Origin of the sequence: Nocardia sp. CA-151230 (assembly GCF_050942175.1) — a bacterium.
GTDB lineage: Bacteria > Actinomycetota > Actinomycetes > Mycobacteriales > Mycobacteriaceae > Nocardia.
On sequence record NZ_CP192061.1, the window covers coordinates 1,714,038 to 1,941,612 of the forward strand.

Annotated in this window: 206 protein-coding genes, 3 tRNA genes and 1 riboswitch (2 of these 210 only partly in view); of the genes, 130 read left to right on the top strand and 79 right to left on the bottom strand. The window is 68.9% G+C overall.

Features of this window, described 5'->3' with window-relative positions:
- A protein-coding gene (locus ACQP1O_RS07585) for an NRAMP family divalent metal transporter (protein ID WP_433567608.1) crosses the window boundary here: on the bottom strand, nt 1-812 show its 5' end (the start). 955 nt of this gene lie to the left of the window's left edge; 812 of the gene's 1,767 nt are visible here — the first part of the coding sequence; it begins with the start codon at nt 810-812; the stop codon falls past the left edge of the window.
- A gap of 341 nt (nt 813-1,153) precedes the next feature.
- Nucleotides 1,154-1,334: riboswitch (M-box (ykoK) riboswitch) on the bottom strand.
- Nucleotides 1,335-1,604: 270 nt separating this feature from the next.
- On the opposite strand from ACQP1O_RS07585, the gene ACQP1O_RS07590 reads away from it, so the two are divergent.
- Entirely contained in the window at nt 1,605-1,853 is a 249-nt protein-coding gene (locus ACQP1O_RS07590; protein WP_354834508.1) for a hypothetical protein, read from the top strand.
- 59 nt (nt 1,854-1,912) lie between these two features.
- Here the strand turns inward: ACQP1O_RS07590 and ACQP1O_RS07595 are convergent, their stop codons facing one another.
- Together ACQP1O_RS07595 and ACQP1O_RS07600 are read right to left on the bottom strand one after the other, a co-directional pair.
- Entirely contained in the window at nt 1,913-2,266 is a 354-nt protein-coding gene (locus tag ACQP1O_RS07595) for a hypothetical protein (protein WP_433565145.1), read from the bottom strand.
- Nucleotides 2,267-2,396: 130 nt separating this feature from the next.
- On the bottom strand, nt 2,397-3,818 hold the full coding sequence (locus ACQP1O_RS07600; protein ID WP_433565146.1) for an amidase: 1,422 nt from the start codon (nt 3,816-3,818) through the stop codon (nt 2,397-2,399).
- An 82-nt stretch (nt 3,819-3,900) separates the two neighbouring features.
- On the opposite strand from ACQP1O_RS07600, the gene ACQP1O_RS07605 reads away from it, so the two are divergent.
- Together ACQP1O_RS07605 and ACQP1O_RS07610 are read left to right on the top strand one after the other, a co-directional pair.
- Entirely contained in the window at nt 3,901-4,539 is a 639-nt protein-coding gene (locus ACQP1O_RS07605; protein WP_433565147.1) for a TetR/AcrR family transcriptional regulator, read from the top strand.
- Nucleotides 4,540-4,543: 4 nt separating this feature from the next.
- Nucleotides 4,544-5,596 carry an AraC family transcriptional regulator gene (locus ACQP1O_RS07610; RefSeq protein WP_433565148.1) on the top strand — a complete coding sequence of 351 codons (1,053 nt, stop codon included), beginning with the start codon at nt 4,544-4,546 and terminating at the stop codon, nt 5,594-5,596.
- 21 nt (nt 5,597-5,617) lie between these two features.
- Here the strand turns inward: ACQP1O_RS07610 and ACQP1O_RS07615 are convergent, their stop codons facing one another.
- On the bottom strand, nt 5,618-6,988 hold the full coding sequence (locus ACQP1O_RS07615) for a flavin-containing monooxygenase (protein ID WP_433565149.1): 1,371 nt from the start codon (nt 6,986-6,988) through the stop codon (nt 5,618-5,620).
- Nucleotides 6,989-7,003: 15 nt separating this feature from the next.
- Between ACQP1O_RS07615 and ACQP1O_RS07620 the strand changes: the two genes are divergently transcribed.
- From ACQP1O_RS07620 to ACQP1O_RS07640, 5 genes are all read left to right on the top strand, one after another.
- Entirely contained in the window at nt 7,004-7,615 is a 612-nt protein-coding gene (locus ACQP1O_RS07620) for a serine hydrolase (RefSeq protein WP_433565150.1), read from the top strand.
- A gap of 122 nt (nt 7,616-7,737) precedes the next feature.
- Nucleotides 7,738-8,157, top strand: coding sequence for a YciI family protein (locus ACQP1O_RS07625; RefSeq protein ID WP_354834523.1), 420 nt, complete (start codon nt 7,738-7,740; stop codon nt 8,155-8,157).
- Nucleotides 8,158-8,168: 11 nt separating this feature from the next.
- Nucleotides 8,169-9,449, top strand: a complete 1,281-nt coding sequence (locus tag ACQP1O_RS07630; protein ID WP_433565151.1) for an RNA polymerase sigma factor — start codon at nt 8,169-8,171, stop codon at nt 9,447-9,449.
- A gap of 93 nt (nt 9,450-9,542) precedes the next feature.
- Nucleotides 9,543-10,715, top strand: coding sequence for a serine hydrolase domain-containing protein (locus ACQP1O_RS07635; RefSeq protein ID WP_433565152.1), 1,173 nt, complete (start codon nt 9,543-9,545; stop codon nt 10,713-10,715).
- A gap of 126 nt (nt 10,716-10,841) precedes the next feature.
- On the top strand, nt 10,842-11,945 hold the full coding sequence (locus tag ACQP1O_RS07640; protein ID WP_433565153.1) for a glycoside hydrolase family 43 protein: 1,104 nt from the start codon (nt 10,842-10,844) through the stop codon (nt 11,943-11,945).
- 3 nt (nt 11,946-11,948) lie between these two features.
- On the opposite strand, the gene ACQP1O_RS07645 is transcribed toward ACQP1O_RS07640, so the two are convergent.
- A complete protein-coding gene (locus tag ACQP1O_RS07645) occupies nt 11,949-12,962 on the bottom strand; it encodes an AraC family transcriptional regulator (RefSeq protein ID WP_433565154.1) in 1,014 nt (337 codons plus the stop codon).
- 163 nt (nt 12,963-13,125) lie between these two features.
- Between ACQP1O_RS07645 and ACQP1O_RS07650 the strand changes: the two genes are divergently transcribed.
- Genes ACQP1O_RS07650 through ACQP1O_RS07665 form a run of 4 tightly spaced genes read left to right on the top strand, consistent with a single transcriptional unit; the run spans nt 13,126 to nt 16,700 of the window.
- Nucleotides 13,126-13,647 (top strand): hypothetical protein, encoded by a 522-nt coding sequence (locus tag ACQP1O_RS07650; protein ID WP_433565155.1) that lies wholly within the window; start codon nt 13,126-13,128, stop codon nt 13,645-13,647.
- Nucleotides 13,648-13,658: 11 nt separating this feature from the next.
- Nucleotides 13,659-14,993 (top strand): Dyp-type peroxidase, encoded by a 1,335-nt coding sequence (locus ACQP1O_RS07655; RefSeq protein ID WP_433565156.1) that lies wholly within the window; start codon nt 13,659-13,661, stop codon nt 14,991-14,993.
- Nucleotides 14,990-16,006 (top strand): hypothetical protein, encoded by a 1,017-nt coding sequence (locus ACQP1O_RS07660; RefSeq protein WP_364620902.1) that lies wholly within the window; start codon nt 14,990-14,992, stop codon nt 16,004-16,006. Before ACQP1O_RS07655 ends, ACQP1O_RS07660 begins: the two co-directional genes overlap by 4 nt.
- 34 nt (nt 16,007-16,040) lie before the next feature.
- Complete coding sequence (locus ACQP1O_RS07665) at nt 16,041-16,700, top strand: GAP family protein (protein WP_433565157.1); 660 nt, start codon at nt 16,041-16,043, stop codon at nt 16,698-16,700.
- 112 nt (nt 16,701-16,812) lie between these two features.
- Here ACQP1O_RS07665 and ACQP1O_RS07670 read toward each other — a convergent pair whose 3' ends face one another.
- Nucleotides 16,813-17,157 (bottom strand): PucR family transcriptional regulator, encoded by a 345-nt coding sequence (locus ACQP1O_RS07670; protein ID WP_433567609.1) that lies wholly within the window; start codon nt 17,155-17,157, stop codon nt 16,813-16,815.
- An 84-nt stretch (nt 17,158-17,241) separates the two neighbouring features.
- Here ACQP1O_RS07670 and ACQP1O_RS07675 point away from each other — a divergent pair, with 84 nt between their 5' ends.
- On the top strand, nt 17,242-17,442 hold the full coding sequence (locus ACQP1O_RS07675; protein WP_433565158.1) for a hypothetical protein: 201 nt from the start codon (nt 17,242-17,244) through the stop codon (nt 17,440-17,442).
- Nucleotides 17,443-17,465: 23 nt separating this feature from the next.
- Here ACQP1O_RS07675 and ACQP1O_RS07680 read toward each other — a convergent pair whose 3' ends face one another.
- On the bottom strand, nt 17,466-18,389 hold the full coding sequence (locus ACQP1O_RS07680) for an esterase/lipase family protein (protein WP_433565159.1): 924 nt from the start codon (nt 18,387-18,389) through the stop codon (nt 17,466-17,468).
- A gap of 236 nt (nt 18,390-18,625) precedes the next feature.
- On the opposite strand from ACQP1O_RS07680, the gene ACQP1O_RS07685 reads away from it, so the two are divergent.
- Together ACQP1O_RS07685 and ACQP1O_RS07690 are read left to right on the top strand one after the other, a co-directional pair.
- The gene (locus ACQP1O_RS07685) at nt 18,626-18,901 is read left to right on the top strand and encodes a hypothetical protein (RefSeq protein ID WP_433565160.1); all 276 of its coding nucleotides are present in this window, start codon (nt 18,626-18,628) and stop codon (nt 18,899-18,901) included.
- A gap of 633 nt (nt 18,902-19,534) precedes the next feature.
- Nucleotides 19,535-21,322 carry a serine/threonine-protein kinase PknD gene (locus ACQP1O_RS07690; RefSeq protein ID WP_433565161.1) on the top strand — a complete coding sequence of 596 codons (1,788 nt, stop codon included), beginning with the start codon at nt 19,535-19,537 and terminating at the stop codon, nt 21,320-21,322.
- 342 nt (nt 21,323-21,664) lie between these two features.
- On the opposite strand, the gene ACQP1O_RS07695 is transcribed toward ACQP1O_RS07690, so the two are convergent.
- Nucleotides 21,665-21,738, bottom strand: a tRNA-Arg gene (locus tag ACQP1O_RS07695).
- Between the two features lie 203 nt (nt 21,739-21,941).
- On the opposite strand from ACQP1O_RS07695, the gene ACQP1O_RS07700 reads away from it, so the two are divergent.
- The 8 genes from ACQP1O_RS07700 (at nt 21,942) to ACQP1O_RS07735 (ending at nt 34,839) form a co-directional block, all read left to right on the top strand.
- Nucleotides 21,942-23,981: a cytochrome c oxidase assembly protein gene (locus ACQP1O_RS07700; RefSeq protein WP_433565162.1), complete on the top strand. Its 2,040-nt coding sequence runs from the start codon at nt 21,942-21,944 to the stop codon at nt 23,979-23,981.
- 11 nt (nt 23,982-23,992) lie between these two features.
- The gene (locus tag ACQP1O_RS07705; protein WP_433567610.1) at nt 23,993-24,937 is read left to right on the top strand and encodes a threonine/serine dehydratase; all 945 of its coding nucleotides are present in this window, start codon (nt 23,993-23,995) and stop codon (nt 24,935-24,937) included.
- Between the two features lie 128 nt (nt 24,938-25,065).
- Complete coding sequence (locus ACQP1O_RS07710; RefSeq protein ID WP_357006002.1) at nt 25,066-25,515, top strand: single-stranded DNA-binding protein; 450 nt, start codon at nt 25,066-25,068, stop codon at nt 25,513-25,515.
- A gap of 10 nt (nt 25,516-25,525) precedes the next feature.
- Entirely contained in the window at nt 25,526-27,202 is a 1,677-nt protein-coding gene (gene ettA / locus ACQP1O_RS07715) for an energy-dependent translational throttle protein EttA (protein ID WP_433565163.1), read from the top strand.
- A 455-nt stretch (nt 27,203-27,657) separates the two neighbouring features.
- Nucleotides 27,658-32,562 carry an NAD-glutamate dehydrogenase gene (locus ACQP1O_RS07720; RefSeq protein WP_433565164.1) on the top strand — a complete coding sequence of 1,635 codons (4,905 nt, stop codon included), beginning with the start codon at nt 27,658-27,660 and terminating at the stop codon, nt 32,560-32,562.
- Between the two features lie 44 nt (nt 32,563-32,606).
- Complete coding sequence (locus tag ACQP1O_RS07725) at nt 32,607-33,053, top strand: acyl-CoA thioesterase (RefSeq protein ID WP_433567611.1); 447 nt, start codon at nt 32,607-32,609, stop codon at nt 33,051-33,053.
- 13 nt (nt 33,054-33,066) lie between these two features.
- Nucleotides 33,067-33,741: a hypothetical protein gene (locus ACQP1O_RS07730; RefSeq protein ID WP_433565165.1), complete on the top strand. Its 675-nt coding sequence runs from the start codon at nt 33,067-33,069 to the stop codon at nt 33,739-33,741.
- A 369-nt stretch (nt 33,742-34,110) separates the two neighbouring features.
- Entirely contained in the window at nt 34,111-34,839 is a 729-nt protein-coding gene (locus ACQP1O_RS07735; protein WP_433565166.1) for a dienelactone hydrolase family protein, read from the top strand.
- 78 nt (nt 34,840-34,917) lie between these two features.
- Here the strand turns inward: ACQP1O_RS07735 and ACQP1O_RS07740 are convergent, their stop codons facing one another.
- Nucleotides 34,918-35,235, bottom strand: coding sequence for an AzlD domain-containing protein (locus tag ACQP1O_RS07740; protein WP_433565167.1), 318 nt, complete (start codon nt 35,233-35,235; stop codon nt 34,918-34,920).
- 43 nt (nt 35,236-35,278) lie between these two features.
- Nucleotides 35,279-36,019 (bottom strand): AzlC family ABC transporter permease, encoded by a 741-nt coding sequence (locus tag ACQP1O_RS07745; protein ID WP_433565168.1) that lies wholly within the window; start codon nt 36,017-36,019, stop codon nt 35,279-35,281.
- Nucleotides 36,020-36,081: 62 nt separating this feature from the next.
- On the opposite strand from ACQP1O_RS07745, the gene ACQP1O_RS07750 reads away from it, so the two are divergent.
- Complete coding sequence (locus tag ACQP1O_RS07750; protein WP_433565169.1) at nt 36,082-36,711, top strand: helix-turn-helix domain-containing protein; 630 nt, start codon at nt 36,082-36,084, stop codon at nt 36,709-36,711.
- A gap of 30 nt (nt 36,712-36,741) precedes the next feature.
- Here ACQP1O_RS07750 and ACQP1O_RS07755 read toward each other — a convergent pair whose 3' ends face one another.
- Nucleotides 36,742-37,104 (bottom strand): hypothetical protein, encoded by a 363-nt coding sequence (locus tag ACQP1O_RS07755; RefSeq protein WP_433565170.1) that lies wholly within the window; start codon nt 37,102-37,104, stop codon nt 36,742-36,744.
- Between the two features lie 60 nt (nt 37,105-37,164).
- Between ACQP1O_RS07755 and ACQP1O_RS07760 the strand changes: the two genes are divergently transcribed.
- Nucleotides 37,165-37,620: a MarR family winged helix-turn-helix transcriptional regulator gene (locus ACQP1O_RS07760; protein WP_433565171.1), complete on the top strand. Its 456-nt coding sequence runs from the start codon at nt 37,165-37,167 to the stop codon at nt 37,618-37,620.
- 4 nt (nt 37,621-37,624) lie between these two features.
- Here the strand turns inward: ACQP1O_RS07760 and ACQP1O_RS07765 are convergent, their stop codons facing one another.
- Nucleotides 37,625-38,356: an HNH endonuclease gene (locus ACQP1O_RS07765; protein ID WP_402767376.1), complete on the bottom strand. Its 732-nt coding sequence runs from the start codon at nt 38,354-38,356 to the stop codon at nt 37,625-37,627.
- A gap of 267 nt (nt 38,357-38,623) precedes the next feature.
- Here ACQP1O_RS07765 and ACQP1O_RS07770 point away from each other — a divergent pair, with 267 nt between their 5' ends.
- The 5 genes from ACQP1O_RS07770 to ACQP1O_RS07790 all read left to right on the top strand — a co-directional run bounded on the left by ACQP1O_RS07770 (nt 38,624) and on the right by ACQP1O_RS07790 (nt 42,127).
- The gene (locus ACQP1O_RS07770) at nt 38,624-39,028 is read left to right on the top strand and encodes a globin (protein ID WP_433565172.1); all 405 of its coding nucleotides are present in this window, start codon (nt 38,624-38,626) and stop codon (nt 39,026-39,028) included.
- A gap of 134 nt (nt 39,029-39,162) precedes the next feature.
- Nucleotides 39,163-40,764 carry a glycoside hydrolase family 13 protein gene (locus tag ACQP1O_RS07775; protein ID WP_433565173.1) on the top strand — a complete coding sequence of 534 codons (1,602 nt, stop codon included), beginning with the start codon at nt 39,163-39,165 and terminating at the stop codon, nt 40,762-40,764.
- Between the two features lie 77 nt (nt 40,765-40,841).
- Nucleotides 40,842-41,120: an aa3-type cytochrome oxidase subunit CtaJ gene (ctaJ, locus tag ACQP1O_RS07780; RefSeq protein WP_433565174.1), complete on the top strand. Its 279-nt coding sequence runs from the start codon at nt 40,842-40,844 to the stop codon at nt 41,118-41,120.
- A complete protein-coding gene (locus ACQP1O_RS07785; protein WP_433565175.1) occupies nt 41,107-41,574 on the top strand; it encodes a DUF5130 domain-containing protein in 468 nt (155 codons plus the stop codon). Before ctaJ ends, ACQP1O_RS07785 begins: the two co-directional genes overlap by 14 nt.
- Before the next feature lie 232 nt (nt 41,575-41,806).
- Nucleotides 41,807-42,127 carry a helix-turn-helix domain-containing protein gene (locus ACQP1O_RS07790; protein WP_433565176.1) on the top strand — a complete coding sequence of 107 codons (321 nt, stop codon included), beginning with the start codon at nt 41,807-41,809 and terminating at the stop codon, nt 42,125-42,127.
- Between the two features lie 69 nt (nt 42,128-42,196).
- Here ACQP1O_RS07790 and ACQP1O_RS07795 read toward each other — a convergent pair whose 3' ends face one another.
- The 4 genes from ACQP1O_RS07795 to pepN form a co-directional block, all read right to left on the bottom strand.
- On the bottom strand, nt 42,197-42,787 hold the full coding sequence (locus ACQP1O_RS07795; RefSeq protein WP_379382615.1) for a ClpP family protease: 591 nt from the start codon (nt 42,785-42,787) through the stop codon (nt 42,197-42,199).
- The gene (locus ACQP1O_RS07800; RefSeq protein WP_354834686.1) at nt 42,784-43,386 is read right to left on the bottom strand and encodes a ClpP family protease; all 603 of its coding nucleotides are present in this window, start codon (nt 43,384-43,386) and stop codon (nt 42,784-42,786) included. Before ACQP1O_RS07800 ends, ACQP1O_RS07795 begins: the two co-directional genes overlap by 4 nt.
- 81 nt (nt 43,387-43,467) lie before the next feature.
- Nucleotides 43,468-43,857 carry a hemophore-related protein gene (locus tag ACQP1O_RS07805; RefSeq protein WP_433565177.1) on the bottom strand — a complete coding sequence of 130 codons (390 nt, stop codon included), beginning with the start codon at nt 43,855-43,857 and terminating at the stop codon, nt 43,468-43,470.
- A gap of 188 nt (nt 43,858-44,045) precedes the next feature.
- Nucleotides 44,046-46,637, bottom strand: coding sequence for an aminopeptidase N (gene pepN / locus ACQP1O_RS07810; protein WP_433565178.1), 2,592 nt, complete (start codon nt 46,635-46,637; stop codon nt 44,046-44,048).
- A 362-nt stretch (nt 46,638-46,999) separates the two neighbouring features.
- On the opposite strand from pepN, the gene ACQP1O_RS07815 reads away from it, so the two are divergent.
- On the top strand, nt 47,000-47,836 hold the full coding sequence (locus ACQP1O_RS07815) for a phosphoribosylaminoimidazolesuccinocarboxamide synthase (RefSeq protein WP_433565179.1): 837 nt from the start codon (nt 47,000-47,002) through the stop codon (nt 47,834-47,836).
- A 7-nt stretch (nt 47,837-47,843) separates the two neighbouring features.
- On the opposite strand, the gene ACQP1O_RS07820 is transcribed toward ACQP1O_RS07815, so the two are convergent.
- Entirely contained in the window at nt 47,844-48,524 is a 681-nt protein-coding gene (locus tag ACQP1O_RS07820) for an NAD(P)H oxidoreductase (protein WP_433565180.1), read from the bottom strand.
- Nucleotides 48,525-48,653: 129 nt separating this feature from the next.
- Here ACQP1O_RS07820 and ACQP1O_RS07825 point away from each other — a divergent pair, with 129 nt between their 5' ends.
- Nucleotides 48,654-49,613 carry an AraC family transcriptional regulator gene (locus ACQP1O_RS07825; RefSeq protein ID WP_433565181.1) on the top strand — a complete coding sequence of 320 codons (960 nt, stop codon included), beginning with the start codon at nt 48,654-48,656 and terminating at the stop codon, nt 49,611-49,613.
- 159 nt (nt 49,614-49,772) lie between these two features.
- Here the strand turns inward: ACQP1O_RS07825 and ACQP1O_RS07830 are convergent, their stop codons facing one another.
- The 3 genes from ACQP1O_RS07830 to ACQP1O_RS07840 all read right to left on the bottom strand — a co-directional run bounded on the left by ACQP1O_RS07830 (nt 49,773) and on the right by ACQP1O_RS07840 (nt 52,729).
- Nucleotides 49,773-51,026 carry an RNA polymerase sigma factor gene (locus ACQP1O_RS07830; RefSeq protein WP_433565182.1) on the bottom strand — a complete coding sequence of 418 codons (1,254 nt, stop codon included), beginning with the start codon at nt 51,024-51,026 and terminating at the stop codon, nt 49,773-49,775.
- Complete coding sequence (locus ACQP1O_RS07835) at nt 51,026-51,427, bottom strand: YciI family protein (protein WP_354834706.1); 402 nt, start codon at nt 51,425-51,427, stop codon at nt 51,026-51,028. Before ACQP1O_RS07835 ends, ACQP1O_RS07830 begins: the two co-directional genes overlap by 1 nt.
- Nucleotides 51,428-51,532: 105 nt before the next feature.
- Nucleotides 51,533-52,729 (bottom strand): NAD(P)/FAD-dependent oxidoreductase, encoded by a 1,197-nt coding sequence (locus ACQP1O_RS07840; RefSeq protein WP_433565183.1) that lies wholly within the window; start codon nt 52,727-52,729, stop codon nt 51,533-51,535.
- Between the two features lie 169 nt (nt 52,730-52,898).
- Between ACQP1O_RS07840 and ACQP1O_RS07845 the strand changes: the two genes are divergently transcribed.
- Nucleotides 52,899-53,546: a mycothiol-dependent nitroreductase Rv2466c family protein gene (locus tag ACQP1O_RS07845; RefSeq protein WP_433565184.1), complete on the top strand. Its 648-nt coding sequence runs from the start codon at nt 52,899-52,901 to the stop codon at nt 53,544-53,546.
- A gap of 180 nt (nt 53,547-53,726) precedes the next feature.
- On the opposite strand, the gene ACQP1O_RS07850 is transcribed toward ACQP1O_RS07845, so the two are convergent.
- Nucleotides 53,727-54,740 carry a M48 family metallopeptidase gene (locus tag ACQP1O_RS07850; RefSeq protein WP_433565185.1) on the bottom strand — a complete coding sequence of 338 codons (1,014 nt, stop codon included), beginning with the start codon at nt 54,738-54,740 and terminating at the stop codon, nt 53,727-53,729.
- A gap of 238 nt (nt 54,741-54,978) precedes the next feature.
- Here ACQP1O_RS07850 and ACQP1O_RS07855 point away from each other — a divergent pair, with 238 nt between their 5' ends.
- Nucleotides 54,979-55,449 (top strand): ribose-5-phosphate isomerase, encoded by a 471-nt coding sequence (locus ACQP1O_RS07855; RefSeq protein WP_433565186.1) that lies wholly within the window; start codon nt 54,979-54,981, stop codon nt 55,447-55,449.
- A gap of 3 nt (nt 55,450-55,452) precedes the next feature.
- Entirely contained in the window at nt 55,453-56,265 is an 813-nt protein-coding gene (locus ACQP1O_RS07860; protein ID WP_433565187.1) for an Fpg/Nei family DNA glycosylase, read from the top strand.
- A 100-nt stretch (nt 56,266-56,365) separates the two neighbouring features.
- Here the strand turns inward: ACQP1O_RS07860 and ACQP1O_RS07865 are convergent, their stop codons facing one another.
- Nucleotides 56,366-57,259 carry an NAD(P)H-binding protein gene (locus tag ACQP1O_RS07865; RefSeq protein WP_433565188.1) on the bottom strand — a complete coding sequence of 298 codons (894 nt, stop codon included), beginning with the start codon at nt 57,257-57,259 and terminating at the stop codon, nt 56,366-56,368.
- Nucleotides 57,260-57,326: 67 nt separating this feature from the next.
- On the opposite strand from ACQP1O_RS07865, the gene ACQP1O_RS07870 reads away from it, so the two are divergent.
- Nucleotides 57,327-58,133 (top strand): LysR family transcriptional regulator, encoded by an 807-nt coding sequence (locus tag ACQP1O_RS07870; RefSeq protein ID WP_433565189.1) that lies wholly within the window; start codon nt 57,327-57,329, stop codon nt 58,131-58,133.
- Between the two features lie 250 nt (nt 58,134-58,383).
- Here ACQP1O_RS07870 and ACQP1O_RS07875 read toward each other — a convergent pair whose 3' ends face one another.
- The 4 genes from ACQP1O_RS07875 to ACQP1O_RS07890 form a co-directional block, all read right to left on the bottom strand.
- Nucleotides 58,384-59,670: a glycosyltransferase family 87 protein gene (locus ACQP1O_RS07875; protein WP_433565190.1), complete on the bottom strand. Its 1,287-nt coding sequence runs from the start codon at nt 59,668-59,670 to the stop codon at nt 58,384-58,386.
- Nucleotides 59,671-59,731: 61 nt separating this feature from the next.
- Nucleotides 59,732-61,054 carry a phosphatase PAP2 family protein gene (locus tag ACQP1O_RS07880; RefSeq protein WP_433567612.1) on the bottom strand — a complete coding sequence of 441 codons (1,323 nt, stop codon included), beginning with the start codon at nt 61,052-61,054 and terminating at the stop codon, nt 59,732-59,734.
- 351 nt (nt 61,055-61,405) lie between these two features.
- A tRNA-Pro gene (locus ACQP1O_RS07885) sits at nt 61,406-61,482 on the bottom strand.
- 38 nt (nt 61,483-61,520) lie between these two features.
- Nucleotides 61,521-61,591 (bottom strand) — tRNA-Gly (locus ACQP1O_RS07890).
- 394 nt (nt 61,592-61,985) lie between these two features.
- On the opposite strand from ACQP1O_RS07890, the gene ACQP1O_RS07895 reads away from it, so the two are divergent.
- Together ACQP1O_RS07895 and ACQP1O_RS07900 are read left to right on the top strand one after the other, a co-directional pair.
- Nucleotides 61,986-62,999, top strand: a complete 1,014-nt coding sequence (locus tag ACQP1O_RS07895) for a diguanylate cyclase domain-containing protein (protein ID WP_433565191.1) — start codon at nt 61,986-61,988, stop codon at nt 62,997-62,999.
- Between the two features lie 98 nt (nt 63,000-63,097).
- Nucleotides 63,098-63,910, top strand: a complete 813-nt coding sequence (locus ACQP1O_RS07900) for a DUF1542 domain-containing protein (RefSeq protein WP_433567613.1) — start codon at nt 63,098-63,100, stop codon at nt 63,908-63,910.
- Between the two features lie 16 nt (nt 63,911-63,926).
- Here the strand turns inward: ACQP1O_RS07900 and ACQP1O_RS07905 are convergent, their stop codons facing one another.
- Entirely contained in the window at nt 63,927-64,829 is a 903-nt protein-coding gene (locus tag ACQP1O_RS07905; protein ID WP_433565192.1) for an alpha/beta fold hydrolase, read from the bottom strand.
- Nucleotides 64,830-64,943: 114 nt separating this feature from the next.
- Between ACQP1O_RS07905 and ACQP1O_RS07910 the strand changes: the two genes are divergently transcribed.
- Both ACQP1O_RS07910 and ACQP1O_RS07915 read left to right on the top strand, forming a co-directional pair.
- The gene (locus ACQP1O_RS07910; RefSeq protein WP_433565193.1) at nt 64,944-65,537 is read left to right on the top strand and encodes a TetR/AcrR family transcriptional regulator; all 594 of its coding nucleotides are present in this window, start codon (nt 64,944-64,946) and stop codon (nt 65,535-65,537) included.
- Between the two features lie 531 nt (nt 65,538-66,068).
- Nucleotides 66,069-67,088, top strand: a complete 1,020-nt coding sequence (locus tag ACQP1O_RS07915) for a zinc-dependent alcohol dehydrogenase family protein (RefSeq protein ID WP_433565194.1) — start codon at nt 66,069-66,071, stop codon at nt 67,086-67,088.
- 7 nt (nt 67,089-67,095) lie between these two features.
- On the opposite strand, the gene ACQP1O_RS07920 is transcribed toward ACQP1O_RS07915, so the two are convergent.
- On the bottom strand, nt 67,096-67,569 hold the full coding sequence (locus tag ACQP1O_RS07920) for a hypothetical protein (RefSeq protein WP_433565195.1): 474 nt from the start codon (nt 67,567-67,569) through the stop codon (nt 67,096-67,098).
- Nucleotides 67,570-67,912: 343 nt separating this feature from the next.
- On the opposite strand from ACQP1O_RS07920, the gene ACQP1O_RS07925 reads away from it, so the two are divergent.
- Complete coding sequence (locus ACQP1O_RS07925) at nt 67,913-69,124, top strand: GAF domain-containing protein (protein WP_433565196.1); 1,212 nt, start codon at nt 67,913-67,915, stop codon at nt 69,122-69,124.
- Nucleotides 69,125-69,151: 27 nt separating this feature from the next.
- Here ACQP1O_RS07925 and ACQP1O_RS07930 read toward each other — a convergent pair whose 3' ends face one another.
- Nucleotides 69,152-69,919: a hypothetical protein gene (locus ACQP1O_RS07930; RefSeq protein ID WP_433565197.1), complete on the bottom strand. Its 768-nt coding sequence runs from the start codon at nt 69,917-69,919 to the stop codon at nt 69,152-69,154.
- 210 nt (nt 69,920-70,129) lie between these two features.
- Between ACQP1O_RS07930 and ACQP1O_RS07935 the strand changes: the two genes are divergently transcribed.
- The 5 genes from ACQP1O_RS07935 to ACQP1O_RS07955 all read left to right on the top strand — a co-directional run bounded on the left by ACQP1O_RS07935 (nt 70,130) and on the right by ACQP1O_RS07955 (nt 74,134).
- The gene (locus ACQP1O_RS07935; protein WP_433565198.1) at nt 70,130-70,609 is read left to right on the top strand and encodes an NUDIX domain-containing protein; all 480 of its coding nucleotides are present in this window, start codon (nt 70,130-70,132) and stop codon (nt 70,607-70,609) included.
- A gap of 123 nt (nt 70,610-70,732) precedes the next feature.
- Complete coding sequence (locus ACQP1O_RS07940; protein WP_433565199.1) at nt 70,733-71,923, top strand: cytochrome P450; 1,191 nt, start codon at nt 70,733-70,735, stop codon at nt 71,921-71,923.
- A 13-nt stretch (nt 71,924-71,936) separates the two neighbouring features.
- Nucleotides 71,937-72,131: a ferredoxin gene (locus ACQP1O_RS07945; RefSeq protein WP_433565200.1), complete on the top strand. Its 195-nt coding sequence runs from the start codon at nt 71,937-71,939 to the stop codon at nt 72,129-72,131.
- A gap of 159 nt (nt 72,132-72,290) precedes the next feature.
- Nucleotides 72,291-73,463 (top strand): sensor histidine kinase, encoded by a 1,173-nt coding sequence (locus ACQP1O_RS07950; protein ID WP_433567614.1) that lies wholly within the window; start codon nt 72,291-72,293, stop codon nt 73,461-73,463.
- Nucleotides 73,460-74,134: a response regulator gene (locus tag ACQP1O_RS07955; RefSeq protein ID WP_433565201.1), complete on the top strand. Its 675-nt coding sequence runs from the start codon at nt 73,460-73,462 to the stop codon at nt 74,132-74,134. The genes ACQP1O_RS07950 and ACQP1O_RS07955 overlap by 4 nt, the downstream gene beginning before the upstream one ends.
- A gap of 21 nt (nt 74,135-74,155) precedes the next feature.
- Here the strand turns inward: ACQP1O_RS07955 and ACQP1O_RS07960 are convergent, their stop codons facing one another.
- Nucleotides 74,156-76,735, bottom strand: coding sequence for a polynucleotide kinase-phosphatase (locus ACQP1O_RS07960; RefSeq protein ID WP_433565202.1), 2,580 nt, complete (start codon nt 76,733-76,735; stop codon nt 74,156-74,158).
- The gene (locus tag ACQP1O_RS07965) at nt 76,735-78,462 is read right to left on the bottom strand and encodes a 3' terminal RNA ribose 2'-O-methyltransferase Hen1 (protein WP_433565203.1); all 1,728 of its coding nucleotides are present in this window, start codon (nt 78,460-78,462) and stop codon (nt 76,735-76,737) included. Before ACQP1O_RS07965 ends, ACQP1O_RS07960 begins: the two co-directional genes overlap by 1 nt.
- A gap of 303 nt (nt 78,463-78,765) precedes the next feature.
- Between ACQP1O_RS07965 and ACQP1O_RS07970 the strand changes: the two genes are divergently transcribed.
- From ACQP1O_RS07970 to clpX, 7 genes are all read left to right on the top strand, one after another.
- On the top strand, nt 78,766-79,956 hold the full coding sequence (locus ACQP1O_RS07970; RefSeq protein ID WP_433565204.1) for a DUF7373 family lipoprotein: 1,191 nt from the start codon (nt 78,766-78,768) through the stop codon (nt 79,954-79,956).
- 26 nt (nt 79,957-79,982) lie between these two features.
- Nucleotides 79,983-80,147: a hypothetical protein gene (locus ACQP1O_RS07975; RefSeq protein WP_433565205.1), complete on the top strand. Its 165-nt coding sequence runs from the start codon at nt 79,983-79,985 to the stop codon at nt 80,145-80,147.
- A 56-nt stretch (nt 80,148-80,203) separates the two neighbouring features.
- The gene (locus ACQP1O_RS07980; RefSeq protein ID WP_433565206.1) at nt 80,204-80,773 is read left to right on the top strand and encodes an FKBP-type peptidyl-prolyl cis-trans isomerase; all 570 of its coding nucleotides are present in this window, start codon (nt 80,204-80,206) and stop codon (nt 80,771-80,773) included.
- Between the two features lie 163 nt (nt 80,774-80,936).
- Complete coding sequence (gene tig, locus ACQP1O_RS07985; protein WP_433565207.1) at nt 80,937-82,340, top strand: trigger factor; 1,404 nt, start codon at nt 80,937-80,939, stop codon at nt 82,338-82,340.
- A gap of 230 nt (nt 82,341-82,570) precedes the next feature.
- Nucleotides 82,571-83,161, top strand: a complete 591-nt coding sequence (locus tag ACQP1O_RS07990; protein WP_402767297.1) for an ATP-dependent Clp protease proteolytic subunit — start codon at nt 82,571-82,573, stop codon at nt 83,159-83,161.
- 37 nt (nt 83,162-83,198) lie between these two features.
- Nucleotides 83,199-83,873: an ATP-dependent Clp protease proteolytic subunit gene (locus ACQP1O_RS07995; RefSeq protein ID WP_354834779.1), complete on the top strand. Its 675-nt coding sequence runs from the start codon at nt 83,199-83,201 to the stop codon at nt 83,871-83,873.
- A gap of 327 nt (nt 83,874-84,200) precedes the next feature.
- Nucleotides 84,201-85,481, top strand: a complete 1,281-nt coding sequence (gene clpX / locus ACQP1O_RS08000) for an ATP-dependent Clp protease ATP-binding subunit ClpX (protein WP_433565208.1) — start codon at nt 84,201-84,203, stop codon at nt 85,479-85,481.
- A gap of 612 nt (nt 85,482-86,093) precedes the next feature.
- On the opposite strand, the gene ACQP1O_RS08005 is transcribed toward clpX, so the two are convergent.
- The 4 genes from ACQP1O_RS08005 to ACQP1O_RS08020 form a co-directional block, all read right to left on the bottom strand.
- Entirely contained in the window at nt 86,094-86,618 is a 525-nt protein-coding gene (locus ACQP1O_RS08005) for a hypothetical protein (protein WP_433565209.1), read from the bottom strand.
- Nucleotides 86,619-86,691: 73 nt separating this feature from the next.
- Entirely contained in the window at nt 86,692-87,063 is a 372-nt protein-coding gene (locus tag ACQP1O_RS08010) for a nuclear transport factor 2 family protein (protein WP_433565210.1), read from the bottom strand.
- Between the two features lie 101 nt (nt 87,064-87,164).
- A complete protein-coding gene (gene fdhD / locus ACQP1O_RS08015; RefSeq protein ID WP_433565211.1) occupies nt 87,165-87,977 on the bottom strand; it encodes a formate dehydrogenase accessory sulfurtransferase FdhD in 813 nt (270 codons plus the stop codon).
- Entirely contained in the window at nt 87,974-90,277 is a 2,304-nt protein-coding gene (locus ACQP1O_RS08020) for an FdhF/YdeP family oxidoreductase (protein ID WP_433565212.1), read from the bottom strand. Before ACQP1O_RS08020 ends, fdhD begins: the two co-directional genes overlap by 4 nt.
- A gap of 290 nt (nt 90,278-90,567) precedes the next feature.
- Between ACQP1O_RS08020 and ACQP1O_RS08025 the strand changes: the two genes are divergently transcribed.
- From ACQP1O_RS08025 to ACQP1O_RS08040, 4 genes are all read left to right on the top strand, one after another.
- Nucleotides 90,568-91,896, top strand: coding sequence for a hypothetical protein (locus tag ACQP1O_RS08025; protein ID WP_433565213.1), 1,329 nt, complete (start codon nt 90,568-90,570; stop codon nt 91,894-91,896).
- The gene (locus ACQP1O_RS08030; RefSeq protein ID WP_433565214.1) at nt 91,893-93,602 is read left to right on the top strand and encodes a hypothetical protein; all 1,710 of its coding nucleotides are present in this window, start codon (nt 91,893-91,895) and stop codon (nt 93,600-93,602) included. Before ACQP1O_RS08025 ends, ACQP1O_RS08030 begins: the two co-directional genes overlap by 4 nt.
- Entirely contained in the window at nt 93,599-95,917 is a 2,319-nt protein-coding gene (locus tag ACQP1O_RS08035) for a protein kinase domain-containing protein (protein ID WP_433565215.1), read from the top strand. Before ACQP1O_RS08030 ends, ACQP1O_RS08035 begins: the two co-directional genes overlap by 4 nt.
- Nucleotides 95,918-96,014: 97 nt before the next feature.
- Nucleotides 96,015-99,107, top strand: coding sequence for an FAD-dependent oxidoreductase (locus ACQP1O_RS08040; RefSeq protein WP_433565216.1), 3,093 nt, complete (start codon nt 96,015-96,017; stop codon nt 99,105-99,107).
- A gap of 45 nt (nt 99,108-99,152) precedes the next feature.
- Here the strand turns inward: ACQP1O_RS08040 and ACQP1O_RS08045 are convergent, their stop codons facing one another.
- Nucleotides 99,153-100,322, bottom strand: coding sequence for an FHA domain-containing protein (locus ACQP1O_RS08045; RefSeq protein WP_433565217.1), 1,170 nt, complete (start codon nt 100,320-100,322; stop codon nt 99,153-99,155).
- A gap of 206 nt (nt 100,323-100,528) precedes the next feature.
- Here ACQP1O_RS08045 and ACQP1O_RS08050 point away from each other — a divergent pair, with 206 nt between their 5' ends.
- On the top strand, nt 100,529-100,939 hold the full coding sequence (locus ACQP1O_RS08050) for a hypothetical protein (RefSeq protein ID WP_433565218.1): 411 nt from the start codon (nt 100,529-100,531) through the stop codon (nt 100,937-100,939).
- A gap of 146 nt (nt 100,940-101,085) precedes the next feature.
- Here the strand turns inward: ACQP1O_RS08050 and ACQP1O_RS08055 are convergent, their stop codons facing one another.
- On the bottom strand, nt 101,086-102,624 hold the full coding sequence (locus ACQP1O_RS08055) for a glycerol-3-phosphate dehydrogenase/oxidase (protein ID WP_433565219.1): 1,539 nt from the start codon (nt 102,622-102,624) through the stop codon (nt 101,086-101,088).
- A 48-nt stretch (nt 102,625-102,672) separates the two neighbouring features.
- Nucleotides 102,673-103,275, bottom strand: a complete 603-nt coding sequence (locus ACQP1O_RS08060; RefSeq protein ID WP_433565220.1) for a TetR/AcrR family transcriptional regulator — start codon at nt 103,273-103,275, stop codon at nt 102,673-102,675.
- A 128-nt stretch (nt 103,276-103,403) separates the two neighbouring features.
- On the opposite strand from ACQP1O_RS08060, the gene ACQP1O_RS08065 reads away from it, so the two are divergent.
- Both ACQP1O_RS08065 and ACQP1O_RS08070 read left to right on the top strand, forming a co-directional pair.
- Nucleotides 103,404-104,981, top strand: a complete 1,578-nt coding sequence (locus ACQP1O_RS08065) for an FAD-binding oxidoreductase (protein WP_433567615.1) — start codon at nt 103,404-103,406, stop codon at nt 104,979-104,981.
- Complete coding sequence (locus tag ACQP1O_RS08070; RefSeq protein WP_433565221.1) at nt 104,978-105,904, top strand: diacylglycerol/lipid kinase family protein; 927 nt, start codon at nt 104,978-104,980, stop codon at nt 105,902-105,904. Before ACQP1O_RS08065 ends, ACQP1O_RS08070 begins: the two co-directional genes overlap by 4 nt.
- Nucleotides 105,905-106,008: 104 nt before the next feature.
- Here ACQP1O_RS08070 and ACQP1O_RS08075 read toward each other — a convergent pair whose 3' ends face one another.
- Complete coding sequence (locus ACQP1O_RS08075) at nt 106,009-106,377, bottom strand: hypothetical protein (protein ID WP_433565222.1); 369 nt, start codon at nt 106,375-106,377, stop codon at nt 106,009-106,011.
- A 213-nt stretch (nt 106,378-106,590) separates the two neighbouring features.
- Nucleotides 106,591-107,226: a class I SAM-dependent methyltransferase gene (locus ACQP1O_RS08080; protein ID WP_433565223.1), complete on the bottom strand. Its 636-nt coding sequence runs from the start codon at nt 107,224-107,226 to the stop codon at nt 106,591-106,593.
- A gap of 345 nt (nt 107,227-107,571) precedes the next feature.
- On the opposite strand from ACQP1O_RS08080, the gene ACQP1O_RS08085 reads away from it, so the two are divergent.
- The 10 genes from ACQP1O_RS08085 (at nt 107,572) to ACQP1O_RS08130 (ending at nt 121,157) form a co-directional block, all read left to right on the top strand.
- Nucleotides 107,572-110,271, top strand: coding sequence for a valine--tRNA ligase (locus ACQP1O_RS08085; protein ID WP_433565224.1), 2,700 nt, complete (start codon nt 107,572-107,574; stop codon nt 110,269-110,271).
- A 74-nt stretch (nt 110,272-110,345) separates the two neighbouring features.
- Nucleotides 110,346-111,716, top strand: coding sequence for a bifunctional tetrahydrofolate synthase/dihydrofolate synthase (gene folC / locus ACQP1O_RS08090; RefSeq protein ID WP_433567616.1), 1,371 nt, complete (start codon nt 110,346-110,348; stop codon nt 111,714-111,716).
- Nucleotides 111,713-112,120 carry a DUF4233 domain-containing protein gene (locus ACQP1O_RS08095; protein ID WP_433565225.1) on the top strand — a complete coding sequence of 136 codons (408 nt, stop codon included), beginning with the start codon at nt 111,713-111,715 and terminating at the stop codon, nt 112,118-112,120. Before folC ends, ACQP1O_RS08095 begins: the two co-directional genes overlap by 4 nt.
- A gap of 159 nt (nt 112,121-112,279) precedes the next feature.
- The gene (ndk, locus tag ACQP1O_RS08100; RefSeq protein WP_433565226.1) at nt 112,280-112,696 is read left to right on the top strand and encodes a nucleoside-diphosphate kinase; all 417 of its coding nucleotides are present in this window, start codon (nt 112,280-112,282) and stop codon (nt 112,694-112,696) included.
- A 547-nt stretch (nt 112,697-113,243) separates the two neighbouring features.
- On the top strand, nt 113,244-116,474 hold the full coding sequence (locus ACQP1O_RS08105) for a translation initiation factor IF-2 N-terminal domain-containing protein (protein ID WP_433565227.1): 3,231 nt from the start codon (nt 113,244-113,246) through the stop codon (nt 116,472-116,474).
- Between the two features lie 339 nt (nt 116,475-116,813).
- A complete protein-coding gene (gene rplU / locus ACQP1O_RS08110; protein ID WP_030512746.1) occupies nt 116,814-117,125 on the top strand; it encodes a 50S ribosomal protein L21 in 312 nt (103 codons plus the stop codon).
- A gap of 40 nt (nt 117,126-117,165) precedes the next feature.
- Complete coding sequence (rpmA, locus tag ACQP1O_RS08115; protein WP_040806195.1) at nt 117,166-117,432, top strand: 50S ribosomal protein L27; 267 nt, start codon at nt 117,166-117,168, stop codon at nt 117,430-117,432.
- A 156-nt stretch (nt 117,433-117,588) separates the two neighbouring features.
- Nucleotides 117,589-119,043, top strand: a complete 1,455-nt coding sequence (gene obgE, locus ACQP1O_RS08120; protein ID WP_433565228.1) for a GTPase ObgE — start codon at nt 117,589-117,591, stop codon at nt 119,041-119,043.
- A 202-nt stretch (nt 119,044-119,245) separates the two neighbouring features.
- Nucleotides 119,246-120,325 carry a glutamate 5-kinase gene (gene proB, locus ACQP1O_RS08125; RefSeq protein ID WP_433567617.1) on the top strand — a complete coding sequence of 360 codons (1,080 nt, stop codon included), beginning with the start codon at nt 119,246-119,248 and terminating at the stop codon, nt 120,323-120,325.
- A 328-nt stretch (nt 120,326-120,653) separates the two neighbouring features.
- Nucleotides 120,654-121,157, top strand: coding sequence for a DUF4254 domain-containing protein (locus tag ACQP1O_RS08130; RefSeq protein ID WP_433565229.1), 504 nt, complete (start codon nt 120,654-120,656; stop codon nt 121,155-121,157).
- Nucleotides 121,158-121,265: 108 nt separating this feature from the next.
- Here ACQP1O_RS08130 and ACQP1O_RS08135 read toward each other — a convergent pair whose 3' ends face one another.
- Both ACQP1O_RS08135 and ACQP1O_RS08140 read right to left on the bottom strand, forming a co-directional pair.
- A complete protein-coding gene (locus tag ACQP1O_RS08135) occupies nt 121,266-122,366 on the bottom strand; it encodes a methyltransferase (protein ID WP_433565230.1) in 1,101 nt (366 codons plus the stop codon).
- Nucleotides 122,367-122,481: 115 nt separating this feature from the next.
- Nucleotides 122,482-123,324, bottom strand: a complete 843-nt coding sequence (locus ACQP1O_RS08140; RefSeq protein WP_433565231.1) for an NAD(P)H-binding protein — start codon at nt 123,322-123,324, stop codon at nt 122,482-122,484.
- 111 nt (nt 123,325-123,435) lie between these two features.
- Here ACQP1O_RS08140 and ACQP1O_RS08145 point away from each other — a divergent pair, with 111 nt between their 5' ends.
- Nucleotides 123,436-123,942: a MarR family winged helix-turn-helix transcriptional regulator gene (locus ACQP1O_RS08145; protein ID WP_433565232.1), complete on the top strand. Its 507-nt coding sequence runs from the start codon at nt 123,436-123,438 to the stop codon at nt 123,940-123,942.
- A 10-nt stretch (nt 123,943-123,952) separates the two neighbouring features.
- On the opposite strand, the gene ACQP1O_RS08150 is transcribed toward ACQP1O_RS08145, so the two are convergent.
- Nucleotides 123,953-126,553: a RecQ family ATP-dependent DNA helicase gene (locus tag ACQP1O_RS08150; protein WP_433565233.1), complete on the bottom strand. Its 2,601-nt coding sequence runs from the start codon at nt 126,551-126,553 to the stop codon at nt 123,953-123,955.
- Nucleotides 126,554-126,896: 343 nt separating this feature from the next.
- On the opposite strand from ACQP1O_RS08150, the gene ACQP1O_RS08155 reads away from it, so the two are divergent.
- Nucleotides 126,897-127,295, top strand: coding sequence for a hypothetical protein (locus tag ACQP1O_RS08155; RefSeq protein WP_433565234.1), 399 nt, complete (start codon nt 126,897-126,899; stop codon nt 127,293-127,295).
- 6 nt (nt 127,296-127,301) lie between these two features.
- Here the strand turns inward: ACQP1O_RS08155 and ACQP1O_RS08160 are convergent, their stop codons facing one another.
- The 3 genes from ACQP1O_RS08160 to ACQP1O_RS08170 form a co-directional block, all read right to left on the bottom strand.
- Nucleotides 127,302-128,525, bottom strand: coding sequence for an RtcB family protein (locus ACQP1O_RS08160; RefSeq protein WP_433565235.1), 1,224 nt, complete (start codon nt 128,523-128,525; stop codon nt 127,302-127,304).
- A 75-nt stretch (nt 128,526-128,600) separates the two neighbouring features.
- Nucleotides 128,601-129,794, bottom strand: coding sequence for a glutamate ABC transporter substrate-binding protein (locus ACQP1O_RS08165; protein ID WP_433565236.1), 1,194 nt, complete (start codon nt 129,792-129,794; stop codon nt 128,601-128,603).
- A 275-nt stretch (nt 129,795-130,069) separates the two neighbouring features.
- Nucleotides 130,070-130,627: a TetR/AcrR family transcriptional regulator gene (locus ACQP1O_RS08170; protein WP_433565237.1), complete on the bottom strand. Its 558-nt coding sequence runs from the start codon at nt 130,625-130,627 to the stop codon at nt 130,070-130,072.
- A gap of 84 nt (nt 130,628-130,711) precedes the next feature.
- Between ACQP1O_RS08170 and ACQP1O_RS08175 the strand changes: the two genes are divergently transcribed.
- The 3 genes from ACQP1O_RS08175 to ACQP1O_RS08185 all read left to right on the top strand — a co-directional run bounded on the left by ACQP1O_RS08175 (nt 130,712) and on the right by ACQP1O_RS08185 (nt 132,085).
- Nucleotides 130,712-131,143 carry a nuclear transport factor 2 family protein gene (locus ACQP1O_RS08175; RefSeq protein WP_433565238.1) on the top strand — a complete coding sequence of 144 codons (432 nt, stop codon included), beginning with the start codon at nt 130,712-130,714 and terminating at the stop codon, nt 131,141-131,143.
- Between the two features lie 91 nt (nt 131,144-131,234).
- Nucleotides 131,235-131,720, top strand: coding sequence for a MarR family winged helix-turn-helix transcriptional regulator (locus ACQP1O_RS08180; protein ID WP_433567618.1), 486 nt, complete (start codon nt 131,235-131,237; stop codon nt 131,718-131,720).
- On the top strand, nt 131,717-132,085 hold the full coding sequence (locus ACQP1O_RS08185; RefSeq protein ID WP_433565239.1) for a DUF5313 family protein: 369 nt from the start codon (nt 131,717-131,719) through the stop codon (nt 132,083-132,085). The genes ACQP1O_RS08180 and ACQP1O_RS08185 overlap by 4 nt, the downstream gene beginning before the upstream one ends.
- Nucleotides 132,086-132,101: 16 nt before the next feature.
- On the opposite strand, the gene ACQP1O_RS08190 is transcribed toward ACQP1O_RS08185, so the two are convergent.
- The 4 genes from ACQP1O_RS08190 to ACQP1O_RS08205 form a co-directional block, all read right to left on the bottom strand.
- A complete protein-coding gene (locus ACQP1O_RS08190; RefSeq protein ID WP_433565240.1) occupies nt 132,102-132,554 on the bottom strand; it encodes a DUF4189 domain-containing protein in 453 nt (150 codons plus the stop codon).
- 73 nt (nt 132,555-132,627) lie between these two features.
- Nucleotides 132,628-133,581, bottom strand: coding sequence for an alpha/beta hydrolase (locus ACQP1O_RS08195; protein WP_433565241.1), 954 nt, complete (start codon nt 133,579-133,581; stop codon nt 132,628-132,630).
- Between the two features lie 26 nt (nt 133,582-133,607).
- Nucleotides 133,608-134,363: an SDR family NAD(P)-dependent oxidoreductase gene (locus ACQP1O_RS08200; protein WP_433565242.1), complete on the bottom strand. Its 756-nt coding sequence runs from the start codon at nt 134,361-134,363 to the stop codon at nt 133,608-133,610.
- Between the two features lie 37 nt (nt 134,364-134,400).
- Nucleotides 134,401-135,528, bottom strand: coding sequence for an LLM class flavin-dependent oxidoreductase (locus ACQP1O_RS08205; protein ID WP_433565243.1), 1,128 nt, complete (start codon nt 135,526-135,528; stop codon nt 134,401-134,403).
- A gap of 167 nt (nt 135,529-135,695) precedes the next feature.
- Between ACQP1O_RS08205 and ACQP1O_RS08210 the strand changes: the two genes are divergently transcribed.
- The 7 genes from ACQP1O_RS08210 to ACQP1O_RS08240 all read left to right on the top strand — a co-directional run bounded on the left by ACQP1O_RS08210 (nt 135,696) and on the right by ACQP1O_RS08240 (nt 141,890).
- Entirely contained in the window at nt 135,696-136,460 is a 765-nt protein-coding gene (locus tag ACQP1O_RS08210) for a glucose 1-dehydrogenase (RefSeq protein WP_433565244.1), read from the top strand.
- Nucleotides 136,461-136,472: 12 nt separating this feature from the next.
- The gene (gene kstD / locus ACQP1O_RS08215; RefSeq protein WP_433565245.1) at nt 136,473-138,152 is read left to right on the top strand and encodes a 3-oxosteroid 1-dehydrogenase; all 1,680 of its coding nucleotides are present in this window, start codon (nt 136,473-136,475) and stop codon (nt 138,150-138,152) included.
- Nucleotide 138,153: 1 nt separating this feature from the next.
- Complete coding sequence (locus ACQP1O_RS08220) at nt 138,154-138,885, top strand: glucose 1-dehydrogenase (RefSeq protein WP_433565246.1); 732 nt, start codon at nt 138,154-138,156, stop codon at nt 138,883-138,885.
- A gap of 90 nt (nt 138,886-138,975) precedes the next feature.
- Nucleotides 138,976-139,791 (top strand): SDR family NAD(P)-dependent oxidoreductase, encoded by an 816-nt coding sequence (locus ACQP1O_RS08225; protein ID WP_433565247.1) that lies wholly within the window; start codon nt 138,976-138,978, stop codon nt 139,789-139,791.
- A gap of 274 nt (nt 139,792-140,065) precedes the next feature.
- Complete coding sequence (locus ACQP1O_RS08230) at nt 140,066-140,968, top strand: LLM class F420-dependent oxidoreductase (RefSeq protein WP_433565248.1); 903 nt, start codon at nt 140,066-140,068, stop codon at nt 140,966-140,968.
- On the top strand, nt 140,965-141,291 hold the full coding sequence (locus tag ACQP1O_RS08235; protein WP_433565249.1) for a hypothetical protein: 327 nt from the start codon (nt 140,965-140,967) through the stop codon (nt 141,289-141,291). The genes ACQP1O_RS08230 and ACQP1O_RS08235 overlap by 4 nt, the downstream gene beginning before the upstream one ends.
- On the top strand, nt 141,288-141,890 hold the full coding sequence (locus tag ACQP1O_RS08240; protein WP_433565250.1) for a Dabb family protein: 603 nt from the start codon (nt 141,288-141,290) through the stop codon (nt 141,888-141,890). The genes ACQP1O_RS08235 and ACQP1O_RS08240 overlap by 4 nt, the downstream gene beginning before the upstream one ends.
- A gap of 22 nt (nt 141,891-141,912) precedes the next feature.
- Here ACQP1O_RS08240 and ACQP1O_RS08245 read toward each other — a convergent pair whose 3' ends face one another.
- Entirely contained in the window at nt 141,913-143,523 is a 1,611-nt protein-coding gene (locus tag ACQP1O_RS08245; RefSeq protein WP_433565251.1) for a FadD3 family acyl-CoA ligase, read from the bottom strand.
- Nucleotides 143,524-143,930: 407 nt separating this feature from the next.
- Here ACQP1O_RS08245 and ACQP1O_RS08250 point away from each other — a divergent pair, with 407 nt between their 5' ends.
- Both ACQP1O_RS08250 and ACQP1O_RS08255 read left to right on the top strand, forming a co-directional pair.
- Nucleotides 143,931-146,111 carry a pyruvate, phosphate dikinase gene (locus ACQP1O_RS08250; RefSeq protein ID WP_433565252.1) on the top strand — a complete coding sequence of 727 codons (2,181 nt, stop codon included), beginning with the start codon at nt 143,931-143,933 and terminating at the stop codon, nt 146,109-146,111.
- Between the two features lie 7 nt (nt 146,112-146,118).
- A complete protein-coding gene (locus ACQP1O_RS08255) occupies nt 146,119-146,883 on the top strand; it encodes a tyrosine-protein phosphatase (RefSeq protein ID WP_433565253.1) in 765 nt (254 codons plus the stop codon).
- Nucleotides 146,884-146,900: 17 nt separating this feature from the next.
- Here the strand turns inward: ACQP1O_RS08255 and ACQP1O_RS08260 are convergent, their stop codons facing one another.
- Entirely contained in the window at nt 146,901-147,878 is a 978-nt protein-coding gene (locus tag ACQP1O_RS08260; protein ID WP_433565254.1) for a LysR family transcriptional regulator, read from the bottom strand.
- Nucleotides 147,879-148,105: 227 nt separating this feature from the next.
- Between ACQP1O_RS08260 and ACQP1O_RS08265 the strand changes: the two genes are divergently transcribed.
- The 6 genes from ACQP1O_RS08265 (at nt 148,106) to ACQP1O_RS08290 (ending at nt 153,944) form a co-directional block, all read left to right on the top strand.
- Nucleotides 148,106-149,137: a TlpA family protein disulfide reductase gene (locus tag ACQP1O_RS08265; RefSeq protein ID WP_433565255.1), complete on the top strand. Its 1,032-nt coding sequence runs from the start codon at nt 148,106-148,108 to the stop codon at nt 149,135-149,137.
- A gap of 163 nt (nt 149,138-149,300) precedes the next feature.
- The gene (locus ACQP1O_RS08270; protein ID WP_433565256.1) at nt 149,301-149,636 is read left to right on the top strand and encodes a calmodulin; all 336 of its coding nucleotides are present in this window, start codon (nt 149,301-149,303) and stop codon (nt 149,634-149,636) included.
- A 171-nt stretch (nt 149,637-149,807) separates the two neighbouring features.
- The gene (locus ACQP1O_RS08275) at nt 149,808-150,203 is read left to right on the top strand and encodes a phage tail protein (RefSeq protein WP_433565257.1); all 396 of its coding nucleotides are present in this window, start codon (nt 149,808-149,810) and stop codon (nt 150,201-150,203) included.
- A gap of 365 nt (nt 150,204-150,568) precedes the next feature.
- On the top strand, nt 150,569-151,249 hold the full coding sequence (locus tag ACQP1O_RS08280; RefSeq protein WP_433565258.1) for a succinate dehydrogenase cytochrome b subunit: 681 nt from the start codon (nt 150,569-150,571) through the stop codon (nt 151,247-151,249).
- Nucleotides 151,250-151,251: 2 nt separating this feature from the next.
- Nucleotides 151,252-153,186, top strand: a complete 1,935-nt coding sequence (locus ACQP1O_RS08285; protein ID WP_433565259.1) for a fumarate reductase/succinate dehydrogenase flavoprotein subunit — start codon at nt 151,252-151,254, stop codon at nt 153,184-153,186.
- 14 nt (nt 153,187-153,200) lie between these two features.
- The gene (locus ACQP1O_RS08290; RefSeq protein WP_433565260.1) at nt 153,201-153,944 is read left to right on the top strand and encodes a succinate dehydrogenase/fumarate reductase iron-sulfur subunit; all 744 of its coding nucleotides are present in this window, start codon (nt 153,201-153,203) and stop codon (nt 153,942-153,944) included.
- Nucleotides 153,945-153,976: 32 nt separating this feature from the next.
- On the opposite strand, the gene ACQP1O_RS08295 is transcribed toward ACQP1O_RS08290, so the two are convergent.
- Nucleotides 153,977-155,068 (bottom strand): winged helix DNA-binding domain-containing protein, encoded by a 1,092-nt coding sequence (locus ACQP1O_RS08295; RefSeq protein WP_433565261.1) that lies wholly within the window; start codon nt 155,066-155,068, stop codon nt 153,977-153,979.
- Nucleotides 155,069-155,122: 54 nt separating this feature from the next.
- Between ACQP1O_RS08295 and ACQP1O_RS08300 the strand changes: the two genes are divergently transcribed.
- The 4 genes from ACQP1O_RS08300 (at nt 155,123) to ACQP1O_RS08315 (ending at nt 159,663) form a co-directional block, all read left to right on the top strand.
- Entirely contained in the window at nt 155,123-155,962 is an 840-nt protein-coding gene (locus ACQP1O_RS08300) for a glycosyl hydrolase family 32 (RefSeq protein WP_433565262.1), read from the top strand.
- 111 nt (nt 155,963-156,073) lie between these two features.
- Nucleotides 156,074-157,492 carry an L-fucose/L-arabinose isomerase family protein gene (locus ACQP1O_RS08305; RefSeq protein ID WP_433565263.1) on the top strand — a complete coding sequence of 473 codons (1,419 nt, stop codon included), beginning with the start codon at nt 156,074-156,076 and terminating at the stop codon, nt 157,490-157,492.
- A gap of 1 nt (nt 157,493) precedes the next feature.
- The gene (locus ACQP1O_RS08310) at nt 157,494-158,969 is read left to right on the top strand and encodes an FGGY-family carbohydrate kinase (RefSeq protein ID WP_433565264.1); all 1,476 of its coding nucleotides are present in this window, start codon (nt 157,494-157,496) and stop codon (nt 158,967-158,969) included.
- A 34-nt stretch (nt 158,970-159,003) separates the two neighbouring features.
- Nucleotides 159,004-159,663, top strand: coding sequence for a TMEM175 family protein (locus tag ACQP1O_RS08315; RefSeq protein ID WP_433565265.1), 660 nt, complete (start codon nt 159,004-159,006; stop codon nt 159,661-159,663).
- 3 nt (nt 159,664-159,666) lie between these two features.
- On the opposite strand, the gene ACQP1O_RS08320 is transcribed toward ACQP1O_RS08315, so the two are convergent.
- Both ACQP1O_RS08320 and ACQP1O_RS08325 read right to left on the bottom strand, forming a co-directional pair.
- Nucleotides 159,667-160,974 (bottom strand): bifunctional o-acetylhomoserine/o-acetylserine sulfhydrylase, encoded by a 1,308-nt coding sequence (locus ACQP1O_RS08320; protein ID WP_433565266.1) that lies wholly within the window; start codon nt 160,972-160,974, stop codon nt 159,667-159,669.
- Between the two features lie 30 nt (nt 160,975-161,004).
- Nucleotides 161,005-161,520 carry an OsmC family protein gene (locus tag ACQP1O_RS08325; RefSeq protein WP_433565267.1) on the bottom strand — a complete coding sequence of 172 codons (516 nt, stop codon included), beginning with the start codon at nt 161,518-161,520 and terminating at the stop codon, nt 161,005-161,007.
- Between the two features lie 168 nt (nt 161,521-161,688).
- Between ACQP1O_RS08325 and ACQP1O_RS08330 the strand changes: the two genes are divergently transcribed.
- Nucleotides 161,689-161,859 (top strand): ribbon-helix-helix domain-containing protein, encoded by a 171-nt coding sequence (locus ACQP1O_RS08330; protein WP_364617258.1) that lies wholly within the window; start codon nt 161,689-161,691, stop codon nt 161,857-161,859.
- On the opposite strand, the gene xylB is transcribed toward ACQP1O_RS08330, so the two are convergent.
- The 5 genes from xylB to ACQP1O_RS08355 form a co-directional block, all read right to left on the bottom strand.
- Complete coding sequence (gene xylB, locus ACQP1O_RS08335) at nt 161,850-163,238, bottom strand: xylulokinase (protein ID WP_433565268.1); 1,389 nt, start codon at nt 163,236-163,238, stop codon at nt 161,850-161,852. The two genes, ACQP1O_RS08330 and xylB, sit on opposite strands and share 10 nt — an antisense overlap.
- 17 nt (nt 163,239-163,255) lie before the next feature.
- Nucleotides 163,256-164,266 (bottom strand): zinc-dependent alcohol dehydrogenase family protein, encoded by a 1,011-nt coding sequence (locus ACQP1O_RS08340; protein ID WP_433565269.1) that lies wholly within the window; start codon nt 164,264-164,266, stop codon nt 163,256-163,258.
- A gap of 103 nt (nt 164,267-164,369) precedes the next feature.
- The gene (locus ACQP1O_RS08345) at nt 164,370-165,377 is read right to left on the bottom strand and encodes a glycoside hydrolase family 172 protein (RefSeq protein ID WP_433565270.1); all 1,008 of its coding nucleotides are present in this window, start codon (nt 165,375-165,377) and stop codon (nt 164,370-164,372) included.
- Nucleotides 165,378-165,492: 115 nt separating this feature from the next.
- The gene (locus ACQP1O_RS08350) at nt 165,493-166,407 is read right to left on the bottom strand and encodes a tyrosine-protein phosphatase (protein ID WP_433565271.1); all 915 of its coding nucleotides are present in this window, start codon (nt 166,405-166,407) and stop codon (nt 165,493-165,495) included.
- A gap of 170 nt (nt 166,408-166,577) precedes the next feature.
- Nucleotides 166,578-168,968 (bottom strand): PEP-utilizing enzyme, encoded by a 2,391-nt coding sequence (locus ACQP1O_RS08355; RefSeq protein ID WP_433565272.1) that lies wholly within the window; start codon nt 168,966-168,968, stop codon nt 166,578-166,580.
- Between the two features lie 166 nt (nt 168,969-169,134).
- Here ACQP1O_RS08355 and ACQP1O_RS08360 point away from each other — a divergent pair, with 166 nt between their 5' ends.
- The 6 genes from ACQP1O_RS08360 to ACQP1O_RS08385 all read left to right on the top strand — a co-directional run bounded on the left by ACQP1O_RS08360 (nt 169,135) and on the right by ACQP1O_RS08385 (nt 176,884).
- Nucleotides 169,135-170,643: an FAD-dependent oxidoreductase gene (locus tag ACQP1O_RS08360; RefSeq protein WP_433565273.1), complete on the top strand. Its 1,509-nt coding sequence runs from the start codon at nt 169,135-169,137 to the stop codon at nt 170,641-170,643.
- A gap of 253 nt (nt 170,644-170,896) precedes the next feature.
- Nucleotides 170,897-171,847: a LysR substrate-binding domain-containing protein gene (locus ACQP1O_RS08365; protein WP_433565274.1), complete on the top strand. Its 951-nt coding sequence runs from the start codon at nt 170,897-170,899 to the stop codon at nt 171,845-171,847.
- 279 nt (nt 171,848-172,126) lie between these two features.
- On the top strand, nt 172,127-174,127 hold the full coding sequence (locus tag ACQP1O_RS08370) for an alpha/beta hydrolase (protein WP_433565275.1): 2,001 nt from the start codon (nt 172,127-172,129) through the stop codon (nt 174,125-174,127).
- Nucleotides 174,128-174,255: 128 nt separating this feature from the next.
- Nucleotides 174,256-175,416 carry a 3-hydroxy-9,10-secoandrosta-1,3,5(10)-triene-9,17-dione monooxygenase oxygenase subunit gene (hsaA, locus tag ACQP1O_RS08375; protein WP_433565276.1) on the top strand — a complete coding sequence of 387 codons (1,161 nt, stop codon included), beginning with the start codon at nt 174,256-174,258 and terminating at the stop codon, nt 175,414-175,416.
- Nucleotides 175,416-176,270, top strand: a complete 855-nt coding sequence (locus tag ACQP1O_RS08380) for an alpha/beta fold hydrolase (RefSeq protein WP_433565277.1) — start codon at nt 175,416-175,418, stop codon at nt 176,268-176,270. Before hsaA ends, ACQP1O_RS08380 begins: the two co-directional genes overlap by 1 nt.
- A gap of 89 nt (nt 176,271-176,359) precedes the next feature.
- Nucleotides 176,360-176,884: a DinB family protein gene (locus ACQP1O_RS08385; RefSeq protein WP_433565278.1), complete on the top strand. Its 525-nt coding sequence runs from the start codon at nt 176,360-176,362 to the stop codon at nt 176,882-176,884.
- 78 nt (nt 176,885-176,962) lie between these two features.
- Here ACQP1O_RS08385 and ACQP1O_RS08390 read toward each other — a convergent pair whose 3' ends face one another.
- Complete coding sequence (locus tag ACQP1O_RS08390; RefSeq protein WP_433565279.1) at nt 176,963-179,266, bottom strand: LuxR C-terminal-related transcriptional regulator; 2,304 nt, start codon at nt 179,264-179,266, stop codon at nt 176,963-176,965.
- 99 nt (nt 179,267-179,365) lie between these two features.
- Between ACQP1O_RS08390 and ACQP1O_RS08395 the strand changes: the two genes are divergently transcribed.
- Nucleotides 179,366-179,803 carry an MmcQ/YjbR family DNA-binding protein gene (locus tag ACQP1O_RS08395; RefSeq protein WP_433565280.1) on the top strand — a complete coding sequence of 146 codons (438 nt, stop codon included), beginning with the start codon at nt 179,366-179,368 and terminating at the stop codon, nt 179,801-179,803.
- Nucleotides 179,804-179,805: 2 nt separating this feature from the next.
- Here ACQP1O_RS08395 and ACQP1O_RS08400 read toward each other — a convergent pair whose 3' ends face one another.
- The gene (locus ACQP1O_RS08400; RefSeq protein ID WP_433565281.1) at nt 179,806-180,723 is read right to left on the bottom strand and encodes an alpha/beta hydrolase fold domain-containing protein; all 918 of its coding nucleotides are present in this window, start codon (nt 180,721-180,723) and stop codon (nt 179,806-179,808) included.
- A gap of 60 nt (nt 180,724-180,783) precedes the next feature.
- Nucleotides 180,784-181,632 carry an alpha/beta fold hydrolase gene (locus ACQP1O_RS08405; RefSeq protein WP_433565282.1) on the bottom strand — a complete coding sequence of 283 codons (849 nt, stop codon included), beginning with the start codon at nt 181,630-181,632 and terminating at the stop codon, nt 180,784-180,786.
- 53 nt (nt 181,633-181,685) lie between these two features.
- Between ACQP1O_RS08405 and ACQP1O_RS08410 the strand changes: the two genes are divergently transcribed.
- From ACQP1O_RS08410 to ACQP1O_RS08425, 4 genes are all read left to right on the top strand, one after another.
- On the top strand, nt 181,686-182,300 hold the full coding sequence (locus tag ACQP1O_RS08410) for a TetR/AcrR family transcriptional regulator (protein WP_433565283.1): 615 nt from the start codon (nt 181,686-181,688) through the stop codon (nt 182,298-182,300).
- Nucleotides 182,301-182,328: 28 nt separating this feature from the next.
- Nucleotides 182,329-183,780 (top strand): DUF222 domain-containing protein, encoded by a 1,452-nt coding sequence (locus ACQP1O_RS08415; protein WP_433565284.1) that lies wholly within the window; start codon nt 182,329-182,331, stop codon nt 183,778-183,780.
- Nucleotides 183,781-184,688: 908 nt separating this feature from the next.
- Entirely contained in the window at nt 184,689-185,831 is a 1,143-nt protein-coding gene (locus ACQP1O_RS08420) for an erythromycin esterase family protein (RefSeq protein ID WP_433565285.1), read from the top strand.
- A 44-nt stretch (nt 185,832-185,875) separates the two neighbouring features.
- Nucleotides 185,876-186,922, top strand: coding sequence for a hypothetical protein (locus ACQP1O_RS08425; RefSeq protein ID WP_433565286.1), 1,047 nt, complete (start codon nt 185,876-185,878; stop codon nt 186,920-186,922).
- 25 nt (nt 186,923-186,947) lie between these two features.
- Here the strand turns inward: ACQP1O_RS08425 and ACQP1O_RS08430 are convergent, their stop codons facing one another.
- The 4 genes from ACQP1O_RS08430 to ACQP1O_RS08445 form a co-directional block, all read right to left on the bottom strand.
- Entirely contained in the window at nt 186,948-188,168 is a 1,221-nt protein-coding gene (locus tag ACQP1O_RS08430) for a bifunctional 3,4-dihydroxy-2-butanone-4-phosphate synthase/GTP cyclohydrolase II (protein WP_433565287.1), read from the bottom strand.
- A 226-nt stretch (nt 188,169-188,394) separates the two neighbouring features.
- On the bottom strand, nt 188,395-190,203 hold the full coding sequence (locus ACQP1O_RS08435; RefSeq protein ID WP_433565288.1) for an MFS transporter: 1,809 nt from the start codon (nt 190,201-190,203) through the stop codon (nt 188,395-188,397).
- 81 nt (nt 190,204-190,284) lie between these two features.
- Nucleotides 190,285-190,923 (bottom strand): PadR family transcriptional regulator, encoded by a 639-nt coding sequence (locus ACQP1O_RS08440; RefSeq protein WP_356997345.1) that lies wholly within the window; start codon nt 190,921-190,923, stop codon nt 190,285-190,287.
- A 37-nt stretch (nt 190,924-190,960) separates the two neighbouring features.
- Entirely contained in the window at nt 190,961-191,794 is an 834-nt protein-coding gene (locus ACQP1O_RS08445) for an IclR family transcriptional regulator (RefSeq protein ID WP_433565289.1), read from the bottom strand.
- Between the two features lie 234 nt (nt 191,795-192,028).
- Here ACQP1O_RS08445 and ACQP1O_RS08450 point away from each other — a divergent pair, with 234 nt between their 5' ends.
- The 6 genes from ACQP1O_RS08450 to ACQP1O_RS08475 all read left to right on the top strand — a co-directional run bounded on the left by ACQP1O_RS08450 (nt 192,029) and on the right by ACQP1O_RS08475 (nt 197,327).
- Nucleotides 192,029-192,544 carry a flavin reductase family protein gene (locus ACQP1O_RS08450; protein ID WP_433565290.1) on the top strand — a complete coding sequence of 172 codons (516 nt, stop codon included), beginning with the start codon at nt 192,029-192,031 and terminating at the stop codon, nt 192,542-192,544.
- A 159-nt stretch (nt 192,545-192,703) separates the two neighbouring features.
- Nucleotides 192,704-193,876, top strand: a complete 1,173-nt coding sequence (locus ACQP1O_RS08455; RefSeq protein ID WP_433565291.1) for a Rieske 2Fe-2S domain-containing protein — start codon at nt 192,704-192,706, stop codon at nt 193,874-193,876.
- An 11-nt stretch (nt 193,877-193,887) separates the two neighbouring features.
- Nucleotides 193,888-194,133: a hypothetical protein gene (locus tag ACQP1O_RS08460; protein WP_354834988.1), complete on the top strand. Its 246-nt coding sequence runs from the start codon at nt 193,888-193,890 to the stop codon at nt 194,131-194,133.
- A gap of 132 nt (nt 194,134-194,265) precedes the next feature.
- On the top strand, nt 194,266-195,348 hold the full coding sequence (locus tag ACQP1O_RS08465; RefSeq protein WP_433565292.1) for a 2Fe-2S iron-sulfur cluster-binding protein: 1,083 nt from the start codon (nt 194,266-194,268) through the stop codon (nt 195,346-195,348).
- A 28-nt stretch (nt 195,349-195,376) separates the two neighbouring features.
- Nucleotides 195,377-196,255: a VOC family protein gene (locus ACQP1O_RS08470; protein WP_433565293.1), complete on the top strand. Its 879-nt coding sequence runs from the start codon at nt 195,377-195,379 to the stop codon at nt 196,253-196,255.
- Nucleotides 196,256-196,295: 40 nt separating this feature from the next.
- The gene (locus tag ACQP1O_RS08475; protein WP_433565294.1) at nt 196,296-197,327 is read left to right on the top strand and encodes a zinc-binding dehydrogenase; all 1,032 of its coding nucleotides are present in this window, start codon (nt 196,296-196,298) and stop codon (nt 197,325-197,327) included.
- Here the strand turns inward: ACQP1O_RS08475 and ACQP1O_RS08480 are convergent.
- Complete coding sequence (locus tag ACQP1O_RS08480) at nt 197,300-198,172, bottom strand: class I SAM-dependent methyltransferase (RefSeq protein WP_433565295.1); 873 nt, start codon at nt 198,170-198,172, stop codon at nt 197,300-197,302. The two genes, ACQP1O_RS08475 and ACQP1O_RS08480, sit on opposite strands and share 28 nt — an antisense overlap.
- A gap of 145 nt (nt 198,173-198,317) precedes the next feature.
- Nucleotides 198,318-200,042 (bottom strand): nitroreductase family deazaflavin-dependent oxidoreductase, encoded by a 1,725-nt coding sequence (locus ACQP1O_RS08485; RefSeq protein ID WP_433565296.1) that lies wholly within the window; start codon nt 200,040-200,042, stop codon nt 198,318-198,320.
- Nucleotides 200,043-200,159: 117 nt separating this feature from the next.
- Between ACQP1O_RS08485 and ACQP1O_RS08490 the strand changes: the two genes are divergently transcribed.
- On the top strand, nt 200,160-200,738 hold the full coding sequence (locus tag ACQP1O_RS08490) for a TetR/AcrR family transcriptional regulator (RefSeq protein ID WP_433565297.1): 579 nt from the start codon (nt 200,160-200,162) through the stop codon (nt 200,736-200,738).
- 3 nt (nt 200,739-200,741) lie between these two features.
- On the opposite strand, the gene ACQP1O_RS08495 is transcribed toward ACQP1O_RS08490, so the two are convergent.
- The 6 genes from ACQP1O_RS08495 to ACQP1O_RS08520 all read right to left on the bottom strand — a co-directional run bounded on the left by ACQP1O_RS08495 (nt 200,742) and on the right by ACQP1O_RS08520 (nt 205,937).
- A complete protein-coding gene (locus ACQP1O_RS08495) occupies nt 200,742-201,488 on the bottom strand; it encodes an SDR family oxidoreductase (RefSeq protein ID WP_433565298.1) in 747 nt (248 codons plus the stop codon).
- A 129-nt stretch (nt 201,489-201,617) separates the two neighbouring features.
- Entirely contained in the window at nt 201,618-202,487 is an 870-nt protein-coding gene (locus ACQP1O_RS08500) for an SDR family NAD(P)-dependent oxidoreductase (RefSeq protein WP_433565299.1), read from the bottom strand.
- Nucleotides 202,488-202,615: 128 nt separating this feature from the next.
- Entirely contained in the window at nt 202,616-203,146 is a 531-nt protein-coding gene (locus tag ACQP1O_RS08505) for a PadR family transcriptional regulator (protein ID WP_433565300.1), read from the bottom strand.
- Nucleotides 203,147-203,178: 32 nt separating this feature from the next.
- Nucleotides 203,179-204,057 carry a ribokinase gene (locus ACQP1O_RS08510; RefSeq protein WP_433565301.1) on the bottom strand — a complete coding sequence of 293 codons (879 nt, stop codon included), beginning with the start codon at nt 204,055-204,057 and terminating at the stop codon, nt 203,179-203,181.
- Nucleotides 204,058-204,081: 24 nt separating this feature from the next.
- Nucleotides 204,082-204,420 carry a GNAT family N-acetyltransferase gene (locus ACQP1O_RS08515; protein WP_433565302.1) on the bottom strand — a complete coding sequence of 113 codons (339 nt, stop codon included), beginning with the start codon at nt 204,418-204,420 and terminating at the stop codon, nt 204,082-204,084.
- Entirely contained in the window at nt 204,417-205,937 is a 1,521-nt protein-coding gene (locus tag ACQP1O_RS08520; protein WP_433565303.1) for an MFS transporter, read from the bottom strand. Before ACQP1O_RS08520 ends, ACQP1O_RS08515 begins: the two co-directional genes overlap by 4 nt.
- A 60-nt stretch (nt 205,938-205,997) precedes the next feature.
- On the opposite strand from ACQP1O_RS08520, the gene ACQP1O_RS08525 reads away from it, so the two are divergent.
- The 10 genes from ACQP1O_RS08525 to ACQP1O_RS08570 all read left to right on the top strand — a co-directional run bounded on the left by ACQP1O_RS08525 (nt 205,998) and on the right by ACQP1O_RS08570 (nt 216,082).
- Nucleotides 205,998-207,266 carry a glutamate-5-semialdehyde dehydrogenase gene (locus tag ACQP1O_RS08525; RefSeq protein ID WP_433565304.1) on the top strand — a complete coding sequence of 423 codons (1,269 nt, stop codon included), beginning with the start codon at nt 205,998-206,000 and terminating at the stop codon, nt 207,264-207,266.
- 26 nt (nt 207,267-207,292) lie between these two features.
- On the top strand, nt 207,293-208,177 hold the full coding sequence (locus ACQP1O_RS08530) for an AAA family ATPase (protein WP_433565305.1): 885 nt from the start codon (nt 207,293-207,295) through the stop codon (nt 208,175-208,177).
- A gap of 152 nt (nt 208,178-208,329) precedes the next feature.
- The gene (locus ACQP1O_RS08535) at nt 208,330-209,775 is read left to right on the top strand and encodes a vWA domain-containing protein (protein WP_433567619.1); all 1,446 of its coding nucleotides are present in this window, start codon (nt 208,330-208,332) and stop codon (nt 209,773-209,775) included.
- A gap of 72 nt (nt 209,776-209,847) precedes the next feature.
- Nucleotides 209,848-210,480 (top strand): nicotinate-nucleotide adenylyltransferase, encoded by a 633-nt coding sequence (gene nadD, locus ACQP1O_RS08540; RefSeq protein WP_379382358.1) that lies wholly within the window; start codon nt 209,848-209,850, stop codon nt 210,478-210,480.
- A gap of 25 nt (nt 210,481-210,505) precedes the next feature.
- Nucleotides 210,506-210,913, top strand: coding sequence for a ribosome silencing factor (rsfS, locus tag ACQP1O_RS08545; protein WP_433565306.1), 408 nt, complete (start codon nt 210,506-210,508; stop codon nt 210,911-210,913).
- 5 nt (nt 210,914-210,918) lie between these two features.
- Nucleotides 210,919-211,569, top strand: coding sequence for a histidine phosphatase family protein (locus ACQP1O_RS08550; protein ID WP_433567620.1), 651 nt, complete (start codon nt 210,919-210,921; stop codon nt 211,567-211,569).
- Nucleotides 211,559-212,332, top strand: a complete 774-nt coding sequence (gene octT / locus ACQP1O_RS08555; RefSeq protein ID WP_433565307.1) for a diglucosylglycerate octanoyltransferase — start codon at nt 211,559-211,561, stop codon at nt 212,330-212,332. The genes ACQP1O_RS08550 and octT overlap by 11 nt, the downstream gene beginning before the upstream one ends.
- On the top strand, nt 212,329-213,171 hold the full coding sequence (locus tag ACQP1O_RS08560; protein ID WP_433565308.1) for a DegV family protein: 843 nt from the start codon (nt 212,329-212,331) through the stop codon (nt 213,169-213,171). Before octT ends, ACQP1O_RS08560 begins: the two co-directional genes overlap by 4 nt.
- A gap of 102 nt (nt 213,172-213,273) precedes the next feature.
- Nucleotides 213,274-214,347, top strand: a complete 1,074-nt coding sequence (locus tag ACQP1O_RS08565; protein WP_433565309.1) for a helix-hairpin-helix domain-containing protein — start codon at nt 213,274-213,276, stop codon at nt 214,345-214,347.
- A gap of 124 nt (nt 214,348-214,471) precedes the next feature.
- Nucleotides 214,472-216,082, top strand: coding sequence for a ComEC/Rec2 family competence protein (locus tag ACQP1O_RS08570; protein ID WP_433565310.1), 1,611 nt, complete (start codon nt 214,472-214,474; stop codon nt 216,080-216,082).
- Here ACQP1O_RS08570 and ACQP1O_RS08575 read toward each other — a convergent pair.
- On the bottom strand, nt 216,079-216,867 hold the full coding sequence (locus ACQP1O_RS08575) for an alpha/beta fold hydrolase (RefSeq protein WP_433565311.1): 789 nt from the start codon (nt 216,865-216,867) through the stop codon (nt 216,079-216,081). The genes ACQP1O_RS08570 and ACQP1O_RS08575 overlap by 4 nt on opposite strands.
- Nucleotides 216,868-217,031: 164 nt before the next feature.
- Here ACQP1O_RS08575 and holA point away from each other — a divergent pair, with 164 nt between their 5' ends.
- A complete protein-coding gene (gene holA / locus ACQP1O_RS08580; RefSeq protein WP_433565312.1) occupies nt 217,032-218,006 on the top strand; it encodes a DNA polymerase III subunit delta in 975 nt (324 codons plus the stop codon).
- A gap of 15 nt (nt 218,007-218,021) precedes the next feature.
- Here holA and ACQP1O_RS08585 read toward each other — a convergent pair whose 3' ends face one another.
- Nucleotides 218,022-218,771 carry an LGFP repeat-containing protein gene (locus ACQP1O_RS08585; protein ID WP_433565313.1) on the bottom strand — a complete coding sequence of 250 codons (750 nt, stop codon included), beginning with the start codon at nt 218,769-218,771 and terminating at the stop codon, nt 218,022-218,024.
- 171 nt (nt 218,772-218,942) lie between these two features.
- Complete coding sequence (rpsT, locus tag ACQP1O_RS08590) at nt 218,943-219,206, bottom strand: 30S ribosomal protein S20 (RefSeq protein WP_033086444.1); 264 nt, start codon at nt 219,204-219,206, stop codon at nt 218,943-218,945.
- 373 nt (nt 219,207-219,579) lie between these two features.
- Between rpsT and ACQP1O_RS08595 the strand changes: the two genes are divergently transcribed.
- The 4 genes from ACQP1O_RS08595 to ACQP1O_RS08610 all read left to right on the top strand — a co-directional run bounded on the left by ACQP1O_RS08595 (nt 219,580) and on the right by ACQP1O_RS08610 (nt 223,999).
- Nucleotides 219,580-221,082 (top strand): circularly permuted type 2 ATP-grasp protein, encoded by a 1,503-nt coding sequence (locus ACQP1O_RS08595; RefSeq protein WP_433565314.1) that lies wholly within the window; start codon nt 219,580-219,582, stop codon nt 221,080-221,082.
- A 167-nt stretch (nt 221,083-221,249) separates the two neighbouring features.
- Nucleotides 221,250-222,221, top strand: a complete 972-nt coding sequence (locus ACQP1O_RS08600) for an alpha-E domain-containing protein (protein WP_433565315.1) — start codon at nt 221,250-221,252, stop codon at nt 222,219-222,221.
- Between the two features lie 88 nt (nt 222,222-222,309).
- Nucleotides 222,310-223,155 carry a transglutaminase family protein gene (locus ACQP1O_RS08605; RefSeq protein ID WP_433565316.1) on the top strand — a complete coding sequence of 282 codons (846 nt, stop codon included), beginning with the start codon at nt 222,310-222,312 and terminating at the stop codon, nt 223,153-223,155.
- A gap of 64 nt (nt 223,156-223,219) precedes the next feature.
- Complete coding sequence (locus ACQP1O_RS08610; RefSeq protein ID WP_433565317.1) at nt 223,220-223,999, top strand: aquaporin; 780 nt, start codon at nt 223,220-223,222, stop codon at nt 223,997-223,999.
- A 61-nt stretch (nt 224,000-224,060) separates the two neighbouring features.
- On the opposite strand, the gene ACQP1O_RS08615 is transcribed toward ACQP1O_RS08610, so the two are convergent.
- The gene (locus tag ACQP1O_RS08615) at nt 224,061-224,642 is read right to left on the bottom strand and encodes a type II toxin-antitoxin system PemK/MazF family toxin (protein WP_433565318.1); all 582 of its coding nucleotides are present in this window, start codon (nt 224,640-224,642) and stop codon (nt 224,061-224,063) included.
- Nucleotides 224,643-224,913: 271 nt separating this feature from the next.
- Between ACQP1O_RS08615 and lepA the strand changes: the two genes are divergently transcribed.
- Together lepA and ACQP1O_RS08625 are read left to right on the top strand one after the other, a co-directional pair.
- Entirely contained in the window at nt 224,914-226,761 is a 1,848-nt protein-coding gene (gene lepA, locus ACQP1O_RS08620; RefSeq protein WP_433565319.1) for a translation elongation factor 4, read from the top strand.
- Between the two features lie 221 nt (nt 226,762-226,982).
- A protein-coding gene (locus ACQP1O_RS08625; RefSeq protein WP_433565320.1) for a hypothetical protein crosses the window boundary here: on the top strand, nt 226,983-227,575 show its 5' end (the start). It continues 1,600 nt past the right edge of the window; only the first 593 of its 2,193 coding nucleotides appear in the window; it begins with the start codon at nt 226,983-226,985; its stop codon lies beyond the right edge, outside the window.

The window sequence follows — 227,575 nt, forward strand, 5'->3', positions numbered from 1 at the left end:
ATGCGCTTGTCGACGATGTTGGACTGCTGGAAGAACAGCTGCCACGGCGCCACCGTGGTGCCCACGATGGACACGATGAGCAGCAGCAGCGTCGAGTTCAGCCCGCCCGGGAAGGACGGCAGAAATCCGTGAGCGACCTGGGATGCCTTGGGGTGCACCAGGAATGCCAGCGGGAACATGACGATGTTCAGTGCGATCAGCCCGAAAAGGAACCGCTCCCAGCGCCGGAACGAACCGCCGGCCACCATGGCGAACAGCGCGACCGCGGCCAGTGGCACGGCGACGCCCTTGGGCAGCCCGAAGTAGTTGAGCGCCATGGAGACACCGATGAACTCGGTGACGATGGTGAGCGCGTTCACGATGAACAGATCGCCGACACTGAACGCGCCCCAGAACTTGCCGAAGCGGTCGAAGATCAAGCGCGCGTGGCCGACTCCGGCGACCGCGCCGAGGCGGACCACCATCTCCTGGTTCACGTAGAGCACCGGGATCAGCAGCACCAGGGTCCAGACCAGCGCCATGCCGTAGTTCTGCCCGGCCTGCGCGTAGGTGGCCACGCCGCCGGCGTCGTTGTCGCCCACCATGACGATCAGGCCGGGCCCGATGATGGCCAGCAGCATGCGGAAACGCTGGAGGCGGGAACGGCCTTCGAGGGTGTCGTGCCGGCCGATGGAGCCGAGCGCGCCGACGATGTCGCCGACGTGCGCGCTGTCCATGACGGCGCCGGTGGGGTGGGTGTCGGGCCGGCCGGCTGCGGCGGGCACGGCGACGGTGGAGGTGCGGCGGCTGGGGCCGTTCGCGAAGAAGGCCATGGCCTGTCCCTCGCTTTCGATCATCAGGGGTGCGGGCGTGCGGAATACGCCCGGCCGCCGAGCGAGTTCGGGCACGGATCGACCGGCCCGGGGCACGCGCGGGCTACCGCCCGACGGTGGAGCGCCGGGAACGCCTGTGCGGGAAACGGGTCAGCCGGTGACCGGAATGCGGCAAGCCGGGGACGTCAGGAGAGTGAAATCCGTACTCGGATACGGACTATCGCCGGAACTCATTGTTCGTCCCTCACCTCCTTGCCGCCGGGACGTACGTGGACGTCGCTACATCGGGTATCGCATCGCGCACGGCAAGAGGGATCCGGGCCCCGCGCGACGGCGTGGACCCTGCACCCCTCTCGTCAGAGCTTCGGCACTGCACGACGTATCCGGAGGGCTCGCGGCCCGGGGAAGCCACTTCGGATCACCCCTTAATCCGGGGTGATCTGTCCTAACCCTGGGCGTCTCTCGACGTCGTCGGATCAGTGGCCTGTGTTCGTACAGGAGCCTCGCCTAGCGAGGTGCTGACTGGGCAATGGTGGGCCCGGTCGTACCGCTTGTCAAATCCGGGCCGGTCGGTTCCTCGTAATCCCTTGTGCCCCAACCCGGTCCGACCGCAGATACCCTGTGGCAACATTCATGGCTGCCCGGTCCGTCATGGCATCCGACGGTGGCCTCGCGAAGGGTATCGGCCAGGGCGAGGCCACCGGGTTGAAGGGGCCGGGCGCGACCTGTCCGGCCTCGACGATCGCATCGATCTGCGGGCAGCGCTGATGACGGCCGGTGCATGATCGGTCGGTGTCCGAACTCAACAAGCACAATGTCGTCTACTTCGAAAGCGCTACCATGCGAGGGCTCTACGCCGCCCTCGACGAATGGCAGCGGGCCAACAATCATCGGTTCCTGTCGCTCGGCATTCAGCAGGACGACGGGCTCTTCTGCTGCATTGCCCTGATCAATCCTGCCGAGGTGGTCATCACGAGCGCCGACGGCCACAATCACGCCGCTGTCAACCGATTCGGCCTACTTTCCGTCACCTCCGACTAGCCGATCGTTTCGGTTCAGTAGTTCAGTAGTTCAGTCCCGGATCGTGGCCGGGTGACCGGTCACGACTGGATTCCACGCCGCGCCTGCCACGAACTGACCTGCCGCGGACGCCACGCTCCACGGACCAGAGGGTTGTGCCCGTGCCGCCCGCCACGCTGCTCCCGTTTGAATTCGCGGAAGTATTCGAAGCGGATCATCAGCAAACCCGAGACGATGAGCACCGCGGTCGCGATCGCGCCCAGTATCGCCCAGCCGTGGTAGCCGGACGCAGCGGCCGTGAGTGTCATGCCGAGGCATGCGATGCCGAGCAGGCACAGCACCAGAGCTGGGCCTTCGCCCGGGTCCTCGATGGCGTCACCGGGATGCGGATGCCAGTGTTCTCCGTTCGGTTTGACCGCCGTCACCCTGACCATGTCCCTACCTCCCTCGAACCGAGAAAACTCCTTGCCTGTAGTCCAGAATGCACCCGGTGTTGTGGCTACGTGCGAGTAATGTCCTGAAATTTCGGAGAGAATGCCCGATTCTCAGGCGTCATTCCGGGAATCATCCCAGCAATTGACCCTCCGTCGGGATGTGGATACGCGGGAAAGGCTGTTCGGATTCGAGGAGATACGCCAGTTCGATAAGGGTTCGCTCGTCGCCGTGTGCACCGGAGAGTTGCACGCCGACCGGCAGTCCCGCGCTGGTTCGGCCCATGGGCAGCGATATAGCGGGGGTTCCGGCGACATTGTTCAACGGTGTATAGCCCACATAACCGGTGAGCCGCTCGATCAATTCGGGGAACGGAACCGTCGGCGAGACGAATCCGAGTTCCGGCGTGGTGTGCGAGAGGACCGGCGAGACGACCACTTCGTGCCGCGCGAACATCCGGGCGTAGGCGGCCGGCACCCGGCGTAGTCGCCGCAGCGCACCCGGGGTGCGGTGGAAGGTGCGGCGATGATGGTCCCGCAGGCCGCGGGTGAGGCCGTCGGCCTTGGCGGCGTCGAAGGACCGGTCCAGGATGATCTTCCCGGTGCTGACCGCGAGATCGGCGAGTAGCGCCCAGTACTGCACGAAGTCGGCCGCGAACTGCGCGGTGACCGGCAGCGTGATCGGTTCCACGATGTGACCGGCCCGCTCCAGCAGACTCGCGGTGTGCTCGACCGCCGTCCGGGTGGGCACGTCGACCTCGGCGCCGGTCACGCTGCGCATGATCAGCCCCACCCGCAGTCGGCGCTGGGCCGGGCCGTGCACCGCCCCGACCGGTGCGAGTCTCGGATTGCGCCACACATCCTCGGCGGCGGCCACGAACGCCGCGGTATCGCGGACAGTGCGTGTGACCACGCCCTCGGAAATCATGTGAACGGGAAGATGTTTCACCTGTTCACCATCCACGTGCCGGCCGCGGCTCGGCTTGAGCCCGACCAGTCCGCCGCACGCGGCCGGAATGCGAATGGATCCGCCGCCATCGTTCGCGTGCGCGATCGGGACGACACCGGCGGCGACGAGCGCGGCCGATCCGCCGGACGACGCGCCGATCGAATGGGCCAGGCTCCACGGGTTCCGCGCGGCCGGCTCGGTCATGTACTCGGTGGAGGCGTTGAAGCCGAACTCCGGCAGTCGCGACTTGCCGATCAGGGTGAGTCCGGTGCCGAGGAACTGGCGGGTGTAGGCCCCGTCCTTGGCGGCGGGCCGGGCCCGGAAGGCTTCGCTGCCATGGTTCGTCGGCAGGCCCGCGACATCGGTGTTGTCCTTCACGAACGTCGGCACTCCGTACAGCGCGCCGCCGGGCCGGGTGGCGTAGCGCGGGGAGTCGTAGAGCGGGCAGGCGACCGCGTGCAGCTCGGGGTCGACCGCGCGGGCCCGGTCGACGGCGGCTGCGGCGAGCTCCTGCGGGCTCACCTCGCCGGCGCGGACCAGATCGGCGAGGGCTACCGCGTCGTGTTCGCCGAGGGCATCGTCGCGAAAGGCGTGGAGGGGCGTCATGCCGAGCAAGCCTAGAAGAACTTACAGACTTTGCCCAGGGTAAATCTGTAAGGAATTACAGAGAGCGACTAGGGTGGGCGGCGTGACCGAACGTCGCCATCGCCCGAGCGCCCTGGCTCGGCGAGCAGCCCTGCTCAAAGCCGCAGTCGAGGTGGCGGCCGAGGTCGGCGTGGCCGGGGTGACCCATCGCGCGGTCACCGAGAAGGCCGGGCTGCCGCTGACCACCGTCGGCTACTTCTTCGACTCGATCGACGCGCTGACCGAGGAGGCGCTGCGCGTCTACACCGAAGAGGATGCCGACACCCAGATCGCGATCGCGGAGTCGCTCGCCGAGGCGCACGGTTCACCCGACGAGATCGCGGCCGCCTTCACCGCCGCCGCCACGCCGCGCACACCGGAAACCCTCGCGCTGTTCGAGGCCTACCTGCATGCGGCGCGTCGCCCGGAATCCCGTGACGCGGTCACCCGTGCGCTGACCGCCGCGCGCCGGGCCGCCGCCGCGGGCGCGCGGGCGGCCGGGGCCCCGGATCCGGATGCCATGGCGCCTGCCTTCACGGCGCTGGCGCACGGGCTCGCCCTGCACGAGATGTCTTCGCCGGGTGCGCTGCCGCCCGACACCGTGCACGCGGCCTTCCGTGCGATGTTCCTCGGATTCCTGCTCGACAGCGGGCATGTCGAGCTGGCCCTGCAACTCAGGCGGCGGCCGGCACCGCAGGAGTAGCGCTGTGACCGACCCCGCCGTGCGGCACCGGGACCGTGTGGACGCCCGGCTGGACCTGCCGATCATTCCGCCCGCCGTCCTGACCGGGGTCGCCGAGATCGGCCGGCGTGACGGCTGTGACGTCGAATCATGGTTCGCGGGAACAGGTTTGGATCCGGACGGCCTGGTCGCGGTGGATTCGGTGAAGGTGTCGTTCCAGGATGCCGCGACCGTCCTGCGCCGCGCGGTGGAGGCGCTGCCCGGCCGGCCGCTCGGCATGCGGGTGGGCATGCGCGACAGCCTGCTGTCGATGGGGATGCTGGGGGTCGCCATGCGCTCGTGCGCCACCGTCGGCGAGGCGCTGTCGGTCGGGATCGATCTGCACCAGGCATCGGGCACGCTGATGGATGTGGACGTCGAGCGCTCCGGCCAGGAGATCGCGCTGCGGCTGCACGAGCGCCGGCCCGAACCCCGGCTGCTCGCCTTCCTGTGCGAGGAAGTCCTGTGCAGTGTGCTGATTCTGATGCGCTCGGTGCTCGGCCCGGGCTGGTCGCCGACTCGGGTGGAACTCGCCTACCCACCCCCGCCGTATGCCGCCGAGTACCGCCGCTTCCTGCGCTGCCCGGTGGACTTCTCCGCCGGAGCCAACCGCGCGGTCATTCCGGTTGCCGCACTGGAGCTTCCGCTGCCAACCCACAGTGCGCCGACCCGGACCATCGCCATCGAGGCCTGCCGGCGGCTGCTGGATGCCGGCCATCCGGCCCCGGACATCGTGGTGGCCGTCGAGGCGGTGCTCGAGCGCGACCTCCGCCATCCGCCGACCATGGCCGAGGTCGCCACCCACCTGCATGTCACCGAGCGCACCCTGCGCCGCCAGCTCGCCGCCGCCGGTGCGAGTTTCAGTACGGTCCGGGACCGGGTCCGGGAGCGGCGCGCGATCTTCCTGCTCCGCCGATCCGATCTGCCGGTCGGCGTGGTTGCTCGCGAAGTCGGCTATAGCGATGTCCGGGAATTCCGTCGCGCGTATATCCGCTGGACGGGGCATCCGCCGAGTTCCGCACGGCAAGAACCGGAGTGAGCCCGGCGCCGTGCCGCGTGCTCAGGCCTGCACCTGCCGGACATCGCGGGCGGACCCGACCGCATCGAACATGCCCGGGGTGAGAGTCTGCCAGCCCAGGCGTTTGCGCAGGCTGCCCAGATAGCGGTGATACGCGCGGGCGTCGACGTAGGCGCGGTGGCGTGCGGTGGGCAGGAAGTTGATGCCACCGTTGAGCTTCGGATGATCGGTGGCGATCAAGCGGTCGAATGCCGCCGCCCGCGCTGGGGCATGGTCCTGATCGTGCAGGTACTGCGCCAGCACATTGCTGATGTGATCGAACAGGGTGTAGGCGCTCGAATTGACCTCGAGATAGCCCAGTCCGAACAGATTTCGATGCTCGCGGTTGAACGCGGACAGATACAGGTCCGGTCGTCCTTCGCTCCAGGTGAAATGCCGTTCGGCATAGGGGATCGCCCAGTCGTAGCCGGTGGCGTAGAGAACCAGGTCGACTTCTTCGCTGCTGCCGTCGGCGAACCGGACCCGATCGCCGTCCAGGCTCGCGATATCCGGCCGGATCGCCACATCGCCGTGCTGGAGGTAGTGGACGAGCTGACTGTTGAGCAGCGGATGCGATTCGAACAGCTTGTGATCCGGCTCGGGCAGGCCGTATTTGGTGAGATCGCCCTGAACGAGCCGGAGCAACGCGCGGAAGAACGGCCGCTCCAGCCAGAGCGGCAGCTGCGGCCCGGTATCGGCGAGCTCATCGCTCGGGATCCCGAGGACGTGTTTGGGAATCACGTGATAGCCGCGCCGGATGCTGACGAACGCGGCGGCCGCATTGGCCGCGGCATCACACGCGATATCGGCCCCCGAGTTGCCCAGCCCGACGATGAGCACTCGCTTGCCGCGGAACTCCAGCGGGCTGCGGTACTCCGAGGAGTGCCGGATCTCGCCGGCGAATTCGCCCGGATGCCGGGGTCGGCGGGGCGCCCAGGTGACGCCGGTGGCGCAGATGACGGCCCGGTAGCGATATTGCGTGCCGTCCGCGAGGGTCACCAGCCAGTCGCCGCCGTCCCTCTCGACATCGGCGACCTCGGTGTCGAACCGGACGGTCTCGCGCAACCCGTAGGCATCCGCGAAAGCCCGTGTGTATTCGAGGATCTGCCGATTGCCCGGGTAGTCGGGATAGGCGTCGGGCATGGGGAAGTCGAAGAATCCCGAGGTCTTCCGCGACGAAATGAAGTGCGCGGATTCGTACATCGGTGAACCCGGGTTGTCGAGATCCCAGATGCCGCCCACATCGGAATGCCGTTCGAACTGGTCATAGGCGATGCCCAGCCGCTTCAGGGCCCGCGCCGCGGACAGCCCGGCGGGACCGGCGCCGACGATGCAGACTCGCCGCTGTGCCGGTCGAGTTTCCTTGTCTGCCATGGACTCTCCATTCGCGTGCCGAAGAATGAGGGGATTCAACCCGCCCGGGCCGCGGATCCAGGAGGGCCGATCCGGCCAAAAGGGTGGGGAAACCGGACAACCGGCGACCGGATCGGCGCACTGCTGGAGAAGGTCTACGGCCGGCCGTTCGATGAGCTTCTTTCCCAGCAGCTGTGGCAGCCCGCCGGGATGGAGGCGTCCGCGGACATCATGACCGACCGCACCGGGGCCGCCGTCGCCTCGGAGGAACTGTTCGCCCGGCCACGGGATTTCGCGCGCTTCGGGGAACTCATGCGGAACGGGGGCAGCACTCCCGACGGCCGCCGGATCGTATCGGGGGAGTGGGTCACCACCGCCACCACCACGCTGCTGCCCGCCACGGACTCGGGTGACACCGAACCGGGCGGCTACGGCTACCAGTGGTGGAGTGGGGCGACCCCGGACGGCTTCCAGGCCAATGGTTTCCAGGGGCAGTACATTACCGTCAGCCCGGCGGGATGCCTGACGGGCGTGCGCCTCGCACATACCGTTCAGTTCAATGGTGCGGGGGACTTCGCCGGCCAGGGCAATGCGGAATGGCACACCCTCTACCGGGCGGTACTCCGACAGCTCGGCGGTTGTCGCTGACCACTGGTGGCGATCGGGCCCTGCCGATCTTTTTTCGCGGCCGTTGTCGATCTGTCGGGGAGGTCGTTCGACCTTCGTGTGAGAGGGTCGGACAGCGACCCGCGACAAGGAGGAATGATCCCGTGAAATACATGCTGATCTGGCGCGCCGGCGACGAGGGCAATGCGGCCATGGCCGAGGCCGATTTCGAGAAGGTGCTCGAATCCGTCGGGCGCTTCAACGACGAGCTGATCCGGGCCGGGGTCCTGCTCGCCGCCGAGGGTCTCGACAGTGCGGAAGAGGGTGTGGTGGTGGACTTCTCGTCGGAGCCGCCGCTGGTCACCGACGGACCCTACGGCGAGACCAAGGAGCTGTTCGGCGGCTTCTACATCCTGAACGTGGCCTCCAAGGAGGAGGCCGTCGAATGGGCCAGGCGAGCGCCGTCGTTCGGTCCCGGATTCAAGACCGAGATCCGGCGCGTCACCACCATCGACGAATTCCCGCAGGACAACGAGTGGATCCAGAAGGAACGCGCCTGGCGCGAGGCCACCGGGCAACTGTGAGCCGCTGAGCCATGGCCGACCCCACCGGTCGTGACGCCGTCGCCGCGGTGTGGCGCATCGAATCCGCGCGCATCGTGGGCGCCCTGGCCCGCTACACCGGCGACTTCACCCTGGCCGAAGACCTCGCCCAGGAGGCGCTGGCCGAGGCGCTGGTGACCTGGCCGCGCGACGGCGTGCCACGCAATCCCGCGGGCTGGCTGCTCACCGTCGGCCGGCGTCGCGCCATCGACGCCTTCCGCCGCCGCGCCACCCGTGACGACCGGTACCGCGCCCTCGCCCGCGACCTGGGCGAGGGCGGGGTCGCCACCGGCGGGACACCTGCGGAAACGCCAGGGGCGGAACCGCTCTGGGATCCCGATCAGATCGACGACGACGTGCTCGCGCTCATGTTCGTGTCGTGCCATCCGGTGCTGTCCCGCGAGGCACAGGTGGCGCTGACCCTGCGCGTGGTCGGCGGCCTGACCAGCGACGAGATCGCCAAGGCCTTCCTGGTGCCCACCGCGACGGTGCAGGCCCGCATCACCCGCGCCAAGAAAACCCTTGCGGCGGCGCAGGTTCCGTTCGCCATCCCCCCGGCCGACGAACGCGCCGCCCGGCTCGGTTCGGTCCTGAACGTGGTCTACGTGATCTTCACCGAAGGCTCCTCGGCCACTTCCGGCGCACACCTGATCCGCCTCGACCTCGCCGCCGAAGCCCAGCGCCTCGCCCGGGTCCTGGCCCGCCTCGTCCCCGAGGAACCCGAGGTCCATGGTTTGCTGGCCCTGCTGGAACTGACTGCCGCTCGCTTCCCCGCCCGCACCGACGCCACCGGCCGGCCGATCCTGCTCGAACACCAGAACCGAATGCGCTGGGACCGGGCGGCCATCCGCCGCGGCCGCGCCGCCCTCGACCAGGCGGCCCGCATCGGCCGCGGCCTCGGCGCCTACGGTCTGCAGGCCGCGATAGCCGAATGTCACGCCGTAGCCGACTCCGTCGAGGCCACCGACTGGCCCCGCATCGTCCTGCTCTACGAAGCCCTGGCCCGGCTCTCGCCGTCCCCGATCATCGACCTCAACCGGGCCGTCGCCGTCTCCATGGCCGAGGGTCCCGCCCCTGCCCTCGCCATCGTCGACGACCTCAGATCGGCTGCGGCCCTCCCGAATTCCCACCTGCTCCCGAGCGTCCGCGGGGAACTGCTCGCCAGACTGGGCCGGACAGCCGAAGCCCGAACCGAATTCGACCTGGCCATCGTCCTGTGCGGCAACGACCAGGAGCGCACTCTGCTCGAAGCCAAACTCGCCGAACTGGATTGACAGCTCCTCGGGTCGGGCTCGGGGATTTCCCCCATTCCGATTCTGGGGATGTGCCGGATTACGCCGGGGCGGTGGCGAAACTAGCGTTCAGCCATGACTTCGACTCTGCGCGGGCGCCTTTCGGTTGCCCTCTGTGCCGCCGCGTTGCTCGTCGCCGAGATGGCCTCCGCGGTCGCCCAGCCCGCCGGTCCCTCGCTCGCTGAACAGTTGCGCCAGGACACCGAAGCGATCCACGCCCTCGGTGTCAGCGGAGTGCAGGCCCGCGTCATCGCGCCCGACGGTGGGCAATCGGTCGCCACCGGCGGCACCGCCGACCTGAACACCGGCCTTCCGGTCCCCTCCGACGGCTACTTCCGCATGGCCAGCACCGCCAAGACCCTGGTCGCCACCGTGGTCCTCCAACTGGAGGCCGAGCACACGCTGACTCTCGACGACACGGTCGACCGCTGGCTGCCGGGAGTCGTGCAGGGCAACGGCAACAACGGCAGCCGGATCACCATTCGCCACCTGCTCCAGCACACCAGCGGTATTCACGACGACCTACCCGGATACACCACGCCGGAGGAGTACTACCAGCAGCGTTACGACCTCTACAGTCCCGAGGAGCTGGTGGCCCGTGCCATGGCCCAGGCGCCGGACTTCCCGCCCGGGCAGGGCTGGCAGTACTCCAATACCGGATATGTCCTGCTCGGCATGATCATTCAGCAAGCCACCGGTCGACCCGCCCACCAGGAAATCGAAGCCCGCATCCTCGGCCCGCTCGGGCTCGACCAGACCCGGTGGACCGGCGCCTCGCCCACGCTGCCCGAGCCGCACGCCCGGGCCTACCAATTCTTCGGTCCCGGCGCCGAGGTGGATGTCACCGATCAGATACCCGTTGAGCACGAGACCCTTTCGTGGGCCACTACCACCCGGGACGAGAACAGCTTCTTTCGCGCGCTGCTCGGCGGCCGGCTGCTCCCGGCCCGGCAGCTCACGGAGATGAAGCAGACCGTCCCGGTGAGTGCGGAGCTCCAGCAGATGTGGCCCGGTGGCCGATACGGGCTCGGTCTGGCCGAACGCCCCCTCAGCTGCGGAGGAACCTACTGGAGTCACGAGGGCGGGGACGGCGGCTACATCACCCTCAACGGCGTCACCGAGGACGGCACGCGAAGCGCGGTGGTGTCCATGTCCGAGGCCCGCGGCGACACCGCGGAACACGTCCTCGAGCAGGAGAACGTGGGCAGCGCCCTGATCGAGCACGCGCTGTGCGCCGGGAGCCGGTAGCGACGCAGCCGATCGTTGTGGAGTCCCAGCGAATCGCTGCGCGGTCCTGCGGCTTTCCGTTTGTGATTGAACTCGCCCACGACGGCGTCGAGACTGGATTCTCGACGTTTGCCGGAGGTGGTGCTGGTGGTTTGGCGAAGAGCCGTCGGACTGGTCGGTGTTCTGACAGTGGGCGTCGGAACGATGGTCGCAGCGGGCAATACACCGAAGGCCTCGGCAACCGGCTCGCACAGCGAGGAATTCACCAATCCGGTGCTGGCCGCCGGGGCCGACCCGAGCATGACCTACTACCAGGGCCGATTCCACCTGGTGCAGGGGGACTTCTACAACGACGACAACATCGTGATCCGCAGTTCGGACACGCTCGGGGGACTGGAGGAGAGCGAGCCGAAGGTGGTGTGGGAGCACCCCGACTGCCCCGCCCCCGCCTGCACCAAGATCTGGGCTCCGGAACTCGTGCACATCGGCGACCGGTGGTGGATCTACTTTGCGGGGCAGGAGGACGACCGCAACGAGACCCATCGGATGTACGCGCTGCGCTCCACCGGAAACGACCCGACCGGCCCCTACGAATACCTCGGACCCCTGAACCTGCCCGGCGGCTGGGCCATCGACGGCACCTATCAGCAGTACGCGGGCGCCGGCTATTTCTTCTGGTCGTGCCTGCGCGATCCCGATGACACACGCGTACAAGACATTTGCGTGGTCCGCATGTCGGATCCCATGACGCCGATCGGCGACCGCGTCAGCATCGCAACACCCACCGCCGCCTGGGAAACCGTCCCCAACGACGCGGATCTCCTCATCAACGAGGCCCCGCAACCCCTCATCGCACCCGACGGCCGCCTCTTCGCAACCTTCTCCGCCAATGCCAGTTTCGACGACACCTACTGCCTCGGCCTCCTCGAACTGGCGCGCGGCGGCGACCCCATGGACCCCGACGCCTGGACCAAATCGGGCGGCCCCGTACTCCCCGGCGGTCCCGGCGCCATCGCCCCCGGCCACAACGGATTCCTCACCATCGACGGCCGCCCCTGGATCACCTACCACGCCCGCCTCGAACCCGGCACCGGCTGGCCCGGCCGCAGCATCCGCGTTCAACCCATGTACTTCGCCGCAGACGGCCGCCCCCAATTCGGCATGGCCTTCGGCCCCGACGCCCCCATCGTGATCGACGGCGAGGACCGCAAGGCCCCGGGAACCCCGGTGACACCCGAGCCGCGGCGCTGAAGGTCAGGTCGCCTCGGCCGATGCCCGGGCGCGGCGCCACTGTGCGGGGCTGCAGCCGTGCTGTTTGCGGAACCACCGGGAGAAGTTTCCGGCGGCGGAGAAGCCGAGGAGTTCGGCGGTCTCGGTCAGGGAGCGGCGCGGGTTGGCGACCATGTGGCGGGCCAATTCGGCGCGGGTCGAATCCAGTAGCGAGCTGAAGGTCTCGCCTTCGGCGGCGAGGCGGCGGTGGACGGTGCGGCGGTCGACGCCCAGACTGCGGGCCACCTGCTCCACAGAACAGCGGCCGGTGGGGAGTAGCAGTTCGATGAGCTCGCGGACGCGGTCGGCGGTGGTCGCGGGACGGACCGGGTGGACGGGGTCCAGCAGCCGCTGGGTGTAGGCGCGCAGCTGTGGATCCGCCATCGCATTGGGTGCGTCGAGATCGCTTGTGTAGGTGAGAATTCCGTTGAAGTCCTGTTCGAAGGTCACCTGCGGTCCGAAGACCCGGTGATGGGCGCGCAGATCGGGCGGCGCGGGGTGGGTGAAGCGGACCTCCACCGGCTGCCACGGGGCGCCGAGGAAGCCGGCGAGCAGGCCGTGCAGCACGCCGATCGCGAGTTCGACGGATTGGCGGGTGTCGCCGGGCTGCCCGATATCGAGGGTCAGCCGGATGGTGGCGAGGCCGTTCTGTTCGGTGAGGCGGGTGTGCAGCGCCTCGTTGTACATGTCCTCGTGCCGCGACATCACGGTCAGAGCGCTGCGCACGTCGGGCTCCTCGCGGACCACCAGGCTCAGCGGACCCAGATTGGCGAAGCGGCGGCGCTCGGCCAGGCGCAGCCCGAAATCCGCGCAGTTCGTCGCGACGGACGAGTGCTCGAGCAGCTCGGCGATCGCGGCGGCGGGCACCCAGCGGTCCTGCAGGCTCAGACCGGCCGGGTCCAGGCCGGACGCGCGCAACAGCCCCACCGGGTCGATGCCCAGCGATCGGCACAGCTCCACGTATTCGTTCAGAGCCGCATAGCGCGCCAATGGTTTCACCGGTTCTCCGACGTCCCGAAATGATCAGCAGTCTGTCCCGTAATGATAAGCGAGGGGTCCCTGCGCTGCATACAGTGGGTTTCGTTCCAGCTACCGAAGCCAGACCGAAGGAAGGGACGACAACGTGGCCACAAGCAACGAGAATTGGTCCAGGCCAGCAGCGATGGCTATTCCCGAGACGGGATACTTTGAGTACGAACAGGGCCGGTACGGGCCGGTCTATCCGCGTACTCCAGCTAACTATGGGTTCTCCATCGTCGCGAAGGTGAAACCGGGCCATGAGGCGGCGATCCGCGAACATGGCAAGGTCATCCAGGCCGCGGTCGAACAGGACCCGAATGTGCTTGCGACACTGCGGCTGCACTACCTGCGCTGGGTGCTGTTCGATATCGGCGATGGCCTGACCTTCCAGTATCAGGGCATCTTCGACACCGACTTCGACAAGTACCTCGAGGACGCGCTCGACCTGTTCCTGTCCACGGGCATCACCACCGCCTTCGTGAATCTCGAAGGCTTCCCCGAGGATTGGCGCACCAATCGGGCCGCCGCCATCGAATTCTTCCGCAAGCACCAGTTCCCGAGCTTCCTCGAGTACGGCGAATACCCGTATGTGACCTCCGACGAGGTCAAGAAGGCCCTGCGGCTCAAAGCGGCGTTCTCCGACATGCTCGACGAGATGCAGTAGCGGGGGTCGCGATGCTCGAATTCGACGATATCCAGCACATCCTGCTGACCCGGGTGCCGGCGCTGACCGGACGCTACGAGTTCCTGTCCTTCACCGACGCGGCCGGTGCGCGCGCATGGCTCGCCGCCATGGCCGACCGTGTGCCCTCCGTCGCCGACTTGCAGGAGTCGGTGGACACCGACAAGCAGTGGGTGTCTGTGGCTTTCACCTGGACCGGACTGCGCGCCCTGGGCGTCCCGGCGGACGCACTGGCGAGCTTCCCCGAGGAATTCCGCCAGGGCATGGCCGCCCGGGCCGAAGTCCTGGGCGATACCGGGGCCAACCATCCCGACCATTGGATCGACGGCACCGCCGGTGACGATCTGCACGCGATCGTCATCCTCTTCGCCCGCGACGCTGCCGAACGCGACCGACGGGTGGCCGAACACAACGCACTCCTCGCCGCCTGCCCGGGTGTCACGGTGCTGTCGTCGCTGGATCTGGAGGCCGTACCGCCGTTCGGCTACGCGCACGACCACTTCGGCTATCGGGATCGCTTGTCGCAGCCGGTGATCGAAGGTGCGGGGGAAGAGCCCACGCCGGGCAGCGGCGCACCGCTGAAGGCCGGGGAGTTCATCCTCGGTTACGACGACGAGAGTGGACCGCCGCTGGATCTGCCGCAACCCGAGGTACTTTCGCGCAACGGCACCTTCATGGCCTATCGCCGGCTGCGCGAACATGTGGGTCGATTCCGTGACTTCATGGCCGAGCACGGCGACACCACCGAGGAACAGGAGCTGGTGGCGGCGAAACTGATGGGCCGCTGGCGCAGTGGCGCGCCGCTGGTCCTCGCCCCGGAGGCCGACGATCCGGAACTGGGTGCGGATATGAGCCGCAACAACGATTTCAACTACAAACAGATGGATCCGCACGGCTACGCGGTGCCGCTCGGGTCGCACATCCGGCGCATGAACCCACGTGATACGGGCGTGAACATGCAGCGCCGCCGCATGATTCGCCGCGGCGCGACCTATGGGCCGCATCTGCCGGAGGGAACACCCGACGACGGCGCCGACCGCGGCATCGCGGCCTTCGTGCTGTGCGCGAGCCTGGTGCGCCAGTTCGAGTTCGCGCAGAACGTGTGGGTCAACGACAAGTCGTTCCACGAACTGGGCAACGAGCGGGATCCGATCATCGGCAACCAGGACGGCACCCTGGAGTTCAAGATTCCGAAGCGTCCGATTCGCAAGACCATCACCGGAATTCCGGCGTTCACCAGCGTCCGAGGCGGCGCGTACTTCTTCCTGCCAGGGCTGCGCGCCCTGCGCTACCTGACCACTCTCACCGATATCGAGGCAGCAGCATGACATCGTTCACCCCGGCCCGCACCTACAACCAGGCCCACCTCGCCCGCCCCTACACCCCCGGCAAGCGGCGCATCAGCATCTACTGGTCGTGGAGCTACCCCTGGGAAGCGCAACGGGATACGGCCGAACTGGACAACCGCTTCTCCACCATGACCGAGGTGCGCCAGGCCACCTGGCCCGCCTACGAGACGCCCGAATACGACGCCGCGCACTTCCTGCAGGGCATCGCTGGCACACTCGAACTGTTCCACCGCTCCACCCTCGACTTCCAGCGGGTAGCCGGTGAAGTGACCGGGCATCCGGTGGCGGTGTTCCAGCGCATCGACCAGGCCGGATTCAAACAGCCCATCGACGAACGCATCCTCGCCGACACCGACACTCTCATGGTGTTCGGCCTCGATCACCTTCTCGCACAGGAGGAAGCGGCTCCCGAGGAGATCGCCGCAATCCAGCAGTGGCTGCAGCGCGAGGGCACCTGCCTGCTCCTCGCCCCGCACCACGACGTCGGCTTCACCGACGACCTGAAGCAGCGCCAGATCGAGTTCGAGCACCACGGTGATCCGCTGGTTCCGCGCCAGCAGCGGTTCGGCGCCTACACCCGCTCGCTGATGACCGCCCTGAACGTCCCGGTCCACAACGTCTACGGCTTGCGGCCCGCCGTCGTCGAAGGCACTCGCTCGATCGCGCCGCTCACCTCCTTCCGTGACCTCGACACCCCGCGCCTGCTCGACGACGTCACCACCTTCAATTTCCACCCGCACCTGCCCCACTACGAATTGACCGAGCCCGAAAGCGATTCGGTGCGCCTGCTCGCGCGTCAGCCCATCGAACTGTCCCGTCCCCACCCGTTCATCGAGGCGGGCAACACCGAATTCAATACGTTGCTGTGGCTGCCCCCCACCGTCGAACGCGCCGGCGACATCGTGATGGCCGACTCCACCAATTTCACCACCCTCTTCGGCGGCACCGACAGCCTCGCCAACTTCTGGCGCAACCTCGCGGCGATGAAATGACCCCGGCTGCAAACGGCGGCCCGATGCCGCAGAGGTGGGACCTGTGATCGGAGAGCTGCTGCCACTGGCCATAGGTGTTGCGCTGTCACCCATTCCGGTGGTGGCGGCCATCCTCATGCTGCTCTCCACCAACGCCGGCCGGGCGAGCGCGGGCTTCGCGCTCGGCTGGGTGGCGGGCATCCTGACGGTCACCGGGCTCGTGACAGCCGCGGCAGCATCCGGGCTGATGAGTTCGGCGGGCCAGCCCTCCGCTGCGGCCTCCGTCATCAAGATCGCAATGGGTCTCCTGCTGCTGTTCATCGCCTTCCGTCAGTGGGGCAGCCGCAAAGACGATTCGATACCGGGCTGGATGAAAGCCATCGACGAACTCGGAGTCGCCAAGGCTGCCGGCTTCGGCCTGCTGCTGTCGGTATTGAATCCGAAGAACCTGCTCCTGTGCATCACGGCGGGCGTCACGATCGGCACTTCGGGGCTGAACCCGGCCGGCACTGCCGCGGCCATCGCCGTATTCGTCCTTCTGGGCGCGGCATCGGTGGTTGTTCCGGTGGGCGGCTACGCCGTCGCGGCGAATCAACTGCGCAGTGCATTGGCGCGCCTGAAGAACTGGCTACAGGCGAACAACCACACGGTGATCGCCGTGGTGTTCATGGTGATGGGCACAACCGCCTTCGCCAAGGGCGTGAGCGGATTCTGACCAGGTACTGATCTCAGTGCGGCACACAGTGTTTCACCACCGTCCCGGGCCGCCGACGGAAGCTCGGCGGCCCGAGACGCTGGATGGATGAACGCTATCGGACACGGAACTCTCAGGAGCCGAGCCGAACCGCGCGGAGTGCGACGTAGAGTTCGGCGGCGGATCTGGGATCCGAGCAGCGACGGCCGGTGAGGGTCTCGATTCTGCGGAGACGGTAGTGAATGGTGTTGCGGTGGTAGTTCAGGCGCTGCGCGACCTCGGTGTTCGATCCGCCGCAGTCGAACCATAGATCGAGGGTGTCACGGTCCTCGTCGTCGAGTTCGAGGATCGGGCCGAGGATTTCGTCGGCGAGGCTGCGGGCGGCATCGGGCGCGCTGACCAGTACCAGCGGGAGCGGGGTGTGCCCGTAGACGGTGACGGCGTTCGAGCCGGGGTGGGTGCAGCGGGCGGACGATATCGGCCAGCGACGCGGCGCTCAGGACCGGCGGATCACCGCGATCGTGGCGATCACCCGTTCAGGCCCACCACGTTCGCCAGGCGCGTGCCCTGTCCGATCCTGGTGCAGGTCGGCACGAACGACAGTGTCGCGCCACCGAGCGCTGCCCTGCGCGTCGCTGCGAAAGTCGGTCCGCGGGCGCGTGTTCGCGAGTATCCCGTCGACCACTTCGACATCTATCAGGGCCCGTGGCAGCGGCGGGCGGTGACCGACCAGCTGGAGTTCCTCACCGCCGTGTTGCGGTGACCTCCAGGTCCGCGATCGGCAGGTCAGAACTGCGGCCCGCTCCCGCACTGCACCGGCACCGGCCGCCCCGGATCCAGCGCGTTCAGAATCATCGCGTCCACGCTCGGGTCGTACACCAAGCCGCTGTGCCCGACCGGATCGTCCGGGCACTGGTCCTGGACGACGAGGTCGGTGACGCCACCCTCGGCAATGGCCGCGGCGGCGGGCGGGGACACCATGGCGTCGTGCGCCGACACGATGGTGGTGTAGCGAATGCCGGTCCGGGCGATCGGGCCGTCGTGCAGCCGGGTCATCGCCCCCGAGCCGGGGGAGACGTCCTCACAGATCCCGCATACGCCCGCGACCAGCCCGCGTAGCCCGAGTTGTGTTGCGCCGCCGATAAGTCCGCTGGTGATTCCGTTCGTGGGCGGTGCCAGGGCGACGACCGCGTCGATCCGGTCAGCCGCTGCCGGGTCGGTCTTCGCGAGGTAGAGCGACACGAACGCGCCACCGGAATGCCCGACCAGGTCGACTTCGGCGGCGCCGGTCTCGGCCCGCACGCGGTCGATGAACGCGGATACCTGCGGCACGGACACCGACACCCCGTCGATGCCGCCGTCGAAGGCATTGGTCCCGCCGTAATTCAGGGAGTACACGCAGTACCCGGCATTCGCCAGCTTCGGCCCCAGATGCGCGAATCCGTTGTACTGATTGGCGGGAAAGCCGTGCACGAGCACCACCGGCCACGGATGCGCCGCCGACGGCGTGCACGGCACATTCACGCCGGGCGGCGACTGTGCGGGATCCTGCCCGGACACCACGAACCAGACTTCCCGGGCGACCATCTCCTCGAAAGTCGCCTCCGGTAGCGAATCAGCGGCAGCGGCCGTGCCGGGCGCAACGACGTTCGGTACCAAGGCAATCGCGGTGGTGGCCAGGACCGAACCAACGCATTCGCGCATGCCCATGTAGAGCTCCAAGAAACGAACGAACTTTTCTCTTAGTCTAGTCCTATAAATTCGTCGCAGGTGGAGGGGCGTTTCTGGAATTTCGATGTTGACGGTGGTTCGTCTGAACCCCCGTAGGAATCTCCAACCCGACGGGGAAACTCCGGACGCTTTGTTGGACTCCTCCCCGATTGATCGCACCGGTGCCGGAGGAGGACAGTCAACAGCACCGCTCACCCCCACTCGGATTGCGATACATGTCAGCAACACCCGCACATCGCACACAACGGACCCGCTACACCTCCGTCGGCGGAAAACAGGCCGCATGGCGCATGATCGGCAGCAGCATCGAGATCCTGGCCCTCACCGTCACGAACGCCGCCCGACCCCCCGACACCGCCGCCTTCGACGACAACACCTGCCACGACCTGTGCTGGGCCCGTGAACGTTTCACCAAATTCGCCGACCTATGGGACGCAATCCGCAGCGAATACTGGCAACTCCTATTCCACTCGGACGCCAACTTGACGTAGCCCAGCTCGATCGACCCGCCGACGATCAGTCCCGAAGTCGGTGCAGGGTAACCGTCAGCGCTGTCGTAGTCACGCCGAAAAATTGGAGTTCGCTGCCGACAACATCCGGTGCACGACGGGCACGGTCCTGCGTCTATGGGCCCCCGGTAGGAATTGAACCTGCGACCTGGGGATTAGAAGTTCCTACCCTCGAAAGCGTTGTGCGGGAGCGCGGTGTCGAGTTCATCGACGTGTGCCCGTTTTGTGTTGATTTGTAACGGATAGGGCTTGTCCCCAACCGATTTCATTTATCGAGAATCGAGCATTGCGCTGTGCCCGTGTGGTGCTGGACTGTCGGCTTCACGAAGTTGGTCGTATGGCTCAGAGGTACGCTGAATTTGCGACAGGTTTGTTGGCGGATTTCTGGGCACGATCCGCGCACTCGCACCGGTGGCGGGGCAGTGCCCGGCCGCGTACTTGCCGGCATGAGCATGGCTGGGAAAGGCGCGCCGACGATAGCGCCGACTCTCGACTGTCTGGCCTGGCTAAATCAACTAGTGTGGGCGACCCGCTCGCGGGCGGGGGTTGGAATGCAAGCAAGTACACCGTTTGCCAGTCGGGTGGTCACGGGACGGCGCAATGGATGACAAGTCGGTGGGTGGCGTGGACGCCACTTGGGGGCCAGCGGAGACGTTCGGACGCTATCGGCTGCTGTCGCTGCTCGGTCAGGGCGGCATGGGCCAGGTGTGGCGGGCGCATGATTCGCTGACCAACCGGGTGGTGGCGCTCAAGGTGTTGCCCGAGCGCTACGCCGATGACGAGCGGCTGCGCGAGCGGTTCCGCCGGGAGTGCCGGGCGGTCGCGCAGTTGACCGAGCCGCATGTGATCCCCATCCACGACTTCGGCGACATCGACGGTCGGCTCTATCTGAATATGCGGTTGATCGAGGGCACCAACCTGCGCAAGCTGATCACGCGAGAAGGGGCCTTGTCGCCGCAGCGGGCAGTGGCGATCATCACACAGGTGGCCGGCGCGCTGCAGGCGGCCCACGACGCCGGGCTGGTCCACCGCGATGTCAAACCCACCAACATCCTGCTAGGGGCCGATGAGTTCGCCTACCTGATCGACTTCGGGATCGCCCACGCCGCCGACGACCGTACGCTGACCGCGATCGGCGAGACCATCGGCACCGTCGCCTACATGGCGCCGGAGGAGATCAGCGCGGAGGTCAAGGCCGATGCCCGGGTGGACGTGTACGCGTTGACGTGCGTGCTGTACGAGTGCCTGACCGCCCGGCCGCCGTTTGCGAGTTCATTGGGGATAGAGGGTGTGATCGCCCATCACCTGCACACCCCACCCCCGCGTCCCAGCACCACTACACCTGATGTGCCTACTGCGTTCGATGCGGTCATCGCCAAGGGAATGGCCAAAAACCCCGACGATCGTTACCAGACCGCGCGCGAACTGGCCGCAGCGGCTCGCGCCGCGATGGACGATTCCGCGGTCAGCACCACCGGGGGCGTGGCTGCGGGCCATAGGCGGCGAATCAGATTGTCGCCCAAGACAGCGGGGCTGCTCGTGGCCGCAGTCGGGGTTACGGCGTTGGCCGGCGTAGCTGTCGTCATCAGCGTCCAACGAGGATCAGGCGGCGGTGGCAACTCGCCCGCTCCTATCGCCCCGGCCTACTCGGCACAGATTCCACTGCCGTTCACCGGCGTCAGCCTGCCCACCGGTGTGGCGGTCGACGCGGCGGGCAACGTATACGTCACCGACATGGGCAACGATCGGGTAGTGAAATTGGCGGCGGACGCGTCGACGCCGAGCCCGTTGCCGTTCGCCGGCCTGAAGAATCCCCAGGGTGTGGCGGTCGATACGGCGGGCAACGTGTACATCACCGACACGAGTAACAATCGTGTGGTGCGGTTGGCGCCGGGCGCGTCGGCACCGACCACGTTGCCGTTCACCGGGCTCAAAGATCCCCGGGGTGTGGCGGTCGACACGGCGGGAGACGTGTACGTCGCCGACCGGGCCAATGATCGGGTGGTGCGGTTGGCGCCGGGCGCGTCGACACCGACGACGCTGCCGTTCACGGGGCTCCAAGATCCCCATGGTGTGGCGGTCGACACCGCGGGCAACGTATACGTCACCGAGTTGGGTACCGATCGGGTGGTGAAATTGGCGGCGGGCGCGTCGGCGCCGACCACGTTGCCGTTCACCGGGCTCAAAGATCCCTGGGGTGTGGCGGTCGACAGGGCGGGAGACGTGTACGTCGTCGACTGGGGTAACGAATCGGTGGTGAGGTTGGCGGCGGGCGCGTCGACGCCGACCAGGTTGCCGTTCACCGGGCTCAAAAATCCCCAGGGTATGGCGGTCGACACGGCGGACAACGTATACGTCACCGACCTGGGCCCCGATGCGGTGATAAAACTCCCGGTCGGCTGAACCCCATTCCGCGTACTTGGATTTCAGACCATGGGGGTTGGATCCTGCTGATCCAAGTCTCGTGCGGATCTACTCGGATCCGCAACAGTAGTGGCATTCGCTGATGGTGAAGTGCGACAGCAGTTTTCGACCTGCATGCCTGGCGAACCGGTTGGCAGAGTGCTCGCGACCAGTGCGCAGTCTGCTCGCGTGCTCGGATAGCCGGCGCACTGTCCGGATCGCGCTGTCGCTCAACACGTTGCGCCTCCAGATCGACGGCGTCGAAGTTCCTGGGTGTTTGCGCCTCGTACGGGCTGGGTATTGGTGAACCTGACAGCGTTTACGCTGGTCAGGCACCCGATGCGCCCCCGGCAGGAATCGAACCTGCGACCTAGGGATTAGAAGGCCCTTGCTCTATCCAACTGAGCTACGGAGGCAGTGCGGGCATCGGCGGTGATGCGGGCTCCAAACACCTTGACCGAAATCGATCTCGGTGTCCAGCGCGTTAAGTATAGCGAGCGTCCAGATCAGCAAAGCTGGGCCGCGTAGCAACTGTTCGGCGCGTCGGGGCGGTTGTGCAGACCGGAGGACCGGAAACCCCAGGGGAGTCTGGACGGGCGCTCCGAACTACGCTGGGCCCATGTCGTCAGTGCAGGACCCGCCCGCAGGATCGGATGTTTCGGCGAATCGGTCGGGTTCGGGGGTGACGTTCGCGGCGATCACGGCACTGGGTGGAGCGGCGACCGCGCTGGTGGCGGCGCTGGTCGTGGCGTTGTCCGCGGCGCAGGCGCTGACCCTGCTGGGTATTCCGGATCCGGGACCGCTGACCACCTACGGGCTGCCGGCGGTGCGGGCGGTCGCGGATTTCTCGGCCGCGCTGACCGTCGGGTCGCTGCTGTTCGCCGCGTTCTTCGTGCCGCCGCAGAGCAGCGGGCTGCTCGACGTGGGCGGGTATCGGGCATTGCGGCGCGCCGGGAACGCAGCCCTGGCATGGGCGGTCGCGGCGGCGCTGCTGGTGCCGTTGACCCTGTCGGACACCACCGGGCAACCGCTACAGGATTCGCTGCGGCCCGAGGAGGTGTGGCGCGCCGCGGACAAGGTCGATGTGGCCGGGTCGTGGCGATTCACCGTGTTCATGGTGGTGGTGCTTGCCATCGGGTGCCGGGTGGCGCTGCGCTGGGGCTGGACGCCGGTGCTGCTGTGGCTGTCGGTGCTGTCGCTGCTGCCGGTTGCCCTGACCGGCCACTCCTCGTCGGGCGGCGCGCACGATCTGGCCACCAACAGCCTGATCCTGCACCTGGTTTCGGCCTGCTTCTGGGTGGGCGGCCTGTTCGCGGTGCTGGCCTACGCGCTGCGGGACGGCAAATACACCGCGCTCGCCGTGCGCAGGTTCTCGAAAGTGGCGACCGTCTCGTTCGTGGTCATCGCGATCAGCGGTGTGATCAACGCCTACGTCCGGGTGCCGCTGTCGGATCTGCTGAGTACTACCTACGGCAAACTCGTGCTGGCAAAGGCCGCCGCGCTGATCCTGCTCGGCGTCGTGGGGTTCCTGCAGCGGCAGCGTGCCATCCCGGACCTCGAAAAGGATCCGCAGGATCGCGCCGCGCTCATTCGCTTCGCGGGCGTCGAGGCGCTGATCTTCGCGGCCACGGTCGGCCTGGCCGTGGGCCTGGGCCGCACCCCACCGCCGGACCTGCGCACGGTGCCCACGCCGACCGAGGTGGAGATCGGCTACAACCTGGCCGGCCCGCCGAATATCGAGCGGCTGCTGTTCGACTGGCGTTTCGACCTCGTCTTCGGGACCCTCGCGCTCGTGCTGGCCGTGGTCTACGTGCTGGGCGTGCTGCGGCTGCGCAAGCGCGGCGACTCCTGGCCGGTCGGCCGGACCATTGCCTGGCTCGCGGGTTGCGCCACCCTGCTGATCGCCACCAGCTCCGGTGTCGGCCGCTATGCCCCGGCCATGTTCAGCGTGCACATGGCCCAGCACATGATGCTGTCCATGCTGGCCCCGATCCTGTTCGCGCTGGGCGGTCCGGTGCTGCTGGCGCTGCGGGCGATTCAACCGGCCGGTCGGGACGCACCGCCCGGGCCGCGCGAATGGATCCTGGCGGCCGTGCACAATCCGGTGTCGCGCTTCATGACGCAGCCCGTGGTGGCCGCGGTGTTCTTCGTGGCCGGTTTCTACGCGCTGTACCTGGGCGGCATCTTCGACAAGTTCGTCGGCACGCACGGCGCGCACCTGGTGATGAACGTGCACTTCCTGCTCAGCGGATACCTCTTCTACTGGGTGGTGATCGGTATCGATCCGAAGCCGCGCCCGGTGGAGCCGCTCACCAAGCTGGGCATGGTGTTCGGTTCACTGCCGTTCCATGCCTTCTTCGGTATCGCGCTGATGAGCATGGATACCGTGCTGGGCGGCTGGTTCTATCGTGGTTTGGGCCTGTCCTGGAATCATGATCTGCTCGCCGATCAGCACACCGGCGGTAGCCTCGCCTGGGCCAGTGGTGAAGTGCCGCTGGTGGTGGTGATGCTGGCGCTGCTCATCCAGTGGTCACGCAGCGACAAACGCCTGGCGAACCGGCTCGATCGCAAGGCCGAACGTGACGACGACGCGGACCTGACCGCGTACAACGCCATGTTCGCCGAGCTCGCCCGGCGTGACGGAGAGGTGCGCAAGTGAACGACGTCGCCATGGCGACCCGGAAAGTCAAGCGGCTCTACCGATCCGATGTGCGGCAGGCCCGCCGCCTGCTGCGCGGTCACACCCGCAAGACCCCCGTCTTCCACACCGACATCCTGGGCCCGCGCGGCCCGGTCCCGGTGACCCTCAAGCTGGAACACCTCCAGCACGGCGGCACCTTCAAGGTGCGCGGCTGTCTCAACGCGCTGTTGCAGGCGCGCCGCGACACGACCCATGTGGTGCTGGCCTCGGCCGGCAATGCCGGGATCGCGGCGGCACTGGCCAGCGCGTTGCGCGGAATGTCGTGCACCGTGGTGGTTCCCGAGTCGGCCTCGCACACCAAGGTGGCGGCCATGTGGTCGCACGGCGCCGAAGTGTTGTGGCACGGAACGACTTACGCCGAGGCGCATCGGTACGCCCGCCAGCTCGCCGCCGAGCGCGGTGCCATGCAGCTGCACGCCTACGATCTGCCCGAGATCGTGGCGGGCGCGGGTGTGGTCGGGCTCGAGATCGAGGAGCAGGTGCGGGGTAGACCGCCCGTACTGGTCGCGGTCGGTGGCGGCGGTCTGGTCGCCGGTGTCGCGGCGGCGCTGGGGCTGCGCGGCCGGGTGATCGGGGTCGAGCCGCAGGGCGCGCCGACCCTGCACTCGGCACTGGCGGCCGGGCACCCGGTGGATGTCGAGGTCTCCAGCGTGGCCTCGGATTCCCTGGGCGCGAACCGGATCGGCGATATCGCCATGGAGGTGGCGCAGCGCTACGCGGTGCGCTCCATCCTGGTCAGCGACGACGCCATCGTGATGGCGCGCGAGTATCTGTGGCGCGAGTTCCGCATCGTGGTGGAGCCGGCCGGTGCGACGGCGGTGGCGGCGATCCAGAGTGGCGCGTACATGCCGGCGCCGGGGGAGCGGCCGGTAATCGTATTGTGCGGGGCCAATACCGACCTGGCGACGCTGTAGCGCGGCGAACCTATCCACACCCCGCGAGTTGTCCACACTCGCCGATTCGGTCCTGTCGCGGCCCGCGCCCGCGCGGGAACCTTGAGGTCGACGGCAGACTCAGGCTCGAATCGACAAGGGGGAGTGCAATGTACGAGGCGAACACCGCGGTGATCGGCCGGATCGTCACCCATCCGGTGCGGCGCGCGCTGCAGAACGGTGAACAGCTGTTGAGTTTCCGGCTGGCCAGTACCGCCCGCCGCTACGATCAGGGCGCGGGGGACTGGGTGGACGGTGGCACTCTGTACCTCACCGTAAACTGTTGGCGACGGGGGATCATCGAAGGAGTCGAGGCGTCACTGCAGCGAGGTGATCCGATCATCGCGTACGGGCAGCTGCGCTCGAACGAGTACACCACCCGAGATGGCGCGGAGCGCACCGACCTCGAGATGCGGGCCCTGGCGTTGGGTCCCGACCTGGGTCGTTGCACCGCCCCGGTGGTGCGCAAAACCTTCGGTCGAACCGACCGGACCGAACCCGTGGAACGGCCGTCCGTGGATGCGGACACTGCCGGAGAACCCGCTACTACACACAGTTAGGCTTGCCGATATGGCTGAGTTCATTTACCAGATGGTGAAGGTGCGAAAGGCGCATGGCGACAAGGTCGTGCTCGACAATGTGACCTTGAACTTCCTTCCCGGCGCCAAGATCGGTGTCGTCGGCCCGAACGGCGCGGGTAAGTCCAGTGTGCTGAAGATCATGGCGGGACTGGACCAGCCGAACAACGGTGATGCCTGGCTCGCGCCGGGTGCGACGGTCGGCATCCTGCAGCAGGAGCCGCCGCTGAACGAAGAGAAGACCGTGCGCGGCAACGTCGAGGAGGGCCTCGGCGAGATCAAGGTGAAGCTGGACCGCTTCAACGAGATCGCCGAGCTCATGGCGACCGACTACTCCGATGAGCTGATGGAGGAGATGGGCAAGCTCCAGGAGGAGCTCGACCATGCCGACGCGTGGGATGTCGACTCCCAGCTCGAGCAGGCCATGGACGCGCTGCGCTGCCCGCCGCCGGACGAGCCGGTCACCAACCTCTCCGGTGGTGAGCGCCGTCGCGTCGCGCTGTGCAAGCTGCTGCTGAGCAAGCCCGACCTGCTGCTGCTCGACGAGCCCACCAACCACCTCGACGCCGAGTCGGTGCTGTGGCTCGAGCAGTTCCTCGCCTCCTACCCGGGCGCGGTGCTGGCCGTCACCCACGACCGGTACTTCCTCGACAATGTGGCGCAGTGGATCCTCGAGCTGGACCGCGGCCGCACCTTCCCCTACGAGGGCAACTACTCCACCTACCTGGAGAAGAAGGCCGAGCGCCTCGAGGTGCAGGGCAAGAAGGACCAGAAGCTGCAGAAGCGCCTGAAGGAGGAGCTGGCCTGGGTCCGCTCCGGCGCCAAGGCGCGGCAGGCCAAGAACAAGGCGCGTCTGGGCCGCTACGAGGAAATGGCCGCCGAGGCCGAGAAGATGCGCAAGTTGGACTTCGAGGAGATCCAGATCCCGGCCGGTCCGCGCCTGGGCAATGTGGTCGTCGAGGTCGAGCACCTGGACAAGGGTTTCGGCGACCGGCAGCTGATCAAGGATCTGTCGTTCACCCTGCCGCGCAACGGCATTGTCGGCGTCATCGGACCGAACGGTGTCGGTAAGTCGACGCTGTTCAAGACCATCGTCGGTCTGGAGCAGCCGGACAGCGGCGCGGTGCGGGTCGGCGAGACGGTCAAGCTGAGCTACGTCGACCAGGGCCGCTCGGGCATCGACCCGAACAAGACGGTGTGGCAGGTGGTCTCCGACGGGCTGGACTTCATCCAGGTCGGCAATCAGGAAATGCCTTCCCGCGCTTACGTTTCGGCGTTCGGCTTCAAGGGCCCGGATCAGCAGAAGCCGGCCGGTGTGCTCTCCGGTGGCGAGCGCAACCGCCTGAACCTGGCGCTGACCCTCAAGCAGGGCGGCAACCTGATCCTGCTCGACGAGCCCACCAACGACCTCGATGTCGAGACGCTGAGCTCGCTCGAGAACGCGCTGGAGAACTTCGCCGGCTGCTCGGTGGTCATCTCCCACGACCGCTGGTTCCTCGACCGCACCTGTACCCACATCCTGGCCTGGGAGGGCACCGAGGACAACCCGGCCTCCTGGTTCTGGTTCGAGGGCAACTTCGAGGCATACGAGGCCAACAAGATCGAGCGCATGGGTCCGGAGGCGGCGCGCCCGCACCGCGTCACCCACCGCAAGCTGACCCGCGGATAACGGGCCACCCCAACCGAATTCACCGCCGCCCTCACCCGCCGAACCGGGTGAGGTAGTCGGACCGCGCCCGTCATCGGTCCGCTTCCGAGCGCTGGATTCCGTACGGTCCATCGAAGAATGGTCGATTGATCACCATTTCGTCGGGCCGAAGACGTTCGCTGGACGGTTCGCGGCCCGCTGGATGGCGGGCCGTGACCGACCAGATGAACGGTTATCGAACGGCGAACTCAGCGGTTTCGCATTCGCAGTTGTGCGTGAAAACTGTTTTGGTGCAAGGTATGTCGTATGCGACCTGGCGATATCGGGCGAAGTCGGCGGCAGCCGAACCGTCCGGTTCGTCCGTATGATTAGACGCGGCGCGGCATTGAGAGGAATTCAGCCCGGCAGTTCTTGCGCCCAGCTACTCTCGCATCGGCGTCACTTTGTTACGGAACCGAATCCGAGGAGTTGGCGAAATGACGGTCTCGTCCGAATTGTCCAGCGCGGCCTGGGCTGCGAGTTTGCCCGCGTCTCTGCGGGGCAATCTGGTATCCCTCGAGGAGGCGTACTTCCGCCACGTCGACGCCGGCGATGCTGACTGCGCGATCCCCGCGACATCCACCCACATCTTCCGCTGCCATCTGGATCTCGGCATCCAGCGCACCCCCGGCACCGCGAATGTCCGTGTGTACCATGCGGATGACGAGGCCGGGCTCGGCGTCGCCATCCAGCTCGTGACCGATGACATGCCACTGCTGGTCGAATCCGTGACCTCCTCGCTGAGCCGGATCGGCGTCAGCGTCAGCGAGGTCGTGCACCCCATCTTCGAGGTGACCCGAGACGCCGCGGGCCGCCTGGAGACGGCGGTGCCGCACGAGGTCGACGCCAATGGCACCACGGGCCTGCCCGAGTCCTGGATGCACGTGCAACTGCACCCCGCCACCAGCCGAGCCCAGCTCGAGCGGATCGAAACAGCGCTGCCCGACGTGCTCACCGACGTGCGCCGGGTCATCGAGGACACCGAGGCCATGCGCGAGGCGCAGGAGCGGGTCGCCGCCGAGCTCGACACCGCGGCCACCGCGGGCAGATCCGCCTTTCCCGCAACGGATCTCATCGACTGCGCCAATCTGTTGCGTTGGCTGGCCGACGGCCACTTCACCGTGCTGGGCTACGCCCGCTACGAGCGCAGCACCGTGGACGGTCAGGCCAAGTCCATCATCGTGCCGGAGACCAGCCTCGGCGTGCTGCGCCCCAATGTCGGCACCGACTTCCGGGTCCCCGACAACAGCGGCGACCAGCCGCTGCTCATGCTGACCCAGGGCCTCGTCCCGGCCACCGTGCACCGCGCGGTCTACCCGTACTTCGTCGGCGTGGCCGAGATCGACGAATCCGGTGCCGTCACGGGCGAGCACCTCTTCATCGGCGTCTTCACCGTCACCGCCCTGCATGCGAACGTGCTCGACATCCCCGTCATCGACCGCCGGGTGCGCTCCATCATCGAGTCCAGCGGCTTCGACCTGGACTCCTTCTCCGGCCAGGAGATGCTGGAGGTCATCCAGGCATTCCCGCGCACCGAGCTGTTCTCCTCCGAAGGCGAGGCTCTGCGCCGCACCGCCAGCGCGGTGCTGAATGTCGGTATGCGCCGCCAGGTTCGGCTGTTCATGCGCATGGACGGCTACGGCCGCTTCGTGGCCTGCATGGTGTACCTGCCGCGTGACCGCTACACCACCCGCGTCCGCCTGGAGATGCAGGACATCCTGATGCACGAGCTGGGCGGTGCATCCATCGACTATTCGGCCCGCGTGTCCGAAAGTGACCTTGCCAGTGTGTATTTCACGGTCCGGCTGCCGGATCAGGGCGTCGTGGCCGACACCGGCGAGCCCAACCGGCTCCGCATCCAGCACCTGCTCGCCGAGGCCAGCCGAACCTGGGACGACCACCTGCGCGACGAGGTGGCCAACTCCACGGTGCTCGACCCGGCGGTGGCGCAGCGCTACGCCGAGTCGCTGCCGGAGAGCTACAAGGAGGACTTCGAGCCCACCCGTGCCGTGGCCGACATCCTGCGGTTGCAGCGGCTGCCCGACGGGGGCATCGACCAGCACCTGTACCGCTGGTCCGACTCGGAGCCGGGCTCTTGGCGTTTCACCCTGTACATCGGTGGTGGCGGCGGCATCTCGCTGAGCCAGGTGCTGCCGCTGCTGCAGAGCCTCGGCGTGGAGGTGATCGACGAGCGCCCGCACCACGTCGAGCGAGAGCAGGGCCCGGAGCAGTGGATCTACGACTTCGGCCTGCTGGCTCGTCCCGAGCTGCTGCGCAGCGCCCTGGATCGGAACATGGACGCCGAACTGGTGGAGTCCGTGAGCCGGCTCGACGTGCTCGACGCGCAGGTGCGCGGTTTACGCGAACGCTTCACCGAGGCGTTCGCAGCGCTCTGGTACGGCCGCGCCGAGGCCGACGGCCTCAATGAGCTGGTGCTGCGCGCCGGCCTGCACTGGCGCGGCGTTGCGATCCTGCGCGCCTACTCGAAGTACCTGCAGCAGGCCGGATTCCAGTACAGCCAGGCCGCCATCACGCGGGTGCTGCTGACCTTTCCGGAGGCGGCGAGCATGTTCGTCGAGCTGTTCACCGCGCTCTTCGATCCGGACTCGGCCAATCCCGACCATGCCACCGAGCTGGAGGCCGCGGTCCGCCACCGCATCGACGAGGTGGTGAGCATGGATGCCGACCGCATTCTGCGCGCCATTCTCGGCCTGATCAAGGCCACCCTGCGCACCAATTACTACGTCACCGACGCCGAGGGCACTGCGCGGGACTACCTGTCGTTCAAGGTGGAACCGCAGGAAATCATCGAATTGCCCAAGCCCAGGCCGCAATTCGAGATCTTCGTCTACTCCCCGCGGGTGGAGGGCGTGCACCTGCGCTTCGGTCCGGTGGCGCGCGGCGGCCTGCGCTGGTCGGACCGCCTGGAGGACTTCCGCACCGAGATCCTGGGCCTGGTCAAGGCGCAGGCGGTGAAGAACGCGGTGATCGTGCCGGTCGGCGCCAAGGGCGGCTTCGTGGTCAAGCAGCCGCCGGCCGCGACCGCCGATCCGGTCGCCGATCGGCAGGCGCTGCAGGCCGAGGGCATCGCCTGCTACCGCACCTTCATCTCCGGCCTGCTCGACGTCACCGACAACGTCGATCGCGCCACCGGCGCGGTGCTGCCGCCCGAGCGGGTGCGGCGCCGCGACGCCGACGACACCTATCTGGTGGTCGCCGCCGACAAGGGCACCGCGTCCTTCTCCGATATCGCCAATGATGTTGCCCTGCAGTATGGTTTCTGGCTCGGCGACGCCTTCGCCTCCGGCGGTTCGGTGGGCTACGACCACAAGGCCATGGGCATCACCGCCAGGGGCGCGTGGGAGAGCGTGAAGCGGCACTTCGCCGAGATGGACATCGACACCCAGTCGCAGGACTTCACGGTGGTCGGCATCGGCGACATGTCCGGTGACGTGTTCGGCAACGGGATGCTGCTCTCGCGGCACATCCGGCTGGTCGCGGCCTTCGACCACCGCCACATCTTCCTGGATCCGAATCCCGATGCCGCAACGTCTTTCGTCGAGCGTGAGCGCATGTTCGCACTGCCGCGCTCGTCGTGGGCCGACTACGACCGGTCCCTGATCAGCGAGGGCGGCGGGGTCTACGACCGCACGGTGAAGGCGATCCCGGTCAGCGACCAGGTCCGCGAGGTGCTCGGCCTGGCCGCCGACGTCGTCTCGCTGTCGCCGCCGGAGATGATCCGCGCCATCCTGCAGTCCCCGGTACAGCTGCTGTGGAACGGCGGTATCGGCACCTACATCAAGGCCAGCACCGAGACCAATGCCGAGGTGGGTGACAAGTCCAATGACGCGGTCCGGGTGAACGCGAATGCCCTGCGGGTCAAGGTGATCGGCGAGGGCGGCAACCTGGGCGTCACCGCCCTGGGCCGCATCGAGTTCTGCCGCCACGACGGCAAGATGAACACCGACGCGCTGGACAACTCCGCCGGTGTGGACTGCTCCGACCACGAGGTCAATATCAAGGTCCTGCTCGATGGCGTGGTCTCCTCCGGTGAGCTGCCCGAGGCCGAGCGCAACCCGCTGCTGGCCTCCATGACCGACGAGGTCTCCGCACTCGTGCTGCAGGACAACGTCTCCCAGAACATCCTCATGGGCATGTCCCGGGCCGAGGCCCCGCATATGCTCAATGTGCACCAGCGCGTCATCGAGGATCTTGAGGAACGCCGTGGCCTGGACCGCGAGCTCGAGGCGCTGCCGAGCGACGCACAGATGAAGTATCGCGCCGAGGAGGGCACCGGCCTCACCTCGCCGGAGCTGTCGAATCTCATGGCGCACGTCAAGCTTTCGTTCAAGGCCGACCTGCTGGCCAGCGATCTGCCCGATATGGTGTACTTCTCCGCACGGTTGCCGCTGTACTTCCCGACCCCGCTGCGCACCCGCTTCGGTGTGGCCATCAAGCGGCATCGCCTGCGCCGGGAGATCACCGCCACGATGCTGGTGAACGAGGTGGTCGATCTGGGCGGCATCACCTATGCCTTCCGCCTGGGCGAGGAGATCGGGGCCTCGGCCTCCGACGCGGTCCGCGCCTTCACCGCGGCGACCCAGATTTTCGATCTGCACTCGGTGTGGGGTCGTATTCGCGCCGCGGAGATCTCCACGGGGATGAAGGACGTGCTGGAGCTGGAGACCAAGCGCACCCTGGACCGGGCCTCGCGCTGGTTGCTCAACAACCGCCCGCAGCCGGTCGCGGTGGGCGCGGAGATCCATCGCTACGCACAGGGTGTGCGCACGCTCTCGCCCAAGGTGCCGGGCTGGCTGCGTGGTCACCACATCGACAGTCTCAATGCGCAGTCCCAGGCGATCGTCGAGCAGGGCGCGCCCTCGGAGCTGGCCACCGAGGTGTTCGGCCTGCTGAACCAGTTCCCGCTGCTGGATGTGCTCGATATCGCCGACATCACCGATCGCAGCGGTGAGGAGGTGGGCGCGCTGTACTACGCGCTCAACGATCACCTCAAGATCGATTGGCTGTTGCAGGCGGTCAGCCACCTGGAACGCGGTGATCGCTGGCATGCGCTGGCCCGGCTCGCGCTGCGCGACGACATGTACGGCTCGCTGCGCTCGCTCACCCTCGACGTGCTCTCCGGCGGTGACCCGGAGGAGACGGCCGAGGAGAAGATTGCATACTGGGAGTCCAAGAACCAGTCCCGATTGGGCCGTGCGCGCTCTGCCCTGTCGGAACTGTTCGAGTCCGGAACCCACGATCTGGCCACGCTGTCGGTTGCGGCGCGGCAGGTGCGCAGCATGGTGAGTGGGGTGGGTGCGCAATCGGAGGTACCGCGTTGACGAGTGTCGGTTCGCTGAACGGCCATGCGAAGACGGCAGCACCGATTCCGGGGGAGACCCCGGCCTCGGCCGAGCCGAAGCGTTTCCACACCACGGTGGAGGTGCGCTGGTCGGATATGGACGCCTTCCAGCACATCAACCATGCCCGCATGGTCACCCTGCTGGAGGAGGCCCGCATCCCGTGGCTGTTCCTGGATGAGCGACCGACGGTTGCGCTGCGGTCCGGCTGTGTGCTGGCCGATCTGCGAGTGCAGTACAAGGGCCAGCTCCGCCACGAGGATTCGCCGCTGGACGTGTCCATGTGGATCGACCGGCTGCGCGCGGTGGACTTCACCGTCGGCTACGAGGTGCGCGCCGCCGGCGCCGCCCCGGACTCGCCGCCGGCGGTGATCGCCTCCACCCAGCTGGCCGCCTTCGACATCGACACCCAGCGCCTACGCCGCCTCACCGCCGAGGAACGCGACTACCTCGCGCAGTGGCTGGCCGACTGACCGAGAACGACCGTTGTCGGGACAACTGACCCTGCACGTTCCGGATCCCGCGGAACGCGAGAACCTGGCCACCTTCATCGCGCACGCCATCCGACTCGACCCGGCGGCCGTCATCCGGCTGCGCCGGCGCGGGGACCGCTACGTCTCTGCCTGGGCGACCACCGGATTCGAGGCGCTGGCGGTGCGCACAGTGGTGGCCGACCTCGGGATGGACGATGTGTCCGTCGGCGCGGTCGCCGTCCTCGCCGGGCTGCACGGGCCGGATGCGGGCGCTGCGTTCGGACTCGGCTATGCCATGGATTCCGCTTGGCGCGCCGCGCTGCCGCCGGAGGCGGGCTTCGTCCACGTGGAGGACGTGCCCGCCCGCATGCTCGTCGAATTGGCCGAGCGCGGAGCCGAATTGGCGCAGGAGCACGGCAGCCAGCACGGCCCGCCGGCCGCCCTGCTGGATCAGACGGTGCTGACCGTGTCCGGTGGCGGCGAGCAGGTCGAGGTGCCCATGCGGGTGGTGTTCGCCCTCGCCGCCATGGATTTCATTCCGCACGGCGGCGAGAAGACCGACTCCCGCCGCATCCCGGTGGACGAGATCGTGCGGGTGCGCGCGGCTCGGACCTGGCTGCGCCTGGACGCCCGCTACGGTTCGGTGGCCCGCCGTCGCGGCCCCGCCCTGCCGCTGCTCGCGCACTGAGGCTCTGCCGCTGCTTGCGCACCGAGGCTCTGCCGCTTCCCGCACCCAGGCTCTGCCGCCCTTCCGGCACTGAGTCGCGCCCGAACCCGCCCCCAACGCACGGGGCACCGAATATCCTGGCTAGTAAGGTTTTTCGAGCCCGGATACGTTCGAGTCGGACCGAACGCAACCACAGGGAGGGGCCATCACCATGACGATCCTGAGGTGCATTCTCGCGGGTGTGGCGCTGGGCATCGCCCTGCTGGCTCCGGCCTTTGCGCCCGCCGTCGGCGGCTGAGGCGACGGCCGGTCCGCCGGCCATCGGAATCGCGATGGCCGACATAGTCGCAACGATTGGTCGCCCCGCCCCGTGCCGATTACCTTGGCGGCATGAGCGATGCCCCGATCGTGACCGAGTGGATCGACCTGAAGGTCGGCGATGCCGTGATGAGCGCCTACCTGGCTCGTCCGGCGGAACCGGGTGAGTATCCCGGAGTCGTTGTGGGACACGAGATCTACGGCCAGCACGCCACGGCGCGAGCGGCCGTAGACCGCCTGGCGTCCCTGGGCGTCGTCGCCGTCCTGCCGGACCTGTTCCACCGCGTCGCGCCGCGCGCCGAGCTGGAGTTGCACGTGGACCGGGAACGCGGTCTGGAACTGCTCCGCACCCTGACCCGTCCCGGGGTGGTCGACGATGTCTCGGCCTGTCTCGACGAATTCCGCGGCCGCGGCGCGGTGTCGCTGAACATGGTCGGCTTCAGCGCGGGCGGGCACGTCGCCTACTACGCCGCCACCCAGCTGCCGCTGGCCGCCACCGCCGCGTTCTACCCGGGCTGGCTCACCAATACCGATATCCCGCTGTCCACACCCGAACCCACCGTCGAAGCCACCCCCGGCATCACGGGCCGGGTCGTGTTGTTCTTCGGCGGTGAGGATCCGCTGATCGATGCCGAGTCTCGCGACGAACTCGAAGAGGCGCTGAGCACAAGCAATATCCAGCACGAGATCGTGGTTTACGACGACGCCCCGCACGGCTTCCTCTTCCCCGGCCGCGATTGGTACCGGCCCGAGGTCGCCGAGGATTCCTGGGCTCGGATCGCGGACCTGTTGCGCGGCTAGCGGATTCGGCACTCCGAGGATTCGATCCTCAGCAGTTACCGAGGATTCGATCCTCAGCACATACCGAGGATTCGATCCTCAGTGCACGCCGAGCATCCGCAGCCCCGCCGTGACCACTGCCGCGGAGAGGATCACTACCAGCAGCGGTGCGCGCTTCCACGCCAGCCCCGCCGCGACCAGCACGCCCGCGGGCAGCGCCCACCCGAATTGGCCGCTGCCCGTGGGCACCAGCGTGGTGACCGCCAGCGCGGTGAGCAACACGACCGACGCGATCTCCAGCAGCCGGATGGTGCGCGGCGAAATCTTGACCCGGCTCCGCAACAGCGGCCCGGCGAATCGGAATGCGAAGGTTCCGAAGGCCAGTGCCATGGCGCCCAGCAACAGTGTCTTGGTCATCGGCCCGTGCCCCGCGAGCCCGATCGGCGTACAGCGGCCGGCATCAGACGGTCCCGGCTGTGGCAGTGGTGGTTTCGATGCCTGCGGTGTGGCTCGCGGTCGTCTCGGCATCCGGCTTCCCGGCACGCCGGACAACCAGTAGGACCGCGGTCAGTGCGAGGAGCACCGGCAGCCCCGCGCCCAGGAACGGCGTGGTCGCCGCGGCGACCACCGCTCCGGCCAGAGCGGCTGTGCGGGTGACGGGTTCGCGCAGTGCGGGCAGCACCAGCGAGAACAGCACGGCCGGGAAAACGGCGTCCAGGCCGAACGCATTCGGATCCGGCACCACCGCGCCGAGAACGGCACCGATGGCCGCGCCCATCGGCCAGGCGGCCGCCACCGAGAGCCCGCACACCCAGTAGGCGGCGCGCCGCCGATCTCGATCCGGCTGGGCCAGGGCCATGGCCACCGATTCGTCGTTCATGACGTGGGTGCCCAGCAGCCGTCGCCAGCCGGTGCCGATCACATCGGGCACGGACAGTCCATAGGGCAGGTGCCGGGCGTTGACCAGCAGTCCCGCCAGCACGGCGGCGACCAGCCCGCCGCCGGCGGTGAGAATGCCGATGAAGACGAATTCCGAGCCGCCGGCCACGACGGCGACGCTCATGAGCACCGGCAGCCAGCCGGGCAGTCCGGAGGTCACCGCGGTAGCGCCGTAGGATACGCCGATCATGGCGACTGCCAGGCAGATCGCCGCGATACCTGTGAGCACACTCCGATCGAGTGTTCGCCATGCCGAACGCATGTTTTCTATAATGAACACAACCGGCCGGGTTCGTCAAAGGGACGTGCCGATATCCCGGTACTGTGAACGCCACCATGACCCAGCAGTCCGACCGCTCAGAGCCTGTGTCTGCCGAACAGGTGCCCGAGTCTGCCCCGCAGGCGCCCGCGTCGCCGCAGGAGGCGATCGCCGCCGCACTGCGCCGGGAGCGGGCTCGCTCCGGACTCTCGCTGACCGAGGTCGCCCGTCGCGCGGGGATCGCCAAATCCACGCTGTCCCAACTGGAATCGGGCTCCGGCAACCCCAGCATCGAAACGCTGTGGGCGCTCTGCCTCGCCCTCGACATTCAGTTCTCGCGGCTGCTGGATCCTCCGACCCCGCAGGTTCAGGTGATCCGCGCGGGTGAGGGTCCGGTCCTCGCCTCGGCGCGGTCCGAGTACCGGACCACCCTGCTCGCGGCCTCCCCGTCCGCGGCCCGCCGTGACGTCTATCGCATCACCGCCGAACCCGGCCATCCCCGCGACTCCGCCCCGCACGCCCGCGGCGTCGTCGAGCACATCGTGCTGTGCGTCGGTCGCGCCAAGGTCGGGCTCGCCGAGGATCCCGTGGAACTCGGGCCCGGCGACTACATCTGCTACCCCGGCGATCTGCCGCACGTCTTCGAGGCCCTCGAGCCGGGCACCTGGGCCCTGCTGGTCAGCGAATACAGCTGATCCGCGAATCCGGCTGCGGCGCGGCCGCTCTCACTGCCCGGCCATCCACCAGGCGGACAGCAGGTGCACGGCCGCCAATCCGACGCAGGTGGCCGCCATCGGCCAGTTGCGCCGTCCTGCACCGATGACCGCGTCGCCGATCTGAGCAAGTCCGGCGACCACCAGTATCGGCGCCAGTCCGCTGTGGGCCCCGATTGCGAGCAGGATCAGCATCACGATGCTCAGCGGCACCGCCCGCGCCCCGTACGCGTACGCGAAAAACAGTGTGCCCGTATTGATCTCGCCACCATCCGGCACCGCCATCGCGGGCCGCGCCATGCCCACCACGCTGGAGACTCCCGAGATCAAGGCGACCGCCGCGTTCGCGATGGCGATTCCGGTGTAAGCGTCCATTTCCTTCACTCCCTAAATCATTCAGAGTCTGAATGTTTCGAGGGAAGTATCATCTGACCCGTGAACGATGTCAAGAAGCCGACCGGGCTCCCGAAAACCGTCTCGTTCCGGCTGGGCACGGTGGGTTCGGTGGTCGCGGACCGCTTCGCCGCGCGCATCGAAACCCTCGATCTGAAGCCCAAGCACGCGGGGCTGATGACCGCGCTGAGCCACGGCGAGGCCGCGTCACAGCAGGAATTGGCGGGCCGGCTCGGCGTCGCGCCGAGTCTGGTGGTGGCGCTGGCCGATCATCTGGAACGACTCGGAGCGATCGAGCGCGTGCGCGATCCCGGGGACCGGCGCCGGCAGGTGCTGACGCTCACCGGGCACGGCTACGCGCTGCTGGTGGAATGCGAAAGGGCCGCGCGAGAACTCGACGACGAACTCACCGCCGGGTTGACCGCCAAGGAGCGCACGACCTTCCTGCGCGCGCTCGGCGTACTGGCCGCCGAAGCCGGTCTGCCCACGGGGGAGTGACGCGTCAGGCCGCGCCCTCGCCGAGGTACTGCAACCACGTCGGATCCAGTTCCGAGCTGGCCGACAGCAACCGCCAGTGCGGACCCTTCGGTGCGACCATCGGATGGTGCAGCGTCCAGCCCAGTTCGCTCAGGAGCTTGTCGGCCTTGCGGTGATTGCAGGGGGCGCAGGAGGCGACGCAGTTCTCCCACGAGTGGGCGCCGCCGCGGCTGCGCGGAATGACGTGATCGATGGTTTCGGCCTTGCCGCCGCAGTAGGCGCAGCGGTAACGGTCGCGATGCATGAGGGCGGCTCGGGTCATGGGTACCCGTGCCCGGTAGGGGACGCGCACGTAGTTGCGTAGTCGGATGACCGAGGGGAGCGCCACCGAGGTGCCGGCGGAATGCACGACCGGACCTTCCGGATTGTCGTGCACGGTGTCGGCCTTGTCGCAGATCAGCAGCACGATGGCGCGACGTGCGGACAGGGCGGTGAGCGGCTCGTACGTGGCGTTCAGCAGCAGCACGCGGCGTTTGGCCCAGGCGGGAACGGGTGCTGCGGTGGGCGGATGATGCGCGTGCTCGCGGTGGTCGCCCGGATGGGCGGGCTCGGGATGAGCGCCCAGGTGATGCTCGGAATGAGAATGTTCGGACAGCAAGTGCAGCGGAGTAGCCCCCGACCCACGATTGTGGACGTCGGCGGGCTGGAGTTGTCGGTGGGTCCGCGCCTCGTGTCGGGCGCCGTGCCGCTGCTTCATGGGCCATACCCCGGTTTCGTATTCGTCCGATTGTGTGGTATCTCGGCAGACTGCCACCCAGTTGACCATGACTCGCCGCACATTGCACGGTGATTTCGCACATTGTCGGGCACATTCGGATGAACGGGACGTGACAATCTTGCACGCGGGCCGGCCGGGTGTCGAGAAAGGCTGTTCCGAGCTGCGAACGCTGTGCTGAGGGGCGTCGATGGGCCGCATCGAGGGTGCACGCGGACGGGATGTCGCGGGAGTGGGCACAATGGGGACGTGACTTCCGGCGAGCAGACTGCAACCTCCTTCTATCAAGCCGTGGGCGGCGAGAAGACGTTCCATCGGATCGTCGCGGCGTTCTACCGCGAGGTGGCGCAGGACGAGGTGTTGCGGCCGCTGTATCCGGAGCAGGACCTGGGCCCGGCCGAGCGACGCCTGCGGATGTTCCTGGAGCAGTACTGGGGCGGGCCGCGGACCTACTCCGATGAGCGTGGGCATCCGCGCCTTCGGATGCGGCACATGCCGTTCAAGGTCGGGCCGATCGAGCGGGACGCGTGGCTGCAAGCCATGCGCATCGGGGTGGCGGAGATCGAGCCGGAGGTGCTCGACGATGCGCACCGGCAGCAGCTGCTCGACTACTTCGAGATGGCCGCTAATTCGCTGATCAACTCGCCTTTCTGAGTTCGATACGCAGAAATACCAGCGCCCCACAGTGTTTCCCGGCGCCCGCAGCTGCCCGCTGATCATTTGCTGAAACTGGACAAGTCCGTTCGACGCGCCCGCGAAAGTCACTGTGCTTTGGCACCATTACGGCTGTGACTGATTTTTCCGCCGGAGCCGGGGGCGGGGCCGATCCGGCCCCGTGGTGGCGATCGGCAGTGTTCTACCAGGTCTACCCGCGTTCCTTCGCCGATTCCGGCGGTGACGGTATCGGCGATCTGGGTGGAGTACGTGACCGCCTGGGCTATCTCGAGCTACTCGGGGTGGACGCGCTGTGGATCTGCCCGGTGATGCGCTCGCCCATGGCCGACGGCGGCTACGACGTGTCGGACCCGCGCGATATCGACCCGCTGTTCGGTGGCCTCGAGGCGCTCGACGAGATCATCGCCGAGGCGCACGACCGGGCCATGCGGGTGACCATGGACCTGGTGCCCAACCACACCAGCGATCAGCATCCGTGGTTCCGGGCGGCGCTGGCGGCGGGGCCGGGGAGTCCGGAGCGGGCGCGGTACCTCTTCCGCGACGGCCGCGGGCCGGACGGCGCTGTGCCGCCGAACAACTGGCCGAGCATCTTCGGCGGTCCGGCCTGGACCCGGGTGACCGAACCGGACGGTAGTCCGGGGCAGTGGTACCTGCACATCTTCGCCGCCGAACAACCCGACCTGAATTGGGAAAACCCCGAGGTCGCAGCCGATTTCGAACAAACCCTGCGGTTCTGGCTGGACCGCGGCGTGGATGGTTTCCGGATCGACGTGGCCCACGGCATGGCCAAACCCCCGGGCCTGCCCGATATGGAACGCGTCGACATGCGGATGCTCCACCTCGAGGACGACGATCCGCGCTTCAACAACCCCGGCGCGCACGACATCCACCGCCGGATCCGGAAGGTGATGGACGAGTATCCGCACGCGGTCGCCATCGGCGAGGTGTGGGTCGACGACAACACCCGCTTCGGCGAATACGTCCGGCCCGACGAACTGCACCTGGCCTTCAATTTCCGGCTCGCCCAGACGCCCTTCCGGCCGGATCGGATCCGCGCGGCCGTGGACAATTCGCTGCGCGCGGTGGCCGGGGTCGGCGCGACGCCCACCTGGACGCTGTCCAACCACGACATCGAGCGCGAGGTCACCCGCTATGGCGGCGGGCTCGTCGGGCAGGCGCGGGCGCGGGCCATGATCCTGCTGGAGCTGGCGCTGCCGGGCAGCGTATTCGTCTACAACGGAGCCGAATTGGGGCTGGCCAATGTGGACGACCTCCCCGAGTGGGCGCTGCAGGACCCCACCTGGGAGCGCTCCGGGCACACCGAGCGCGGCCGGGACGGGTGCCGGGTGCCGCTGCCGTGGGAGGGGGAGTCGCCGCCGTTCGGGTTCACGACAGGGGTGCCGTGGCTGCCCATGCCGCCGGAGTGGGTGGCGCTGACCGTGGAGGCGCAGCTGGAGCGACTGGATTCCATGCTGTCGCTGTACCGGATGGCGATCGAATTGCGGGCCGTCCGGCCGGAATTCGGGGGATTCGAGCTGGAGTGGTACTCGAGTCCGCCCGGCTGCCTCGCCTTCCGGCGCGAGGGCGGTCTGCTGTGCGTGCTCAATGCCACCGATGCGCCGATCCTGCTCCCCGCGGGCGAGGTGCTGCTGGCGAGCGCGGCGATCAATGCGCGGCGAGAACTTCCGGCGAACTCGACGGCCTGGCTGGTCTGAAAGAGGTTTGTCACGACACGGCCGCACTACCCCTTACCGGTCGTAGTAGTCACACGGGCATCGACTACCGTTGGCCCGTGAGCATTCTCCAGACAGTGCTGATCTACGTCGGCATCCCGGTCGCGATCTATCTGTTGATCGCCGGATTGTCGTTCCTCGGCAAGCCGCTGCCCGGCAAGAAGCCGGAACACTACGAACTCGGTGCGAAGTGGACCCAGCCCCCGGTGCTGTGGAGCGCGACCGACGAGGTGACCGGATCCGGCCACCACGACACTGCTGATTCGCATGGTGACCATGCGGCTATCGAATCCGCCCACGCGGAGCTGATCGGAGGCCGGGCAAGTGGCAAGTTCTAATTGGCCCGCGGTGGACGAGGCCGACCTACCCCACGGTTACGCGATCACCACGAGTGGACGTGTCTCCGGTGTGCACGAGGCCGGCGACGTCTTCAAGGAAGCGCCGTTCAGCGACCGCGAGCGGCTGCTCATGGACAATGCGCTCACCGACGCCACCCGCGCCACCAAGGTGCGCTTCAACATCTACATCGGTGACCTGGGCTCCGACTCGGCCGCCGGCGTGGACGCCCTGTTCCCCTCCACCCCCGACGCCGCCCGCTCGGTGCTCATCGCGGTGGACCCGAACACCAGCTCCGTCGAGGTACGCTCCGGCCGCGACGTCGCCGAACGCGCCAACGACCGCGTCTGCCAGCTCGGCGCCACCGCCGCCACCAGCTCCTTCCGTCAGGGCGAGCTGATCGACGGCCTGGTCTCGGCCGTGCGCGTGATGGCCGCCGCCATCGGGCGGGTCTAGCCGACTCTCGGCACTTCTCGGGGGCTTCGCCCCTGAAACCCCAAGGGACGTTTGGGGGCTCAGCCCCCGAACCCCGAGGGATGAAGGTCGCGCACCGACCCCCGCACGCCCCGCATTTCGCCCTGAGCAGATCGGGGCGCGGGGGCGGGGTGGGGGAATTTACGCTCGGGAGATGGCCGAGCATCCACGTTTGAAAGCAATTCCCGGTGGTCTCGACGGAGGGGCACGTGCGGTGCGTCCGGCGCCGGTACGCGAGCCGCTGTGGCGGGAGGCGCTCGGCGGTCAGTTGCGCTCGCTTCGGCTGGAGCGGGGGGAGAAGCTGACGGAAACCGCTGGGCGGGCCGGTATTTCGCCGCAGTACCTGTCCGAGGTCGAACGGGGGCGCAAGGAGCCTTCCAGCGAGATGATCGCGGCCTTGGCCGGGGCTCTGGGCACCAGCCTGGGTTCGCTCACACGGCAGGTGGCCGAGGACCTGCTTCGCGCCCGTCCCACCCCGGCCCGGCACCCGGCCATCTCGCCGCTGGCGATCTCCCCCGTCCTGCTGGCCGCCTGATCCACGAGCAGGCGTTGGCGCACCTGCCTTTTCGGCGTTGTGCGTGCACCAGCGCATGCTCGTGGGCGTTCAGGCGCGGGGGCCGAGGAGATGGTCGGCCAGGCCGTAGTCGAGCGCCGTTTGCGCGGTGAAGACCCGGTCCCGGTCGGTGTCGCGGCGCAGGGTTTCCGCGGACTGGCCGGTGTGGGTGGCGAGGATGGCTTCGATCTGGGCGCGCATGCGGACGATTTCGTCGGCCTGCAGGATCAGGTCGGGGATGGTGCCCTGACCTCGAATCGCGGGCTGGTGCAGGACGATTCGGGAGTGCGGGAGGACATTGCGGCGGCCCTTCGCGCCGCCGGCCAGCAGCACCGCGCCCACCGCGATCGCCTGGCCGACGCAGGTGGTCACCACGGGGGACTGGATGTGCTGCATGGTGTCGTAGACCGCGAGCATGGCAGGCAGGTCGCCGCCCTCGCAATTGATGTAGAGGTTGATGTCCTGGCCCGGGCTTTCCGCGTCCAGGTGGAGGAGCTGGGCGATCAGGGCATTGGCGACACCGGAGTCGATGGGCGTGCCGAGATAGACGATGCGTTCGGTGAGCAGATGCGAGTAAACGTCCATGATCCGCTCGCCGCGCGGGTCGCGGGCGATCACATTGGGAATCGTGTAGCTGCTCATGCCGAGATCCCCAGCTTCTGGCGCTGCGGGACGACCTGGTGGAAGGAGTCCACGATGCCGTCGATGAAGCCGTACTCGCGGGCCTGCGTCGCGGTGAACCAGCGGTCGTGCAGCGAGTCCTCGAAGACCTGGTCGTAGGGCTGGCCGGTGTCGGCGGCGATCAGGCCGAGCACCGTCTGCACGGTGTAGCGCAGGTCGTCGGCCTGCACCTCCACCTCGACGGCACTGCCGCCGATGCCCGCCGAACCCTGGTGCATGAGGATGCGGGCGTGCGGCAGGGCGTAGCGGTGCCCGGGTGTCCCCGCCGACAGCAGGAATTGTCCCGCGCTGCAGGCCAATCCGAGGGCCAGTGTGGACACCGTGCCCGGCACCAGCCGCATGACGTCGCGGATGGCGAGCATGGCGGGCACGGACCCGCCGGGCGAATGGATCCACAGCGAGATGTCGGCCTCGGGATCCTCGGCCGCCAGCGTGAGCAGCTGGGTCATGAGCAGCGTGCCGTTGTCGTCGTCGAGCGGTCCGTCCAGCACCAGCACCCGGCGGGCGAAGAGCTGTTCCCTGGTGTGCCAGTTGAACATCGGAGTTTTGTTCTCTGCCATGCCTTCACGGTGCCGGAGCGGACCGCCGGAAGTCCTGCCGCGCTGCTGTGGGCGGATCCGCCCACAGCAGCGTCTGCCGGGCTAGTGCCGGTGGCAGGTGTCGGCGACGCGGTCGAACTTGGCCCGCACGGGTTCGCTGCCGGGGGCGTGGTCGCGGCGGATGTGCTCGATGCGGTCCTCGACGTCGGGGTACTGGGACACGATGCGGAAGAAGGACTCGGGCCGGGCCTCGGGCGGCAGCTGGTACATCACCGCGAGCCCGGAGGTGAGTTCCAGGTGGCCGTCGATGAGCCGGGCCAGCACCGGATCCTGATCCTCGAGGGTGGCGTCGATCTGGGCCCAGCTGCAGGTGGAACGGGTGAGCGAGTCATCGTCGTCGGCGGCAGCCACCCCGGTGCCGGAAAGCACTGCGGCGGAGCAGATTCCGGTGACGGCGAGAGCGGCGGCGGCGTGACGGGTCCAGGATGTCATGGTGGATGGCCTCATTCGGTCGGGATGGCTTGCGGCACCGATCATGTCGGACTCCGGGCCTGGCAGACCCCGTCCGGCGGGGCTTCTTCAGCGACTCTTCAGTCGGCGGCCCCGGACAGCCGACAGCCCCTCCCGAACGGATTCGGGAGGGGCTGTGACGGTCGAAATATGCTGCCGTGCAGTGCTTTCTAGCTGCGGTCGAAGGCGCGGGCGCGCAGCGAGCGCTCGATGCCCGCCTTGCCCTCCACTACCAGGCGGCGCAGCGCCGGCGGGTGATCACCGGCGAGGAACTTGTCGGCCACCGCCACGGCCTCCTCGGTGACGGCCCAGTGCGGGTACAGCCCCACCACGACCGTCTGGGCGACCTCGCTGGACCGGCGCTCCCACACCGACGCGATCTCGGCGAAGTAGCGCTCCACGTACGGGGCCAGCAGCGCGGCCTGGCCCGCCGGGGCGAAACCGGTGACGATGGCGCGGGCGGTGATGTTCGGCACCGTGTCGTCGCCCATGACGGTGTCCCACGCCGATTTCTTGACCGCCGCCTGCGGGCGGGCGGTGGCCGCGGCGGCGGCCTGGCGGCGGCCCGCGGCGGTGTCGTCGCCCGCGAGTTCCGCGTCGATGAGCGGGGTTTCGATGCCGTCGGCGTCGATGGCCCCGGCGGCCGCGAGCGCCTGGGTGATGCGCCAGCGCAGGTCGGTGTCGACGGTCAGGCCAGGCAGGCCGACGCCCTCCGGGTCACCGGCGGGCAGCCGGCGCAGCACCTGGATGTGCTGCGGCGAGAGCAGCGCACCGGTCAGCGCGTTGACGAACGCCAGCTGGTGGTCCGATCCCGCACCGGCGGCACGGGCCAGTTCCAGCAGGCGGTCGGCGTAGGCGGGCCAGCCCTCGGCGCGCGCCCACTCGGGGTCGGCGTAGGCGCCGAGCGCGGTGCCGGCCTGCATGAGCAGCCGCTGGACGACACCGATCTCGGTTTCCGCGCCGACGCCGCGCTGCACCAGCGCCACGAAATCGCGGGCCTTCATCTCGGCCTGCCGGGTCATCTCCCAGGCGGCCGACCAGGCCAGCGTGCGGGGCAGCGGGTCGGCGATATCGGCGATGCGCGCCACCACCGTGTCGAGGGAGCCGGCGTCCAGGCGAACCGAGCAGTAGGTGAGGTCGTCGTCGTTGACCAGCACCAGCTTGCCCCGGCCGACGCCGACCAGCTCGGGCACCTCGGTGCGCTCGGCGGGATCGATGTCGAGCTCGACGCGCTTGGTGCGCACCAGCTTTCCGTCCTGGTCGTCGTAGACGCCGATGGCCAGGCGGTGCACGCGGCGCTCACCGGCGCCGGGCTCCGCGCCCTGCTGGACGACCGCGAAGGACGCGAAGTTGCCGTCCGTGTCCACGGTGAAGTCCGGGCGCAGGATGTTCAGGCCGGTGGTCTTGAGCCACTGCGCGCCCCAGTCGGACAGGTCGCGGCCGGACGCCTTCTCCAGCGCGCCCACCAGATCGTCGAATGTGGCGTTGCCGTAGGCGTGTTCGGTGAAGTAGTCGCGCAGACCGGCCAGGAACGGCTCCTCACCGACGTAGGCCACCAGCTGCTTGAGCACGGACGCGCCCTTGGCGTAGGTGATGCCGTCGAAGTTCACCTCGACCGCGGCCAGGTCCGGGATGTCGGCGGCGATCGGGTGGGTCGAGGGCAACTGGTCCTGCCGGTACGCCCACGACTTCTCGACATTGGCGAAAGTGGTCCAGGCATTGGTGTATTCGGTCGCGCCGACCTGGCACAGCACCGAGGCGAAGGTGGCGAACGACTCGTTCAGCCACAGGTCGTCCCACCACTTCATGGTGACCAGGTCGCCGAACCACATGTGCGCCATCTCGTGCAGCACCGTCTCGCAGCGGCGCTCGTAGGAGGCGCGAGTTACCTTGGAGCGGAAGACATAGTCCTCGAGGAAGGTGACCGCGCCCGCGTTCTCCATGGCGCCCGCATTGAATTCGGGCACGAACAGCTGGTCGTACTTGCCGAAGGCATAGGGCACACCGAAATTGGTGTGGTAGAAGCCGAAGCCCTGCTTGGTCTCGGTGAAAAGCCGTTCGGCGTCCATGAATTCGGCCAGCGAGGCGCGGCAGTAGATGCCGAGCGGGATCTCACCGTGCGAATCGCTGTACGAGTCGGTCCACTTCGCGTACGGACCGGCGATGAGCGCGACCAGGTAGGTGCTCATGCGCGGGGTGGTGGCGAAGGTGTGGCGGACCACGGTGCCGATGGTGTGGGTGTCGGTGACCGCGCCGTTGGAGATGACCTCCCAGTCCTCGGGCGCGGTGACGATCACGTCGTAGGTGGCCTTGAGGTCGGGCTGGTCGAAGCAGGCGAACATGCGCTTGCAGTCGGCGGTTTCGAACTGCGAGTACAGGTAGACCTTGTTGTCGGTGGGGTCGACGAAGCGGTGCAGGCCCTCACCGGTGTTCGAGTACTCGCCGTCGGCCTGGATGACGAGCTCGTTGTTCGCGGCCAGGTTCGGCAGGGTGAGGCCCTGCTCCTCGTCGTAGCCGCTCACATCCAGGGCCACGCCGTTGAGCACGGCCGAGCGCACACCCGCGCCCACGAAGTCGATGAAGGTCTGCGCACCCGGGGTCGCGGTGAAGGTCACCGTGGACTTCGAGTGGAAGGTCTCCCTGCGCGGCTCTTCGGCACCGGTGGGCTGTCCGGTCAGGTCCAGTTCGACCCGGTAGTTCTCCACCTGGACCGTCGCGGCGCGTTCGATCGCCTGCTCGCGGGTGAGATTCGGTGCGGACAAGGGGGCTCCTTAGCTCTCGGAGAACTTCTGCCGTGCAGGTGCACCCGGATCGCTGAGCGGTGCTGCCCAGGGCTCGGTGCGGGATGCGATGCGCCCGCGCGAGGTATCGAGCGGACCGAACAATTCTCCACTCACGACCCGGCGCGGATACGACGTTCCCCACAATGCCACGTCCCGCCGACCCGTGGCTCGGGCCCGCGCGCGGGCCGGTGGTTCCCGACCCGCGCGGGCCGGTGGTTCCGACCCGCGCGGTCCGGTTGCTCCAGGTCGAATGCGATCGGGCGTTCGACCGGGCGTCGAGGCGGACGGTGCCCGTCGGTAAGCTCTGCGGCGGCAGCAATCGCCCAGCACGAGGAGGACCGTTGAAGCACATCCACGCCGGTAAGGTGCGCGACCTGTACGAGGACGGCGATTCGCTGATCCTGGTCGCATCCGACCGGGTGTCGGTGTACGACGTGGTGCTGCCGACCCCGATTCCGGACAAGGGCGCGCTGCTCACCCAGCTGTCCAACTGGTGGTTCGGCTTCTTCTCCGATGTTCCCAACCACATTCTGTCCACCACCGACGTGCCCGCCGAGTTCGCGGGCCGCGGGGTGCGCGTCAAGCCGCTGAAGATGCTGAAGGTGGAGTGCATCGCGCGCGGCTACCTGACCGGCGGTGGCCTGGCCGAATACCAGCGCTCCGGCACCGTGTCCGGCATCGCGCTGCCGCCCGGCCTGCGTGACGGCGACAAGTTGCCCGAACCCATCTTCACCCCCACCACCAAGGCCGACGCCGGGCACGACGAGCCCATCAGCTTCGCGGACGTGGTGAACCAGGAGGGCAGGGAGGTCGCCGAGCAGTTGCGCGGCCTGACCCTCGAGATCTATGCCCGCGGTGCCGAGCACGCTGCCGCGCGCGGGGTCATCATCGCCGACACGAAGATCGAACTCGGTTGGGACGGAGACGTTCTCACCGTCGGCGACGAGGTGCTGACCTCGGACTCCTCCCGCTTCTGGCCCGCCGACGACTACGAGCCCGGCCGCCCGCAGAAGTCGTTCGACAAGCAGTTCGTCCGCGACTGGTCGACCTCCACCGGATGGAACAAGGAGTACCCGGGCCCGGAGATTCCGGCCGAGGTGATCGAGGTGACCCGCCAGAAGTACGTCGCGGCCTACGAGCTCATCACGGGCAATACCTGGAGCGGCGTTCAGGGCTAGGCCCGGGCTAGGCCGGAACCGGTTCGGCGGCAAGGAAGTCCGTGACGAATGCGTCGGCCCGGCGCTCCAGCTCGGAGTACTGGGCCACGCGTTCCGCGCCGACGGTGGCCGCGTCGATGAGGAGCTGCCCGTCGGCATCGAGGCGCTGGCGGCGCTCCTCCGCATCGGGGAGCAAGCCGACGGCGGAGTACGAGAATCCGCAGTAGTAGGCGATTCCCATGCTGAGCTGGCCCTCCAGTGCCTGCTGTATGAAGTCGACGGTCGGATCGCCCGCGGCGACCCCGCCCAGGCCGAGCCACAGCATGCGCTTGCCCGCGAGGCGAGGCTTGCTGCGGCCGTAGGCGAATCCGTAGTTCCACACCCGATCGATCCAGCCCTTGAGCAGCGCGGGGACGCTCGCCCAGTAGACCGGGAAGACGGCGATCACGACATCGGCGGCCAGGATGCGGTCCATGTGCAGATGGACCTCGGGGGAGTAGGTCTTCTCTCGATTACCCCAGTCGGGCTGGTCGGCCTCGGTCATGCGCGGGTCGAAGCCCTCGGCCCGCAGATCCAGCAGGTCGACGCGGTGTCCGGCGGACTCGAGCCGGGCGACGGTCCGGCGGGCGATGTGGGCGGTCAGGGAATCGGATCGGTGGTGAGCGATCACCACCAGGGCGTTATGCTGACGGGTATCATTGTGCGACAAGGGATTTCCTCCTGGATCGGGGCGATACTACGTTCCGGTGTTCCCAGTACACCCGTCTCCGCGTGGACGATCCATAGGCAAAGCGCTCTGCTGGATAGGAATTCGTCTACGCTCGTTCGAGTGGATCCCATGAGCAAGCTGCTGAGCGGTATTCGGGCCGAGGGTTCGGTGGTGACGCACGCCGTGATGCCTGCACCGTGGACCATCCGCTTTGCCGACCACGCTCCGCTGACCATGATCACGGTCCTGCGCGGCGGCGGCACCCTGCGCACACCCGACGGCGGCAGCAGGCCGCTCGCGGTCGGCGATACCGCGCTGGTGCGTGGACTGCAGACCTTCCACCTGGTATCGGACGGGTTCCGGACCCCGACGGACGCTGCGGACCTGAAGACTCACCAGGATTGCCGCGACGGGAAGCCCGCTGAGTACGAGATCTCCTGCTTCACCGGCGATTCCGCGTGCACCGCCGAGGAGCTGTCCGGAATCCATTGGGGCAGTGAGGCGAATGCCACCGCCCTGATGGTCGGTGCCTACCGCACCTCGGCCCGCCGGAACGAACGCCTGCTGCATTCGCTCCCGCCCGTCCTGGTGGTCACCGACGACTTCGACACGTGTGGCTGGATCGAATCCGCCGCGGCCTCCGCCGTCGATCAGAGCGCCGGTTCGCAGGCCATGGTGGACCGCCTCCTCGACTGGAGCCTGGTCTGCACCCTGCGCACCTGGTTCGACCAGGCCGGTCCCGCCGCCCCGGGCTGGTTCCGCGGACTGTCCGACCCGATCGTGGGCCCAGCCCTGACCGCCATCCACACCACCCCCGGCGCACCCTGGACCGTCGCCACCCTTGCCGCCGAATCCCGGGTCTCCCGTTCACTTTTCGCCAAGCGATTCACGGCCGTCGTGGGCCGGCCGCCGTTGGCCTACCTGACCGAATCCCGCATGCACGAGGCCGAGGAACTCCTCACCGCCACCGACCTCACCATCGCGCAGATCGCCAAATCCCTCGGCTACGCCGACCCGTTCGGCTTCTCCGCCGCCTTCAAACGCCACCGCGGCCAGAGCCCCACCGCCTTCCGCGCTACCGCTGCCTGACCTGTAGCGGTACCTGAACGCGGTGCGGCAGCCCTTCCAGCCATACCACCGCTGCGCAGCGAACGGTGATGGACCCGGGCGCATGCCGCGAGCGCGGCGCGATGGCGCGGAACAATCCGCGCCGCAATGAGAAACGTCGGCCGCACAACGACGGGCCGGTCACTGGCGGCGGAGGCGGGCGGCGCGGATGGTGAGGTAGTCGCGTTCGGGGAGGCTGGTGGTGTGGCGGGCGGCGGCGGTGTAGGCGGCGATGGCTTCGTCTGGTTCGCCGGCCATTTCGTGGAGGTGGCCGCGGACGGCGTCGAGGCGATGGTTGCCCGCGAGCGAGTCGGTGAGGGTGTCGGTGAGGTCCAGGCCCGCCTGGGGGCCGTGGACCATGGCGGTGGCGACCGCGCGGTTGAGGGTCACCATCGGGTTGGGGGACTGGCGTTCGAGGGCGTTGTACAGCAGCAGGATTCGGGGCCAGTCGGTGTCCTCGGGGCGCAGCGCCTGGGCGTGCAGGGCGGCGATGGCGGCCTGGATCTGGTACGGGCCGATGAGGCCGCTGCGCACCGACGCGGTCGCCAGTCGCACGCCCTCGATGATCATGTCGCGATCCCAGAGGGCGCGATCCTGTTCGGCGAGCGGGATGAGTTCGCCGCGACTTCCGGTGCGCGCCGCCCGCCGGGCATCGGTCAGCAGCAGCAATGCGAGCAACCCGGTGACCTCCGGATCATCCGGCAGGACGCGGGACAGGGCCCGCGTCAACCGAATCGCCTCGCTCGACAGATCGCCCCGCCGCAGTCGCTCGCCACCGCTGGTGTGCCCCTCGGTGTAGATCAGATAGAGCACCCGCAGCACACTGCCGAGTCGCTCATTCCATTCCTCCCGTTGCCCGTTCGAACCCGCGGGCATGGCGAAGGGTCGCTCCTCGGCAGCCAGGCGCTTCTTCGCTCGCGTAATCCGCTGCGCCATGGTCTTTTCCGGTAGCAGGAAGGCTCGCGCGATCTCCTCGGTGGTGAGCCCGCCCACCGCCCGCAGCGTCAGCGCGATCGCACTCGCGGGCGACAAGGCCGGATGGCAGCACAGGAAGAACAGCGTCAGCGTGTCGTCGCGATCTTCGATGACGGCGTCGGCCGCATCGGGGGCGGCGGCACCGAGTCGTTCGGGATCGCGGATGGCATTGGCGGCCTCGCGGTTTCGGCGGGCCGATTCCGCGCGGATGGTATCGATGAGACGCCGCGCGCCGACCTGGATGAGCCAGCCGCGCGGGTTGTCGGGCAGGCCGTCGGTGGGCCACTGGGTGGCGGCGGCGAGAAGGGCCTCCTGGAGGGCGTCCTCGGCGGCGTCGAAGTCGCCGTAGCGGCGGACGAGGGTGCCGAGGACCTGCGGCGCGAGGTCGCGCAACAGGTCCTCGATCGCGGTGCCCGGCATCAGAGATCGGCGGCGGGCGCGCTCATGATCGGGCGGATCTCGATGTACTCGCCGATCGGCTTGCCGCCGGGGCCGGGCGCGGCCGACGCCTTGGCCGCGATCTCGAGCGCGCGGTCCGGGCTGTCGACATCGACGATCCAGAACCCGGCCAGGAACTCCTTGGTCTCGGGGAAGGGCCCGTCGGTGACCACCGGCGCGGAACGGCCGTCGGACGTGACGGTGCGCGCCTGGCCCGGGTCGGCGAGGCCCTGGGCGTCGACGAGTTCGCCGGACTTGGCCAGCTCCTCGCCGAGGGCGCGCTGGAAGTCGATGTGGGCCTGGATCTCCTCGGGCGCCCACTCGTTGATCGGGGTGTCGCAGTAGGCGGCGGCGGAGTAGGTCTTGATCAGGATGTACTTCACGGTCGGCTCCTTTTGTCGGTGCGCCCCTGCGGGCGCTCTCGTCCGGAGGTCGGAGCCCAGTACGCCGGGACGACGTACTCCGCACTCCGGATCATGTGATGGTCGTCACAGCTCTTCGGGGTTCACGGCCTCGCCGCTCAGGATCAGCTGCTTGATCTTGTCCTGCACATCCCAGACATTCACGTTCATCCCGGCCAGCACCCGGTTTCCCGAGTTCAGCCAGTACGCCACGAACTCGCGCTTGCCGAGGTCGCCGCGTACCACCACGCGCGCCTGCCGGCTGGGCGCTACGTACCCGGTGTACTCCATCCCGAGGTCGTACTGATCGGTGAAGAAGTAGGGCAGCCGGTCGTACACGGCGGGCTTGCCCAGCATGGTCATAGCCGCCACCGCGGGCTGGTTGAGTGCATTCGCCCAGTGCTCCACCCGGATTCGCTGCCCCAGCACCGGATGCTGCTGATCGGCGATGTCACCGACCGCGACGATATCCGGGTCGCTGGTGGCCAGGCTCTCGTCGACCAGGACGCCGCTGCCGACCGCCAGCCCGGCATCGGCGGCCAGCTCGATATTGGGCCGCGCACCCACGGCGACCAGCACCGCGTCCGCCTCGATGTGGGTGCCGTCGTCGAGCCGCACGCCGGTGGCCCGGCCATCGGCGGTGGTGATCTCGCCGACCCTCACCCCGAGCCGCAGATCCACTCCGTGCGCGCGGTGCAGATCGGCGAACACCGCGCCCATCTCGGCCCCGAGTGCGGCCAGCAGCGGCACCGATTCCGCTTCCAGCGCAGTCACTTCCACGCCCGCGGCGCGAGCGGCGGCGGTCACCTCGAGCCCGATCCATCCCGCGCCGATGACGGCCAGCCGCCGCGCGGTGGCGAACATCGCGAGCAAGGCGTCGGACTCCTCGATGGTGCGCAGCATGTACACGCCCTCGGCGTCCGCGCCGGGCAGGCGCAGCAGCCGCGGCCGCGAACCGGTGGCCAGCGCCAGCTTGTCGTAGGGCAGTGTCGTACCGTCCGGCAGCGCAATGGTTTTGGTACCGCGATCCAGCGCGGTGACGGTGGTGCCGGGCATCATCTCGACATGATGGTCGCGATACCACTGCGCCGTATCCACGGTGAAGTCGCTGAGCGCCTTCTTGCCCAGCAGATGCTCCTTGGACAGCGGCGGCCGCTCGTACGGCAGATGATCCTCCGCGCTGACGAGCGTGACCGAACCATCGAAATCATTGGCCCGCAAGGCTTCCGCGAGCTTTGCGGCGGCCAGTCCACCGCCCGCGATGACGAACCTGGATGTGGTCATGCCGAAACCTCCCTGCTAGTACGGTCGGGACCGCCGTCGATGAGGCCGATAGTCCGACCCTAGCCCGGGTGTAGTCGGGTGGAGCGGAAATATCGGCAACAATCGGGGTTGTTGCGCATTGAGTACGGCCCTGCCCTCGGCCGTCGATCGACTGCGAAAGGATTTCCCTGTGAGCGACACCAAGAAGGACCGGGTCGACTTCTGGTTCGACCCGCTGTGCCCGTGGTGCTGGATCACCTCCCGCTGGATCCTCGAGGTCGAGCAGGTACGCGATATCGAGACGCACTTCCACGTGATGAGCCTGTCCGTGCTGAACGAAGGCCGCGAGGGCCTGCCCCCGCAGTACGAGGAGCTGCTCGCGACCGGTTGGGGCCCGGTGCGAGTCGCCATCGCGGCGGCCCAGGCGCACGGCGACAAGGTGCTGGCCCCGCTGTACACCGCCATGGGCACTCGCCTGCACAACCGCCGTGCCGAGTACGAGCGTGAGGACGTCTCCCGCGCGGATCTGCTCGCCCAGATCATCGCCGAGTCGCTGGCCGAGGTTGGCCTGCAGGCCGAGCTGGCCGAGGCCGCCAAGGGCACCGACTTCGACGAGGCGCTGCGCGCCTCGCACCACGCCGGCATGGACAAGGTCGGCCCGGATGTCGGCACGCCGACCATCCACATCAATGACGTCGCCTTCTTCGGGCCGGTGCTCTCGCGCATCCCGCGCGGGGAGGAGGCGGGCAAGCTGTGGGACGGCGCGGTCGCGCTGGCCGCCTACCCGCACTTCTTCGAGCTCAAGCGGACCCGCACCGAGGATCCCGTCTTCGACTGAGCTCCCCTGCCTCCCCGGGTCTTCAGCGCACGGATGAGAGCCGTTCACCGGCGGGCACGCGTGCCCGCGGTCGAACAGCAACCCGATTCCGGCCGTACCTGGGGAGGCACCCTCGTCTCACGAAATAAGTTGTTCCGTCACATATTTGGAGAATTCGCCCGATCTCGCTGTCGCGAGACGTCATTGCGGCCGGTACTCGTGATATGTGGTGGTATCGCCATATCCGGGCGGCGGACCGCCGTATCCGCCCGGGTGCGGCGGCTGGTACCCGCCATAGGGCGGGGCCGCGACCGGACGCTGCGGCGCGTCGGGGCGCCAGAACAGCTTGCCGTGGCGGCTGCGGTCGCGCAGCGCCCACATGCGCCAGGTCAAGACCGGATGACTGGACATGGCGTTCACGATCCAGACGAAGAAGCCCTTCTCCTGGGCCGCCCGGTCGGCCATCTCGTCGAAACCGACCAGATTGTTCAGGTACTTGCCGCCCGCCAGCGTCTGCATGGCCGGGGGCGCACCCTGCGGCCGGTTGCAGAAGCCGTGGTTGTCGGCGGTGTACTCCTGGGAGCGGATCAGCGAGCTGCCCAGGATCGGCAGGAACGGCACCATGAACATGCCCAGCTGCCGCCAGTACGAGACGTGCCCGGCGGCGATGTGCCCGACCTCATGGCCGACGATGAAGGCCAGCGCCTCGGGATTGCGTGCCGCGCCGCCGATTTCGAACAGATCGCTGTACACCACCACGTAGCGGCGGAAGCCGTGCCCGGAGGCGAACGCATTGATCTGGCCGTTGCCCAGCACCACGTAGGCGTCGGGCACCTTCGCCATGCCGAACCGGGCCGCGGCCTCCTGCACCATGCGATAGCCCTCGGGGAACTGCGTCGGCGACATCTTCACGCCGTTCACCCGCTGGCTCGCGTAGTTCAGACCACGGCCCAGGTAGACCAGCAGCGGCGCGAACACCAGGGCCAGCACGAGCTGACCGGTATGGCCGGACACCAGCAGCCGCAGCGCGAACAGATACGCCAGCACGGTTGCCACGATCACGATCACCAGCAGCGGGATCTCCCAGCTGTGCCGCGCCGGCATCCCGAACGGGGAAAGACCCCGGGTCTGCTGCACCACCGGCGGCGGGGGCACCGAATACGGTTGCTGCGGAGCCCATCCCGGCGGGCCCAGCCGCGGATCCCATCCGGTCATGCCGGTCACGGGATTCCAGGCCGGAGCGCTTCCGGTGGGCGGCGATCCCGGTAGACCGCCAGCGGATTGCCCCCCGTAGGCGTTCGGCGTTTGTGAACTGTCGTCGGACGTCATGCCTGGATAGTACGTTTCACCGGCGTCGAGGCGCGGTCGTCGCAGCAGGGCCGCTCACGCGACGAGCTGCCGGGGTGAGAGCCCCCTGCGGACCGGGGGCGGGCGTCCTGACAGAATCGCAGCCATGCGCGTATACCTGGGTGCCGACCATGCCGGCTTCGAACTGAAGAACCACGTCAAGGCTCACCTCGAGGGCCAGGGCCACGATGTCGTCGATTGCGGCGCGCTGGAATACGACGCCCTCGACGACTACCCGGCGTTCTGCATCGAGGCCGCCCGCCGCGTGGTCGCCGAGCCGGGATCGCTGGGCTTCGTCTTCGGCGGCTCCGGCAATGGCGAGCAGATCGCCGCCAACAAGGTGCCCGGCGCCCGCTGCGCCCTGGGCTGGAGTGTGGAGACCGCGCAGCTCGCGCGCCAGCACAACAACGCCCAGTTGCTCGGCATCGGCGGCCGCATGCACAGCACCGAGGAAGCCCTCGCCATCGTGGACGCCTTCATGACCACCCCGTGGTCCAACGAGGAGCGCCACCAGCGTCGCATCGACATTCTCGCCGAGTACGAGAAGACCGGCATTCCCCCGGCCCTCCCGAACTGACCTGTGCCCGAAGGTCATACGCTGCACCGCCTGGCGAAGCTGCACCACGAGCGCTTCGCCGGCGGTCAGGTCCGAGTCTCCAGCCCGCAGGGGCGATTCGCCGAGGGCGCGGCGCTGATCAACGGCCGGGTGCTGACCCGCGCCGAGGCGTGGGGCAAACACCTGCTCCACCACTATGATTCGGGCGTCACCCTGCACATCCACCTGGGGCTGTACGGCAAGTTCACCGAATCCGCTGTGCCCATGGACGATCCGATCGGCGAGGTCCGGATGCGCCTGATCGGTGGCGGCCGCACCGGCGACCTGCACGGCACCGACCTGCGCGGCCCCACCGCGTGCGAGATCCTGCTCGACCCGGAGGTCGAAGCGCTCACCTCGCGCCTGGGCCCCGACCCATTGCGCCCGGACGCCGAACCCGACCGCGCCTGGGACCGCATCCGCCGCTCCCAGCGGCCGATCGGCGCGCTGCTCATGGATCAGAAGATCCTGGCCGGGGTCGGTAACGTATACCGGGCGGAAGTCCTCTTCCGTCACGGCATCTCGCCCGATCGTCCGGGAACTCAGCTCTCGTACGAAGAGTGGCAGGCGATCTGGTCGGACCTCGTCGATCTGATGAGGGTCGGCGTCCGCCGCGGCAAGATCGTGGTGGTCCGCCCCGAAGATGACCACGGCGCACCGGCATACGCCAAGGACAAGCCCCGCACCTACGTCTACCGCCGCGCCGGCGACCCCTGCCGCCTCTGCGGCACCACCGTCCTGCACTCGGTGCTGGACGCCCGAAACCTGTTCTGGTGCCCCACCTGTCAGCCCCGCTGAACCCGTCGCGGACTGGAGCGGCACGACCGTCTCGGGCTGGATCCGAATCGGCGTTCCCGCAGGCGCACGCTCATGCCGAGATCCGCGCGGTTCGGGGTGGTTATGTGCGGACCGCCGGCGCGAGGATCTGCTCGCACCATTCGCGGAAGGTTGTCGGGCTCGCGGTTGCGGCGGTGCGGGGCACGGCGTCGTCGAGGCCGCTGTTCTTGGCGTGCATCATGTCGACGTAGGCGGTCGCGATCGGGTCGCCGATGCCGCGCGCGGTCAGTGTGGCGCGGAAGTCGTCGAGAGATCGCTGCTGGTAACGGATTCGGCGGCCGAATACCTCGGACATGGTGTGCGCCATCTCGTTCGGTGTCAGGTCCTGCGGGCCCAGTACCGGGACCTCACCCGTTCCCGTCCAGGAGCGGTCGAGCAGCAGGTGGGCGGCCGCCGCGGCGATATCGCGGGTGGCGACCATCCGCGTCGGGCGGTCGGCGGCCTCGGCGCCGGTGAACACGCCGTCGTCTCGGATCGAAACCGCCTGCCACAGTAGGTTGTCCATGAACGACGGGTTCGCCAGTGCGCGATAGGCCACGCCCGTGCTCGCGATGAGATCGTCCAGCGCCAGCGATGCCGTCACGTGCCCGGCTCGACCCGCGAGGGGAGTGCCCCGCCCGAGCGACGAGACGCCGACGACGTGCCCGACCCCATGGGTGGTGAACGCCTTCGCGGCGGCGTGGGTGAATCCGGCGAACACGTCGTCCAGGCTCGGCGCGTACAGGTCGGGCGGGACCAGCCAGAAGACCGCGTCCGCACCCGCGAAGGCCCGGTCCACGACATCGGCATCGCCGTGCGATCCGGTGACGATGTCGACGCGGGTGCGGATCGCCTCCGGGAGTTTCCCGGGATCGCGCACGATGACGCGCAATTCTTCACTGCGAGTGGATGTTTCGAGGAGTCGGTCCAGCAGCTGGCTGCCGATCTGACCGGTGGGGGAGGTGATGACGATCATGCTTCGAGTCTGGTGACGGTTCGTCGCGGCGTCCAAGACCCTTTCCGCAGATTGATACCGTGAGGGTATGGATATGGATCTGCGCAAGCTCCGCTACTTCGCCGCGGTGGCTGAGCATCGGCACTTCGGCCGGGCGGCGGAGAAGCTCTACATCGCCCAGCCCGTGCTGAGCCGTCAGATCAAGGCTTTCGAGCAGGAATTGGATTGCGCGCTGCTCGTGCGGACCACCCGCACCGTGGAGCTGACCGCTGCCGGACGGCAGCTCTACGAGGAGGCACAGGGGATTCTCGCCGCCGTCGACGCGGCGGTGCGGCGCGTACACGACGCCGACCGCGGCGTGCGACGCCTGGTGGTCGCCTTCTCGGCCGGTCTTTACGTCTCGGAGGCGATCCGGGAATTCGCGACACGTCACCCGGAGGTCGAAACCGATGTCGTGCCCGCCCGCTGGTGGGACCCGGACGCGCCGCTGCGGGACGGCCGGGCCCAGATCGGTTACCTCCGAAGGCCTTTCAACGAATCCGGACTGCGCACCATCCCCGTCGGCCACGACCCCAGGGTCGCCTGCATGCCCGCCACCCATCCGCTGGCCTCGCGCCGGGAACTCACCCTGGCCGACCTCGACGACGAGCGAATGCTCGACGCCCCGAAGCGCCGCACCGCCTCACTGGAGGAAAAGTTCGAGCTGATCGCCTCCGGCCACGGCCTGGCCCTGGTCCCCCGCAGCGTCGCCCGCGCCTACGTCCGCCCCGACCTCGTCCACCGCCCCGTCACCGACGCCCCCAGCGCCGAAACCTGCCTGGCAGTCGCCTCGGACCACCACGACAAGCTCCTCCGCGAATTCCTCGACATCGCCACCGCAACCCTGCGGTCCTGAACCACGCCGGAATCCGCATGCTGCGGGCCGCTGGAAAACGCGACCGCTCATGCCATCCGCAGCTCCGGTAGGTTCAGCGACCTGACCCGGGTCGGAAACATCGGCAGTGCATCCATTTTCGTCATCCTCGACGAGATGATGACCGAGGGCATGATCGAGCCGGCTGTGTATGGTGCCCGAATCCGACCGGTTCGCGGTCTCTTTCATGCATCCGACCGCGGTGTCGGCGCCTGGCGCCGGGCAGCGGCGGCTATGCGGTCCGGTCGAGGACGGCGCGGGCCCGCAGCCTGAGCAGCTGCCCGACACCGACGGCGAGCAGGGCCGCGGTGGCGATGATGTAGATGTCGCCGGGGATGTGCTGCCACCACGACCACGCGAGTTCCTGATGCTTGCCATTGGGGACGATGCCCGGGCCGATCAGGAAGAACAGCGCGAAGGCGCTGGTCACCGCGAACGGGGCGACACGTGGATTCGTAGTGGTCCAGGCGGCGGCCGTGATCAGCGCGGGCGCCACCCAGACCCAGTGATGGGTCCAGGACACCGGCGAGATCAGCAGCAGGACCGCGGCATTCACGAGCAGCGCGGTCACCGAGAGGATGGTCACCGGGCTCGCCGGACCGGCCGAGTCCGGGGTGCGGTGTTCGAGACCGACCAGGTGGTGCATCAGGGCGGCGCCCGCGCAGACCGCCACCACGGCCAGGCCCAGCCAGACCGCCGTGGCCGCGGGATTCGACAGGCCGAGGCGGAAGACCATGCCCTTGAGGGACTGGTTGCCGACATAGTCGGGGGAGCCGATGCGGTTGGTGTCGGCGATGGCGTGCAGCCAGTAGTCGCGGGATTCCCTGGGGAACAGTACGAATCCGGCGCCGATCACACCGGCCGCGGTGGCCGCCGCCGTGCCCGCGGCCTTCCAGTCGCGGCGGATGAGGAAGTACAGGACGAAGGCGGCGGGCGTCAGCTTGGTGACCGCGGCGACGCCGATCAGGACGCCGCGCGGCCAGCGCGGCTTCTCGGTCAGGCAGTCGAGGGCGACAGCGGCCATGAGAACGAGGTTGATCTGGCCGAACCACAGTGTGGTGCGGACGGGTTCGACCGCCAGCATGAGCACGACCGCGGTCACGCTGAGCGTGAGTTTCGTGCGCGGGTCCAGGTCCGGGCGGACGCGGGAGAGCACCAACCAGATCGTGACACCAAGGCAGGCCAGCGAACTGGCGGTCACCATGAGTTCGGCCAGCCACAGCGGCATGATGGCGAGCGGGATCATCAGCACCGCCGCGGACGGCGGGTAGGTGAAGGGCAGGTCGGTGTGACCCGCCACCGGCAGGGTCGGGCCGTACAGGGTGCCGTGCTCCAGCCAGCCCCGGGTGTCGACCCGGTACACCTGCAGATCGAGGAAGCCGTGCATGGCGGAGAAGATCGCCGTGATCGCCACCGACACCAGGATTCCGATCACGATCGGAATGCGGGGCAGGCCCGGGCGGCCCTCCGACTTGAGATTGCGCAGCAAGTTACGTTGCCCCGCCCGCGTAGTGATCATCAGGGAGACAGTAACCCTTTCGGCTGGTGCGCAAGATGTCCGGATTGCATTGGGGGGCTGGCTAATCGATGGCAAATCCATCGATCGGGGTTCGGCCGCCCCAGTGCGCCAACCGGCTGCCCGGACGCGCGAACCAGGTCGCGTAGAAGAGGAAGGATACGGCGGCCAGCGCGCCCAGCACGACGCCCCCTGCGGGTACCGGATACTCCGCCATGGTCGCCGCCAGGAAACGATAGGACAGCAATAATCCGGCGAGCACCGCCGCGCCGAGCGACACGATCCGGGCCCGGGACAGGTCCCACCCGCGCTCCGGATCCCGCAGCGCCGACTCCACCGTCAGGCACAGCACCGCGCCCGCCACCAGATCGCTGCCGTAGTGGTAGCCGAAGCCCAGCGTCGCGAGCAGCGTGCACACCAGCCAGAAGGCGCCGGCCCAGCGCAGCCAGCGCGGCGCGGTGCGGGAATGGATGAACAGGGCTGTGGCCCAGGCGGTGTGCATGGAGGGCATGCAGTTGCGGGCGGTCTCGGAGTCGAACAGCATCGGCTGTGGATCGTGGGTCAGCGCCGGCCAGACCTGCGGCCAGTCGCCGATTTCCAGGCCGTGGCCGAGCGGGCCGTAGGCGAACACCGGGCCGACGACGGGGAAGAGCACATAGCCCAGCGGCCCGATCACGCCCAGCACCAGGAAGGTTCGCACCAGGTGGTGCCGCGGCCATGCGCTCGTCGAGACGTTGCGCAGCTGCCAGACCGCGACGACCACCGCCGCCACCGGCAGCTGGATGTAGACCACGTGCAGTACGTGCGAGGGCACCGGGCCCAATGCCTCGAGCGCCCGGCCGACCAACCACGCCGGTTCGCCCAGCGCCTGGTCGGCCAGCTGGACGTACTGGTCGAGCACGCGGGGCCCGGTGACGATGCTGACCATCAGCCAGGTGTCGGCGAGCTTGGAGGCCATGACCAGCAGCACGCCGAAGGCGATGGCCTGCAGGGCGGTTCGCCGACGTTCGTCCTCCCAGCGGAGCACGACCACGGTCAGGGCGGTCAGGGCCAGCGTCGGTCCGGTGCCGATCGATATGTGCCAGCCGCAGGCCGCCTGCAGGGCCAAGGTCAGCAGGTCCAGCACCGCGGCGGCAACCAGGCTGACGACCCGGACCCGGGTGGGCACCCCGATGCACGCCAGCCCCAGTCCGGCCCATGACACGGCCGCCGACTGCGGGTTCGCGAAGTAGTCGTCGATCAGGCTGCGGAGCGGGCCCATCACCCCGTGCGCCGACGCCCACACCTGCGCGACGGTCAGCAACACCACCGCCACGCCCAGCCCGGCGGCCGGGAGGAGCCGAGAACGAGTCCCGGTGCCGGACAGCACCGAGTTGGAAACGTTCATCTTGTGGTCGACCAGCACGGTAAATCGATAACACAGCGCAAACGGAGGCACAACATCCGGTTACCGGAATCCCATTTTCGGGCGAGTCCGGCGTGTGAGATGTCATGGTGTCGCCCGCTGATCGCGCGTCGCGTGATCGGGGAGCTCGCCGCCGGGTCGGGCGACGCCACGGGTTGATCAGCAGGGACTGCCTATTCACCCGAGGTGGGACCGGATGCAACAGAATCGTGGATCGATCACCGGTGAACGCAGGCGGTGCCGACGCGCCGAGCGCGAGGACCGTAACGCACTGCGCCGCACGGCCATCGCCCGCGGTGCGCGGTGATACCCGAGGTGAGGCGAATCGAAAGATGGTCGGGGTGACAGGATTTGAACCTGCGACCCTCCGCTCCCAAAGCGGATGCGCTACCAAGCTGCGCTACACCCCGTTGCGCGTCGGACTCGACGCTCCCGCTGAACGGGAAAGAGCGGGTGACGGGAATCGAACCCGCACCATCAGCTTGGAAGGCTGAGGTTCTACCATTGAACTACACCCGCAGCGACCGCATCCATGGATGCTGTGTGCGTTGAGCACTGTACCGAACCTCACTCCTGGAATGCCAATCAGGTGCCGTTGCCGCACGTCGCGGCCGGTAGAACGAGTCGTTCGGCGAGTCGCCGAAAACCCGCCGAAGTTGGGTGTAACACCGGGGCCTCACCAGCGATGAGACATCCGATCGCCATTCGCGAGGCAGCGGGAACCTGTTCTGAATCAGGGGTTTTCGATGCCGGGTGGCTTGCTAGGATCCTTTTTGTCCGGACGGGGGTATCTGGAAAGGGGGCGGTGAGCATGCACCACTGGTGTGGCCGACCGCGTAGTAGTGAGTTCGATCCGAAGGGCGTGACCGGCGTGGCAGCCGGCCCTGGCATCTCGTGCGTCGGGTGAACGCGCATGTCCATCCGTCTCGACACCCGAACCTCCGCCGTTGTGGCGGTAACCATCCGCGAATGGGTGCGGGCCGTGCACCCCGGCGCGAGCAGCGCCGCGCTGGGCCAGGCGCCCGCGGTTCCCTCCGATGAACTCGAGCGCATCTTCGGCCGGATCATCGACGATCTGCTGGAATTGGCCGGGACCGAACCGTTTCCGGTGCGGGCCGCACGCCGCATCGGCCGCAGTCTGGCCGAATCGCCGTTCGACCGCACCCGCATGCTCGCCCCCGCCAGCCGCGCGCTGCTGGGGCTCTCGCCCGGCCAGCGCGGTTCGCTGATCGCCACCCGCTGGTCGTTCATCGCCAGCCAGGCCATCGACGCCTACGCCGAGGCGCTGCAGCAGCGCGCCCTCGCCCAGCAGGAACGCAGTCTCTCGGAGGCGGTGTCGGTGCGGGTGCAGGAGATCGCGGCACTGCAGACCCGGCTGCGCCACGAGGCCACGCACGACGCTCTCACCGATCTGGCCAATCGCTCACTGCTGCAGGAGCGGGTGCGGGTGATGTCCACCGATCCGGCGCGCGGGGTGGGTCTGCTGCTCATCGACCTGGACGACTTCAAGGTGATCAACGACACCTACGGCCACACGGTCGGCGACGAGGTGCTGGTCACCATCGCCCAGCGGCTGCGTTCGACCTGCCCGCCCGACACCGTGATCTCGCGCTACGGCGGCGATGAATTCGTGGTCGCCCTGCCGTCCCGCCGCAACACCCTGGGTGAGCTGGCCATGCGGGTGCTGGCCGCGCTGTGCGAGCCGGTGCCCACGGCGGGCGGTCCGGTCCCGGCGTCGGCGAGTGTGGGCACGGCGTTCTGTCCGCCCGGACGGGAGTGCGACTTCTCGGATCTGCTGCGCAGCGCCGACCGGGCCATGTATTCGGCGAAAACGGCGGGCAAACGTCAGTTCGCGGTGTCGGAGCTGGACGAAGAGGAGGCTGATCCAGGTCGCCGTGACTCGCATTTTGCCGCGGTGGCCGGATAATCCGAGCTTGCGGGAAGCTCACAACGAGTAGCAACAGTTCGGCGAATTCTGCCGCGTAGGCTGGTCGCGTGGCTACGGTCGTCGTTCTGCTCATTGTCATGGTGGTTGTCCTGCTTGCTGTGGTGGCGGTCAACCGTGCGCAGCAATCGCGTTCCAACACCCAGCTCGAGGATGCCAAGGCCGATGCGCGCCGGGTGATCGAGCGCCTCGGCGGGCAGGTCTACAACCTCGTCGGCACGGACGACGCGTCGAAGCAGGCCCTCGCCGATGCGGGGGAGCGGTTCAATGCCGCGGGCTCGCAGATCGAGCAGGCCACCACGCCCGCGCAGGCCCGGCTCGCGAAAGAGACGGCGCTCGAAGGGCTTTACTACGTGGGGGCGGCGCGGTCGGCCATGGGCATGGACCCCGGTCCGGCCGTTCCGGAACTCGACGGCCAGCGCAGTGCCGGCCGGGTCACCGAGGACCGCGCGATCGAATACGACGGCCGGCGCATCGAAGCGTCACCCACGCCGTCGGCCTCCACTCCGAACTATTACCCGGGCGGTCGCGTCGCCGGCCGCCCCGTTCCGGCCGGTTGGTACTCCGAGCCGTGGTGGAAGACCGCCCTGGTCGCCGGTGCCTGGGGCGTCGGCTCGGCGGTCCTGTTCAACGCCCTCTTCAGCGGCATGTCCGGGGTCGGGTACGACGCGGCTGCCTTCGAAAGCGGTTACGGCGACGGCTATCAGGCCGGTCTGGACGCCGCCGACGGCGGATATGCCGACGGCGGCTACGACCAGAACGCTGCCGACCCCGGCTACGACCAGGGTGGTTATGACCAGGGTGGCTACGACCCCGGGGCCGACCTGGGCGGCCAGGACTTCGGTGACTACGGCAGTTTCGGTGGCTTCGACGGATTCGACAGCGACTTCTGACGCCTCGGGACCGGAATCAGTGCCGGGTCTCGGTGCGGGTCGCGTCCAGGAAGACGCGGATCGCGCTGGTCAGCTGTTCGGGCTGATCCTCGGGGGAGTAGGTGCGCGAATCGTGGATCCATTCGATGCGGGCGTCGGGGAATTCGGCGGCCAGGCGTTCGGCGTAGCGGTCCGGGAAGAAGCGGTCGCCGGCCGACCAGGCCAGTAGCACCGGCTTCTTGAAATCGGCGAAAGTCTTTGCGGCGGCGAGGGTGTACTGACTGTCCAGGCCGCCGATGGCGCGGCGGACGTCCTCGCGGATGGCCTTGGTGCCGACCGGCAGGGCGTACGAGTCGCTGACCGCACGGTCGATCGGGCCACGGGCCAGCCAGCCGTAGGCGATGGGCAGGCGGCGAACGGCGCGGATGCGCAGACTCAGGGCCAGCGAGGTGAGCGCCCCCGGGGTGCGGGCAGCCAGGCCGATGTAGTCGAAGAACGGCGGCGGGAAGTTCTCGTAGGCGTCGCAGGAGGTCAGCACCAGGCGGGCGACGAGGTCCGGGCGGGCGGCCACGACCAGCTGGCTCACCGCGCCGCCGGAGTCGTTGCCCACCAGGGTGACCGGGCCGAGGTCGAGTTTCTCGATGGCCTGGATGACCAGCTGGGCCAGGCCGGGGGCGCTCAGGTCGGCGCCGGGCATAGCGGTCGTGTGTGAACCGAAGGGCAGATCGATTGCCACGCAGTGGAATTCGCTGGCGAGCGCCGGAACGACCCGACGCCACAGGTTGGCATTGACCAGCAGTCCGTGCACGAAGACGACGGGATCGCCGCTGCCGCTGTCGAAGACGGTCAGCGTGCCCTGCGGCACCGTGAGTTCGCGGCGGGCGCCGAGGGCGGGGTCGCGCCAGGCGGCGCGGGATTCGGGGGAGATGGTGTGCGTCATCTGGATGACTCCTCTAGGAGCAGTGACGGTGAAGACGATTTCAAACTAACAAACAGGCTGCCTGTTTTCAACGGTTTCGCGTTACGATCCAGGCACCGAGCAAGAAAGGTGTCGATGATCAGGCAAGCCGAACGATCCGAGTCGACCCGCGCGAATCTGATGGCCGCCGCGCGCGAACTTTTCGCCGAGCGCGGCTACGCGGCAGTCGGCACCCCCGAGATCGTGGAGCGCGCCGGCAGCTCCCGCGGCGCGCTGTATCACCAGTTCAAGGACAAGAAGGACCTGTTCCGCGCCGTCTACGAACAAGTGCAGCAGGAGATTCTCCAGCAGGTCGCCGAGACCATGGCCGAGGCGCCGCCGACCGACACCATGGCCGTTCTCGAGGCCGGACTGCACAACTTCCTGCTCTCCTGCGTCGACCCGGAACGTGTCCGCATCACTCTCATCGACGCGCCGTCGGTGCTCGGGTGGCAGGAGTGGCGCGCGGTCGACGAGAAGTACGGCCTGGGCCTGATCGTCGCGGGTCTCGAATCCGGTATCCAGGCCGGCACCCTGCGCGCCGACCTCGACGTCCGCCCGCTGGCCCTGATGATCCTCTCCGCCCTCGGCGAGGCCGCCATGTTCATCGCCAATGCCGATGACCCCGAATCCGCCCGCGCCCGAACCGAACCCGCGGTGCTGGCCTTGATCAACGGACTGCGGGTCTAGACGCCGAATCGCGCGACACGCCCCGGAATCCGAGCCGGCGGCCCCGGAATCGATGGGATGACGGACCTGGCGCTCACCCCGCAACGCCGAGCCGAATTGGTCGCCCTGCTCGGTGACGAGCCGCGCCTGCGCACCGAATTCCCCAGGGTCGCGACTATCTCGACGCCGCCATGTTCGTCGCCGGTGCCGGGCAGGCGGGAGGGCCCTCTCCCAGCGGCGCTCCCTCTGGCACCCCGTCGGCCCGCCACCCCTGTCGCGGCCGCCACCGCCGACCGCGACCACCACACCCTGCTCCTGTGCTGGCCCCGGGCTGGGGCAATCAGCTGGGGCAATCACATGGCGTCCACGGCCTCGCCGACTTCACGACCGCCGGCGGCACCCACCCGACAACCCCCGCGGTGGCAGCATTGGAGGCTGGTAGGGCTGGAATTGGGCCGCGCTGTTCCGAATCTTCGCCGTCGTAGGGCGGGCCGACGCTGTGCACGTCGAACCGCTGTGGGACCTGGATCCGACCGAAGGAGCGTCAGGAAGATGAGAACCATGCAGTCTGTCGTCGCCGACACGGTGGGCGAACCGTCCGAGGTTCTGCACCTGCGGACCCGTCCCATTCCGGAGCCCGGTCCCGGCGAGGTCCGGATCCGGGTGGCCGCTGCACCCGTTCATGCCAGCGACCTGCATACGGTCCGCGGCAGATACGGATTCGCCCCGGAGTTCCCTACCGTACCCGGCATCGAATCCGTCGGTGTGATCGACGAACTCGGTAGCGGCACAGACGGTCTGGCCCTCGGGCAGCGCGTCATCACGGTCGGGGTCAGGGGAACGTGGCAGGAATATGTCGTTGCCGATGCCGAGCGGGTCTTGCCTGTTCCCGTCGGCATGAGCAATTCCACGGCCGCCCAGATTCTCAGCAATCCGCTCACCGCCGTGATCCTGACCGGTGACGAACTCGATGTTCGACCGGGTGAATGGCTCTTGCAGACGGCGGCCGGTTCGACCGTGGGCCAGTCGGTCATCCAGCTCGGCGTGCACGTCGGCTTCAAGACCCTCAATGTGGTCCGCCGTCGATCCGCTGTCGAGGACATCCTCGCGTTGGGCGGCACCGCGGTGATCTGCACGGAGGATGAGGACCTGCGCGAACGGGTGGCCGACATAGCGGGCCACGACGGCGTGTCCAAGGCGATCGACTGTGTCAGCGGTCAGGTGGGTGCGGACGTGTCGCGCGCGCTGGCACCGCACGGTGAGCTGGTCGTCTTCGGTGCGCTGTCCACACACCGCCAAACCGATCCCGACAAACTCACCATCCCCGTCTTCGCGCGCTCGCTGATCTACGAAACCAAGACCGTTCGGGGATTCTGGCTGTTCCGCTGGTTCACCGAGACCCCGAAGGATCGGATGGCCGCAACGATCGACCGGACACTTCGACTGGCCGGCCAAGGCGCGTTGCGGGTGCCGGAGGGTCGTCCGATTCTCGTCGAAAAGTTCAGCGAAGCTGTCTATCTGGCCGAAGCTCCCGCACACGGCGGCAAACCGCTGCTGGTGTTCGAACCGTAGTTCACCCTTATCGCGTCTGCGTGTTCCTTCCACCCGCGCCGCCGCTGCGAGCTTCGATGGCCTTGATGGACTTCTCGAACGGCTTTCCCAGGACGCGGGTGCCGAAGAGTCCGAGCACTATCGCGAGCAGCCGTCCCCGGATGTTCTTGCCGTCGCGGACGACGACGGCGTCCACGTCGGTCATGCCCGTGGGCAGCTGCGTGATGGTGTAGGTGTGGCCCGAGGCGCCGCCCCACAGGTTGGAGTCGGTGGTCGTCATCACCACGTGATGGGGGTCGCTCCAGTCGTAGTGCAGACGTTCCCAGATGCCGGTCGAGCCCTCCGTGACATCAGCGTCATGGGGGCCTTCGTGATGCACCTCGAGGTAGCTGTCCGCACTGTTGCCGAAGAGTTCCTCCCGGCCCGGCCCGAAGTCGGTGAGGCCGGCCAGGAACTGCTCAGGCGTCGCGGTGGTCGTCTTGTGGAGATGGATCGTGGTCATGGCGCACGCCTTCCTTGACACTCGAATGATCCGCTCCGGTTCTGAAGACCGGGGTCGGTGACCCACATCCAGAACACCACTCGTTCGAGCGTCACGGAAGAGGTCTGCTCGACCTGAGATCTTGCGAGTCGGTCATCGCCTGACGCCACACCTGCGACCGACTGTTCCCCCGGGTGGCTGCAGTGCGATCGCGGGAAGCTTGGATAAGCCTGTGCCCCAGTCGCTCTCGAAGCGACTGCGAATTTGCGTCTTCGTCCGAAAGGTCTGATTTCGTGGTTCTTCTCGGCGACACCCGGTCCGAGAGACAAATGTCCTCAGCTTGCCGGTGGGTAGCCTGTGCCACATGTCCGATGAGCTGTGGGGTGTCGTACCGGACGAGCTGCGTGAACTGACGGCCTCGCGAGAACGCCTACACGATCTGGTCGAGGCTGTGTACACGGTGGTCTCGGACCTGGATGTGGATCTGGTGCTGCGCCAGCTGGTGACCGCGGCGGTCCGGCTGGTCGGTGCCCAGTACGGCGCGCTGGGTTTGCTGGAACCCGAGAACGGGAGCGGTGAACGGCAGCTGGCGCAATTCGTCCCGGTCGGTATGGACGAGGAGACGATTCGCCGGATCGGGCACTGGCCGCACGGCCGGGGCGTGCTCGGCGCGGTGTTGTCCGGGGAGCATCCGGTCCGGCTGGCCGACCTCACCAAGAGTCCCGCCTTCGAGGGCTGGCCCGACGGGCATCCGCCCATGCGCAGCTTCCTCGGGGTGCCCGTGCGTTATCGCGGCACGGTCCTCGGTGACCTCTACCTGACGAACAAGCGCGGCGGCGCGTTCAGCGACGAGGACGAACGGATCATCGAGGCGCTGGCCGCCATCGCGGCCGTGAAGATCGTCAATGTGCGTATGTACGACCAGGTGCAGCGCGACACCGTACTTCGCCGGCAGGACTCGGCCACGATCGCCGTGGTGGAGGAGCGCGATCGCATCGCCCGCGACCTGCACGACTCGGTGATCCAGCGCATCCACGCCTCGGGCCAGGCCCTGCAGGACGCGCTCCGGATGAACCCGGCGCCCGAGATCGGGGAGCGGCTCGCCCGCGTGGTGGCCGACCTGGACGACACCGTTCAAGGCATTCGCGCCACCCTCTTCGCGCTGCCCCCGACCACCGATGGGCAGGGTGGATTGCGCAGCGAGATCACCGAATTGGTGTCCACCGCCGCCCGCCACCTCGGCTGCACACCGAGCCTGCGGCAGGACGGTGCTCTCGACACCCTGGTGCCGTCGGACACCGGGCGGCAGGCGCTGGCCGTCCTGCGTGAGTCACTGTCGAATGTGGCGCGCCACGCCGAGGCCACCCGCATCGACGTGGACGTCACCGCCGCCCGGGGTGAGCTGCGAATCTCGGTGGCGGACAACGGTATCGGTGTGGGTGACGCGCCCCGGCTGGGCGGGCTGCGCAAGATCGCCGAACGCGCCACCGATCTTGCCGGCGCGCTCGAACTCGGGCCGGGTTTGGACGGGTACGGCACCACGCTGGTCTGGCGGGTGCCGATTCCACAGGTCTGAGCCGGCGGCCGCTTCCGGCCGGGCGCGTCAGTTACTCGGTTGCGCAGGCTGTTCCGCGGGCTGCGCAACCGCCGCCGGGGCCGTGGTCTTGTTCGCCCACTTGGTGGTGCCGTCGGCGGCCTGCAGGGTGGACAGCAGATCGATGCCCGAGACGATGAGGGTCGGGCCGCCGAGGACTATGGTGCCGATGATGCCCCCCGCCGCGGCGCCGGTGGTCAGGCCCGGGAGACAGCCCGCCACCAGGGTGACGATGCAGCCGATGGTCGCGCCGATGGCGGTGCCGACGAAGGTGCCGATGGTGGTGGCCAGGCTGAACTGGGTGGTGAAGCTGTTCAGTGCGCGGTCGTTCTCCGCCTGCGAGGCAACCGGTTTCACGACCAGCGGCTGCGACACCGATACCCCGGCCGGTTTGTCGGGAGTGAGGGCCAGCACGGTGCCGTCCTTCTGCACCTCGGACTCGACCGGAATGTCGATGGGTCCCAGATGGAATTTCAGCGGCAGCGTGAGCAGCACCCTGCCGTCGGCGTCCTTCACGTTCACCACGTCGGCGGGCTTGACCGCCGGGTCCGAATCGGGGGCCGCCGGCGCGGATTCCTCGGCCGCCTGCGACAGCTCGAAGGTGCCGCCCTTGAGCGTGGTGACGACGGTCTTGTCGACCAGCTTGGCCGAGTACACCAGGACGGGGGTGGCGGGCTCGGCGTTCGCCGGGCCGGTTGCCACCGACAGTGCGGCGGCCTGGGTCACGAGCGCGCCGATCACCAGGGTGGCAGTCGCGCAGGTGTTACGGAACTCCATGCGGTATCCAATCCGTCGACAGGTGTGGGCCGTCCGAACCCAGGAGCTTAATGGAATTCGATGCTGCCGAACAGGTTTCGGGCGCAAGACACCGCGCGGGAAATATTCGTCCGTTATCGGGAGAATATCCCTAACGTCCGGGTTGCCGCAGTGCCGCCACAGTAGCGCCCGCGGTGTGCGCTCGCGCGCCGATTCGGCAAACTCCTTGCCATGAGCCTCAGATTCAGCGCCGGAGTCCTGCTGTTCCGCCGCACCACCGGCCTCGAAGTGCTGATCGGGCACATGGGGGGACCGTTGTGGGCGAAGAAGGACGACGCCGCCTGGTCCATCCCCAAGGGCGAGTACGAGCCCACCGAGGAGCAGCCCCGGGACGCCGCCCGCCGCGAATTCGGCGAGGAACTCGGCCTGCCCGTGCCCGACGGCGAATGGATTCCGCTCGGCGACGTCCAGTACGGCAGCGGAAGCAGCAAGAAGCAGGTCACGGTGTGGGCCGTCGAGGGCGACCTGGATCCGGAACAGGTGGTGCCGGGCACGTTCGAAATGGAGTGGCCGCCACGATCCGGGCGAATCGCCGAATTCCCCGAAATCGACCGGGCCGCCTGGTTCGACCTCGACACCGCCCAGGAGAAACTCGGCAAGGGCCAGCGCCCCTACCTCGACCGCCTGCGCGAGCACCTTGCCGGCGCGTAGCCCGGGATACCGCGCTCGCGGTATCCCGAAAGTCCACGTCCGGACGACGACGGCCACCCGGCCCGGGGGCAGGGTGGTTGTTATCGCGAACCAGCGGATCGCCACCGTTCGGAAAGGACGTCGATGCCCCATACGCAGCTCGCCGGGAGCCAGCCCGTGGTCCGGACCTGTCCGTTCAGCCCGCCCGGGGAATACCGGGAATTGCGCGAGCAGGATCCGGTCGCGCACGTCACCCTGCCGGACGGCATCGACGGCTGGTTGATCACGCGATACGCCGACGTGCGGGCCGTGCTGTCGGACCCGCGTTTCAGTTCACGGCGCCGCGGTGTCACCGGCAATCACCTTGGCTCGCAAGAGATTCCGCCGCCTCCGCCGGGCTGGTTCATCTTCATGGATGCGCCGGAGCACCCCCGCCTGCGCAAGATGCTCACCGGCCGGTTCACCGTGCGGCGCATGCGCGAGCTGGCGCCGGCGGTGGAGCGGATCGTCGCCGATCACCTGGACGCCATGGCGGCGGCCACCGGCCCGGTCGACCTCGTACAGGACTTCGCACTGCCGATTCCCTCGCTGGTCATCTGCGAGCTGCTCGGGGTGCCCTACGCCGATCGTGCTGAGTTCCAGCACAATTCGGCCACACTGCTGCGGCTCGGCGCACCCGCCGAGGAGGTGGCGCAGGCCCAGCTGGAACTGAACCAGCTCATCCACCGCCTCGCCGTCCAGAAGCGGACCGAGCCCGCCGACGACATCCTCAGCGCCCTGGTCGGGGACGGGGACCTCACCGATGAGGAGCTGGCGGGCATCGGCGTGCTGCTGTTGGTCGCAGGGCACGAGACGACGGCCAACATGATCGCCCTGAGCACCCTGTGCCTGCTGCGTGATCCCGCCCAGTTGGCCCTGCTGCGCGCCGAGCCCGAGCATGCCGACGCCGTGGTGGAGGAGCTGCTGCGCTTCCTGAGTGTCATCCAATTCGGTATTCGCCGAACGGCTTTGGCGGATGTCGAGGTGGGCGGGCAGCTGATCCCGGCGGGCAGCACGGTGGTGGCGCACCTGCCCGCGGCCAACCGCGACCCGGAGCTGTTCCCCGACGATCCGGAAAGCCTGGACCTGCTGCGCCCCCACCGGCCGCACGTGGCGTTCGGCTTCGGCATCCATCAGTGCATCGGCCAGCAGCTGGCCCGGCTGGAGCTGCGCATCGCACTGACCTCCCTGTTCGAACGCTTCCCGGAGCTGCGGCTCGCGGTGCCGCTCGAGGCGGTTCCGATGCGCGACGAGATGGTCGTCTACGGCGTCCACGAGCTGCCCGTGACCTGGTAGGAGAGGGGAGAATATGAAGATCCACATCGACCGGAACAGGTGCTGCGGCAGCGGTCTGTGTGTGGTGGCCGCGCCGGAGGTGTTCGACCAACGTGACGAGGACGGCACTGTCGTCCTGCTCGATCCCGGCCCGGCCGAGGAACTGCTGCCGCGAGTGCTCGACGCCGCCGCGCGCTGCCCGGCCCTGGCCATCCGGGTAGAGCGGTAGTGCCCGGCCCCGATCACCTTGTGGTGGTGGCTGCTTCGGCCGCCGGCCCGAGCGCGGACGAGGCCCTGCGGCGCGAGGGCTCCACCGGCACGCTCACCCTGATCGGCGACGAGGGTCTCGCCGATGCGTGCCGCGGGTAGGTACCTTGACGACGTGCGAATGATCGCCCGGCTGCGGTGCCGGCTGCGAGTCCGGCCGTGGGCGGCCGACCTCGCGGTCGCGATCGGATGCTTCCTGGTCGCCACACCGGTGGCCGCGAGCATGGCGTATCTGCGGCACAGCCCGATGGACCGGGCGGTCAGCGGGCTCGCGCTCACCTGCGTCCCGCTGCTGGTCCGCAGCCGGTGGCCGATCCCGGTGGTCGCCGCCACCGTGCTGGTGGAAGTCGCTCGCTATCTGGTGATTCCGTACTCCACACCGCCGCCAGCGGCCACCGCGGTCGCGCTCTTCACGGTGGCGAACCGGATGGATCGGCGCACCGCCTGGCTGGCCGGCGTGTGTGCCGCGGTGCCGCTGGTCGCCGCCATCCTCATTTCGCATCCGAGTCCGCCGGATCTGCCCCAGGCGCTGTCCCAGATCGCCTGGACCCTGCTCGGCGTCGCCGCCGGTGATGCGGTGCACAGCCATCGGAAGCTGCTGGCGGCGGCCCTCGAACGGGCCGAAACCGCCGAACTCGACCGGGAAGCGGAGGCCGCCCGCCGGGTCGCCGAGGAACGCCTGCGGATCGCCCAGGAGCTGCACGACGTGGTCGCCCACCACATCACGCTGGTGAACGCGCAGGCCAGTGTCGCGCACCATCTGATGCGCACCGATCCGGACCACGCCTACCAGGCGCTGGAACGCATTCGCGACACCAGCCGGACCGCCCTCGACGATCTCCGGGCGACCGTCGGGGTGCTGCGCGCGGAAGACGATTCGGGGCATCCGCGCGCCCCCTCACCGGGCCTCGGGGAACTGCCCGAGCTGGTGGAGTCCTTCCGGCACGCCGGGCTGGACGTCACCGTCGAGCGTTCCGGGGAGCCGTTCGAGCTGTCGTCGCTGACCGACCTCACCGCCTACCGAATCATTCAGGAGGCGTTGACCAATACCCACAAGCACGCCGGGGTGCGGACCGCACGCGTGCGGCTGGCCTATCGACCCGACCGGGTGCGGATCACCGTCGAGGACGACGGCCGCTGGCACGCGGCGACCGGCACCGGCTACGGGATGATCGGCATGCGGGAACGCGTGAAGGCCGTGGGCGGCACGCTCGATGCGGGCCCGGGCCCGCACGGTGGTTTCCGGGTGGACGCCGAACTGCCGCACCGCAACGGCCGAAAGGGCGGGTCATGACGATTCGGGTAGTCCTGGCCGACGACCAGGCGCTGCTGCGCGACACCTTCCGCATGCTCATCGACTCCACCGAGGACATGCGGGTGGTCGGCGAGGCCGCCACCGGCCGCGAAGCGGTCGAACTCGCCCGCGCCCACCGGGCCGACATCGTGCTGATGGACATTCGCATGCCCGAGCTGGACGGCCTGGCCGCGACCCGGCTGATCAGTGCGGACGAGGACCTCGCCGGCGTGAAGGTGCTGGTGCTCACCACCTTCGAGCACGAGGAGCACGTCGTGGAGGCCCTGCACGCCGGGGCGAGCGGATTCCTCGGCAAGGGCATGAACGCCGACGAACTGCTCGCCGCGATCCGCACGGTCGTCGCCGGCGACGCACTGCTGTCGCCCACCGCGACCAAGGCGCTGATCGGCCGCTTCCTGGCCCAGCCGGACCCGGCGCGCTGGGAGCCGCCGCCCGCACTGGCGGCGCTCACCCCGCGCGAACGCGAGGTGGTCACGCTGGTCGCGCTGGGCCTGTCCAACGACGAGATCGCCGAACGCCTCTTCGTCACCGCCCTCACCGCCAAGACCCACGTCAATCGCGCCATGGCCAAACTCGATGCGCGCGACCGGGCCCAGCTCGTCGTCATCGCCTACCGCACCGGCCTGGTCCGCCCCGACACTCCGAGCTGAACCGGGCGGCCTTCCGGGCGGTTACAGCCGAGGGTCGACCGGCTCGGTCTCCAGGGCCAGGATCGCGAACACCGCCTCGTGGACACGCCACAGCGGCTCCCGGGCCACGAAGCGGTCCAGGGCGTCCAGGCCCAGGGCGTACTCGCGCAGCGCCATGGAGCGCTTGCCGCCGAGGCCGCGGGAGCGCAGGCGGTGCAGCTGGCCGGGATGCAGGTACTCCGGGCCGTAGATGATCCGGAGGTATTCCGGGCCACGGCATTTCACGCCCGGCTGCACCGGCCGCCCGCTGCGGGTGCCGGTGCCGGACACCAGCGAGCCGAGCGGCTTCACCACCATGCCCTCGCCGCCGGCCGCGGTGAGCTCGGTCCACCAGGCCGTCGCGGCTGCCTCGGCCTCGGGGGAGGCGAGGTCGACCAGGCGGCGGCCGGTCGCGGTGAAGAACTCCGGGTCGGCGGCGACCAGGCGGTCGATGCGCTCCAGGTGCCAGTTGTGGTCGCGCACCGCGTAATTCGCGCCGGAGGCGGCCAGCAGCTGGAACGGGGCCAGGCGCACGCCGTCCAGGCCGTCGGTGGGCCAGCAGTAGCGGCCGTAGGCGGCAGTGAAGGCGTCGGCGTCGGTCCGGCGCGCGGCCGTGCGCGCGGCGAGATCGCCTGCGTCCAAACCCCGTTCGACCGCGGCTGCCAGCACCTCGGCGGCCCGGCCGAGCGAGGCCCGGGCCGCCGCGCCGACCGCGGCGTACTGGTTGCGCAGCAGCCCCAGCGCCTTGGCCGACCATGGCAGCAGTTCGGTGTCCAGCAGCAGCCAGTCGGTGCCCAGTTCCTGGAACAGCCCGGCGGTCTCGGCCGCCGCCCGTACCCGGGCCAGCAGCGATTCGGTGCGCGCCGGATCGTCGAAGAACGGGCGGCCGGTGCGGGTGTACATCGCGCCGGTGCTGCCGTCCTCGATGCCGAACCGGTCCCGCGCCGCCTCGGCCGACCGCGAAACCACCACGACCGCACGCGAACCCATGTGCTTCTCCTCGCACACCACGGTGTCCACGCCCTCGGAGCGGTAGTACTCGAAGGCCTGGGCCGGGTGCTCGAGATAGCCGTCCAGGGTGGAGGTGGCGCACGGCGACATGGTCGGCGGCAGGTACACCAGCCAGCGCGGGTCCACGGCGAAGCGGCTCATCACCTCGAGCGCGGCGCTCGCGGCGTCCTCCTGCACGGTGACCCGGCCGAGGTGGCGGGTCTCCACCACCCGCCGGCCCAGCACGTCGTCCAGGTCGAGCACGCCCGGATCCCGCTGCACCACCGCCTCGCCGGTGGCGAAGGTGGCGGCCGCGAGCGGGCGCACCGGCTCGAACCAGACCTGTTCGGCCGGTACCGACACCGGCTCCCGCTCCGGGTAGCGCAACGCGGTCAGGCGGCCGCCGAACACCGCGCCGGTATCCAGGCACAGGGTGTTGTTCACCCACACCAGTTCGGTCATCGGCGTGTGGCCGTAGAGCACCAGCGCCTTGCCGCGGTAGTCGTTGGCCCACGGGTACCGCACCGGCAGCCCGTATTCGTCGGTCTCGCCGGTGGATTCGCCGTACATGGCGAACTCGCGCACCCGGCCCGAGGTACGGCCCTGGTACTCCTCCTTCAGACCGGCGTGCGCGACCACCAGCTTGCCGCCGTCGAGTACATAGTGGCTGACCAGGCCGCGCATGAATTCCTGTGCGGTCTTGCGGAATTCGGCGTCTTCGGCTTCCAGCTGGACGAGCGACTCGGCCAGGCCGTGCGCCACCGTGACACGGCGGCCGTCGAGCGCGCGCACCAGCTTGAACTCGTGGTTTCCGGTGACGCACAGGGCGTTTCCGGATCCGGCCATGCCCATCACCAGCCGCAGCACGCCGGGGGTATCCGGCCCGCGATCCACCAGATCGCCGACGAACACCGCGGTGCGACCCTCGGGGTGCCGCGCGTCGACCGCCCGTCTCTCCGCGTCCCGGGCGATGACATAGCCGAGTTCGCCCAGCAGCGTCTCCAGCTCGCTCCGGCAGCCGTGCACATCACCGATCACATCGAAGGGCCCGGTGAGATCGGTCTTGTCGTTCCACAGGCGCTCGTCCGCGATGGTGGCGGCCTCGATCTCCTCGACGCCCCTCAGCACGTGCACCTTGCGGAAACCCTCGCGCTCCAGGAACTTCAGCGAGCGCCGCAGATCGCGCTGGTGGCGCCCCACCACATGCGGCCCCAGATCCGCGCGGTCCACCCGCAGCGCATTGCGCTGCACGCATACCGCTTCCGGCACGTCCAGCACGATCGCCACCGGCAGGACATCGTGCGCCCGCGCCAGCTCCACCAGCGCCTGCCTCGCCTTGGGCTGCACATTGGTGGCGTCGATGACGGTACGCAGCCCGCGTCGCAGGCGCACGCCCGCCACATGGTGCAGCAGCTCGAATGCCTCGGCCGTCACCGACTGATCGGCCTCGTCATCGCTCACCAGCCCCCGGTAGGCGTCCGACGAGAGCACCGCCGTCGACCGGAAGTGCTTGTGCGCGAACGTGGATTTCCCGGAGCCGCTGCTGCCGATCAACACGACCAGCGACAGCGCCGGAACCGACAGCTCTGCCATCACGCGACTCCTTTCTCATCGCCGTTCTTCCCATCCCGTTTGGTGAACACAGCCATCTGTGTCGACGCCCCCACTTCCGCATCCTCGGGCCCGATCGGCTCGAACCGCACGGCGTACCCGTACGTCCCACCGACCCGTTCCACCCAGTCCGCGAATTCTGCCCGGCTCCACTCGAATCGGTGATCCGAATGCCGGAATGCGCCCGCGTCGAGCCCGTCGTACCGCACGTTGTACTCGCTGTTCGGTGTGGTCACCACCACCGCGCCCGGAGCCGCCGCCCCGAACACCGCATGCTCCAGCGCCTTCAGCCGCGGCACGTCCACATGCTCGATCACCTCCATGAGCACCGCCGCGTCATAACCCCGCAAGGCGGCATCGGTATACGTCAGCGCGCCCTGCCGCAGCGTCACCCGCCGTGACTGCCACTCCGGCACCCGGCGCAGCCGCCGCGCAGCGATCTTCAACTCGCGCATCGACACATCGATCCCGACGATCTCCCCGAACGCCCGGTCCGCTACCAGCTCCAGCAGCAACGCCCCCTGCCCGCACCCGAGATCGAGCACCCGGCTCGCCCCTGCCTCCGACAGCGCTCGATGCACAGCAGCCCGCCGCAACACCGCCAGCGATGGCCCGCGTTCTCCGACCTCCGCGGCACCGGAAGCCTCCGCGCCCGGATCGGTCGCCGGGACCGGATCGCCGGTCCCACCGGAGGCCAGGCCGAGGTCGGTTGCCTGCGCTGATATCACTGTGCCCGCCCCGATGCGGGCGGCTCCGCTCGCCGAAGCGGGCTGACGCGCGGCATCCGAATTCTCGCCGGCCGGCGAACTCGCGGCCGCGAACTCCGTTGCGGTCGAGGAGACTTCGCGGCCGAGGTCCGGTGCGGACGACGTGGTCTCGATGCCGGCCCCCTCGTCGTCGAAATCGTGCTCGATCGCGCCGAGTTCCTCCGGGTCGGCGTCGTCCAGCTCGGCGAGGCGGGCGAGGGCGGCGCGGACCAGGGTGTGGCGGCGGGTCAGGTAGCGGCGCGTGATCCACTCGCGGTCCGGGTGGGTGGTGAGCCAGCCCTCGCCGAAGCGGAGGAGTTTGTCGACTTCGGCGGTGTCGAGCCAGTAGTGCTTGCCGCCGTCGAGGACGGGCAGCAGGACATAGAGGTGGGACAGCGCGTCGGCCAGGCGCAGTGTTCCGGTGAGTTCGAGTCGCAGGTAATGGGAATCGCCCCAGTCCGGAAAGGCCGGGTCCAGGGGGAGGGGAGTGGCCACGACGGTCCAGCCCAGGGGCGCGAAGACCCGCTCGGCGTACTCGGCCCCGCCCACGCAGGGGACGGCCGGGAGCTCGATGCGCAGCGGCAACGCAGTATCGGCCAGCTCGGGGCGCTGCTTGCAGCGGCCGTGCAGGGCGGTGCCGAACACCGTCGAAATGGCCACGGACACCAGCGAAGACGCCGCGTACGGGCGATCATTCACATACTGTCCCAGGCTGAATTCGGGGGTGCCCTTGGACTTTCCGCGCACCGCTCCGCCTCCCCGCACCAGCCGGACGGGATCGATCTCCAGCAGCAGCGCGGCCGTGCAGCGGTCGTCGCCCGCCTCCGGATAGAGGACGTGCGCGACACCGTAGGACTGCTCGAAAGTTTGTCTGCGCGAGGGATTCTTGTGCAGCAGGTACCCCAGATCGGAGGCCGCCCAGGCGGCACCCTCGGGTCGCGTACAAGAAATCGTCAACAGCATCCTGAGATGCTCCCGTAGGCCGAGAGCGCCCGCAAACACATTTCCGTCTCGACCTGCGCCGATATCAGCGACGGGCGCGGAACCCCTCAGTGTAGGGGGCTTGCCGGGCAATGCGATCGCGCTCACACTCGAAAACAGGTGTCCGGGGGAGGTTTTCGTGGGCGATCCGAGGGGCCGCGACGAAACGCCGGTCGGGCTCACCGTGATCGGAGAGCCGGGACCCGGGCGGGGAGCTGTGCGACAGGCGGTGGCGGCATGCACCGATTCGATTCGACCCGTCGGCGTGTTCACGCTGGATCGCTCGTGGCGGTCGCGGCGCTGGTCAGTGCCTGCGCGATCACCGGGGCACCACGGGCGGCGACGCCGCAAGTGGGGGCACTGGATCTCGGCGGCTACAGCGGGCGGCCGCTCGTCGCGCCGCGGGGGGCCGGGGAAACCTATGGGCGGCTGATGGAATCGGTGCGGATGGCGGACGCCGTCGTCGTGCCGCGCGCCGTCGATCCGGCCCTGGCGCAGACCTCGGCCATTCCGGTGCCGACACCGGAGGACGCCGTCGGTATCCTCGCCGACGCCACCCGCGCCACCCTGGCCGCACACGGCATGCTGGCCGGATTCAGCATCGGCGGCACCGACGATCCGACCGGCATCCCGGAGATCGGCACGGCCCGTTCGGTGCGCCTCACCGTCCTGCGCATGCGGGACAATATGGCGGCCATCGACGCGGCCCGCGAGATCGATGGGCGCGATTTCGACGTCAACCACGACAATGTCGTCGTACCGTTCGCCGAATACTTTGCGACACACGGTCATTGGCGCACCTATGTGCCGACGATGGCGGTCACCCTCGCGCACGGCCCGTTCGTGGTGACTTTGTTCGTCACCCATCCGGCCACGGATCGGGCGGCCCTGAAGAACCTGGCCGAGGCCACCTTCGACGCCGAACTGCCGAAGCTGGACGCCTTCACGCCGACACCGGCCGAGGAACTGTCCGCGCTCCCACTGGATCCCGGCGGCATGCTGAGCCGCCTGCTGCCCGCCGACCCCGGGAACTGGCCCTATCCCGAGCTCTTTCACGACGTGCAGCAACCCATCGCCGGTTGGGGCGGACACCGCAGCGCACGCGGCATCGTCTACGGCCCCGTCCTCGCCGATCTGTGGGTCAACAGGTCCGGCGCGGACGCTCGCATCCCGGTCGAGAGCATCGCCGTCACCGATTCGGCTCGGCTGCTGCGCTTCCCCGACGCAGTGGCCGCCCGGCACGCCCTGAACCGACTGTCCGAGCCCAGCGCCGACGGGTCCGTCGCGACCCCGCCGGACGGCGTCCCGGACGCGGTGTGCCTGCGGGTTCCCGGCTCGAATCCCGCAGCGCGCGAAGGCGAATACACCTGCCTGGTCCTGGACGGCCGCTACCTGGCGCAGGTCTCCGCCCCGACCGAGCAACTCGTCCACCGGATGGCCGCGGCACAGTACGCGCTGCTGGTCACCGATCGCTGACCACGCGAATCACCCGCAACCTGCTTTTGTTCACCCTCGGCCTGGTCGGCTGGACCCTGGCCGTGCCGCAATTGCGCCGGATGATCCTGGGCGCCGACCGCACCCTCGACGATCTGCGCCCGGCCGTCGCCGCGGCGGTGGAGACACTCTCGGCCGCGCCCTCCCCGGCGAAGACCGATCCCGGCGTGTAGGTTCGGCGCGGCGTCGCAATCCGTGCGGCAATCCGGACTGACGGACAGGAGCGGGAATGCGCTTGGTGGGCAAGGTCGGTGTGATCGGAGCGGTCGCGGCCGCCACGGTGCTGGCCGCGGGTTGCGGTAGCAGCAGTGACAACAAGGCGGCGTCGACCACCACGGCCAAGGTCACGACCAGCGCGGCCGCCGCCACCACGACCCAGAGCAAGGGCCGCGAGTGCACCGCCGACGACATCAAGGTCGACGGCGGCTTCGGCCAGGCTCCCAAGATCACCATCCCGGACGACTGCGACCCGCCCAAGCAGCTCATCGTCAAGGACCTGGTCGCGGGCAGCGGCCCCGCCGCCAAGGCCGGGGACGAGCTGACCATGAACTACACGCTGGTCACCTGGTCGGACAAGAAGGTCCTCGACAGTTCTTTCACCCGCGGCGAGCCCTTCGAGCTGCCGCTCGGCGCGGGCAAGGTCATCAAGGGCTGGGACCAGGGCCTGGTCGGCGTCCAGCAGGGCGCGCGCCGGCTGCTCATCGTCCCGCCGGACCTGGGCTACGGCGCGGGCGGCCGCGGCATGAAACCGTACGAGACGCTGGTCTTCGTCACCGACGCCGTCAAGGTCGGTAGCTGAGAGAACCCGCGGGCACCATCGCGACGCCGGTCGACCGACCGGCGTCGCGATGCCCCGTGGAGCGACCGGTTACACGGCCCGAGGGGCCGTCAACTAACCTGGTCGGGATGCGTTCGGGGGGAACCTAGACGTCAACCATGAACTACGAACAAGGAGCATGTCCGTGAAGAGCACCGTCGAGCAGCTGAGCCCGACTCGGGTCCGCATCAATGTCGAGGTGCCCTTCGAGGAGCTGAAGCCGGACTTCGATCGCGCGTACAAGGCTCTCGCGCAGCAGGTCCGGATCCCGGGCTTCCGTCCGGGCAAGGCGCCGGCCAAGCTTCTCGAGGCCCGTATCGGCCGCGGCGCCGTGCTGGAGCAGGTCGTCAACGACGTGCTGCCCAAGCGCTACAGCGAGGCTGTCATCGCCACCGAGGCCAAGGTCATCGGCCAGCCGGAAATCGAGATCACCAAGATCGAGGACGGAGAGGAGCTGGCCTTCACCGCCGAGGTCGACATCCGCCCGGAGATCACCCTGCCGGAGTTCTCCTCCATCGCCGTCTCGGTCGACCCGATCGAGATCACCGACGAGGACATCGACGAGCAGCTGCAGTCGCTGCGTCAGCGCTTCGGCACCCTGAAGTCGGTCGAGCGCGCCATCGAGAACGGTGACTTCGTCTCCATCGACCTGTCCGCCACCGTCGACGGCGAGACCGTCGAGGAGGCCTCCACCACCGGCCTGTCCCACGAGGTCGGCTCCGGCCAGCTCATCGAGGGCCTGGACGAGGCCCTGATCGGCCTGAAGGAGGGCGAGTCCAAGGACTTCACCTCCAAACTGGTCGCCGGTGAGCACGCCGACAAGGAAGCCGTCATCACCGTGACCGTACAGTCGGTCAAGGAGCGCGAGCTGCCCGAGGCCGACGACGAGTTCGCCCAGCTGGCAAGCGAATTCGACACCATCGACGAGCTGAAGGAAGACCTGAAGACCCGCGTCGAGCGCGTCAAGAAGGTCCAGCAGGCCGGCGAGATCCGCGACAAGGTGCTCGAGCAGCTGCTCGAGACCGTCGAGATCCCGCTGCCGGAGGGTGTCGTCAAGGCCGAGGTCGACGCCGTCGAGCACGACGCCGTCCACGGCTTCGACCACGACGAGGCCAAGCTGGCCGAGGCCCTCGAGGCCCAGGGCTCCTCCCTCGAGGAGTTCAAGAAGGACACCAAGGAAGCCGCCGAGAAGTCGGTCAAGACCCAGCTGCTGCTGGACGCGGTCGCCGAGGCCGAGAACACCCAGGTCGGCCAGGACGAGCTGTACGAGCGGATCATCTTCCAGGCGCAGCGCTACGGCATGTCGCCCGATCAGTTCATCCAGCAGATCCAGCAGGCCGGTCAGCTGGGCGCGGTCTTCGCCGACGTGCGCCGCGGCAAGGCTCTCGCCGGTGTCGTGGTCCAGGCCGCCGTCACCGACACCGCCGGCAACGTCGTGGACACCGCCGAGATGTTCGGCAACCCGGCCGCGGAGGCCGAGGAGGTTTCCGCCGAGGAGCTCGCCACCGTCGCCGACGCGACCGAGGCCGCCGAGGCCGAGGCCGAGTAATAGATGCCGACGCCCCGGTGTCCGGGGTCTCGGGTGACACCCCGAGAACCCCGGACGCGGGAACGTGAGGTGTTGACGTAAGTTTGCGCTGTGAGCGAAGCAGGGCGGTACCGGGAGTTCGGTGCCGCCCTGCTTCGTTAGGGTTTGTGTCAGCGAATCAGTAGGGGCTTGTTAACCGAGCCGTTGAGAGAGGGCAGGTATCCGTGACAATTCATCAGGCAGGGGTGCGCATGACATCCGCGACTGCTGGTCTGAACCTCAGTGATTCGGTGTACGAGCGCCTGCTGCGCGAGCGCATCATCTTCCTGGGCACTCAGGTCGACGACGACATCGCCAACAAGCTGTGCGCGCAGATCCTGCTGCTGTCGGCCGAGGACCCGACGAAGGACATCTCGCTGTACATCAACTCCCCGGGCGGTTCGGTGACGGCGGGCATGGCCATCTACGACACCATGCAGTTCGCCGAATGCGACGTCGCGACGTATGGCATGGGCCTGGCCGCCTCCATGGGCCAGTTCCTGCTCGCCGCCGGCGCCAAGGGCAAGCGGTACGCACTGCCGCACGCGCGGATCATGATGCACCAGCCCTCCGCCGGTCTGGGCGGTTCCGCCGCGGACATCGCCATCCAGGCCGAGCAGTTCGCCTACACCAAGCGGGAACTCAACGAGCTGCAGTCGCTGCACACCGGCAAGTCCGTCGAGCAGGTGACCGCCGACGCCGACCGCGACCGCTGGTTCACGGCCGCCGAGGCGCTCGACTACGGGTTCATCGACCACGTGATCACCCACGCGAGCCAGGCGAACGGCAGCAGCAGCAAATAGTTCCGCAGCCCATCACACAGACTTTGGAGTGACGCGTATGTCCAACATGATCGATCCGCGGGCCGCGGGCATCACCTTCGCTGCCGCCGGTAACCTGCCTCAGTCGCGCTACATCCTGCCGCAGTTCACCGAGCAGACCAGCTTCGGCCAGAAGGTCTCGGACCCGTACAACAAGCTCTTCGAGGAGCGGATCATCTTCCTGGGCAACCAGGTTGACGATGTCTCGGCCAACGACATCATGGCCCAGCTGCTGGTGCTCGAGTCGATGGACCCGGACCGCGACATCACCATGTACATCAACTCGCCCGGTGGTTCCTTCACCGCGCTGATGGCCATCTACGACACCATGCAGTACGTGCGCGCCGACGTCGCCACCGTCTGCCTGGGCCAGGCCGCCTCGGCCGCGGCCGTGCTGCTCGCCGCCGGCGCCCCCGGCAAGCGTGCCGCGCTGCCCAACGCCCGCGTCCTGATCCACCAGCCGTCCACCTCGGGCGGCATCCAGGGCCAGGTCTCCGACCTCGAGATCCAGGCCGCCGAGATCGAGCGCATGCGTCGCCTCATGGAGACCACGCTGGCGCGCCACACCGGCAAGGACGCGGACACCATCCGCAAGGACACCGACCGGGACAAGATCCTGACCGCCGACGAGGCGCAGGAGTACGGCATCGTCGACCAGGTTTTCCAGTACCGCAAGCTCAGCGCCCAGAAGTGAGCTGGGCGGGTGGCGGGGTTCTGTGTGTCCCAGGCGTCCCCGCCACCCCAGCAGGGGTGAGCCCACGCACATGTCCGGCGAGAAACGTGCCCAAGTTGTCGACCTCGGTCAGCCGAAGCGGGTACGGTCACTCTAGGGACCTTTGCTCGTGGTTGTCGGCTCTGCCTCTGCATCCAACACAGGTGCTTGTAACGCGCACCGTGGATACACACAGCCGAATTGCCGGATCCGCAAACTCAGGGGTCACGGCTTACGCTCGAAGAAGGCAGCTCGCCGGCAGCCGGGGACAGACGGTTGCACGCGGACAAGGAAGTAGGGACCCAGGAGATGGCGCGCATCGGTGATGGCGGCGATCTGTTGAAGTGCTCTTTCTGCGGAAAGAGCCAGAAGCAGGTCAAGAAGCTCATTGCGGGACCGGGGGTGTACATCTGCGACGAGTGCATCGACCTCTGCAATGAGATCATCGAGGAAGAGCTCGCCGAATCCAGCGAGGTCAAGCTCGACGAATTGCCCAAACCCGCGGAAATCCGGGATTTCCTGGAGCAGTACGTGATCGGGCAGGACGCCGCGAAACGAACCCTCGCAGTGGCGGTCTACAACCACTACAAGCGGATTCAGGCCGGCGACAAGGGCCGCGACTCCCGGGGCGAACCGGTCGAGCTGGCCAAGTCCAACATTCTCATGCTCGGCCCGACGGGCTGTGGCAAGACCTATCTGGCGCAGACGCTGGCCAAGATGCTGAACGTGCCGTTCGCCATCGCGGACGCCACCGCGCTCACCGAGGCCGGCTATGTCGGCGAGGATGTCGAGAACATCCTGCTGAAGCTGATCCAGGCCGCCGACTACGACGTGAAGCGCGCCGAGACCGGCATCATCTACATCGACGAGGTCGACAAGATCGCTCGCAAGTCGGAGAACCCGTCCATCACGCGTGACGTATCCGGTGAGGGCGTACAGCAGGCGCTGCTGAAGATCCTGGAGGGCACGCAGGCGTCGGTGCCGCCGCAGGGCGGCCGCAAGCACCCGCACCAGGAATTCATCCAGATCGACACCACCAATGTGCTGTTCATCGTGGCGGGTGCGTTCGCCGGTCTGGAGAAGATCGTCCAGGATCGAGTCGGCAAGCGCGGCATCGGTTTCGGCGCGGAGGTCCGGTCCAAGGCCGAGATCGACACCGCCGACCACTTCGCCGACGTGATGCCCGAGGATCTGATCAAGTTCGGTCTGATCCCCGAGTTCATCGGCCGCCTCCCCGTCGTCGCCTCGGTCACCAACTTGGACAAGGACTCGCTGGTCCGCATCCTCGGCGAGCCGAAGAACGCCCTGGTGAAGCAGTACGTGCGCCTGTTCGAAATGGACGGCGTGGATCTGGAGTTCACCCAGGACGCCCTGGAAGCCGTTGCGGATCAGGCGATCCTGCGCGGCACCGGCGCCCGCGGCCTGCGCGCCATCATGGAGGAGGTGCTCCTCCCGGTCATGTACGACATCCCCAGCCGCGACGATGTCGCCAAGGTGGTCGTCAATGCCGACACGGTGAACGACAACGTCCTCCCGACGATCGTCCCGCGCAAGCGCCAGGCCCAGGAGCGCCGCGAGAAGTCGGCCTGACCTGAACCCAATGACACCGGCTCCGCGAGAATCCCTCTCGCGGAGCCGGTTTCTTGCTGTCTGGGCGCCGGCGCTGTACGCGTGCATGCAGATTCGCATGCACGGTCGCCTTGCAGATTCGTTGATGTACCCGAGAAGCTATGAGAGACCGGTTGGTCGTGCTCGCGAAGGAGCGCGTGAGAGCGGGCTGGTCAGGCCGTTGCGGCACTGGAGTGGCTCGATCCGGAAGTCCCTTTGACGAGAGTCCTCGTACCGCGTATGCGGGAACCCCGTGACAACCTGACTGCGGACGACGCGGCCTCCGTAGCCGCTGCTGAAGCCTACGATTGTGTCCTTGTCACCGCTGATACGAGACTTGCGAATGCGCCAGGAATTCGCTGTCAAGTCCGGGTGATCGACCCCTGTTGATTGTCCTTGTGCCGTTGGAGTCGGTGACGGTCGGTGGAGCCGATCGCGCCCGTTGCGAGGATCACCGTTGATCCCCCGCGGTTCGCCGTTGAACCTTTACTCCGTTACTCCGTTACTCCAGAAATCGCTGTGGTCGGGTCACCTGTTACGACGGGGTGACGTCCCCGATTTCATCGGCATCGGGAAAGAGAATGTCGCGGCGGGTCAGCGGCGGGGGAATTTGAAGGTGAAGGGGGCGGGCTCGGGGACCGGGAAACGCTCGCGCGGAGCAACGATCAGAATGGCCAGGCCGAGGGCGGGCATGGCCAGTGCCGCCAGCAGTTCGAGGGTGAAGTTGAGTCCGGTCAGCGTCTCCGGGCGGTGGAAGGCGTGGTAGATGACATGTGGCACGCCGAAGACCAGCCACCCCAGCCCGGCGACGCGGGCGATGACACTGTCGCGGTAGTAGAGCGCGGCGCCGGAGATGGCGCCCAGGGCCAGGAAGAAGGCCCCCACGTCACCGGCCAGGTGATGGTTGTACGGACCGTCGGCGCGCACCCAGTGCAGGCCGAATCCGGGGAAGCTGGTGTAGAACGATTCGGGCGCCACGACGGCCCACAGGCCGGTGATCACCCCCGTGGCGGTGAGCACGCCGAGCATGATGAGCAGGGCGATCCAGCGCCGCCGGTTGATCTCCAGCCGCATGCTGACCCGCACCCCGTCACCGGTGCCGCGCAACGAGATCCGCACAGGCCCTCCCGCCCTCGCCGAATCACTGTGCTGACACCGTAATTCGGGGAGCGGGAGGGGACAACCCCGTGGGTCAGATCTGCTCCATCTTCATGTCGTCCGGACCCCAGTAGGCCTTCATGCTGATGATCTTGCCCTCGTCGTTCAGCTCCATCACGTCGATGGGCGAGAGGGTCATGCGGTGCCCGTTGGACACGGTGACGAGGGTGAAGGACGCCGCCACCTTGTTGCCCGCCACCTTGACGGTGTGCAGTTCGGTCTCGCGGTCGAGATTCTCCAGGGCCTTGTAGAGCTCGCCGATGGCCTCGTGGCCGCGGCGCTCCGGCGTCCCGATCGGATCCTCGATCACCGCGTCCTCGGCGTACAGGTCCACGATCGCCGACGTGGGCCCGGTGGCCACCAGCTTCACGTACTGCTCGACCACATCGCGGGGCTGCGCTGCCATGGATGACTCCCATCAAGAATTGAAACGTGTTCTATTGCGGAGCGTAACAGCCGGAACGTGCAGAAGAACCCCGCTGCCTCACCCTGTGGAACGGGCGGCGATCACATCGCCAGACGGTCCTCGCCGGTGTACACATTCATGGTTTCGCCGCGTAGGAAGCCGACCAGGGTGAGGCCGGCGTCGGCGGCGAGATCCACGGCCAGCGAGCTGGGGGCCGACACCGCGCCCATGACCGGGATGCCCGCCATGATGGCCTTCTGCACCAGCTCGAAGGAGGCGCGCCCGCTGACCATGAGGACGAGATCGTGTGCGGGGAGGCGGTTTTCGCGGATCGCCCAGCCGACCAGCTTGTCCACGGCATTGTGGCGGCCGATGTCCTCGCGCACGGCCAGCGCCTCGCCCTCGGGGGTGAACAGGCCCGCCGCGTGCAGCCCGCCGGTGGCGTCGAAAACCTGCTGGCGGGAGCGCAGTTCGTCGGGCAGCTTGGCGAGGGTGTGCACGTCGACGCGGGGTGAATCCGCGGGCATGGCGTGCCGGATCCGGGTGCGCACCTCGTCGAGGGCGGTCTTGCCGCACAATCCGCAGGAACTGTTGGTCAGGAAGGGCCTGGGCTGCACCGGGACCGGGGTCCGGAGCTGAATGTCCAGCACGTTGTAGGTGTTCTGCCCGTTCTCGTCGGTGCCGGCGCAGTAGCGGGCGCTGACGATGTCCTCGGCCGTGTCGATGATGCCCTCGGCGTACAGGAAGCCGTGCACGAGGTCGATATCCGCGCCGGGGGTGCGCATGGTGATCGTCAGCGACTGCCCGCCCGTGCGGATTTCGAGCGGTTCCTCCACGGCCAGGGTGTCGGGCCGGGTGACGGTGCCGCTGGGGGAGATGCGCAGGGTGCGGCGGCGCGCGGTGACCCTGCTCATGCGACCGTGTGGGTGTGGCGTTCCAGGCGGATGGTGACCGCCTTGGAGACGGGTGTATTGGAGCGCCGGGCGACGTGGTCCAGCGGAATCAGGGGGTTGGTCTCGGGGTAGTAGGCGGCGGCATTGCCGCGCGGGGTCGGGTAGGCGACCAAGCGGAAGCCGGTGACGCTGCGCTCGGTGCCGTCGTCGAACTCGGAGATGACATCCACCAGATCGTCCTCGGCGAAGCCGAGGGCGGCGATGTCCTCCGGATGGACCAGCACCACGCGCCGCCCGTTGTGGATGCCGCGGTAGCGGTCGTCCAGGCCGTAGATGGTGGTGTTGTACTGGTCGTGGCTGCGCAGGGTCTGCAGGATGAGCCGGCCCTCGGGGACCGGCAGCCAGTGCAGGTCGTTGACCGCGAAATTGGCCTTGCCGGTGGCGGTCCGGAATTCGCGGGCGTCGCGAGGCGGGTGTGGGAGCTGGAAGCCGTTGCGGCCGCGCACTCTCCGGTTGTAGTCGGTGCAGCCGGGTACCACCCGGGCGATGGCGTCGCGGATCTTGTCGTAGTCGCGCCGGAACTCGCTCCACGGCACGGAGTGTCCCGGACCGAACACGGCCTCGGCCAGCTCGCACACGATGGCGACCTCGCTGCGCAGCTGGTCGCTCACCGGGTCCAGTCGGCCGGTGGACAGGTGCACCATGGACATCGAGTCCTCGACCGAAACCTGCTGGCGCACACCGTCCTGCAGGTCCGTGTCGGTGCGGCCCAGGGTGGGCAGGATCAGGGCGGTGCGCCCGTGCACCACGTGGCTGCGGTTGAGTTTGGTCGACACCTGCACGGTCAGTGCGCAATTGCGCAGTGCGGCCTCGGTGACCTCGGTGTCGGGGGTGGCGGAGACGAAGTTGCCGCCCATGCCGAAGAACACCGTGCCGCGGCCGTCGCGCATGGCCCGGATGGCATTGACGGTGTCCCAGCCGTGTTCACGCGGGCTGATGATGCCGAATTCGCGGTCCAGGGCGTCGAGGAAGGCGTCGGGCATCTTCTCCCAGATGCCCATGGTGCGGTCGCCCTGGACGTTGGAGTGGCCGCGTACCGGGCACACGCCCGCGCCGGGCTTGCCGATCATGCCGCGCAGCAACAGCAGATTGGTGGCCTCCTCGATGGTGGCGACGCCGTGCACCTGCTGGGTGAGGCCCATGGCCCAGCAGACGATGGTGGCCTTCGATTCGGCCAGCAGCTTCGCGGTGCGGTCCAGGTCTGCGCGGCTGAGGCCGGTGGCCTGCTCGACGATGCCGAGATCGACCGCGCGCATGTGCTTTTCGTATTCGGCGAAGCTCGCGGTGTGCGTATCGACGAAGGCGCGGTCCACGACCGTGCCGGGCGCCCGGTCCTCGGCCTCGAACAGCAGCTTGGCCAGGCCCTGGAACAGGGCCATATCGCCGCCGAGGCGGATCTGCAGAAGATCGTCGGCGATGGTGATGCCGCCGGTGAAGCCCTTGACGGTCTGCGGGTCCTTGAAGCCGATGAGCCCGGTCTCCGGCAGCGGGTTGACCGCGATCACGGTGGCCCCGTGCGCCTTCGCCTCGCCGAGCGCGGACAGCATGCGCGGATGGTTGGTGCCGGGGTTCTGGCCGGCCACGATGATGAGGTCGGCCTTGGAGAAGTCGTCGATGGTGACCGAGCCCTTGCCGATGCCGATCGAGCCGGTGAGCGCGGTGCCCGAGGATTCGTGGCACATGTTGGAGCAGTCGGGCAGGTTGTTGGTGCCGAAGCTGCGGACCAGCAACTGGTAGAGGAACGCGGTCTCGTTGGCGGTGCGGCCGGAGGTGTAGAAGACGGCCTCGTCGGGGGAGTCCAGGCTGCGCAGGGTGCCGGCGATGAGGCGGTAGGCCTCGTCCCAGCCGATCGGGGAGTAGTGGGTGTCGCCCTCGCGCAGCACCATCGGGTGGGTGAGGCGGCCCTGTTGGCCGAGCCAGTAGCCGGACTTGCCGGCCAGGTCCTCGAGGGAGTGCTGGGCGAAGAACGCGGGGGTGACGGTGCGTAGGGTCGCCTCCTCGGCGACGGCCTTGGCGCCGTTCTCGCAGAACTCCGCGGGGCGACGCCGACCGGTCGGTTCCGGCCAGGCGCAGCCCGGACAGTCGAATCCGTGCCGTTGATTCACCCGCGCCAGCGTGCGCGCGGTGCGCACCACACCCATCTCCTCGACGGCGCGCTCCAGTGCGACGGTGACCGCCTTGACGCCCGCGGCCTCGGTCTTCGGTGCGGTGACGGTCAGCGCGGACTCGTCGATATCGCTCTTCGGCGCGGCACGATGCATGGTCCCGATTGTCCTCTCCGGCGCGGTGGGGCGTCCCAGTCGGTACCCGCATCGTAGGTCGCGAAACGCGCGAGCTTGCGGACTGGTCGGTCGCAGGTGTGAACGCGCGTGATCAGCACCGCGATAGACAGGGCGGCGGGGGCGTGGATGGCCTTACCATCGAACAAGCGAGGTCACGCCGAATGAAGAACTGTGCGCATTCTGCTCGGCGTGCCGGTGGGGACCGGCATGCGAAACTGGCCCGCGCGGTGAGACTTTCACCCCGGACCCTACACCTTGTCCTGCTGTTCGTGGCAGCCATCACGCTCGTGCTGCCGACCGGCATCGGCTGGGCGAATCCGGGTGTCACCCAGCCCGTTCCGCTCACCACCGTCTCCGTCCCGGCGCCGCAGGAGCGCGCACCGGTGAAAGTTCCTCCCACCACGGTGAATCCGCCACCGGTCACCACCCAGCCGCCGGGCAACGACTGCACCTACACCGATTGCACCGGCACCCACGACGGCCCGCCCAACCACGGCAACGGCAAGACGAATCCCGGCGGCCAGTGCGGCGACTCGTGCGACAGCGGCGGCGGCACCGGTTGCGGCCGGACCACCTGCACCCAGCCGCAGTACTGCCCGGACGGTTCGGTGAAACCCGCCAGCGGGGTGTGTCCCTCGGCTCAGCCCCAGTACTGTCCGGATGGCTCGCTCGAGCCTGCGAGTGGAGTCTGTCCCTCGGCCCAGCCGCGGTATTGCCCGGATGGTTCGGTGAAGCCTGCGAGCGGGGTCTGTCCGTCGGCCCAGCCGCAGTACTGCCCGGATGGTTCGGTGAAGCCTGCGAGTGGCGTGTGCCCGTCGGCGCAGCCACAGTACTGTCCCGACGGTTCGGTGAAACCCTCCAGTGGGGTGTGCCCGTCTGCGCAGGCGCAGTATTGCCCGGATGGTTCGGTAAAACCCGCGAGCGGAGTCTGTCCGTCCGCGCAGCCGCAGTACTGCCCGGACGGTTCGGTGAAACCCGCCAGTGGGGTGTGCCCGTCGGCACAGCCGCAGTATTGCCCGGACGGTTCGGTCAAGCCCGCGAACGGGACTTGCGTCACTGCCGTCATACCTCCTGGCACCACGCCGGGCGGGAATCAGCCGCAGCCGCAACCCAATCCGGTGCCGACCACGCCGGTGCTGACGACCGCCGCGCCGCCGCCGACCACCACCGCGCCGGTTCCGCCGAGTTCGGAAGCCAAGCCGCCCGCCTCGACCACTCCCGTTCCCGCCCAGACCTCCGGACTTTCCCTCGAGCCGCCCGCGGTGGCGCCCGGGGCGCCGGTGCAGGCCAGCGGCGCCGGCTGCGATCCAGGTGCGGCCGTGAAGCTGTCGATCGGCGGGACCACCGCCGCCGACACCACGGCTCGGGCCGACGGCGGCTTCGAGGCCACCCTCGCCACCGGCGGCACCGATATCGGCCAGCACGAGGTGACCGCCGAGTGCGGGCGAAAGCTGGCCGCGCCCTTGGACATCGTGCTGGTCAGCCAGGTCGGCGGCGGCGCGGCGACGATGACGGTGCTGCTGTTCTTCCTGCTCGTCGGCGGGTGGTTCTACGGCCACCGCCTGATCTCCCATCTCCCGGCACGGAGGCCCCGATGACCAGTGGTACGCCCGCGCCGCACCAGGTGCAGCCGCCCAGCTTGCCGGAATTCCGGTGCGCGAGTGACCGATGCGTCCGGTGGGAACTCGATACCGGCTGGGACGACGGCCGGCAGGCCGCCGAGCGACACGCCGAACCTGTTGGCGGCGAGAGTGAATCGCACAGGTCCGGACCGGTCACTCGTGCCCGCGGCTACCGGGCGATCGGCGGGACCGTGGTCGGCGCCCTGCTCATGGTCGCGCTCGTGGTCGCGGCGGTCGTCTTCGTGGCCGGACCCGCTCGCGCCGCCGCCGGGGTGAGCGCGACCGCGACCCTCGACGGCCGGGCCATTGCCGGTGCCGATGCGGGGAATCCGGTGCGCCTGGATCCGAAGCGGGTGGCGCAGGTCGTCGTCGAGGTGACCAATGGGACCGCGAATCCGGTATCGGTCCGGCGGGTCGATCTCGCCGGGCACGTGCTCGGCCTGAACTTCTATTCGTATTCCACGACAGTCGAATTGACGGTCGCGGCGGGCAAGACCGAGAAGCTCACGTACCGGTTGGATCCGGCCGGGCTGGACGGGCAGGCGACCGGGCTCATCGGCTCCGACCTCACGCTCATCGGCGCGGACGGCAAGCCGCTCACCGCGGTGCACACCGTCGTCGATGTGCGCGGTTCGCTCGCATCGGTGTACGGGCTGTTCGGAATCATCATCGCGGTCCTGACCGCGCTGGCCATTGTCGACGCGGCCCTGACCGTTGCGCGCCACCGCCTCTCGGTCAATCGCTGGCAGCGCGGCCTGCGCCTGCTCGCGCCCGGTCTCGGCATCGGCCTGATGATCGGGTTCACCGGTTCGGTGGCGCGCTGGTGGGTTCCCGGCACCGCCCTGTGGCTCGCCCTGGCGGGTGCCACCGCCGCCCTGTTCTTCGTGGCCGGGTACCTCTCGCCAACCCCGCGGCAGTCCGACGATCTCGGCCTCGACCCCGAAGATCTCGCCGCCGCGAAGGAACTCGATGCCAATGCCGCCGCGGCAGGCCCCAATCCGCCCTATGGCGGCACCTTCCGCGACCTCGGTGCGGTGGGAATCCCGGGCGGCACCTACCCGGACCTGGATATGCGTGCTCAATCAGACTCCGGCGCAACGGAGTTCGTGCCGTATCACCCGGCCGGCGGGCGGGGTCCGGGCGAGGCTGCGACACAGGTCGGCGCCGGTGGGGCCCCGGGCGCGATGCGGGTCTTCGGCGGACCCGCTTCCGGCCCGATTCCCGGCGGCTATCCGAGCGGTGAGACGACCCGGATCGCGGGTCCGGGAATCGGGGGCGGCAGGTATCCGGGCGGTGGGCCGCTGGCGTCGGCCATGCAGCCCGACACCGCTGAAAGTGCTACTGCGGCAACGGATTCGCCGGGATCGGGGAGTCTGCCCGGGACGCAGGCCGGAACCGGTCCCCATGCCACGGGGTCGGTCGGGCTGCCGACGGTCAGCGGACCGGGCGGCGAAGGATTCCGGTATTCGGCCGCGGGCGTCGATGATTCGACGGTCGGATATCCCGGCGGGGTGCAGCGGCCGCGGTCCGGGGCCGGGCTCGGGGAGACGACGATCGGGCGGGATCCCAGCGGTGGAAAGGACAATCCGGGACCGGGAGGCCAGGCGGATCCGGGGGACGAGCCGACACTGCGCAGCGGGCCCGGCGGACCGGGCTTCCGACCGGGGGGTGCGGGACGATGAGCGTGGCGAATACCGGCAACGCCGAGCTGGCCCGGGTGCGGGCGGCGCTGCCGGGGTACGAGGTCGGCGGGCAGATCGGGCGCGGCGGCTGCGGGGTGGTGCTGGCCGGCGTGCATCGCGGCTTGCACCGGCGGGTCGCCATCAAGCAGATTCCGCCCCAGTTCGCCGGCGATATGCAGGTGCGGCGGCGGTTCGTCGACGAGGCGCGGATGATGGCGGGACTCGACCACCCGCACGTGGTGCCGGTCTACGACTACATCGAGCACGACGACCTGTGCTTGCTGGTGCTGGAGTACCTGCCCGGCGGTACCGTCGAGAACCGTTTCATCACAGCGGGATTCGAGGCGACCGCAGCGGTGGCGGTGGCGCTGTCGTGCGCGGCCGGGCTCGACGCCGCGCATCGCAGCGGCATCCTGCATCGGGATGTGAAGCCGTCCAACCTCATGTTCGCGGCCAATGGCGCGCTCAAGCTGACGGATTTCGGGATCGCCAAGATCGTCGGCGGCGCGGACACGCTGGTGACGCGGGCGGGCGAGATCATCGGCACGCCCTCCTATATCGCGCCGGAACAGATACGCGGCCAAGGGCTTTCGCCCGCGACGGACGTCTATGCCCTGGCCACGATGCTCTACCAGCTGCTCTCCGGCGTGCTGCCCTTCCCGCCCGGCCCCGACGCCCTGTCCCTGCTGTTCGCCCACGCCTACGGCGACCCGATCCCCCTGACCGAGGTGGCCCCGTTCGTCCCCCAGCCCATCGCCGAGGCGGTCATGCGCGGCCTGGCCTCCGACCCCGCCGACCGCTACGACACCGCCGAAACCTTCGGCGTCGCCATCGCCGAGCCCGCCGCCTACTTCTGGGGCGCGAATTGGCTCACCCCCGTGGGTATCCCGGTCATCGGTGCGGACACCATCGTGGCCGCCGCCACCGGCAGCGCCCGCGGCCCGCGCACCCCCGGTCCCTTCACTCCGCAGACCCCACCTCCGAGACCCGGCCTGCACGATCCCTACACCCCGCCGCCCGGCGCGATGGCCCCGCCGCCCGGCGCGGTGACCCTCGACAGCGGCTCCGGGCCGATAACGCCTCCGCCGCAACCGATTCGCCCGCATCACCCGCCGAACGCGCCCACCGCCGATTCGGTGTCGCGGGAAGAGCTTCGCCGCACACCCGGCGGGTCCGCCACACCGTACGGATCGCCCTCGAGCCCGAGCACGGGGCAGGGTAGCGCTGCGCCGCCACTCGCCGACCCCCGCTCGGAACCGACACGGCGAGCCGACCGAGGCGTGCCAGGACCCGCCTCGCACGGCGGGCCCGCTGCGCCCCGGGGACAGGGTGGAGCCGGGATGCCCGCCGGACACGGGTTGGGCAGTGGCCCAGCCGGATTCGCGCACGGAAGCGGCTCTCGACCGGGCAGAGGCTCCGGACCGGGTCGAGCCTCCTCGCCGAGCGGAGGTCCCTGGCCGGGCGGAGGTTTCGGGCCGGGGGCGACTGCGACGATGGAGCGGATTCGGCCGCGCGAGCCGATTCGGCGTGGTGGGGCGCGGCCGGCGGAGGTGGATCGGGCGGAGCTGGTGCCGGTGCAGCGGGTGGTCACGCTGCCGTCGCCTCGGGTGCCGTTGCTGGCGGCGGCGTTGGTGGTGGTGGTGACCGGGGTGGCTGCGGTGTTCGGGGTGGGTGAGCCGGGGCGGAATGTGCCGCCTGCGGGGATGATTCGGATCGGCGGGGTGGATCCCGCGTCGGGGGTTGTAGATCTCGATCTGTCCAAGCCGGTGCCGATCTCTGTCAGCGGGGCGGACGCGGATGAGGCGAAGCTGTCGGTGGATGTGCTGGGTGTGCGGGCGGGGGGACAGGGCGCGGCTTTGCCCGGTGGGTCGGGGGAGTTGTCCGCGCCGGTGAACCAGTACGTGCTCGCGGGCCGGCTGACCGGTGAATTGTCGCTGTCCCGTGCGGGTTCCGAGACCGCCATCTATCGGTTCGGGGTGCGGACGCGGCAGCGGGCCACGACCACCGCGACGGCCGTCGGAATCCTGCTGCTCCTACTTTTCGCCGCCGCGTACGCCGAATCGAACGCCCGCACGCTGCGGCGCGGCAGTGCCCGCTTCGCCGCGACCGTCGGGCTGGCCATCAGTACAGGACTGCTCGGGATCGCGGCGGCCGGGGCGGCGTGGGTACTGCTCGGCCGCGAACCCACCCTGCCCGGCGTGGTCGTGTGCGCCGCAGGCGGTGTCGCGGCCGGACTGGCTCTGGCCGTCGGCTGCCGTCGGGTCGGCAAGCGGAACCGCTATCTGCGGGTGCAACTGCTGCGGGAGCGCGCCTGACCTCGAGGCAGCGCGACGGTAATGGTGAACCGGGATTCCGGCGATATACGCACGAGCGCAGCGAGATCGACGACTGCGCCGGGGAAGGGGCGGGAACATGGCGGGGCGGCCGGTCATCGAAATCCGGGAGTGGGGACGGCCTGCGCGGCGGCGCCTGCTGGACGGGCCCATCGTCTTCGGGCGCGACGGCAGTCACGAGGTGCTGGCCGACGGCGGGGTCTCGCGGCAGCACCTGCGGCTGGTGCCCACCCCGACGGCCCTGTCCGTGGTCGACCTGGGCAGCCGCAACGGCACCACCGTCAACGGCGTGGCCCTGATCGGTCGGCGGGAACTCGTCACAGGTGACGTGGTGCGCCTGGGCCGCAGCGAGATCCTGGTGCTGCACACCCCGACCGGCGAACCGGACGAGCACGACCCCTCGGAGACCGTGCTCGGGCCGTCGGGCGCGATACCCCGCCCGCCCGGCGGCGAGCCGACGCCCGCGCGCTGGGTGGCCCTCGCCAACCGGATCCTCGGCCTCGACCCGACCGGCGAGCGAAACCTGTTCCCCGCCTTCACCGAACTGCCGAGCCGGATACCGCTGCCGGTCTGGCAGACGGTGCGCTTCCTGAGCATCACCGCCTACCTGGCGCTCATCGTCACGCTGTTCGTGCGGCCCGCGGGCGGGCTGTTCGTCTTCTTCAAGATCGTCGTCCCGCTGCTGCCCGGACTGTTCCTCCTCGCACCGGGCCTGTGGCGCAACACCTGTCCGCTGGCCGCCACCAATCAGCTGCCGCGGCTGTTCCGCTTCACCCGCGCGCTCACGCCGCCGGCGTGGCTACAGCAGCGCGGCTATCTGATCGCGGTCGCCCTGTTCTTCGGCATCGCCGGATCGCGCCTCGCGGGCCTGGATCGCAGCGGCATCGCCACGGGCCTCGTGCTGTCCGCGGTTCTGCTGGCCGCATTCACCGGGGGTGTCGTGTTCAAGGGCAAGAGCGGCTGGTGCAGCAGCATCTGCCCGCTGTTCCCGCTGCAGCGCGCCTACGGGCAGACGCCGTTCGTCACCATCGCCAACAATCACTGCCGCCCGTGCGTGGGCTGCGCCAAGAACTGCTTCGACTTCAAGCCGCGCGCCGCCTACCAGGCCGATATGGCCGATCCGGATCGTGGCTGGAGCGCACCGCGCAAACTGTTCGCCGCCGCACTGCCCGGATTCGTGCTCGGGTTCATGGTGCTGGCCGGATATCCGGGAGTGCCGGTGCCGCAACGGTATCTGGCGCTCGGCCTCGCCCTGCTGGTCGCGGTGGGCGTGTACTTCGCCGTCGAGGCGCTGACCGGCGTGAGCCCGGCCATGCTGTCGGCGGTGTACGCGGTGGTGGCCCTCAACGGCTTCTACTGGTTCGCGGGACCGGTGCTGCTCGGCTCGTTCACCACGCTCACCGGTGTCGGTGGTGTGGCCTGGTTGCGCTGGCCGATCAGCTTTTTCGTGCTGGCGGCGACCCTGCTGTTCCTGGCCCGCACCCGGGTCAGCGAGCTCCAGTACGCGCTGAGCACCGGCGCCCGCACCGAACTCGTCCTGCTGCCCTTCCCACGCCCGCGCACCGGCGACGGCAATGCCGCGACCCCGGCGGCCGCGGTGGACTTCGACGGCCTGACCGTGGCTGCCGAACTCGGCGTGAGCCTGCTCGACCTCGCCGAGAAGGCGAATCTGCCACTGGAGTCGGGCTGCCGCATGGGCGTGTGCGGAGCGGATCCGGTCGCCGTCCTCGAGGGCGGCGAGAAGCTCTGCGAACCAACGGGCGATGAACGGAACACCCTGCGCCGGTTGGGATTCGCCGACAACACCCGGATGGCCTGCTGCGCGCGGGTGAACGCCGGCGGCGTCCGGGTCTCGCTCACCCCCGAGCCCGGGCGCGGCACTGGCGACCGCCCCGTCCGCTTCGACCGCTCCCTGATGAGCCTGGTCGTCATCGGCACCGGCATCGCGGGCGTCACCGCCGCCGACTTCCTGCGCCGCGGCCACCCCGACTGCGAAATCCACCTGGTCGGCCGGGAATCCCACGATTTCTACAACCGCATGGGCATCTCCCGCCTGATACCCGGCCGGTCCGCCATGCAGGGCCTGCACCTGCTGCCCGAACAGTGGTACGAGGACCACCGCATCACGCCGTGGCTCAATACCCTTGCCACACATCTGGATCCGCGGTCGCAGCGGGTCCACCTCGGCACCGGCGATGTCCTACCCTACGACCGACTCATCCTCGCGACGGGTGCGTCCGCTGCGCTGCCCGAGATCGCCGGACTGCACCGGCCCGGCAGCTTCGTGCTCCGCGAGGCGGGAGACGCCATGACCATCCGTGCCTACGCCCAGCAGCGGTCCTGCGTCCGCGCCGTGGTCGCGGGCGGCGGTCTGCTCGGTCTCGAGGCCGCATATGCCCTGCACCAGTTGGGATTACGGGTCACCGTGCTGGAACGCGGGCCGCGGCTGCTCGGCAAGCAGCTCGATCCGCGGGCGTCGGCCATCGTGCTGGACCACTTCACCCGGGCCGGGATCGAGGTCCGGCACCGGGCCGAGACCGCCGCGCTGACAGCCGATTCCAGAGCGGTCGCACCCGGCAGTCCGCGCGGGCCCGGCCGGGACTCCGATCCGGTCCGGTCCGTGGTTCTGAAGGACGGGACGGTCCTGCCGTGCGAGGTATTCCTCACCGCCACCGGCATCCGGCCCAATACCGACCTGGCCGCCCGCGCCGGAATCCCGGTCCGGCGGGGCATTCTCGTGGACGACCGCATGCGCACCTCCGCGCCGCATGTGTACGCGGCCGGAGACGTGGCCGAACATCGCGAGCGCGTGCTCGGCCTGTGGCCCATCGCCGCCGAACAGGCGCAGGCCGCAGCGGTGAATGCGCTCGGCGGCGATCAGGTGCTGACGGCGGAGACGCCCGCCACCATCCTCAAGGGAGTCGGCTTGGAGCTGTTCAGCATCGGGCAGGTCGAGCCGGGACAGCGCGACGAGGTGATCGTGGTGGACGAATCACCCCGGCGTTCCTATCGGCGCCTGGTCATATCCGGTGACCGCGCTGTCGGGGCGATCGTGCTCGGCCATCACCCCACCGATGTGGCCGCCGCCCAGCAGGCCGTCCGCGCCCGGAAGGCGATACCCGGGGCCGCCCGGCACGCCCTGCAGCGAGGCGACTGGTCCGCAATGCAGTAGCGCGGGATGTCGTCTGCGCAGTAGCCACCTGGTCGGCACTGCGACCTACTGGGCCGCCTGCGCCGTGCGATAGGTGAGAACCCGCTCGCCGATACGCAGACTCCACCCCGCCTTCAACTCCGTCGGCCGCTGCCCCACCCGAACCCAGTCCGCCGCACCGGGAGCCGCCACGAAGGTCCCGCCCGGCGTCCCCGCATCCCGCACGTACACCAGGCCGTTCTCGACGAAAACCCGCGCGTGCACCCGAGACACGTGCCGATCCCGCGCGATCACGATGGGCGAGGCCACCGCCCGCCGCACCGCCTCGTCGATCATCGGATCCCGCCCGATCACATACGGCCGATCCAGTGGATACACCGCGCCCTCGGTACTGGTGAGCGCCCCGCCCGCGGCGGCCATGGCAGAGGTCGCGGGCGGCTGCGGCCCGGCGGCGCGGGTTCCGGGCTCACCGATGTCTTCGGCGCCCGGGCTGTACGCCGCCGTCGGCGGTTGATCCTCCGGGGCTGGGCGATCCTTTCGCCTGGCCGGAGGGCCGGAATCGGGTCCGGAGTCGGCCTGTGCCTCGATCCGCACCCGCTTGTCGAGCGCCGGCGCGGGCTGATCAGAACCGGAGTCACCCGCGAGCCGCGAACCCGGCGCCGGAGTCGTGGCGGCATTGCGGGGATTCACGGGTTCGGCCGCGGGTTCCGGCGGAATCGGGGAAACCTGCGGCGGGGTCTCACCGGTGTGCGGGGCGGTCAGTCCCGAGACCGGGGCGTGCAGGACGAAACCGCCGCCCACCACGACTCCGGCCCGCAGATCGGTGTGTGGCAGTTCGTTGCCCGCGCCGTCGGCGACCACGGTGAGCCGCCGGATCGGAGCGCGCACGATTTCGTCGGCCCAGGTCATGGCGCGTTCCCCGGACAGCAGGCGGGCGCCCTCGGGCCCGTCGACCGCGGCCGTCACCGCGCCGCGCAGCAGGATCAGGATCCCGCCCGCGGTCGGCGCGACCACCCCGAAGGCCGGTGGCTGGGTGGAACTGCTGGTGAACACCGTCGCCGCCAGCCGCTGCGCGATCGCCACACCGGGATCCGCGGCGCTCGCCGCGGTCTCCACCGCACCGATAATCCGTTCCGTGGACGGACTTTCACCGTGCAGGAAAATGACCACATTCCCGAACCGCGCGACCAGTCCTGCCCCGGGTACCAACCCGACCGTCGTCGGAATCCGACCCATCCGCGCCTCCCTCTCCCGGCGCTCACAACATCGCAGCCAAGCATAGGACCGTTCCGCGGCCCGGGCATACGACCGATCCGACGGGGCGCCCGGCGACACGCGTCCACCGGTTTGCGGGAATGCCGCCCATGGCCGGGATCCGGGCGCGAGGATCGAGGCATCGTGCCGGTGCATACGGCTCCGGCGTCACCGATGAGGACCGAACCATGAGGGGCACGATCATCAGGACCATCACCGCCGCCGCGATCGGCTGCGCCACGTTCGCGACCATCGCCGGACTGGCCGCGCCCGCCGGTGCGACCGCGACCCGGGTCGGCATCGACCCGGGAATCAGCTTCGGCTCGGCCACCAACTACGGCACCGGCTGCAGCTACGCCATCGACGGCATCGTGGACGACCCGGTCACCCCGGTCGTCTTCTACGACAACGGGGTTCCCTTCGCCTACGCCACTCCCTCCGGCGCGCTGGCCCAGACCCGGTGGACGCCCGTCACGGCCGGACCGCACCGCTTGCAGGTCTGGCAACACCGCCCCGACTGGCAGGACGTCTTCCCGTACGTCGATGTCCAGGTCGGCACCGGCCTGCCGACCGGCTCCGGCTGCGGCGTCGCCAACTAGAGACCGTCGGGTTCCGTCAACCAACCGCTATCCGGAGTGGTGAACCGACTGCCTTCCGTGTGGTGAACCAGCCGCCGTCCCGTGTTGTCGACCAGTCGATTTCCGGTGTCGTCGACTATTCGATGTCCGGCGTTGGAGACCAGCCGCTACTCGAAGGCCGCCTTTGCGGCGGGCTCGGCCGCCTGCCGATCCGCAGCGACGAGGCCGATGCGAGTCCGGCGGTCGAGCAGGTCGGCGGTGTCGAGAGCGCCCTCATGCGCGACGGCGAAAGCGAATTCGGCAGCGGTGACATCCATGCCGGGTGCCACCTCCGTCGTCAAGCTCGGATGCTGGTCGGCCAGCGCGAGCACGGTGGCCGCCTCGCTGCCGTAGCGCTCGACCAGACGCGGCGGGGCCTGGATGGCATCGCGGGCCGCGCCGGACACCGCGCCCACCAGGGGCAGGCTGCGGGTGCGGCACGGGGCGGCGGCCAGGTGCGCGTGTGCGACCGCGGCGTCCACGGCGTCCTCGGCCATCTTCCGGTAGGTCGTGAGCTTGCCGCCCACCACGGTGACGACGCCGGTGGGGGAGGTGAGCACGGCGTGCTCGCGCGAGATGTCGGCGGTGCTGTCGTCGCCGGTGCGGAGCAGCGGCCGCAGGCCCGCGAAGCTGCCACGAATATCGCTGCGGCGTAACGGCTCCCGCAGCACCGTGTTCACGGTGTCGAGCAGGAAGTCGATCTCGCCGTCGGTGGCGTGCGGGACGTCCGGCACCGGGCCCGGCGCCTCCTCGTCGGTGAGACCCAGATACACCCGGTTGTGCGCGGCCGGGAACGCGAAGACGAAACGACTGGTGCTGCCCGGAATCGGCACGGTCAGCGAGGCGGTGAGACCACCGAACGCGGTGGCGTCGAACACCAGGTGCGTGCCGCGCGAGGGCCGCAGTTCGATGCTCGGATCCACCTGATCGGCCCACACCCCGGTGGCGTTCACGACCGAACGCGCTGTCACCTCCAGGGTTTCACCGGTCAGGGTATCGGTGAGCGTGGCCCGATCGCCGGTGACCTGCGTGGCCTCGACCCGGGTGAGCACCGTCGCGCCCTCCCGGGCGGCCGTGCGGGCGATGGCCACCACCAGCCGCGCATCGTCCACCAGTTGCCCGTCCCAGGCCAGCAGTCCGCCTCGCAGCCCGGCCCGGCGCACCGTCGGAGCCAGCCGCAGCGCCTCGGCCGCCGCCACCCGCCGCGACCGCGGCAGCACCGACGCCGACGTCCCCGCCGTCCGGCGCAGTACGTCCCCGGCCAGGAAGCCGGTCCGCACCAGCAGCTTCTGTGCCGCACCGATATTCGGCAGCAGCGGCACCACCTGCGGCAGCGCCCGGGTCAGATGCGGCGCGGTGCGGGTGAGCAGGATGTCACGCTCGACCGCGCTCTCGTGCGCGATCCCGACCCCGCCGCTGGCCAGATACCGCAGTCCGCCGTGCACCAGCTTGGAACTCCAGCGGCTGGTGCCGAACGCGAAGTCGTGCTTCTCCACCAGCACCGTCCGCAACCCGCGCGCGGCGGCGTCCAGCGCCACACCCACACCGGTGATGCCGCCACCGATCACCAGCACGTCGATGGTCGCGTCGTCACCGAGTGCCGACAGCTCTCGCCGCCGCCGTGCCGCGTTGAGCGACGAGTCGGGCCGAGCCGTATTCGAAGTCATGGGAGGGCCTTTCGATCAGTGCCGCTGTCGGTTGTCGAGAATGTGGAGCTACTCGGTGCCCTGCGAGGTGCCGGTGGGGGCCAGGTAGCCGTGCAGGGCGTGGGCGAGTTCGGTGTCGAGGCGGTCGCCGTCCAGAACCGGGGCGAAGGCGGTCGCCGACTGGACCGCGGACTGGGCCATCAGCAGCAGCATGGCGGCCAGCTGCCCGGGATCCCCGGCGCGAATCGAGTTGTCGGCCTGACCTTCTCGGATGGCGCCGGCGAACAGGTCGATGAGGGCGCGCTGATTGCGGCCCAGCCGCTCGAACACGTAGGTCAGCATGATGTCGGTGTCGGCGCGGAAGATCTTGGCGAACAGGGGATTCCGGCGCATCACCGCGCCGCCGCCGACGATGGCCCCGACCAGCCGCTCGCGCGCGCTGCCCGTGCTGGGCGCGGTGTCGGTGATGATCTCACGCAGTTCCCGCACCAGCAGGTCCGCCACCAGGGACCCGGTGTCGGGCCAGCGCCGGTACACCGTCGGTCGGCTGACGCCCGCGCGGCGGGCCACCTCGGTCAGGGTGGTGCGCCGGACGCCGAATTCGGCCACGCAGGCGCGTGCCGCGTCGAGGATGGCCCGATCGACGGCGGAGGATGGTTCGGTCGAACTCATGGTTGCCACCACCGGAGAGTAGTTGTCGTTACTGCTTGACATTCTATGTCAGACTGTAACGCATGGTCGACACACAAGCAGCTGCCGCGTCCACGGAAAACCCGGGCGAGCCGCAGGTTCGCGCGAGTATGGTGTGGGACGCCTGGGGCTCCCCGTCCGGACACAAACCACTGTCCGAGCAGATTCGGGGACTGCTCGCACAGGTTTTCGGGGTGTCCGGTGAGCCGGTGACCCGTCGCGATGAGGGCGACGTGCCGCTGCGCGCCTCGGCGCTGACGCCGGAACAGCACGCCGGGCTCGTCGCGGTGGTCGGAACCGAGCACCTGTCGATCGACCATCGCGACCGCCTGGTGCACGCCGGCGGCAAATCCACTCCCGACCTGTTGCGCCGCCGCGCCGACGGCGAGCAGGACGCGCCCGACGCCGTCGTCTTTCCCGCCGATCACGACCAGGTCCTCGCGCTGCTGAAGTACTGCTCCGCCAAGGGAATCGCGGTTGTGCCCTTCGGTGGCGGCACCAGCGTGGTCGGCGGCCTGGATCCCGCGCGCGGTGGCTTTCCGGCCGTCGTCGCCCTCGACCTGCGCCGCCTCGACACTCTCACCGACGTCGATCCGGTCAGCGGCACCGCCACCCTGGGCGCGGGCCTGTCCGGCCCGCAGGCCGAGGAACTGCTTGCCCGCCACGGCCTTTCGCTCGGACATTTCCCGCAGAGCTTCGAATACGCCACCATCGGCGGCTTCGCGGCCACCCGTTCCTCGGGCCAGGCCTCGGCCGGCTACGGCCGCTTCGACGACATGATCCAGCGGCTCCGGATCGCCACGCCCGCAGGCGATCTCGACCTCGGCCGCGCGCCCGCCTCGGCCGCCGGACCCGATCTGCGCGAACTGTTCTCCGGTTCGGAGGGCACCCTCGGCATCATCACCGGCGTCACCCTGCGCGTGCACCCGGTCCCGGAAACCACCGGCTACCAGGCCTGGTCGTTCCCCGACTTCGCCACCGGCGCCAACGCGCTGCGCACCGTCATCCAGGCCGGCGCCGCCCCCACCGTCATGCGCCTGTCCGACGAGGCCGAGACCGGCCTGAACCTGGCCCGCGCCGGGGACATCGGCGGTGCGCCCGTCGGCGGGTGCCTCGCGGTCACCACCTTCGAGGGCACGGCCGCGCACGTGGCCGCCCGCAGCGCCGAGGCCGCCGCCCTGCTGGCCGCCGCCGGCGGTACCGTGCTCGGCGAAACCCCCGCCCGGGAATGGGAACACGGCCGCTTCGCCGCCCCCTACCTGCGCGATGCGCTGCTGGACGTGGGCGTGCTCTGCGAGACCCTCGAAACCGCGACCAGCTGGGCCGATCTCGCCAACCTCAAGGCGAAGGTGACCGCGGCGCTGACCGATTCGCTCACCGCCCAGGGCACCCCCGCGCTGGTCATGTGCCACATCTCGCACACCTACCCGACCGGTGCGTCGCTGTACTTCACCGTCGTCGGCAAGCAGGCCGCGGACCCGATCGCGCAGTGGGCCGTCGCCAAGCGAGCGGCGGGCGACGCCATCGTGGCCGCGGGCGGCACCATCACCCACCACCACGCGGTGGGCGCCGACCATCGGCCGTGGATGACCGACGAGATCGGCGATCTGGGTGTGCAGGTGCTGCGCGCGGTGAAGAATGCCGTCGACCCCGCCGGAATCCTCAACCCTGGGAAGCTGATTCCGTGACAACGATCCGCTCCATCGCCCTGGTGACCAATCCGCTGTCCGGTCACGGCAAGGGCGCGCTGGTCGCCGTGGAGGCGGCCAACCGCTTCGCTGCCCACGGCGTCCAGGTCACCGAGATCCGCGGCGAGTCGGCCGCCGAGAGCGAACGGCTGGTGCGCAAGGCGCTGGCCGACCCGGACGCCCGCCCCGACGCCGTGGTGGCGGCGGGCGGCGACGGACTGGTCGGAGTGGTGCTGCAGGCCCTGGTCGGCACCGGCGTCCCCCTCGGCCTGATCCCCGGCGGCACCGGCAACGACCTCGCCCGCGAACTCGGTGTCCCCGACGACACCGATGCCGCGGTGGCCACGGTCGTGGGCGGGCGGACTCGCGCCATCGATCTGGGCACCGTGGAAACCGAGGAGTCGGGCCGCGCCCTCTGGTTCGCCACCGTCACCGGCACCGGCCTCGACGCGCGAGTCACCCTGCGCGCCAACGCTCTCCGCTGGCCCAACGGCCCGATGCGCTACACAGTCGCCGCCCTGCTCGAACTCGCGGGCAAGCTGGCCGTGCCCTATCGCATCGAACTGACCGGCTCACCCGACCATCCGGACGGCACCGTCCTGGAACTGGACGCGGTCATGGTCGCCGTCGGCAATACCCGCACCTACGGCGGCGGCATGCTCATCTGTCCCGACGCGCTCATCGACGACGGCCTGCTGGACCTGACCGTGGTCGGGGCCATGTCCCGGCTGGAGATGCTGCGCCTGCTCCCGACCCTGTCCTCCGGCAAGCGCATCGACCATCCCGCCGCGGTCCAGTACCAGGCCCGGGAGATCCGCCTGACCGCTCCCGGTGCGCCCGCCACCGCGGACGGCGACCCGGCCGGACTGCTCCCCGCGCACTTCCGCGCCGCCCGGGGCGCCCTGGACGTGCTGGTCCCCTGACGCTCGTCGTACCACCGGTCGATCCGGCAAAAGCGGTGCGCCCCATGTCTTTCGGCATGGGGCGCACCTGTTTTACGGGGTCGGAGGACGGTGGGCCGGATTTCTCACCAGACCTGAAAGATGCCCAGACCCTTCGGGCTCAGCAGCACGTCCACCGAGCCGTCGGGATGCGATGCGGCTTCACCGACGATCGCGGGCAGATCCGCGAACACGGCATTGCCGTCCTGAAGGAGAGTCGAATCGGGTTGCAGCCCCACGATCACGGCATTATGCGGCGCATACCGGTCGATCAGCGCCGGAATCGGGCTCTCGGCCAGGGCCTGCGTCTCACCGTGATCGAGCTCCACCCCCGCCGCGCCGATCTGCGGAATCACGAACGGGGTTGCGGCGGAAGCGGTTCCGGCCCCGGACAATCCGGCCAGACCGAGCCCCGCGCAGGCGGCCGCGGCTAGAGCAAAGGTTCGAACGCGCATGATGACTCGCTTTCCAGCGGCGGGAGAGATGTCCTGCGGAGCTGTATCGATTACTGCGGTGAACTGTGGCGGCTGGATCCAGCTGGATAGTCAGAACACATCACCGCAGGTGACCATGGCAAGGCTCGAGTGATCTATGCCACTTCGGCTTGCAAAAGTGATTCAGGTCACATTCACTGACCGGGCAAATGCGACAGGCGACCGGAGTGCCGACTAGGACGGGCGTGCGATGAACAAGTGTCCGGAAATCGGCTTCCGTGGCAGGTTCTGCTGATCAACCGTCAGCCCGGCCCGCTCCAGCGCATCCTTCACCTCGGCGACCGGGCGGAGGGTGAATCCGTATGGGGCGAAAGGCATTTTCGCCATGGCGTCCGGGTCGCCGATGCCGATCACCAAGCGGCCCTTGGGGGCGAGGACGCGTGCCAGCTCGGTACAGGCGCGATCCAGATCCGGCACGAAATAGATTGTGTTGCAGGTGATCACGACATCCAGGGCGGCGTCCGGGAACGGGAGCTCGGTGAGGGAGCCCTCGGCCAGGCGCAGGCGGCCGGACGAGACGTCCGCCGCGAACTCCGATCGGGCCCGCGCCAGCATGTCGGGGGAGAGCTCGACACCGGTCACCGTGCCGGACCCGATCCGGTCCAGTAGCAGGGTCAGGCCGATGCCTCCGCCGAATCCGATATCGGCAGCCGCGCCCCCGGCGGCCACCTCGGTGGCCGCCACCGCGGCCTCGATCATCGGCCGGTTACCGCGATTGAGGAGGAGCGCCACGCCCTTGCCCAGCACTCCGTGCGGATTTCCCAGCTGCCCGGCGACCGTCGACATCACCCGCGAGACAATCGGATTCATGCTCGACAGGCTACCCGCCGGTCGCTCCGCCGCGGCCTCGCAAGGCGCTTGTCACGACGCGAAAACAATGCGGCGGACGCAACGTCGTTGCAACGAAATGTGGTCTACCCTGGCCCATTTGGGTCAGAACCTGAGAATTGCCTTTGGATCCGGGAGCGGGGCCCGAAACGGCGGTAGGCTGACCATCGAGGGCGAGGCTTCCGGTGTCCCTCATCCGTCGGAAGCCTCGCCCTTCGGCTATCCATCGGAGCCTCTCCGGCGATAAAAGGCGCCCCTTCCGGCGGCAAATCGGGCCTAGGAAAAACCCGGTCGTTCGGCGATAATCCCAGCCCTTAGAATCGACCGGTGACCAGCGCAGCCTCTGAGAACCCGCGTAATCGTGCCGATGCCCTCCCCAAGAGCTGGAACCCCAGCGATGTCGAGGCCGACCTGTACGAGCGCTGGGTAGCCGCCGGTTACTTCACCGCCGACCCGGGCAGCGCCAAGCCCGCCTACTCGATCGTGCTGCCCCCGCCGAACGTCACCGGCACCCTGCACATGGGCCACGCCCTCGACCACACTCTCATGGACCTGCTCACCCGCCGCAAGCGCATGCAGGGCTTCGAGGTGCTGTGGCTGCCCGGCATGGACCACGCCGGCATCGCCACCCAGACCGTGGTGGAGAAGCAGCTCGCCGTCGACGGCAAGACCAAGGAAGATTTCGGCCGCGAACTGTTCGTCGACAAGGTCTGGGACTGGAAGCGCGAATCCGGCGGTCAGATCCAGGGCCAGATGCGCCGCCTCGGCGACGGTGTGGACTGGAGCCGCGACCGCTTCACCATGGACGACGGGCTCTCCCGCGCCGTGCAGACCATCTTCAAGCGCCTCTACGACGCGGGCCTCATCTACCGCGCCGAGCGTCTGGTGAACTGGTCGCCGGTGCTGCAGACCGGCATCTCCGACCTCGAGGTGGATCACAAGGAGGTCGAGGGCGAACTCGTCTCCCTGCGCTACGGCTCGCTGAACGACGATGAGCCGCACGTGATCGTTGCCACCACCCGGGTGGAGACGATGCTGGGTGACACGGCCGTCGCGGTGCATCCGGACGACGAGCGGTACCAGGCCCTCATCGGCACCACGGTCTACCACCCGATCACCGGCCGCCAGATCCCCATCGTCGCCGACGACTATGTGGACCCCGAATTCGGTTCCGGCGCGGTCAAGATCACCCCGGCGCACGACCCCAACGACTTCGAGCTCGGTCTGCGCCACAACCTGCCCATGCCCACCATCATGGACAAGACCGGCAAGATCGCCGACAGCGGAACCGAATTCGACGGCATGGACCGCTTCGAGGCCCGGCTCAAGATTCGCGAGCGGCTCGAGGCCGAGGGCCGCGTGGTCGGGCGCAAGTACCCCTACATCCACCAGGTCGGCCACTCCGAGCGCTCCGGCGAACCCATCGAACCCCGCCTGTCCATGCAGTGGTGGGTGAAGGTCGAGGGCATCGCCAAGGCCGCCGGTGACGCGGTCCGCAACGGCGACGTCAAGATCCACCCGGCCGGCCAGGAACCGCGCTGGTTCGAGTGGGTCGACAACATGCACGACTGGAACATCTCGCGCCAGCTGTGGTGGGGTCACCGCATCCCGATCTGGTACGGCCCCGAGGGCGAGATCGTCTGCGTCGGACCGGACGAGCAGGCCCCCGAGGGCTACGTCCAGGACCCGGACGTGCTCGACACCTGGTTCTCCTCGGGCCTGTGGCCCTTCTCCACCATGGGCTGGCCGGACGCGACGCCCGAGCTGAGCAAGTTCTATCCGACCAGCGTGCTGGTCACCGGCTACGACATCCTCTTCTTCTGGGTCGCCCGGATGATGATGTTCGGCATGTTCGTCTCCGACGACCCGGTGCTCACCGTCGGCAAGGATCCGAACCAGAAGCAGGTCCCGTTCCAGGATGTGTTCCTGCACGGCCTGATTCGCGACGAGTTCGGCAAGAAGATGTCCAAGTCGCGCGGCAACGGCATCGACCCGCTGGACTGGATCAACGAATACGGCGCCGACGCCACCCGATTCACCCTGGCCCGCGGCGCGCAGCCCGGCGGCGACCTCTCGGTCGGCACCCCGCACGTGACGGCCTCGCGCAGCTTCATCACCAAGCTGTTCAACGCCACCAAGTTCGCGCTCATGAACGGCGCGCAGCCGGGCGAACTGCCCGCGCGCGAGAGCCTCACCGACACCGACCGCTGGATCCTGGACCGCCTCGACGAGGTCGTCACCGAAGTCGATGCGGCCCTGGACCGTTACGAGTTCAGCAAGGCCCTCGAGGGTCTGTACCACTTCGCGTGGGACGAATTCTGCAGCTGGTATCTGGAATTGGCGAAGGTGCAGTTCGCCGAGTCCGAGGAGCGCGCCGCCGGCACCCGCCTGGTGCTCGGCACCGTCCTGGACGCCGTGCTGCGCCTGCTGCATCCGGCCGTCCCGTTCGTCACCGAGACGCTGTGGCAGGCCCTCACCGACGGCGCCGAGGGCGAGTCCATCGTCGTCTCGGCCTGGCCGGCGGTCTCCGGCGCCACCGCCGACGCGGTTGCGGCCCGCCGGGTTTCGGACACCCAGAAGCTGATCACCGAGATCCGCCGCTTCCGCTCCGACCAGGGCCTGGCCGACAGCCAGAAGGTGGCCGCCAAGCTCAACGGCATCGACACCGCCGACCTGCTCGCCCAGGAAGCGGGAATCGCCAATCTGGCCAAGCTCACCCCGGCCGGTGACGACTTCGCTGCCACCGCCTCGCTCGAGGTGCGCCTGAGCGCCGCCACGGTGACCGTCGAGATCGACACCTCCGGCACGGTCGACCTCGATGCCGAGCGCCGCCGCCTGGAGAAGGACCTCGCCGCCGCCCAGAAGGAGCTGGCCGGCACCACCGGCAAGCTCGGCAACGAGGCGTTCCTGGCCAAGGCCCCCGAGGACGTGGTCGCGAAGATCAAGGCGCGCAAGGAGATCGCCGAGGGCGACGTCGAGCGGATCACCGCCCGCCTCGCCGAGATCGCCAAGCTGGCGGCCCAGTGAACGACGAACCGGAGCGTCAGTACGCCGAAGGCGCCCCGCTGAGCAGCGGCACCTCGCCGGTGGACCTGGCCGAGATGGCGCTGGTCGAGGCCGAACTCGACCAGCGCTGGCCGGAAACCAAGATCGAGCCGTCGCTCACCCGCATCGCGACGCTGATGGACCTGCTGGGCTCGCCCCAGCAGTCCTATCCGGCCATCCACGTCGCGGGCACCAACGGCAAGACCTCGGTCACCCGCATGATCGACTCGCTGCTCACCGCGCTGCATCGGCGCACCGGGCGCATCACCAGCCCGCACCTGCAGCTGGCCACCGAGCGCATCGCCATCGACAACGCGCCCATCACACCCGGACGCTATGTCGAGATCTACCGCGAACTGCTGCCGTACGTGGAGATGATCGACGCGCAGTCGAAAGCCGTAGGCGGCCCGGCCATGTCGAAGTTCGAGGTGCTCACCGGGATGGCCTACGCGGCCTTCGCCGAAGCGCCGGTGGACGTGGCCGTGGTGGAAACCGGGATGGGCGGTCGCTGGGACGCCACCAATGTGATCGACGGCGAGGTCGCCGTCATCACCCCGATCGGGTTGGACCACATCGACTATCTGGGCCCCGACCTCACCTCCATCGCGGGGGAGAAGGCCGGGATCATCAAGAAGGCCCCCGCCGACGAACTCGTCCCGCGCGACACCGTCGCCGTCATCGCCCAGCAGGAACCCGAGGCCATGGAGGTGCTGCTGCGCCGCGCGGTCGAGGTCGACGCGGCAGTCGCCCGCGAGGGCTCGGAGTTCCAGGTGCTGTCGCGCCGCGTCGCCATCGGCGGCCAGATGCTGGAGCTGCAAGGGCTCGGCGGCGTCTACGACGAGATCTTCCTGCCCATGCACGGCGAGCACCAGGCCCGCAACGCGGTGCTGGCGCTGGCCGCGGTCGAGGCGTTCTTCGGCGCGGGCGCGTCCCGGCAGCTCGATATCGACGCCGTACGAGCCGGATTCGCGGCCGCCGTCAGCCCCGGCCGGATGGAGCGCATGCGCAGCGCGCCCACCATCTTCATCGACGCCGCTCACAACCCGCACGGCGCCGCGGCGCTGGCGGCCACGCTGACCAGCGAATTCGACTTCCGCAAGCTGGTCGGCGTGATCGCGGTGCTGGGCGACAAGGACGCCGGCGGCATCCTCGACGCCCTGGAACCGGTCTTCGACGAGATCGTCGTCACCGAGAACGGCTCGCCGCGCGCCCTGCCCGTCGACGACCTGGCCAACCTCGCGGTCCAGCGCTTCGGCGACGAACGTGTCGCCGTCGCCCACGACCTGGCCGACGCCATCGAGACCGCCATCGCCCTCGCCGAGGGTGGGGAGGACGGCGAACTGGTCTCCGGTGCGGGCATAGTCATCACCGGCTCGGTCGTCACCGCCGGGGCCGCCCGCAGCCTGTTCGGAAAGGATCCCGCATGACCTCCGACGCCACGCCCGACGTCCCGCCGCCCGCCACCGACCCGTGGAAGGGCCTGCGCGGCGTCATGGCCGGCACCCTGGTCCTCGAGGCCATCACCGTGCTGCTGGCGCTGCCGGTGATCGGCGCGGTCGGCGGCGGCCTGCGCTGGTGGTCCATCCTCTACGTGGTCGGCCTGGCCGTGGTCATGTTCCTGGGCGCCGGCCTGCAGCGCCGGCCCTGGGCCATCCCGTTCAACCTGGCCCTGCAGGCTGCCCTGCTGCTCGGCGGCTTCATCCACCTGTCGATCCTGGTGATCGGCGTGGTCTTCGTCGCCGTCTGGGCCTTCATCCTGTTCCTGCGCTCGGATGTGCAGAAACGGATGAACGCGGGCCAGCTGCCCAGCCAGCGCATGTCCGGCGCGTGAGTTCTCGTTACCGCAGGTGACAACTGATTTCGTTGCGCCTGGGGTAACTCGTCGGGTAGGTCCAGAATTGCTTCGCATCCCGACCACGGGCACGCGAATAGGGCCGGTGACGGCTCCCGGCCGTGCGTTGGAGTTTCGGGGAGGCGGTACTGTTGCCGCGTGACTGAGCAGACGTTGGTACTCATCAAGCCCGACGGCGTGGCCCGCGGCCTCGTCGGGGAGATCATCACCCGGATCGAGCGCAAGGGTCTGAAGATCGCGGCGCTGAAGCTCGTGAACGTCTCGCCCGAGCTGGCCGCCGTGCACTACGCCGAGCATGCCGAGCGCCCGTTCTTCGGATCGCTCATCGAATTCATCACCTCCGCCCCGGTGGTCGCGGCCGTGCTCGAGGGCCCGCGCGCCATCACCGCGTTCCGTCAGATCGCGGGCGGCACCGACCCGGTCGAGAAGGCCGTCCCCGGCAGCATCCGCGGCGACTACGCCCTCGAGACCCAGTACAACCTCGTGCACGGCTCCGACTCGCCCGAGTCCGCCAAGCGCGAGATCTCGCTCTGGTTCCCGGAATTCGCGCTCTGAACCCGTGCGGGGCACCGCTCCCCGCGCACTCTCGATAGGTCTGGGGGAGACCCCGGAGGCAGAGGCAGCCGCCGCCCCTGCGCCCCGAAGGCAGGCGCGGGCGGGCGGCCCTCGGCCGCACACCGGTCGGATGCGGCGCGGTCCGCGTGAGACTCGCGAGGCCCACTCCGGGCCGCGCGGGCACGACGCCCCGGCGCGGTGTGGGATACTGGCTCTGGAAGTGACCGACGCCGGCCGTTTGCGGCCGGAGGCGTTCACCTTCGATTGACACCGCGGAGCGACGGACGATCATCGCTGCCGCCGGCGGCTTCCAAGACTCGGCCGCCGGGCAGGCACGCTGGATGAACGCTCGTGAAACGGCGTTGAGCCAACCAACCAGGCGCCACGTGACCTGTTAGCCCGAACGACGAGATACCGGTGATAACGGGGCACGCGGCGCGAAGACTTACGATCTCGCGCCCCCGGGCGTGAGGCCAACAAGACAGCGCCCCCGCGTCGGCCGCGTCACTCCTCGGAGGAACGCGCCCGGGGGCCCCGAGGAGATTTCGTGGCCGATCAAGAGCCGCTGGAAGCATCGCAGAGCAACGGTGAAGGGGAGGGCGCTCAGATCACCCCGGCTGCCGAACAATTGCCGGAACGGATCCGAGTGCACGCACTGGCGAAGCTGCTGGGCACCACCAGCAAACGTATTCTGGCCCACCTGACCGAGATGGGCGCGCAGGCGCGAAGCCCGCAATCGAGTCTGGACCGCACCGTCGCCGAAACCGTCCGCGACGCCTTCGGCCCGCGTGACGTCGAGATCGTCGAACCCGCCCCGGCCGGGCCCGAGCCGATCGCCGAGACCACCGTCGACGCGGCCATCGCCGCCGGTGACGACCGGGCGGCCGACGAGATCGCCGCCGAGGAGGTGGAGGCCGTCGAGGACACCGCGGCCGCCGCGCCCGCGGTCAAGCAGACCACCCTGTTCGCGAGCCCGTTCCAGACCGAGCCGCAGCTCGAGGAGACGGTCCAGTACCAGCCGTCCGCCATGGTGGCCGCGCCGCTGTTCCAGGCGCCGGACGCCGCGGCCGCCGAGGACGCCCGCCGCCAGCGCCGCGCCGAGCGCGCCGGTCGCAAGGCCCGTGCCGAGGACCGGCCCCACCCCGCTGAGCCTGCCGCCGAGGAGCAGGAGCTCGAGGCCAAGGCCGTCACCGAGGAAGCCGCGTCCGAGGACACCGAGGACGAGGGCGAGTGGGACGGCGACCAGCGCGGTGAAGGCACCTCGCGGCGTCGCCGCCGGGGTCGCCGGGGTCGCGGCCGCGGTCGTGGCGAACAGCACGGCGACAACGACACCGATGGGGCCGAGGGCGACGAGCAGCCCGAGGGCGAGGCCGACGAGTCGGCCGAATCCGCCGACACCGACGTCGCCGAGGACGAGGACGAGGGCGCGGCCGTGCCCGAGGGCTCGAGCAGCCGCCGCCGCCGTCGCCGGCGCCGCCGCAAGGGCGGGGACGACAACGAGCCCGAGGCCGCCGACGACGATCCGCCGAACACTGTCGTGCACGAGCGCGAGCCGCGCAGCAAGCGCCGCGCCGCGCAGGTGGACGAGGTGCAGGGCATCAGCGGTTCGACCCGCCTGGAGGCCAAGCGCCAGCGCCGCCGCGACGGTCGCGAGGCCGGCCGCCGGCGTCCGCCCATCCTGACCGAGTCGGAGTTCCTGGCCCGCCGCGAAGCGGTGGACCGGGTGATGGTGGTGCGCGAGAAGCACTTCTCCGAGCACCCCACCTCCACCACCCAGGTCGCGGTGCTCGAGGACAACATCCTGGTCGAGCACTTCGTGACCTCCACGGGTTCGGCGTCCATGGTCGGCAATGTGTACCTGGGCAAGGTGCAGAACGTGCTGCCGTCGATGGAGGCGGCGTTCGTCGACATCGGCCGCGGCCGCAACGGCGTGCTGTACGCGGGTGAGGTGAACTGGGAGGCCGCCGGTCTGGGCGGCAAGGAGCGCAAGATCGAGCAGGCGCTGCGGCCCGGCGACACCGTGCTGGTGCAGGTCTCGAAGGATCCGGTGGGCCACAAGGGTGCCCGCCTGACCACGCAGATCAGCCTGGCCGGTCGCTTCCTGGTGTACGTGCCGGGCGGCACCTCGACCGGTATCTCCCGCAAGCTGCCCGACACCGAGCGCAAGCGGCTCAAGGAGATCCTGCGCGACATCGTGCCGCAGGACGCGGGCGTCATCATCCGCACCGCGTCGGAGGGTGTCTCCGAGGCCGAGCTGGCCCGCGATGTGGAACGGCTGCAGGCGACCTGGCGCACCATCGAGGAGCAGTCCAAGAACGGCTCGGGCGCGCCCAAGACCCTGTACGAAGAGCCGGACCTGCTGGTCAAGGTGGTCCGCGACCTGTTCAACGAGGACTTCTCCAAGCTGGTCATCGAGGGCGAGCGCGCCTGGACCACCGTGGAGAACTACGTCCGCACGGTCGCCCCGGACATGCTGGCCAGGGTCGAGCACCACGAGAACAACGGCGTGGACGTGTTCGGTTCCCTGCGCATCGACGAGCAGCTGGCCAAGGCGCTCGACCGCAAGGTGTGGCTGCCCTCCGGCGGCACCCTGGTGATCGACCGCACCGAGGCCATGACCGTCATCGACGTCAACACCGGCAAGTTCACCGGGTCGGGCGGGTCGAATCTCGAAGAGACCGTGACCCGCAACAACCTGGAGGCGGCCGAGGAGATCGTGCGTCAGATGCGGCTGCGCGATATCGGCGGCATGATCGTCGTCGACTTCATCGACATGGTCCTGGAATCGAACCGGGATCTGGTGCTGCGCCGCCTCACCGAGGCGCTGGGCCGGGACCGTACCCGCCACCAGGTCTCCGAGGTCACCTCGCTGGGCCTGGTCCAGATGACCCGCAAGAAGCTGGGCACCGGCCTGGTCGAGGCGTTCTCCACCACCTGCGAGACCTGCCACGGCCGCGGCATCCTGGTGCACAACTACCCCGTCGAGGCGTCGGCTCCGGCCGGGGACGGTGGCGAGGGTGTGAGCCGTCGCGAGGGTTCGCGCCGTCGCCGCAAGGACCGCAGCGCGGCCGCCGCCGAGGCCCCGGCCGTCGAGCCGGTGGTCGAGGAGAAGGCCGAGAAGCACGAGGTCAAGGCCGAGCAGGCCGCGGCCAAGCGTGCCCACCCGGTCGCCATGGCCATGGCCGCGCACGCCGCCGAGGAGGCCGTGCACGCGGCGGACGAGGACGCCCTCGCGGCTGCCGATGCCGCGAATGCGGTGCTGGCCGAGGGTGAATCGGCGAGCGTGGCCGATGTCGCGGCCGCCGAGTCCGTCATCGTCCGCGAGGCCGAGAACGCCGCCGCCGAGGCCGCCCTGGCCGAGCGTGCGGTGACCGAGGTCGACACTGTCACCGAGGAGGCGGCGGTCGAGACCGCGCCGGCCACCAATGGCACCGCGCCGGCCACCAATGGCACCGCGCCCGCCGTGGACGCCATCGGGGTCGAGTCCGAGCCCGTGGCAACGGAATCGCCGATGGCCGAGGCCCATGCGGCCGTCGCCGCCGTGGCCGCCGCGGAAGCGCGGCCCGGTCGTCGTCCCACCCGTCGCCGGGTGGCGCGCACGGCCTCGGCTCCGGCCGCCGACAGCCAGGGCGCGGTGTTCGTGCTCTCCAGCGCGGATCAGTCCGACAAGCCGGGCTTCAACCTGGACGACCTGGCTCCGGCCACGGTGCCGCCGCGGGCCCGCCCGCGTCGCCGGGCCGCGGGCCGTCCCGCCGGTGCGCCGGAGGGCGAGAACTAGCCTGCTCCCGTCAGCCGACCGTGGCCCCGCCGAATTCCGGCGGGGCCACGGCCTTTTCGGGTGGTGACGAACACCATGCGGTGGTGGGCCGCGGCCCGGTTTGGAGGGGGTCGGCCGTGTCCTGTAGTCTTGGTCAGTCGCTGCCCCCTGCGACGGCACTCTGTTGTGACTAGTGCTGTGAGTGGGCCCGGTTCGGTTCGGTAGAACCAAAGGCCCGAGGCGGCGGTGAAAACCACCAGACCAGTCTGCGGCGGTTTCCGGTGCGAACCGGGCGACCGGCCGTGTGAGCAGAGTGCCGAGCACTTCGCGCACTCGAAGAGAAAGAAGGGCAGCCGACCGATGGCAACGTACGCGATCGTCAAGACCGGCGGAAAGCAGTACAAGGTCGCGGTCGGTGACCTGGTGAAGGTCGAGAAGATCGAGGGTGAGCCGGGCACTGCGGTGTCGCTGTCGCCGGTGCTGGTCGTTGACGGCGCCGAGCTGACCACCGATGCTGACAAGCTGGCGAAGGTTTCCGTGTCCGCCGAGGTCGTCGAACAGACCAAGGGCCCGAAGATCCGCATCCACAAGTTCAAGAACAAGACCGGCTACCACAAGCGTCAGGGCCACCGTCAGAAGCTGACGGTCCTGAAGGTCACCGGCATCAAGTAATCCGACTTGGGGTTCGCACCCCGGCACGAGGAGTTCTGAAATGGCACATAAGAAGGGTGCATCCAGCTCGCGCAACGGTCGCGATTCGAATGCCCAGCGGCTCGGTGTGAAGCGCTTCGGCGGTCAGACCGTCAAGGCCGGCGAGATCCTGGTTCGCCAGCGCGGCACGCACTTCCACCCCGGCGTCAACGTCGGCCGTGGCGGCGACGACACGCTGTTCGCCCTCGAGGCGGGCGCGGTGCAGTTCGGCACCAAGCGTGGTCGCAAGACCGTCAACATCGTGGTTCCGGAGCCGGTGAACGCCTGACCGGCGCACCGGAGTTCTCTCCACACACTTCCGAAGCGGGTCAGGGTTGCGAATGCCCTGGCCCGCTTTGCTGTTCGCGGGTAGCGCGAACAGTGAGATGCCGCTATCCCGAGTGGCGTTGAAAACGACTAGTCCTGAAGGAGGATGATCACCGATATGTCCAAATTCATCGACCGTGTTGTTTTGCACGTTCGCGCGGGCAAGGGTGGGCACGGGTGTGCCTCGGTGCGGCGTGAGAAGTTCATGCCCCTGGGCGGCCCGGACGGCGGCAATGGCGGCAATGGCGGGGATGTGATCCTCGAGGTCGACCCGAATGTCCACACCCTGCTGGATTTCCATTTCCATCCGCATGCCAAGGGCGGCAACGGCAAACCCGGTGAGGGTGGTAACCGCAATGGCAAGCAGGGCGAGGGGCTGCTGCTGAAGGTGCCGGACGGCACCGTCGTCATGAGCACCGACGGGGAGATCCTGGCCGACCTGATCGGGGTGGGTTCGACGTACGTGGCGGCGCAGGGCGGCCGCGGCGGGCTGGGCAATGCCGCGCTGGTGTCCAAGTCGCGCAAGGCGCCCGGTTTCGCGCTGCTCGGCGAGGACGGCCAGGAGCGCGATCTGGTGCTCGAGCTGAAGTCGGTGGCGGATGTGGGCCTGGTGGGCTTCCCGTCGGCCGGTAAGTCGTCGCTGGTGTCGGTGCTGTCGGCGGCCAAGCCGAAGATCGCGGACTACCCGTTCACCACGCTGGTGCCGAATCTCGGTGTGGTGCTGTCGGGTGACACCACTTTCACCGTGGCCGATGTGCCCGGTCTGATTCCGGGCGCGAGCGAGGGCCGCGGCCTGGGCCTGGATTTCCTGCGGCATCTGGAGCGTTGCGCGGTGCTGGCCCATGTGGTGGACTGCGCGACGCTGGAGCCGGGCCGTGACCCGGTGTCGGATGTGGACGCGCTGGAGGCCGAGCTGGCCGCGTACCAGCCCGCGCTGGTGGGCGACGCCGGTCTGGGTGATCTGGCCGATCGCCCGCGCGTGGTCATCCTGAACAAGGCCGATATCCCGGACGCCGACGAGCTGGCCGAGTTCGTGCTGCCGGAGTTCGAGAAGCGCGGCTGGCCGGTCTTCAAGATCTCGGCGGTGAGCCGGGAAGGCTTGCGGCCGTTGACCTTCGCGCTCGCCGAGATGGTCGCCCAGTATCGGGCGGCGCATCCGAAGGCGGAGCCGAAGCGGCAGATCATCCGCCCGGTCGCCAAGGGCGACAGCGGTTTCCGGGTCATCCAGGATCCCGAGGTCGAGGGCGGCTTCATCGTCATCGGCGAGCGGCCCGAGCGGTGGGTGCACCAGACCCAGTTCGACAATGACGAGGCCGTGGGCTACCTGGCCGACCGGCTGGCCCGCCTCGGCGTCGAGGACGAGTTGGTCAAGCTCGGTGCGGAGCCGGGTGCGTCGGTCACCATCGCGGATTACTGCTTCGATTGGGAGCCTTCGATTTCCGCCGGTGTGGAGACCCTGATGACCCGCCGCGGCGTGGACCCGCGCCTGGATCAGACCGAACGCATCGGCGCCGCCGAGCGCAAGCACGCCTCGCGTGTGCGCCGCGGCCTGGTGACCGAGGACGACGAGTAAGACAGTCCCGCAGGGCCGTTCGCGACGAAGCGGGCGGCCGGTGCGGGTGGGTAACTGATTCGGGTGCGACGGCGCTGCGGCGCCGCGGGCGAATTGAGGTGTGGTGCAAGTGGGTTCGAGCGGCACTCAGGCAACGGAACAGGGCGCTGGACTCGGGGAGCTCAGTGCTGGATCCGGAGAGCTCAGTGCGGCGCGGCAGGCGATCGCGTCGGCGCGCAGTGTGGTGGTGAAGATCGGCTCGTCGGCGCTGACCTCCCTGGAGGGCGGCCTGGATACCGGTCGGCTGGACCGGCTGGCCGATGCGGTCGAGGCCCGCATGCGCGCGGGATCGGATCTGGTGGTGGTGTCCTCGGGCGCCATCGGCGCGGGCATGGCCCCGCTCGGATTGTCCAAGCGCCCAAGGGATCTCGCCACCAAACAGGCCGCCGCGAGTGTCGGGCAGCTGGCGCTGGCGCACGCCTGGGGCACCTCCTTCGCCCGCTACGATCGCGTCGTCGGCCAGGTGCTGTTGAGTGCGGGCGACTTCGGCCGCCGTGAGCCGCACCGCAATGCCCAGCGCACCCTCGACCGCCTGCGTTCACTGCACGCCATCGCGGTGGTGAACGAGAACGACACGGTCGCAACGGAAGAGATCCGGTTCGGCGACAATGACCGGCTGGCGGCGCTGGTGGCCCATCTGGTCGGCGCCGATGCCCTGATCCTGCTGTCGGATGTCGACGGCCTCTACGACGGCGATCCGCGTAAGGGTGCGGCGAACTTCATTCCCGAGGTACGCAGCAGCGCCGATCTGGACGGCGTCATCGCCGGATCCGGTGGCGCGCTGGGTACCGGCGGTATGGCCTCGAAGCTGTCGGCCGCCCGCCTGGCAGCGGATGCAGGCGTGCCGGTGCTGCTGGCCGCGGCTTCGGATGCGGCAGCGGCGCTTTCGGGCGCGACCGTGGGCACCGCCTTCGCGGCACGTCCGGTGCGGCTCTCGGCTCGCAAGTTCTGGGTCCGGCACGCCGCCGACGCCCGGGGTGCGGTGCATCTGGACGCGGGCGCGGTCGCGGCCGTGTCGGAGCGCCGTCGCTCGCTGCTGGCGGCGGGCATCACCGAGGTGGCGGGTCACTTCTATGCCGGTGATGTCATCGATCTGATCGCGCCCGATGGCCGGCTCGTCGCCCGCGGTGTGGCCGCCTATGACAGCGACGAACTGGAGACCATGAAGGGCCGTTCCACCACCGCCCTCCCCGACAGCATGCAGCGTCCGGTCGTGCATGCCGACGACCTGGTGAAGGTCTAGCCACGGTCCTGGTGAAGGTCTGGTTTCGCCCGCGGCACGCGAAGGCGAAGTGCCGGTTACGAGCGAATTGCATTGGGGGAGAGGCGAAGTAACGTCACGAACCGGTCGGTTGGTCGCTCGGGCGAGGGGCAGGGGGAGGGCGGGGGAAGGGCAGTGGGCGGGACGGGCCGGAGGTTCATGCTTGAGGAGCACCCGGTGCCGCATCGAGATGTGCCCTTCGCCGATAGCGGTCGCCTGGATCCGGCGCGGTCCGCCCTTGCCGCGCCGGGCTCGCGGTCCGGTGATCGCCCGCGGCTCCGGGTGCGCCGCACCGCCCGTGGAGGTAGGTATGTATGTACCGCAACCTGATAGCACACAGCTGTGGCGGGCGAGCGGACGCGACACGAGTTTCGAGGAGAGGTTCGCGGAACGCCCACTACTGCCCGATTGGCATGAACTGCTGGCCGCCTTCTGCGGCCACATCGGTGATCAGCCCGAGGACCACGCGGTCACCCGCTGGGCCCGGGCGCTGGCCGAACTGCACCTGCACCGGCGGGAACAGTCCGGCGATGCGGGCGGGATCGACGAGCTGCGCGCTCAGCTGGTCTCGTTCATCGACGAGTGGGTGACGAGCCGGGCGCTGCCGAGGGGTGCAGCGCGGGCCGAATCCCTCGGGGCCGTGGTGGATGCCATGGCTGCCGCCCATGTGCGCGCCGTGCATCTGCTCCGAACGGCCGAGAAGGTATCGGACGAACAAGTACACGCCGCCTGGTTCCTGCTGGCGCAGATGGCGGACGGCTGGACCGATCGGGCCGCAGGGGTTGTCGGCCCGAGAATCCGCCGCTCCGCCTGATGCGTCGGCGCGGCAACGGCATCCAGGTGGCGGGAGGCCTGCGCCGGGCGTGTGATCCTGTGCCGCACACGCCCCGCGGGCGCCTCACCATCGGGCAGGCCGGCCCGATCACCACGCCGGATGGGCCTCGATCACGCAGTGGGGGGCGGCGGTCGCGGTCACTCCGGTGAGCACGAATCCGCTGCGGGAGAGCAGGTTTCCGAATTCGGTCTGGGTACGTTCCCGGCCGCCCCGGGTCTGGATCAGCATCTCCAGGTCGATGATCTTGCCCGGGTGGGGGCGGTGGTGTTGCGGCATGACCATTTCGATGATGAGCAGGCGCGCCTCGGATTCCATGGCGGCGCGGACGGTACGCAGGATGCGTTCGGCATCCTCGTCCGACCAGTCGTGCAGGATGTGTTTGAGCAGGTAGGCGTCGGCGCCCTTGGGGACCGAGTCGAAGAAGCTGCCCGGCTCGAAGGTCAGGCGGCCGCTCAGGCCCGGCCCCCGGAGCTCTTCCTCGAGGCCTTCCTGCACGCGGGGCAGGTCGAAGACGGTGCCGCGCATGGAGGGATGGCGTTGCAGGATGTCGACGAGCAGGCTGCCGCGCCCGCCGCCGACGTCCACGATCGAGCCGAAGCGGCCGAAGTCGAAGGCGGCCTGCAACGGTTCGTTGGACAGACTGCTGACGCTGGTCATGGCGCGGTCGAAGATCTCCGCGGCCTCGGGGTGCTTGTCGGCGAACTCGAAGAACTCCATGCCTTCCAGCTCGGGCCAGAGTGATCCGCCGGACCGGACCGAGCCGCTGAGGTGCGTCCAGTGCTTGCGATGCAGGTCGGCCCCGAAGAACAGGAGCAGATCCCGCAGCGTGACCGGCGCATCCGAGCGCAGCGCCTGCGAGATGCCGGTCAGCTCGTACGCGCCGTCGCGGCGCTGGGCGAACACGCCCGCACTGATCAGCAGGCGCATGAGCCGCCGCAGTGCGTCCTCGTTCGCGCCGACGGCCGCTGCGAGGTCGGCCGGCTGTCTGGGGCCCTCGGCGAGCGCGTCGGCGATGCCCAGTTCGGCCGCCGCGCAGGTGGCCTGACTGACATATCCGGCTGTGGTCAGTTCCAGGAGCGCGATGTGCCCGGGAACCATCCGCCGATGCAGGGCGTACATGCCGTCGCGGAGCCAGGTGATGGCGCGCAGGAACGGCAACGGTGGAGCTTTGGGTGGTGCGGACGCCATGATGAACTCCCCGGGATCGTTCGGCGACTGCGGGATTTGCCTGAGCCTACGCGCTGCGTCCCTGGTGGGCAGTGGTTTCCGCGACGGCAGGGCAACCAGCCCGGCGTGGCGCCGGTCAGGCGGCGGTGAAGGCGGCGGCGTTCTCGCGGGCCCACTGCGCGAAGGTGCGGCCCGGGACGCCCAGCAGGGTGCCGGTGGTGTCGGCCGGGGTCTCGGGCTGCTCGGTGGTGAGCGCCCAAATGGTCAGCAGGGCGTCCACGATGTACGGCGGCATGGTTTGCGACAGCTGTGCCTGCGCCTGCTCCGGGGTGATGGTGACGATCGGGACCTCACGGCCGATGGCCTCCGACAGCGCGGCGATCTGCGCGCGGAAGCTGATCGCCTCGGGGCCGGTGAGACTGACTGTGCGGCCGCGCAATTCGGGGCTGGTGAGGGCGGCGACGGCGATATCGGCGATATCGAGCGGGTGGATCATGGCCAGGGCGGCGTCCGGGTAGGCGTGCTCGATGGGCTGCCCTGCCGAGACGGCCGGGATCCAGCCGAAGGCATTGCTGTCGAATCCGCCCGGTCTCAGGATGGTGGTGGCGAGAGTCGAAGCGGCGAGCGCTTTTTCGACCGCCAGGTGGCTGGCGCCGATGGGATTGGACGCGGCGTCGGGGGAATCGACCGCGGAGGACGACAGCAGAACGACGTGCTCGACTCCGGCCTGCTCGGCGGCCCGCACGAAGGTGGTCGCGGTACCGGGATCGGCGTAGAGGAAGACCTGGCGCACGTTTTCCAGTGCGGCGGTGAGGCTTTCGGGATCGTCGCCGCGCAGTGCGACGGCCTCGATCCCGGCGGGGAGGTCCAGAGCGGACGGGTCCTTGCTGGCCGCGCGGACGGGCAGGCCCCGGGCGTGCAGGGTGGTGAGGACGGCGCGGCCGATCTGGCCGCGGGCGCCGGTGACGAGGATGGTCATGGCGTACTCCGATCGAGTGAGAATCCATGCAGATGGACAAATGCATGCTGTCATGCACACATTTGCCAGTCAACACATATGTTCCAGAATGCATGCAGATACGATGTGCCCATGGCCCAGGACGACCGCACCCCCGACGAGCTGCTCGATGCCATCGGACCGGCATTCGGCAAGCTCCGCCGCGGTGTCCTGCAGGAGGTCGAAAACCCCATCAGCACCAAGGATTCGACCCGGGCCCTGCTGCTGGGCATGGTGCTCGGCTGCCCTCAGGGCCCCGGCCAGGACCCCCTCGACCCCGGGCAGGAGATGACGGTCGGCGGCATCGCCGCGGGCATGTGCGTCGATCCGTCGGTGGCCAGCCGCATGGTCACCGACAGCATCAAGGCGGGCTATCTGCGGCGGGTCCCCTCCCAGCTGGACGGCCGCCGGGCAGTCCTCGAGCTGAGCGAACAGGGCCTCGAGTTCATGCGCACCTTCCGTCGTAGGCAACGCGCCGCCTACGAATACATCACCGCCGAATGGCCCGAACAGGACCGCCTCGAATTCGCGCGCCTCATGCTCCGCTACGTCGACGCCATCGACGACCTCAAGAACCGCCGCCCACCCGCCGACGCCTGAGGGCGGGCGATCAGGACGGGGTAGCCAGGGCGAAGGGGAGGACGGCGGCGGCGCCCGCGGCGCGGAGCGTGCGGGCGGCCATGGTGAAGGTCCAGCCGGTGTCGGTCAGGGTGTCGACCAGCAGGATGGGGCCGTCGACCGCACTGAGATCCGGTGTCTCCCAGGCATTGTGGAGGGCGGCTACCCGGTGGGCCGAGTTGGCGGCGGAGACCGGAGGCAGGTCGGGGCGGAGGTGGAGGACGCCGAGGTCCGATAGGCGGCCGACCTCCGCGAGGCGGGCGGCCAGTGAGCGGGTCAGGATCGGGTGGGCGCCGGAGTCCAGGGCCATGACGGCGGTGGGGCGCTGTGCCCAATTCCATTCGCGCAGCACGGTGGTGCAGGCGCGGAAGACCTCGTCGGGGATCGGGGCGTCGGGGCCGTCGAGCAGTGGGCGCAGGCGCTGACCCCAGCCGAGGTTGCTGAGGCGGCCCAGGACGCGGCCGGTCTCCGGGCCGTCGGTGATCTTGCCGGACAACGGGATTCCGAGTTTGGCCAGGCCGGTGGGCCACTGCTTGCGGGGCGCGAGGTCGATGCCGGGGCGGTCCAGGCGGGTGCGGATATCGGCCAGGTCGGCGGCGTCGACCGCGATGTCCGGGCGGGTGTCGGTGCAGTTGTCGCAGCGGCCGCAGCGGGCGTCCGCCGCGAGGCCGGGATCGTCGAGTTGCCTGCGCAGGAACGTCATCCGGCACTCGGCGGTGGACTCGTAGTCGATCATGGCCTGCTGCTCGGCCTCCCGCGCCACACTGAGCCGTTCATAGCGTTCGGTGTCGTAGACCCAGGGCTGACCGGTGCCCAGCCAGCCGCCGCGCACCCGATGCACCGCACCGTCCACATCCAGCACCTTGAGCACCATCTCCAGGCGGGAGCGGTTGAGCTCCACCAGCGGTTCCAGGGCGGCGGTGGACAGCGGCCGATCGGTGTCGAGGGCGGCGAGCACCGAGCGCACGATGTGCTCGCGCGGGAAGGCCACCGACGCGAAGTAACTCCAGATCTGGCGGTCCTCGTGGCCGGGCAGCAGCACCACCTCGGCCCGCTCGGTGCCACGGCCCGCACGGCCCACCTGCTGGTAGTAGGAGATGGGGGAGGAGGGCGCGCCGAGATGCACGACGAAGCCGAGATCCGGTTTGTCGAAACCCATACCGAGCGCGGACGTGGCGATGAGCGCCTTCACCTCGTTGTTCAGCAGCGCGGCCTCGAGGGCTTCCCGTTCGGTGGGGTCGGTTTGCCCGGTGTAGGCGGCGACTTGGTGTCCGTGCGAGTTGAGAACGTCGGCGAGGTCGTGGGCCGCGGCCACCGTGAGCGTGTAGACGATGCCGGAGCCCGGCAGTTCGTGCAGCCGCCGGCTGAGCCAGGCCGTGCGCTGCACCGCGTCGGGGATGCGCACCACCGACAGATGCAGGGACTCCCGGTCCAGGCTGCCGCGCAAAACCAATGTGTCCGTGCCGATCTGGGTCGCCACGTCGGTCACCACCCGGTCATTGGCGGTGGCCGTGGTCGCCAGTACCGGCACCTCGGACCCGAGATCGGCGATGAGCGTGCGGATCCGCCGGTAGTCCGGCCGGAAGTCGTGACCCCAGTCCGAGACACAGTGCGCCTCGTCGATCACCACCAGCCCCGCGTCCGCCGCCAGCTTGGGCAGCACCGAATCGCGGAAGTCCGGATTGTTCAAGCGCTCCGGACTCACCAGCAGCACATCGACATCCCCGGCCGCCACTCGCGCATGGATCTCGTCCCACTCGGTGACATTCCCCGAATTGATGGTCGCCGCAACGACTCCCGCGCGTTCGGCCGCCGCAACCTGGTTGCGCATCAGGGCCAGCAGCGGCGACACGATCACGGTCGGTCCCCGCCCCTGCGCTCGCAGCAGCTTCGCGGAGATGAAGTACACCGCCGACTTGCCCCACCCCGTGCGCTGCACCACCAGGGCCCGCCGCCGCTGCACCACGAGCGCCTCGATCGCGATCCACTGATCCTCGCGCATCCGCGCCTGCGGCCCGGCCAGCTCCCGCAGCAGCGACTCGGCGTCCTCCCGCAGGCCGCTCGCGCGAACCGGCTCCGATGCCGCCGCGTGGGGGTCGGTGGTTTCGGGCGACGGCCGGGACGTGCCGGTCGCCGCCGATGCCGAAGGGTCGGTACCGGGCGAGGTGGCAGGGTCGGTCGAGGTCACGCGCTCCATCGTGCCCCACCGCACCGACACCACCTGCCCGCCGCCCGGATTTTCGGCCGACTTCGCACCCCTTCGCGCGCCCGCCCGCGCGGGCGACCTGCGCTGTCGCCGGGGCGCACCCCGATCAGCGCCCGGCGGCCAGGTGGGCGTCGACCAGTGTGCCGACCAGGCGATCGAGGGAAGCCAGGGGAAGCTGGGCCGGTCCTGACGCAGCGTGATGAGGGCGGTGAGCAGGGCGTCGCGGAGTTCGGCGAAGCGCACCGTGTAGACGGCGGTCAGGAATTCGCGTTTGTCGGCGAAGTACAGGTACACGCTCTGCGGGGCCGACGCCGGCCGCCCATGGACGCGGTCGAGGCCGCCGATCTGGCCCGCGTCCTGCGTCCGCGGGTGGCCGTCCCGATCCACTACGCCTTCTCGAGCGGACCGATCGGCAACCCCTCATGACCAAGGGTGATCGGAACGGGCCGAGCATTTCCGAGCCGCCGCAGCGGATCTCGCCCCGCAGACAACAGTGCAAATACTCCGAACCGGACAAATCTCTGCCCTGTAAAACACCGGCGGAGACCGCCTTGGTTGCGGTGGGGTCAAGATCGCGCGGAATCCCGTGCGCGGACGGACAATAGGGGTCCGGGCACGAAGGGCGTCCGGGGTGCGCAGGGAGACGCAGATGCCGGAGAAGTTTCCGTCGCCCGCGGGGTGGACTCCGCCGGGTACAGAGTTTCGCAGTAGTGGAGGTGTTTCGCGGACGGTGACCGGCACGCTGGCGGGGTTGATCCTGACCCCCGTCGGCATCGTCCTCGCCGCCCGCGGCGCGGCCGGGACCAGGCAGTGGACGATCCTCGGGGACTTCGCCGACCGCGTCGGCTCCACCGTCGAGATTCTCGTTGCCGCAGTGGTTTTCCTGCTGGTGGCGGCCCTGGCCGCCTATTCGCCGGCGGGCACCATCATCGCCGGGCTGGTGTGGGGGGTGCTGCCCGGGATCATCCATTTCATCTTCCCGGACGACACCTTCCGCCTGATCGGCGATCTGCCGGTGTCCGACGACATGCACATCGCGCTGTTCCAGTGGCTGCAAACGGGATTCCCGCTCATCGTGGGCATCCTGCTGGTGGGTGCGGGTGCAGCGGCGACCTTCCGCCGCCGCTGACCCCGGTCAACCCTTCACGCACAGCACCTGCCGCAGCGTGGCGACAATGTCGACCAGGTCGGACTGGGCCGCGATGACCTGGTCGATGTCCTTGTAGGCCGCGGGGATCTCGTCGATCACCCCGGCGTCCTTGCGGGACTCCACGCCCTCGGTCTGCGCGACCAGGTCGGCCACGGTGAACTGGCGCTTGGCCGCATTGCGGCTCATCCGCCGGCCCGCGCCGTGTGACGCCGACTGGAACGAGGCCGGATTCCCCTTGCCTCGCACCACATACGAGCGTGTGCCCATCGATCCCGGAATCAGCGCCAGGTCGCCCGCGCCCGCGCGCACCGCGCCCTTGCGGGTGACCAGCATGGGGATCCCGTCGATGACCTCCTCCGCCACATAGTTGTGGTGACAGGAGATGGGATCGTCGAATCGCACGTCCAGACCGTGGAATTCGTCGCGCACGGCCTTGCAGACGAGGGCGAGCATGACGGCGCGGTTGCGCGCCGCGTACTCCTGTGCCCAGGTCAGGTCATGGCGGTAGGCATCCATTTCCGGTGTCCCGGACAGGAATACCGCCAGATCGCGATCCGGCAGATCCGCATTGTGCGGCAGGGCGCGGGCCACGGTCATGTGCCGCTCGGCGAGTTCCTTGCCGATATTGCGGCTTCCGGAGTGCAGCAGGATCCACACGCGCTGCTCGGTGTCGATGCACAGCTCCTGGAAGTGGTTGCCGCCGCCCAGGGTTCCCATCTGCTTGTGTGCCTTGGACTCGCGTGCCTGCACCGCCGGATCCAGCGAATCGAACGCCTTCCAGAAGCGCTCCCACCCCGCGCGCAGGGTGGTGCCGGCCGCGCGCTGACCGAATACCTCTGCGTTCAACCGGTTCACGTTCACCGGGTCGTGGTGGGCGGCGAACCCCACCGGCAACACCGACTCGATCCGTGAGCGTAGCGAGTGCAGGTTGTCGGGCAGGTCGGCCGCGGTCAGCGAGGTCAGCACGGCCTCCATCCCGCAACCGATGTCCACCCCGACCGCCGCGGGCGCGACCGCGTCCTTCATGGCGATGACCGAGCCGACCGTCGCACCCTTGCCCAGGTGCACGTCCGGCATCACCCGTACCCCGTACACCCATTCCAGTTGCGCGATATTCCGCAGCTGCTGCAGCGCGGCCGGCTCGACCTCGTGCTCGTGGGCCCACATGAGCGTCTGCGCCCGAGTACCGCGCAGCTCGACGGGAAACATGGGACTTTCCTTCCTCTCGACTGCCGTCCACGGTAGGTCCACCGCCCGTCCCGGTGCACCGTATTTATCCGGCGGTCAGGGTTCGACGAAATCCGCCGCCAGGCCGCACAGCTTCCAGGCGCCGTTGCGTCGGACCATGGTGCCGGTGTAGTCGATGTCCTTGAAGTAGCTGTGGTATTTCTCGGGGACGTTTGTGAAGGTTTCGTGGAATGCGAAGGTGGCGGAGTTCGGGTCGTTTTGGGTGACTCCGGTGACGGTGTTCGTGTAGCCGGCGTTCTTCACTTCCGCACCGAATGATTTGTCGAATTGCGGGGTGTATTGAAAGACGATCTGGTCGATGGTGTCGGCGGTTTCGGGGCAGACGAGGGAGCGGAAGCCCTCCCAGTCGCGGGCATTGGAGGTGGCGGCGACGGCCGTGGCGGCATTCACCAATTCCGGGTCGAGGGTGGTCGGATCGCCGGGAGTGACCGTTTTGTCCGGCGCATTGAACACCACCGGCGCGGGCAGTGGTGTGTATCCACTTGCGGTGAGATCGGCGTCCATGGCGCGCCGCCAGCTGCCGTCGTCGATCATCATGCGGATGACCGTGGTGATGCGGCTCTGCAATTCGAGATCGCCCTTGCGCACGCCGACCCCGTAGCGCTCGCGGGTGAAGCGGTGCCCGACCACGCGCAACACGCCCGGGTGTTCATGGGCGTATCCGGCCAGAATGACGTCGTCGGTGGTGACGGCGTCGATGGTGCCCGCGATCAGGTCGGCGACGCACTCCGCGTAGGTGTCGCGGATGGCGAGCTTCACGTTCTGGGCGAAGCTGCGCCGGATCTTGTCCGCGGAGGTCGAGCCGTCGGCGGTGCAGACGGTGCGTCCGTTCAGGTCCTCGGGCTGGTCGATGGCGCGTTCGCTCTGCCGCACCAGCAGGTCCTGCCCGGCCAGCAGGTAGGGCCCGGCGAAGGAGACCAGCTGCTGGCGGGCGGCGGTGATGGAGTAGGAGGCGACGATGAAATCGACTGCGCCCGAGTTCAACAGGTCCTCGCGCTGATCGGTGCGGGCCTCGCGCCAGGTGATGTGGTCGGGGGTGACGCCGAGCTTGTCGGCGATGTAGACGGCGGTGTCGACATCGAACCCGTAGGGTTCGCCGTCGGGTCCCTTGACCGACAGCCCGGGTTGATCGAATTTGATGCCGATTGTCAGCGTCCGCGGTGGTGCCGACAGCGGCGCGTCGTCGGGTTTCGGGGTGTTGCCGCAGGCTGCGAGTGTCAGTCCAGTCATAACCGCGACGGCGCGGATCGCACGCTTCATCGAATCCGATCTCCTGTCGTCAACTCGTGCGGATGAAAGTCGAAGAACAGCCCCGGGCCGAGGTGCTGAAGACGCAACCGGTCAGCACATGGTGCATCAAAGCATCCGAGTTGAGAAAACGTGCGGACATCGCCGAACTGGACGCGCGATTCGCCCGCGCTCCAGTTGATTCCGCAATATTTCAGCGATTATTGCCCCGGGTTTGCGAGCGGCCGGACAGGCTGGTCTCCGTTTGTTCCGGCCGGTCAGCGCGAGGTGCGCAATCCGTCGGCGATCACGGCGAAGGTGCGCTCGCGCAGTCCCGGGGTCGCGCCCGTGTCGTGTGCGGCGAGGAAGATGCCCTTGATGATGGTGAGCAGGTCGCCGACGCTGATGTCGGGCCGTACCGCTCCCGCCTGCTGGGCGCGCGAGAGCAGGGTCCCCAGTGCTGCTTCGAGGTCGCGCGAGACCGTCCGCGGGTATTCACCGCCGTTGGCGCGCAACGCGTCCGCGAGGTCACGCTTGAGGCCGCCCTGCAGGATCAGCTTCTCCAGGAATTCGAAGAACGCCGTCCCCGGATCGTCGGCGGTGGTCAGGTCGCGGGCGTGCGCGGTGATCTTCTCGACCTGATCCAGGATGGCGGCCTCGAAAAGCGCCTCCTTGGTGGGGAAGTGGCGGTACACCGTGCCCGCACCGACGCCGGCTCGCCGGGCGATCTCGTCGAGTGGCACTGAAAGTCCTTCGGCGGCAAAGGCTTCCTGGGCGGCGGCCAGCACCCGCTCGCGATTGCGGCGCGCGTCGGCGCGCAGGGGTCGATCCGTCACTCCGACAGCCTACCCACCCGTTGACAAACGGGGCGTGCGCCCCGAATATTAACCGGGTCCAACGTTCCGTTTTTGGAGGCAGTCATGTCCACTTCCGTCGAAACCCCTCGTGACCTGGTTGAGCAACTGTTCCAGAGCCTGCCCTCACGTGATGCCGACGGCTTCATCGCGCGGTTCGATCCGGAGGCCGTGTTCGAGATTCCGTTCCTGATTCCCGGCGAGCCCACCCGGATCGAGGGGCGGGAGGCGATCCGGGAGTACCTGGCCTCCCGCTGGTCGGGCATGCCCGGCCTGGAGCTGCACGGCATTCGTCCGGTCATTCACGAGACCGCCGATCCGGAGCTCTACATCACCGAGGTCGACATCGACATCACCCGCCCCGGTCAGCCGCGGGCCTGGGTTCGAAGCTCCGTCAATGTGATTCGGGTGCGCAACGGCCTGGTCACGCTGTTCCGTGACTACATGGACACCGGCCGGATCCTCACCATGCGACAGGCGATGCAGGCGGAGGTGTGACGCTGATTACCCACTCGGTCGTCGACGAACAGTTAGTGCATTAACTATTATTGCCCTAACCAAGACGATCGAGGAGGGCTGACCGGTGGAGTTGGAGGTCGAGGACCCGCTGCGGCTGGACCGGCAGGTGTGCTTCGCGCTGGCGGTGGCCAATCGGGCGGTGTTGGCGGTATATCGGCCGCTGCTCGAGCCCATGGGTCTGACTCATCCGCAGTATCTGGTGATGCTGGCGCTGTGGGGTGAGGCGCCGATGTCGGTCAAGGACATCGGCGAGGCCATCCAGCTCGATTCGCCCACGCTCTCGCCGCTGCTCAAGCGGCTGGAGACCGCGGGGCTCATCACCCGCCGGCGCGATGCGCACGACGAACGCAACCTCGTCGTGGATCTCACCGAGGCCGGACGGGAACTGCGCGACGAGGCGGAGAAGATCCCGCCGGCGGTGGTGGCGAGGCTGGGGGTGAGTCTCGCGGATCTCGAGGAGTTGCGCGATGTCCTCAATCGGGTCAACGCGGCGGCGCGGAGGTCGGTCGCGTCGGATGGCGAGCAGGCCGGATCAACGAAGGGAAACCGGAAATGAAGCGCCCCAACCCTGTTCAGTGGCTCGGCTATTCGTGGGGGCGGGTGCTGCCCGAGGATCTGCACGAGTGGGTGCGCAACGACCTCACCGGACCGTGGGCGGTGCCGCGGCACATCGTGCGGCAATTGGTGCCGCTGATCCCGGTGTTCGCGCTGGCGTTCCTGCTGCCGGGTGAGCTGTGGCTGAAGCTGGCGGTGATCCTGCTGGGCCTGCTGCTGGCGCTGTTCTACATCGTGGCCTACATGCCGATGAACCGGGCGCACCGCCTGGTGAAGCATGGCTTCCCCGAGGACCTGGAGAATCCGGCGCGGGCGGCCCGCCGGGCCGCCGAACGCGCGGCCTACGAGGCCCAGTACCCGCACTGAGCCTCGAAAACCGTTGTTACTGCCCGCTTTCGGTGCAGGTACCGGCAACGACGTGGGCGGCGCGGGGCTGCGCGCTGCCCACGTCGGGGAACGGGGGAGCGCTCTGGCCGAGCCCGTTCACGGCGTTCTGTTCGGCCTCGTCGAGGCTCGCGCCCTGGGCCCAGCCCCAGGTGCCGTCCGCGCCCTGGGCGACCACGCCGCAGCCGCCGGTGAAGCGGAGCACGATCTCGCAGTCGTAGTTGGCGCAGTCGCGGATGGCGGCGGCGTCGGCGGTCACCTTGCTGGTGCCGATGTCGGCGACCGCGGTGTTCTTCAACCGGGACAGGGCCAGCGTGCCGAAGGACTGGGGTGCGGCCCCGGCGGATCCCGCCAGGGCCGCGGTGAGGGTGATGGCCGCGGTGAGAGCGGCTGCCCCCGTGGCGAATCGGGCATGATTCGTCGCCGAGGGGATGAGGCGTGCGACCGGCAAGAGAATTCCTGACGTTTCAGATATGTGAACGCAGGTGATGCTAACCGGTCGGCCCGTGAACCCACGGGGAATTTCAGACGACGGGTGTGCGGGCCAGCGCCCGGCGCAGCGCGGTGAACGCGGTCGCATTGGCGCGCTGGGTTTCCCGCAGATGGAAGGCCATCGACATGAACCCGTGCACGGTGCCGTTCCAGCGGTGGATCTCGGTCTCGACGCCCGCCTCGCGCAGCCGCTGCCCGTATGCCTCGCCCTCGTCGCGCAGCGGATCGAATTCGGCGGTGGCGATGTGGGCGGGCGGGAGTCCGGTCAGGTCCGCGATGGTGGGATTGGCGTAGGGGTCGGACTTCTGGGCGTCCGAGGACAGATACTGCTCCCAGTACCACCGAATGTGGGCCGCGGTGGTGAAGTAGCCCTCGGCGTTCTCGGTGTGCGACGGTCGGTCGCAGTTCGGGTCCAGCAGCGGGTACATGAGCAGCTGGAAGGCGATGTCGGGCCCGCCTTTGTCGCGCGCGGTGATGGCGGCGACGGTGGCCAGATTGCCGCCCGCGCTGTCCCCGGCCACCGCGATGCGATCGGGATCCCCGCCCAGTGATTCGGCGTGGTCGGCGACCCAGCGCAGGACGGCGTAGGCGTCGTCGGCCGCGGCCGGGAAGCGGGCCTCCGGGGCGCGGCGGTAGTCGACCGAGACAACGATGACCCCGGCCTCATTGGCCATGGTGCGGCAGAACCGATCGTGGGAGTCCAGGCTGCACAGCACGAATCCGCCGCCGTGGTAGAAGACCGCCACGGCCGGAACGGGTTCGGCGTCCAGCGGCCGGTACAGGCGCACGGGTACCTCCGGCGCGTTCTCGGGCCCCGGCACCAGCCATTCCTCCACTCCCGCAACGGGAATCGGCTCGACGGCGGCGGCGGGGCGGGCGGCAAGGAAGGCCCGCGCTTCGGCGGCGTCGAGCACCTCGGTGCCCAGCGCCGGGAACGCCGCGGTGGCGACGTCGACGAAGGTCTGCCATTCGGGGGACAGGGTCATTGCGGGCCTTCCTGAATCGCGCTGTCTTACTGCATGTTCCGCGGGATGAACTTGCCCGCGGCGAGACCGCCGTCGACGGTCACCTCGGCGCCGGTGATGTAGGCGGAAGCATCGGAGGCGAGGAAGGCGACCAGTTCGGCGACCTCCTCGGGCAGGCCGGTGCGCTCCAGCGGCAGGGTCGGGAAGCTGCCGGGGCCGGTGGTCAGGTACGGCACCATCGGGGTGGCGATCGGGCCGGGATGCACGGAGTTGACCCGGATCTGGGCCGGGCCCAGCTCCAGGGCGGCGATCTTGGACAGGCCGCGCAGACCCCACTTGGAGGAGCCGTAGGCGCTGTGGTTCATCAGGCCCTCGAGCCCGGCCTGCGAGGAGATGTTCACGATGGAGCCGCCGCCGGCCGCGGTCATGGCGGGCAGCACGGCCTTGATGCCGTGGAAGGCTCCGATCAGGTTGACCTTCAGGATGCGTTCCAGCTCTTCGGCGCTGGTCTCGATGAGCGGCTTCATGATGTAGATGGCCGCATTGTTCACCAGCACGTCCAGCTTGCCGAAGGTGTCCACGGCGACCTTGACCGCGGCGTCCCAGCTCTCGGCGTCGGTGACGTCGTGGCGCACGAAACGTGCGGCGTCGCCGAGGGATTCGGCGAGCTCCTTGCCCTCGGTCTCGAGCACGTCGGTGATGACCACCTTGGCGCCGCGTTCCACGAACAGTCGCGCCTCGGCCGCACCCTGGCCGCGGGCGGCGCCGGTGATCAGGGCGACTTTGCCTGTCAGATCAGCCATTTCGACTTCTTTCTGTGTCATCTACTTGGTCGGTCGTCTATTGGTCACGGAAGTGGGGGATGACCTTCTCGCCCCACTGGCGAATGGTTTCCAGGCACGCGTCCTGGGGCACGGTGCCCATCTGGATCAGGCACAGGATCTCGTCGGCCCCGGCCGCCTGCAGCCGCTCGACATAGGCGATGGCGTCGTCGGCGGTGCCGTAGGCGTGCTCGGTATTGAAGATGGCGGTGGATCCGGTCTTGACCGGGATCTTGGCCTCGTGCAGGTAGGCGACGTGTTCGTCGGCGACCTGCTTCATCTTGGCGATCTCGTCGACGGCCGGGTCCACGGCCTCGTCGGGGACCGGGCCGGCGCCGTAGTAGTACTTGATGGACTGGGCGAAGAAGCGCTGGCCGCGCGCGCCGATCTGCTGCGCCTTCTCCCGATCGTCGAGGACGATGGTCGGGCACAGCGCCGCGAAATGATCGTTGACCACGGTGGAGACGAAGCGTTCGCCGGTGCGGGCCGCGATGGCCTCGTCGTAGATGCCGCGCAGTTCGGCGATCTCCTCGATGCCCGCGAAACCCAGGACCAGCGCGCCGATTCCGTACTCGGCGGCCAGCTTCAGGGTGTCCTTCTTGGTGCAGGCCATGAACAGCGGCGGATGCGGGCGCTGCACCGGGCGCGGCAGCAGATGGTGGGGGTCGATGTCGAGAAGCTCACCGTGGTACTCGAATTCGCTCTCGGGGTCCTGCCAGGCGGCCGCGATCATGCGCAGCGATTCCTCGACCTCCTGATAGGTGCGGTCGGGATCGACTCCGCACATGGAGGTTTCGACGGCGGTCGCGCCGCGGCCCGCGCCCAGCTCGAGGCGGCCGCCGGAGAGCACGTCGAGCATGGCGGCGCGTTCGGCCGTGCGCACCGGATGATTGAAGCCGAACGGCATGCAGACGACGCCGTGCCCGATGCGTACTCGCGAGGTCTGCGCGGCCACCCAGGTCAGGAAGATCTCCGGCGCGCTCATGTGGGCGTACCACTTGAGCCCGTGATGCTCGACCGCCCACACCGCGTCGAAGCCGACGCGGTCGGCCAGCACGGCCTGTTCGACGCAGTCGCGCAGCACCTGGGCCTCGTGCGCGGCGGTGGGATCGGTCATCTGCGCCTCGAAGATCATCGAGAACTTCATCCGGAGCTCCTTGCCGCGACGCTTTCCCACCCGTCCGGGCGCTTATGCCTAACCGGAATACAACTGCACCCATAGCCTCAGGTCATGGGTCTGTCTCAGTGGCCGGGACCACATCGTGCCGGGTTTCCGTATCGGGACTTAGCGTCGGTTGACGAGCAGAGGAAGGGATGGAATCGGTGGGACAGCTGGACGGCAAGGTGGCGCTGGTGACGGGTGGCGCCCGGGGCATGGGAGCGGAGCACGTGCGCCGCTTCGTGGCCGAGGGCGCCAAGGTCGTGTTCGGTGATGTGCTGGACGACGAGGGCAAGGCGCTGGCCGCCGAGCTGGGCGACGCCGTCCACTACGTGCACCACGACATCACCAGCGAAAGCGACTGGCAGGCAGCGGTTTCCGCGGCCACCACCACGTTCGGCAAGCTGGATGTGCTCATCAACAATGCCGGCATCCTGCGGTTCAAGCGCATCGTGGACATGAGCCTGGACGAGTTCAACCTGATCATGAACATCAACGTCACCGGCGCTTTCCTCGGCATCAAGACGGCCGCGCCCGCGCTCACCAGCGCCGGCGGCGGGTCCATCGTGAACGTCTCCTCGGTCGAGGGCTTCGTCGGTGCGGCCGGTCTCTCCGCCTACAGCGCGAGCAAATTCGCGCTGCGCGGTCTCACCAAGTCCGCCGCCCGGGAACTGGGGCACTCGGGTATCCGGGTGAACTCGATTCATCCCGGCGGCATCGCCACCCCCATGACCGCGTCCGTGGCGGGCGCGTCCGGGGTGGACGGCAACACCTTCTTCTCCGAATTGCCCATTCCGCGCTGGGGTCAGCCGGTCGAGGTCTCCGAGGTGGCGTTGTTCCTGGCCTCGGACGCCTCGAGCTATTGCACCGGAGGCGAATTCGTCGTCGACGGCGGCATGCTGACCAGCTGCGGCTACTAAGGAACGAGATTCATGGAATTCGAATTCGACGTCGTCGTGGTGGGTTCGGGCGCGGCGGGCATGACCGCCGCGCTGACCGCCGCCTACCGGGGCCTGTCGGTCACCCTGATCGAGAAGAGCAGCCTGTTCGGCGGGTCCACCGCGCGTTCGGGCGGCGGCATCTGGGTGCCGAACAACCCGGTGCTGCAGGCCGAGGGTGTGCCGGACAGCCCGGAGATGGCCCGCACCTACCTGAAAGCCGTTGTCGGCGACCGGGTTCCGGAAGCCAAGCAGCGCGCCTTCCTGGAGCAGGGCCCGGAGATGTTCCGCTACATCGGGGCTCGCTCCAAGCACTGGGCGTTCGCCTATGACCGCGGCTACTCCGACTACCACCCGGAGTTCCCGGGCGGTCTGGCGCAGGGCCGCAGCATCGAGCCCAAGCCGATCGACGGCCGCCTGCTCGGCGCGGATCTGGACAAGATCAACCGCCCGACCATGTCCGCGCCCAAGGGCATCGCCATCACGGTCAAGGACTTCCACGACCTGAACATGATCGCCCGCACCTGGGCCGGCAAGAAGACCGCCATGAAGGTCGGTGCGCAGACCGCGCTCAACATGATCAGGGGCGCCAAGCCGCTCAGCCTGGGCAAGGCGCTGGCCGCCCGGCTGTGGCTGTCGCTGCGGGACGCGGGCGTGCCAGTGTGGCTGAACACGCCGCTCACCGACCTGGTCATCGAGGGCGGCACGGTGGTCGGCGTCCGCGCCGAGCACGAGGGCCGGCAGGTCACCATCAAGGCCCGGCGGGGCGTGGTGCTGGCCGCGGGCGGCTTCGAGCACAACCTGGAGATGCGCAAGCAGTACATCGACGGGCCGCAGAACACCGGCTGGACCGTGGGCGCGACCGAGAATGTCGGCGAGGGCATCGTCGCGGGCCAGAAGGCCGGCGCCGCAGTCGATCTCATGGACGACGCCTGGTGGGGTCCGTCCGTGCGCAACCCCGACGGCCCGCCGTTCTTCATGCTCGCCGAGCGCTCGCAGCCGGGCGCGATCGTGGTCAATGCCAAGGGCGACCGCTTCGTCAACGAGTCCGCGCCGTACGTGAACGTCGTGCACACCATGTACGAGGAGGAGGAGAAGGTGCCGGGGAGCATTCCCGCGCACTTCATCTTCGACCAGAACTTCCGCGACCGGTACCTGTTCCTGGGCAACTTCCCCAAGCGGCCGCTGCCCCAGAAGTACTTCGACGCCGGCATCATCAAGCAGGCCGACACCCTGGCCGAGCTGGCCGACAAGCTGGGTATTCCGGCGAACAAGCTGGCCGCGACCGTGGAGCGCTTCAACGTCTTCGCGCGCAATGGACGCGATGAGGACTTCCAGCGTGGGGACTCGGCCTATGACCGCTACTACGGCGACCCGACCGTCAAGCCCAACCCGACCCTGGCCCCGCTCGAGCGCGGCCCGTTCTACGCGGTCGAGATGGTGCCGGGTGACTTGGGCACCAAGGGCGGCCTGGTCACCGACGAGCACGCCCGCGTGCTGAACGACCAGGGCGAGGTCATCCCGGGTCTGTACGCGGCGGGCAACAACTCCGCCGCTGTCATGGGCAACGACTACGCCGGCGCGGGCGCCACCATCGGACCCGCCATGGTGTTCGGCTACATCGCGGCGAACCATCTGGCCGACGCGGAATCCGCAGCAGCGCAGGAGAACTGACATGGGACGGGTTGATTCGAAGGTCGTCATCGTCACCGGCGGCGCGCGCGGCATGGGGGCGGCCTTCGCCCGCAAGCTCGCGGCCGAGGGCGCGAAGGTGGTGATCACCGACGTGCTCACCGACGCCGGGCAGGCCGTCGCGGCCGAAATCGGTGACGCCGCACGGTTTCTCCCGCTCGACGTCACCGACGAGGCGGCCTGGAACGACGTGGTCGCGCAGACCGAGGCGGCCTTCGGGCCGATCTCGGGCCTGGTCAACAATGCCGGCATCGTGCACGTCGACCCGATCGAGAAGCTCTCGGAGGCCGACTACCGCAAGGTGATCGACGTCAACCAGGTCGGCGTGTTCCTGGGCATGAAGGCCGTCATCGGCTCCATGCGCCGGGCCGGGGTCGGTTCCATCGTGAACATCTCCTCGACCGGCGGCCTGATCGGCTACTCGAACATCCTCGGCTACGTGGCTTCGAAGTGGGCCGTGCGCGGCATGAGTAAAACGGCCGCACAGGAATTCGCGGCCGACAATGTCCGCGTCAACTCCGTGCACCCTGGCATCGTCGCCACCGAGATGGTCGCGGCCTCCGAGCGGTCGGCGAACATCGCGGCCAATCAGCCCATCGCCCGCCCGGCCACCCCGGAGGAACTCGCCAATATGGTGCTGTTCCTCATCTCCGACGACTCCTCCTACAGCACCGGCGCGGAATTCATCGCCGACGGCGGCTTCACCACCCAGTAAGGCTCCGGCCACCCAGACTCGTCGGGGTTCTCAGGGGATGTCCCCGAGAACCCCGCGAGAGTAATCGCGAAGCGAGACAAGGAAACACCCATGAAGGACTTCCACGGCAAAGTCGCTGTGATCACCGGTGCGGGCGCGGGCATCGGCCGGGCCCTGGCCCTCGAGCTGGCCCGCAACGGCGCGCAGCTGGCGCTGTCGGGGCGCAATCTCGACAATGTCGCCGAGACTGTGGCGCTGTGCGAGAAGGAGGGCGTCAAGGCCCGCGCCTACAAGCTGGACGTGACCGACCGCGCCGCCGTCTACGCGCACGCCGACGACGTGGTGGCCGATTTCGGCAAGGTCAACATGGTGATCAACAACGCCGGCGTCTCGCTGACCGCCAATATCGAGGAAGTCTCCTGGGAAGACCTGGAGTGGATCTTCGGCATCAACTACTGGGGCACCCTGCACGGCGTGAAGGCGTTCCTGCCGCACGTGATCGCCTCCGGTGACGGCCATATCGCCAATGTCTCCAGCATGTTCGGCCTGGTGGCCTGCCCCAGCCAGGGCGGCTACAGCTCCTCCAAGTACGCCATGCACGCCATCAGCGACGCACTGCGCCAAGAGATGATCATCGCCGGCCACAACGTGGGCGTCTCCAGCATCCACCCCGGCATGATCAAGACCGAGATCGCCTGGAAGGCCCGCGCCGCCGCCACCCGCGACCGCGACGACCTGGCCGCCAACTTCGATCGCCTGGCCCAGACCAGCCCCGAGGACTGCGCCAAGACCATCGTCAACGGCATCCGGAAGAACAAGCCGCTCATCCTGATCGGCAAGGACGCCAAGGCCATGAACCTCATGCGCCGGCTGCTCGGCTCGGGCTACATGAAGCCCCTGACCGCGCAGATGCGCAAGGAGATCTGAGGTAGCTCTCGCGGCTCCCGTGCCCCGGTGCGTTCCGCACCGGGGCACGGACAGAGCGAAGTAGTGCCCTGGCGGTCCCGCTTGTCTTGTCGCGCCCGCTTCAGCCCTGCACCGTATGGTGTGGGGCCTGCTGTCGTTGCGTGAATTGACCGCCGTGACCTGGGATTTCGTGGGTCTCGGTGACCGGGACCGGGGCAATTTGTGACCCCGCTAACACGCCACGATCGAGGGGTGGCCCAGTGGCGGGTCGTACCCGGAAGGACGGAGGCGGTCGATGCGCATCGGCATGCTCATGCCATATCTCGAGGGTCTGGTGACCTCGGGCGGATTTCTGCGGGAGTTCGCGGCGGCGGCGGAGGAATGCGGGCTGGATTCGATCTGGACCGTGGAACACGTTGTGGTGGCAAAGGATTACGAGCCGCTGTACCCTTATTCGCCCGACGGGCGGATGCCGGGCGGGGATCTCGGGGTGCCGATGACGGATCCGCTGGAGACGCTGGCGTTCGTGGCGGCGGCGTCGAGCACCCTGAAGCTGGGCACCGCCATGGTGGTGGCGCCGCTGCACAGCCCGGTGGTGCTGGCCAAGCGGGCCGCCACCATCGATCGGCAGTCGGGCGGACGGATGCTGCTGGGGCTCGGAATCGGCTGGCAGAAAGAGGAATACGCGGCGATCGGGGTGCCGTTCGAGGATCGCGGCGGACGCCTGGACGACTGCATCGGGGCCATGCGGGCGCTGTGGACGGAGTCTCCGGCGACCTATCAGGGCAAGCATGTGTCGTTCGAGAAGCAGTTCTGCCTGCCGCAGCCCGAACGGTCGATCCCGATCGTGCTGGGCGGCAACAGCGCTCCGGCGGTGCGGCGCGCGGCGCGGGTCGGGGACGGCTGGTTCCCGTACACCATCTCGTCCGAGGATTTCGCGCGCGGCGCGGATCGGATTCGTGAGTTGTCGCGGGAGGCAGGACGTGCCGAGGACGCGGTCGAGATGACCATCTGGCCGGGCTCCTTCGATTTCACGCGCGAGTTCGACCCCGGCTACGTGCGCCCCTATGTCACGGCGGGCGCGAGCCGCGTCGTGCTCACCCCGCCCATGTTCGGCCCGGAGTCCCTGCTCAACGGCGTGGAAAACCTTGCGGCCTACGTGGATCGGTATCGCAACGAGGTGGAGGCGAAGCTGTGAATCCCGCGACGCCTGTCCGCGTTGTCGACCGCATCGTCCTGCCCGCCGACCGTGCCGAGGACTGGCTGACCCGCTGGCGCAGCGAGTATCTGCCCGGAGCCACCGCGCGCGGACTGCGTTCGCCCCAGGTGCTGCACGAGCACACCGGCGCGGATTCGGTTGCCGTGCAGATCATCTGGGAACTGCCCGGCATCTACGACTTCTACGGCATGCGGGGCGCGGCCGCCGCCGATCCCGCCGTCTCGGCCTTCTGGTCGGACACCGACGCCGTCGCGCTGACGCGGGAGCGGCACGTCCTGGCGGTACAGGAGGAATTGTCATGAGCCGCTGGGTGATTCTCACCGCCCCGCCCGCCGGAGACGACGCGGACGGGCAGCTCGCCGCGCAGGCCACGGCGGCGACCGTGACACCCGGGGTCACGCACTGCTCGGCCGGTGTCGATCTGCCCGGCAGCACGGGCGGACTCGGCGCGGTCTGGGATCTGGCCGCCGACTCGGCGCCCGCGACGGTCCTGCCCGGCCTGCCCGCCACCGCCGATGTGGTGCCACTGGCCCCGGTGAACGCCCGCCTGGTACGGCTGGACTCGTCGCGCCGCATCAAGCGCACCCTGCTGCTCACCGTGCGGTCCGGCACGGCTCCGGATACGGTGGCGCGCTTCGAATCCGATCTGATGGCCATGCCCGCGCACATCTCGGCCATCCGGTCCTGGTCGCTGAGCCGGGTACCGGGCCACGGGCGCTGGACCCACGTGTGGGAGCAGGAGTTCGCCGATCCGGACGGGCTCAACGGCGACTACCTGCTGCATCCCTACCACTGGACGCACGTGGATCGCTGGTTCGACGGCGAGATCCCGGATTCCATCGTGGAACCGGCGATCGCGCACCTGTACCGCTGGGCCGACGGCCCGGTGCTGGGGAATTGAGCGAGCGGTGCTGCCGAACTGATCAGCTGGGGTCGCGCAGCTGCTGTTTGAGCACCTTGCCACCGGCATTGCGCGGGAGGTCGTCGACGAAGACGATCTCCCGCGGCACCTTGTAGCCGGCCAGGCGCGAGCGCGACCACTCGATCAGGGTGGCCGGATCGCTGACGGCCCCGTCGGCGGGCACCACGACGGCGCGGCCGACCTCGCCGAGCCGCTCGTCGGGGATACCGACCACCGCGACATCGCGAATATCCGGGTGCTGCAGCAGGACTCGCTCGATCTCGGCCGGGTAGGCGTTGAAGCCGCCGACGATGAACATGTCCTTGAGCCGGTCGGTGATGCGCAGATAGCCGTCGTGGTCGAGGGTGCCCACATCGCCGGTGTGCAGATAGCCGTCCGCGTCGATGGCGGCGGCGGTGGCCTCGGGGTCGTCGAGGTAGCCGAGCATGACATTCGGGCCCTTGACGGTGATCTCGCCGGGCTCGCCCGGCGCCACCGGTGTGCCGTCGCGATCGAGGATGCGGATCTCACTGCCGGACAGGGTCTTTCCAACGGTGCCCGCGACCAGTTCGGTGGGGGCGTCGGGCGGGCAGATGGAGACGACGCCGATGGATTCGGTGAGGCCGTAGGCCGTGAAGACGTAGGGGACGCGCAGATCCTCGCGAATGCGCCGCACCAGTTCGGTGGGGATGGTAGTGCCGCCGGTCCCGGCCAGGCGCAGCGAGCCCAGCAGGTAGTGATCGTGATCGGCGGCCAGGAGGTCGGTGAAAAGCGTCGGCGGCCCGGACAGCACGGTGATCCGCTCGCTCTCGATGAGCTGCAGCGCCCGGGGGGCGTCGAAGCGCTCCATCGGGACCATGGTGGCGGTGCGCAGCAGGCAGGCCAGGATGCCGGCCTTGTACCCGAAGGTGTGCGAGAACGGGTTCACCAGCAGATACCGGTCGCGCGGGCGCAGCGTCACCGCATCGGCCCACTGCGCGAACACCTCCAGGGTCTGCCGGTGCGTGGCGAGCACACCCTTGGGCGCGCCGGTGGTGCCGGAGGTGAACAGGATGTCGGACACCGACTCCGGATCCACCCGGGCGGTGCGCTCGATCGCGGACTGCGGCTCGATCACGGTGCCGGGGGCCAGGAATCCCGCCCAGGAGCTGATGTCCCAGTCGGCCGCGTTCTCGCCGCGGGCGTCGTCGAGCAGGATGACATGTTCCAGATCCGGTAGGGGACGGCCGGATTCGGCCAGCATGGCCGGATAGTCCGCGCCCAGGAACTCCTGGACCGTGCACACCGCCTTGGCGTGGCTGCGGGCCAGCACCTCAGCGGTCTCCGCGCCGCGCAGCCGGGTGCTGATCGGCACCAGAGTCGCTCCCGCACCGAGCATTCCGAGCGCGGTCACGATCCAGCGCACGCTGTTCGGGGCCCACATGCCCACCCGGTCACCGGGTTCGAGTCCCGACGCCATGGCCGCCCGGGTCACCGCGGCGACATCCTCGGCGAGTTCGGCGAACGTCAGCCGCCCCGCCGGCCCGGCAATGGCCACCGCCTCCGGATAGCGCCGCGCCCGGTCCGCGACCAGCGCCGGAATGGTCGTCACGGGCCCGACCGCGGAGCTGCCGCCCGAGTGCCGCCGATCCATCCGCCCATCCTGCCCCACGCCCAGCCCTCGAAGGCCTGTTTTCAGCGTGCCATCCCGCTGACCGGGCGTGCCGTGACCTTCGTGGGCCGCACCGTTGCCCAACGCGACAACTGATTTCGCGCCGGCCGGGGTAACTTCCCGGGTACGCCCAAAATCGGCGCCGCTCCTAGCCGCCGGCACGCATGCGAAACCGGCAACGGCTCCTAGGCCGTGCGCTGAAGTCTCGGGGAGGCGGAACGGCTCGTTCATTCCGCTGATCGGGATGGGAGTTGGGTGTGGGCGCGCTCACCCGGCACGCTCGTTGCAGTGGTCCCGTAGGGGGGACGGGATGGATATTGCCCGGCAGGCCGCTCGAGCAGCGGTGGAGCGCTGGAGTGCGAATGAATCCAGGACCTCGAAGGAGTGACATGACGGCCGGAACGGAGCTTGCGCAGCGTCTGGACCTTGCGGCGGGCGCGACCGTTGTCGAACTCGACGGCGCGTGCGGACTGTCGCGAGAGAAGATCGGCGGCAAGGCGTGGAGCATCGACCACATGCGGGCCCTCGGCCTGCCGGTGCCGCCCGCGTTCGTCATCACCACCGACGGCTGGGCCGACTACACGCGGCGCGGCGCCATCGCCGATGAGATCTGGGCGCAGGTGCTCGACGGCATCGCCATGATCGAGCGCGGCACCGGCCGTCGCTTCGGGTCGGCGGAGCGCCCGCTGCTGGTGTCGGTGCGTTCGGGGGCGGCCATCTCCATGCCCGGCATGATGGACACCGTCCTGAACCTCGGCATGACCGACGCGGTGCAGCAGGCGCTGGCCGTGGAGACCAGCAATCCGACCTACGCGCAGGACACCCGGCAGCGCTTCGTGCACCAGTACCGCGAGACCGTGCTCGGTGACGCGAACGGCGTGGTCCCGGCCGATCCGTGGGACCAGCTGCGCGGTGCGATCGAGGCCGTGTTCCGGTCCTGGGATTCCGCGCGCGCCAAGACCTATCGCGCCAACCGCGGCGTGCCCGACACCCTGGGCACCGCGGTCACCGTGCAGGCCATGGTGTTCGGCAACCTCGACGAATTGTCCGGCACCGGTGTGCTTTTCAGCCGCAACCCCAATACCGGCGACGGCCCCGTCTACGGCGAGTGGCTGGTCGGCGGGCAGGGCGAGGACGTGGTGTCCGGCCGCCTGACCCCGCGCCCGCTCGACGAGCTGGCCGCCACCCAGCCCGCGGTGCACGAGCGTCTGATCGCCGCCGCCCAGCTGCTCGAGCACGACGGCCGCGATCTGCAGGACGTGGAGTTCACCGTCGAATCCGGCACGCTGTGGCTGCTGCAGTCGCGTCCGGCCAAGCGTTCGGCGCGGGCCGCGGTGCGCACCGCGGTCGCCATGGTCGAGGAGGGGCTGATCAGCGCCGACGAGGCGCTGGACCGGGTCACCGCCGACCAGGTGCGCGAGGTGCTGCGCCCCGCCTCCGGCGACACCGGCGGTCAGGAGCCCCTCGCCCGCGGCGAATCCGCCTGTCCCGGACTGGCTTCCGGCGTCGTCGTGATCGATCCCGACGAGGCCGAGGCGCGCGCCGAGGCGGGCGAGGACGTCATCCTGGTGCGTCCCACCACCAGCCCCGACGATCTGCACGGCATGATCGCCGCGCGGGCCATCGTCACCGAATTGGGCGGCACCACTTCGCATGCCGCGCTGGTCAGCCGGGAACTCGGCCGCCCCTGCGTGGTCGGCTGCGGCCCCGGCGTGGTCGCCGCGCTGACCGGCAAGTCCGTCACCGTCGACGGCGGGGCCGGGCTGGTGCTGCCCGGCGAGATCGTCGCCAAGCCGGTCGAGCAGGCTGTCCTCGACGATGTTCATCAGCTCGCCCAGTGGGCGGGCGTTGCCGGTGAGCAGCTGGCCAACCGGCTCGAAAACCGTTCTGTCGCATCGGAAGACGCCGAGGCCGCGGCCGAGAACGCCGAGCAGGAAGAGGTTTCCGTGAACGTTCCCGTCACCGAGCTGGCCGTGCTGCGGCTGGTCGGCATCAAGGGCCGGGTGAACGCCGACAATCTGGCCGCCAGCCTGTTCGCCGACACCGCCGAGATCGCCTCCTGCTGTGAAGGTCTGGTGACCGCCGGCTACTGCGCCACCACCCCGGCCGGTTTCCGTATCACCCCCGAGGGCCGCCCGCGCCTGGAGCAGCTGCTGGCCGAGGAGCGCGCGACCGTCGACGCGGCCGCCATGACCGCCGCCTACGACGAGTTCTGCGTTTTCAACGGCGACCTCAAGGTCATCATCACCGACTGGCAGATGAAGGACCCGGCCACCGTCAACGATCACGCCGACGCCGAGTACGACGCCTCGGTGCTGGGCCGGCTCAACGAGACTCACCAGCGCCTGCGCCCGCTCATCGGCCGCCTGGGCGGGCTCGCCCCGCGCCTGTCCCGCTACCTGGACCGCCTCGACCGCGCCGTCGAGCGCATCGCCGAGGGCGACCACACCTACGTGGCCCGGCCCATCATGGACAGCTACCACACCGTCTGGTTCGAGCTGCACGAAGACCTGATCGGTCTGTGCGGCCTGACCCGTGCGGAAGAGGCGGCGGCCGGTCGTGCCCACTGAGCCTGTCGTGACCACTGATTCCATGCCCACCCGCTGGATCGACTTCGCCCAGATCGACAATGTGCGCGACCTGGGCGGGCTCCCCGTAACCGGCGGCGGCACCACACGTTTCGGCATCGTCCTGCGCTCCTCCACGCTGCAGCAGGCGACCTGCGACGACCTGTCGCACCTGGTCGAGAAGCTGGGCCTGCGCACGGTCATCGACCTGCGCCTGCCCGATGAGGTGGAGCGCGAGGGCTACGGGCTGATCGCCGACTCCGGTCTGCGCATCGCCAACCTGCCGATCCGCAAGTCGCCGCAATCCTCGCTTGCCGCACGGGATCTGGTCCCCGACAAGACCCGCGTCGACCTGACCGAGCTGTACGGTCAGCTGCTCGGCGGCAGTGGCGAGCACATCGTCGAGGCGGTTCGCCTCATCGTCGATCCGGACCGCCACTCGGTGCTGTTCCATTGCGCCGCAGGCAAAGACCGCACCGGCGTGCTCGCCGCGGTCCTGCTGGACGCGGTCGGGGTCCCTGCCGAGGCGATCGCCCACGACTACGCTCTCACCAACGAGCGCATCCAGAAGGTCCGCGACCGACTCGACGCGCTCCCGTCCTACGAGGGCCTGCCGCAGACCAATACGGGCATCCTGGCCGTTTCCCCGGAGGTCATGCTCGGCTTCCTGAAGAACCTGCATGCCGAGCACGGCGGGGCCGCCAACTGGCTACTCGCCAACGGACTTTCGGAGCCCGAACTGCAGCGGCTCCGCGAGGTCCTGGTCGTCGCCTAGGCCTCAGGGCCTGGTCGCTACCTCAGGTCCCCGGTCGTTCCAGCCTCCGGCAGCAGCGACCGGACCCCCGCCGGGAGGCCACCGCCAGCGGCGGCCTCCCGGACGAAACTCTCCAGCGTCGCCCGGAACGCCCCGGCGGCGTGCGTGGGTGTGACGTCCTTGCGGTGAGCGAGCGCGACCGTCCGGTGCAGCCCGTGGGACTCGCGCCCGCCGTCGCCCGACAGCGGAATCCCGCGCAGCCCAGGCCGTCCGGTCAGCACCGTGGACGGGACGACCGCGATCCCGAGCCCCACCTCCACGAACCGCAGCACGGCATCCATCTCGCCGCCCTCGACCGCGAAGCGGGGTTCGAACCCCGCCTCCCGGCAGGCCCCGATCGTCGCCTCCCGCAGGTCGTAGCCCGGCCGGAACATCACCAGCGGCCGATCCCGCAGATCCGTGATGCGCAGGTGCGAACGCTGGGGCAGCGAACTGTCGTCGACCCTGGCGGTGACCACCAGATCCTCGCGCAGGATCGGCGTGGTGGCCAGCGGTGTGTCCTCGCCCAGCGGCAGGATCACCAGCGCCGAATCGAGTGCGCCCCTCGTCAATTGCCGCACCAGATCCCGTGACCCACCCTCCTCCACCAGCAGCCTGATCCCCGGATACGCGTCGTGATACCGCCGCAGCGCATCGGCCAGCAGCCCTGAACACAGCGACGGCGTCGCCCCGAGCCGAACCCGCCCCCGCCGCAGCCCCGCAAGCTCCTGCACCTCCAGCCGCGCGGTATCCACATCGGCGAGAATCCGGGTGGCCAGTGGCAACAACGCCTCACCCGCCGGAGTCAGCGCGATATTCCCCCGCGCCCGGCTGAACAACGAAGCCCCGAGCTCAGCTTCCAGTGTCCGGATCTGCTTGGACAGCGAGGGCTGGGCGACGCCCAGCGCATCAGCGGCCCTGGTGAAGTGCCTGGCCTGCGCCACAGCCAGAAAGTACGACAACTGCTGCAACTGCACAGTCGATATCCTAGGACTATGAACTCCGCCATTCCGATTCCGAGTCGATGATCACACCCGGCTGCGGGGTCCCCGTGTGACGCCCTCCGCTGAAGTCACGATCGGCGACTTGCCGGAGGTCGATCGTTTTCCGGACGATGACCTGTCCTGCAGGCCTTCGCAACACCTCGAATACTCTTCCGGCGATTCTTGATTCGAATAACCGCTGATGTGGGAGGGTGCGGCCCATGCTGATCGAATACGGGGTGTGGGTTACGCGATTGGCGCTCGCCGTGGTGTTCGGGTTGTCGGCCTGGGGGAAACTGGCCGATCGCGCCGGTACGCGGCAGGCGGTGGGGGAGTTCGAGGTGCCGGTGCGGTGGGTGCCCGCCGTGGCGTGGGGACTGCCGGTCGCCGAGGCGGTGCTGGCGGTCGGTGTCGTCCTGTCGTGGACGGCCGTCGCGGCGGCAGTGGGCGCGCTGCTCCTGTTAGCGGTCTTCACGGTGGTCATGGTCGGCTTGTTGCGGCGCGGCAAGCGCCCCTCGTGCTCATGCTTCGGAGCGGCGAGTACGACGCCGATCGGCGCACGCAGCGTCGTGCGCAACGGTGTGCTGATGGTGCTCGCGGCGTCGGTCGTGTGGGGCGCGTTGGCCCATCCCTCGGTGCCCGCCGGACTGGCTGCCGATGCCGCGACCGGGCTCGCGCTCGGTGCGCTGCTGTGCGGGGTCCTGGCGTGGCTGGTCGGCCAGGTCGGCGTGCTGCGGCGTCGGCTGGACGAGCAGGCGCTCTCGACGCTGGGCGCCGAGGGCTTGCCGGTCGGCTCGGTCGCGCCCGAGTTCGAGTTGCTCGACATCGCGGGCGCCCGCACGAACCTCGCGGACCTGCTCTCGGGGGGCCGGGCGGTGCTGCTGGTGTTCGTGCACCCGGGCTGTGAGATATGCGCCGCGCTGGCCCGTGAGCTGCCGCGGTGGCGGGCGCGCACGGCCATGACCATGGTCGTCGTCGGCAACGGCGACGCCGATGAGCAGGCCGTTTGGGGTGCCGAACAGGGGCTGGGCGAGATCCCGTCGCTGGTGCAGCAGGGCAACGAGGCGGCGCTGCGATATCGCGTCCGCGGTACGCCGTCGGCTGTGCTGATCGACGCCGGGGGCCGGGTCGGCGCGCCCGTTGCACGGGGCGCTATCGCGATCCGTGAGTTGATTTTCGCTGGGAGATCGATCCGAGCCCAGCTTTCCTCTCGAAGCAACGGCCACCACGCCGCTAACCAGGGCCGGAACTGACCCCTCGGTCCGGTTACCTCCGTCGGAAACCGGATGGAAGTCCAAATCAATTGTCGCACAGAGAAATTCGTGTACAGCAGCGCTCTGGCGCCGATACGATGCTGAGTGCATCGATGCAGAACCGCGTACGAATCCCATCCACTACTTCTGGCAGGGAGATGTCATGGCGGACTTCGCATTCACCGATTACTCCGGCAAGGAATTCATTATCCGGCTCAATGACGAGCAGCGCATCGCGGAAGCGCGTCGGATCCTGTCCGGCGAGGAGAAGATGTCGATCCATGTCATGGGACGCATCAGGAAACGGGTGGCCGACTACAACCCGGGTTGGAGCTTCCACCTCGATCCGGACACGATCAGCTTCTTCACCGTGGCGATCGAGGTCTGCGACTCGGCTATCTCCTACGTCGAGGAAAACCTGGACGAGGCCTGCGGCGCTTTCCTGCCGGGCTGTTTCTGGTGTCCGTGGTCGTCTCGGCTCACCCGAGAGATCCGCTGATCGCGACGCCGTCGGAGGCGGACCCCGGCCGAGTGCCTTCGGCCGGGGTCCGCTGTTCGAGAACCTGCGCGACCGCAACTTCCCACCCGGGCGGCCCCGTCCACGCCGTACTCTCGAATGGCATTGCCTCATGAGCGAGAAACCCACCGGTTACGAATTCAGGAGGTCGATATGCAAACCCAGGACAAGATCAGCACGGGAATGTTCCGTATCGATCTGGGCAGAATCTTCGTGGAGCAGGCTCGCAGAGTGGTGTCGGGTCTCGGCGATGGACGGGATGACCAGCAGCCGGAGGCCGAGCGGCGTGAGGTGACCATCACCCGGAGCTCGGACAAGAGCGAAGTATTCGACCGCTGGATCCGGCAGTCGCTGAAGGACCCCCACGGCGCGAGAGCGACCATCACGATCACCGAGCTGGACCACCATGGAAAGCCCGTCCAGGCGATCAGTCTGATAGACGCTTGGACTCGCTCGTGGAGCGTTCCCTCGCTCGAGGCGGGCAACGCGGGACCGGCGAATGAGACCGTCACTCTCTCCTGCGACAGGATGAAAATCGAGCAGCTCTAGCCTGCGGCATACCCACCGTCGCACGAGTTGTGCGAGCGATCCCCGCTCCGAGGACATGAACTCGACGATCGGATCCCAGCCGGCGGGCTCGACCTCCACGAGGTCGCCGAGCTGGGCTTCGAAGTCGCGGCACGTTGGTTCGGTGCGACCTCGTTCTGGGGCACGGTCAGGGTAATGGTGCGGTTGTTGCTGGTGGTTCGAATCGCTCGACAGGGGACAGGCGTCGCCGTGTGACATCCTTCACGGGCCGGATTCACTACTCGCAGTAGTAATTCCGGTTGCAGCTCGGTGCATAGGCCAGGGTCATGGTGACCAGAGCGTTGGGGACTTGGACCGGGGGCGCGGAGCGGACGTAGTTTCCGCTGGTGGCTGTCGTAATACCTGAGCTCTACCGGACGACGGTGGGCAAGAAGGCCGTGATGGCGGTGACCGGGGGCATTCTGGTGCTTTTCCTCATCGCCCACATGGCCGGGAATCTCAAAGTGTTTCTGGGGGCGTCGGATTTCAATCACTATGCCGAATGGTTGCGGACGGTTGGTGAGCCCGCGGTGCCTCGGCGGGGGTTGTTGTCGGCTGTGGAGGTCGTGCTCGCGGTCAGCGTGATTCTGCACATGTGGTCGGCGGTCTCGCTCGCCCGGACCGCGCACCGGGCCAGGCCGGTCGGGTACGCGGCGAAGAAGAAGTCGCATGCCCAGGGTTATGCCGTTCACACCATGCGGTGGGGCGGTGTGATCATCGCGCTGTATCTCGTCTGGCATCTGCTGGATCTGACTTTCGGCGCGGTGAATCCCCTGGGCCACAACGCGACTCCGTACGAGAAGGTCGTCGCCGACTTCGCGCCGTCCCACTGGTACGTCACGCTCTTCTACGTTGTCGCCGTCGTCATGGTGGGTCTGCACCTGCGGCACGGCATTCGCAGTGCCGCCCGGACCCTGGGTCTGGCCGGCGCCCGCGGTTACGACCTGCTCGCGGCCGCCGTTTCGATCCTGCTGGTCGCCGGTTTCCTGGCCGTCCCGATCGCTGTCTCCTTCGGATGGGTGAAATAGCCATGAATGACAGTCTTTTCCGCATCGGCGAGCCGATCGCCGACACCAGAGCGCCGGGCGGGCCGATCGCTGAGCGCTGGACCACCCGTAAATTCGAGGCCAAGCTGGTCAATCCCGCGAACAAGCGCAAGAAGACGGTCATCGTCATCGGCACCGGGCTGGCCGGCGGCTCGGCGGGGGCCACGCTGGGGGAGCAGGGCTATCGCGTGATCCAGTTCTGTTTCCAGGATTCGCCGCGGCGGGCGCACTCGATCGCCGCGCAGGGCGGGATCAATGCCGCCAAGAACTACCGCAATGACGGCGACAGCGTGCACCGGCTGTTCTACGACACGGTCAAGGGCGGCGACTATCGGTCCCGCGAGTCGAATGTGCACCGGCTGGCGGAGATCTCGACGCAGATCATCGATCAGTGTGTGGCGCAGGGCGTTCCGTTCGCGCGGGAGTACGGCGGCCTGCTCGACAATCGGTCGTTCGGCGGCGCGCAGGTCTCGCGCACCTTCTATGCCCGCGGGCAGACGGGCCAGCAGTTGCTGCTGGGCGCGTATCAGGCGCTGCTGCGACAGGTCGATGCGGGCACCGTGGAACTGCATGCGCGGCACGAGATGCTCGACCTGATCATGGTGGACGGGGTGGCGCGGGGCGTGGTCGTGCGCGACCTGGTCACCGGCGTGATCCGGTCCTGCACGGCCGACGCCGTGGTGCTGGCCTCCGGCGGGTACGGCAACGTCTACTTCCTGTCGACCAATGCCATGGGCTCGAATGTCACGGCCTCGTGGCGGGCGCACAAGCACGGCGCGTACTTCGCCAATCCCTGCTTCACGCAGATCCATCCGACCTGCATCCCGGTCTCGGGTGAGCACCAGTCGAAGCTGACGCTCATGTCGGAGTCGCTGCGCAACGACGGCCGGGTGTGGGTGCCCAAAAATGTTGGGGACCAACGCAAGCCCGGCGATGTGCCCGAGCACGAGCGCGATTACTACCTGGAACGCATCTATCCGGCATTCGGCAATCTGGTGCCGCGCGACATCGCCTCCCGCGCGGCCAAGAACGTCTGCGACGAGGGGCGTGGGGTCGGGCCGGGTGGGCTCGGCGTCTATCTCGATTTCGCCGACGCGATCGGGCGGCTCGGCGTCGAGGCGGTGGAAGCCAAGTACGGCAACCTTTTCACGATGTACGAGCGGATCACGGGCGAGAACCCGTACGAGATGCCCATGCGCATCTACCCCGCCGTGCACTACACCATGGGCGGGCTGTGGGTGGACTACGACCTGCAATCCACCATTCCGGGACTGTTCGTGATCGGGGAGGCCAACTTCTCCGACCACGGCGCCAACCGGCTCGGGGCCTCCGCGCTCATGCAGGGCCTGGCCGACGGATATTTCGTCCTGCCGGCCACCCTCGGCGACTATCTCGCCCGCGGTCCGGTCGGGGAGGTGCCGGCCGCCGCGATCGCGGCCGCCGAGGCCAGGGTCACCACGATGATCGACAGGCTCCTGTCCATCCGGGGCGACCGCACCGTCGACTCCTTCCACCGCGAGCTCGGCCACCTCATGTGGGAGTACTGCGGCATGGAACGGACCGAGGCGGGACTGCGCAAGGCGCTGGCCCTGATTCCCGCACTGCGCGCGGAGTTCTGGGCGCGCGTCAACGTGCCGGGCTCCGGGGATGACCTCAACCAGTCGCTGGAGCGTGCGGGCCGGGTGGCCGACTTCCTCGAGTTGGCCGAGCTCATGGTCATCGACGCCCTGCATCGCACCGAATCGGCGGGCGGCCACTTCCGGGCCGAGTCGCAGACCGAGGACGGTGAGGCCCGCCGCGACGACGCGAACTTCTCCTATGTCGCCGCGTGGGAATGGAATCAGGACCAGCCACCGACGCTGCACCGGGAAGCGCTGAGCTACGAGTACGCCCAGCCCAGCACGCGGTCCTACAAGTAAGAGGGGAATCGAGAATGAAACTCACCCTGCGTATCTGGCGGCAGCGGAACTCCCGCGACAAGGGCGGGATGGTCGACTACGGCGTGGAGGTCTCGCCCGACGCGTCGTTCCTGGAAATGCTCGACGTCCTCAACGAACGGCTCACCGGCGCCGGCGAGGAGCCCATCGCCTTCGACCACGACTGCCGCGAGGGCATCTGCGGCGCGTGCTCACTCGTCATCGACGGCACCCCGCACGGTCCGGAGCAGGCCACCACCACCTGCCAGCTCCACATGCGGAAGTTCTCCGACGGCGACACGATCACCGTGGAACCGTGGCGGGCCAAGGCTTTTCCGGTCATCAAGGACCTGATGGTCGACCGCTCGGCCTTCGACCGGATCATCCGGGCGGGCGGCTACATCACCGCGCCGACCGGCGCCGCACCCGAGGCCCACTCGATCCCGGTGCCGAAACCCGACGCCGACCTGGCCTTCCAGGCCGCCGAATGCATCGGCTGCGGCGCGTGCGTGGCCGCCTGCCCCAATGGTTCGGCCATGCTCTTCACCGCCGCCAAGGTCACCCACCTCGGCCTCCTGCCGCAGGGACAGCCCGAGCGCCACTCCCGCGTCGTCGGCATGCTCGAAGCCCACGACGAGGCGGGCTTCGGCGGCTGCACCAACACCGGCGAATGCACCCTCGCCTGCCCGAAGGAAATCCCACAGGACGTGATCGGCCGCCTGAACAAGGACTTCCTCCGCGCCGCGAGAAAGGCCCGCTGACCCCGAGGCGGCCGCGCAGGAGCGAGCTCCGATCAGCGCGTTTCGATCATGACCTTGCCTGCTTCACCGGGTACGACGAGCGGGAGCAGGCGTTCGGCCTCGTCGCGGACAGCGGCCTCGGTGGCACGGGTGAGGGGATGCCAGGGCGTGATCCGAATCGTGGAACCGTCCAGACCCCAACGGCCGTGGACGAACCCGTCGACCAGGTACATGGGCACGCCGCCCGAGGCGATCTTGGCGATGCGGGCGCGGTCGGCGTCGCTGATGATGCGGCTGCGGTCGCGATGGCCGAGGCAGGAATTGTCGAAGGCGGGCAGGAAACGGACGGGGACGGGGAGTTCGGGGTCGGCGATCGGGGCGTCCGGGAGGTCGAAGAGTTCGCGGCCCGAGTCATCGTGCAGGACACGCAGTTCCGGGCGCAGGCGGGCGATCACCGCTGCCAGTCGCGTGACTCCCGCGAACTCCTGGATGTCGGCGGCGGTAGCGGGGCCGTAGGCGGCCAGATAGCGGCGGATGAGGGTTTCCGGGCGTGGGCCGTCGGCCAGGGGCGCGCCGATCGCCTCCCCGGCCGGCGATACCGAGACCGAGCGGCCGCGCCACGCGCCCCACACACCCGCAGCGGGATCGTGCACCAGCGGGTGGATGATGCCGAGCGCGTGGACCAGGGCGCGCGGTTCACGGCCCGGGAAGCGTTCGGACAGCCGCTTGCCGAGGTCGCGGCGGGAAATGGTGGTGCCGGTGAGCAGTTCTGTTCCGGCCGAGGCCAATTCGGCGATATCGAGGCCCTCGACCGCATCCCGGAGGTAGACCGAGCGGAGCGTGGGCTCGATCGCCGGGCGGACCGTCGGGTGGAGCCAGCGGTAGTCCTGGGCGTCCGTCAGGTGGACTGTCCGGCGAATCGTGGTGGCGCGCACCACGGTTCGATCACGCAGCAGGACCGTCAGATCCTCATGGCGGAAATCGGTGAGGCGCGACCACAGCCCCACATACGGCCAGTTCGGTTCCTGCGCCTGCACCGCGACCAGATGCCGGACCAGCTCGGCGGCGGGCATGGCGACCCGTTCGTTCAACTTCTGACGCAGCAGCAGTGTGCGGTTTAGGGTTCGCAGCGAGAGTTCCGGCATGGGTCCATTGTCGAATGGAATTAGGACAGTTCAGGTCCTATATGGAGGACGGGTATGGGCACGGTGACGGCGGGGGAGTTTCGGCACATCTACGACCCCAGCGAGCCGGATCAGTGCTGGTACATCAACGATCACACCCTGATCCAGGACGACGGCGGGCGCTGGCACCTGTTCGGCATCACCCATCCCGAGCCCGCCGACCCCTTCGACGAGACCGAGTTCGCGCACGCCACCGCCGGCGACCCGCACGGCCCGTGGACCAAGCATCCCGCCGCCCTGACGGTGGACCGTGAGCGCGGCGAGACCCACCTGTGGGCCCCCTTCGTGGTGCGCGACGGCGCCACCTACTTCATGTTCTACGACGGCGGCGGAACCGACCGCACCGCAACGGGTATGGGCCTGGCCACCTCCGCCGATCTGTTCCACTGGACCCGCCATCCGGGCGGCCCGGTCTTCCGCGACGGCTACGACGCCCGCGACCCCATGGTGCTGCGGGTGGCCGGGCAGTGGGTCATGTACTACTGCGCGACCAGCGTCCCCGCCGGCGGCAACCACGTCGTCGCCTACCGCACCAGTCCGGACCTGCTGCACTGGGGCGAGCGTCACATCGCCTACACCGACCCGGCGACCGGAACCGGTGCGGGTAATACCGAATCGCCGTTCGTGCTCCGCCACGCCGGCACCTGGTATCTGCTGATCGGTCCGCGCCCCGGCTATGTCGGCACCGAGATCTTCCGCGGCGACAACCCTTTTCACTTCGACGCGTCCGACCGCGTGGGGCACGTGCCCGCCCACGCGGCCGAGGTGATCACCCACGAGGACGCCCTCTGGATCACCCACGCGGGCTGGGCGCAGGGCGGAGTCGCGCTGGCTCGCTTGCACTTCCCACACTGAGACAGCCAGGCCCGCGTTCACCCCGAAAATCCGATTTCGGGCGTGGCGTGCGGCCTGAACTGGAATTCTGAACGGAGTCGAGAGTCCACCCAGTGCGGGGAGGCAGGCAGTATGGCCCGAATCGGCGTGATCAGTCTTTCCGACGGCCGCGACTACGTGCACGGCGGCATCGTCGGATTCATCCGGACCGCGGAGGATCGGCTCGTCACCGAGCTGACCGCGGCCGGGCACACCGTGATTCGCGGTGTGCAACCCATCGGCGGCAATGACCAGGCGGTGAGGGTGGCCCGGCAGGTGGAGGCGGCCGGGGTGGACCTGACCGTGCTGCACTATGCGGTGTGGGCGTTCCCGCACTTCACCATGCTGGCCGCGGGCGCGCTGCGCGGGCCGCTGCTGCTGCTGTCCAATATCGACCCGGTGCAGCCGGGCATGGTGGGCATGCTGGCGGCGGGCGGCGCGCTGGATCAGATCGGCCGCGCACACGCCCGGCTGTGGGGCGATCCCGCCGACCCGGACCTGATCGCGGCCATCGGGGAACGCGCCCGCGGCGCGGCGGCGGTGGCCGGCCTGCGCGGTAGCACCTTCGGGCGCATCGGCGGGCGGCCCATGGGCATGAACACCGCGGTCGCCAATACCGATCAGTGGCAGCGGGTATTCGGCATCGATGTCGAGGAGATCGACCAGTGGGAGATCGTGCGCCGGGCCGAACTCGCCGACGCCGGTGAGGCCCGGGCGGCGCGAGAATGGCTGGAGCGCAATGCCGCCGGGGTCCACTACGACGGCGGCAAGCTGACGCCGGAGCTGCTGGAGCGGCAGCTGCGCTCGTACCTGGCCATGCGGGATCTGATCGCGGAATGGCGGCTGGACTTCTCCGGCATCAAGGGACAGCCGGAGCTCACCCAGTACTTCGCCACCATGGACATCACCGAGGCGTTCCTCAACGACCCCTACGACTGGAACGGGCCCAAACAGCCCCACGTGTGCGCCACCGAGGCGGACATGGACGGGGCGCTCACCATGCAGCTGCTCAAGCAGATCGCGGGCACACCGGTGCTCTTCGCCGATGTCCGGCACTATCACGCCGACCGCGACATCTGGGATCTGTGCAATTCCGGCCAGCACGCCACCTGGTACGCGGCGCGCAGCGACGATCCGGCCGAGAATCTGGCCCGGGTGCACCTGTATCCGGAGGTGTTCTTCTTCCCGGCCGGCGGGGCGTCGGTGCATCACCTGGCCGCGCCCGGGCAGATGACCCTGGCCCGGCTCACCCGCCGCGACGGCGCCTACCGCATGCAGCTGATGCTCGGCGAGTTCGAGACCTACGACCCGGCCACCAACGAATCGCTCATGAAACAGTCCACCTGGGAGTGGCCGCACGCCTTCGCCCGCCTGGACGCCGACGCCGGGGACTTCCTGTCCCGCTTCGGCGCCAATCACATTCACGCCGTGCCGGGCGACCAGCGCGCCACCGTCCGCGCGGCTTGCGAACTGCTGGATGTGACGCTCGACGAATTCAGCCGGGCGAGCTGACATGCTCCTCGGCATCGATATCGGCACCTCCGGATCCAAGGGCGTCCTGGTCGACCACGCGGGCACGGTCGCGATGAGAGCCGAACGACCGCACCGGGTTTCGACACCGCGCCCGGGCTGGGTGGAGCACGACGCGGAGACGGTGTGGTGGGCCGACTTCGCGGCCATCGCCCGCGAACTGGTGTCCGCCGCCGACGGCGAACCTCTCGAGGGGCTCGCGGTGAGCGGCATCGGGCCGTGCCTGCTGCCCGCCGACGCCGCGGGCCGGCCCTTGCGGCCGGCCATCCTCTACGGGGTCGACACGCGCGCCGGCGACGAAATCGAGGAACTGAACGCGGAACTGGGCGCGCAGACCGTGCTGGAGCGGTGCGGCTCGCCGCTCACCAGTCAGGCGGTCGGGCCGAAGCTGCGCTGGCTCATCCGCCACGAGCCGCAGGTGTGGCGGGCCACCCGGATGCTGTTGATGGCGAGCTCGTTTCTGGTCCATCGCCTCACCGGCCGCTACGTCCTGGACCATCAATCCGCCAGCCAGTGCGTGCCCATGTACGACCTGATGGCCCGCGAATGGGCCGTGGACTGGGCCGAATCCGTCGCACCCGGCCTGCGACTGCCCGAATTGGCCTGGCCCACCGAGATAGTCGGCCGGGTCACCTCCGAGGCCGCCGCGGCCACCGGCCTGCCCGCCGGGCTGCCGGTCACCACCGGCACCATCGACGCCTGGGCCGAGGCCGCCGGTGTCGGCGTCCGCGCCCCCGGCGACTGCATGATCATGTACGGCACCACCATGTTCCTCACCCAGGTGCTGACCGACCCCCGCCCCCAGCCCGGCCTGTGGACCACCTGCGGAACCTGGCCCGGCACTTACACGTCCGCCGCCGGCATGGCCACCTCCGGCGCGATCACCGACTGGCTACGCACCCTCACCGGCAGCGATTTCTCCGAACTCATCGACGAGGCAGCCCACGTTCCGCCGGGCAGCCGCGGGCTGCTGGTGCTGCCCTACTTCGCCGGCGAGCGCACGCCCCTGTTCGATCCGGACGCCCGCGGCGTGATCGCCGGTCTCACCGTCACTCACCAGCGCGCCGACCTGTACCGCGCGGTCCTCGAGGGCATCGGCTACGGCGTGCGCCACAACCTCGAGGCCATGGCCGCCGCGGGCGCTCCCGCCACCCGGCTGGTGGCCGTGGGCGGCGGTACCAAGGGCGGACTGTGGACCCGCATCGTCTCCGACATCACCGGCCTGCCCCAGCAGCTTCCGGCCGACACGGTCGGTGCGGCCCTGGGCGACGCCCTGCTCGCCGCCGAATCGCTGGGCCTGGACACCGCCGCCTGGAACCCGATCATCACCACGGTCGAACCCGACCCGTCGGTCACCGCCCACTATGCCCCGTACTACCGCCACTACCGATCCCTTTACGACGCAACCAGAGCCACCGCCCACTTCCTCGCCCGGGAGCAACACCGCGCCGCCCCGTGACATCCGCTAGGGTCCGGCGGGGAAGGGCAGGTGGATGACTCGATATCACCGCATCGCGGCACAGGACCTCGGCCGCCTCGGGGCGCTCAGCGACGGAATCTTCGCTGTGGCAATGACATTGCTGGTACTGGATCTGCACGTGCCCGCGGGCGAGGCGTGGCACGAGCGCTCGCTGTGGAGTGCGGGCGCGGTCTCCGACGAGCAGCCGGTCTGGCATGCGCTCACCCATGTGGGCCCGCAGTTCCTCATCTGCCTGCTGGGTTTCCTCACCCTCGGCATGTTCTGGATCGGCCAGCAGACCCAGCTCAACCTCATGGACCGGGCGGACCGCTCGCTGACGTGGATCCATCTCATGTTCCTGTTCGGAATCTGCCTGGTGCCCTTCGCCACCGCGCTGCTTGCCGCCTTCCCCCAGTCCCGCCTGGCCCTGCTCGTCTACTGGGCCGACCTGCTGTACCTGGGTCTGGTCCAGCTCGCCGCGCTCCGCTACGCGCGCCGCGCCGGTCTGCTCGCCGAGCACACCGGACCCGAGGACGTGACGGCCATCCGCCGCCGCATCGGCATCGTGCAACTGCTGTATGCGGCGGCGGTGGCCCTCTGCCCGATCAGCACCTACTTGAGCATCGGCGTGATCATCGCCCTTCAGGTGAATTCGGCTGTCTCCCCGCCGATTCGCCCGCTCGATCGTTTCTGAGGGCTACTGCGCGGCGGCGAATCCGGCGCGCAGGTCGGCGAGGATGTCGTCGATGCCCTCGATCCCCACGGCCAGACGGACCAGGCCGGGGGTGACGCCCGCCGCGAGCTGCTCCTCGGGAGTCAGCTGGGAGTGGGTGGTGGAGGCCGGATGGATGACGAGGGAGCGGACGTCGCCGATATTGGCGACATGGCTGTGCAGGGTGAGGGCTTCGACGAAGCGCTTGCCCGCGTCGACCCCGCCGGCCAGCTCGAAGCCGATGATGGCGCCGACGCCCTTGGGGGCCAGCTGCTTTCCGCGTTCATACCACGGTGACGACGGCAGGCCCGCATAGGAGACGGCCGTGACCTCGGGCCGCTCGGTGAGGAATTCGGCCACCGCCCGGGCATTGGCGACATGCCGCTCGAGGCGCAGGCTGAGGGTCTCCAGGCCCTGGCTGATGAGGAAGGCGTTGAACGGCGAGATGGCCGAGCCCAGATCACGCAGCAGCTGCACCCGCGCCTTGAGCGCGTAGGCGGGTGCGCCGAGATCGGCGTAGACCACACCGTGGTAGCTCGGGTCGGGCTCGGTGAATCCGGGGAAACGTCCACTGCGCCAATCGAAGGCGCCGCCGTCGACGATCACGCCCGCGATGGCCGCGCCGTGCCCGCCCAGGTACTTGGTGGCCGAGTGCACGACGATGTCCGCGCCGTGGGCCAACGGCTGGATGAGATACGGGGTGGCGACTGTGTTGTCGACGATGAGCGGGATCCCGGAACCGTGCGCGACCTCCGCGATGCCGGGAATGTCGAGAATATGGTTCTGCGGGTTGGACACCGTCTCGCCGTAGAAAGCCGTGGTGTTCGGGCGGATTGCCGCCCGCCACTGGTCGAGGTCGTCCGGATCCTCGACGAAGCTCACCTCGATGCCGAGCCGCGGCAGGGTGTACCGGAACAGGTTGTAGGTGCCGCCGTACAGCCGCGGGCTGGACACGATGTGGTCCCCGGCCCCCGCGAGGTTCAGGATCGCGAAAGTCTCCGCCGCCTGACCCGAGGCCAGCAGCAGCGCGGCCACACCGCCCTCCAGCGCGGCGATCCGCTGCTCCACCGCATCCTGGGTGGGATTCATGATGCGGGTGTAGATGTTTCCCGGCTCGGCCAGTCCGAACAGCGCGGCGGCGTGATCGGTGTCGCGGAAGACGTAGGAGGTGGTCTGGTAGATCGGCAGCGCGCGGGCGCCGGTCGCGCCGTCGGGCGTCTGCCCCACGTGGACCTGCTTGGTCTCGAAACTCCAGGCGGCGGTGGGGTCTTCGGGCAGAGCGGATGTGGTCATCGGGGCCTCCGGTGGGTTGGGGACGTGTTCCTACTGGGTGACGAGGGTGGTCTCGACCGGGGTCCGGCCGGTGGTGAGATCCAGGACGGGGCAGTGCTCGTCGACCGCCCGCTGCAATTCGGCATAGCGCTCGGCGGACTCGGGTCCGCTGATCCGCACGGTCACGCGCACCGCCTGGAATCCGGGGCGGACAGTGTCGTCGAGTCCGAAGAAGCCGCGCACATCGAGATCGCCCTCGGCGTCGACGGCCAGCTCCTCGATGGTCACGCCGAGCCGCTGCGCCCAGAACCGATACGTCACCACCTGGCAGGCGATCAGCGAGGCCAGATACACCTCGACGGGATTCGGCGCGGACCCCGCACCGCCGAGTGACGGCGGCTCGTCCACTCGAACCGTGTACCGCCCCAGGGCGATCGCGCTCCCGACGGTGCCCTCCGGTGTCCCTGCGGCCCGGAACACCACCGTGGCCTGCGCGGGATCCGCGGCCACGGCCCGGCCGGTCGCCTCGACGATATCGTTCAACGGAGTGCTCAGCTCGGTTGTCATACCGCGTGAAGCTACGACCCGGCCACCGGTACCGACGATGGTTACGCTCGCCGTGAGCGCAATCGCGGCTCGTCGCACGGCCCCGGAGCTACCCGCCGGTCATGTGATGGTTACCAACTGGTCAACCGTTTGGCAGACAGGATTGCGCGGGGGTGGTATGAATTCGCGGTGGCATGGACTTTGCGGCTCAGCGAGGACGAAGAAGCTGCGCTGAGTGCGCAGGCGGCGATGGAAGGGCGGTCGAAACACGACATTGCCCGGGACGCCATCCGGACCTACATCACCCGGCACCGGACCTGGGACGACTATCTGTCCGACGGTCCGGTCGTCTATGGATAGTAGGTGTCGCGTATCTCGGTGTAGCGCTGGCGAATAGCGGCGCCGATCCCCACTGCCAGAGCGTGGAATTCGGTGGCCGCGGGGGTGGGCCAGCGGGGTGGGCGGGGCCCGCCGCGCAGGGCCCACGCGGCCTGGCGGGCCGCGCCGAGGGCGACGTATTCGCTCGGATTGGGCACCGTGACGGTGCGGCCGAAGATGGTGGCGGCGGCGTGCGCGATGAGCCGGGACCGGGATGCCCCGCCGATCAACAGGATTCGATGCGGCACCGTCGGCAGGCGGTCCAGGGCCTCGGCGATATTGCAGAGCATGCCCTCGATGGCGGCGCGGGCGAGATGGTGCGGGCGCATGGTGTGCGGGCGCAGGCCGTGCAGACTGCCGGTGGCGTACGGCAGATTCGGGGTCCGCTCACCCGCGAGATAGGGGAGCAGGGTGAGACCGTCCGCGCCCGCGGGCGACTGCGCGGCCAGCACCTCCAGGCCGGACACATCGGTGCCCAGCAGAACCGCGGTCGCGTCCAGCACCCGGGCGGCATTGAGCGTGCACACCAGCGGCAGGAACGCCCCGGTGGCGTCGGCGAACCCGTTCACCGCGCCGGAGGGGTCGGCGCTGGGGTGCGCGGCGCGGGTGAAGACGGTGCCGCTGGTCCCCAGCGAGACCACCACATCCCCGTCCGCGATGCCCAAACCCAGTGCGGCGGCGGCATTGTCGCCGGTGCCGGCCGCCACCAGCCGCCCGCCCGGCGTGTGCCCGGCGATCTCGGCGGGCGCCAGCACCCGCGGCAGCGCGGGACTGCGACCGCGGAAGGCCAGCGCCAGCAGATCCGGCCGGTAGGCGCCCGCGGCCGGTGACCAGTACCCGGTGCCGGAGGCGTCACCCCGATCGGTGGTCGGCTCGGTGGCCGGGTCACCGCCGCGCAGCTGCCAGGTCAGATAGTCGTGCGGCAGCAGGACCCGGACCGTCCGGTCGGCCAGCTCGGGTTCGTGATCGGCGAACCAGCGCAGCTTGGCCACCGTGTGCGCGGCCAGCGGCACACTCCCCACCGCGTCCGCCCACGCCTGCGGCCCGCCCAGCTCGTCCACCAGCTGTCTCGCCGCCTCCGCGGACCGGGTGTCGTTCCACAGCAAGGCATCCCGTACCGGATGCCCCGCCGCGTCCAGCGCGACCAGCCCGTGCTGCTGGCCGGCCACCGCGATGGCCTCCACATCGCGCATCATGCGATCGCACGCCGCCCGCAACGCCTCCCACCACATGAGCGGCGGCACCTCGGTCCCGTCGTAGTGCGGAATCTGGCGGTGCCGCAATATCGTTCCGGTATCGGCATCGCACACCACGATCTTGCAGGACTGAGTGGACGAGTCCACTCCGGCAACGACCGTCATTGGTCAGCCACCACCCTCTATCGTGCCGCCGCCCGTCCGGGATGCAGCTGGATCTTGCGTCCGGTGCCCGCGCGGAAGGTCCGCAGGGCGTCGTCGAATTCGTCGAGCGCGAAGTCGTGGGTGATCACGGTGTCGGCGTCGATCACGCCCTCGCCGAGCAGGTCCACGGCCCGTCCGAAACTGTGCAGCACCGCCATGGAGCCGACGATGGTGATCTCGTCGTTGTAGACGCGGAACGGCGAGATGCTCGCCCGCGCCGCCGCCGGCGCCACCCCGAACTGCTGATAGGTGCCGCCGCGCCGCACCCGGGACAGCCCGTCCTCGATCGCGGCCACCGTTCCGCTGCAATCGATCACGATCTCCCAGCCCTCGGGCCGGTCCATGTCCTCGGCGGACACGGTGGCCGCGTCCGCGCCGAGCGTGCGCGCGGTGGCCAGCCGGTCGGCATTGGTGTCCACCATCGACACCGACGCCGCGCCGGCCGCGATGGCCAGCTGCAGCATGAGCAGCCCCATGGTGCCCGCGCCGTAGATCAGGTAGTGCGACCCGAGGCGCCGTGGCAGCACATCGAATCCGTGTACCGCGCACGAAAGTGGTTCCACCAGTGCGCCGTGCGCGGACGGCACATGCCCGGGCAGCCGATAACAGTTGGCGGCGGGTACTTTCACGTACTCGGCCATGGCGCCGTCCACGGTGTCGCCGATGGCGCCCCAGTTCTCGCAGAGATTGCCGCGCCCGATCGCGCAGTAGTGACAGCGCCCGCAGAACAGCGAGGGATCCACCGCCACCCGGTCACCGGCCCGCACCCCGGCCGCGTCCGCGCCGAGCGCGACCACCTCCCCCGCGAATTCGTGGCCCGGCACGATCGGATAGGGCGTGGGCGGGAATTCGCCCTCCACGATATGGATATCGGTACCGCATATCCCGACCGCGTCCACCCGGATCACCACCTCACCGGTGCCCGGAGTGGGATCCGGCACGGATTCGACCGAGAACTGTCCGGGCTTCTCGACCACCAAGGCGCGCATAGCAATAACCATGCACCCGCGTGCCACCCGCTCGATGCGTTTTACGCAATAGCAATCGCAATCATTCTGTTTTCCTGCAATCGTTACGGGGACACGCGGGGGATCAGGGGAGGGCGTGATACCAGAAGGCCGTGGAGGCCACATGCGCCTGGTCCAGCGGTAGGTAGTGGCCGTCCGCGCGCCAGCCCAGCGCCTGCACGGTGGCGCACAGGCCGTGGTCGAAACAGATGGGGTCGGGAATGTGCCAGCGGTACATGCCGAATCGCTGGTGCGGTTCGTAGATTCGATGCGGCGGCAACACCTGCGGCATGCCCAGATAGGGGGTGGAGTAGGGTCGATAAGCGCCGTCGAGGTCGAAATTCCAGGCCCCGCCGAAATAGTCCTCGGTGCCGGTCCCGCACAGGGTGGGGAATTCGGTGTCGTCGTCGAGATAGAACTTCAGCTCGCCCTCGCCCCACCAGCCCGCCGCCCGCGGCTGCACGGCCAGATACGTCCCGGCATACCGTCCTGGGCCGCCGTCGATCTCGACGATCGGATGCTCCGCCGGGGTGCCCAGCGGATCGGAGCAGCGCCACCGGGCGTGCAGATACCCGGCGGCGCCGGGTAACTCCTCCTCCAGATAGGTGATCTGGTAGTACACCGGCGCGGCCCGCTCGGACCCGTTGTGCAGGGTGATGAGCGCGCGAGTGTGGAAGGGCATGGGCCAGTAGCTGTTCAGCCCGCCGGCGGGCGCGACCACCACCATGGCGGAATTGATCAGCGCCAGCTGATCCCAGCCGTTGCAGAAGAAGTCGCCCAGCGGCACCGCGACGCCCGGTTCGGGTGAATCGTCCCAATACATCTGGAGGGTGAAGTCGCGCAGCAGCGCACGATCGGTGGTGAGCCACAGGTGCCGGATCACGCCGGGCCCCGAAAGGTCGGCGAGCGTGGCGGTTTCGCCGGGCGGCAGGTCGATGGACGGCGACACCTTCCACCCGCGTCCCAGCCCCGCCGCCGCGAAGGCCCCGGTTCCGGAGATGGCGCGCCCGCCCCCGCCGGCCTCGCCGGTGGGGTTCTCCGCGCTCACCGAGCGGGTGCGCCGCCCGTCCAGCTGCCAGATCTCGTGCACCATGCGAATTTTCGCATGTCGATCACGAATGTGAAGCGGACATGGGGCGGACATGCGAATGCCGACGCCGTCCCATGTCCGCCTCCCCGGGCCCACGGCGCCGGCATTCCGGAACTGCTTACTTACCGACCAGCTTGGACTTCAGCGCGGCGACGGTCGCGTCGTCGACGCCCAGGCCCTGCGACAGGAAGTTGTCGAAGGAACCATAGGTCTGCTGGACCGCGTCGAAGGAGGAGTCCAGGTAGTCACGGTCCACGCCGAGCACCGGCTCGAACAGCGACGGGTCGGTCACCAGACCCTTGGCGACCAGGCCGTCCAGGGTTGCCTTGTTGGCGGCGGCCAGGTTGTCGTTGGAGGCCAGGTAGTCGTTGTAGATCTGACCCTTCGGCGCGCCCAGGGCGCTCAGCAGGATGGCCGACATCCAGCCGGTGCGGTCCTTACCGGCGGTGCAGTGGTACAGGACCGGGCCGTTGGCGTTCGCGATCTCCTTCAGTGCGGCGCTGAACTGCGAGCGCGAGGTCGCGTCGGTGACCAGCCACTTGTAGTAGTCGACCATGTACTGGTGGCCCTTGCCGTCACCGAGCAGCTCCTGCTGCACGGTCGGGCCGCCCTGCACGGCCTTGGCGAAGAACAGGTAGAAATCGTTGCTCGGGTCGTAGACCGGCATCGACTTCACCGGGATGGAGGCCGGCAGCTTGTCCGGGTTCTGACCGCGCTCGGTCGGGCTGCGGAAGTCGATGATCTCGGCGATGCCGGCCGACACCAGCTGCTGCTGCTCGGCGTCGCTGAGCTTGTTCAGCGCGTCGGAGCGGAAGACCGAACCGTCCTTGACCTTGCCCCCGCCGCCCTGGGTCGGGATGCCGCTCAGATCGCGGGCATTCGGCGCGGACGGCAGGTTCAGCGAGGCGCCCTTGGGGGTCTGCAGCACCGGGACCGGCGCGGCGACCGCCGGGGTGACGGCGATCGGCGTGATGGCGATGAGCGCGGCGGCTACACCGGTCAGAGTGCCGCGTACGGCGCGCGAGATCGTCACTAGGGATTTCCTTTCGATCACGGACCAGGGGGTGGGGTATCCCGGTCCGGGCTTGTAGCGCGGACCCCGGCGCCCAGGCGGTTCCTGGGGCCCGCGGGTCCGGGCATGACCGACCGCGCCTCGGGCGCGAGCGCGGGAGCGCCCGAGGCACGGTGCGGTTGCCGGCCGGGCTATTCCGCGTCGGCCAGCAGCGTGATGGTTCCGGCGGCGCCGTCGACCCGGACGCGCTGGCCGTCCCGGAGCGCCGTGCTGGCGGTCTTGGTGTCGACGACGCAGGGAACGCCGAATTCGCGGGCCACGATGGCGGCATGCGAGGCCGAGCCGCCGATATCGGTGACCACCGCGCCCGCGTAGCCGAACATGGCGGTGTGGCCGGTGTCGGTCACCGCGGCCACCAGGATGTCGCCCGGCTCGATGTCGTCGTCGAGGGTCAGCACACGCTTGACGGTGCCCTCCACCACGCCGGGGCTCACGCCCAGGCCGGAGATGGTGTCGCCGACCGCGATCGCGCCGGAGATCTCCTCCGGCTCCCATGGGCCGTTGACCACATCGGGCATCCGGATGGCCTGGAAGCGGGTGCGCTCGGCGCGGCGGCGCGCCACCCGTTCCTGCAGATCGGCCGGGGCCCAGAGGATTTCGTCGAGGTTCAGGAACGCCGAATCCTCGATCACGGTGAGCTTGCCCGCGTGCACCAGGCGCGCGGCCCGCTCCTGGGTGGCCAGGCGCAGGCAGTTGGTGACCCGCACGACGGCGTCGCGGGCGCGCTCGCGGTAGACGGTCGCGCCGACAGCCATCTTGGCGGTGCGGCTGGTCGGCTCCGGCACCGGTTCGCGGTGCGGCGCGGGCATTTCCGCGGCCCGCCCGGCGGCGGTGACCAGCAGTTCGGGGCGGTCGCCGAAGGTGGCGTTGATGAGTTCGCACTCGCCCGGGCCGCGGTGGCCGATCCGGGCCAGCTCCTGGTCGAGGGCCTGCGAGAACTCCGGCGACTTCTCGCGGGCGGCCGCCACGTCACCGGTCTTGGCCAGCGCCTGCAGTCCGGCGTCCTTGCGGCACAGGGCCGCCAGCCGCTCCACGGCCAGCATGGTCTTGGCCGACTCCAGGCGGTTCAGGTCGATCTTGACCTCACCCTTGTGGGCGGCGGTGGCCGCGCCGGTCATCATGACGCCGATGGAGGCCGCCTGCCACGCCTGGTTGAGGCGGTCGCGCCAGAGCAGGGCGCGGGCGTGCAGCTGCTCGTCGGTGAGCTCCGAGATCTGGTCGCGGGTCAGCGCTTCCGCGTGCGAGGAGGCATTGATGTGCTCGGCGGTCTTGCTGTAGCCGAGCGCGGTGGCCGCGACCCGGCCCATGGCCTTGAAGGTGCCGGCGCGGGCGGCCAGGCCGGTCGGCATGGCCGGGCGGCCCTTGGGATGCAGCTCGACATCGCCGATGGTGCCGTAGACGTCGCGGCGCACGCTCTCCTCGTCCCAGCCGGGCATGTTCTGCGCGGAGAAGACGCCGATGGAGGCGTTGATGTACACGCTGTGGCCGAGCACGCTGGTCACGCGGGACACCCAGTGCTCCAGCGCGATTCCCTCGATGGCGATCATGTGGCCCATGGCCTCGTTGCCGAGCCGGATGGCGCCCGCCTGCAAATCGATGGTCAGCGGGGTGAGCGGGCCGGGCAGCGCCTCGGAGGTATTGGTGGCGGTGTACACCGGGATGCGGTCGTCGACCATGTCGTCGAACTCGCCCTGCAGACCTTCGGGCGCAGCGGATTTCAGCGCGTAGCCGTCGGAGGTCGGGGCGTTCTGGGGCACCACGTGGGTGGGCAACGGAATCGCGCCGCGGCGATCGCGGATACCGGAGCCGCCGCTCTTGCGGCCGTGCAGGGCGCGCGCCACGTCGGCGATCACCTCGGTGGCGGTCCAGCCGTAGCGGAAGCCCCAGTCCTCGCGGGCGGCGCTCGCGTCCACCGGGGTCTGCGACGCCGACGACTTCGGCAGCCACGCACCGTATTTCACGCCCGCGTCGGCGAGGATGCGCTTCACCTCGGCGCTCGACACGTTGCCGGGCGCGGCCAGCTCGACCACGCCGCCGCGCTGCGACGGCGCCGCCAGCACCAGGAAGCGCTCCAGGTCGTCGTAGTGCAGCACCTGGATGCTGCCCTTGCCGCCGCCGGTCAGGCTCTCCAGCGCGCGCCAGCTGCCGCGGTCGATGCGCCGGCCGGTCACCAGCGCGGTGCGCACGATGAGCGCGTCCGCGCCGGAGCCGGTCACGATCTTCTCGACACTCGAATCGCCGCCCGCCGCAACGGGAACCACGAGGCGCGCACCGGAGTCCTTGGCCGCCTGGGCGATCGCCGCCACCGCCGGACCCGCCAGGTGCACGATCGCGTCCACCCCGGCCACGGCCCGCGCGCAGACCTGGGCGTCGGACAGATCGCCGACGATCACCTCGACCCGCGGGTCCACGTAGCGGTGCCGCTGCCGGTCCAGGCCGACCACCTCGTGGCCGGCCGCCAGCAGCATGCGCGCCACGGCACGGCCGCTCGGCTCGGTGACACCGGTGACCAGAATCCGCATTGACTCTCCTCCTCGTGCAGGCATCCCCAACCACAGTGACGCCGTTCACACACCATCCCCAGTGCAACGGGTGGTGACGGGTCACAGTCCCGGTCAACGGGATCGGTGAATCGCTCAGCAAGATGGGGCGCTAAGTGACGGCGGTCGGAGCGGGCACCGTCGAGGCATGACAGTGCGGAATCCGGTCACGCCGCGGGCGGCCGGCGAGGTGAGCCACTACGACATCGAGACCGATGTGCTGGTCGTCGGGTACGGCGCGGCGGGCGCCTCGGCGGCCTACGAGGCCGCCTACGCGGGCGCCCGGGTGCTGGTGGTGGACCGGTCCGGCGGTCCGGGCGGCGCGTCGGCCATGTCGGGCGGCGAGATCTATCTGGGCGGAGGCACCCCGATCCAGGTGGCCTGCGGCTACGACGACACCCCCGAGGCGATGGCGGCCTTCCTGAAGGCGGCGCTCGGCGCGGGCGCGGACGCGGCCAAGATCGACGAGTACTGCGCGGGCAGCGTCGAGCACTTCCACTGGCTGGTCGACCGCGGCGTGCCGTTCAAGCCGACCATGTGGGACGCCCCCACCTGGGTGCCGCCCACCGACGACGGGCTCATGTGGCTGGGCGAGAACAGCTGGCCCTTCAGCGAACTGGCGTGCCCGGCCCCGCGCGGGCACCGGCCGACCGCCAATGACTTCGGCGGCAAGCTGCTCATGGAGTGCCTGGCCGGCGCGGCCGAATCCGCCGGCGCCACCGCACTGTTCGACACCCACGTCGGCACCCTGATCGTCGACGGCGACGGTGCCGTGGTCGGAGCGGTCGCGCGGCAGTACGGCAAGGAGATCACCATCCGCGCCCGGCGCGGCATCGTGCTCACCACCGGCGGTTTCGTCGACAACGACGACATGCTCGCCGCCCACGCGCCGCAACTGCTCGGCCACACCAAGGTCAGCGCGGGCACCGACGACGGTTCCGGCATCCGCATGGCCCAGGCCGTCGGCGCGGCCGTGCGCCACATGTCCGCCGGTCAGGTCGGCATGTCCCTCATTCCCGGGCTGGCCGCGCGCGGCCTGGTGGTCAATGCCCTCGGCCGCCGCTTCATCAACGAGGACACCTACCCCGGCCGCATCGGCCAGCACGCGCTCTACCGACAGAACATGGGCGGCAGCTGGGCGGGCGACGACACCGCGGTCTGGGTCGTCGTCGACGAGGACGGTTTCGAGGACGTCCCCGAGCCGCAGCGCTGGGGCGTGCGGCCCACCCATGTCGCCGAGACCCCCGCCGAACTGGAAGAGCTGACCGGCCTGCCCGTGGGCTCGCTGACCGCGGCCATCACCCGCTACAACGAATTCGCCCGGCAGGGAACCGATCTCGACCATCACAAGTCGCCCCGCTGGCTGCGTGAACTGACGCCGCCGTTCGCCGCCATCGACGTCAAGGCCGGCGTGCGCCCGCCGTCGGAGGCCGGTGACCGCCGCGGCACCGGCGCGTCCGTCTTCACCCTCGGCGGCCTCCACACCGACCTCGACGGCCACGTCCTCGACCTCGACGGCCGCCCCATCTCCGGCCTCTACGCCGCGGGTCGGGCCGCCAACGGCCTGCACGGCTTCGGCTACATCTCCGGCACCTCGCTCGGCGACGGCACCTTCTTCGGCCGCCGCGCGGGCACCGCGGCTGCCCGCCGCGCATAGCCCCGCCCTCTGTCCCTACTCTCGGGCCGGCGGCAGGGTCTGGAAGCCGCCGCGGAACAGGGTTTCGGCGGTGACGGCTCGCGCCGGGTCGAGGGCCATGGCTGCCGCCGCGCCGGCACCGCTGCCGCCCGGTGCGTGCTCGGTGCCCGTTGTCCGCAGTGGCGATTCCGTGGCCGGGTTGCTGCCGCGTCCGGTGAGTTGGGGTGGCCGATGGCCATTTTGCTAACGAGAACAGGTTCTAGACTCGCCCGCTATGGAAATTCACACGCGGCAGCTGCGGTATTTCGTTGCGGTGGCGGAGGAGCTGAGCTTCACACGCGCCGCGCAGCGGTTGCATGTGGCGCAGCAGGGGCTGAGCGCGCAGATCCGGCAGCTGGAGAAGGCGCTGGATCTGGTGCTGTTCACGCGGACCACCCGCAGCGTCGAGCTCACCGCGGCGGGGGCGGCCCTGCTGGAAGGTGTCCGAAGTGCTTTGACCACACTGGAAATGGCGGTCGAGGGGGCGCGGGTGGCGCAGCGGCGGGAGTCGGATCGGCTGGTGCTCGGGTATCTGGAGGGCGCGGCGCTGACCCTCACCGAGCCGATCCTCGCCGCCTTCCGTGAACAGCACCCGGGGGTGACGGTCGACATGCGGCAGTTCACCTACGAGGAGCCGGCGGCCGGACTGGAGAGCGGGAGCGTCGACGTGGCGTTCGTGCGACTCCCGTTCCGCGCGCAGGGAATCCGCTTCGAGCCCCTGTTCGCCGAGCCGCTGGTGGCGCTGGTGCCCGCCGCGCACCGGCTGGCGGAACTGCCCGAGGTGCGGGTGCGGGATCTGCTCGACGAGCCGCTGCTCGGGGCGGCCACCACCGATCCGGAGTGGAATGCCTTCTGGGAGTTGCACGATCACCGCGACGGCCGGCCCGCCCCCGTGGTGTCCCGGTCGAGTTCGCTGCTCGAGGAGTTGCACAAGGTCGCGGTGGGTGTCGGTGTCGTGCTGACGGTGGCGTCGGCGCGGTGGATGCCCTTTCCGCGGGTCCGGTTGCTGCCGGTTGCCGATGCCCCGCGCAACGAGGTGACGGTGGGCTGGAGGGCCGACCGCGAGACCTCGCTGGTGCGCTCGTTCGTGAAGATCGCCCGCGATGTCCGCGACGCCAACCCCGACCTGGTCGCCTGCCTGGAAAGCCCCGACTTCGAGGATTGCACGCTGCCGCTGCACATGTGATCGACAACCCCGGCTTGTCAATGGCCGAGGAATTGCTGTTTCCCGTTGCTCTCTTTGCCCCCTAATGTTTTCCGCGTGGGCGATCAACGCGGGGATTGCGGCGTCCACACGTGAACCCGCCCAAGGTTCGCGCCGGCCTCATTCACCCGATGAGGCGATCTCGGATAGCCGGCACCGCCGGACACCGGCCTGAGCCCCCGGTCGTCCCGGCGGTGCCGGCGCTGGTCCGCACGCGTGTCGCAGCCGGTCGGGCGCGCCCGGACGACCAGACTCGGGGGCATGACGGCGGAAGATCAGCGGGGCGACGAGCACGGGGATGGCGACCGCGACGCGGAGGCCGGGCGCGGCTCAGCGACCGAGCCTCAGGCTGCGACCGAGCCTCAGGCTGCGATCGTCTCTCGAACCGCCATCGAGCCCGGTGAGACGACCGAGCCCGGTGAGACGACCGAACGGGATGAGACGACCGCGCGCGAAGAGGTGACCGCGACCGGTAAGTCGACCGACACGGGTGAGGCGGACGGCCGGGCCGCAGGCGACGCAGGGCCTGCGTCGCTGCGTTCACGTGTGTGGGCGGTCCTGGATCGGGCGGAGCGAGCCGTCAATCCGAGCTATCCAGGGCTGGTGGTGGCCTGGATCTTCTTCCTCTGGGCGGTGTCGCCCTCACTGCTGCCACGCACCTGGCTGTTCGAGGGTCTGGTGTGCGGGATCAGCGCGGCCATCGGATACGGCGTGGGCGGCGTGCTGGAGTGGGCCTTCAAGAAGTGGGTGCGGCCCCGGCTGCCGGAGTCGGCGGAGGGCCTGGCCAAGCTGTGGCATCCGAGCGAGACGACGCGGGCGGTCGGCAAGGTCGTGATCCTGGTCGGGACCATCGTCGGCGCGGCCCTGGTGCTGGCCCGGTCGGCGCGCTGGCAGCGCGATCTCGAAGTGCTGATGGGGATGACGCCCACCACCACCTCGAGCTACCTGCGTGCCGAACTGGTGGCGGCGGCGACCCTCGCGCTGGTGATCGTGACCTATCGCCTGGTGCGGTGGCTGATCCGGCTGATCGTTCGGCTGCTCAACATCGAATGGCGGGTGCCGCGGAACCTCGCCTATCCGGGTGCGGTGATCGTGGTCGCGGTGATCGCGGTGCTGCTGTTCCAGGGTGTGCTGGCGAAAGCCTTCTTCTCCGTGGCGAATTCGGCGTTCAGCCTGCGCAACGGCAAGACCTCGCCGAGTGCCGTCCAGCCGCAGCTGCCCGAAAGGTCCGGCAGCCCACAGTCACTGGCGCCGTGGGACACGCTCGGGTCGGAGGGCCGCTGGTTCGTCTCCACCGCGCCGACCGCCGACCGGATCGCCCAGGTCACGGGAAGGCCCGCGCGCGAACCGATTCGGGTGTACGCGGGCCTGGACTCGGCGAATACGCAGCAGGACATCGCCGATCTGGTGGTGCGGGAACTGGATCGCACCCACGCCTTCGAGCGCAGAGTGCTGGTGGTGGTCACCACTACCGGAACCGGCTGGGTGGACTCCACCACCGCCGAGTCCATCGAGTACATGTACGGCGGTGACACCGCCATCGCCGCCACCCAGTACTCCTACCTGCCGAGCGTGCTGTCGTTCCTGTCCGACCGCCAGAAGGCCACCGAGTCCGGGAATGCGGTGATCCACGCCGTCCATGAGCGCTGGGCGCAGCTGCCGCCGGGACAGCGCCCGAAACTGCTGGTGTACGGGGAGAGTCTGGGCTCGCAGGGCTCCGAGGGCGCCTTCACCGGGCTCGACGACATCCGCACCATGGTCGACGGCGTGCTGTGGGTCGGCCCGCCCAACTCCAACCGGATCTGGAGTCAGCTCGTGCAGCGCCGCGATCCGGGAACGCCGGAGATCCTGCCCGTCTACGCCGACGGCCTGATCGTCCGCTTCGCCGCCACCGCACCGGAACTGGGCCGCCCGGACCGGGCGTGGTACGACCCGCGCGTGGTGTATCTGCAGCACGCCTCCGACCCGATCGTCTGGTGGTCGCCGGATCTGCTGTTCACCCAACCGGATTGGCTGAAGGAGTCGCGTGGCGTGGACGTATCCAAATCCATCCGCTGGTGGCCGATCGTCACCTTCTGGCAGATCAGCGCGGACCTGGCCAACGCCCAGGGCGTCCCGTCGGGCCACGGCCACCGCTACGGCGACCTGCCCCTGGACGGCTGGGTCGCGGTCGCCCAGCCGCAGGACTGGAACCCGGACCTGGAACGCAATATCCGCAAGGCCCTCGACGAGGACATCACCTGGGAGTACGCGCACAAGTAGCCACGCCCCGGCCCGGGTCCGTATCCAGCGGAACCTGGATTCCGATCATTGGGACTATTTCGGTTCGAAACAGTGTGTTGGCCATAGCTTCGAGGGCAGGAAACTCTGGCACGAGGAGGAACGCCCGCATGACTAACAAGGTGCTCGATCGGGTCCGCGATCTGCTGCCCGCGATCCGGGAACGCGCGGTTCAGGCCGAGGAGCAGCGGCGGGTGCCCGACGCCAGCATTGCCGAGCTCACCGAGGCCGGCGTGTTCCGCATGCTCCAGCCGGCCCGCTTCGGCGGCCTGGAGGAGTCGCCGGTCTCCTTCTACGAGGTGATCCGCACCATCGCCACCGTCTGCCCGTCCACCGCCTGGGTGTCCTCGGTGCTGGGCGCGCACCCGTGGCAGCTGGCCCTGTTCGAGGACCAGGCGCAGCAGGATGTGTGGGCCGAGAACGCCGACACGCTGGTGTCGTCCTCCTACGCGCCGACCGGCAAGCTGACCGTGGTCGACGGCGGCTACGAGCTGTCGGGCCGCTGGCAGTTCTCCTCCGGCTGCGATCACGGCGAGTGGGTGTTCCTGGGCGCGCTGGTGCCGACCGCGACCGGCATGGACTACTACACGGTCCTGGTGCCGCGCACCGATTACCGCATCGAGGACACCTGGAACGTGTCGGGCCTGGCGGGCACCGGGTCCAACGACATCGTCATCGAGAAGGCGTTCGTGCCGGGCTACCGCGCCTACTCGGCCGCGGATCAGGCCAACCTGATCGGCCCCGGCCAGCAGGTGAACACCAATCCGCTGTACAAGATCTCGTTCGGCGCGCTGTTCTCCAACACCATCACCGCCCCGATCATCGGCGCGGCCCAGGGCGCGTACGACGCGCACATCGAGCGTCAGCGCGAGCGCGTGCGGCTGTCCTACGGCGGCCAGAAGGTCTCCGAGGATCCCTTCGCCCACGTCCGGATCGCCCGTGCCGCTTCGGAAATCGATGCCGCCGTGCTCCAGATGGAGCGCAACATGGGCGAGCAGCTGCGCTACGCGCAGGCCGGTGAGGAGATCCCGTTCGAGCTGCGCCTGGCCACTCGCCGCGATCAGGTGCGCGGCACCGAGCGCGCGCTCGAGGCGATCGACCTGCTGTTCAAGAACTCCGGCGGCCACGCCATCCGTCAGCCGAACATCATCGAGCGCAACTGGCGCGACGCGCATGCCGGCAGCGTGCACGTGATCAACGACGTGGAGCGGGCGCTGGCCATGTACGGCAAGGGCGCCATGGGCCTCGAGGTCGCGGATCGGATGCTCTGATGACCCTCACAGCGGAGAACACCACTCGATGGGTGACGGTCGACGGCCACAAGCTCCGCTATCACGAGGCGGGCGAGGGCCCGGCGCTGGTGCTGCTGCACGGCTCCGGCGCGGGCGTGTCCGGCTGGGCCAACTTCGGTGACAACCTGCCGGTGCTGGCGCAGCAGTTCCGCTGCCTGATCCTGGATCAGCCGGGCTTCGGCGAGAGCGGCCGCCCCGAGGTGTACGAGCGCAACTACCTGCGCATCGCCGCCGACGCGGTGATCGGTCTGCTGGACGAGCTGGGCATCGAGAAGGCGCACGTGCTCGGCAATTCCATGGGCGGCACGGTCGCGACCCTGCTCGCGCTCGAGCACCCGGGCCGCGTCGATCGTGTGGTGCTCATGGCGCCGGGCGGTGTCGGGGTGAACGTGCTCGGACCCGAACCGTCCGAGGGCATCACGCGGCTCATGGAGTTCAACGCCAACCCGTCCGACGAGAAGGCCATGGGCTTCCTGCGGGCCATGGTCTCCAACCCGGCGACCCTCACCGAGGAACTGGTGGCCAAGCGGCTGAAGGCCGCGGCCGACCCCAAGGGCCAGGCCGCCCTGCGCGACGCCTACGCCACCTTCTACAACCCGAAGCTGGCCGAACCGGTTCCGCTGTGGGCGCGGTTGAAGGGGATCAAGCAGGAAGTGCTGATCCTGTGGGGTCGTGACGACCGGGTCACCCCGGTGGAGGGCTCGCTCTTCGCGGCCCGGCAGCTGCCGAACGCGGATCTGCGCACCTTCGCCCGCTGCGGCCACTGGGTCATGGTGGAGCGCAAGGACGCCTTCGAGCGGTCCGTCATCGACTTCCTGAACAACGGTCTGTAGCAAGCGGTTTCCCGTGATTCGGGGGGGTGGGACTTCCCACCCCCCCGAATTCGTTTTCCCGGGTTCCGGCCCGGCGCTACAGTCCGAGCATGACGTGGACCGCTCCGGAAGCACCCCGTTCATCTCAGCTGCTCGTCGGTGACGAGCGCGCCATGCTGCACTCCCTGCTCACCCGCGGCCGCGAGATCCTGCTGTGGAAGTGCCAGGGGCTCACCGGCGCCCAGCTCGCGACCCGCAGCGTGGCGCCGTCCACCATGTCCCTGCTGGGCCTGATCCGGCACATGACCGAGGTGGAACGCGGCTGGTTCCGCAAGCGGGCCGCGGGGGAGCCGGTCGGCTACCTCTACTCCAGCGATACGGGCCAGGACGCCGACTTCGACGACACCATTCCCGAGCAGGCCGAGGCCGACTACGCCCGTTTCCTCGAGGAAATCGTCGTGTGCGACAAGGCCATAGCCGATCTTCCCCTCGACCACACCGTCACCCATCCGCGCACCGGCACCGACCTCTCCCTGCGCTGGATCTACCTGCACATGATCGAGGAGTACGGCCGCCACGACGGTCACGCCGACCTGCTGCGCGAACGCATCGATGGGGCCACCGGCTACCAGTAGCCCGCTGCTCCCCGACACGCGCCCGATCCGAATGTGCCTTCGGCCGTGACAGATTCGGGTCGCGCGTAGTCGGCGGATCTACAGGTTGTGTTCGTGTGCCCAGGCGGCCAGCTGCGTGCGGGAGGTGAGCCCGAGCTTGGTGAGGATGTGCTCGACGTGGGTCTCGGCCGTCCGGACCGAGATGACCAGGTCGGCGGCGATGCGCTTGTTGCTGTGACCGGCCGCGACCAGGCGGGCGACGTCCTTCTGACGGCGGGTCAGCACACTGGTTTCGGACAGGGTCGTGGTGGCCGCGCGCGGAGCCCGCTTCAGAGCGGGCGGCGGCGCAACGGGTTCCGGCTCGGCGGCGGTGCGGCCGAGGGCGTAGTCGATGGCCTCCTCCAGCGGCAGGCTCGCGCCCGCGCCGAACGCGGTGCGGAACGCCTCCTCGCCCAGCGCCTCCCGGACCTTGAGCCGCTCCTTCTCGCCGACCGCGACGGTGATGGTGTGGGCCAGCCGAATCGTGCTGCGCTGCAGGGATTCCGCCGCGCCCAGCAGGCGGGCGGCCCGCTCGTGGTCGCCGTCCGCGGAGACCGTCCAGGCCAGCCCCTCGAAGGCCGAGGACAGCCAGATGCAGCGCTCGAACAGGGCCAGCTCCTCGATGGCGCGGCCGTGGAATTCGGCGGCGGCCTCGAGTTCGCCGCGCCGCCAGTGGTCGATCCCGACCGTCCACAGCGCAAGCCCGCCCAGCAGGTGCGAACCGCTGTCGGTGGTGAGTTTCAGGAAACGCTCGGCCAATTCGGTGCGGCCGGGCGCCTCCAGCACCATGGCCGCCATGAAAGAGAAGGCATATGAGTCCATTTCGATGGCGGGCTGTCCGGTGGCGGCCGCCAGCTCGATGGCGCTGCGGCCCAGTTCCAGCGAGCGCTCGCGTTCGCTGGCGGAGAAGGCCAGCAGCGACCGGTCCAGGGCCACCTCGGCCCTGATATCGGTATCGCTCAGGGCGGCAGCCAATTCCATGCATTCGGTTACGAGGCGTGCCGCGGATTCCTGATCGCCGAGCAGCGCGGCCAGTGAGGCCGCCGACGACAGCGCCTTGGCCCGTTCGGGGGTCCGCTCCGGGTTGCGGGCCAGCGAGTCGGTGAGCCAGCGGTAGCCCTCGGACAGGAAGCGGTTGTGCTCCCAGAACGGCCGCAGCACGGTCACCGTACCCATGGTGCGGAGCGGTTCGTCCTCGAGGCCGGAGCGCAGGGCGGCACGGAGATTCGCGTGCTCGCGGCTCAGTTCCCGGAACCATTCCACGTCCTCGGCGGTCCAGTACGCGGTCCGCCCGCGCATGGCCAGCTGCCGGTAGTGCTCGCGGTGGCGGGCTCGAACCTCCTGCGCCGTACCGCGTTCGGCGAGCCGATCCGCGGCGAACTGGCGGATCGGCTCCAGCATCGAGTAGCGGGCGACATCTCCCTCGAAGCGCAGCATCACCACCGACTTGTCCACCAGCCCGGTGAGCGCCTCGATCAGTGACGCGGACCCGAGCTCGCACACCGCCTCCGCGGCGTCGATGTCGAATCCGCCGGCGAACACCGAAAGCTGTTCCCACAGCGCCTGTTCCGCCGACGTACACAGGTCGTAGCTCCAGCGGATCGCGCCCTCGATGGTCTGCTGGCGCTGCGGCGCGGTGCGCGGCCCGGCGCTGAGCAGCCCGATGGTGTCGTCGAGGCGGTCCAGGATCTGCTCCGGCGTGAACATGCGTAACCGCAGCGCCGCCAGTTCCAGCGCGAGCGGCATGCCCTCGAGGCGGCGGCAGATCTCCGCCAGCACCGGCCGGTTGGCGGGGGTGGCCTGGAAGCCGGGGTTGGCGGCGCTGGCGCGTTCGATGAACAGCTGCAGCGCGTCGCTGTCACCGCCGGCGGTTTCGGGGACGGTCAGTGGCGGCACCGGCATGACCTGTTCGCCGGGGATTCCGAGTACCTCGCGGCTGGTTGCCAGCACCCGCACATCCGGTGTGGTGGCGATGATGCGGCCGACCAGCGCCGCGCCCGCCTCGACCAGATGCTCACAGTTGTCCAGGATCAGCAGCAGTCGCTTGTCGGCCAGGAACTCGGTGAGCCGGGGCAGCGGCGCGGTGGATTCGTCGCGCAGGTTCAACGCCTCGGCGACGCTCAGCGTGACGAGGGCGGGGTCCTGCACATCGGCCAGCTCGACCAGCCACACGCCGTCCGGGAACGCGCGCGCGACGAGGTGCCCGATCTGTCGTGACAGGCGGGTCTTCCCCATGCCGCCTGGGCCCAGCAGGGTGAGTACCCGGGTGGTCGGCAGCAGTCGCTTCGCAGTAGCCAGGTCATCGCGGCGGCCGACGAAGCTAGTCACCTCCTCGGGGAGGTTTCCATTGACACGCCGCGCCATGCCGTCCAACCTATGTGATTTGCCGCATTCAGTGCCAGCGACCTTACATAAACGCTGCTCGCGACCCTTCGCAGTGTGTCCGGCGATACACTCGACCGGATGCCGAGCCGAACGCGCCGAGCCCGCCTCGCGGACGTCCACGAGTTGGCGACCGGAATGCCGCACGTGACCATCGAACGCGGGCCCGCGGGCAACCCGGTCTACCAGGTCGGCCGCAAATCCTTCGTGTTCTTCCGGACGCCGCGCCCGGACGCCTTCGATCCCGAGACGGGGGAGCGGTACGACGACGTCATCGTCTTCTGGGTGCCGTCGGAGGACGACAAACTGGCCCTGACCCAGGACCCGGATACACCGTTCTTCACGACGCAGCATTTCCAGGGGCATCTCTCGGTTCTGGTGCGCGGCAGCCGAATTCCCGAACTGAGCCTGCAGGAACTCACCGAGGTCGTGCAGGACGCCTGGCTTTCGCGCGCCTCGACCACCCGGGCACGGCGGTGGCTGGCCGAAAACGGGTCCGGCGCAGGGAAATCCGGCTGAGGCTAGGCCGGAGATGATGCCGGGGCCAGCGCGCCGTGCAGGGCGTCGATGATGAGCTTGCGCGCCCGCTGGCCTTCGGGCGTCGGCGTCAGGGGGTAGACGTGGACCAGTTCGGGAGCCTCGTGATAGTCGACCTCGACCCCGGCGGCCCGAGCCTTGTCCACCATGATCCGGGTGTCGGGCACGAGGATGTCGCGGGTGCCGCAGAAAACGGTGAGCGGGCCGAGGCCGGTGAAGTCCGCGAACAGTGGGCTGACCTGCGGGTCGGTGATCGAGAGCGGGCCGCGCCAGTGGTCTCCGAGGACCAGGCCGCCATCGCGTCCGAGCCAGGGATCCTCGGCCTGGACGGTGAGGATCTCCGGATTGCTCAGGCTCAGGTCCAGGGCAGGAGAAATCAGCACTGTCCGAGGCACAGCCGGTTGCTCCTCGTCGCGGAGCAGGACCGCCGTCGACAACGCGATCTGGCCGCCCGCCGAATCTCCCGCCAGGCAGACCGTGCCGTACTGGTCTCGATTGGCACGAACAAGATTCGCGAAGGCGGGGATCACCTGATCGGCGGTGCCGTAGGGGATGAGCGGATAGATCGGCAACGTGACCGTCGTGCCCGCCTCGGCCGCGATATCGGCGGCCAGCTGCCAATGCTGCCGGGCGACCTCATTGACCCAGCCGCCGCCGTGGCAGTACACGACATTGCCTCGTGCGCGGCCGGATCGGGGCGTGAGGGTGTAGATCGGCCAGCCGGCCTCCCGGCGCACCTCGATGGTCACATCCGAGCGCAACAGGCGCGGCGGGCCGTACGCCTGGGGCCGGAGGCTGCGCTCCCGAATATGCTCGCGCGCACCCTCGGCGGTGATGAACGGCCGATTGGCCCGGACGACCCGCAGATACGCGGGCACCGCCCGACTGAGCAAGCTGGGCATCAGCGCCTCCCGTCCGGTAGTCCGTCTGCGGCCTCGACCATACCGAATCGGACCGATGCCCTAGCGGTGTTCGATGACCGCGCCGGTCAGGAAGGCGGACATGGCGGCGGCGACGGCATCCGGCTGGTCCAGCATCGACAGGACGTAGGCGTCGTCGATCTCCACCAGGCGCGCCTTGGGAATGAGCTCGGCCAGGCGGCGGCCATGCTCGCGCGGCATCACCTTGCCGGCCGACGACCACAGGATCAGGGCCTCGCCCCGGAAGTCGCGCAGCGCTTCGGTATTCGCGATGAGCTCGGCCTTGTCGCGGCGGGATCGGGCGTAGGCGAGCAGATCACGCCGAATCCGCTTGTCCCGCAGGCCGGGATCGGTCCAGCCGCGGATGATCTCGTCGCTGAGCGGATAGCGCGCCATCCAGCCGAACAGCAGGGGTGAGGAGCGCAGCCACGGGACGCGTAACTGCTTGAGCGCCAGGGTGATTCCACCGGGCAGCGCCGCGCCCACAATGGCGGTCTTGCCCGGCAGGCCGGGCGGGAAGTTGGCGAAGGCCTCGCAGGGCAGCACGATCAACCGGCCGACGCGCTCGTCGAGGCCGTAGGCGGTGAGGAAGAGCCCGCCGCCCCAGTCGCTGTGCACCAGGGTGACGTCGCGCAGGTCCAGGGCGGCAAGGAAATCCGCGATCAGCTGATTGAGCCCGCGCAAGGTGAGGTCCGTGCCCTCGCGCAAGGGCTCCGGATGCGACCCCAGCGGCAGATCCGGCAATACGTACCGGAAGCCCTCGGGCAGCTTGCCGATCACCTCGTCCCACACCGTGTGGTTCATCAGCAGCCCGTGCAGCAGCACCACCGGTGGCCCCTCACCCCGCTCGGCGTAGTGCACCCGTCCCGCACTCAGCTCGACAGTCGGCATGATATCTCCCCTCTAGAGCACACGCTCTAGTGCGTTTGCTCTAGTCTGGACGGGTGAGCGAGAAGCTGTCAACCACCACCCGGGATCGCCTGGTCACCGCCGTCGCCGAACTCATGCGCGTCCAGGGCTACAGCGCGATCACCGTCAAACAGATCACCTCGGCGTCGGGCGCCCCGATGGGCTCGCTCTACCACCACTTCCCCGCCGGAAAGTCGGCCATCGCCGCCGAAGCCCTCCGCGTCTCGGGCGCTGCCTACATCCAGCTGCTGCCGCTCCTGATGGACGCCCACGACGACCTCCGCGAAGCCGTCCCGGCCGCCTTCACCGCCGCCGCGGAAACCATCGAGCAGGCCGGCTGGATGAACATGTGCCCGGTCGGCACCGTGGCCGGGGAAGTGGCCGACAGCGAACCCGGAATTCGTGACGTGGCAGCGGAAGTCATGAACTCCTGGATCGACGAGGGCACAGGCTATTTCATCCGTCGTGGCCTGGAAGCGGCCGATGCCCGGGAGCTGATGATTGCGATTCTCGGTGCGCTGGAAGGAGCTTTCATTCTCAGTCGAACCCTGCGATCGACAGAACCGCTTTTGGCTGCCGGTAGAACAATGGGTGCCCGTGTCTCGGAAATTATGAAAAGGCAAGGGATACTGGACATTTCGGGTTCCTAGCATCTCCATTCGGCGGTAAAATCGAAGCATGAATTCGACGGGGGTGACACTCGACGCATGCGGTATCGCCGAATTGGCGGCCGCTGTCGAAACCCTGTCGACTTCTGTCCTCCACGGCAACCTGAACCGGTTCTCCGACGGTGATGGCGTGGAATTGATGCAGCGCCTGGAAACCTGCAAACGACAACTGTCCGCGTTGGATTCACGCCTGATCATCGAAGCCTGCCACCGTTCGCTGCCCGAAGGCAGTGGGGCCAGGGATGTGGTGCCGTTCCTGCGGCAGACGTTGGGATTGTCGAGGTACGACGCGTCGGTGCGGGTGAAGATCACCCGCCAGTGCGGAGAATTCTTCGAACCCACCGGACACCTGCGCCCGGCCACCTTGGCCGAGACCGCTGAAGCCTTTGAAGCAGGCGATATCTCGCGTGATCATGTCCGCAACATCATCGACGTCATGAACCACCTGCCCACCGACATCCCCACCGAGACGCGCGCCGAGGCCGAGGACATCCTGGTCGGCCACTCCCGTATCGGGTGGCCCGACGATCTGCCGAGGATCGGCCGCGACATCCTCGCTCGTGTCGACCCGGACGGGAAGGTTGTCTCCGACGCCGACCGTCGTCGTCGCCGGGGTCTGATCCTGGGTCGTCCCGGGGTGGACGGGATGTCGTGGATCGAGGGCTGGATCACTCCTGAGTTGCGGGCGTTGTTGGATGCGGTGTTCGCCAAGCTGGCCCGCCCGGGCATGTGCAACATCGACGATGCCGACAGTGTTGCCGGCACGGTCAAGGTGGTCGATTCGACGGTGCTCGAGGCCGCGGCGCGTCGTGACCGTCGCGATGCCGGGCAGCGCACCCACGACGCCTTGTTCGCTCTGGTGCAGCCCGGCGTCGACCCGGCCAAGCTCGGCTCCCACCGGGGTCTGCCGGTGCAGGCGATCCTGACCATGTCCATCGTGGACCTCGAGCGTGGGGCCGGGGTCGCGACCACCGCTTCGGGCGGCCACGTCTCGATCAACGAGGCGTTGAAGATGGCCGAGGGCACCCGGCCGGTGTTGGCGGTCCTCGACGCGAACGGGTTGCCGCTGTACCTGGGTCGCTGCGAGCGCCTGGCCACTCCCGCCCAGCGGTTGGCGTTGATCGCCCGCGACAAGGGCTGCACCCGCCCCGGATGCGATGCACCCGCGAGCATGTGCGCGGTGCACCACGTCACCGACTGGGCCAAGGGTGGACCCACCGACCTGACCAACCTGACGTTGGTGTGCGATCACTGCCACGCGCTGGTGAACGACAGTGCCGAGGGGTGGAGAACCGTTGTTATGGGCAAGGATTCCCCGTATCGGGGGCGGACGGGTTGGATTGCTCCGAAACGTCTTGACCCGACCGGCATTCCTCGGGTGAACGATCGACATCACGTGGGGCAGTGGGTCGCCGCTGCCATCGATTTCAGTTGCCGGAGGTGGGGTTCACGGGCAGCCTGATTCCCGGCTGCTCGTGCCCCGCTGGTGTGCGCAGGGACGGGGAGGTGTGGTTGCGTCGCCTGCCCTACCGGACTTGGGCTGACGCCGAGTTCGGGAACCGTCTCCCGCCGATCCCGGCCCACGGACTGCACGCATCACCTTCTACAGACAACCCCACCGCAAAGCTCCCCGCTGATCCCCGAACCCCCACGCCCACAGCAATATTCCTGCCACCGTCGCGCTCGGTACGGCCATCGCCCCTACAGCCACCATTTGGACCGCAATTACCGCGGCGACCGTGACCGCCCGCAACTACCTCCGGTCCCCGCCGGCTCACTTGTCATTGCCGAATCCAGCACGCCTGCACCGAGTTTCCCGTCAGTGTGATTGTGACCTGCATGTGCCATGGGTATCTCAGCGATCGCCGCGACCGTGGCTGCCTGCGACGACCCCTGGCGGCCGCTGGCTCACCTGCTATCTTCGAATCCAGCACGCCTGCACCGAGTTTCCCGTCAGTGGGACTGTGACCTACATGTGCCACGGGCATCTCAGCCACCGCCGCGACCATGACCCCCGCAACCAGCCCCGCGCCCCCGCTGGCCCACCGGGTATCTCCGATCCGCAAACGCCCACACCGAAATTCCTGCCACTGCCCCTGCCCCCGCGACCACCGCCGCCACTGCTTCTCCGATCCCAACCGCCACTGCCGGCACCACACCGCCGACAACCATCATGTGCCGACCCCAACCCCGTGATCTGAAGGAATACCTCCTGCGGCAACCCCACATGCGGCTTCAAAGGCGAGGGGGCCGGTGGGCGCAGGCGCGGACGTCAGCCCGGCCCCTTCCCTTCTCCAGGCGTCTTTTGGTTTTTGGGTTTTGTCTCTTCGGGCTTGACCTGAACCTTGGTTGAGGTTGGAGAGTGAGGTCATGCCGACCGAAACCACACTCAGTGCCGCCCCTTTCGATGCCACTACGATCGACACCCTCGCGCAGTCACTGTCAGCCGCGACCGTGGTCGGGATCGGCGAGTCGACGCGTTTCGCCCAGGAGACGTTCGCGCTTCGCGACGAGCTGTTCCGGAATCTGGTCGCGCACCACGGATTCCGTACGCTCGCCATCCAGGACAGCGCCGATGTCGGTGAGACCCTGGATGCCCACGTGCGGCAGGGCAGGGGGACGGCGGCGTCGGCTCTCGAGCTGGCCTGGCGTCCCTGGCGCACAGCGGAGATGGCTGCGGCACTGACCTGGATTCGTGAGTTCAACGAGGCCCATCCCGGCGATGAAGTGCGCATCATCGGCGTCAAGCCGGCCCAGGCCAAGCCGGAGGATTACGACGCCGTCCTCGATGCGGTGCGAATCCAGGCCCCGAATCGTGCGGCCGATCTCGCTGCTCACCTGGAGCCCATCCGCACTGCCCACACGCTGGACGAGCACGTCCAACGCGCCCGAGGCGTCCACCCGGGCCGCCCGTTCCTCGACCACGCCCGCGACGCCTCGACGCTCCTCGCATCCATCCCGAACATCAGCGAAACCGTCCGGGCCCGAATGGCCCTGATCGAGGACTTCCACCGCCACAGCGTCGCGGGTCGCGGCAGCTACGCGGGTGAAGCCGAACTGTGGGCCTCCTCGATCATCGGCCACTACCAGCGCACCGGACTGCGAACCGTGTACTGGGACGGCATATCGCATATCTCCGCCGATGATGCGGCCCTGGGTCTGGCCCGGGACCAGGTCTCCAAATCCAGTGTGGGCAGCGTTCTCCGTGAGCATTTCGGCCGCGACTATGCCGCGGTAGCCATCGGCTTCCACCACGGCGATCTCGGTGTGGCCGAGGTCCCCGCCCCCGCACCGGACTTCCTGGACGCGGCGCTGGGTGAGCTGGGCCTTCCGCGACTCTGGCTGGACATGCGCACCGCCCCGATCGCGGCTCCGGCCAATATGCGCGTGATCAGCGGCGTCTACGACCCGGTCCGGGATGCGGACGAGCACTTGGCGATTCGCAACCTGTCGAGGGCCTTCGACATTCTCGTCCATATCCGGGAGGTGACCCCGGTCCACTGGCTGCCGTGAATCCCACGGCCATCCGATGCGTCCCCGTCACATACGCTGCCGCGATGAGCGAAGACCTTGGCGAAGAGATCCGGCATCCGACGGAAGAGCAACGGCGGCAACGCAATGCGGAGGCCAACCAGTGGTGGGCGCGGAACTACGGGCGCCGCGTGGAACTCGGTAGCTTCGGTCAGGCCGTATCGGTATTGCTGGCCGCCGAACTCGATACCTGGTCCCGGACCGAGATCGACGGCGTCTACGCGAAATTGGGGTGGGAATCGACCGGCGACGCAGCTGCGCTGACTGCGGAGGGCGCGGCGCTCGTCGCGGTCGAGACCCCGCGCTCGATCACCGCACCGGGCTTCGGATACGGGGAGATCAAACAACTCCTGCTGTCGTACCCCTGTCCGCCCGCGCTCGTCGATCATGTGTTCACGACCGCGCTGGCCGAGTGCATCGGCGTCCTGGGCGAACCGGACCTGGTGGGCGGTCCCGGCGCCCTGGCGATCTGGCTGCGCCCCGACGATATCGTGACGCTGGGCCGATCGATCCGCCCGATCGAGGTGAGCCTGCGGATCGAGCCGCGCGGGCCGCGGACGGTCGAGCGCGAATTCGACTGGGAGTACGACGAAGACCACCGGCCTGCCGAATGCTGGCTGGCCTGGCCGGACGAGTCGCGCCGCACGGAGGTCGGCGCCCTCGGCTACAAGAGGCCCGACGCACTGACCCTCGACGAACTCGACGACCACATCGACCGGCTGTTCCTCTCCCTGGCGGTGGATCTCCCGGTCCTGCATCCCCTGGTGCCGCACGCGATCTGGGTTCTCACCCTGGCCGACGAGCCGGAGTGGGTGGCGCAGGGCTTCTTCGCCTCCAACGCCCAGTCCCGGCTGGAGGTGCGCGAGGACGGCGGGGTGCGCGGCCAGATGTTCAACCACGGTGTCGCCTCGGCGCGGCAGATCGCGGCGGAGACGAAGGCCGCCATCCGCCGATCGGGTGCGAAATATCCGTCGGACTTACGGTTTCAGGCGTGGCTGTCGCCCTCGAAGCCCGGCTTGCAGGCCTTCCGGCTCGGACTGCAGTGGGACGAGCGGGAACCGGAGGACACCTGACGCGCGTGCTACCCCCGGGATGTGGCTACCCGACCGCGGGGATATGGGGGAGCTGGTGGCTCATCCGATCGCGCTTGGTGGCGAGGTAGTGCACATTGTGCTCGGTCGGCTGGGTCTGCAGCGGGATCCGCGCGTGCACCGCAATGCCGTTGGCCTCGAGGCTGGACTGCTTCGCCGGGTTGTTGCTCAGCAGGCGCACCGACCGCACACCCAGATCGGCGAGGATCCGGGCGGCGGCGCCGTAGTCGCGGGCGTCGATGGGCAGGCCCAGGCGGACGTTCGCGTCCACGGTGTCCGCGCCCGCGTCCTGGAGTTCGTAGGCGCGGAGCTTGTTGAGCAGGCCGATGCCCCGCCCCTCCTGGCCGCGCAGGTAGACGATGACGCCGCGCCCGGCCTCGGCGACGGCCTCCAGGGCGGCGTCGAGTTGTTCGCCGCAGTCGCAGCGCAGCGAGCCGAAGGCGTCGCCGGTGAGGCATTCGGAATGCACTCGGGCGAGCGTGTTCTCGCCCGACGGGTCGCCATGGACGAGGGCGAGGTGTTCCGCGCCGGTGTGGGCGTCGGAGTAGCCGTAGACACGGAAGTCGCCGAATCGGGTGGGCAGCCGGGTCTCGACCTCGCGGATGATGCCGTGCTCCAACTGCTTCCGATGCGCGATCAGGTCGGCGATGGAGACCAGCGGGATACCCCATTCCCGCGCCATGACCAGCAGCTCGGGCAGCCGCGCCATGCCGCCGTCGTCATTGACGACCTCGGCGATGACACCGGCCGGACGCAGCCCGGCCAGGCGCATCAGGTCGACGGCGGCCTCGGTGTGGCCCGGACGGCCCAGCACGCCACGGGGATTCGCACGCAGCGGGAACACGTGCCCGGGCCGGGAGAGCTGGGCCGCGGTGGTGCGCGGGTCGGCCAGCAGTCGCATGGTGCAGGCGCGGTCGGCGGCCGAAATGCCGGTGCTGACACCGGAAACGGCGTCCACCGAGACGGTGTAGGCGGTGCCCTTGGGGTCCTCGTTGATTGAGGTCATCGGCGGCAGCTGGAGGCGGTCGCAGTCCTCGCCGGCCATGGGCACGCAGAGCACCCCGCTGGTGTGCCGCACCAGGAACGCGATGTTCTCCGCGGTCGCATGCTCGGCTGCCAGGATCAGATCGCCCTCGTTCTCGCGGTTCTCGTCGTCCACGACCAGCACCATGCCGCCGCGGGCCACCGCCGCCACCGCGGCCGCGATCGAGTCGAGTTCACCGGTCATCGTCGACCACCTCCTCCGGCCGCACGGGCTGGCGACCTATTTCCAATCGAAATATGACGAGTGCGGAACAACGAGGTGAGGTCCCGCTCAGCGGTCAGGAAAGTGCGGTGAGCGCGCGTCGCGAGCCATAGTGGTGACGGAGTTTTCCAGTGCGCCACAACGGCCCGGAGGCGAATCGCCTCCGGGCCGTTGTTCATTCGATTGTCAGTGCTTCACGCGGAGGGGGTCAGTGCGCGGCACCACCGGTGGCCGGGGTCCGGCCGTGCTTCATGAAGAACGCTCCGATCAGCGCCACCGTGGCGGAGATCGCCACGAAGTAGAAGCCCATCTCGTATCCCTTGTCGGCGTACAGCAGCGGGATGTCCTTGGTGACCGGCGGCTGACCTGCCACCGTCACCACGGCCTGGACCGGGTTGGCGACCAGGAACGCGGTCGCGACCGCGAGGCCGATGCCCGCGCCCATGGCCTGCATGACACCCAGCATGCCGGCGCTGATGCCCTGCTGTTGTGCCGGAACGCCTTCCACGATGAGGTTCGGCGTGGACGCGTAGTACAGCGCGAAGGCCGCACCGTACACCGCGCTGATCAGCGCCTGCGTCTGCCAGCCGTGCGAGAGGGCCGCATAGGCCAGGCCGCTGCCGCCGAAGATGACCAGTGCCGTCACCAGTGGCCAGCGGGCGCCGGAGCGCCGGATCCACAGGCCGCCGAGGAAGCCGAACACCATGGCGATCAAGGACTGCGCGAGGGTCACGTGGGTGGCGAACTTCAGCAGCGAGAAGTTGTCACCGTAGCTGTAGCCGGGGTTCAGATCGACCTTGACCATGTCCGGCGGCAAGTGCTGGTACACCTGCTCCGGCGGCACCTGCGCGTTGACGACCTCCGGGGTCACCTGCGCATTCACCTTGTCGGTCAACATCTTGACCACATCCGGCGGCAGGTCCATGCCCGGCGGCATCGCAGCCTTGGCCTGTGCCTCGGCCGCGGCGAGACCCTGGGCCCGCGCCTGCGTGAGTGCCGTGGCTTGCGCCTGGCTCAGCGCCCCGGCCTTCACCTGATCCCAGGTGGCGTCCTTGACCTGCTGGACCACCTCGGCGGACGGCGGCGACTGGGTCATGTAGCCGGTCGCGTAGGACTGGTAGCCGATCATGAACGAGGCCAGCAGACCGATGAACAGCACCACGCTGACTCGCGGGTTGAACAGCAGCTTCATGTCCATGATCGGGTGCTTCGCCCGCATCTCCACGATCGGGAACAGCGCGAGCAGCACCAGGCCGGCGATCAGCCAGACCAGGGTGGAGGGCTTGGTCCAGCCCCAATCCTGACCCTTGTCCAGGTACAGCAGGGTGAGGGTCGCGCCCGCGCCGAGCAGCACCGCGCCGATGATGTCCAGGCGCTGCGGGGTGCGCAGCTTCGATTCCGGCACAAAAATGATCAGCAGCGGAAGCATGATCACGGTGAAGACGAACAGGAACCAGAACAGTCCACGCCAGGAGTAGTGATCGGTGATGTAGCCGCCGATCAGCGGACCGGCGAGGGCGGATACGCCCAGACCCGTGGAGGCGATGCCGAGACCGATGGGAACCATCCGGCGCGGCATCAGGTCCCGGATCAGGCCGTAGGACACCACGGTGGTCGCGATGGCCGTCGCCTCCAGCGCGCGGCCCACGAGGAAGACCGCCCAGTTGCTGGTGATGGCACACATGACCGTGCCGATCATGAACAGCACGCTGCAGACCAGGAACATCCGCTTCTTACCGTAGATGTCGCTGAGCTTGCCGATCAGCGGGGACACGGCGGCGCCGAAGATGCCGAAGACGATGATGGCCCAGTTGATGTTCGCGCCCTGGTCGGGGAACGTGGGCGCGATCTGCCGCAATGCGGACGCGACCATCACGTACTGCATCGGGGAGACCTCGGTGAACAGCACGATGATCGCGAGGACCGACCAGATCCTCAGCTGCGATGCGCCGTCGAGGCGACCGGAATCGTCAGGCGCAGTTCCGGGCGGCACCGCGGTGTCGACGGAGGTGGACATGTGGCGTCCTCCAGGGTGGGTAGTAACACGATCGTGTGAACCGTGTCACGGCCACCGGGCGTCGACTATCACCAAGTCCGTTCAGTGGGAATCGCTGGAATTCTGCTTCTTCGCAGGCTTCCGACGGCTACGCTGTCTCGCCAATTTGTCCAAATCCGCCAGCAGATCCTCGGCGAATTCCTTTTCGGCCTCGTAATGCTTGACGCACCAACGCAATACCGCGCTGGGATATGCCCAGTCCGGATTCACATCCGCGCCCTCGGCGTCGGCCTGTGCGCGCCGCCGCATGGTCTCGGTGTATTCGATGTGCTGGGTGAGGATCTCGCGCATGCGCTCGGGCTCGGCCAGGTGCCCCAGCCAGGCCCGCAACATCACGCTGTGCTTGAGGACGGGAGCCTCGACGGGGGAGTGGTTGACCCAGTTCGAGGCCGCTTCGCGCCCGCTCTCGGTTATCGCGTACATGCGCTTGCCGCGCATGCCGTCCTCGGACACCACGGTCCGGGAGATCGCGTAGCCGTGCTTTTCCAAACGCTTGAGCTCGGCGTAGATCTGGCTGAACGACGGACTCCAGTAAAAGAACTGCAGACTCCAGTCGGCCCATTTCTTCAGGTCGTATCCGGACAGTTCTTCGGCGTGCGAGAGCATTCCGAGAACCGCCCACGCCGTTGTGGGAAGTTCCGGAATCGCCTGCGCCTCTTCGGCGGGCACGCCATCGGTCATGATCGAACTGTATCGCCCCCGCATGCCCTGGCTCCGCTCAACGCCAGTGGGCGCGACGCGGGAACAGGGTGCGGCCGGCCTCGTGCGCGACCTCGAGCACGACGCGGGCCAGCCGGTCGTAGCTCATGCCGTCGGCGCGGCCGGACAGCGACAGCGCGGCGGGCGCGGTGCCGCGGCCCCGCAGCGGCGCTGCGACACAGGCGATTCCGGCGACGGCCTCCTCGCGGTCGATGGCCACGCCCTGCCGCATGCGGATCTGCTGCAGCTCGCGCGAGAGCGCCTCGGGCTCGCAGATGGTGCGCGGGGTCAGGCGCGGCAGCCGGGTGCGCAGCGCGGCGTCGGCGATGTTCGGCTCCAGGCAGGCGAGCATGGCCTTGCCGAGCGCGGTGGCGTGCGCGGGCATCCGGCCACCCAGGCGGGTGGGCAGGCTGGCGGCGAAGCGGCCGCCGGCCTTGTCCAGGTAGACCACGTCGCGGCCGTCGAGGACGGCCAGGTGTCCGACCATGCCGGTGCGCTGGCTCAGCTCGTGCAGCAGCGGGGACACGGCATCGCGAATCTCGTTGTGGTCGGCGGTGAGTCCGCCGAGCTCGAGTGCGCGCATGCCCAGCCGGTAGCCGCCCGAGGTGTGGGCCAGCCAGCGCAGCTTGATCATCTGGTCGAGGATCCGGTGCACGGTGGACCGCGGCAGCCCGGTGCGCTCGACCAGGCCGAGCAGCGTGAGGGTTGGGGTGGATGCGTCGAAAGCGTCCAGGATCAAGGTCATCCGCTCGATCATCGAGACGGGAACCTCAGCGCTGGCGCGAGATTCCTTGGCGCGCATGGGGTTGTGTGGGTGTCGAGTCTCCGCCGGGGGCAGCATGGTGACGGACATATGTACCTCCGTTGGTTCATATCCAGTCTAGGACTATTCCGATTAGGCATGTACCTAGTTCGGAGCTTGTGCTACCCATCACAGTGCCTTGTGCCACAACCTGCGGAATCGGGAGAACTACGTAAAACCTACGCATCCGTGTCCCGATCACCGAACCACGGAGTTGACGCCTCCTGCGCGCGACCTGCTGTCATGACTGCTAGCTATATTTCGGATCGAAATAAGGAGGCGCCGGTGCTTACTGGTGTCAATGTGCCCGGCGGCCGGACACCGGCCATCGACGCGACGGCATTCAAGACCGTTCTCGGCAGGTTCTGCTCGGGAGTCACCGTGATCACCGCCCTTGACGAGGACGAACCCCTCGGCTTCGCGTGCCAGTCGTTCGCATCGCTGTCCATCGACCCGCCGCTGGTGAGCTTCTTCCCGGCGCGGACCTCGAGCACCTGGCCTAGGATCCGTGAGGTGGGCCGGTTCTGCGTGAACATCCTGGCCGACGATCAGGCCGAGATCTGCCGTCAGCTCGGGCGTCCGGGCGCCGACAAGTTCGCGGGCGTGGAGTGGACCGCCTCGGAGAACGGCTCGCCCCTGCTCGCCGGGGCCATGGCCTCCATCGACTGCGAGCTGTACGACGAAGCCGACGGCGGCGACCACACCATCGTCATCGGCCGCGTGACCTGCTTGAATGAGCATTCCGAGGCGAAGCCGCTGCTGTTCTATCGCGCGGCGTTCGGTCGTCTCGACACGCAGTAGGCACGGTCGTCCCGAGCATCAGTGGGCGTAGTCGTCCCGGCCATCGGCCGGCGCGGTCGTCTCGTCCATCAGTAGTCACAGCCCGGCCAGTGAGACTGCGCTGTCGTCGCCGTCACATCGGCCGCAACCATCGAAGCAAGGCAAGGGAGAGGAATTCACATGACCACCATGGACGGTGAGGTGCGGGTCATCGACGCGGGCAAGCCCCCGGCGCGATTCGCGCGCGGCTGGCACTGCCTGGGCCTGGCCGACTCCTTCCGCGATGGAAAGCCGCACACCGTCAAGGCCTTCGGTACCGAGATCGTGGTGTTCGCGGCCGAGGACGGCACCCTCAACGTGCTCAACGCGTACTGCCCCCACATGGGCGGCAACCTGGCCGACGGCACCGTCAAGGGCGACTCCATCGCCTGCCCGTTCCACGACTGGCGCTGGAACGGCAAGGGCAAGTGCACCGGCATCCCGTACGCGCGTCGCGTGCCCCCGCTGGCCCGCACCAAGGCGTGGCCGACCATGGTCGAGAACAAGATGCTGTTCGTCTGGAACGACCCGGAGGGCAAGCAGCCGCCGGCCGAGCTGGCGATCCCGCGCATCGACGCCGCCTTCGACGACGAGTGGACCGACTGGACCTGGAACTCGATGATCGTCGACGCCAACTGCCGCGAGGTCGTCGACAACGTCGTGGACATGGCGCACTTCTTCTACGTGCACTACGGCTTCCCGACCTTCTTCAAGAACGTCTTCGAGGGCCACACCGCCAGCCAGTACATGACCTCCGTGTCGCGCGAGGACATGATGGGCGAGACCGCCAAGGCGCTGGGCGGCAAGAACATCCTGCAGTCGGAGGCCTCCTACTACGGGCCCTCCTACATGATCGACTACCTCGAGAGCGAGAGCCCGAACGGGCTGGTCGTCGAGGGCTACCTGATCAACTGCCACTATCCGATCGACGAGGACCAGTTCGTGCTCATGTACGGCGCGATCGCCAAGAGGCCGGAGGGCGTGCCCGCCGAGCAGGCGCAGGAGATCGCCGAGAAGTTCGTGGGCGGCCTGGGCAAGGGCTTCGAGCAGGACGCGGCCATCTGGAAGCGCAAGTCGCGCATCAACAATCCGCTGCTGTGCGAGGAGGACGGGCCGGTCTACCAGCTGCGTCGCTGGTACGAGCAGTTCTACGTGGACACGGCCGAGGTCAAGGACGAGATGACCGACCGCTTCGAGTACGAGGTGGACACCACCCGCGCGGTCACCGCGTGGGAAGCCGAGGTCGCCGACAATATCGCCAAGCGCGAAGCCGCCGTTGCGAGCACCGCCTCCGACGCAGTGGCACAGGGCTGAGAGACGCTGCCATGGACAAGGTTTCGTGCCGCTCCTGCGGGACCTGCGTGCTGGTGGAGAAGTACAGCGACCAGCACACCAGCGTGCAGTGGAACAGGGACGCGCAGGCCGCCTGCACGGAACTCGCGGACACCGGGCTGCGAGCTCACACCTGCCCGGCGCTGCGGGCCAGCATCGACGAGGCCGTCGCCTCGGGTGCGTTGACCGTCAGCACGCGTGACGTGGACGTGCGCACTCGCGGGCGAACTCTGGCCTGAGTGGGGTCGCCGGCTGCGGTCGGCGACCTCCGGGTGGGCCTCCCGACATCGTCGGCGGTCGGCCCCGAGTAGCGGATACCCCTCCGGGACGGGGTCGAAACTGACAGCACAGGAATGGAACTGGTGGAACGGATGACGGTCACGGACTTCGAGGTGGACGCGGCTGTGGAAGCCGCGCAGGTGAGCGGGATCACATCGGTGCGGATCGTGCGCGTGGTGCGCGAGACGGCCGACGCGGTGTCGCTCGAGCTGGCGCCGGACGCCGCGCACGCCGACCGGTTCTCGTATCGTCCGGGACAGTTCCTGACCCTGCGCATCCCGAGCGATCTCACCGGGTCGGTGAGCCGCTGCTACTCGCTGTCGAGCGCGCCGCACGAGGGCGGTCCGCTGAAGGTCACCGTCAAGCGGACCGTCGACGGCTACGGCTCGAACTGGCTGTGCGACAACGCCACCGAGGGCCTGACCCTGGACGTGCTGCCGCCCGCCGGCATCTTCACCCCGGAGTCGCTGGACACCGACCTGCTGCTGTTCGCCGGCGGCAGCGGTGTCACACCGGTGCTGTCCATCCTGAAATCCGTACTGGCGCAGGGCTCCGGCCACTGCACGCTGATTTACGCCAACCAGCACGAGAATTCGGTGATCTTCGCCGAGGAACTCGCGGAACTGGCTGCCGCGCAGCCGGATCGGCTCCTGGTGCTGCACTGGCTGCAGTCGGTGCAGGGCTTGCCGAGCGTGGCCGGCCTGGCCGCGATGGCGCGTCCATGGGCGGGCCGGGAGGTTTTCGTCTGCGGTCCCGGTCCGTTCATGGACGCGGTCGCGGCGGCCATGGCCGAGCTCGGCGCGGACCGCAAGCGCGTCCACTCGGAGAAGTTCGTCTCGCTGTCCGGCAACCCGTTCGAGATCGACACGGCCGCAACCGAGGTGGTGGCCGACGACGGTGACGCCGCCCTCGCGCGGGTCGAGCTCGACGGCGAGAACCACGAGCTGACCTGGCCGCGGCAGCAGACCCTGCTCGACACCATGCTGGCCAAGGGTCTGGACGCCCCGTACTCGTGCAAGGAGGGCGCGTGCAGCGCCTGCGTGTGCCGGGTGGTCTCCGGCGAGGTGAGCATGCGCCGCAATGAAATTCTGGAGGAGGAGGACATCGCCGACGGCTATGTGCTCGCCTGCCAGGCCGTTCCGATCACCGACGACGTCACCGTCACCTATTCCTGATATCCCGAATCTCCCGAGGAGTATCACCATGGCTGCCTTCGCCTCGCTCGGCTACGTGCGCGCCCAGATCGCCGATGTGGACGCCTGGCGCGCATTCGCCTTCGACACCATCGGTTTCGCCGAGGGCTCCGGCCCGAACGCCGATTCGGTGTACCTGCGCGTCGACGAGCACACCTACCGGCTCGAACTGGTGCCCGGCGACCGGGACGCGGTCATCGCCGTCGGCTGGCAGGTCGCCGACCGGCGCTCGCTGGAGCTGGTGCGCGAGATCCTGGAGAAGGCCGGCGTCGCGGTCACCGCGCTGACGCTCGCCGAGGCCGCCAACCGGCACGTCGAGGAGGCCATCGCCTTCGTCGATCCGTCCGGGTTCACCATCGAGGTCTTCCACGGCCCGCTGCTGGACCACAGCCCGGTGGTCGGCAAGTTCGGCAACCGGTTCGTCACCGGGGACCTGGGTCTGGGCCACGTGGTGCTGCCGGTGCGCGACATCGAAGAGGCGCGCAAGTTCTACACCGAGGTGCTGGGCTTCGCCTCCCGCGGCTCGTTCCGGGTGGGTCCGCCCGAGCACCCGATCTGGATCCGCTTCATGGGCGTCAATGCCCGCCACCACAGCCTGGCGCTCATTCCGGGCTCGCGGCCGGATGGCCCGGGCATCGTGCACGTCATGGTCGAGGTGGATTCGCTCGACGATGTGGGCCGCGCCCTGGACCGTGTGAACAAGGCGGGCTACCACGTGTCCTCCACGCTGGGCCGCCACACCAACGACAAGATGATCTCCTTCTACGTCCGCACCCCGGGCAACTGGGATCTCGAATTCGGTTGCGAGGGAATGCTCGTCGGCGACGACTACGTCGCCGAGGAGATGACCGCCGACAGCTACTGGGGCCACGAGTGGGCTAGGGGCTGACCCGCCCGCTCCCGCGCTCCCGGCACAGAAGGACAGTGACATGCGTGCGGTAGTCATGCGGAATCGGAAGCTCGTGGTCGACGAGGTACCCGAACCGGTCCCCGGACCCGGGCAGGTGCTGGTCGAGACCATCGCCTGCGGGATCTGCGGATCCGACAAGCAGGCGCTCGACCACACCGACGAGTTCCTGCAGGCCTCGCGCGACAGCGGCGTGCCGACCTTTCTGTTCGATCCGCACCGGGACCTGGTGCTGGGTCACGAACTGGCGGCCCGGGTCATCGGCGCCGGAACGGACACACCGTTCGTGGAGGGGCAGCACGTGGTCGCGCTGCCCTGGGCGCTGGACGCCGCCGGCGGGATCCACGGAGTCGGATACTCCAACGAGTTCCCGGGCGGCTTCGGCGAGCGCATGGTGTTGCAGGCCATGGCGCTCGAGCCCATTCCCGATCATGTGCCGCCGCACGTCGCGGCCCTGACCGAGCCGCTGGCGGTCGGGTTCGGCAATGTGGCGCGCACCGGCATCGGGCCGGACGGGACCGGGATCGTGATCGGTTGCGGGCCTGTCGGTCTGGGCGCGGTGGCCGCGCTGGACGAGCGCGGCGTCGCACCCATCGTGGCCTCGGATCCATCGAAGCTGCGCCGGGAGGCCGCGCTGCGGCTGGGCGCGCACCGGGTGGTGGATCCGGCCGTCGAGGATCCGGTCGAGGTGTGGCAGGAGCTGTCCGCGCCGGGGCAGAAGCTGCACGTGTGGGTGTGCGCCTCGGTGCCGGGACTGCTCAACGACCTCATGTACAAGGTCCCGCGCGAGACGGCCATCCTGCAGATCGGCGCGGTCATGACCGACGATGTCATCCGGCCCATCGTCGGCATCTACAAGGACATCTCGCTGCAGATGTGCATGGTGTACCCGCACGAGGAGTACGCGAAGACCCTGCGCCGCATCGCCGATGGCACCGTGGACGCCGCCTCGCTCATCACCGATCAGGTGGGGCTGGACGGGGTCGCGGGTGCCATCGAGTCACTGCGCAATCCCGACGATCACATTCAGATCCTGGTCCGTCCCGGAATGTGAGCGCGCACCAGTCGGCAGAAGTCGACCGGCCGCAGGCCGTCCGCGCGCTGCCAGAGGGCGGCGTCGACCGCGGTGTGCTGCGAAATGTGTTCGGCCACACCGAAACCGTGCCGGTCGAGCAGCGCGGTCACGGACTCGGGTGAGAAGAAGCTGAGCATCGGCTCACCCTGTTCCGCGGTGGCGGCGAGCGCGAATTCGGCGAAGACACAACCGGATTCGTCGCGCAGCTCCGGCAGCAGCGCGTACTCCATCACCAATTCGGTGCCGGGCGCCCAGCCCGACAGCGTGTCCAGGGTGGCGCCGATCGCCGATTCGGTCAGATACATGGTGACGCCCAGCCAGCTCACCAGTGCGGGCCGATTCGGGTCGAAGCCGTATGCGGTCAATTCCGCGGCCAGGTTGTCGCGTTCGAAATCGACGCCGACGAATTCGACCGTGGAGAAGCCGATTCCGGCGGCGGCGAGCAATTCCCGCTTCCACGCCTGGGTGGCGGGATGGTCCACCTCGTAGACCGCGACCCGCCCCGCCAGGGGTGAGCGGTAGGCGAAGGAGTCCAGGCCCGCGCCCAGGATCACGTACTGCTCGAACTCGCCGGCCGCAAGCCGGGCCTCGGTGTAGTGGCTGCGGGCGCTGACCTGGGATCTGGTGCCGCTGAGCACCGGGTGATCGCCGGACTCCCGGTGATAGGAGATGAGTTCGGCGGCCCGCTCGCCCAGCAGCGTCTCGGCCACGGTGTCCTGGAACAGATGCGGTGGGCGATCCACGATCAGATGCGCGGCGCGACCGGCCGCCGCCATCATCGCGGTCCGGCTCGGGCCCCTGTTGTCCGTCGAGCCGTTGTCCATCGAATTCTCCCTCCACGTAAGGATGCGCGGCAGCCCGATATCGGTAATCGCTACCGCGAGATCCGATGGTAGACAGGAGAATTCGCTTTCGCTTTCACCATATCACACGGAAATAAATTTCCGATTACGGTGAAATGCCCTCGGACTATCGATCGGTGAAGGTGATCCGGACCGTCACCGGATCGCTCTCCAGCGCCGCGAAGACGCCACGGGTGAACGGGGCCAGCGCCGGATGTGGAGCGAAGGTGCGGGCACGGGCCACCACATCGTCGTCGGGGAGCAGCGCGGCGGTGCCGGTGCGCCAGTCATCACCCTGGCGGACACGGACATTCGGATTGGCCGTGAGGTTCAGGCCCCAGCCCGACCGCAGGCCGTGCTGGCAGATGGCCCACGCGCCCTCATCGTCGAACAGCTGCGACACCGGCACGCGGCGTGGCTGCCCGGACTTGCGGCCGACGGTTTCGATCTCGCTGGCGAAGGCGGTGCGGATGCCGATCCGGTCCAGGGCGCGGACGGTCGGGTTCATCACATAGCGGCCCATGGCGCGCTCGGTGCGGAACTTGCGGGCCGCCCGGTCGGCGGTGGTGCGCGGGGCGGCGGACCGCTTGCTGCGGAAGGCGTCGAAGCCGTTGCGGCGCAGCATGGTCACCGCCGTCAGCCAGGGCGAGCGGTCCGGATCGGGGTCCTTCCCCGCGCCGAGCCGGTGCAGCTGGTCGGTGTGCCATTGCAGGTCGAGCGCGCCGTCGAAGGACTTCAGGCCGCCATTGGCGGCCAGGCGCGGGGGCAGGCCCAGCGAGATGTGCGGCGGGCGCAGCGCGTCGGTACGATCGGTGAGCAGATCGGTTGCGGCGCTGGGGATCACGGCCGCGGGGCGGCCCAGGCCGACCAGATCGCAGGTGCCGCCGGCCAGTGCGTCGGACATGGCGGCGCGGGAGCGGAAGCCGCCGGTCACCGCGATCGGGACCGCGCCCGCGGCCTGCCGGGCGGTCTCGGCGTAGTCCAGGAAGTACGCCTCGCGGGCGCGAGTGCCTTCCGAGGCCGTGCGCGGCCGGCCCATCATGGCCGGGGATTCGTAACTGCCGCCACTGATTTCGAACAGGTCCACCTGCTCGCCGGACAGTTCCTCGATGACCGTGCGCGACTCGTCCTCGGTGAAACCGCCGCGCTGAAAGTCGGCCGAATTGAGTTTGATGCCCAGCCCGAAGCCCGGGCTCACCGCCGCGCGAATGCTGCGCGCCACCTCGACCACGAATTGCCGCCGGCGCTCGGCGTCGCCGCCCCAGGCATCGGTGCGCTGATTCGACAGCGGGGACAGGAACTGCGAGACCAGATAGCCGTGCGCGCCGTGGATCTGGACGCCGTCGAATCCGGCGGCCTCGGCGACCCGGGCGGCGCGGCCGAAGCGGGCGATGATGTCGAGGATCTCGTCCTCGGTCAGCTCGCGCGGGGCGGGCACGCCGGGGATGCCCATGGCAATGGCCGAGGGTGCGACCGCGCGGGTCCGGGTGACGATCGGATTGGCCTGCCGCCCGGGATGATTCAGCTGCACCCAGACCTTGGCGCCGCCGTCCTTGGCGACCTCGGCCCAGCGGGTGAGGGCCTCCAGATGCCGTTCGTCCTCGATGGCCACATTCCCGGGTTCGCCGCAGTGGCGGCGGTCGACCATGACATTGCCGGTGACAATGAGGCCGTAGCCGCCGCGGCTCCAGCGGTCGTACAGTCGTTCCAGCCGCGCGTCGGGTGCATTGTCGCCCTTCGCCAGCCCTTCGCTCAGGGCGGATTTCATGATCCGATTGCGTAGCACCTGACCGCTGGCCAGTGGCAGGGGATCGTGCAGTGTCGACTGTCGCGCGGTGGATGCTGACGGCATGGTGTGGGCCCCGATTCCTCGTCGAAGAGTAGAGCGGCGGACTACACTGAGGTAGACCAATCGGTATATCCGAAAACGGTAGTACACCGATCGGTATAGAGCAAGGAGGAATCGTCCATGGGTGCCCGCGACCGCCTCATCGACAGCGCCATCGCCCTGATGCGGTGCAATGGCATCGCCGGGACCGGCATCGCGCAGCTGCTCGAGCACAGCGGCATCTCCCGCCGGTCGATCTACCTGAACTTCCCGGGCGGGAAATCCGAACTGGTCGCCGAGGCCACCCGGACCGCCGGGCAGGCCACCAGTGCACTCATGCGAACCGTCACCGCCGGCACCGATCTGGCCGGCGCCATCGCCGCCTTCCCGGCCCTGTGGCGGGACGTGCTGGTCTCGAGTGACTTCACCGCGGGCTGCCCGATCGTGGCCGCGGCGCTCGGCCGATCGGAATCGCCCGAGGCGGCCGACGTGGCGGGGGAGACCTTCGGCGAGTGGGAGGGCATCCTGGCCGACCGGCTCGAGGCCGAGGCCGTGGAACCCGACACCGCCCGCTCCCTCGCGACCACCATCATCGCGGCGGTCGAGGGCGCGGTCGTCATGTCGCTGGCGACCCGCTCGACCGCACCCCTGGAGCGGGCCGGCCGGCAGATGGCCGACCTGGTCGCCCTGCACACGGGCAAGACGACCTCGGTCGGCTGAGCCTCAGATCAGGCTCAGGCCGCCGTCGATGGTGACGATGGTGCCGGTGGTGTAGCCGGACCGGTCCGAGGCGAGAAACGCTGCCGTATCGGCGATTTCACGCGGATGGGCCGGGCGGCCGAACGGGAAGTTCGCCGCCATCTCGGCGAAGCGGGCATTGGTCTCGATGAGTGTGGTGATGCGCGAGGTGGCCACCGGGCCCGGATTGATGCCGACCACCCGAATGCCGTCGCGCCAGCTGCGGCTGCCCAGCGCGCGGGTGAACGCCATGAGCGCAGCGTTGCCGGTGCTGCCCGCGATGTACTCCGCATCGGGCCGCTCGCCCGCCGAGCCGATGACGTTCACGATGACGCCGCCGCCGCGCCGCTTCATTTCCGCGTAGACGCGGCGGCTCAGGTCGATGTATCCGAAGACCTTGAGTTCCCATGCGTGCCGCCAGGTTTCGGCGTCGACGGCCCCCAGGGTTCCGGCCGGAATGTCACCGGCATTGTTGACCAGGATGTCCGGCGCACCGACCGCGTCCGCCAGCCCGGTGAGATCCTCGGTCGATCGCAGGTCCACCGGGTGGGAGCGCACGTGCACCCCGTGTTCGGCGCGCAGCTGCTCGCCGATTTCGTCCAGCCGCTCCTTGTTGCGGGCGGCCAGATGCAGGTGGCAGCCCTCCGCGGCGAGTACCCGCGCGATCTCCGCGCCGATGCCCGCCGACGCGCCGGTCACGAGCGCGGTTCTGCCGCCCAGTCTCAAATCCATTGGCCCATCTCCTGAATCTCGTGTCCTATGTCGATGTCGAACGGTGCGGACATTCGTCGGGTTCAACTTTTTGGTCGAATGTCCACGTTGATGGAAAGGCGGATCACCGCCATCTGTTCCCGGTGCCCGCTACGCCGTCGCGGTGGCGGTGAGCGCGATGCCCGACAGGCCGAGCGCGCGCTGGAATACCCTGTCGCGCAGCCTCGCCGGGAGACGGGACAACAAGACCGCGAGTCGTGCATCGGATCCCGCTACATAGAACGCCTTCGGCTTGCGTGCCTCGACCGCGCGGGTGATGGCGGAAACCGCCACATCGACCGGCGCGTAGCGCTGCCCGGCCGCGGCCCGCTCGAAGGCGGTGAGCTGGCGATCGTACAGTCCGGCGGTCCGCGGATCCGCCTGTGCCAGTGCGGCTTCGGCTGCGGCAGCGGACTTGGCGAAGATCTCCGTGCGCATGGCTCCGAGCTGTACGACCGATACCGGTATGCGCCACGGGGCCAGTTCGACGCGCAGTGATTCCGAATACGACTCCAGCGCGGCCTTACTCGCGCCGATGGGGCCGAGGAAGGGGAAAGCGACCCGGGCGCTGGCCGCGCTGATGTTCACGATCCGGCCGCCGCCCTCCCGTAGCAGGGGCAGGAAGGTCTGGATGACGCGCACCGGACCGTGCACATTGACCTCGAATTGCCGGTGCCACTCGGGGATCGGCACCAGTTCGGTCGGGCCCTGGACGAGTACGCCCGCATTGTTGATCAGGGCGTGGAGCCGCTGTCCGTCTTGGTATTTCGCCACCTGTTCGGCGGCTTCCGCGACGCTTGCGGAATCGGTGACATCGAGCGTGAGCTGGGTGATGCCGGTGGCGTCCAGGTCCGGTGTCGGGGTGCGGACCCCGGCGTAGACGTGGAATCCCCTGGCGGCCAGGGCCAGTGCGCAGGCGCGGCCGATGCCGCCGCCCGCGCCGGTGAGCAGGATCGCGTGTGCGTTGGTGGCTGTTGTCATGTGAAGCCTCGGATCGAATCGCGGTTGATACGCATACCCGGGTACATGAACAAGAGTACATGTCCCAAGGTACATGTCAACGGTCGCGAGTATCCCGATCGATTCGAATCCCGGTGCGGCCTAGGTGTTTACCGATCCTCGTCGATCTCGTCGCGCGCCCATTCGGCCCATTCGGCCAGCGCCTCGTACAACCGGATGCCCGCCTCGACCGCGATCCGCTTGGACCTGTCGTGCGGATCGGTGCCGAACTCGCCGCGGTCCTTGGCCAGGGCCAGTTCGCGGTACATGGCCGCGGTATCGCTGAAGAACCTCCCCTCGCGATCCAGGTGCTCGCCCAGATCCTTCGGCTCCATCAGCCAGAAGAAGAACGACCGCAGCAGCGGTTCCAACCGCAGGGTGTGATCGACCTCGTCCTCGACCAGCCACCGCCGCACCTCGGCCAGCCCGGCCTCGGTGATCCGGTACGCCTTGCGCCCCCGCGCCCCTTCGCTGTCCAGTTCGATCATTCCGGCCTCCGCCAGCCGCCCGAGCTCGGCGTAGATCTTCGGATGCCGCGCCGGCCACACCGGCCCCAGCGCCTCCTGGAACCGCTGGGCCAGGTCGTACCCGCTGGCCGGCCCCTCCGCCAGTAACCCCAGCAACCCGTGCCGCAGCGACATGCCACACCCTTTCGTAGACCCTCACCACATCATCACACCCGGCTATCGCGCCCCGACCCCGCGAGCACGCGCTCGACCTCCGCCGACTCCGGAATCGAGGCACTGGCACCCAGTTTCGTCGTGGCCAGCGCCCCCGCGGTACAGGCCCAGGCCAGGGCGGTGGCGGGGCCTTCGTGCCAGTGGGCGGCCAGCGCCCCGGTGAAGGCATCGCCCGCACCGGTGGTGTCCACGACCGCTACCCGCACGCCGGGGTGGGTCATCGCGAGACCGTCCGGCCCGCGATAGGACGCGCCCGCGGCGCCGAGGGTGGTGATGACGTGCGGGACGGCCGCGAGCGCGGAGGCCAGCCGCGCCGACTCACCCTCGTTGACCACCGCGACGTCCACCTCGGCCCAGATCTCGGCCGGAAGGTCCTGTACCGGTGAGGGATTCAGCAGTACCACGGTGTTGTTGGCCCGGGCGTGGCGGGCCGCGGCGAGCACCGTCGACACCGGAATCTCCAACTGGCACATGAGCACATCCGCGGCGGCGATCGTATCCAGGTCCGCCGCAGTCAGTTCCGTCATCCGACCGTTGGCGCCCGCCACCACGATGATGGTGTTCTCCCCGGCCCCATCCACCACGATGGTCGCGATCCCGCTGGCACCCTCGACCTCCCGCAGCCGCGACACCCCGACCCCGCTCTCCCGCAACACCGTTCGCAGGGCCTCGGCGAACATATCCCCGCCGACCGCCCCCACGAACTCGACCTCGGCCCCCGCCCGCCGCGCGGCGATCGCCTGATTCGACCCCTTCCCGCCCGGAACCAGCGCGAACCCGTCCCCGGCCACCGTCTCCCCGGCCTCCGGCCGCCGCACCACGGTCGTCACCAGATCCATATTGGTACTGCCCACCACCGCGATTCGCGCCATGGTTCGGACCGTAGTTCAGGCGGCTCAGCCGAGGGCGGATTCGACGATGGACGTGGCCTCCGGGGCGACGGGGTCGAGGATGTCGTCGAAGTCGTGGTGCTTTTCGACGTAGGCCTTGACGAAGGGGCAGATGGGGACGATGCGTTTGCCGGCGGCTCGGGTGGCGGTGAGGGCGGCGCTGATGAGTTTCGAGGCCAGGCCCTGACCGGCGAAGGCCTCGTCGATCTCGGTGTGGAAGAAGATGCGCTGGCGGCCGTGATCGACGTAGGCGGTCAGGCCGGCGCGGGTGTCGCCGACCTTGATGGCGAAGTACTGGGGGACGGTGTCGGTGGCCTGGGTGATGGTCGGCTCGGGCGCGGTCATGCGGGCTCGCTTTCGGTAGGGGCGGTGTGGTGGTCGGGTTCGAGGGGCGGGCTGGCGACGGCGGAGAAGGTGCGGCATTCCGGTTCACACGAGGGCGGGGCGGTGCGGAGGGCGTCGTCGCGGACGGTGAAGAAGGCCAGGGCGGCGGCCACGATCATCAGAATGGCGCAGGTGAGGATGGCCAGGTGGAAGCCGTGGGCGAAATCGGGCGGATTGGTGTATGCCGCGCCGGTGAGTCCGGCCAGGGGCGGGATGGCCGCCACGCCCAGCAGGCCCGCGGCGCGGGCGACCGCATTGTTGACGCCGCTGGCCACGCCCGCATGGCGTTCGTCGGCGGTGGCGAGGACGGTCGCGGTCAACGGCGCCACCGCCAGCGTCAGGCCGACGCCGAAAACCAGTGCGGCAGGCAGCACATCGACCAGGTAGGAGGTGTGGATGCCGATGCGGGTCATCAGCAGCATGCCCGTCGCGGCGAGCAGCACACCGGCGGTGATCGGCCGGCGTGGTCCGATGCGCTGGGCCAGCGCGCCGGAGCGGGCCGAGAACAGCAGCATCAGAACGGTGACCGGCAGCATGGCCGTGCCCGCGGCGATCGGAGTGAATCCGGCCACCACCTGCAGGGTCAGTACCAGCAGGAAGAAGACCACGCTCATGGCCCCGTACATGACGAAGGTGACCACGTTGATCGCGGTGAACTGCTTGGAGGCGAACACGGCGACGGGCAGCATCGCCGCGGGATCCTGGCCGTCGCGCGACCGCCGCCGCTCCACCACCACGAATCCCGTACCCGCGGCGACGCCCGCGATCGCGCTGCCCCACACCAGGATTCGACTCGTATCGTGCTCGGGCGCCATGGTCAGGGCGTAGGTGATCCCGGCCAGGCACAGGGCCGCCAGCACCGCCCCGAGCACATCGAACCTCCCGTGCGCCTCGGCATCGCGGGTCTCGGGCACATGCCGGACCGTCACCGCCACCACCACCGCGGCCAGCGGAATATTGAGCAGGAACACCCACCGCCAGCCGGCCGCCTCCACCAGCCAGCCGCCCAGGAACGGCCCGATGGCGCCGGCCACGCCACCCAGCCCGGACCAGGCCCCGACCGCGCGCGCCCGCTCCTCGGGCCGGAACGAGGCCTGAATGATGGCAAGGGAGCCGGGCGTCAGCAGCGCACCGCCCACACCCTGCAGGGCCCGTGCCGCGATGAGCATCGAAACGTCTTGCGCCGCACCGCACAATGCGGAGGCGACGGCGAACCACACCACCCCGATCAGGAACACCCGCCGCCGCCCGTACCGGTCGCCCAGCGACCCACCCAGCATGATCAATCCGGCCAGCGTCAGCGTGTACGCATTGACCGTCCACTGCAGTCCCGCCATCGATGCGCCGAACTCGTCACCGATCCGCGGCAGCGCCACATTCACGACGGTCGCGTCCAGCATAGCCATCCCCGAACCGAGGACGGTGGCCAGTAGAACCCATCGGCCGGTGCCCGAGGACAACCGGATGCTCGCGGTCATGCGCCCACGGTAACAACCTGCCCCCGACCGGCGGCGGATCGTCATCAGTAATCTGTCCTTATGACTGCTCCCACGACCACAGATCGGGACGCCGTCCGCGAGGTGGTGCACGACTCGGCGCGCCGGGCTCGGGTGGCGTCGCGGACGCTCGCTCAGCTCACCACCGCGCAGAAGGACGCCGCGCTGCACGCCGCGGCCGACGCGCTGCTCGCGGCCAAGGACGCGGTCCTCGCCGCCAACGCCGAGGACATCGAGATCGCCCGGGCGGGCGGCACCGCCGAGTCGCTGCTGGATCGGCTGCGGCTGACCGAGGCCCGCGTCGACGGCATCGCCTCGGGGCTGCGGCAGGTGGCCGGGCTCCCGGATCCGGTCGGCGACGTGGTGCGCGGGTCGACGCTGCCCAACGGTCTCGAAATCCGCCAGGTGCGGGTGCCGCTGGGCGTGGTGGGCATGGTGTACGAGGCGCGGCCGAATGTCACCGTCGACGCCTTCGGGCTGGCGCTGAAGTCGGGCAATGCGGCGCTGCTGCGCGGTTCGTCCTCGGCGGCGAAGTCCAATGCGGCATTGGTCGAGGTGTTGAGGGAAGCGCTTGCAGCGCAGGGGCTTCCGGCCGACGCGGTGCAGCTGCTCCCGGCGGAGGACCGCTCCAGCGTCACCCACCTGATCCAGGCGCGCGGCCTGGTGGACGTGGTGATCCCGCGCGGCGGCGCGGGCCTGATCAATGCGGTGGTGCGCGACGCGCTGGTGCCGACCATCGAGACCGGCACCGGCAACTGCCACGTATTCGTCCACCGGGACGCCGATCTGGACATGGCCGAGTCCATCCTGATCAACGCCAAGACCCGCCGGCCCTCGGTGTGCAACACCGCCGAGACGGTGCTCATCGACCGGGCCATCGCCGAGACCGCGGTGCCGCGCATGATCAAGGCCCTCGAAGACAAGGGCGTCACCATCCACGGCGACCTGCCGGGCCTGGTGCCCGCCACCGACACCGACTGGGCCGACGAATACCTGTCCCTGGATATCGCTTTGAAGGTCGTCGACGATCTCGACGCGGCCGTCGAGCACATCAACGAGTGGGGCACCGGCCACACCGAGGCCATCGTGACCGCCGACCTGAAGGCCGCCCGCGAGTTCACCGCTCGCGTCGACGCCGCCGCCGTCATGGTCAACGCCTCGACCGCCTTCACCGACGGCGAGCAGTTCGGATTCGGTGCGGAGATCGGCATTTCGACCCAGAAGCTGCACGCCCGCGGACCCATGGGTCTGCCCGAACTAACCTCCACCAAGTGGATTGTGTGGGGCGACGGGCAGATTCGCCCCGTCTAGCACCCGCTGGATACGAAAGGACCGCCGTGGCTCCCACCACCGCACCCAACCAGGAGCCGATCTTCTCGTCGGTCGACGATGTGATCGAGCGGCTGGCCCGCACCGGCTACCTGGCCGACAAGGCCACCGCCACTTCGGTTTTCCTCGCCGACCGGCTCGGCAAGCCGCTGCTCATCGAGGGGCCGGCCGGTGTCGGCAAGACCGAGCTGTCCAAGGCCGTCGCGCAGGTCGCGGGTGCGGAACTGGTGCGGCTGCAGTGCTACGAGGGCGTGGACGAGGCGCGGGCGCTCTACGAGTGGAACCACGCCAAGCAGATCCTGCGCATCCAGGCCTCCTCGGAGAACGACTGGGCCGAAACCAAGGCCGACGTCTTCACCGAGGAGTTCCTGCTGGAACGACCGCTGCTCACCGCCATCCGCCGCGACGAGCCGACCGTGCTGCTCATCGACGAGACCGACAAGGCCGACGTCGAGATCGAGGGCCTGCTGCTGGAGGTGCTGAGCGACTTCTCGGTCACCGTGCCGGAACTGGGCACCATCAGCGCGACCCGCAGGCCGTTCGTGGTGCTCACCTCCAATGCCACCCGCGAGCTGTCCGAGGCGCTCAAGCGTCGCTGCCTCTATCTGCACATCGATTTCCCTGACGAGGAGCTCGAGCGTCGCATCCTGGCCAGCCGGGTGCCGGAGCTGAAGCCCGCGGTGGCGGCGCAGCTGGTGCGGATCGTGCACGTGCTGCGCGGCATGCAGCTCAAGAAGCTGCCGTCGGTCGCCGAGTCCATCGACTGGGCGCGCACGCTCTTGGCCCTGGGCGCAAAGGATCTCGACGACAAGACCGTGCGGGCCACGCTCGGAGTGGTGCTGAAGCACCAGGCCGATCACGTGCGTGCGCAGTCCGAGCTGAAGCTGGCCTGATCGTGGCCGGGGCGTCGGAGCCCTCGAAGGGCAAAGAGAACTCGCCGCGCGGGCTGGTTGCCGCCGCCATGCGGGCCATTTCGGGCGGGACGCCCGTGATGGGCACAGGGGGCGGGACGCCCGTGATGGGCGCAGGGGGCGGGACGCCCGTGATGGGCACAGGGGGCGGGACGCCGGCCAAGCCGGTGCAGGTGCCGGGACCGACGGCCGAACACGGTCTGCCCGGGCATCTGGTCGGCTTCGTGGAGGCGTTGCGCGGCCGGGGAATTCCGGTCGGGCCGTCCGAAACCGTGGACGCCGGACAGGTTCTCACCGTCCTGGACCTCATGGACCGGGAGGCGCTGCGCGAGGGCCTGGCCTGCGCGCTGCTGCGCCGCACCACCCAGCGCGCCACCTTCGACGGCATGTTCGACCTGTGGTTCCCGGCCGCGCTGGGGGAGCGGGCCGGGGCCGAGGAGGTGGAGCTGCCGATCAAGCCGGACGGCTCGGTCGACATCCTCGAACTGCGGAAGATGCTGGCGGAGTTGCTGATCCAGGACCCGTCGGGCGAGCAGGCGCAGCAGCTGCAGGCGCTGGCAGCGCAGATGGTCGACCAGATGGGTCAGTACCAGGCGGCCGGCGGGCCGTCCTTCTCCGCCTACCAGACGCTGAAGGATCTCCAGCCGGAACTGCTGGTGAGCAGGATTCTCGCCGGTCTCGCCCAGGGCATGGACAATTCCGACTTCGACAGCGAGGTCGCCCGCCGCACGGCCCGCGGCCGCATCAAGGACTTCCGCAGCACCGTCGAAGCCGAGACCCGCCGCCGGGTGGCCGAGCGCATCGGCCGCGAGCGCGTCGCCACCTACGGCGTCGCCCGGCAGGCCGAGGACGCCGACTTCCTGCGCATCTCCCAGGCCGAACTCGACGAACTGCGCCGCAGCAGCCAGCGCCTGGCCCGGGTCCTGGCCTCCCGTCTGGCCGCGCGCCGTCGTCGAGCCCGCCGCGGCGAGATCGATCTGCGCAAGACCATGCGCAAATCCATGTCCACTGGTGGCGTCCCGGTGAACCTCGTCACCCGCAAGCCGCGTCCCGGCCGCCCCGATCTCGTCCTGCTGTGCGATATCTCGGGCTCGGTCGCGGGTTTCTCCAGCTTCACCATGCTGCTGGTGAACGCACTGCGCGAGCAGTTCTCCCGGGTCCGCATCTTCGCCTTCGTGGACCGCGTCGACGAGGTCACCCGGCTCTTCGACGCGGCCACCCCGCTGGATCAGCTGACCCGCCGCATCTTCACCGAAGCCGAGGTCGTCGGCATCGAGGGCCACTCCGACTACGGCTCGGCCCTGGAGGGTTTCGCCGAGCGGTTCCCCGACGCCGTCACCAGCCGCACCTCCCTGCTCATTCTCGGCGACGCCCGCACCAACTACCGCGATCCGGCGCTGGACACCCTCCGGCAGCTGGTCGACACCGCCAAGCACGCCTACTGGCTCAACCCGGAGGCCGAGAAGATGTGGGGCACCGGCGATTCCGCCGCCGACCGCTACGCCGACATCATCGAGATGCACGAATGCCGTTCGGCCCGCCAGCTGACCGCCCTCGTGGGCCGTCTGTTGCCGGTCTGAATCCGGATCACGGGTCGGCTGAGCCCCGCCGGTGCGGGGGCGGCGCAATCGCCCCCGGTAAGCTCGCTTTTCGTGCATACGAACGGCCGCCGCAAGCTGGGCGTGATGGGCGGCACCTTCGACCCCATCCACCATGGGCACCTGGTCGCGGCCAGTGAGGTCGCGAATCGGTTCGACCTGGACGAGGTGATTTTCGTACCGACCGGTCAGCCGTGGCAGAAGGGTGATCGCGCGGTCAGCCCGGCCGAGGACCGGTATCTGATGACGGTCATCGCGACCGCGTCCAATCCGCGGTTCCAGGTGAGCCGCGTCGACGTGGACCGCGGCAAGGAGACCTACACCGTCGACACCCTGCGCGACCTGGCCGAACTCCACCCGGACGCGGATCTGTACTTCATCACCGGAGCAGACGCGCTGGCCAGCATCCTGACGTGGCAGGATTGGTCGGAACTGTTCGAGCTGGCGAAATTCGTCGGCGTGACCCGTCCGGGTTACGAATTGAATATCGACCATCTCGCCGATCACCTCCGCGACTACCCGGAGGGCACGGTCACGATGATCGAGATTCCGGCCCTGGCCATCTCGTCGAGCGAATGCCGGCGGCGGGCGGGGGAGGGCCGGCCGGTGTGGTACCTCGTCCCGGACGGGGTCGTCCAATACATATCGAAACGGCACCTGTACGTGCCGCAAGACAGTGCATGGTGAAAGTGCGCAGGGAAGAGGTAGCAGGGTGACAGCATCGGCAGAAGCGGTCTCGATGGCGACGGTGGCCGCGCGGGCCGCCGACGAGAAACTGGCCGCCGACGTGGTCGTGCTGGATGTCTCCGAGCAGCTGGTCATCACCGACTGCTTCGTCATCGCGTCCGCGCCCAACGAGCGCCAGGTCAACGCGATCGTCGACAATATCGAGGACAAGCTGCGCGAGGCCGGATACAAGCCGGTGCGCCGCGAGGGCACCCGCGAGGGCCGCTGGGCGCTGCTCGACTACGTCGAGATCGTGGTCCACGTCCAGCACGAGGACGAACGCGATTTCTACGGCCTCGAGCGCCTATGGAAGGACTGCCCGACGGTGCCGGTCGACGGCATCGGCGATCCGCGCGCGACGACCGAGCAAGACAAGGGCGGGGACGACGAGTGAGCAAGATGGCCGGCGTCCGCCGGTTGATTCTGCTGCGGCACGGACAGACCGAATGGAACGCCGGAGACCGAATGCAGGGCCAGATCGACACCGACCTCGATGACATCGGCAGACGCCAGGCCAAGGACTGCGCGCCCGACATGGCGACCAGCGACCTGATCGCCATCGTCTCCTCCGATCTCAGGCGCGCCCACGACACCGCGCTCGCCGTCGCCGAATGCGCGGCCATGCCGGTCGTCACCGACGAGCGCCTGCGCGAGACCAACCTCGGCGACTGGGAGGGCCTGGACCACCACCAGGTCGACGCCGAGTACCCGGGCGCCCGCAAGGCGTGGCGGCTCGATGCCCGCTTCACCCCGCCCGGCGGCGAATCCAAGCTCCAGGTGGGCGCGCGAGCGCTGCCGGTGGTGAAGGAACTCTTCGCCGCGCGGGAGGACTGGCCCGGCCGTACCATCATGCTGGTTGCGCACGGCGGGCTGATCGCGGCGCTGACCGCGGCCCTGCTCGACCTGCCCGAGGCGAACTGGCCGGCCCTGGGCGGCCTGGCCAATACCAGCTGGGTGCAGCTGACCAGCCACGGTCCCGGCATCGACAGGCCCGGCTGGCGCCTGGACGTGTGGAACGCGGTCGCGAAGGTAGCCCCTGATGTCCTCTGAGAGTTCGAACGCCCAACCGGCGCAGGACGGTTCGCCGCAGCGCAAGGTGCTGGTGGTGGTCGCGGACTCGCTGTCCTACTTCGGGCCCAAGGGCGGGCTGCCCGCCGACCATCCCGGCATCTGGCCCAATCTCGTTGCCGCCGAGCTGGACTGGGACGTCGAACTGGTGGCCCGCATCGGCTGGACCTGCCGTGACGCCTACTGGGCGCTGATCGGTGACCCGCGCATCTGGGCCGCGGTGCCGCGGGCCGGGGCCGTGGTGTTCGCGACCGGCGGCATGGACTCGCTGCCCTCGCCGCTGCCGACCGCGCTGCGCGAGCTGATCCGCTATGTGCGGCCGTCCTCGGTGCGCCGGCGGGTGCGCGAGGCCTACAACTGGCTGCAGCCCAGGCTGTCCCCGCTGGGCTGGCCGGTGGCGCTGCCGCCCGCGGTGAGCGTGGACTACCTGGAGCAGTCCCGGCACTCGCTGGCCCAGCTGCGGCCCGAGCTGCCGTTCGTGGCGGTACTGCCCTCGGTGCACAAGTGCGAGGCCTATGCCGAGGTGCACACCGGGCGCGAGCCCATGGTGCGGGCCGTGACGGCCTGGGCCGCCGAGCACGCGGTGCCGCTGGTGGATCTCGGGGACGCCGTGCGCGACAACGTGTTCAACGGCCCCGCCAACCCGGACGGCATCCACTGGGGCTGGGAGGGCCACAGCGCGGTCGCGCGGGCCATGGTGAAGGTGCTGACCGCGGCCACGGCCGACGAGGTACACACTGCATGACCGTGGTGGTGGTGACCGACTCGTCGGCCAGCCTGCCGGCCGGCCTCACGGCTGATCTTGGTGTGCTGTCCGTGCCGCTGCACGTGCTGGTCGACGATCGCGAGATTCGGGAGGGGATCGACGACTGCGACATCGACTATGGCTCCTCCCAGGTCACCACCTCGGCCGCCTCGCCGGGTGATCTGCGCAGCGTCTACGAGCAGGCGCTGGAGCTGTCCGACGGCGACGGCGTGGTGGCCGTGCACATCTCGCGGCAGCTGTCGGGCACCTGGGAGGCCGGGCGACAGGCGGTGCGGGACATGGATGCCGCCGATCGGATCCGGCTGGTGGACTCGCTGAGCGCCGGGCTGGGTACCGGGCTGCCGGTGCTGGCGGCGGCGCGCCGGGCACGAGCGGGCGAGCCGCTCGATGTCGTTTACGACTCGGCGGTGGCGGCGGCCAGCCGCGGGCGCGCGTTCATCGTCGTCAACCGGACCGAGCAGCTGCGGCGCGGCGGGCGGTTGAGCACGGCCGCGGCGTTCTTCGGCACCGAGCTGGTCACCAAGCCGATCATCCAGATCGTGAACGGGCGGCTGGAACTGCGCGAGAAGGCCCGCACGCGCTCCAAGGCGTTCACCAAACTCGTTGCGGCCGTGGTGGATGCGGCCGGCGAGGACGGGGCGGCGGTCGCAGTCCAGCATCTGGGGGCCGAGGAGGCCGCCAACACCATCGCAGGTCAGCTGCGGGATCTGATCCCCGGTATCCGGGAGGTCATCATCGCCGAATTCGGCCCCACCCTGGGGGTGCACCTGGGAGTGGGCGCGGTCGGCGCGCTGGTAGTGCCGGGCGGCTGCGGCTAGCGGAAACCGCGTTGTCCACAACGTAATTCGCTATCCACAGGTCTGCCGAAAGCCCAGGTCGCGTGGCCGGCGGGGGTCGTCGTCGCTCCTACCGTGAGCTGCATGCCACGACTCGACGAACGCACCCCGCTGCAGCGCCTCAACGCCCGCGCCACCGACCCACGCTCCGGTCCGGCCGAGGTCACCGGCGACCCGGCGGAATTCGCCTCCGGCCGTCCACATCCCGGCCGCTGGGACGAGGACTCGCTCGACCAGCTCGTCGAACCCGAGCACCGGGCTGATCGTCACCCCGGCGGATCCTCGCCCGACTGGCTGTCCGAGCCCTGCGGCAGCGTGTCGCTGTGGCACGAACGCCTGGTCCCCGAACGTTTCCGCGGCACCCGCTGGGATCCGGGCCCGCGCGGTGTCCTCGTCATCGCCGCGCTCGGCGTCCTGGCCATTCTCTTCGCCGGGTACGTCACCCTGCGCGAAAAGCCTGTCTCCCAACCGGTCCCACCGATCGCCGCGCTCAGCGAAACCGCGCCCGCCGACCAGGACGGTGCCGCACCCGAAGCCGCCGCCTCCGCCGCGACGGTCACAGTCACGCCCGCGCCGGGTGCGGCCCAGCCGCCCACATCGCGGCCCGCCTCCTCGCAGGCAGATCGAATCCCGCTCGCTACCACGGCAACCGGCGCGCCGGGCGGCTCCGTCACCCCCGGCGAACTCGTCGTCAGCGTCGTCGGTCTCGTCGAGCACGGCGGGCTCCGCCGCTTCCCCACGGGGTCCCGGGTAGCCGACGCCCTCCGCGTCGCCGCTCCCCGCCCCGAAGCCGACCTCTCCACCCTCAATCTCGCCCAGCCCCTCATCGACGGCGATCAGATCATCGTCGGCCGCACCACACCCCGCCCCACCACGCAGCAGGTCGGCACCACCATCGTGAATTCGGCCCACCCTCCGGCGAACTCACCCGCACCCTCCGGCCAACCCCGCTCCACCGCCGTCCCTGCGAAGGTGAACCTCAACACCGCCACCGAGTCCGACCTCGACACCCTCCCCGGCGTAGGCCCCGTCACCGCCCGCGCAATCCTCACCTGGCGTACCCGCCACGGCCGCTTCACCTCCATCGACCAACTCTCCGAAATCGAGGGCATAGGCCACTCCCGCCTCAACCGCCTCCGCGACCGGGTGACGATATGACCACCGTGAAATTCCCTGCCGCACAGCCGAAGACCCGGCCGCTCGTTACCCGAGCCCGGAGCTCGCACGCTGGCAGTGCGGAATGGCCGGTGGCGGGTCGGCGTGTCGAAGGGGGATGGCGACAATGACGGCGGAGCAGGCTACGGAGGGCGGCAGGGAGGACCGTGGGCCGGTCGAGGTGCCCGAGGTGCTGGATGCGCGGTTGGTGCCGGCGGCGGTGTGTTGCTGGGGCGCAACGGTTGCAGCGCTGGTGCCGGGGTGGCGGGTCGGGCTCGGGGTGGCGGCCGGGTGTGGGCTGGTGGGGATGTGTGTGGCGGCGTCGGTGATTCGGCGGGTGCGGGCAGGGCGGGGGAGTGGGGTGGCGTGGGTGGTGCTGGGGGCCTTGGTGATCGGGGCGGGGTTCGGGGTGGCGGGGGCGTGGCACGCGCATCGGGTGCAGACGCATCCGTTGCGAGCGGTGCGGGCCGGGCAGCGGCTGGTGGCGGTGGTGGAGCTGACCGATGATCCGAAGCGGGTGTCCGCCAGGCCTTTCGGCGGGCCGAAGGTGATGGTGCGGGCCGGGCTGGTGGATTACCGATTGGGGGGACGGATCGTGCATTCCGGCGGATCGGTGCTGGTGATGGCGCCGGCGGCGGGGTGGCGGACCCTGCTGCCCGGCCAGCGGGTCGAATTCCGTGCCCGCGTGGCCCGTCCGTGGCGCCCGGACATGACGGTCGCCATCCTGCGGGCGGAGGCCGCTCCCACCTCGGTGAGCACCCCGCCCTGGTGGCAGCGCCTCGCCGGGCAGGTGCGCGGCGACTTCGCGGCCTCCGCCCACCGCGCGCTCTCCGACGATGCCGCCGGCCTGCTCCCGGGCCTGGTCATCGGCGACACCTCGACTCTCACCGACCACGTTCAGGAGAACTTCCGTGAGTCCGATCTGACGCATTTGACAGCTGTCAGCGGGGCGAATGTGACGATTTTGCTCGGGGTCGTGCTGGTTTCGATGCGCACCCTCACGGTGGATCCCCGGGTCGGCGCGGTGGCCGCGGGTGCGGCTCTGGTCATGTTCGTGATCCTGGCCCGCCCTTCGCCCAGTGTCCTGCGTGCGGCCGTCATGGGAGCCATTGCGCTACTGGCTCTCTGCACCGGCCGCCGTAAGCAGGCCCTACCCGCCCTGTGCGCCGCCATCATCGGATTGCTCGCCTGGTCACCGGGTCTCGCGGTGGACGCCGGATTCGCCCTGTCGGTGCTGGCCACCGCCGGACTGATCGTGATCGCCCCGGGCTGGTCGGATTGGCTTCGCGCCCATGGCTGGTGGCGGATCCCCGCCGACTCCTTCGCGGTGGCGGCCGCGGCCTTCGTGGTCACCACACCACTGGTCATCGCCATGACCGGTCACCTCAGCCTGGTCGCGATCGTGGTGAACATGCTGGTCGAGCCGGTGATCGCGCCCATCACCATCATCGGCGCGCTGGGTGCGCTGCTCGCCTGCGTGTGGTCTCCCCTCGCCGCGGCGGTCATGCACTGCACCGCACCGCCACTGTGGTGGCTGCTCACGGTCTCCGACCGAGCCGCCGCCCTCGGAGCCTCGGTCTCACTACCCACCGGTCTGCGTTCAGGTCTGGTCGCAACGGTGGTGTGCGCCTTGGTGATCGCGGCTCTGCACCCTGGCCGCTCGCGGGCGGATCCGGACGCCGTGACGGGATCGGTGCCGCCTGGGCCGGGTCGAGGCGAGGGCTCACCGTCCGGCTAGAGGGAGCTCAGGAAGTCGTTGACGGCATCGGCGAAACCGGCGGGGTCGCCGGCGTAGACGAAGTGGTCGGTATCGAGTTCGACCATGCGGGTGCCCGGGCGCCGGTCGCGCATGGCCTCGGCCATATCGGCGGGGATGACGCCGTGCGCGGCACGGATGAGCAGGGCCGGGCAGGTCCCGGCGATCCAGTCCGACCAGTGGTCGCCGTGCACCAGGTCCTCGGAGACGACGATGTCGAGGGGGTGGAAGGGCAGGCTCCAGGAGCCGTCGGCACGCTCGCGAACCAGCGCCCCGAAGTGCGCGGCCATCGGACCCATGGCCTCGACCAGCTGCTCGCGCGTCGCCGCCTCGTAGGGGAGGCCGGCCACGAAGCTCAGCGGGTTGTGGCCGTCGAGGCCGAGCGCGGCGGGTGCGTCGATATCGATGATCGCCGCCACTCGCTCCGGATGGCGGGCCGCGAACTGGTAGGCGTTGATGCCACCGAGTGAATGACCCAGCAGCACAGCGCGTTCCAGGCCGAGATGGTCGAGCAGGGCCAGGATGTCGGCGAGGTAGCCGTCGCGGGTGTAGTCGGCGGCGCGATCGGAGTGGCCGTGGCCGCGCTGGTCGAGCGCGACGAGCCGCCACCCCGCGGACAGCCGCGCCGCCAGATCGGTGAAGCTCTCGCCGTCGGACATGTGCCCGTGCAGCGCGATGACGGTCCGGCCGCTACCCCCGAAATCCACGTAGGACAGTCCGCGGCCGTCGATGTCGAAGCTGGTGCGGGTGGCGGTGCGTGCGGTCATTGTCTGCTCCGATGCTTATTCCGGTGTGCTGGTCTCGACCCTAACCGATTGTTAGACATTTGTGCAAGACAAATGAATAAGACTTATGTGTCACACGTTTGTGTGCCAGAGCTGACCGGGTGCGGGATGTAGGGGTTGTCGGAGCGGGCTCGTAGGATCGGGGCGTGAACCAGCGACCCGCGCCCCTGCATCTCGTGCTCGGTGAAGAGGAATTGCTGATCGAGCGGGCGGTGGCGGGAATTACCGCGCAGGCCCGGGCCGGCTCGGTGGACGCGGCTGCGCTGCCGGTGGATCGGCTCCGGGCGGGGGATGCCAGCACGGCGGAATTGGCTGAGCTGCTGAGTCCTTCGCTGTTCGCCGAGGACCGGGTGATCGTGCTGGAGTCGGCGGCCGAGGCGGGCAAGGACGCGGTCGCGGTCATCCAGGATGCGGCGTCCGCACCGCCCGAGGGCGTGGTGCTGGTGGTGCTGCACAGCGGGGGCGGGCGCGCCAAGGCCTTGGCGCCGGCCCTGCAGAAGCTGGGCGCGGTGGTGCACGACTGCGCGAAGCTGACCAAGGCGGGGGAGCGGGTCGAGTTCGTGCGCAACGAGTTCCGGGCCGCCAATGTGCGGGTGCCGGCGGACGTGGTGCAGGCCATCATCGAGGCCGTGGGCTCGGACCTGCGCGAACTCGCAGCCGCCAGTTCGCAATTGGCGGCCGACACCGGCGGCAAGGTGGATCTCGCGGCGGTGCGGCAGTACTACTCGGGCAAGGCCGAGGTGACCGGGTTCGATGTCGCCGATCTGGCCGTGTCGGGGGATCGGCCCGCCGCCATGGAGGCGCTGCGCTGGGCCATCGATCGTGGTGTCCCGGCGGTCCTGCTCGCGGACGCTCTCGCGGATTCGGTGCACACCATCGCCCGCGTCGGTTCGGCCGGGCGTGGCGACCCGTTCAAGATGGCGGGTGATCTGGGGATGCCGCCGTGGAAGGTGAAGAAGGCGCAGGGTCAGGCGCGCGGCTGGACCGGCGCGTCCATCGGGGCGGCACTGCAGGTGGTGGCCGCGCTCAATGCCGACGTCAAGGGTCAGGCGGCCGACGCGGATTATGCGCTGGAGCACGCACTCTCGCGCATTCTGGACCTGCGCGAGAGCGCCTCGTAGCGGGAATGCCCGGGACTACTCCGGCTTCCAGGTGATCTTGCCCCCCTGGAACTCCTGGGCCTTGCCGCCCTGGTAGTCGTATTCGTCGCTGGTCGGGTAGCCGTAGCGGCCGTTCTCCGCGCCACTGCGCACCCACTCGTCGCGGATCGAGCCCCACACGACGTGGGTCCCGGTCTTCTGGGTGGAGTAGACGGCCCCACCCTCGAACAGCTGCTCGTGGGTGGTGGCGCTGTTGGTCTTGTTCTCATCGGCGATGGGGAAGCCCAGCGGGCTGCTCTCCCAGCCGACCGAGGAGTACTTGTCGCGGATCACGCCGCTCACCACATGGGTGCCGGCACCCACCGACCAGTAGATCGAGCCGCCCTGGAAGTGCTGGAAGCGACCGGGTTTCGAGGTCTGGCCCTCGTCCACCGCCGGGTACTTCAGCGCGCCCGACTCCGCGCCCGCGCCCTTCCACTTGTCGCGGATGGCGCCGCCGATGGCGTGCGCGTCGGTGGCCGGGGTCCAGTAGATGGAGACGTTGTTGACGAAGTCCTGCTTCTTGCCGCCGCCCGCGGCGTCGGTCTCCGGAGTGGCGGGATCACCGAAGAAGTCCGGTCCGCCCGCCCCGTCGTATTCGACCTCGATGGCCCCGCCCACCTCGAACGGGCCGATGGGGCGCGCGGCCGCCACACCCATTCCGGTGGTCAGCGCGACCGCGGCCACGCTGACGGCCAGCGTGCCCCGGGTCCAGGACGAACGGTTGTCACGACGCAGCGTTGCCAAGAGATCTCTCCCAGTCCAGGTTTACAGGTAGCCCCCGACGGTTCGCGGCCATCCTGCTGCCAACTGCGCGCCCGCGCAAGTCACCAGCTCCGGACACGACAAAAGCCGCCGTGGTCTTCGTGGCCACGGCGGCTGTGAGAAGCATGATGCCGGTCGGTGTACCGGACAGAATCAGCCGAGCTTGTTGAAAGCCAGCGACAGGGCCGACTTCTTGTTGGCGGCCTGGTTGGCGTGGATGACGCCCTTGGAGGCGGCCTTGTCCAGGCTCTTGCTCGCGGACTGCATCAGCTCGAGCGCCTTGTCCTTCTCGCCCGCCGCAGCGGCCTCGCGGAACTTGCGGATCGAGGTGCGCAGCGCGGACTTCACCGACTGGTTGCGCTGGCGCGCAAGCTCGTTGGTGCGGATCCGCTTCATCTGGGACTTGATGTTGGCCACGCCGGTTTCCTCGTGTTCCTTCACTTGGTGGTGTATGCGGGATGCAAAGTCTTCGGGCGCGCACTACGAGAGGGGCAGTTGCAGCACCGACAGTCGAGGCTACCAGGCGACGCGGCGAGGTATGAAATCGAGTCTGTCCGCCATCTGGCCGAAACCAGAAATTTATCGTCGTCCAACTGCGTGTTGCCCCTGCGTGATGGACTATTTTTGCATGACCCCCGCCGCACCCGCACCGGGTCTCTCCAGAGTAGACAGATCCACCGCGTCAGCCTCCGCCGCGCTCGCTCCTTCCGGACTGGAACGCGAAAAATCGGATAAATCAGGCGTCTTTGCGGGGTATCAACCGGGCCGCTACGACCGTGCCTATGACGAGATGTTCGATTCCGCGGGCCGCCCGCGAGCGCCGTACCGGGGGATATTCAATGCCCTGGCCACCATCGACGCCGAGGATCTGGCCGCCCGCGCCGAGGCGCTGGACCGCGCATTCGTCGATCAGGGCATCACCTTCTCACTCTCCGGCCAGGAGCGGCCTTTCCCGCTCGACCTGGTGCCGCGGGTGATCGCCGCCGGCGAATGGACCAAACTCGAACGCGGCATCAGGCAGCGGGTGCGCGCGCTCGAGGCCTTCCTCGCCGACGTCTACGGCGAGCAGACCATCCTGCGCGACCGCGTGATTCCGAAACGGCTGGTGACCTCCTGCGCGCACTTCCACCGCGAGGCCGCCGGGCTGGTGCCGCCCAATGGTGTGCGCATCCACGTGGCCGGGATCGACCTGGTGCGCGACGAGCACGGGGATTTCCGTGTGCTGGAAGACAACCTGCGCTCGCCCTCGGGTGTGTCCTACGTCATGGAGAACCGGCGCACCATGGCGCGGGTGTTCCCCGACCTGTTCGCCTCGCACCGGGTGCGCGCCGTCGGCGACTATCCGACCCACCTGCTGCGCGCCCTGCGCGCCGCCGCCGCGCCCAACGAGGCCGACCCGACCGTGGTGGTGCTCACCCCCGGTGTCCACAACTCCGCCTACTTCGAGCATTCGCTGCTGGCCCGGCAGATGGGGGTGGAACTGGTCGAGGGCCGGGACCTGTTCTGCCGCGACAATGTCGTCTATATGCGCACCACCGCGGGGGAGCGGCAGGTGGACGTCATCTACCGGCGCATCGACGACGACTTCCTCGATCCGATGCAGTTCCGGCCGGACTCCATGCTCGGGGTCGCCGGGATCCTGAACGCGGCCCGCGCGGGCACGGTGGTGCTGGCCAATGCGGTCGGCAACGGGGTCGGCGACGACAAGCTCGTCTATACCTATGTGCCCGCGTTCATCGAGTACTACCTGGGTGAGAAACCGATCCTGCCCAATGTGGACTCCTATCGCTGCTGGGAACCGGCCGAACGCGACGAGGTGCTGGACCGGGTGGCGGAACTGGTGGTCAAGCCGGTGGAGGGGTCCGGCGGCTACGGCATCGTGATCGGCCCGGCGGCCGGCACCCGGGAGCTGGAGGCGACCCGGCGCAAGGTGCGGGCCAATCCGCGCGGCTGGATCGCGCAGCCGGTGGTGCAGCTGTCGACGGTGCCGAGCAAGATCGACGGGCGGCTCGCGCCCCGGCACGTGGACCTGCGGCCGTTCGCGGTCAACGACGGCGACGACATCTGGGTACTGCCGGGCGGGCTGACCCGGGTGGCGCTGCCCGCGAACTCGCTGGTGGTGAATTCCAGTCAAGGGGGCGGGAGCAAGGACACCTGGGTGCTCGCACCGAGAACCTCTGTGGCGCAACGGGAATTGGCGGGTTCGCAGCTGGTCGGCGAACTGCAGATCGCCCCGGACAGAGACCAGTCGAGAGAGCCCTCGCCGATGCGGGCCAACCAACAACAGCAGTAACAACAACAAACAGCATCCGTTGAGGCTCAACTCTTTTGGTTCGCGGCCCGTCTCGTTCTGGACTGACGTAGCGGGGGAGCGAAGCGGAGGAGCGAAGGACGGAAGAACGAGACCCTCGGGGCCGCGAACCCGCCGGAGCGAAGCGGAGGCAGATAGGTCAGAGCATCATGTTGGCGCGCAATGCCGAATCCCTCTTCTGGATCGGGCGCTACGTCGAGCGAGCCGAATACACGGCGCGCATTCTCGATGTCGCGGTCCATCAGCTGTTGGAGGACGCCACGGTCGATCCGGACCGAACCTCGCGGGTACTGCTGCGGGTACTGGGCATCGAGCCGCCCGAAGAGGACCAGGAACTGGATGTGTGGTCGGTGACCGAGCTGGTGGCCTTCGGGCGCGACGGCGGCTCCATCGTCGATTCCATCAGCCGGGCGCGTGAGAATGCCCGGGGCGCACGGGAAGTCACCTCCACCGAGATGTGGGAGTGCCTCAATGCCACCTTCAACGGGCTGGCGGCGGCCGAGCGGGCGGCGCGGGCGCTGGGGCCGCACGAGTTCTGCCACTACATCACCGATCGGGCCGCCATGTTCGCCGGACTCTCCGATTCCACCCTGAGCCGCGACGACGGTTATCGGTTCCTGCTGCTGGGCAGATCCATCGAACGCGTGGATATGACTGTGCGCCTGTTGCATTCGCGTGCCGGTGACCGCACCTCCTCGCCGGCCTGGGTAACGGTGCTGCGTTCGGCGGGGGCGCACGACCCGTATCTGCGCACCCATCGCGGCGTGCTCGACGCCAATCAGATCGCGGAATTCATCCTGCTCGACCGCCTGTTCCCGCGCTCGGTATTCCATTCGCTGCGGGTGGCCGAAACCTGCCTGCAGGAATTGGATCAGCGCCCCAACAGCCGGTTCGCGGCGCGTCACGAAGCGCATCGCCTGCTCGGCCGGGCGCGCAGCGAACTGGAATTCCTGCCCTCGGCGGTGCTGCTGGAGGATCTGCCCAGCCGGCTGCTGTGGCTGCAGCAGACCTGCCGCGAGGTGGGGGAGGCCGTGGCGCTGCAGTACTTCCACGCCGAATCGTGGGTGGCGTGGACGGGGCTGCACGGTCGCGTCGCGGATCGGGTCGAGGAGATGGCGTGAACAGTCAGGCCTGGAGGCGCCGCTCCACCCCCCTGCGCTTGCGCAGTGTAACCACGGAAGGCCCTGTTCACGCCGAGGAGGGCACAGCGTGAGCTGGCGGATGCGGGTGGTGCACACCACCGGATATGTGTACGACGCGCCGGTCACCCGGTCGTTCAACGAGGCCCGGCTCACTCCGCGCGCGGACAGCCGGCAGACCGTGATCCTCAATCGGGTCGACACCGTGCCGTCCACCCGGTCCTACCGCTACATCGACTACTGGGGAACGGCGGTGACCGCCTTCGACCTGCACGCCCCGCACACCGAGCTGGAGATCACCAGCGCCTCGGTCGTCGAGACCGAGCCGTTCGCCGGGCCGCCCGAGGAGCTGGCCTGGGAGGAGTTACGCGCCGACGCCATTGCCGACCGCTTCGACGAACTGCTCGAGCCCACTGTCTACGTCCCGCGTGAGAAGCGGCGGCTGGCTCCGGCGGCCCGGCAGCTGGCGCGCGGCGTGTCGCCGGCGAAAGCGGTTGTCCGGGCTTCGGAATGGGTGCACCGGGAGATGAACTACCTGGCCGGGACCACCTCGGTACACACCTCGGCGGTGCAGGCCTTCGCCGAACGGCAAGGCGTGTGCCAGGATTACGCGCACCTCACGCTGCTGCTGTTGCGCGGCATGGGGATTCCCAGCCGCTACGTCTCCGGCTACCTGCATCCGGATCCGTCCGCCGAGGTCGGCCACACCGTCGCGGGCCAGATGCACGCCTGGGTGGAGGCCTGGACCGGGCAGTGGTGGGGCTACGACCCGACCAACAACATCCCGGTCACCGAGCAACACGTATCGGTGGGTGTGGGTCGTGATTACGCGGATGTGCCCCCTCTCAAAGGTATCTTCAGCGGGAGCGGCTCGACCGATCTCGAGGTCGTAGTGGAGATAACTCGCCTGGCCTGAGGCGTTTTCGGCTCGCGCCGCCGGTTCCTGTCGGTGCGTTGTCCATGCCAGCGGAAGGTAGCCGATGTCCCCTACAGCTCAGGAAGTCGCCGAGGATCAGGTCGAGCCGCAACCGCCCGCCCTCGGGCGCAAGGCATACGCCGAGACGTTGGGCACCTTCGTGCTGGTCCTCGGTGGCGTCGGCACCGCGGTACTGGCGGGCAGCCGGGTCGGTCCGCTCGGCGTGGCGGTGGCTTTCGGCCTGACGTTGCTGTTCCTGGTGTACTCGATCGGGCCGATCTCGGGTTGCCACGTGAATCCCGCGGTCACGGTGGGTCATCTGCTCCTGGGACGGATCACCATCGTTGTCGCGGCGGTCTATTGGATCGCGCAGTTCATCGGCGGCCTGCTCGCGGGCGTGGTCATCTACGCCGTCGCCAAGAACCTGCCCTCCTACGACCGGGCCAAAGACGGTCTGGGAGCGAACGGTTGGGGCGAGCACTCCCCGTCGAAGCTGGTGCTCGGCGACGTCACCACCAATGGGTACGGCCTGGCGGCGGCCATCACGGTCGAGGTGATCCTGACCGCACTACTGGTCTTCGTGGTGCTGGCCTCCACCGACCAGCTGTCGGACATCCCGTTCGCCGGGCTCTCGATCGGCTTCACGCTGGCCGTTGTGCACCTGGTCTCGATCCCGGTCGACAACACCTCGGTCAATCCGGCCCGCAGCCTGGCCGTCGCGTTCTATCAGGACGGCGCGCCCGCGCAACTGTGGGTGTTCATCGTGTTCCCGCTGATCGGCGGCGTTCTCGGGTCCCTGGTCTATGGGACGCTGTACGGCCGTTCCCGCAATATGGAGAGCTGACGACGCTCGATCCCGGCCCCTGCTCCGTCCCGGAGCGGGGGCCGGTCGTATCGGGAAGGCGCTAGTGCCAGTGGTATTCGGCGCAGAGCCGGTGCGCCACCAGGTCGAATGTCTTGCGGGGGAGGATCGCACCCTCGCGGCGAATGCCCATCTCCGGGACGTCCAGGACACGATCCAGCCGCACCCAGCTGTCGCGCTCGGCGCTGTCCCACGGGCCGGAGCCGATGCCCACCCAGTTGGGATGGTGCGCGTGTTCGGAATTCGAGGACAGCATGAGCCCGAGCAGCGTGTCGCCCTCGCGGCCGACCACCAGCACCGGGCGGTCCTTGCCGTTGTCCGGGTCCTCCTCGTAGGGGACCCAGGTCCACACGATCTCGCCGGGATCGGCCCGGCCGTCGAGCTGCGGGCTGTAGACGATGCGGCGCGCGCGTTCGTGCGACGGCACTCCCGCCGACGATGTCGGCCGGACATTGACGCCCGGACCCTTGCGCGGCGTCCCCACCGCCTTCAGCGCACGGTCCCACATCGTCGACTGCCGCACCCGCCCGATCAACTTCGGGGCCTGCTGCGTGACGAGCTGAGTCCCCTGCTCCTTAGCCACGATCCCCAACTGCTTCCCCAGAGCGTTCCACCTGCCGGCCATGTCCGGCAGCCTAACGGCGCACAACCGGAATCTCACCTGTACCAAATTCGCCTGCCACTGAAGGTAGCTCACCTGCATGTTCGCGGCCGTCTCGATTCTGGACTGCGCCCCGCCTCCCCGCTTTCGGAGCGGAACCGGGAGCGAAGCGGAGGAGCGGAGGAGGGAAGGATCGAGACCTGGGGGCCGCGAACTCTCCGGAGCGGAGCGGAGGCCAAGAATGGAGCACCGTAGACTTTCGGGTTGACATGCCGCTGTTTCGCCATGCCGAGGAGTGACTCCGATTAGCAGCTTCGCCGACAAGACGTTCACCGATCCCAGCCGGATCAGGAACTTCTGCATCATCGCGCACATCGACCACGGGAAATCGACGCTGGCCGACCGCATGCTGCAACTCACCGGAGTGGTCGAGGAGCGGGCCATGCGCGCCCAGTACCTGGACCGCATGGATATCGAGCGTGAGCGCGGCATCACCATCAAGGCTCAGAACGTGCGGCTGCCGTGGCAGGTCGACGGCGAGGACTACGTCCTGCACCTGATCGACACCCCGGGACACGTCGACTTCACCTACGAGGTGTCGCGCGCGCTGGAGGCGTGTGAGGGCGCGATCCTGCTCGTCGACGCGGCGCAGGGCATCGAGGCGCAGACCCTGGCCAACCTGTACCTGGCCATGGAACGCGATCTCACCATCATCCCGGTGCTCAACAAGATCGATCTCCCGGCCGCGGACCCGGACCGCTACGCCGCCGAGCTCGCCCACATCGTGGGCTGTGAGCCGGAGGACGTGCTCCGGGTGTCGGGCAAGACCGGTGTCGGCGTGCCTGAGCTGCTGAACAAGGTGATCGCGGAGATCCCGCCGCCGGTCGGCGATGCCGACGCGCCCGCCCGCGCCCTCATCTTCGACTCGGTCTACGACACCTACCGCGGTGTCGTCACCTACGTGCGCGTGGTGGACGGCAAGCTGACCCCGCGCCAGAAGATCAAGATGATGTCCACCGGCGCGACGCACGAACTGCTCGAGATCGGCATCGTCTCGCCCGAGCCCAAGCCCACCGCGGGCCTCGGCGTCGGCGAGGTGGGCTACCTCATCACCGGTGTGAAGGATGTCCGGCAGTCGAAGGTCGGTGACACCGTCACCTCCGCGCGCGACGGCGCGACCGAGGCCTTGGCCGGGTACCAGGAACCGCGGCCGATGGTGTACTCGGGTCTCTACCCGGTCGACGGCTCCGACTATCCGGACCTGCGCGACGCCCTGGACAAGCTGCAGCTCAACGACGCCGCGCTGACGTACGTGCCGGAAACCTCTGTGGCCCTGGGCTTCGGCTTCCGATGTGGCTTCCTCGGACTGCTGCACATGGAGATCACCCGCGAGCGCCTGCAGCGCGAATTCGGGCTCGACCTGATCTCCACCGCGCCCAACGTGATCTACCGCGTGGTCATGGAGGACGGCAGCGAGCACGTGGTCACCAACCCGTCGTTCTGGCCCGAGGGCAAGGTGCGGGAGATCTACGAGCCGATCACCAAGTGCACGGTGATCGCGCCCAGCGAATTCATCGGCACCATCATGGAACTGTGCCAGGCCCGGCGCGGCGAGCTGCTCGGTATGGACTACCTGTCCGAGACCCGCGTGGAGATGCGGTACACGCTGCCCATGGCGGAGATCATCTTCGACTTCTTCGACTCGCTGAAGTCGCGCACCCGCGGCTACGCCTCGCTCGACTACGAGGAGGCCGGCGAGCAGCAGGCGGATCTGGTCAAGGTGGACATCCTGTTGCAGGGCGAGGCCGTCGACGCGTTCTCGGCCATCGTGCACCGGGACGCCGCCCAGGCCTACGGACACAAGATGACCACCAAGCTGCGCGAGCTCATTCCCCGGCAGCAGTTCGAGGTGCCGATCCAGGCGGCCATCGGCTCGAAGATCATTGCGCGCGAGAACATCCGGGCGATCCGCAAGGACGTGCTCGCCAAGTGCTACGGCGGTGACATCAGCCGTAAGCGCAAGCTGCTCGAGAAGCAGAAGGAAGGCAAGAAGCGCATGAAGACGATCGGTCGTGTCGACGTGCCGCAGGAAGCCTTCGTGGCCGCGTTGTCCACGGATTCCGCGACGGACAAGAAGAAGTAGCAGAGTCCCGGTCGTCCGGTCGGGTGCAAGGTTCGGTATGCAGCTGGAAAATGGGTCTTCCGTACTGATATGCCGGGTGACAAGCTATGTGACGCACCGCTGAGCACACCGCCTCTCACCTGGTGGATGTGACAGACCGGTTATCCGGAAATAGGGTGTGAAACGAGTTCGGTTCGGCGGCCCGCGCGGCGGGTCGCCGAAGCCCTGAGAGCGGAGCCCACATGACGCGTGATCTGCCCTTCGACGACGCTGCCGCCGCCGGTGACGACGGCGGAGACGCCGCCTACCGCATTGCCAACGGAGTCGCGCGCGTGGCCAGGGCGGGCGCGTACGTCACCGGTGGCGCGCTCATCGCCGCCGGCGGCAATCACGGCGGCACCCCGGCCATCAACCACGACAGCAAGAACGTGGGCTGGTCGGAGGTCGAGGACCCGCAGCCGAATGTGCCGAGCCCGACCATCACCTTCCCCGACCTGACCGCGGATTCGGTGCTCCCGCACCATGGTCCGGCGGCCGCCGCGCCGGTGAACGGGCACTTCGGCCCGCTCGGCGACTACCAGCACGGCACCGACGCGGGACTGTTCCCGTCGCTCGACGCGATCCCGGCCAACGATCCGGCGATCTCCGGCTTCCACGGCCTCGGCCTGCCCGACACCGACACCGGCGTGTCCGGCCTGCCGACCTACGGCCCGCGTCCCGGCTGGGGTCTGCCGCTCGACAATTCCACTGACCAGCAGGCGGATTCGGCTCCGGCCCAGCCGCATCTGCCGACCCTCGACCAGCAGCAGCCGAACTTCCTGCAGGGTCTGCCCGG

Excerpts from the sequence above, each read along its gene's own strand:
- ACQP1O_RS07595 (WP_433565145.1), bottom strand. The coding sequence starts at position 2,266 with ATGGTCAGGGTGACGGCGGTCAAACCGAACGGAGAACACTGGCATCCG.
- ACQP1O_RS07600 (WP_433565146.1), bottom strand. The coding sequence starts at position 3,818 with ATGACGCCCCTCCACGCCTTTCGCGACGATGCCCTCGGCGAACACGAC.
- ACQP1O_RS07615 (WP_433565149.1), bottom strand. The coding sequence starts at position 6,988 with ATGGCAGACAAGGAAACTCGACCGGCACAGCGGCGAGTCTGCATCGTC.
- ACQP1O_RS07630 (WP_433565151.1), top strand. The coding sequence starts at position 8,169 with ATGGCCGACCCCACCGGTCGTGACGCCGTCGCCGCGGTGTGGCGCATC.
- ACQP1O_RS07635 (WP_433565152.1), top strand. The coding sequence starts at position 9,543 with ATGACTTCGACTCTGCGCGGGCGCCTTTCGGTTGCCCTCTGTGCCGCC.
- ACQP1O_RS07650 (WP_433565155.1), top strand. The coding sequence starts at position 13,126 with ATGGCTATTCCCGAGACGGGATACTTTGAGTACGAACAGGGCCGGTAC.
- ACQP1O_RS07655 (WP_433565156.1), top strand. The coding sequence starts at position 13,659 with ATGCTCGAATTCGACGATATCCAGCACATCCTGCTGACCCGGGTGCCG.
- ACQP1O_RS07660 (WP_364620902.1), top strand. The coding sequence starts at position 14,990 with ATGACATCGTTCACCCCGGCCCGCACCTACAACCAGGCCCACCTCGCC.
- ACQP1O_RS07680 (WP_433565159.1), bottom strand. The coding sequence starts at position 18,389 with ATGGGCATGCGCGAATGCGTTGGTTCGGTCCTGGCCACCACCGCGATT.
- ACQP1O_RS07685 (WP_433565160.1), top strand. The coding sequence starts at position 18,626 with ATGTCAGCAACACCCGCACATCGCACACAACGGACCCGCTACACCTCC.
- ACQP1O_RS07700 (WP_433565162.1), top strand. The coding sequence starts at position 21,942 with ATGTCGTCAGTGCAGGACCCGCCCGCAGGATCGGATGTTTCGGCGAAT.
- ACQP1O_RS07705 (WP_433567610.1), top strand. The coding sequence starts at position 23,993 with ATGGCGACCCGGAAAGTCAAGCGGCTCTACCGATCCGATGTGCGGCAG.
- ACQP1O_RS07710 (WP_357006002.1), top strand. The coding sequence starts at position 25,066 with ATGTACGAGGCGAACACCGCGGTGATCGGCCGGATCGTCACCCATCCG.
- ettA (WP_433565163.1), top strand. The coding sequence starts at position 25,526 with ATGGCTGAGTTCATTTACCAGATGGTGAAGGTGCGAAAGGCGCATGGC.
- ACQP1O_RS07720 (WP_433565164.1), top strand. The coding sequence starts at position 27,658 with ATGACGGTCTCGTCCGAATTGTCCAGCGCGGCCTGGGCTGCGAGTTTG.
- ACQP1O_RS07735 (WP_433565166.1), top strand. The coding sequence starts at position 34,111 with ATGAGCGATGCCCCGATCGTGACCGAGTGGATCGACCTGAAGGTCGGC.
- ACQP1O_RS07740 (WP_433565167.1), bottom strand. The coding sequence starts at position 35,235 with ATGACCAAGACACTGTTGCTGGGCGCCATGGCACTGGCCTTCGGAACC.
- ACQP1O_RS07745 (WP_433565168.1), bottom strand. The coding sequence starts at position 36,019 with ATGCGTTCGGCATGGCGAACACTCGATCGGAGTGTGCTCACAGGTATC.
- ACQP1O_RS07755 (WP_433565170.1), bottom strand. The coding sequence starts at position 37,104 with ATGGACGCTTACACCGGAATCGCCATCGCGAACGCGGCGGTCGCCTTG.
- ACQP1O_RS07765 (WP_402767376.1), bottom strand. The coding sequence starts at position 38,356 with ATGAAGCAGCGGCACGGCGCCCGACACGAGGCGCGGACCCACCGACAA.
- ACQP1O_RS07795 (WP_379382615.1), bottom strand. The coding sequence starts at position 42,787 with ATGAGCAGCTACACGATTCCCAATGTGATCGCCCGCGACCCGCGCGGC.
- ACQP1O_RS07800 (WP_354834686.1), bottom strand. The coding sequence starts at position 43,386 with ATGGCAGAGAACAAAACTCCGATGTTCAACTGGCACACCAGGGAACAG.
- ACQP1O_RS07805 (WP_433565177.1), bottom strand. The coding sequence starts at position 43,857 with ATGACATCCTGGACCCGTCACGCCGCCGCCGCTCTCGCCGTCACCGGA.
- ACQP1O_RS07825 (WP_433565181.1), top strand. The coding sequence starts at position 48,654 with ATGAGCAAGCTGCTGAGCGGTATTCGGGCCGAGGGTTCGGTGGTGACG.
- ACQP1O_RS07830 (WP_433565182.1), bottom strand. The coding sequence starts at position 51,026 with ATGCCGGGCACCGCGATCGAGGACCTGTTGCGCGACCTCGCGCCGCAG.
- ACQP1O_RS07840 (WP_433565183.1), bottom strand. The coding sequence starts at position 52,729 with ATGACCACATCCAGGTTCGTCATCGCGGGCGGTGGACTGGCCGCCGCA.
- ACQP1O_RS07850 (WP_433565185.1), bottom strand. The coding sequence starts at position 54,740 with ATGACCGGATGGGATCCGCGGCTGGGCCCGCCGGGATGGGCTCCGCAG.
- ACQP1O_RS07855 (WP_433565186.1), top strand. The coding sequence starts at position 54,979 with ATGCGCGTATACCTGGGTGCCGACCATGCCGGCTTCGAACTGAAGAAC.
- ACQP1O_RS07865 (WP_433565188.1), bottom strand. The coding sequence starts at position 57,259 with ATGATCGTCATCACCTCCCCCACCGGTCAGATCGGCAGCCAGCTGCTG.
- ACQP1O_RS07870 (WP_433565189.1), top strand. The coding sequence starts at position 57,327 with ATGGATATGGATCTGCGCAAGCTCCGCTACTTCGCCGCGGTGGCTGAG.
- ACQP1O_RS07875 (WP_433565190.1), bottom strand. The coding sequence starts at position 59,670 with ATGATCACTACGCGGGCGGGGCAACGTAACTTGCTGCGCAATCTCAAG.
- ACQP1O_RS07880 (WP_433567612.1), bottom strand. The coding sequence starts at position 61,054 with ATGAACGTTTCCAACTCGGTGCTGTCCGGCACCGGGACTCGTTCTCGG.
- ACQP1O_RS07895 (WP_433565191.1), top strand. The coding sequence starts at position 61,986 with ATGTCCATCCGTCTCGACACCCGAACCTCCGCCGTTGTGGCGGTAACC.
- ACQP1O_RS07900 (WP_433567613.1), top strand. The coding sequence starts at position 63,098 with ATGGTGGTTGTCCTGCTTGCTGTGGTGGCGGTCAACCGTGCGCAGCAA.
- ACQP1O_RS07905 (WP_433565192.1), bottom strand. The coding sequence starts at position 64,829 with ATGACGCACACCATCTCCCCCGAATCCCGCGCCGCCTGGCGCGACCCC.
- ACQP1O_RS07910 (WP_433565193.1), top strand. The coding sequence starts at position 64,944 with ATGATCAGGCAAGCCGAACGATCCGAGTCGACCCGCGCGAATCTGATG.
- ACQP1O_RS07915 (WP_433565194.1), top strand. The coding sequence starts at position 66,069 with ATGAGAACCATGCAGTCTGTCGTCGCCGACACGGTGGGCGAACCGTCC.
- ACQP1O_RS07920 (WP_433565195.1), bottom strand. The coding sequence starts at position 67,569 with ATGACCACGATCCATCTCCACAAGACGACCACCGCGACGCCTGAGCAG.
- ACQP1O_RS07925 (WP_433565196.1), top strand. The coding sequence starts at position 67,913 with ATGTCCGATGAGCTGTGGGGTGTCGTACCGGACGAGCTGCGTGAACTG.
- ACQP1O_RS07930 (WP_433565197.1), bottom strand. The coding sequence starts at position 69,919 with ATGGAGTTCCGTAACACCTGCGCGACTGCCACCCTGGTGATCGGCGCG.
- ACQP1O_RS07935 (WP_433565198.1), top strand. The coding sequence starts at position 70,130 with ATGAGCCTCAGATTCAGCGCCGGAGTCCTGCTGTTCCGCCGCACCACC.
- ACQP1O_RS07940 (WP_433565199.1), top strand. The coding sequence starts at position 70,733 with ATGCCCCATACGCAGCTCGCCGGGAGCCAGCCCGTGGTCCGGACCTGT.
- ACQP1O_RS07945 (WP_433565200.1), top strand. The coding sequence starts at position 71,937 with ATGAAGATCCACATCGACCGGAACAGGTGCTGCGGCAGCGGTCTGTGT.
- ACQP1O_RS07950 (WP_433567614.1), top strand. The coding sequence starts at position 72,291 with ATGATCGCCCGGCTGCGGTGCCGGCTGCGAGTCCGGCCGTGGGCGGCC.
- ACQP1O_RS07955 (WP_433565201.1), top strand. The coding sequence starts at position 73,460 with ATGACGATTCGGGTAGTCCTGGCCGACGACCAGGCGCTGCTGCGCGAC.
- ACQP1O_RS07960 (WP_433565202.1), bottom strand. The coding sequence starts at position 76,735 with ATGGCAGAGCTGTCGGTTCCGGCGCTGTCGCTGGTCGTGTTGATCGGC.
- ACQP1O_RS07965 (WP_433565203.1), bottom strand. The coding sequence starts at position 78,462 with ATGCTGTTGACGATTTCTTGTACGCGACCCGAGGGTGCCGCCTGGGCG.
- ACQP1O_RS07980 (WP_433565206.1), top strand. The coding sequence starts at position 80,204 with ATGCGCTTGGTGGGCAAGGTCGGTGTGATCGGAGCGGTCGCGGCCGCC.
- ACQP1O_RS07990 (WP_402767297.1), top strand. The coding sequence starts at position 82,571 with ATGACATCCGCGACTGCTGGTCTGAACCTCAGTGATTCGGTGTACGAG.
- ACQP1O_RS07995 (WP_354834779.1), top strand. The coding sequence starts at position 83,199 with ATGTCCAACATGATCGATCCGCGGGCCGCGGGCATCACCTTCGCTGCC.
- clpX (WP_433565208.1), top strand. The coding sequence starts at position 84,201 with ATGGCGCGCATCGGTGATGGCGGCGATCTGTTGAAGTGCTCTTTCTGC.
- ACQP1O_RS08010 (WP_433565210.1), bottom strand. The coding sequence starts at position 87,063 with ATGGCAGCGCAGCCCCGCGATGTGGTCGAGCAGTACGTGAAGCTGGTG.
- fdhD (WP_433565211.1), bottom strand. The coding sequence starts at position 87,977 with ATGAGCAGGGTCACCGCGCGCCGCCGCACCCTGCGCATCTCCCCCAGC.
- ACQP1O_RS08020 (WP_433565212.1), bottom strand. The coding sequence starts at position 90,277 with ATGCATCGTGCCGCGCCGAAGAGCGATATCGACGAGTCCGCGCTGACC.
- ACQP1O_RS08030 (WP_433565214.1), top strand. The coding sequence starts at position 91,893 with ATGACCAGTGGTACGCCCGCGCCGCACCAGGTGCAGCCGCCCAGCTTG.
- ACQP1O_RS08035 (WP_433565215.1), top strand. The coding sequence starts at position 93,599 with ATGAGCGTGGCGAATACCGGCAACGCCGAGCTGGCCCGGGTGCGGGCG.
- ACQP1O_RS08040 (WP_433565216.1), top strand. The coding sequence starts at position 96,015 with ATGGCGGGGCGGCCGGTCATCGAAATCCGGGAGTGGGGACGGCCTGCG.
- ACQP1O_RS08045 (WP_433565217.1), bottom strand. The coding sequence starts at position 100,322 with ATGGGTCGGATTCCGACGACGGTCGGGTTGGTACCCGGGGCAGGACTG.
- ACQP1O_RS08050 (WP_433565218.1), top strand. The coding sequence starts at position 100,529 with ATGAGGGGCACGATCATCAGGACCATCACCGCCGCCGCGATCGGCTGC.
- ACQP1O_RS08055 (WP_433565219.1), bottom strand. The coding sequence starts at position 102,624 with ATGACTTCGAATACGGCTCGGCCCGACTCGTCGCTCAACGCGGCACGG.
- ACQP1O_RS08060 (WP_433565220.1), bottom strand. The coding sequence starts at position 103,275 with ATGAGTTCGACCGAACCATCCTCCGCCGTCGATCGGGCCATCCTCGAC.
- ACQP1O_RS08065 (WP_433567615.1), top strand. The coding sequence starts at position 103,404 with ATGGTGTGGGACGCCTGGGGCTCCCCGTCCGGACACAAACCACTGTCC.
- ACQP1O_RS08075 (WP_433565222.1), bottom strand. The coding sequence starts at position 106,377 with ATGCGCGTTCGAACCTTTGCTCTAGCCGCGGCCGCCTGCGCGGGGCTC.
- ACQP1O_RS08080 (WP_433565223.1), bottom strand. The coding sequence starts at position 107,226 with ATGAATCCGATTGTCTCGCGGGTGATGTCGACGGTCGCCGGGCAGCTG.
- folC (WP_433567616.1), top strand. The coding sequence starts at position 110,346 with ATGGCGCTGGTCGAGGCCGAACTCGACCAGCGCTGGCCGGAAACCAAG.
- ACQP1O_RS08095 (WP_433565225.1), top strand. The coding sequence starts at position 111,713 with ATGACCTCCGACGCCACGCCCGACGTCCCGCCGCCCGCCACCGACCCG.
- rplU (WP_030512746.1), top strand. The coding sequence starts at position 116,814 with ATGGCAACGTACGCGATCGTCAAGACCGGCGGAAAGCAGTACAAGGTC.
- rpmA (WP_040806195.1), top strand. The coding sequence starts at position 117,166 with ATGGCACATAAGAAGGGTGCATCCAGCTCGCGCAACGGTCGCGATTCG.
- obgE (WP_433565228.1), top strand. The coding sequence starts at position 117,589 with ATGTCCAAATTCATCGACCGTGTTGTTTTGCACGTTCGCGCGGGCAAG.
- ACQP1O_RS08130 (WP_433565229.1), top strand. The coding sequence starts at position 120,654 with ATGTATGTACCGCAACCTGATAGCACACAGCTGTGGCGGGCGAGCGGA.
- ACQP1O_RS08135 (WP_433565230.1), bottom strand. The coding sequence starts at position 122,366 with ATGGCGTCCGCACCACCCAAAGCTCCACCGTTGCCGTTCCTGCGCGCC.
- ACQP1O_RS08140 (WP_433565231.1), bottom strand. The coding sequence starts at position 123,324 with ATGACCATCCTCGTCACCGGCGCCCGCGGCCAGATCGGCCGCGCCGTC.
- ACQP1O_RS08145 (WP_433565232.1), top strand. The coding sequence starts at position 123,436 with ATGGCCCAGGACGACCGCACCCCCGACGAGCTGCTCGATGCCATCGGA.
- ACQP1O_RS08160 (WP_433565235.1), bottom strand. The coding sequence starts at position 128,525 with ATGTTTCCCGTCGAGCTGCGCGGTACTCGGGCGCAGACGCTCATGTGG.
- ACQP1O_RS08165 (WP_433565236.1), bottom strand. The coding sequence starts at position 129,794 with ATGACTGGACTGACACTCGCAGCCTGCGGCAACACCCCGAAACCCGAC.
- ACQP1O_RS08175 (WP_433565238.1), top strand. The coding sequence starts at position 130,712 with ATGTCCACTTCCGTCGAAACCCCTCGTGACCTGGTTGAGCAACTGTTC.
- ACQP1O_RS08185 (WP_433565239.1), top strand. The coding sequence starts at position 131,717 with ATGAAGCGCCCCAACCCTGTTCAGTGGCTCGGCTATTCGTGGGGGCGG.
- ACQP1O_RS08195 (WP_433565241.1), bottom strand. The coding sequence starts at position 133,581 with ATGACCCTGTCCCCCGAATGGCAGACCTTCGTCGACGTCGCCACCGCG.
- ACQP1O_RS08200 (WP_433565242.1), bottom strand. The coding sequence starts at position 134,363 with ATGGCTGATCTGACAGGCAAAGTCGCCCTGATCACCGGCGCCGCCCGC.
- ACQP1O_RS08205 (WP_433565243.1), bottom strand. The coding sequence starts at position 135,528 with ATGAAGTTCTCGATGATCTTCGAGGCGCAGATGACCGATCCCACCGCC.
- ACQP1O_RS08210 (WP_433565244.1), top strand. The coding sequence starts at position 135,696 with ATGGAATCGGTGGGACAGCTGGACGGCAAGGTGGCGCTGGTGACGGGT.
- kstD (WP_433565245.1), top strand. The coding sequence starts at position 136,473 with ATGGAATTCGAATTCGACGTCGTCGTGGTGGGTTCGGGCGCGGCGGGC.
- ACQP1O_RS08220 (WP_433565246.1), top strand. The coding sequence starts at position 138,154 with ATGGGACGGGTTGATTCGAAGGTCGTCATCGTCACCGGCGGCGCGCGC.
- ACQP1O_RS08225 (WP_433565247.1), top strand. The coding sequence starts at position 138,976 with ATGAAGGACTTCCACGGCAAAGTCGCTGTGATCACCGGTGCGGGCGCG.
- ACQP1O_RS08230 (WP_433565248.1), top strand. The coding sequence starts at position 140,066 with ATGCGCATCGGCATGCTCATGCCATATCTCGAGGGTCTGGTGACCTCG.
- ACQP1O_RS08240 (WP_433565250.1), top strand. The coding sequence starts at position 141,288 with ATGAGCCGCTGGGTGATTCTCACCGCCCCGCCCGCCGGAGACGACGCG.
- ACQP1O_RS08245 (WP_433565251.1), bottom strand. The coding sequence starts at position 143,523 with ATGGATCGGCGGCACTCGGGCGGCAGCTCCGCGGTCGGGCCCGTGACG.
- ACQP1O_RS08250 (WP_433565252.1), top strand. The coding sequence starts at position 143,931 with ATGACGGCCGGAACGGAGCTTGCGCAGCGTCTGGACCTTGCGGCGGGC.
- ACQP1O_RS08265 (WP_433565255.1), top strand. The coding sequence starts at position 148,106 with ATGCTGATCGAATACGGGGTGTGGGTTACGCGATTGGCGCTCGCCGTG.
- ACQP1O_RS08270 (WP_433565256.1), top strand. The coding sequence starts at position 149,301 with ATGGCGGACTTCGCATTCACCGATTACTCCGGCAAGGAATTCATTATC.
- ACQP1O_RS08275 (WP_433565257.1), top strand. The coding sequence starts at position 149,808 with ATGCAAACCCAGGACAAGATCAGCACGGGAATGTTCCGTATCGATCTG.
- ACQP1O_RS08285 (WP_433565259.1), top strand. The coding sequence starts at position 151,252 with ATGAATGACAGTCTTTTCCGCATCGGCGAGCCGATCGCCGACACCAGA.
- ACQP1O_RS08290 (WP_433565260.1), top strand. The coding sequence starts at position 153,201 with ATGAAACTCACCCTGCGTATCTGGCGGCAGCGGAACTCCCGCGACAAG.
- ACQP1O_RS08295 (WP_433565261.1), bottom strand. The coding sequence starts at position 155,068 with ATGCCGGAACTCTCGCTGCGAACCCTAAACCGCACACTGCTGCTGCGT.
- ACQP1O_RS08300 (WP_433565262.1), top strand. The coding sequence starts at position 155,123 with ATGGGCACGGTGACGGCGGGGGAGTTTCGGCACATCTACGACCCCAGC.
- ACQP1O_RS08305 (WP_433565263.1), top strand. The coding sequence starts at position 156,074 with ATGGCCCGAATCGGCGTGATCAGTCTTTCCGACGGCCGCGACTACGTG.
- ACQP1O_RS08310 (WP_433565264.1), top strand. The coding sequence starts at position 157,494 with ATGCTCCTCGGCATCGATATCGGCACCTCCGGATCCAAGGGCGTCCTG.
- ACQP1O_RS08315 (WP_433565265.1), top strand. The coding sequence starts at position 159,004 with ATGACTCGATATCACCGCATCGCGGCACAGGACCTCGGCCGCCTCGGG.
- ACQP1O_RS08320 (WP_433565266.1), bottom strand. The coding sequence starts at position 160,974 with ATGACCACATCCGCTCTGCCCGAAGACCCCACCGCCGCCTGGAGTTTC.
- ACQP1O_RS08325 (WP_433565267.1), bottom strand. The coding sequence starts at position 161,520 with ATGACAACCGAGCTGAGCACTCCGTTGAACGATATCGTCGAGGCGACC.
- xylB (WP_433565268.1), bottom strand. The coding sequence starts at position 163,238 with ATGACGGTCGTTGCCGGAGTGGACTCGTCCACTCAGTCCTGCAAGATC.
- ACQP1O_RS08340 (WP_433565269.1), bottom strand. The coding sequence starts at position 164,266 with ATGCGCGCCTTGGTGGTCGAGAAGCCCGGACAGTTCTCGGTCGAATCC.
- ACQP1O_RS08345 (WP_433565270.1), bottom strand. The coding sequence starts at position 165,377 with ATGGTGCACGAGATCTGGCAGCTGGACGGGCGGCGCACCCGCTCGGTG.
- ACQP1O_RS08355 (WP_433565272.1), bottom strand. The coding sequence starts at position 168,968 with ATGCGGATTCTGGTCACCGGTGTCACCGAGCCGAGCGGCCGTGCCGTG.
- ACQP1O_RS08360 (WP_433565273.1), top strand. The coding sequence starts at position 169,135 with ATGACAGTGCGGAATCCGGTCACGCCGCGGGCGGCCGGCGAGGTGAGC.
- ACQP1O_RS08365 (WP_433565274.1), top strand. The coding sequence starts at position 170,897 with ATGGAAATTCACACGCGGCAGCTGCGGTATTTCGTTGCGGTGGCGGAG.
- ACQP1O_RS08370 (WP_433565275.1), top strand. The coding sequence starts at position 172,127 with ATGACGGCGGAAGATCAGCGGGGCGACGAGCACGGGGATGGCGACCGC.
- hsaA (WP_433565276.1), top strand. The coding sequence starts at position 174,256 with ATGACTAACAAGGTGCTCGATCGGGTCCGCGATCTGCTGCCCGCGATC.
- ACQP1O_RS08380 (WP_433565277.1), top strand. The coding sequence starts at position 175,416 with ATGACCCTCACAGCGGAGAACACCACTCGATGGGTGACGGTCGACGGC.
- ACQP1O_RS08385 (WP_433565278.1), top strand. The coding sequence starts at position 176,360 with ATGACGTGGACCGCTCCGGAAGCACCCCGTTCATCTCAGCTGCTCGTC.
- ACQP1O_RS08390 (WP_433565279.1), bottom strand. The coding sequence starts at position 179,266 with ATGGCGCGGCGTGTCAATGGAAACCTCCCCGAGGAGGTGACTAGCTTC.
- ACQP1O_RS08395 (WP_433565280.1), top strand. The coding sequence starts at position 179,366 with ATGCCGAGCCGAACGCGCCGAGCCCGCCTCGCGGACGTCCACGAGTTG.
- ACQP1O_RS08400 (WP_433565281.1), bottom strand. The coding sequence starts at position 180,723 with ATGCCCAGCTTGCTCAGTCGGGCGGTGCCCGCGTATCTGCGGGTCGTC.
- ACQP1O_RS08405 (WP_433565282.1), bottom strand. The coding sequence starts at position 181,632 with ATGCCGACTGTCGAGCTGAGTGCGGGACGGGTGCACTACGCCGAGCGG.
- ACQP1O_RS08415 (WP_433565284.1), top strand. The coding sequence starts at position 182,329 with ATGAATTCGACGGGGGTGACACTCGACGCATGCGGTATCGCCGAATTG.
- ACQP1O_RS08420 (WP_433565285.1), top strand. The coding sequence starts at position 184,689 with ATGCCGACCGAAACCACACTCAGTGCCGCCCCTTTCGATGCCACTACG.
- ACQP1O_RS08425 (WP_433565286.1), top strand. The coding sequence starts at position 185,876 with ATGAGCGAAGACCTTGGCGAAGAGATCCGGCATCCGACGGAAGAGCAA.
- ACQP1O_RS08430 (WP_433565287.1), bottom strand. The coding sequence starts at position 188,168 with ATGACCGGTGAACTCGACTCGATCGCGGCCGCGGTGGCGGCGGTGGCC.
- ACQP1O_RS08435 (WP_433565288.1), bottom strand. The coding sequence starts at position 190,203 with ATGTCCACCTCCGTCGACACCGCGGTGCCGCCCGGAACTGCGCCTGAC.
- ACQP1O_RS08440 (WP_356997345.1), bottom strand. The coding sequence starts at position 190,923 with ATGACCGATGGCGTGCCCGCCGAAGAGGCGCAGGCGATTCCGGAACTT.
- ACQP1O_RS08445 (WP_433565289.1), bottom strand. The coding sequence starts at position 191,794 with ATGTCCGTCACCATGCTGCCCCCGGCGGAGACTCGACACCCACACAAC.
- ACQP1O_RS08455 (WP_433565291.1), top strand. The coding sequence starts at position 192,704 with ATGACCACCATGGACGGTGAGGTGCGGGTCATCGACGCGGGCAAGCCC.
- ACQP1O_RS08460 (WP_354834988.1), top strand. The coding sequence starts at position 193,888 with ATGGACAAGGTTTCGTGCCGCTCCTGCGGGACCTGCGTGCTGGTGGAG.
- ACQP1O_RS08465 (WP_433565292.1), top strand. The coding sequence starts at position 194,266 with ATGACGGTCACGGACTTCGAGGTGGACGCGGCTGTGGAAGCCGCGCAG.
- ACQP1O_RS08470 (WP_433565293.1), top strand. The coding sequence starts at position 195,377 with ATGGCTGCCTTCGCCTCGCTCGGCTACGTGCGCGCCCAGATCGCCGAT.
- ACQP1O_RS08475 (WP_433565294.1), top strand. The coding sequence starts at position 196,296 with ATGCGTGCGGTAGTCATGCGGAATCGGAAGCTCGTGGTCGACGAGGTA.
- ACQP1O_RS08480 (WP_433565295.1), bottom strand. The coding sequence starts at position 198,172 with ATGGACAACGGCTCGACGGACAACAGGGGCCCGAGCCGGACCGCGATG.
- ACQP1O_RS08485 (WP_433565296.1), bottom strand. The coding sequence starts at position 200,042 with ATGCCGTCAGCATCCACCGCGCGACAGTCGACACTGCACGATCCCCTG.
- ACQP1O_RS08490 (WP_433565297.1), top strand. The coding sequence starts at position 200,160 with ATGGGTGCCCGCGACCGCCTCATCGACAGCGCCATCGCCCTGATGCGG.
- ACQP1O_RS08495 (WP_433565298.1), bottom strand. The coding sequence starts at position 201,488 with ATGGATTTGAGACTGGGCGGCAGAACCGCGCTCGTGACCGGCGCGTCG.
- ACQP1O_RS08500 (WP_433565299.1), bottom strand. The coding sequence starts at position 202,487 with ATGACAACAGCCACCAACGCACACGCGATCCTGCTCACCGGCGCGGGC.
- ACQP1O_RS08505 (WP_433565300.1), bottom strand. The coding sequence starts at position 203,146 with ATGTCGCTGCGGCACGGGTTGCTGGGGTTACTGGCGGAGGGGCCGGCC.
- ACQP1O_RS08510 (WP_433565301.1), bottom strand. The coding sequence starts at position 204,057 with ATGGCGCGAATCGCGGTGGTGGGCAGTACCAATATGGATCTGGTGACG.
- ACQP1O_RS08515 (WP_433565302.1), bottom strand. The coding sequence starts at position 204,420 with ATGACCGCGCCCGAGCCGACCATCACCCAGGCCACCGACACCGTCCCC.
- ACQP1O_RS08520 (WP_433565303.1), bottom strand. The coding sequence starts at position 205,937 with ATGACCGCGAGCATCCGGTTGTCCTCGGGCACCGGCCGATGGGTTCTA.
- ACQP1O_RS08525 (WP_433565304.1), top strand. The coding sequence starts at position 205,998 with ATGACTGCTCCCACGACCACAGATCGGGACGCCGTCCGCGAGGTGGTG.
- ACQP1O_RS08535 (WP_433567619.1), top strand. The coding sequence starts at position 208,330 with ATGGGCACAGGGGGCGGGACGCCGGCCAAGCCGGTGCAGGTGCCGGGA.
- ACQP1O_RS08550 (WP_433567620.1), top strand. The coding sequence starts at position 210,919 with ATGGCCGGCGTCCGCCGGTTGATTCTGCTGCGGCACGGACAGACCGAA.
- octT (WP_433565307.1), top strand. The coding sequence starts at position 211,559 with ATGTCCTCTGAGAGTTCGAACGCCCAACCGGCGCAGGACGGTTCGCCG.
- ACQP1O_RS08560 (WP_433565308.1), top strand. The coding sequence starts at position 212,329 with ATGACCGTGGTGGTGGTGACCGACTCGTCGGCCAGCCTGCCGGCCGGC.
- ACQP1O_RS08565 (WP_433565309.1), top strand. The coding sequence starts at position 213,274 with ATGCCACGACTCGACGAACGCACCCCGCTGCAGCGCCTCAACGCCCGC.
- ACQP1O_RS08570 (WP_433565310.1), top strand. The coding sequence starts at position 214,472 with ATGACGGCGGAGCAGGCTACGGAGGGCGGCAGGGAGGACCGTGGGCCG.
- ACQP1O_RS08575 (WP_433565311.1), bottom strand. The coding sequence starts at position 216,867 with ATGACCGCACGCACCGCCACCCGCACCAGCTTCGACATCGACGGCCGC.
- ACQP1O_RS08595 (WP_433565314.1), top strand. The coding sequence starts at position 219,580 with ATGTTCGATTCCGCGGGCCGCCCGCGAGCGCCGTACCGGGGGATATTC.
- ACQP1O_RS08600 (WP_433565315.1), top strand. The coding sequence starts at position 221,250 with ATGTTGGCGCGCAATGCCGAATCCCTCTTCTGGATCGGGCGCTACGTC.
- ACQP1O_RS08610 (WP_433565317.1), top strand. The coding sequence starts at position 223,220 with ATGTCCCCTACAGCTCAGGAAGTCGCCGAGGATCAGGTCGAGCCGCAA.
- ACQP1O_RS08615 (WP_433565318.1), bottom strand. The coding sequence starts at position 224,642 with ATGGCCGGCAGGTGGAACGCTCTGGGGAAGCAGTTGGGGATCGTGGCT.